Genomic DNA, 166,088 nt, shown 5'->3' on the forward strand with positions numbered 1-166,088 from the left:
GCGTGGTTCTTTGCCGCAGCGCGGATCATGGCCGGGCCGCCTATGTCGATATTTTCAACAGTGGTGGCATAGTCTGCTCCCTTGAGGATGGTTTCCTCGAAGGGATAAAGGTTGACCACCAGCAGGTCGATTTCCGGAATGCCATGCTCTTTCATTGCTGCGCTGTGGGCTTCCACCGAACGGGCGCCCAGAAGACCGCCATGCACGCGGGGATGTAGGGTCTTGACGCGGCCATCCATGATTTCCGGGAATTCGGTAACCTCGGAGATGTCTTTGACCGGAATGCCAGCATCGGCAATGGCCTTGCAGGTGCCGCCGGTCGAGACAAGCTCGACGCCTTTGTCGGCGAGGGCCTTGGCAAAGTCGACAATGCCGGTTTTATCAGAAACGGAGATGAGAGCGCGCTTGACGGAAACAACTTCCGGCGCGGAAACAGAAAGAGGAGCTACGGACATCGGTTATCCTGCTGCGTTTGATATGGGAAATTTCGCCATTGCGATAGCACAAATCAGCTTGGAGGGAAACAATCCATTTAGCACAAAACGGCATCATTGTGTTGCCTTTTTGGCATCAAAGGAGGGGTGTCCTAGAGAGGAGCAATCGCGACGCGCTCAAAGAACCAGTTGACGGTCGGTACATGGCTGGCATGGCCATAAATGACGAGCTGTGTGGTCGGGCGGATGCCGTGAATATCGGAAAGATAGACACTCTCTTCGATGCCGGGATCGATTTCCTGGCAAACGAATTTCCAGATCTCGCCGTTGGCAAGCCCCAGATAGGCGACGTCCCTGTCTTCGGAGAATTCCACCTGTACCGATGGATGAAGATGGAAGCGGATGGCGTAGCTGTCCTGTCCCTTGGTGATGCCTTTGCCTATGGCATCCATTTCATCGCGCCCATCCAGACGGCGTCCATCGATGGCCAGCCAAATCTGGCGCGTGTGCCGAATGCCGAATTTCGAGCCATAGGCATCATGGCTGGCATGGATCGTTTCCTGCCCACGTTCAAGAAAACGCTCATATCTGACATGGCTATCCCCACAAATCAGCGGGCGGCCATCCAGGTCAAAGCTCCTTGGGGCGATCTTGCAAGTCGAATGGTCCTGCACGATGAGGGTGGAATGCGCTGCCGTGCTGCGGGCCAATTCGCGCCAGCCTTCATGTTGTGGCGCAGGGGTGCCGCAGTTGACCACCATGGGAGCCGTGCCGGAGCAGATTTCAAAGGACAGCGCGCCTGCATGGGCCAGTGTGGATTGCTCGGTCGGCGGCGGGGCGCCGGTATCCATGATGAGAATCGACTGGCCTGCTTCCATGCGCTGATAGCCCGAGAAGGAGGCATCCGAGACGGGGGTGCCGCGGGTGTCATCATAGGCCAGAATGGTGGCCAGAGAATCCGCCGGTGTAGCGCCGGTGCCATTGAAATGGGCAAAACTGCCATTGGGGTGGCGGAAAAAACGCAGCATGGGCATCATGCGTTCGATGGCTAGATTCATGCCTTCGGGCGGCACCATGTCGCGGGACATGAAGGTCTGGCGCAAAGGCAGCAGCTCCAGCAGGATGGACACGATGGCCAGCGGGTTGCGCGAAACATGGCCGCCATCCGGCAGGATTTGGTCGTTGAGCTCATGGACCAACCGCTTGGAAACGGAGCGCACGAGGCGCTCCTTATCCGAAAAGCAAAGCCAACCAGCCAGCTCGGCAATCAGAAGAAGCAACCTGTCGAGATTGTTGGGCATACCCGAGTATGTCGCACGCAAATACCGCACCTGTAGATAAAGCGCGCGCAAGAAGGCGCGATAGAAGACATGGTCTGCATCCTGAAGGATTAAGGGCGAATTGTTAAGCCATGCCAGCACCCTGTTTGCCACCACGGGAGCGGCCCATGCTTCATAATCCAGTTTGCCGGAATTCTTGATCCAGTCTTCTACCAAGGCTCGGGCATTCGAGCGCGGCAGGGTGGCATTGGAGGCGCGCAGATGGCGCAGCCAGCGGAAGCCATGCAGCTCGCGCGCCCATTCCTTGCTAGGGGCGGCATGCACAAATGGGGAGTGGCCCTGACAATTTTCCACCTGACCGGCAAAAATGAAAAGACCCGAATAGATATCCTCTGCGATGGTCGGATCAGAGGTACGCAAATCTTGCGGCGCAATGAGCAACCGGTCCGGGCAGCGCGGAACATAACGCGTGTTGCAGGCTGGCCGCCTAACCGGGATGCGCTTGGCACGGCGCAAAAGAGTCGCCATGGAGATTCGCAGTTTTTGCCAGTTTTGTGACACGCAATAGTCGTCCGTGTTAAGGGCTCCCTTCAAGCAGGGCTTCTGTGAAAGGGAGCTGATGGCCAGGATTGGTACGGGCTTCAAACCATTTGGGTCTTTGCCGCGCGTCATCCGATTCATGAATGGTCCAAGCGCTCAGTCATCCGATCATGGCGAATCACCGGATGCAGGCGCTTTTTGGTAATCGATTGGTTACAATTTTATCAAGCTATGGTTAACAAGGTCTATCTGAGTCCATTTGGTCCCGATTTACACAAAGCTTTGTCAAGGTCAGGAAGGGGCGTGGTTGCGCAGCCGGATCGCAAAGAATCCATCCATGCCGCCCGCTTCAGACCAATAGTCAGGCCTTGTTCTCAGGCTGCCATCAGGCTGGATGAAGGGGGCAAGGGCGGGTGTTTCTTCCGCTGTGAGCGGCTCGATGCCGAATGTCGGGTTCTGCATGAGGAAATCCGCGATCAACTCGGGCCCTTCTTCGGGCTGGAGGGAGCAAGTGCAGAAAACCATCAAGCCGCCCGGAGCCAGCATGTCGGCAACATGATTGAGCATCTTTGCCTGCAATTTGGCGAAATGGCCTATGTCAGCGGGTGTCCGCTGATGGATGAGCTCAGGGTGGCGGCGCATGGTGCCGGTGGCCGAGCAGGGGGCATCAAGTAGAATGAAAGGCCATTTTGCGTCGAAGCTTTTCTTGAGCAGATCGCCTTTTACCAACTCCGCAGAGAGGCCAACCCGCTTCAAATTCTGTTCGATGCGTTCAAGGCGTTTGGCCGAAATATCCAGCGCAGTGACATCCGCTCCGCCTGCGGCCAACTGCATGGTTTTACCGCCCGGAGCGGCGCAGAGATCAAGAACCTTTTGACCGGAAACCTCGCCCAGCATCTGCACGGGCAGCGTGGCTGCGGCATCCTGTACCCACCAGGCCCCTTCGGCAAAGCCTTCCAGTGTGTCCACCTTGTCGTGGCTGGCAAGACGCAGACTGCCGGACGGCATCTTTTCTGCGCCAAGGCGCTCGGCCCATTCGTCCGCAGAAGCAGGATCTTTGAGGGTTAGATCGAGCGGGATTTGCGCCTTCTGGAATTGCGCCATCATGGCGTTGGTGCTGTCTTGCCCATAGGCCTTGTTGAGGGATTGATACATCCAGTCGGGCAGGGTTGCTATGGCCGGATCGATGGTAGCCAGCTCATCAGCGCCATCGCGGCTGATGCGGCGCAGAACGGCATTGGTCAGGCCCTTGAAGCCGGCATATTTGCGCCATGTGCGATAGTGCGACACGGCACAATCGACCACCGCATGGGGCGGAGTATTCAAAAACAGAAGCTCGGCGGTACCAATGCGCAGGATGTTGCGCAAGGGGCCGGACTTTTTGGGAATGCCGCGCTCCATGAAGCGGCTCAAAATGGTGTCGATTTCTCCAAGATGCTGCAGAACCGTGGTGGCGATGCGCTTGGCAAAGGCGCGGTCGCTGCCGTTGAGTTTGCGCAAGGGGCCTTCTGCCAGTTCATGGGCGTAGGCTTCGTCCAAAAGGGCTTTTTCGCTGAGCACCGCATGGATAAGGCGCAGGGCGCCAGCGCGTGCAGCCATTCCGCTTTTTCCGGAGGATTGGGATTTTTCCATGTTTCTGGCCTTACGGTGCATCTTGGGGCGACGCCTCATGGAAGCGTGCGGCAAAGTGCCTTGGATGTTGCTGTGTCAAACCGAAAAACCGCACTGTCCGGCACGATGCTTGCGAGCGCCTCACAAGCGCCGCTCAAACCCCGGTCAACGGTCCGCATGCGGACGGTTCGCGTGGATGGCTATACATCATATCAGTGCCATGGATGCAAGGAAAAGGTTGGGCTCTGTGTCCCGCCCTTTCCTTGAGGGGCCAAATCTGTTGGCGTTTTTTGATCGTCCCTTGCTGCTTTATGCAAGCGGGGTCATATCCAGTTTGGCAATTACAGGGGCGTGGTCCGATGGTTTTTCCCAGCTGCGCGCGTCGCGATAAACCTCCACACCGCTCACCTTGTCTGCGGCTGCATCCGTTGCCCAGATGTGATCAAGGCGGCGGCCCTTGTCTGCCTTGGACCAATCACGAGAGCGATAGCTCCACCAGCTGTAAAGACGATGCTCCACCGGGATGTGGTTGCGCACCACATCCTGCCATGGACCCGCAGCTTGCACAGCTGCCAAAGCTTCAACCTCGATGGGGGTGTGGCTGACGACCTTGAGCAGCTGCTTGTGGCTCCAGACATCATTTTCATGTGGCGCGATGTTCAAATCCCCCACCAGAATGGACGCATTGTCGGTTTCCTTACCGGTCAGCCAGCTCTTCATTTCTTCAAGGAAATCCAGCTTGTGCTGGAATTTGTCATTGACTGCCGGGTCTGGAATATCGCCACCGGCCGGGACATAGAAGTTATGAATGCGCAACGGTCCCTTGTCTGTGTCGATGGTCACTTCCACATGGCGTGCATCGCCCTTGTCGCAAAAACCGCGCATATCGACCTTGGCGAAGGGAATGCGTGAGAGGATGGCGACCCCGTGATAGCTCTTCTGCCCGTTGATCGCATAATGCTCATAGCCCAGCTTTTTCAGGCTTGCCGTGGGAAACTGATCGTTGATCACCTTGGTTTCCTGCAGGCAGAGAATATCCGGCGCTCGATCGGCATTGAACTGTTCGACATGGTGAAGTCTGGGGCGGATGGAATTAATGTTCCAGGTGGCAAGAGTGATGGTCACGGGCAGCGCCTTGTAAAGGGATTGGACTGAAAAAGAATGCCGATAGGCATAGCGGGAATCGGCTTTGTTTTCCTTTATAGCAGGCCATTTCGACAAAAAAAGCACCGCAATGGGTTGCGGTGCTTAAATCATTCACTTTTGCTGAATCTCTAAAGGTCCGGGCTGTTTGCCAACGGGTCAGTCGTTTGTCGGACTCAGATCATATTTGATTTCGAAAACAGAGGGTTTGATCGGTTTGCCGGTTTCCACATTAAACACGGTAACGGTGGTGTCATTGCCGTTGGCATCTCGAATGGTCCACTGGCGCAGAAGGGACTGTTCCCTGTCGAAGATGAGAGTCAGGATGCCGTCTCCAAACAAGCTTTCCTGTTCCACCACCACCGAGACGATATCATCGGCGATGCTGGCCTGACGCACGCGCGGATCGCGGGCGAGATCCAGATTTTCTGACAAAAGAACGCGCAAGGGGGTTTTGCTCAGCGGATAGATATCCTGTGTCTTGAGCTTACGGTCTTCGATGGACAGGGTTTTGCCGTCGGAGATGATGTCCGTGTAAGAGGGTTTGGAATAATAGAAACGGATTTTGCCCGGACGCTCGATGAAGAAATAGCCTTGCAGCGTGTCGCCATTGGGGGCGGTCTGAATGAACTCGCCATTCATGGTTTTGGTCGCGTTGAAGGCCTTGGAGATGGTGTCCAGCGCTTTGACGGAGGTTTCACTGAGTGCCGCTTGCGCGGTGGGGGTAAAGCCAGACGCCAATATCATGAAAAGACTGGCAACAAGCAGGGCTGCCAAGCGGAACGAATGAGCGGTTTTTGTCATCAGTTTTGTATCTTGCGCGGTGGTTGGGCCATCAGAATAATAGTCGTCCATAAGCTTGCCTTCGTTCTTTTTCATGTTTTGCCGCATCAATGTACGTTTTGCCCTGCATATTTCAATAGCAAGCCAATGCGGCAGAATGACGAAATAAATCTGACGATTGTTTGTTTTCGCCGCCGCAAGGGTTGTTCTTCTCTCTCGCCGCCTTCCTTTGGCGGTATGAGAAAAGGCTACATGGTTGCGCCCTCTTCGGGAACCAGGATCTCGCGTTTACCGGCGTGGTTTGCCGGGCTGATCACGCCTTGTTGTTCCATCTGCTCGATGAGGGTTGCGGCCCGGTTGTAGCCAATGGAGAGGCGGCGCTGGATGTAGCTTGTCGAGGCCTTGCGGTCTCTCAGAACAATATCGACGGCCTTGTCATAAAGGGTTTCGGCATCGCTAGAGCTGCCTCCGGCCGAGGAATTGTCCCCCTGATCAGCATCGCTTTCTTCCGTTACGGCTTCCAGATAGTCCGGCGTACCCTGTAGCTTCAGATGGGCGACGATTTCCTCGACTTCCTCATCGGCAACAAAGGCACCATGAACACGCTGGATGCGACCGCCACCGGCCATATAGAGCATGTCGCCCATGCCGAGCAGCTGTTCTGCCCCCATTTCACCCAAAATGGTGCGGCTGTCGATCTTGGAGGTTACCTGGAAGGACATGCGGGTCGGGAAGTTGGCCTTGATGGTACCGGTGATGACGTCGACAGACGGACGTTGGGTAGCCATGATCAAATGAATGCCGGCGGCACGGGCCATCTGGGCCAGACGCTGGATGGCGCCTTCGATGTCCTTGCCGGCAACCATCATCAGGTCTGCCATCTCGTCGACGATGATGACGATGAATGGCATAGGCTCGAGGTCGAGCGTTTCCTGCTCATAGATCGGTTCGCCCGTGTCCGGATCAAACCCTGTCTGGATGGTGCGGGTCACCTCGTCACCCTTGGCCAGCGAATCGCGTACGCGCTTGTTGAAGCCGTCGATGTTGCGCACACCCATCTTGGACATGTTCTTGTAGCGTTGTTCCATCTCGCGCACGGCCCATTTGAGGGCGACAACGGCCTTGGACGGATCGGTCACAACAGGGGTCAACAGATGCGGGATGCCATCATAGACGGAGAGTTCCAGCATCTTCGGGTCGATCATGATCAGGCGGCATTCTTCCGGGCGATGCCGGTATAGCAGCGAGAGAATGGTGGTGTTGATCGAGACCGACTTACCCGAACCGGTGGTACCAGCCACCAGCACGTGGGGCATGCGGGCCAGATCGACGACTACCGGATCGCCGGAGATATTCTTGCCGAGGCAGATGGGCAATTTGGCCTTGGATTTCTCGAAATCCTTGGAGGCCAGCATTTCGCGCAAATAGACGGTTTCCCGACGGGCGTTCGGCAATTCGATGCCGATGGCATTGCGGCCCGGAACCACGGCCACACGCGCAGAGATAGCGCTCATGGAACGGGCGATATCGTCCGCCAGGCCGATAACACGGGATGATTTGATACCCGGAGCCGGTTCCAGCTCATAAAGCGTGACCACAGGGCCCGGACGTACCTTGATGATTTCGCCGCGAATGCCGAAATCCGAGAGAACGCCTTCCAGAAGGCGGGCATTGTGCTCAAGTTGGTCGGCGGTAAGGCCCGCATTGGGCCCCAGGCTTTCCGGCTCGGAGAGAATGTCTAGAGAGGGGAATTGATATTCATCCTGACGGCTGAACAGATTGCCCTGACCCGCCTTGACCATGCGTTTGCCCTTGCCTTTGCCGCCTCTGGCTGGAGCGCCTGCGGGTTTGGTCTGGGCTCTCTCGTTGGTCTCGGCGCGGTTGCCCGGCTGGCTGGAGGGACGATTCAATTCGGGAGGCGCAATGCCGACAGGGGAAGACTGATAGGGGCCATCGTCGTTCCAGTCGTCTTCTTCGTCATAATCCTCATAGCCTGCTGCGGATTGCGGCGCGAAATCTTCCGGTCCGGAATAGCCCATGTCCGGGGCGGGGCCGGGTTTCTGCTGCTGGTAGCCCGGTTGGGCCGAGCGCTCAAGGCGTGGTTCCATGCGATCGCTCAGAGCGTCCAGACCATCATCGTCATCGGCCAGAAGGCGCGAGAAGAAGGATGGTTTCCTGGCCTTTTCCTGCCGCTCAATCTCACGTTCTCTTGCTTTTCGCGCCTTGTTGGCGCGGCGTGAGAGATACCAGTGGTTCAAAGCACCGATCGGTACCGAGAAGAAGGAGCCGCGTTTTGACGCAGGGCCCTTAGTGCGATCAAGCGTGCCGGCACCATCATGTTCTTCATGATGTGAAGCGTACTCTTCGCTGTCGTCATCGTCCCAGTCGTCTTCTTCATAGTCGGTTTCGTCGTAGGTTTCGGCGTCTTCTTCCTCAAAGGCGGCTGCTGGTTTGCGGCGGAAGGCGAGATCTTTAAGGCCCATGTCCATGGAGGCTAGGAGGATGAGAACGCCCAGAAAGGCGGCACCTGCCCCAACAAGTACAGCACCAAGACCCTGCATGACCTCAGTGTCAAAGCGGCTGACGACCGAAAGAAAGGCATCCCCAACCATGCCGCCAAGGCTGAGCGGCAGAGGCCAGCTGTCGGGTACGGGAATGGTGGAGCAGGCAATGGCAAGCATGCACAGCCCGGCAAACCAGCCCATGAAGCGGTTGCGACTGATGCGAGCCGGACGCATGAGCACGAGCCGCCAGAACCAGACGGTCGGGGTGATGATCAGGAAGGCCGAAGCCAGCCCCAAACCTTGAAAACTGAGATCGGAAATGATGGCGCCCGCCAGCCCGAACGCATTGCGCGGGCTGACTTCCGTGGCGTTGGACAAGCTCGGGTCGGCCACATGCCATGTGACCAGACTGGTGGCCACGACAGCGCAAAGCAATAGCCCCAGCAGCCCAAGGCCTGCATAGGCATTGCGGCGCAAGGCATGTTTCAAAGCTCCATCGCGATCTCGTCTTCCCATTGCTCCGCCTTCATAGGGTGCGGTTCGATAGTCGTCGAATGTGGTCATGATCTGCTCAGTTCCAGTTTCATTTGCCCCATTTCAACTTGTGTGGCTTTCCTGTTTACCCTAAAAAAGACGTTGCCGGTCACCGGTTGGTGGATGCCTGATCAGTTGATCAGGCAGCTGCGCAGTCTCGTAAGGGCTTCTTCTGTTTCTGCAAGGTCTCCCACCAGTGCAAGGCGCAGGAACCCGTCGCCGGGATTGACACCGGAGCGGTCTTCGCGCGCAAGATAGGAGCCCGGAATGACTCTTACCCCCACTTCCTTCCAGAGCTTTTGCGCAACTGTGACGTCATCGCCAAAGGCACTGACGTCAAGCCAGAGGAAAAAGCCTGCAGGGGGCGTTTCATATGGCAGCTCTTTGCCCAAAATACGGCGGGCCGCATCGAATTTTTCGTTATAGAGCCTGCGGTTTTCCTTCACATGCTCTTCATCCCGATAGGCCGCAGCAGCAGCTGCTTGTATCGCCATGGATACCTGAGGGGCAACCAGGTTGCGGTATTTCGTCCACTGGGTCATGAAGGCGCCGTCCCCTGCGGCAAAGCCACAGCGCATGCCGGCAAGGTTGGAGCGCTTGGAGAGCGAGTGGAAGGTCACAACATTGGAGAAATCGCCTTCGCAAGCCTGAAGGATACCGGCAGGGGGCGTCTCACGATAAAGCTCGGAATAGCACTCATCCGCAAAGATAAAGAAGCGATGCTTGCGCGCAAGGGCGATCAGTTTCTTCCATGTGGCGATGTCAGCCACATTGCCTTGCGGGTTGGCTGGCGAGGCATAATAGAAGGCGATGGTGCGCTCGAGTAGGTCTGTTTCCTTGGCCAGTTCATCCAGATCTGGCAGAAAACCGGTTTCTGCGGTGCCATTGAGGAAAATCTGTTCCGCATCAATTGCCGCCGCGGCACCCTTATAGGTGTGATAGAAAGGGTTTGGCAGCAGGACAGCGGCATTGCTCGTGTCTTTGCCAAACTGGGAGCGGGCATAGTCGCGCGCGCCTACGCAGGCATGGAACAGCCCTTCGCGGGTGCCATTGAGCGGCAGGATATTCTTCTCTCCCAGCGGCAGACCACCCAGATCATAGCGCCAGTTCAACCAATCTTCTACCGCCTTGCGGAACTCGTCGGTGCCACGCATCTGCGGATAGGGGCGGAAATACTGCGCGTTTTTCATGATCACATCGGGGATGAAATCAGGAAAGGCATGGCGCGGTTCGCCAATGGTCATATTGATTGGCTGGGCGTCTTTTTCATTGACCGGTACAACACCATCCAGCAGATCTGCGAGTTTCTGGAAAGGGGAACGTTCGTCTTGCATTGGGAATCTGGGCCTTTCGAAAGCCTTGGGTGTTGTGGTAAATCGGCGATCATTTTAGCTGGCTTTTGGTTAAGGCAGTTTTAACTCTTGCAAGCGGAAAGGGACGCAAATTGCACGCCTTGGATGGTTGTTAACCATTTCAGCTTGCCTTGTTTCATGACCGGATCGATCCATCACAGATGTTAAAGGCAGGTTATATTGGGAAGTGACAGTGCCGGGAGCGTCCTGCACCATCCCTCTGGCGGAGCTGCCGGAGGCTTGAGAAAACCATGGTCCAAAGTCGTGGATCAGGCAAGGCTTTCGCCTTTGAGGAAATATACGATGATCATGACTTTGCGGAATGGCGAGGGCCGGATGGTAGGCTCGTTGCCATAGGGATAGACCTCAAAACGCAAAATGCAAAGACCATAAAAGAAAAACAGCCCGATGACGGATGCCAACGGGCTGTTCTGTATTTCTGTCGTCTTATCGGTATAGCGTCAGACCAGTCTTGCCAGATCCTCCAGCAGGCCAGCGGCAACTGACAATTTCGAAACTGTCAGATCATCGCTCTGGGTGATCGTGTTGACAGACTTGACAGTGCGTTTGATGGCAGCGCCTTCCTGCTCAAGCCAGATTTCCATGCCGCTCTTCTCTTTGGTTGCCAACCCCAGAACATAAGCGGTCATCTGATTATGAGCGGATGAAATGGAATCGCGGACACGATCCAGAGCCAGCCCTTCATAATAGTCGGACACATCAAGATCCCCGGCAATCGCATCAATGCGGCCGATATTGAAGTGGCCTGCCACAGCAAAATAAGCCTCTGCAACTTCATTGAGCGAATGCTGGGATTTTTCTGCAATCAGCACCATGTCCGGAATATCCGCGATCAGGAAGAGGCGCGCAATTCTGGCGGCCAGATCAGATGGAATATTCTTCTGCTCAAACTTGCGGGTGTCGCTTTGTACGAGGTCCGTAAGGTAGGTGGGCAGATATTGATCCATATTGCCAGAAAGCGCGCTGATGCCTTTTTTATAAAGAGCTACGGTTTCTGCAATCGGGGTTGATGCGGGAATGTTACGCATGAACCACTGGATGTTACCCAGCAGCAGCTTCTGGATTTCTTCATATAGCTCCAGCTGCACGGCTCCGGAGATCTTGTTGTCGAGCGCGTCGATGCTTGCGTTGAGGGCAGGCAGATCGAAGGAATCGCGTACCGTCACATAGGCTTTGGCAATGTCTTTGGCAGACGCGCCCGTCTTGTCGGCAATGCGCGGGATGAGCGTTGCTCCGCCCCGGTTGATCATCGAGTTGGAAATAACCGTCGAGATGATTTCGCGGCGCAAGCGATGGCCTTTGATTTCCTCGGCATAGGCCTCACGCATTTTCTCTGGGAAATAATGCATCAGCTCATGTTCGAGATAGCTCTCGTCGGGGAAGTCGCTATGCAACAGCTCTTCATAGAGCGAGTTTTTGGCATAGGCCAGCAACAGCCCCACTTCGGCGCGGCTGAGAGGCTGGCCCTTCTTACGGGCTTCCTTAAGGGCTTCATTGTCGGGCAGGAACTCAACCACACGATTCAGCTCACCGGCTTCTTCGAGCCGTTCCATCAAACGGCGTTGATAGCCGAAGTCTTCCATGCCGCGCAGCTCTGTGAGCGAGATGGAAAGGGTCTGGAGATAGTTGTTGCGCAGGATCAGCTCGGAGACATTTTCTGTCATTTGGACAAGCAGCTTGTTGCGGCCATCCAGATCGATCTTGTTCTCGCGGATAGCAGCACCGAAGGCGATCTTGATGTTGACCTCCATATCGGAGCTGTTGACGCCAGCGGAGTTGTCGATGGCGTCGGAGTTGCAGCGCCCGCCCAGATGGTCGAACTCGATTCGGGCCCGCTGGGTGACACCGAGGTTGGCGCCTTCGCCGATCACCTTGACGCGTAGCTCTTTGGGCGTGACGCGAATGGCATCATTGGCGCGATCATCCGCATCTGCGTCGGTTTCCGAGCTGGCGCGAATGTAGGTGCCGATGCCGCCGAACCACAACAGATCGGCAGGCGCCATCAGAATGGCTTTCATCAGCTCTTGCGGCGTGACCTTGGTTTTGGCGATGCCCAAGACGGCTTTGACTTCCTTGGATAGGGAAATGGATTTTTCGGTGCGCGAGAAGATGCCACCACCCTTTGAAATCAGGCTCTCGTCATAGTCGCGCCAGGAGGAGCGGCCCAGATCGAAGACACGCTTGCGTTCCTTCCAGCTTTTGGCCGGATCGGGATCCGGATCAATGAAGATGTCCCTGTGGTCGAAGGCCGCGATGAGCCGTGTTTCCTTGGAGAGCAACATGCCGTTGCCGAAGACGTCGCCGGACATGTCGCCCACGCCAACAGCGGTGAAGGGGTCGCTCTGGATATCGCGATCCATTTCGCGGAAGTGCCGCTTGACCGCTTCCCATGCGCCGCGGGCCGTGATGCCCATTTTTTTGTGGTCATAACCAGCCGAGCCGCCGGAAGCAAAGGCATCGCCGAGCCAGAAGCCATAGGATTCGGAAATACCGTTGGCGATATCGGAGAAGGTGGCGGTGCCCTTATCTGCAGCGACAACGAGATAAGGATCGTCTTCGTCGTGACGGGTGACATTCTCTGGCGGCAGAATGGTCTGCCCTTCCAGATTGTCAGTCACATCCAGCAGGGCCGAGATGAAGAGCTTATAGGTCGCAATGCCTTCTGCCATGAAGGCTTCTCGTCCACCTTCGGTTGGCAGATGCTTGGGCACGAAGCCACCCTTGGAGCCAACCGGCACGATCACCGCATTCTTGACCTGCTGGGCTTTTACGAGACCAAGCACTTCGGTGCGGAAATCCTGCGGACGGTCAGACCATCTGAGGCCACCACGAGCAACTTTGCCGAAGCGCAGGTGCAGGCCTTCCACCCTCGGACTGTATACGAAGATTTCGCGGAAGGGTTTTGGCTCTGGCATGTCTTCCATGGCACGCGGGTTGAGTTTGAGAGACAGGGTTGGCTTATAGGCCCCGTCTGGGGTGCGCTGGTAGAAGTTTGTGCGCAGGGTGGCCTGAATGACGCCGTGGAACTTGCGCAGGATGCGGTCGTCATCAAGATTGGAAACCTGCTCAAGGGCTGTCAGAATGCCGTTCGACAGGCGATTGCACTCTTCCTCGCGCTTGGCTTGATCCGGATCGAATTTGGCATGGAACAGGTGGACCAGAAGGGCGGCCAGATCCGGATAGGTGTTGAGGGTTTCCCACATATAGTCTTGATCATAGGGGATGCGGACCTGACGCAAATAGCGCGAAATGGTGCGTAGCACGGTGATGTCGCGCCAAGGCAGATCGGCGGCCATGGAAAGCTTGTTGTAGCCATCATTCTCGGCCAGCCCATTCCAGACAGCCAGGAAGCAGGCTTCCAGATCGTCCTGCACATCCTTAAAGGGAATCGGCTTGCCGCTGGCCCGCTCCAGATCCATGTCATGGAGCCAGAATTTGTGGTTTGTATTGAGCGGCGCGATTTCATAGGAGCGTTCATCGATCACCCGGAAGCCCATATTCTCCAGAATCGGCACGCGCTCGGAGAGCGGGATTGGCATACCCTGATGGAAAATCTTCAGGGTGATGCGATGGTCCTGATCTTTCTCCTTGCGATAGAACTGGATTGCGGTGTCGTGGATGCCATCCATACCTTCCATGATGGTGATGTCATCCATGCCCGTTTCCGGAGAGAAGGTGTCGCGGTAAGCATCGGAAAAGGCAACGCAATAGCGATCAATCAGACGACTGGCTGTCTTGATGGAATTCTTGGCCTTGACGACCTTGCAAAGACTGTCGACCCAGGTGCGCACGATGCTGTTGATGGCATCTTCAAGAATGGTGCGCGACGGTGCCGGGGTCTTGCCGCCTGAACGGCCGATGATGAAATGCACACGGGCAAGAGGCCCGTCCGGGAATTCGGGATAAACGGCTGAGAGGCGGCCTTCATAGACATCTTTGAGCAGATGTCCGATCTCTATACGTGCTGACGTGTTATAGCGGTCACGGGGGACGAACACGAGGCAGGAGACGAAGCGGTTGAATTTATCAACGCGGGAGAGCACGCGCACACGCGGACGCTGATGCAGCCGCAGGATTTCCTGCGAATGATAGAGCAGGGTTTCGCTATCGGTCTGGAACAGCTCGTCGCGTGGATAATTTTCCAGCACGTTGAGCATGGCCTTGCCTGAATGGCCGGACGGATCGACCGCCGCCATGTCGATGATACTTTCCACCTTCCGTCTCAGGAATGGGATATTGAGGACCGAACGGTTATAGGCGGTGTTGGTGAACAGGCCGACAATGCGCAATTCGCCCGTCAGCTTGCCGTCGTCATCGTAGCGCTTGATGCCGATATAATCCATGTAGGTACGGCGGTGCACCTTGGTCTTCACATTGGCCTTGGTGATGAACAGGGGTTCCGGGCGCAGGAGGAAATCGCGGATTTCCGGCGTCATCGTCACCAGTTCATTGCCCCGGCGCAGTACCCGCACTTCGGGATTGCGCAAAAGGCCGAGGCCGTCGCGCTTGGTGCGAACCAGATCGCCCTCTTCGGTGGTGCCATCGAAGGTATATTCGCGCATGCCCAGAAGGGTGAAATTGTTGTCGACCAGCCAGCGCAAAAATTCAACCGTTTCGGTGACATCCCCTTCTGGCAACGGCGGTGGTGTGATCTTGAGGATGGCGATGGTTTCTTCCAGCCGCAGCAGCATTGGCTTCCAGTCGTCAACGACTGAATCGACATCATCGAGGATACTGTCGAGAGTCTTTTGCAGGTCTTTTCTCTTCTGGCTGTCGGAAATGCGGGAGATATGGACGTGAATGAGGCTTTCGCGCTTGAGATTCGGGTTGGTCTGCACATCCTTGCGCTCTTTGAAGGCCACAACTTCACCAGCGCCGTTGCGCTCCACATTCATGATCGGGTGCAGCACCAGATGAATGCCTAGGCCTGCCTGCTGTAATTCGCCCATGATGGAATCGACGAGAAACGGCTTGTTGATGTTGTGCAGCTCGATGATGGTGATCTGGTTGGAGACAGCTTCCTTGTTGGCCTTGAAGGAAGGCTCGAAAATGTCGATCCGGTGCTTGCCATCAAAGGGGGTATGGAACTTCTCGAAGGAATGATGGGCAAGGAACGCGATTTCTTCAGCGCTGTAGCGCGAGAGATCTTCCATATCTCCCTGAATGAAGAAACGTTCCAGAAACTCCGCTTCCAGTGCACTGTTCTTTGCTGCCAGTGCCTTGGCTTCTGCCATGAGTTTTTTGTGCTCGCGTTTTAAATCCGTTGCCATTTTTTCCTCCGGCGACCTTGTGTGTCCAAGATCTGCCTGACTTTATTGACTGCAATTTGACATTCTGTCGCCGAATCCGCCTTGTGCGACAAAATCTTGATGTAAGAAGATACGCTGATTTGCTTAAAGCACCGTCAAACAATGCTTTTCAACTTTGGTATGGGGTGTGGCTTGTACAATCTGAGATATCGGGGCAGAAGGTGGCCTTTTAAAGAGGGGCCTGATCCTGGTTGTGAATGGTGCGCGCAAGGGCGATGAAGGCTGACGCTGTAGGCGAAGGCGTGCCCCGCAGAATCGCGGTGGCGATGGTCGCTTTCATCGGCAGGTCTTTGAGGTGCTTGTAGCTGACATTTTCAAGGGCCAACTGGCGCATGCATTCGGGCACCAGCGAGATGCCCTGTTCGGCTGAGACCATGCTCATGATAGAAGTGATCTGCGGCGCCGGCTGGCCAAGGCGTGGCTCAAATCCGGCGCGGCGGCAGGCGGAAATGGCGGAATCGTGTAAGCTCAGGCCGATATGGCGAGGGGTCAAGACCAGCGGCTCATCCCGTAACAGAAACAGGTCGATCTCATCGCTGTCGGGCTCCGGATCGCGTGAGGTCGGGATCGCCGCAATGAGCCTTTCCGACGAAAGCGGATGGGTAAGAATATTCTTCGGGTCGTCGTGATTGGGGCGCAGAATGGCAATATCCAGCGTGCCATTGAGCAGATCATCGCGCAATTCCACCGAGTTGCCCTCTTCCAACTTGAAGCTGACATCGGGATGATCGCGCCGAAAGGTGCGGATGAGGCGGGAGACTGTCGGGTTGAGCAGCGAGGCTCCGGTGAAGCCCAGATTGAGGGTGCCGGTTTCGCCGCGGGCGGCCCGTCTTGCTGCTTCGCTCGCCTCTTTGGCGATGTTCGGCAGAGCGATGACGCGCTCCAGGAAGGCCTGTCCGGCGGTGGTCAATTCGGCGCCATGGGGTACGCGGTGGAACAGCTGCACGCCGATTTCCGTTTCCAGATCCCGGATTTGCTGACTCAGGGGCGGTTGGGCGATGCCCACTTTCTCGGCCGCGCGGGTGAAGTTTCCCTCTTCGGCAACGGCGAGAAAATAGCGGATATGGCGCAGTTCCATGCTATATCTTTTTTGTATGACATTCGATTGTTCCATATATTAGATAACTGATCGCGTCTGCGCTATACTCTTTTTTCCTACCTTGATAAGAGAGTCTCAGGAAGAGTCCATGTCTACGACCTACTCCGATCCCGGCGACATACGTTCGGGATTTGAAGAGAATGCCGTTTCTCACGTCCAGTCCGGCACCAGCACCTTTCGCCGGATTTCCGTTGCCTTTTTTCTTGCCGGTTTTGCGACCTTTGCGCTGCTTTATTGTGTGCAGCCGCTGCTGCCGCTATTTGCCGAGCATTTCAACGTGCTTCCCGCGACCAGCTCGCTGCCCCTGTCGCTGACTTTAGGTTGCCTTGCGGTGTCCATCATGATCATGGGGGCGCTCTCCCAGCAACTGGGGCGCAAGGGGTTGATGCTTACCTCGATGGTCTCGGCTGCCGCCCTCAACCTGCTGGCGTCCGTCGCGCCTGACTGGACCACCCTTCTGATTGCCCGCGCGCTTGAAGGCATCGCGCTTGGCGGGCTGCCTGCCGTTGCGATGGCCTATCTGGCCGAAGAGATCGACCCGAAACATCTGCCCAAAGCCATGGGCATCTATATCGCGGGTACATCGGTCGGTGCCATGTTGGGGCGTGTGGGCATGGGCTCGCTCAGTGAGTTCATTTCGTGGCAGCAGGCCATGGAAGTGCTCGGTGTTCTGTGCCTGATGGCCGCTGGTGGCTTTGCCTTGTTGCTGCCGCCATCTAAGAATTTTACCAAAACCAGCCATGCCGGGCTTGGCTTTCATGTGCAGACCTGGTTGGGGCATCTGAAAAATCCGGCTTTGCAGAAGGTCTACATGCTGGGCTTCTGTCTTACCGGTGTCTTTTCGACGGTCTATAACTATCTTTCCTTCCGCCTGTTCGAGCCGCCCTACAATATGAGCCCCTTTACGGTGAGCCTGATGTTCCTGCTGTTCCTGTTCGGAACGGTGGCGTCTTCCTATACGGGTGCTCTGACCATGCGGTTCGGCGCCAAGCGGTTGCTGCTTTTCTCTTTCGCGCTGACCTTTGTCGGCGTGCTGATCACGCTGCCGGGCTCGCTCTTTTTCATTTGCGTGGGCATTGCCTTTATCACCGTTGGCTTCTTTATCGGTCATTCGGTGGCGAGTGGTCTGGTCGGGCTGTCAGCCAAGGGCAACAAGGGGCATGCCTCCTCGCTCTATCTGCTGTTCTACTATATGGGGGCGAGCCTTGTGGGCTATATCGGCGGATGGTTCTGGCATTGGGGTCATTGGCCGGGGCTTGCCGCGCTCACCTGTCTTTTGGCCTTGGCGGCGCTGGCTGTTTCCTCTCGGCTGAAAAAAGGCTGAGGCGTTTGACTGTTGATGACATGAAAAAAGCCGGATGGTTTCCCATCCGGCTTTTTGTTTGATCTGTCTTGGCAGGGGCTGGCTTATGCCAGTGCCTTGATCTCTTCCAGCACTGCAGCGCCCATTTGCGAAGTCGTGACGACGGTGTCGCCTTCCTTGGCGATGTCGCCGGTGCGCAGGCCTTTTTCCAGCACGGTGGCAATAGCCTTGTCGATCATGTCGGCTTCCTTGCCCATTTCAAAGCTGTAGCGCAGGGCCATGGAGAAGGAGGCGATCATGGCGATCGGGTTGGCGATACCTTTGCCTGCGATGTCCGGAGCGGAACCGTGTACCGGCTCATACATGGCTTTGCGCTTGCCGGTCTTCTCATCCGGAGCACCAAGGGATGCCGATGGCAACATGCCCAGAGAGCCGGTCAGCATGGCTGCGACGTCAGACAGGATGTCACCGAACAGGTTGTCGCAAAGGATGACGTCAAACTGCTTGGGACGGCGCACCAGCTGCATGGCGCAGTTGTCGGCCAGAACATGCTCAAGCGGGGTATCGGGATATTCCTTGGCGCCCAGCTTGGTGACAACTTCCTTCCAGAGCAGGCCGGATTTCATCACATTGTGCTTTTCCGCAGAAGCCACGCGGTTGGAGCGGGTCTTGGCAAGGTCGAAGGCAACGCGGGTGATGCGTTCGATTTCGCTCGTCGTGTAGAGCTGGGTGTCGATGGCGCGTTTCTGGCCATCTTCCAGCGTCACGATTTCCTTTGGCTCGCCGAAATAGACGCCGCCGGTCAGTTCGCGCACGATGAGGATGTCGAGACCCTCAACCAGTTCCTTCTTGAGGGATGAGCTGTCAGCCAGAGCCGGATATACCAGCGCCGGACGCAGGTTTGCAAACAGGCCCAGATCCTTGCGCAGACGCAGAAGCGCGGCTTCGGGGCGGGCTTCATAAGGTACGCTGGCCCATTTTGGACCACCCACTGCGCCGAAGATGACAGCATCTGCTGCCATTGCCTTGGCCATGTCTTCTTCCGAAATGGCAACGCCATAGGCATCATAAGCGGAGCCGCCGACCAGTCCATCGTCGGTTTCGAAGCTCACATCGAGATTGGCGTTCATCCAGTCGATGATCGCCTTTACTTCTTTCATGATTTCAGGGCCGATGCCGTCGCCGGGCAGAAGGAAAAGTTTGTGGGACATGGTCTACTTCCGAGTTTGGATTTTCTTCGAATTTGCGTATTGCGCGCAAGGATCGAAAAGATTGGATGCGTTATGTATTCGATTAATACCGAATGGCGCCGAATGCAAGGTCAAAGCCGATGAGAGGCCGGTGTCGACTGCGATCTGATACAAAAAAGCCAGACCCGAGGGGCCTGGCTTGTTGATTAGCCTATGTCTGATCTATCGTTTAAAAATCACTTGTCGCTGCAAGATCTGAGCGAATGGGAATAGGCGTACATATTCTACAAGGTAAAATGCTCTAGACCCAAGGGCGCTCTTTGGTCATTTCAGTTTCGAATTTGTCGACATTGGCGATTTTTTCCATCGTCAGGCCAATGTCATCGAGGCCTTCAAGCAGGCATTTGCGCTTAAACGGATCAAGGTCGAAGCTGATCTCGCCGCCATCGGGGCCTTTGATAACCTGATTTTCAAGGTCGATGGTCAGGGTGGCGTTGGCACCGCGTGACGCGTCATCCATCAGTTTGGCATGATCTTCTTCACTCACAACGATCGGCAGGATACCGTTCTTGAAGCTGTTATTGTAGAAGATGTCGGCAAAGCTGGTGGAAATGATGCATTTGATGCCGAAATCCTTCAGGGCCCAAGGCGCATGCTCACGGGAAGAGCCGCAGCCGAAATTGTCACCCGCCACGATGATCTCCGCGTTGCGGTATGCATCCTGATTGAGAATGAAGTCCGTGTTTTCCGAGCCATCTTCGTTGTAGCGCATTTCATAGAAGAGATCGACGCCAAGGCCGGAGCGCTTGATGGTTTTCAGGAACTGTTTCGGAATGATCATATCCGTGTCGATATTGATCAAGGGCATGGGTGCCGCAACAGCGGTCAAGGTCGTGAATTTTTCCATTCTCTGGCGGTCCTTCTGATAGGCGATCAGCCGCTCAACCCAACTGACCTAACGATACAAGCTGCGCATAGACTGGCTCGGTCTTGTATATCGAAATTCTCTTGTCTCATTGAGACATTCCGCATTCAAAGCCATGTTTACGGGGATGAATAGTGCTTTTCAATGAGATTTTTAAAATCTTGTACCGTTCTGTGAAAGATTGGGATTGGATATCGGCCATTCTTATTCGGCAGATCTGGGTGAAAAATCCGGCTTTGACGCTTGCTGGCTTATATCATGCATCAAAGAGTTTTGGCTATCCGGCACTCGCTGGAAGTTCAAGGCCAAATTCAATCGGATCCAGAGCGGTGATGTTTTGGAAAATCTGGATTGCCAGCTTTTTGGGAACGCGATTGCGCTTGAGGGTGCGTGCCAGATTTTGCGCCAATATGTTGGCTCTGGCGGGGGTGATGCGATCTTCCTTTTCTATGAAGACCTGTTTGTAGTAGCGCACATAGTCGCGACGTTGGCGAATGGCTTGGAAGAAGTCGGCTTTATCTGGCGCGTGGCCATTGAAAATATCCAGCACGAACGGCTTCAGAACGCCAAGAGCATGCATATGGACGGCGATTCCGTGGCCCACATCGGGAAAACGATAGAATTCACAGCTTGGACAAGCCCGCTCGAAACGCTTGATATGTTTGAGATCCAGAGAATGCAACGAGTCGGCAACCAGATAGACATGGGGAACACCGACTATTCCCTCTGCCGCATCATGGTAGGAGGAGGACCAGTTTACTCTCTTCGCAATTTCGAAACGTGTTTCCCATGGAGCCAGCTCTCTACTCAATGACGAGATCGGATTAAGCAGAATCGCCGCATCGCAATTGAGGCGCGATGCAAAAGCCCCAGCTGCATATCCGCCCATAGAGCCGCCATAGCTTATCCGAGACGAGAATTTGCTGAAATCGATTATCTGTTCAAGCTCTTCAAGAAAATCGAGAAAATTGGATGGTCTGTACCATGCTGTTGATCGGGTTTCCAAAAATGAAACGACATTGATCGATTGGGAGCGAATGAAGTCATAGCCCCATCCCTTGCGATTTTCTACAGGACCTGCTGAGGCCATGTTATCGTGAGAATGAACCGGGGAACTTCATGTTGTTGTTCTCAATGCGAATGGCTTAAAGAAAAAGGCTTCCCATTTTGAATGGAAAGCCTTTTGATTTTTCGGATAGCTGAATCAACGTTTGAAAATGAAATCAGAGATCAGCAATGGTGAGGCCGGTGGTCTCTTCGATGCCCATCATGATGTTCATATTCTGAACGGCAGCGCCGGAGGCGCCTTTGCCCAGATTGTCGTAAACGGCCAGCAAGACGGCCTGTCCGGTTTCGTCATTGCCGTGAATGTGAAGATGCAGCGAGTTTGTGCCGTTGAGCTTTTCCGGGGTGATCGCTTCAAGACGTCCTGCTGCTTCCAGAGGGGCGACCTTGACGAAGGTTTCGTTCCGGTAGCGCCGTTCCAGGCAAGCATGAAGGTCAGCAAGCTTGGGGGCGGAGTCCAGTGCCCACAGATTGAGTGGCACGGCGTCAATCATGCCCTGCGCATAGCGGCCAACGGCGGGCTGGAACACGGGTGGGTGTTCAAGTCCGGCATAAAAGGTCATTTCTGGCACATGCTTGTGAGCCAAGGTGAGGCCATAGGGCCAGTAAGGCACCGTTACGGGCTCTTCCTCGCGCTCATATTCAGCGATCATGCCCTTGCCTCCGCCCGAATAGCCGGAAACGGCATTGAGCGTGGCCGGGAAGTTAGCTGGAATGATGCCAGCATCGACAAGCGGCCGCATGATGGCGATATAGCCCTGCGGATAGCAGCCCGGGTTGGCAACCCGCTTGGACGCGGCAATCTTTTCGCGCTGATCGGAATCGAGCTCGGCAAAGCCATAGGCCCATCCTTCTGCCGTCCGGTGGGCGGTAGATGCATCAATGACACGGGTGTCCTTGTCTTCGATCAGGTTAACCGCCTCGATGGCTGCTGCGTCCGGTAGGCAGAGAATGGCGATGTCGGCCTCGTTGAGCATCTGTGCCCGTGCCTCGGCATCCTTGCGCAGATTTTCAGGCAAGCGCAGGAATTTGATATCGTCGCGGCCTTCAAGGCGCGTCCGAATCTGCAATCCGGTGGTGCCTGCTTCGCCGTCGATGAATAATTTTGTCGTCATTGTCTTCTGCCTGAATGCTTGTGAGGCTGCTTCTATGCCTTCATGGGGATGGTTTGCTGTGCCGATCCGTTAATGAATCCTGCTTTACAGCACTTAAGGGCTTTTGTCATCGGGTGAAATGATTGACAAGCCAAAGAACGAGAAAGATCGCAAAGATGACGCCACCAATGCGGCCAATGCGCGTGCCCCAGATCTCAATGGGATCATTGGGGTCTGCGTCATTGGCGCCCAGATGGTCCCTGGCCCGGTTTGCCGTGCGGGCAAATGCCGACGTGCCAAGGGCTTCGCCTTCGGCGTCGACGCGCTCAAGGGCGCGCTCGGCTTGTCTGGCCTTTTCATCCTGGCGCTGTTGCCGTGATTTTGGTTCCCGTTCTGTCATACGCTTCTTTAACCTGCTTTTTGCCTGATTTTCAAGATAATATGCTGTATGGAGTGCCGGTATGGGGGCTCTTTCCATGAGATTCCGCATCGCATGGGCGTTATGTGCTGATTTTGTCTTGACTTGCAGGCACCCATAAAGCAAAAGGCATGACGTGAACCGAGAGGGTTGGGCATACGCTTGCCGCGTGTGACACTGTGATATGGCATTTGAAATGAAAACAGGAATGATGAGCAAAACCACTGGCGTTGTCGCTGGTGCTCTCACTGCTGGCCAGATGACAGACACAACAACCACTACTACCACCAAGGTTTAGGCCCCTCTCGCTCCCTGCTTCGGCTTCCCCCAGGGATGTGAGGGGAGCGAAACCGCCTGCCAATCAGCGAAAGCACAGGGCAGAGCGGAAACCTTAGGGGGAGCTTGCGGATCAGGAGATCATTGAAAATGGGTTATAAAGTTGCAGTTGTCGGGGCTACGGGCAATGTGGGTCGTGAAATGCTCGACATTCTTGCCGAGCGTGGTTTTCCCGCTGATGAAGTTGTCGCATTGGCCTCCAGCCGCTCCAAGGGCAAGGACGTGTCCTTTGGCGACAAAAATCTGAAATGTCAGGTGCTGGATCACTATGATTTCTCCGACACTGATTTCTGCCTGATGTCAGCTGGCGGCAGCCTTTCTGCCGAGTGGGCACCAAAGATCGCGGCTCAGGGCTGCATTGTGATCGATAACAGCTCCCAGTGGCGTTATGACGAGCGTATTCCGCTGATCGTGCCGGAAGTGAATGCTCAGGTGCTGGAAGACTGGATCAAGAAAGAAGATCGCATCAACATCATCGCCAACCCGAACTGCTCAACGGCTCAGTTGCTGGTTGCTTTGAAGCCCCTGCATGACAAGGCAACCATCAAGCGCGTCGTTGTTTCCACCTATCAGTCCGTTTCTGGCGCTGGCAAGGAAGCCATGGACGAGCTGTTCACCCAGACCCGCGCGGTGTTTGTTTCCGATCCGATCGAAGTGAACAAATTCTCCAAGCGCATCGCCTATAACGTGATCCCGCATATCGATAAATTCATGGATGACGGCTCCACCAAGGAAGAATGGAAGGTTGTGGCCGAAACCAAGAAAATGCTCGATCCGAAAATCAAGGTGACCTGCACCGCCGTGCGCGTTCCGGTTTTCGTTTCTCACGGTGAAGCTGTGAACCTCGAGTTCGAACAGCCGATTTCCGCTGATGAAGCCCGCGATATCCTGCGTGAAGCTCCGGGTTGTCTGGTTGTCGACAAGCGTGAAGACGGTGGCTACATCACCCCCGTTGAAGCGGCTGGTGAAGACGCAACCTATATCTCCCGTATTCGCGAAGATTCAACCGTTGATAACGGCCTCAACATCTGGGTTGTTTCCGATAACCTGCGCAAGGGCGCAGCTCTGAACACCGTTCAGATTGCGGAAGCCCTGATCAATCGCGGTCTGGTCAAGCCTCGCGCTGAAGCTTAAATCACTCTTCTCGTGCGTGATGCATCAAATTGAAAAACCGGTCTGGTTCGCACCAGGCCGGTTTTTTGATTGAGACGTCTTATTAAGAAGGGTTTAGACCTTCAGGAAGGTACCCTGTTCTTCTTCGTAATATTCCAGTTCGCCTGTCGAGATGTCGAACCATGCGCCATGAAGGGCCAATTTGCTTTCCTGCACGCGGGTTTTGATGAAATCGTAGGAGTAGAGATTTTCCAGCGAATGGATGATCGAAGAGCGTTCCAGCAGCCCGCCATGATCCAGATCGGGGCGATTGAGCGCCTTGTAGCGGATCGGGTTGTCGGCAGCCTGCAGCTGGCCAGACCATTTGCCAATATAGTTGCTCTCTGACAGGGGTTCGGAATCGCCTGCGGAAATATAGCTCTTCACGCCACCACAGCGCCCATGGCCCATAATGACGATATGTTCGACATTGAGGCCGTTGACGGCGAATTCCAGCGCTGCCGTGGTGCCGTGGATGCCATCATCCTGAGAGGATTTGTGCGGCACGATGTTGGCCACGTTGCGCATGACAAAGATTTCGCCCGGTCCCGAATCGAAGATGATTTCCGGTGCTGCACGGCTGTCGCAACAACCAACGAGCATGATGTTCGGGCTCTGGCCTTTTTCGGCCAGTTTTTCATACCGCCCCTGTTCTGTGGGGAAACGCCCCTTTTTGAACTCGGCATAGCCTTCAAGCAAGCGGTCAGGTAACTGGGCCATCATATCCTCTTTTCATCGCATACTGGTTTTTCCGTATGACATCTCGCGCCGGACGCATGAAAAATCAAGAGTTGTTGCGCAAGTCTGCGCGATTTTTTTGATCTGTCAAAGCGGCTATGCGGAAAACAAGGGGAAAAGCCCACATCAGTCCAGCGGTTGCGGCTTTTTGGGCGCGCGTCTGACCGGCGTCAGTTTGGGACCTGCTCCGATCTGGCGCATGTTGACCATAGCCATGGGAGAGTGGAAGCGGTCGGCAAAACGGGCAACTTCCAAATCCCTGTAGCCCAGATTGGCCGAACGGGTGACAACTTCCAATACACCGCTTGAGGCCTTCTTGAGCGCCATTTCATCGGACGCACCAGCCAGTTTGTGGCCCAGAAACAGGGAGGCCATCATGTCGCCTGTACCGTTCTGCGGATTGGGAATGGCGGGATGTTCGCACATGATCGGCAACGGTTGTTTGTCGGCGGTGCCTTTTTGAATGAGCAGGTTGGCGATGGAGTTACGCATCAGGGCAAAGGCGCTGGTGATCAGTGTGGTCTTGCGTTCCAGCTTTTTGGCCTGTTCGATGAGGCCGATATTGTTTTCTTCGGCAGAGCCGGTGAGCCAGTTAAGCTCGAAGCGGTTGGGCGAAATTATGTCCGCACGCGGGATCAGCTCATCGCGGATGGCAACGGCGATCGGCTCAGCCATATAGAGGCCGCCCTTGTCGCCGACCACAGGATCGCAGAAATAGAGGCCTTCCGGATTGGCCTGTCTGTATTTGTCAACAAGCGTAGCAATGGCCGCGACCTGTTCGAGCGATCCCAAATAGCCAGAATAAATGGCGCTGACCGAGGCAAAATCCGGGTGGCGGGACAGATCTTCCAGGCTTTTGGCAAAAAGATCCGGATCCATCTTCTGAACCGTGCCTGGGCCGTGGCCCGGATGCCAGGGAAGAATGACCGTCGGGACTTCCCAGACCGGGAACCCCAGACGCTCCAGCGTGAAGGCAGCGGCGCGGTTGCCCACCGCGCCAGCCATGACATGAGATGAAATGACGATGATCGGTTTTGCCACAAACGGGGCGTCGCGCACATTGGGATTGCCGGTTTGGGCCATCAGGTCGGTCATGCGATCATCTCTTTGTCGTTTGCGTCAGATGATGTTGAATTCTCTGACGGGTTTGTTATTCGCGATCCTTTCATAACCGAAAATAGAGAGATCAAGCGAGCGATATTCGCCAAAAAGGAACAGTTCTCCAATGCCGCGACCAGCTCCGGGGCCATGTTGCAGCCCGTGACCGGAATATCCAGCGTTGATATAGAAGTTGGTGATCTCCGGATGCGCACCGATGAAGGCATTCTGATCGAGGGTGCAATATTCGTAATGACCGGCCCAGGCGTTGGTCATCTTGATGGCGTCAAAGCCGGGCATGCGGTTGTAGAGAGCAGGCCAGATGACTTCGTCAAACAGATCGTAATGCGGATCGTGGTCTTCATATTCGGCAGCCGGGTCATCGATTGGAGGGCAGCCGGAAATGAAGAATTCCCCTTCCGGACGGACATAGACGCCGGAGGTGTCCGTGATCAGTGGCATGTTCGGATGCGGCTTCTTGTTGTCGATGACAAAGATGGTACGCTTGCGTGGCTCAATCGGCAAAGGAATGTCGAGCATGGCGGCAACCTTGCCAGCGTTGGCGCCAGCACAGTTCACCACGGCTCCGCAGCCGATGGTGTCACCATTGTCCAGTTTGACCGAGGTTACCTTGTTGCCCTGTTTTTCCATGGCAACGACGGTACCCTTGATGAATTCGGCACCAGCTGCAATGGCCCCCTTGCGAACGAGGTCAAGGAACATGTGTGCGTCGAACCAGCCCTCACCGGACCGTCCGTAGGCCCCGGCTGCGAGATCTTCGACATTGAGCCATGGGAAGGTCTTCTTCATCTCGTCCGGCGACATCAGCTCGATGTCCGCGCCGCATTCGATCTGAGTCTTGTAGTTGTTCTGAAGGATCGGTAGGCCTGCCTCCGATGCCAGAATGAGATAGCCACCTTCCTGATAAGCGATATCTGCATCTGGACCGAAACGATCTTTCAGCTCTGAGAAAAACTGCAGCCCATATTGGGACAGGGCTATATTTTCCGGAGTGGAGAATTGCTGGCGAATCGATGCCGCCGAAAGTGTGGTTGAGCTGTTGGCATAGGTGGGGTCCTTTTCGACCACAATGACAGAGCCTTCGAAGCCGAGATCCTTTTTCAGGAAATAGGCCACTGAAGCCCCCATGATTGCGCCACCAATAATGACGAGATCTGCCTGTTTCATTTGCTGTTCCGTTTTTCTTCTTGTCTTCCTTAAAGGGAGGTTGGCCTAAGGAAGGGGATGGCTAGGCGCGCGTTTGTGTTTTAAGTTGTCGCGCGCCAGCATATTGCCTCAAAGATCGGAGAAATTTCAATGTCTTTCAGCCCGCGCCGAACAGCTCTTTACATGCCCGGATCCAATGCCCGTGCTCTTGAAAAAGCCCGCAGCCTTGATGTGGATGTGCTGCTTCTGGATCTGGAAGATGCCGTTGCGATTGACATGAAGGAAGTGGCTCGGACTCAGGTTGCCGAAGCTGTCAAGGCAGGGGGCTTCGGGCATCGCGAAGTGGTGATCCGCATCAATGGTCTGGAGACCCAATGGGGGCCGGATGACCTGGTCTCTGCTATCGAAGCCAAGCCTGATGCGATACTTGTGCCCAAGGTCAATTGTGCCGAAGACGTCTATACGGTGGGGCGCAAGATGAATGATGCAGGCGCCGATCAGGATATCAAGATCTGGGCCATGATGGAGACCCCGCAAGGGATGTTGCGGGCGCTGGAAATTGCCGAGGCGACAAAAGAATATCATGGTCGCCGCTTGAGTTGTTTTGTCTTGGGAACCAATGACTTGGTCAAGGAAACACGCGTTGCAATGGTGCCCGGACGGGCCCCGGTTTATGGCTTGCTGATGAATTGTCAGGCCGCGGCCAGAAGCTTTGATCTGGATATCATCGACGGGGTGTTCAACAATTTCAACGATACGGACGGTTTCGTTGCCGAGTGCGTGCAGGGCGCAGAAATGGGCATGGATGGCAAGACGCTGATTCATCCCAAACAGATTGCCGACTGCAACCGCATTTTCTCACCGGACGCTGATGCCGTGGCGTGGGGGCGAAAGGTGATCGAGGCTTTCGATGCACCGGAGAATCAGTCAAAAAATGTCATGACGATTGACGGCAAAATGGTCGAGCGACTGCATGCGGAAATGGCCCGCCGTCTGGTGGATATTGCCGAAGCCATTGCGGCTCGGGATGAGGAATAGTCATGAACGAAAAACAAAGAGTATACCGGTTTCTCACAGGCGTGGATGACGCCACCTTTTGTCACCGGGTCACCGAGGCGCTCTCCAAGGGGTGGGAACTGCATGGCTCTCCCAGCTATGCTTATGATGCCGAAGCACGGGTGATGAAATGTGGGCAGGCGGTGACCAAGCTGGTCGAGCCGTTTGAGTATAGCCGGGACGTGGTTCTGGGCGAGCTATAACCGGATTGCGTTTGAACGACGCTTATCTAGCCAAAGAGTAAAGAAAACAGCCTCAGTTTTGAGGCTGTATTTTTTTGCGCATTGTGTAATCCGTGACTTCAAAGCCGAGGGATTGATAAAGGGCAAAGGCTCGCTCGTTGAAGGCAAAGACATGCAAGCCGATGGAAGGAAAGCCCATTTGGGCAACTTCCGCTTCCAGAGCCAGCATCGCGGCGCGCCCATATCCTTTGCCGCGCTCATTCTCCTCAATCTCGATGTCGTAAATGAAGGCGCTCTTCTGATTGAATTGGGTTTGCGCCGCAATCCAGATTGCGCCGATCCTGTCGCCTTTTTCATCGATCACCTTGAAAAAATGGTTGTCTTTGGTTTGCAAACCATCGGCAAGGGCGCACTGCATGCTCGATTGGGCAAAGGTGCGAGCCGCCTCCAGTGTGCATCCAAAGGTTTTCTGCTTGTCTTTGGCATATTCTTCGGTGCAATGATCAAACCAGCTCTGGAAATCAGCCTCGGCAAAAGGGGCAAGGCTTACCTGCGCTGTCGAGTGTGTGTCTGGTGTGGCTGATTCTTTGGGGGGCTTGGTTTGTGGCATGACTGGGCCTCTGATGGCTCGGGTTTGTTTGGTTGCACCCCGCTCCAGGCATGTCTGATTCGGTTGGGCACTCCGCATAGTAGAAAATACCCATTCGGATTGATATGGCGGGTTGAAAAGGGGACTGCTTTTCTGGCATTGATGCATAAAAGTTGAGTTGGAAACTCTTGAATTCTCTTGTTTGCTTCCGATATGGTTCAGATATTTCAAAAACAGATTGAGTGATGACAATATGACTTCAGAAAACAGCAAATCCCCGATCCCCGCCCCGATCCCCGCCCCGATCCCCGCCCCGATCCTTGAACGTGTGCGCCATGAACTGAAGAAGCGGGATCTGGAAGTGAAGACGGTCGAGCGGCTGACGCCATCAATGATCCGGGTCACGCTGATCGGTGAGGAATTGGCAGATTTTACCAGTCTGGCGGCCGATGATCACATGAAGCTGTTTGTGCCTGATCCCAGCGGCATGATGGTGATGCGGGATTACACGCCGCGCGCCTATGACAATGAGGCGCGGACGTTGACTGTCGATTTTGCTGTGCATGATGCCGGACCTGCGACGGCGTGGGCTCTTTCTGTCAAACCGGGTGATCATCTGCAGATCGGTGGCCCGCGCGGCTCTGCCGTCCTCAAAGGGGATATCGCGCGCTATGTGCTGATCGCGGATGAAACGGGTTTGCCTGCACTGGGGCGTTGGGTGGAAGAAATGGGGCCAGAAACAGAGGTGGAAGCTTTTGCGACTGTCCCCGGCGCTGAGGATGAGCAGAATTTTCAGACTGACGCCGAGCTCACGATGCACTGGATTCATCGTTCTGAGAAAAAGGCTGCCAGTCCGACGCCTTTCCTTGATAGCATCAAGGATGTCTCTTGCGGCGAGGGCACTTATATCTGGATTGCTGCTGAAGCACGCGTTGCCAAGGCGATTCGGACCTTCTTTCTTGAAGAGAAGGGGCATCCGCTGCAATGGATGAAAGCTGCTGGCTATTGGGTGCACGGTCAGGCGGACAGTTCGGAGAAATCCATAAGTGATGCCCCTGCCAAGCCTGCCTGACTTCGTCTCTTTCTGATATGTGGTGATATGAGGGATGCCCAAGGGGGGCATCCCTTTTGCTTATCTATCCGCCTTTCCTCCAAATGACAGCTTTGCTGCGGTGCAATATATTGCCTGCACAGTCTGCCGCTCTGCTTGGGTGGTGTGTAAGGGGAGGGGACAATGAGCAAGACCAATCCAGGTAACTTTTTTGAAGATTTTTCAGTGGGTCAAGTTATCCGGCATGCGACGCCGCGTACCGTGACCGAGGGTGATGCCTCGCTTTATACCGCGCTCTATGGCTCCCGTTTTGCGGTGCAGAGTTCGGACGCTTTTGCGCGGTCCATCGGCTATCAAAGGGCCCCGCTGGATGACCTGTTGGTCTTTCATATTGTCTTTGGCAAAACCGTACCGGATATTTCGCTCAATGCCGTGGCCAATCTAGGCTATGCGGGGTGCCGGTTTCTTGTGCCCGTCTTTCCCGGCGACAGCCTGACTGCAACGTCGGAGGTGATTGGCCTCAAGGAAAATTCCAATGGCAAGACCGGTGTTGTTTATGTGCGCTCCTTCGGGGTCAATCAACACGGGGACACGGTGCTGGATTATGTTCGCTGGGTAATGGTGCGAAAAAAAGATCCCGCCGTGCCGACCGGGCACGATACGGTGCCTTCACTGCCAGCCGCTCTGGCGCCTGATGCGCTGGGGGATGCGGTGCCCATTCTAGATGTTGAGGACTTCGACACCGACCTTTCCGGCTCTCCCTACAAGTGGGATGACTATGAGGTGGGCGAAAGGATCGATCATTTGGATGGCATGACGGTCGAAGAAGCCGAGCATCAGATGGCGACACGTCTTTATCAGAATACAGCCAAGGTGCATTTCAACCAGTTTACGGAGGGTAAGGGGCGATTCGGGCGCCGACTCATTTATGGTGGGCATGTCATCTCGCTTGCCCGCGCTTTGTCTTTCAACGGGTTATCCAATGCTTTCCACATTGCTGCCATCAATGGAGGGCGACATGTCGCACCCCTGTTCGCCGGGGAAACCGTATTCGCCTGGTCGGAGATCATTGATAAGGCGGCGCTACCTGCTCGCGATGATGTCGGGGCCTTGCGAATCCGGCTCTATGCGACAAAAGACGCGCCATGCGGTGCATATCCGGGGAAAAATGAGGCCGGCTATGAACCTTCTGTTATCCTGGACACGGATCTGTGGTTGGTGCTTCCGCGCTGAACATGGTACAAGAAGGTGAACCCGGTTTGGTTGAGGGGAGGCTTGTTCGGCCCCGACCTGCTGGAATCAATTGGAGGAAAAGACACTAGGATTCTGTCTTGCGTTTGCAGTTGGGAGCCACTTGGTGTGTCTTTTTGTAAATGTCTTGTGGCTAGTTAGCCAAAAGTCGGGAGGATTTGCGAAATATCATATATCATCCCCATTATTGCAATTAAGTTTCGTCACGTCCGCTAAGATATTGCTTACTTGATCTTAATCTTGATCGAGATAATGGCATTATTGTTCAAATGTGATGCTGTCCGTTAGGCGCAGTTTGGACAAAATTCATCGAATTAGCGGGTTGGTCGCTTTGACCAGATCCAGAAATCTCGCTATGACAACAGACATGCAGACCAAAACCTGGTTATTTTTACGTAATACGTAAGTGTCAGCTGTCGAGGACCGAAAATATGACAGACGTCGACCTGAAGGGTAAACGCCCTACATCTCCCCATGTCCAAAACTTTGCCTACAAGATCACCCTGTCGATGGCGACTTCCATTAGCCATCGTGTAACCGGGGTTGGTGCTTACATCGGCTTATTCTTTTTGGCGTACTGGCTGATTGCTCTGGCAATCGGGCCTGAAGCTTTTGAAACCGCGCAGACCCTCTGGGGCTCCATTCTGGGGCGCTTTGTGTTGTTCTGCTTTACCTGGTCACTCATGCATCACATGCTTGGTGGTATCCGTCACTTCCTGTGGGATATTCCTGTGATGATCGAGAAGCCCCAGATTGAATTCCTTTATCGCGCAACCATCCTGGGCGGCTTCCTGTTGACGGTCGTTATCTGGATCATCGGTTATGCTGTGATGTGAGGACGGGGAGAGAGAAATGAAAACATCTACCAAAATCATTCGTGGCCTTGGTGAAACTCATCACGGCACGGAACATCACTGGATGATCCGGCTTACCGCTTTTGCTCTGGTTTTCCTCACCATCGGTTTCGTTATTTTTGTAATGGCCGCTGCAGGATCCGACTATGAGCAGGCCAGAGCGCTTGTTGGACATCCGCTTGTCGCGATTTTCCTTCTGTTGGTTATCGCCGTGTCCGGATATCACGCTTATCTGGGCGCTATCACCATTCCGGAAGATTATTTCCAGAATCAGCTATATCGCACGCTGTCCAAGATCCTGAACAGCTTCGCGGCTATCGTCGTCTGTGCCGCCCTTTTCTTTGCGGTGCTTAAAGTGGCATTTGGAGGGTAAGATCAGATGGCCAATACTTATAATATCAATGGTCGTGCCTACGAAGTTCACGACCACTATCATGATGTTGTCGTTTTGGGGGCCGGTGGCGCTGGTCTGCGCGCAACCCTCGGCATGGCCGAGCAGGGTCTGCGCACCGCTTGCGTAACCAAGGTTTTCCCAACCCGTTCGCACACGGTTGCCGCACAGGGCGGTATCGCAGCATCACTTGAAAATATGGGGCCTGACAGCTGGCAGTGGCATATGTATGACACCGTCAAGGGTTCTGACTGGCTCGGTGATACCGACGCCATGGAATATCTTGCGCGTGAAGCTCCGGCTGCGGTCTATGAGCTGGAACATTATGGTGTTCCTTTCTCGCGTACTGAAGAAGGCAAGATCTACCAGCGCCCGTTCGGTGGCCATATGCAGAACTATGGTGAAGGGCCTGCTGTGCAGCGTACCTGTGCTGCTGCTGACCGTACCGGCCACGCTATCCTGCATACGCTTTATGGTCAGTCCATCCGCAACAAGGCTGAGTTCTATATCGAATATTTCGGTCTTGACCTGCTGATGAACGAAGACGGCACCTGCGAAGGTCTGGTTGCCTGGAACCTTGACGACGGCACCATCCATCGCTTCAACGCCAAAATGGTTGTTCTGGCGACCGGTGGTTATGGTCGTTGCTACTTCTCCGCTACGTCTGCCCACACGATTACCGGTGACGGTAATGCTATGATCGCCCGTGCTGGTCTGCCGCTGCAGGACATGGAATTCGTTCAGTTCCATCCGACCGGCATCTATGGCGCTGGCTGCCTGATCACCGAAGGTGTTCGTGGTGAAGGCGGGTATCTGGTTAACTCCGAAGGCGAACGCTTCATGGAGCGTTATGCTCCGAGTGCCAAGGACCTTGCTTCCCGTGACGTGGTTTCCCGCTGCATGACCATCGAAATTCGCGAAGGTCGCGGTGTTGGCCCGAATAAGGACCACATCTTCCTGCATCTTGATCACCTTGATCCGGATATGCTGGCAGAGCGCCTGCCGGGTATTTCCGAATCGGCCGAGATTTTTGCCGGTGTTGACGTGACCAAGGAACCTATTCCGGTTCTGCCGACCGTTCACTACAATATGGGTGGTATTCCGACCAACTATTGGGGTGAAGTGCTCAACCCAACCAAGGATGATCCGAACGCAGTTGCTCCGGGCCTTATGGCTGTCGGTGAAGCGGCTTGTGCCTCGGTTCATGGTGCCAACCGTCTTGGGTCCAACTCGCTCATCGACCTTGTGGTCTTTGGCCGTGCAGCAGCTATCAAGGCTGGCAAGGTTATCGACCGCGAAGCGCCGATGCCGACGCCGAACCAGGCTTGCTTTGACAAGATCATGGCCAACTTCGACATGGTCCGTCATGCAAACGGCTCTCAGACCACTGCTCAGCTGCGCTTGAAGATGCAGAAGAGCATGCAGAACAATGCTGCCGTCTTCCGTACTCAGGAAACGTTGGAACAGGGCTGCAAGGAAATGGCTGCTCTTTGGGGTGAAATGAGTGAAATGAAAGTGACCGACCGGTCGCTGATCTGGAACTCCGACCTCATGGAATCTCTCGAACTTCAGAACCTGATGATCAACGCCCTTCCAACGGTCGTTGGTGCTGAAGCTCGTAAGGAAAGCCGCGGTGCACACGCTCGTGAAGACTATAAAGATGGTCCTCTGGGTGGTCGTGACGACGAAAACTGGCGTAAGCATACGCTGGCTTGGGTCGCAGAGAATGGCGATGTCAAACTTGACTATCGTCCGGTTATTCTCGATCCGCTTACTTCCGAGGAAGAAGGCGGTATCGACCTTGCCAAGATCGCGCCGAAAGCTCGCGTCTACTAATGTCTTTCAAGTCGGGCAGCATGACGTTGCCCGGCCTTTTCGAAATTAAAGCCCGAGCTCGCCTTGATGCGATAAGGGCGCGACCCGAATACGGAGCGAAAAGATGGTTGAACTTGCGCTGCCGAAAAATTCACGGATTAAAGAAGGCAAGACTTGGCCAAAGCCTGAAGGTGCGACCAACTTGACCGAATTCCGCGTTTATCGCTGGAATCCTGATGACGGCAAAAACCCCCAGATCGACACATATTATGTCGATCGTGACGATTGTGGCCCGATGGTTCTCGATGGGCTGCTCTACATTAAAGACAACATCGATGCGACCTTGACGTTGCGCCGTTCTTGCCGTGAAGGCATCTGCGGTTCGTGCGCCATGAACATCGACGGGGCAAACAATCTCGCCTGTACCTTCGGTATGGACGAATGCAAGTCCAAGTCTGTGAATGTGTATCCGCTGCCGCATATGAAGGTGGTCAAGGACCTTGTACCTGACCTCAACAATTTCTATGCCCAGCATGCTTCCATCGAGCCTTATCTGAAGACCGATACGCCGGCTCCAGACACCGAATGGCTGCAGTCTCATGAAGATCGTCAGAAACTGGACGGCCTTTATGAATGTATCCTGTGTGCCTGCTGCTCGACCTCTTGCCCATCCTACTGGTGGAATGGCGATCGTTACATCGGCCCATCGGCTCTTCTTCAGGCTTATCGCTGGATCATCGATAGCCGTGACGAATATACCGGTGAACGTCTTGATCAACTCGATCATGCCTTCGGTGCCTATCGTTGTCACACGATCATGAACTGCACCAAGGTTTGCCCGAAAGGCCTGAACCCGGCCAAGGCAATTGCCGAAATCAAGCGTATGCTGCTTGAACGCGCTGTTTAATATGGTGTGTCGTTTCTGGCTATAAGCTAGAAGCTGAGTGAATCAGAACCGCCCTCCAGAGAGATCTGGTGGGCGGTTTTTTGGTTTGGGCTCATTTGTTTTTAAGCGAAAGTGTCCAAATGTGGATTGTCAGGAATGTGTCAAGAATGCGAGGTTACGCGATCTTAGCTATTGAAATAAATGAGAAAATTGAATTCTTGAAATACTGTCTGCTTAAGCCCATGTGAGTGGTGACATTGTCAACCAAACACCATTTCTGATTTCCGGCCTGCTTCGGAGGAGAGAAGGACAATTCTTTTCGGGTTGTCATGGAGTTGTCGGAAAGTTTGTTTAGTTGGCTGCCTGAGCGTTGGCAGAACGGAGGGTTTCATGCTGCAAACGAATATCCTGTTCCTTGATGAAACGAACAATGATCGGAGCATCATGGCTGAAGCATATTTCAATCGGGGGCTTAACAATGCCGTGCGTGCATTCAGCGCCGGATTCGAACCTGCGGACCGACTGGACAGGCATGTGTTCGACGTGCTCAGAGGGAATGGCATTGCGCCGGAGGATTATTGTCCCAAGCCGGTCGATATCTTCTTACAGGCCTATTCGCCACGCATTGATCTGGTGGTTGGGTTTGAGCCGGCAAGAGGGGCGCACAAGCGTCCGATTTTTCCTTACAATCCTCCCGTCACCTATCTCAAGGTGCCTGGCTCTTTTGACCGAATTGACCTTCCGGGGCATCGCAAGAGGGCGGTAAGGGAAACCTATGCGGATCTGCGTCTTGCCATTGATCGGGCCGTTGCGACAGGGTTGTTGCCCGGTTCCATGGCTGCTTAATGCAGTAAATAGACTGTCAGGTCGGGATTATCCTTGAGCCCGGTCTGCCTTGTCTGCATGTCAGCTCATGTAAAAAGGCTGGCATAAGCGATGAAATGCTACTGATTGGCATTTGCTTTTCTGTGTTTGCGGGTAAACATTGAAGCTGTTCAATGATTTGTGCTAACACAGGAAAAATACTAACCGATAGGACCGATATTGCTTCTTTCTTTGCTATTTTCTGGACGTTGGAGAAGGAATGTTTTATTTGACTATCGAGAATTAATTTAGTCTCGAAACTTTAAGGGAGATCAGCGTGAGCGGAATCAAATTGAGCCCGGGCGTCATCACCGGCGAAGAGTATTTGCAGCTTCTGGAAGCATGCAAAGAAGGTGGATATGCTCTGCCAGCCGTCAACGTTACCGGCACCAACAGTCTCAATGCGGTAATGGAAGCAGCTGCCAAAGCAAAATCCGATATCATCATTCAGATGTCGAACGGCGGCGCACAGTTCTTCGCTGGTCAGGGTGCTCCTGATGCGATGCGCGCGCGTGTTTTGGGCTCTGTATCCATCGCCCAGCATGTACATCTGCTGGCAAAAGAATATGGCATCTGTGCCGTTCTTCACACCGACCATTGCAACAAGAAACTGTTGCCATGGATCGACGGTCTGCTAGACGAAGGTGAGAAATATTACAAGGCGAACGGTCGTCCGCTTTACACCTCCCACATGATCGACCTGTCCGAAGAAACCCTGGAAGACAACGTTGCGATCAGCGCCAAATATCTCGAACGCATGGCTCCGATGGGCATGAGCCTCGAGATTGAGCTTGGCGTCACCGGTGGTGAAGAAGATGGCATCGGTAAAGAGCTGGAAGAAGGCGATGCAGCCGATCCACGTCTCTACACCCAGCCTGAAGATGTTCTTTATGCCTATGACATCCTGTCCAAAATCGGTCACTTCACCGTGGCTGCATCCTTCGGTAACGTGCATGGCGTTTATGCTCCGGGCAACGTCAAGCTGCGTCCGGAAATCCTGAAGCATTCTCAGGAGCTGGTTGCCAAGGAACGCAATCTGGCCGACAAGCCGTTGAGCCTGGTGTTCCACGGCGGTTCTGGGTCTCCGAAAGAGCAGATTTCCGAAGCTGTGTCCTATGGCGTGTTCAAGATGAACATCGACACCGACATCCAGTTTGCCTTTGCTGAGGCTGTTGGCGCGAAAGTCGACGAAAAGCCGGTAGCCTTCAAGCATCAGGTGGATCCGAAAGACGGTACGCCATACAAGAAATTCTACGATCCGCGCAAATGGCTGCGTGCAGGCGAAGAGGGCATGATTGCTCGCCTCGAAGAAGCCATGCAGGATCTGGGCTCGGCTGGTCGTTCTGTCGCTGACAAGTGATAGACGAATAGTGTTGCTTCAAGAACAAGGCTCTCCGGGTGTTCCCGGAGGGCTTTTTTCGTTTTGGGTGGCGTATTGTAATCCGGAGCGGGTGATATTGGCCGGGGTCCTGTGAATTGGTCTTATGGAACACGGGCTTGGGCAGAAAACTTTTGTCTTTGCCACATTTCCCTGTTATCCGTTGATGCGTATCGGGCAACTGCTTTGCGCAAAACACTGATTCTTCCGGCTTTTGGCTGGCTTGCTATGGTTTTGGGGCGCGCAGGGCAGGGCCGTATTTCTTCTTTGTGCGCTCTCGGGGTTGATTGTGAAACGATCTGGAACACTCATGACCATCTCTCTCTTCGCTTTGGCGCTGGGGGGCTGTGCGGTGTCTTCTGGAGGGCTCTCTTCCAGCCAGAGCGGGGCTCAGCAAACAGCCGGCGCGGTGGGGCGTGGTCCTGTTGCCATGCCTGACCAAAGCGCAGATCTTGCGCTGGTGTCTGCGTCGGATAAATTTTCCAAGCCAAATGAAAGTTCACTGGGTGTTGCCGAGCCGGGTGCGGCGTTTGATGCCGTAGATGCTGAATTCAGACAAGCCTATGCCGAGGCCTCGCAGAATTTTGTGCCTGCAGGCACAACCCATGCGGAACTCAAGCCCTATGTTGGCCGTTGGAAGTTGCAGCCGAAGAACTCAAGGGAAAAGCTCAGGCAGTTGGGTTCCTCTCTGGGGCTCTCAGAGAGTTGCGAGCTGGTTCTTGAGGATGCCCGCAGGGATTATGGCTACAAGGCATCGGGGAATTCTGCCTGCCCGACGAGCCTGTTTATGCTGGACAGTTGGGTGGCCTTTGATGACCGTTTGGTGTTGCGCGACCATATGGGCGACGACATTGTCAAACTACGGTCTGATGGGAGAGGTGTCTGGGTTGGTGTGAATAAAGAAGGCAATATGCTGGTTCTGAAGAAATCTTGACCAGTTTCTGCTTGAAATTAACGGATCTTTCAGTTGGTCCTTGAATATTTACCAATAAGAATCAAAACTCTTATCTGTGTGACGTAAGGAGAGTGGTATGATTCGCTATTCCGCGCTTTTGTGTGCCGGTTTGTTGCTGACAGCTTGTTCATCCGCTGGCTTTGACCGGTTTGGTGGCAATGACGCATCCCCATTGAACCCAGCTCCGACGTCGCCTGTCGAGAGTCAGGCGCTTGGATCTCTTATTCCCAATGATCAGTATCCGAACCAGTCCTATTCAACGGGGCAGCAGTCCGGCCAGCCGATCAACAACGCGATGGGCGCTGAGGCCGAACTGGCGCCTCCGGTTCAGAATGACATGTCGGCGCTATCCCAGCCCGTGCCATCTTCGGCGCGTAGCTTGAAGCGAACCGATCTTCTGGGGGCCTGGACGCTGACCTCCGGAGCCGAGCAGTGCAAATTGAATATCAATTTGACCAACTGGACTGGCGGGTATCGGGCGTCTTCGCGTGGCTGTAGTTCGTCCGATCTACAGAGGATCAATGCATGGCGTCTGGATGGTGAAAAGCTGGTTGTCTTCCTGGCAGAAGATGGATCGACCATTCTTGGACGGTTCCATTCGAATGCGCCGGGGCGTTTTTCCGGTCAAGCAACGATGGATGGGCGTAGTTTGTCCTTCACCCGCTGAGCCAGGGCGGCTTTCTCGGTCTGAGAGTGTCCTTCAAGCTGATGGCGTATATGGGAGAGCATGAAGCAGGTCTTTATGCTCTTCATCCGTCTTAGGGATCATTTCCTTGCGTCGTCATTTCCCCTAAAGCAGAACCATTCTTATTTGCGTTTTGTCCGTATGCCGCTTTTGATCGCGTGTACGGATAAAGCTATCGCTGCTTGCTCTTTGTTTCGATGTCTCGCCTTGCGATCTGGTGAAGGCTGCGGCAGGCGGGGCATTGCGGCGCATATTCAGGGCATTACATGCCGGATCTTGATGAGGCAAGCAATTGAACAGTGAATTAGGCGACATTTCGGTATCGGACCTGTATGACAGTAAAGTGCGCCACGGTGATATCGATGAGGATGCTGATCAGAGGGCATTGGCCGTTCGTTTCGACCAATTGCTTGAAAAAGTGAGTGAAAAGCGGCTCTCGCGGAAGACGTCCTCCCTTGGTTGGTTGTTTGCCAAACGCCAGCCCGTTGAACCCGTAAGGGGGCTCTATATCTGGGGTGAGGTCGGTCGCGGCAAAACCATGATCATGGACCTGTTTTTCGAGGTGGCTCCGGTCAAGCGCAAGGGGCGCTATCATTTCCATGAATTCATGCGTAACATGCATGCGCGCATCAAGCAGGCACGGGCCGACATCGCCAGCGGCAAGATCAAGGGTGATGATCCGATCAAACCCGTCGCTGACGCTCTGTGTCAGGAAATGCGATTGTTGTGCTTTGATGAGTTTAGCGTCACGGACATTGCTGATGCGATGCTTCTGGGGCGTCTCTTCTCCCGTCTGTTTGCGGATGGGGTGGTGGTGGTTGCCACGTCCAACGTTGATCCGGATCTGCTGTATAAGGACGGGTTGAACCGGCAGCTGTTCTTGCCCTTCATCGCGCTTCTGAAAGAGCGATGTGAGGTGGTTCGGCTCTCGTCGCGGACCGATTTCCGGATGGAAAAGTTGGGTGGTCAACCGGTTTATCTCTTCCCGAAAAATGCAGAAACCGAAGCCCGTTTCCAGTCCATGTGGGAGACGGTTATTGAGGCGCCACGTGCGCCCAGCGATGCGGTGGAAAATCAGGGGCGCAGCATCCATGTGCCCGAGGCTTACCATGGCATGGCCCGTTTTTCGTTCGAAGATCTTTGTGTTCGCCCCTTGGGTGCCTCGGACTATTTGCGCTTGTGCGAGGTCTATCATACGATCTTTATCGACGGTATTCCGCCATTCGAGCGGACCATGCGCAACGAGGCCAAACGCTTCATCATTCTGATCGATACGCTCTATGACAATCATGTGCGTGTCATTGCGTTGGCCAAGGTTTCCCAGTTTGATTTGGCGCAGAATATGAACGGAACGGAGGCCTTCGAGTTTGATCGCACAGCCTCCCGTCTTACCGAAATGCAATCAGACGAATATCTGGAAGATTGCTCAAGGTTATAATTCCCTTAACGTAAAGGTTAAGTTCGCCAAAAGTCTCGGGTTTTTTATGCATTTAAAACTATCTGCGACTTGAAAGCGCACCGGATTCGCGGTACTCACACAGCCATCCATTCCCAGTTTTGGGAGAACCTTACGTTAAGGGAAACTGAATATGGCGCGGAAGAAAATTGCACTTATCGGATCAGGCCAAATTGGCGGCACTCTGGCACACCTTGCCAGCTTGAGCGAAATGGGCGATGTCGTCCTTTTCGACATTGCTGAAGGGACCCCGGAAGGCAAGGCACTCGATATTGCTGAATCGTCTCCAGTAGACGGCTTCGATGCTAAACTGTCTGGTACCCAGTCTTACGAAGCGATTGCTGGTGCTGACGTTGTTATCGTTACCGCTGGTGTACCTCGCAAGCCTGGCATGAGCCGTGATGACCTGGTTGAAATCAACCTCAAGGTCATGAAGCAGGTTGGTGCCGGCATTGGCAAATATGCACCAGATGCTTTCGTAATCTGCATCACCAACCCGCTTGATGCGATGGTTTGGGCTCTGCAGAAATTCTCGGGTCTGCCTGCCAACAAAGTTGTCGGCATGGCTGGCGTTCTGGACTCCGCTCGTTTTCGTTACTTCCTGGCAGACGAATTCGACGTATCCGTACAGGACGTTACCGCATTTGTTCTGGGTGGTCATGGTGATACCATGGTTCCGCTCATTCGCTACTCCACTGTTGCTGGTATTCCTCTTCCTGATCTGGTTAAAATGGGCTGGATCGAACAGAGCCGTCTGGACGAAATCGTTCAGCGTACCCGTGATGGCGGTGCAGAAATTGTCAAGCTGCTGAAAACCGGTTCTGCATTCTACGCTCCGGCTGCTTCAGCAATCGCAATGGCAGAATCTTACCTCAAAGACAAAAAACGCGTTATGCCTTGTGCTGCTCATCTTTTCGGTGAGTATGGCATCGATGGCATGTATGTCGGTGTTCCGACCGTTATCGGTGCTGGTGGCATCGAGCGCGTTGTCGAGATCGAAATGGACAAAGACGAAAAAGCACAGTTCGACAACTCTGTTGACTCTGTGAAAGGCCTCATCGAGGCTTGCCAGCGTCTTGCTCCAGAACTCGCTTGAGTAAGATAGGCGATTGAGATCCCCCCTCTTGAGACGGCTTGAACAATCGAGAGGGATTGATACCGGGCTTTCCTGCGCTCCTGGCTTACGGCTCAGGAATCCCCCGGCCTAAATTCTTGCACCACTTCCAAGCGTGAAACGGCCCATGGGGATGGATCGGGAAGCGCACGGGAGTGGTGCATTAAGACCACAAGCAAAGACCAGTCTGGTGGCGCTTGCTCACGGTGTTCATCAGGCCGATCCAAAGATTAGGGGAGATCCCATGAATATTCATGAGTATCAGGCTAAGGCCTTGCTTAAGGAATATGGTGCGCCCGTCGCTGACGGTTTGCCCATCTTTTCCGCTGACGAAGCAGGTGCTGTTGCAGAAAAACTGGGCGGTCCGCTCTGGGTGGTTAAATCCCAGATTCATGCGGGCGGTCGCGGCAAAGGCAAATTCAAAGAAGAGTCTGCCGGCGAAAAAGGGGGTGTTCGACTCGCTTTCTCCAAGGAGGAAGTTGTCGAGTTTGTCGGACAGATGCTGGGGTCAACCCTGGTAACGAACCAGACCGGTGAAGCCGGTAAGCAGGTCAACCGCATCTATCTTGAAGATGGTGCCGATATTGACCGCGAACTCTATCTATCCATCCTCGTCGACCGGACAAGCGGTCGCGTAGCCTTCGTGGTTTCGACCGAAGGCGGCATGGATATCGAAGCTGTTGCTGAAGAGACGCCGGACAAGATTCTTACCGTGCCGATCAACCCGGATGCGGGAGTGACGGCGGACAATGCGATCGCGCTGTGCGATGCGCTGAAGCTGGAAGGCACTGCACGCGATGATGGCATGCATCTCTTCCCGATCCTCTACAAGGCTTTCGTTGAGAAGGACATGTCCCTTCTCGAGATCAACCCTTTGATCGTGATGGAAAACCAGCGCCTGCGTGTGTTGGACGCCAAGGTGTCCTTCGATGGCAATGCGCTGTTCCGTCATCCCGATGTGATGGCGCTTCGCGACAAGACCGAAGAAGACGCCAAGGAAATCGAGGCCTCCAAATATGATCTTGCCTATGTGGCCCTTGATGGCAACATCGGTTGCATGGTGAACGGTGCTGGTCTTGCCATGGCCACGATGGACATCATCAAGCTTTACGGTGCTGAACCGGCCAACTTCCTTGATGTTGGCGGTGGGGCGAGCGTTGAAAAGGTAACGGCGGCCTTCAAGATCATTACGTCTGATCCCAATGTGAAGGGCATTCTGGTCAACATCTTCGGCGGAATCATGCGGTGCGATGTGATTGCGCAAGGTGTGTTGACGGCTGTTCAGGAAGTCGGGCTTGAAGTGCCCCTCGTGGTGCGACTGGAAGGCACGCGTGTTGAAGAAGGCAAGAAATTGATCGCTGAAAGCGACCTCAATGTCATTCCTGCTGATGATCTCAACGATGCTGCTCAGAAAATCGTCGCAGCTGTGAAGGGGGCCTAATACGATGTCCATTCTTGTCAACAAAGATACCAAAATCATCGTGCAGGGTCTGACCGGTAAAACCGGTACGTTTCACACCGAGCAGGCTCTCAATTATTTCGGCACGAAAATGGTGGCGGGTGTTCATCCCAAGAAGGGCGGGGAAACCTGGTCTTCCGGCGTTGAGTGCGCTGCCGAGCTGCCGATCTTTGCCAATGTGAAGGAAGCCAAGGACGCAACGGGCGCCACGGCTTCGGTGATCTATGTGCCGCCCGCAGGGGCTGCTGCTGCGATTATCGAGGCGATTGATGCTGGCGTTGAATTCATCACCTGTATCACCGAAGGGATTCCTGTGGTGGATATGGTGAAAGTCAAGCAGCGCCTTGAAAACTCCAATTCCCGTCTTCTTGGTCCGAACTGCCCCGGTGTCCTTACTCCTGAAGAGTGCAAAATCGGCATCATGCCCGGTTCCATCTTCAAGAAAGGCTCGGTTGGTATTGTTTCCCGGTCCGGTACACTTACGTATGAAGCAGTGTTTCAGACGACGAATGAAGGTCTGGGCCAGACCACTGCCGTTGGGATTGGCGGTGATCCGGTCAAGGGCACCGAATTTATCGATGTGCTGGACCTGTTCCTTGATGATCCGGAAACGGAATCCATCATCATGATTGGTGAGATTGGTGGATCCGCTGAAGAAGATGCTGCCGAATGGCTCAAGGAGCAGGCAGAAAAAGGGCGCAAGAAGCCAATGGTCGGCTTTATTGCTGGCCGCACGGCTCCTCCCGGCCGGACAATGGGGCACGCAGGTGCCGTGATTTCCGGCGGAAAAGGCGGGGCTGAAGATAAAATTGCTGCGATGGAAAGCGCAGGGATCCGCGTTTCACCTTCTCCGGCAAGTCTCGGTACCACTTTGGTTGACTTGCTCAAAGGTAAGTAAAAGCGCGACATTACGTTATTGCTGCGAGATAGGAGTTATACCTATCTCGTGGCAGCAGATCAGTTCAGCAATGGTGCTGAGCTAGAAAAAAGAGACCGAACGAAGGTTCGGCGGTGGTGGCGATGGCACGTCAGGACGCAAATGAAGCGTTTGCGTTATCTTCCTTCCTCTATGGAGGTAACGCGTCTTATATCGAAGATCTTTATGCCCGTTTTCAGAAAGATCCGACATCTGTAGAAGAAGAGTGGCGAGTCTTCTTCAAGGATTTGCAGGATGACAGCGGCGATATTGCCGCGAATGCGCGTGGCGCATCCTGGAAGCGAGATGACTGGCCTCCAACGACCAATGGTGAGTTGGTTTCTGCATTGGCTGGTGGCGACTTTGTCGCCGATGAGAAAAAGCTGGGCGACAAGCTGAAAAGCAAGGCGCAGGGTCAGGGTGTGGAACTGACCGATGCTGCCGTTCAGCAGGCAACACGCGATTCCGTTCGCGCTCTCATGATGATTCGCGCCTATCGTATGCGCGGTCACCTGCATGCAGAACTTGATCCGCTCAATCTGGCAGATGCCAAGGATCATGAAGAGCTGCATCCTTCCTCTTACGGCTTCACCGAAGCCGATTATACCCGCAAGATTTTCATCGACCATGTTCTGGGGCTCGAGTTTGCCACGATCCCTGAAATGCTCGAAATTCTTCGCCGGACTTATTGTTCCACCCTTGGTGTGGAATTCATGCATATTTCCGATCCGGCTGAAAAGTCCTGGATTCAGGAACGTATCGAAGGGCCGGACAAGCAGATTGCCTTCACCGAAAACGGCAAGAAGGCCATTCTCTACAAGCTGGTGGAAGCGGAAGGCTTCGAGAAATTCCTCGACGTCAAATATACCGGCACCAAGCGCTTCGGACTTGATGGCAGCGAGTCGCTTATTCCGGCGCTGGAACAGATCATCAAGCGCGGCGGCGCCATGGGCGTCAAGCAGATCGTGTTCGGCATGGCCCACCGTGGTCGCCTCAACGTTTTGAGCCAGGTGATGGGCAAGCCGCATCGCGCCATCTTCCATGAGTTCAAGGGTGGGTCTATTACGCCTGATGATGTGGAAGGCTCCGGTGACGTGAAATATCACCTTGGTGCCTCTTCGGACCGGTCTTTCGATGATAACAATGTGCACCTGTCGCTGACGGCAAACCCGTCTCACCTTGAGATCGTGAATCCGGTTGTTCTGGGTAAAGCGCGTGCCAAGCAGGATCAGCTCTCTGCGGACGATGGCAAGTTCATCGAAACCACGGAAGTGGATCGTACCTCGGTGCTGCCTTTGCTGATCCACGGTGATGCTGCTTTTGCCGGGCAGGGCGTTGTGGCTGAGTGTTTCGGCCTTTCCGGCCTCAGAGGCCATAGGACCGGCGGCTCGATCCATTTCATCATCAACAACCAGATCGGCTTTACGACCTATCCGCGTTTCTCGCGTTCGTCACCTTATCCGTCTGATCTGGCCAAGATGATCGAGGCTCCGATCTTCCACTGTAACGGGGACGATCCGGAATCGGTGGTGTTTGCCGCCAAGATCGCCACGGAATTCCGTCAGCTGTTTGGCAAACCGGTCGTGATCGACATGTTCTGCTATCGTCGTTTCGGTCATAACGAAGGCGATGAACCGGCCTTTACCCAGCCGCTGATGTATAAGAAGATCCGCAAGCATCCAACCAGCCTTCAGCGTTATGCTGACCAGTTGATTGCAGAAGGGGTCATCACGCCGGAAGATTTTGAGCAGATGCGCGCCGATGTGCGTAAGATGCTGGATGATGAATTCGAGGCCGGCCAGAGCTTCTCTCCCAACAAGGCCGACTGGTTCGATGGCAAATGGTCCGGTCTGACGACCGCCAGCGCCGAAGATGATCGTCGTTCGGGTAACACCGGTGTTGATGTGGAAGAACTGAGGGAAATCGGCGAAAAGCTGACAACGGTTCCCGAAGGGTTCAACGTTCACCGCACGGTGCAGCGGTTCCTTAACAACCGGGCCAAGATGATGGAAACCGGCGAGGGAATCGATTGGGCAACGGCTGAATCACTGGCCTTTGGCTCTTTGGTTCGTGAAGGGTATCCGGTGCGTCTTTCCGGTCAGGACAGCGAACGCGGCACTTTCTCCCAGCGTCATACGGTTTTGTATGATCAGCAGGATGAAAGCCGCTATATTCCGCTCAACCATGTCGGCAAGGGCCAGAACCGCTATGAGGTCATCAACTCGATGCTCTCCGAAGAAGCTGTTCTTGGCTTTGAATATGGCTACTCTCTGGCTGAGCCAAGCGGGTTGACCATGTGGGAAGCCCAGTTTGGCGATTTTGCCAACGGCGCTCAGGTGGTGTTTGACCAGTTCCTTTCCTCCGCAGAACGAAAATGGCTGCGTGCGTCTGGTCTGGTGGTTCTGCTGCCACATGGTTATGAAGGGCAGGGTCCTGAGCATAGCTCGGCTCGTCTTGAACGCTATCTTCAGTCTTGTGCCGAGGATAATATTCAGGTGGCCAACTGCTCCACGCCGGCCAACTATTTCCATATTCTGCGCCGTCAGGTGAGACGCAGCTTCCGCAAGCCGCTGATCCTTATGACGCCCAAAAGCCTGCTGCGCCACAAACGTGCGGTATCCAATCTCGCCGAGCTTGGTGCAGGCAGCACGTTCCATCGTGTGCTCTGGGATGATGCAGAGATCCGGCCTAATCAGGAAATCAAGCTGGCATCGGATGACAAGATCCGTCGTGTCATTTTGTGTTCTGGCAAGGTCTATTACGATCTTTATGAAGAGCGCGAGAAACGCGGCATCAATGATGTCTATCTTATGCGTGTCGAGCAGCTTTATCCTTTCCCGGCAAAAACCCTGATCAAGGAACTTGGGCGCTTCAAGCAGGCCGATATGGTCTGGTGTCAGGAAGAGCCGAAGAATCAGGGCTCCTGGACCTTCATTGAGCCTTATTTGGAATGGGTTCTCAACCAGATTGATGCGAGTGTCAAACGGCCGGCCTATGTAGGGCGTCCGGCATCCGCAGCGACAGCTACCGGTCTGATGAGCAGGCATATGAACCAGCTCAGGGCCTTTCTTGATGATGCGTTTGCCGAATAACGGCTGAACCAAATAATAAATGTGAGAAAACCAAATGGCTACGGAAATCAAAGTCCCTACACTGGGCGAATCTGTGACCGAAGCAACGATCGGTCAATGGTTCAAGGCAACAGGTGATGCGGTTCAAGCCGATGAGCCGCTCGTAGAACTTGAAACCGACAAGGTGACCATTGAGGTGCCTGCGCCGGTTTCCGGTACCATGGGCGATATTGTTGCTCCGGAAGGGGAAACCGTTGAAGTTGGCGCGCTGTTGGCGATGCTGCTTGAAGGGGAAGGCGAAGCTGCGGCTCCTGCTCCCAAGAAAGAAGCTCCGAAGGAAGAAGCCGCGCCTGCCGCAGCTCCTGCCCCTGCTGCTCAAAGTGCTGCACCGACCTCCATGCCTCCAGCTCCTAGCGCTGCCAAGATGATGACCGAACAGAAAGTGGATCCCGCTTCTGTTTCTGGCACTGGTGTGCGCGGTCAGGTGCTCAAGGGCGACGTGATCAATGCGATCGCTGGTGGCGTAACCGCTCCTTCTGGCTCTGCGCCCCAGCCTGCTGCAAAGCGTCCGGCTTCTGCACCTGAAGATGCGGCCCGTGAAGAACGCGTTCGCATGACCAAGCTGCGCCAGACCATTGCGCGCCGTCTCAAGGATGCCCAGAACACGGCTGCCATGCTGACCACCTTCAACGATGTGGACATGTCCGCCGTTATGGGGATGCGTAAGCAGTATAAGGATCTGTTCGAGAAGAAACACGGCGTTCGTCTCGGCTTCATGGGCTTCTTCGCCAAGGCCATCTGTAAGGCTCTGGAAGAAATCCCGGCAGTGAATGCCGAGATTGATGGTACGGATCTGGTCTACAAGCATTTCGTCCATCTTGGCGTTGCCGTGGGTTCTCCTCGCGGTCTGGTGGTTCCGGTTCTGCGGGATGCGGATCAGAAGTCTCTTTCTGAAATTGAAAAAGAAATCGCAGATTTTGGCCGCCGCGCCCGAGATGGTCAGCTGACCATCGAGGAAATGCAGGGTGGTACTTTCACCGTTTCCAACGGCGGTGTTTATGGTTCCATGATGTCCACGCCTATTCTTAATGCGCCGCAGTCCGGTATTCTGGGCATGCACCGCATTGAAGAGCGTCCGGTGGTGCGCAATGGCGAGATCGTTATTCGTCCGATGATGTATCTGGCATTGTCTTATGACCACCGCGTCGTGGATGGCAAGGAAGCGGTTACCTTCCTTGTGCGCATCAAGGAAAGCCTTGAAGATCCACAGCGTCTGGTTATGGACATCTGATTTGACGATTTATGAAACGGGGCCGGTGTGCCCCGTTTTTGATATTCGAGTTTGGTTTTTGCCAACACTCCATCAATCCAGCATTCTTCAGGAGTGAATGAAATGTCTTATGATATGGTCGTGATCGGTACCGGCCCTGGCGGATATGTTTGCGCGATTCGAGCCGCGCAGTTGGGCATGAAGGTGGCTGTGGTCGAAAAGCGCAGCACCCATGGTGGGACATGCCTGAATGTTGGCTGTATCCCTTCAAAAGCCCTGCTGCATGCCTCGGAACTGTTTGAGGAAGCTGGCCATGACTTTGCCAATATGGGCATCAAGGTTGGCAAGCCGTCTCTCGATCTGAAGGCCATGATGGGCCACAAGCAGGCCGTGATCGATGGTAATGTTGGTGGTGTCGACTTCCTGTTCAAGAAAAACAAGATCGATGTCTTTCATGGCGCAGGCAAGATCCTTGCTGCGGGCAAAGTGGAAGTCACGCCGGAAACCGGCGAGGCACAGACCCTTGAAGCCAAGGCAATCGTGATTGCCACCGGTTCTGATGTTGCGCCGCTGCCGGGCGTTGAAATTGACGAAAAACAGGTTGTTTCTTCCACCGGTGCACTGGAACTGGACGAGGTTCCGGGCAAGCTTATCGTGGTCGGGGCCGGTGTTATCGGTCTTGAACTGGGCTCTGTCTGGCGTCGTCTGGGCTCGGAAGTAACCGTTGTCGAGTTCCTTGATCGCATCCTGCCGGGTATGGATGGCGAAGTGGTCAAGAATGCTCAGCGCATCTTCAAGAAGCAGGGCTTTGACTTCAAGCTGAGCACCAAGGTGACTGGCGTTGAAAAGAGCAAGAAAGGGGTCAAGGTAACCCTTGAACCTGCCAAGGGCGGGGAAGCATCCGAGCTGGAAGCAGACATCGTTCTGGTGGCAATCGGGCGGCGTCCTTATACCGAAGGTCTTGGCCTTGAAGAAGCCGGTGTTGCTCTGGATGAACGCGGTCGCGTGGCGACTGATGGGCATTTCAAGACCAATGTTGACGGCATCTATGCCATTGGTGATGTGATTGCCGGTCCTATGCTGGCGCACAAGGCTGAAGATGATGGCGTTGCGCTGGCTGAAACTCTGGCCGGGCAGGCCGGTCATGTGGATTATAACCTTGTTCCGGGCGTTGTTTACACGATGCCGGAAATCGCCGTTCTGGGGCAGACCGAAGAACAGCTCAAGGAAGCCGGTATCGCTTATAATGTCGGCAAATTCCCTTTCACGGCGAATGGTCGCGCCAAGGCACAGCGTCATACAGACGGTTTCGTCAAGATCTTGGCTGACAAGACCTCAGACAAGGTTCTGGGCGTGCATATGATCGGTGCCGGTGTCGGTGAAATGATCCATGAAGCTTCTGTTCTGATGGCCTTCTCAGGGTCTGCTGAAGATCTGGCTCGCACCATTCACGCACATCCGACTCTTTCCGAAGCAGTCAAGGAAGCCGCTCTGGCGGTCGATAAACGCCCGATCCATATGTAGTCGGGCGGCTCATGCCGCTGATATCGTCTTTGAGAATATACAAAAGGCCGCTCTCTATCAGGGCGGCCTTTTTGCTGGATTGGGCTGTCCGGATCTTTTCTCGGGTGCGGAAAGTATTGGCTATTTGCGCCAGAGGACAAAAGACCGTGTGGTGTTTGCTTTCCGCGGGTCATGGAAATCGTCATAGACGGTGGCGTCCATGCGTTTGCCATTGATGGACACGGTTACCGTGCGCCTTGCGAAAAAGGTGTTGTAGCCAACCGTCAGGCTGGTCGAGCTACTTTGATGGGCGATGGACCGTCCCCATGTGCAATCGCGGGGTGCGCATGCGGTGTAGGCTTTCACCTGAATATGGGGAACGGTGCGTGCGTTGCAGATTTCCTTGATTTCGAGCTTGGTGAGATCATATCGATGACCGGCAAATGGATTCTCCCAAGTACCGAGCGTTTGAGAGTCAACGCATTCGCCAGCTTGCGCGATGCTCGAAGCAAATAGCCCCAGTAAAAATACTAAAGCGGCGCGATATACCATTTGGCTCCTCCTCCGATATATCGTTTGATTGCCAAAACAGGTAGTTTCTCGACGTGAAGAACGCCTTTTGTAAAGTATAGACTAAATGTGTTACGTTGCAATTAAGAAAAATAATAGAAAATTAATTCTTAGTCGTATCTAATTTATTGAATTTAAATTCATCTATTAAGCGGATCGCAAGCGAGAGCTTTGCAATCTTTGTTAGAAGAAATTCTTTTTACTATGGTTGATGTTCAGGAACGTGGGTGCGCTTTTTGATAGATTTGCATTAGCTCAGACATCTCCACCTCGGTATAGGCTTGTGTTGTTGAAAGGCTGGCATGTCCCAATAGTTCCTGAATGGTGCGCAAATCGCCACCGTTGGCCAGAAGGTGGGTCGCAAAAGAGTGACGCAGGGCGTGCGGTGTTGCGCTGTCGGGTAACCCGAGTGCTCCGCGCATGGAGGCTATGGTTTTCTGCACGATGCGTGGATTAAGGGCGCCGCCGCGTACGCCTCTGAAAAGCGCTTCATCGGGCTCCAGATCGAAGGGACAAAGAGAGAGATAGTGCTGCAGAGCCGACTGCACGACGGGCAGTACCGGAAGTCGCCTTTGTTTGCCGCCCTTGCCGGTTATGGTCATGGCGTCCTGTCCGGGCAGCGGAGCGCTGTTCGGCGTCAGCGACAGAGCTTCTGAAATACGCAGGCCAACGGCATAAAGCAACAACATGATGGCGCTGTCGCGAGCTGTCACCCATGGTTCATCGGAAAGGGACTGGCCTGGATCGACCAACTGGCTCGCCTTCTCTTCGCTGAGTGGCTTGGGCAGCGAGCGGGAATATTTAGGCGTCTGGATGGCGTTGAACGGCGCGCTGGAGGCCAGCCCCTGTTCTTCCAGATATCTGACAAAAGAGCGGATGCCAGCCATGCCGCGCGCCAAAGAACGTGAGCCTGTGCCCTGTCGACGACGCTCGGCCATATAAGCGCGAATATCGGCCGGTCTGAGGCCGGGAAAATGCGGCAGGTCCGAGACCTCGCCCATATGCCGGGTCAGAAAGGTGAAGAACTGGTCGAGATCGCGATCATAGGCTTCCAGCGTTGCTGCCGAGAGGCGGCGCTCGCCTTCAAGGCTCTTGAGCCAGCGACTTTGCTTTTCGCGCAGGGTCGGCGTTGCGATGATAAGGGGGGCATCGCTGTTGACCTGCTTTCTTGTCTGTTTCTTGGCCTGATTGCTAGGCATGCTGCCGTGTCTCATTCTGTCGTGCCCGAGGCGGGATGGGTGCTTCGGGTATGATACTTGGGGAATCAAAAATCCCCGGTGCTGGTGGTCTCAGCATCGGGGATAAAATTTACACAAGCTTTAAGGCAGAACCGGGTCCGCCTTCGCCTCTGTTGATTACAGGATGGACTGACCGGTGGTTGCCCAGTCTTTCATGAAGGCTTCGATGCCTTTGTCGGTCAGGGCATGGTTTGCGAGACCCTTGATCACTGCTGGCGGAATGGTTGCCACATCGGCACCAGCAAGCGCACATTCCTTGACATGGTTGGCATTGCGGATGGACGCAGCCAGAATTTCGGTTTCGAAGCCGTAATTGTCATAGATGGTGCGAATATCTTCGATCAGTTCCATGCCGTCGATGTTCAGATCATCCAGGCGACCGATGAACGGGGAAATAAAGGTTGCGCCAGCTTTTGCAGCCAGAAGAGCCTGGTTGGCAGAGAAGCACAGGGTTACGTTGACCATGTGGCCTTCGTCGGTCAGGGCCTTACAGGTTTTCAGACCGTCGATCGTCAGGGGAACCTTGATGGCAATGTTATTTGCGATCTTGAGAAGTTCTTTGGCTTCTGCCAGCATCTGGGTGGTTTCGAGTGCGGTGACTTCCGCAGAAACCGGACCATCGGTGATTTCGCAGATTTCAGCAATGACTTCTTTGAAGTCGCGCCCGGATTTCACGATCAGGGATGGGTTGGTGGTAACACCGTCGATCAGGCCAGTAGACGCCAGTTCGCGGATATCTTTTGTTTCGGCAGTATCGACGAAGAATTTCATTGTCTTTCGTGCTCCGTTTCCGTTAGCCATGCATGCGCGACTACCTGATTGGAAATCGCGGGCGAGGTACGATATGTTCAATAAACTATAGTACACGCATCGTCAGCCCACCTCTAAGGCGAAATCAATTTATTTGCTTCCTTCGTAAAGGAATAGGGATCATCTTGTCGTCAAAGCGTCAAATTGTGTCAGTTCTCGTCCCGGTTTATGTGGATAGTTGTTACAGTTATCGAGTGCCTGTCGATTCGCCTTCTTTGTTTGGCGATGAAACGGGGCGGGGGTTTGATGGGGGACTTGAGCCGGGGCAGGTGGTCAGGGTTCCGTTGGGGCCGCGCTCCGTGCTTGGCGTGGTGTGGGATGATCCCAGTGAATTTTCCGATGAAGCAAGGCTCAAGGATATTCAGGAAGTTTACCACGGGGTGCGCCTGTCTGAGGATTTCCGCAAATTTGTTGACTGGATTGCGCAATATACGCTGTCTCAGCGCGGCATGGTGCTGCGCATGGTGCTGCGCGGCGAGGATGCGCTGTTGCCGCCCAAGCCGGTTGCAGCACTCAGGCTGACGGGCGACGCGCCAGAGCGCATGACCAAGGCGCGTGCGCGTGTGTTGGAAGCTATGGAAGGCGGATTGGCTGAAACAAAGGCCGCCATCGCGGAGCGGGCTGGCGTCTCGTCATCGGTGGTTGATGGCTTGGTAAAGAGCGGGACACTCACTCAATGCCAATTGCCCCCTCCGGCCCTGATGGAGCCGCCGCAGGCTGATTTCGCACCCCCTGCCTTGTCTGACCTTCAGGCTGAGGCCGCTGAAGAAATCCGCAAGATTGTTGAGGCTCAGGTCTTCGAGGGTGTGTTGTTGGACGGGGTGACTGGTTCGGGCAAGACCGAGGTTTATTTCGAAGCTGTTGCCGAGGCGTTGCGTCAGGGCAAACAGATTCTCATTCTCGTGCCCGAAATCGCGCTGACAGATGCCTTTTTGCATCGCTTTGAAAGCCGATTCGGTGTGCGACCGGGGGAATGGCACTCCGGCCAGGCCCAGCGTTACAAGAATCTTGTCTGGCGCGGGGTGGCTACGGGCGAAGTGCAGGTGGTTGTCGGGGCTCGGTCTTCCCTCATGCTGCCTTTCCGCGATCTGGGGCTGATCGTGGTCGATGAAGAGCATGACGGTGCCTACAAGCAGGAGGACCGCGTCATCTACAATGCTCGGGATATGTCGGTGGTGCGCGGTCACCTGTCCGGTTTTCCCGTGATTCTGGCCAGCGCGACCCCGTCGGTAGAGAGTCGCAACAATGCTGATCAGGGGCGCTATAGGCACATCCGGTTGCCAAGCCGTTATGGCGGTCAGTCGATGCCGGATATTTCCCTGATTGATATGCGCGTCAATCCGCCCGAGAAGGGTAGCTGGCTTTCTCCTGTTCTCATTGATGCAGTCAACGAGACCATTGAAGCGGGGCAGCAGAGCCTATTGTTCCTGAACCGGCGCGGCTATGCGCCGCTTACCCTTTGCCGAACCTGCGGGCATCGCTTTCAGTGCCCTAACTGTTCAACATGGCTGGTGGAGCATCGCTTCCGCAAGCAGCTTGTCTGTCATCATTGTGGCCATTGCGAGCCTGTTCCGCCTGCTTGTCCGCAATGCGGAGATGAGCATAGTCTGGTGGCATGTGGCCCCGGAGTAGAGCGGATTGCCGAAGAAGCGGCGACTCGTTGGCCGGATCACAAAATTGTTATTCTCTCCAGCGATCTCATACATGGGGTGCAGCAATTGCGGGCCGAGCTTGATCTGATCGCCTCGGGAGAGGCGGATATCGTGATCGGCACACAGCTGGTTGCCAAGGGGCATAACTTCCCCGGCATGACGCTTGTCGGGGTGATCGATGCCGATCTTGGACTTGCGCATGGCGATCTAAGAGCAGGCGAAAAGGTCTTCCAGACCTTAGCACAAGTGACAGGGCGGGCCGGGCGTGTGAAGGGGCAGGGGCGAGGCCTGCTTCAGAGCTATGTACCTGATCATCCGGTTATTGCTGCGCTTGCGAAAGGCGAAAGAGAAGAGTTTTACACATATGAGTTGGACCAACGTCGCAAAGCGGCTATGCCACCTTTTGGTCGACTGGCTGCTGTGATTCTGTCTTCGGAGCATCGCGAGGCCGCTCTGGCCTATGGTCGGGAGATGGTGAGGGCCGTTCCTCATGAGGAAGGGGTGCGGGTGCTGGGGCCCGCTGAAGCCCCGATTTCCGTGCTTCGTGGACGTTTTCGCTTTAGACTTTTGGTGATGGCTCCGCGCTCTTTTTCGCTGTCGCAATGGCTGCGTCGCTGGCTCGCGCAAAGCCCTAAAATCGCAGGATCTTTACGTATTCAGGTGGATGTAGACCCGGTTTCCTTCATGTAATCTTTTTGCTTATGCGAAGGGATGAAACTGTGTAGAACAGGCTCATAAGCCTGGTTTCACAGTACGATTTACGACTTATGGCTTTAACCGCAATGTTGCGCATGCTCATTCCATGTGCTAGACGAGCTAGCGGTTTCAGGGATTTATATCCCCGGACAGATGAGACAGACTTCCAGGGAAGATAAGGGCTTTTATTGGCTCATGTTTTCGCATTATGGTTGGGAGTATTCTCCAAATGTCAGAGAGCGACCAAGTGACAGATACAAATTCAGAAGTTTCAGGAGTGGCCGAACGTTACGCTCGCGCGTTGTTCGATCTTGCTCTCGAAGAAAAGGCAATCGATGCGGTGGAAGCTGATCTTGCACGCATTGAGGCCATCATGGATGAAAGTGAAGATTTCATGCGGCTTGTTGAAAGCCCTGTCTTTACTGCTGACGAGCAACTCTCGGCTGTTTCAGCGCTTTTGGACAAGGTCGGCATGTCCGGCACTGTCGGAAACTTTGTTCGTGTCGTTGCTCAAAATCGCCGGCTGTTCTCTCTGCCGGGAATAATTAAAGCTTTTCGCAAAATCCTTTCCATCCATCGTGGTGAGCAGGTGGCAGAAGTCACGTCCGCTCAGCCTTTGGGCGATGACGACTTGACTGCGCTCAAAGCGTCGCTCAAGGAAGCGTTGGGCAAGGATATTGCAATTCATGCCAAGGTCGATGCAGATATTCTGGGCGGCCTTGTTGTAAAAGTAGGCTCGCGGATGATTGACTCATCTGTGCGCACTAAACTCAACTCGCTCAAGATTGCACTGAAAGAGGTCGGCTGATGGATATTCGGGCCGCGGAAATTTCCGCAATCCTCAAAGAGCAGATCAAGAACTTCGGCACAGACGCTCATGTCTCCGAAGTTGGTCAGGTTCTGTCTGTTGGTGACGGTATCGCCCGCATCTATGGTCTGGATAATGTCCAGGCCGGTGAGATGGTGGAATTCCCTGGTGGAATGCGCGGTATGGCGCTCAACCTTGAAATGGACAATGTCGGCGTCGTGCTGTTTGGCGATGACCGAGGCGTTAAGGAAGGCGATGTGGTCAAAAGGACCGGCGCCATCGTTGACGTACCTGTCGGCAAGGGCCTTCTGGGCCGTGTCGTTGATCCGCTTGGTAACCCAATTGATGGTAAAGGCCCGATCGAGGCCGACGAACGCCGTCGCGTGGACGTGAAAGCGCCGGGCATTATCCCGCGTAAATCCGTTCATGAACCAATGCAGACAGGACTCAAGGCCGTGGACGCCTTGATCCCGATCGGTCGTGGACAGCGCGAGCTGATCATTGGTGACCGTCAGACCGGTAAAACCGCGATTGCTCTTGACGCGATCCTGAACCAGAAGTCGATCAACGACACTGGAGAGGAAAGCGAAAAACTCTATTGCGTTTATGTTGCTATTGGTCAGAAGCGCTCCACCGTTGCCCAGTTCGTGAAAACGCTGGAAGAAAACGGTGCGCTGGAATATTCGATCATCGTGGCTGCTACGGCTTCCGATCCTGCTCCAATGCAGTATCTGGCACCGTTTGCCGGTTGCGCCATGGGCGAATTCTTCCGTGACAATGGCATGCACTCGCTTCTGGTTTATGATGACCTGACCAAGCAGGCTGTGGCTTATCGCCAGATGTCCTTGCTTCTGCGTCGTCCTCCAGGGCGTGAAGCTTATCCAGGTGACGTGTTCTATCTGCACTCTCGTCTGTTGGAACGCGCTGCGAAGCTGAACGAAGACAATGGCTCTGGCTCCATGACCGCTCTGCCGGTTATTGAAACCCAGGCAAACGACGTGTCCGCGTTCATTCCGACCAACGTGATTTCCATTACCGATGGTCAGATCTTCCTGGAAACCGATTTGTTCTATCAGGGTGTTCGTCCTGCTGTGAACGTTGGTCTGTCCGTGTCCCGCGTGGGCTCTTCGGCACAGATCAAGGCCATGAAACAGGTTGCCGGCCCGATTAAGGGTGAATTGGCACAGTATCGTGAAATGGCCGCGTTTGCGCAGTTCGGGTCCGACCTTGATGCCACGACCCAGCGCTTGCTGAACCGTGGTGCCCGTTTGACCGAGCTTTTGAAACAGCCGCAGTTCTCACCTCTTCGGGTGGAAGAACAGGTCGCTGTGATCTATGCCGGTGTGAACGGTTATCTGGACACCATTGAAGTTAGCCAGGTTCGCTCGTTCGAAGAAGGTCTGCTTTCCGTGATGCGCAACGAGCACAAGGATGTGCTGGAAGCCATTCGCGAGAAGAAGGCTCTCGATGACGAAATTACATCTAAACTGAAGGCGGCGGTCGACGGTTTCGCAAAGAATTTTGCGTAACTTTGGACTGACGGGGAACGGAGGCTAATCATGCCAAGCCTTAAGGACCTCAAGAATCGTATCGCCTCGGTTAAGGCGACTCAGAAGATCACCAAAGCCATGCAGATGGTGGCGGCCGCAAAACTCCGTCGTGCCCAGAGCGCGGCGGAAAATGCCCGGCCTTATGCCGAACGCATGAGTGAGGTGCTGGCCAACGTGGCAGCGCGGTGTGCGATGGATGAATCGACACCAAAGCTGCTGGCAGGAACAGGATCTGATCAGACCCACCTGCTGTTGGTTTGTACCGCTGAACGTGGTCTTTGCGGTGGCTTCAACTCTTCTATCGCGCGTCTTGCGCGCGATAAGGCCCGTGCTTTGAAAGCTGCGGGCAAGACAGTCAAGATGATCTGCGTCGGGAGCAAAGGCTTTGACGCACTCAAGAGCGAATTTGGTGATGACATCATCGAAGTCGTTGATATGCGAGATTTGAAACATATCCGCTTCAGCGACGCAGAAGTCCGCATCGGACGCCCGATTTTGAACAAGTTCGAAAAAGGCGAATTCGATGTTTGTACGCTCTTTTATTCTCAGTTCCAATCTGTGGTGACACAGGTTCCAACTGCTATGCAGATCATTCCAGCTGTTTTTGAAGAGGTCGAGAGCGAAGGGTCTCATGCATCCGGTGCAGTATATGACTATGAACCGGATGAGGAAGAAATCCTTTTGGATCTTCTACCGAGAAACGTATCGGTTCAGGTTTACCATGCGCTTCTAGAAAATGGTGCTTCTGAGCAAGGTGCTCGCATGTCCGCCATGGACAATGCTACGCGCAATGCTGGCGAAATGATTGGCAAACTGGAAATGTCATACAACCGTCAGCGTCAGGCTCAAATCACGAATGAATTGATTGAAATCATCTCGGGTGCTGAGGCGCTCTGACGGCGATTGATGAGGACAGACGAATGGCAGCAAATGAAGCAGCTACCGGACGTATCACGCAGGTTATCGGCGCTGTTGTGGACGTCCAGTTCGAGGGTGATCTTCCACCGATCTTGAACGCACTTGAAACTGATAACAACGGTCAGCGCCTCATTCTCGAGGTAGCGTTGCATATGGGCGAAAATACCGTTCGCACCATTGCAATGGACAGCACCGAGGGGCTGGTTCGCGGCCAAGGCGTCTCCAATACCGGACGGGCTATTGCCGTGCCGGTCGGTGAAGAAATGCTCGGACGCATCATCAACGTTGTTGGTGAGCCTGTTGACGAAGCCGGCGAACTGGGCACCAAGCTGACCCGCGAAATTCACCAGCCAGCACCAACCTTTGTGGAGCAGTCCACCGAAGGTGAGATTCTGGAAACCGGCATCAAGGTGGTTGATCTGCTCGCGCCTTATGCAAAGGGCGGTAAAATTGGTCTGTTCGGCGGTGCCGGTGTGGGCAAAACCGTGCTTATCATGGAGTTGATCAACAACATCGCTAAAGCCCACGGTGGTTACTCGGTGTTTGCCGGTGTTGGGGAACGGACCCGTGAAGGGAACGACCTGTACTGGGAAATGATCGAATCCGGCGTGAACAAGGAAGGCGGCGGCGAAGGCTCCAAATGTGCTCTGGTTTATGGCCAGATGAACGAGCCTCCAGGAGCCCGTGCCCGTGTTGCTCTTTCCGGCCTGACCGTGGCTGAGCATTTCCGTGACGAAGGTCAGGACGTGTTGTTCTTCGTGGACAATATCTTCCGCTTCACGCAGGCAGGTTCCGAGGTGTCCGCGCTTCTGGGTCGTATTCCGTCAGCTGTGGGCTATCAGCCTACTCTGGCGACCGATATGGGCCAGCTGCAGGAACGTATTACCACGACCAACAAGGGTTCGATTACGTCCGTGCAGGCCATTTATGTGCCAGCCGATGACTTGACCGACCCGGCGCCAGCAACGTCCTTTGCTCACTTGGATGCAACGACGGTTCTGAACCGTGCGATTGCCGAGAAAGGGATTTATCCGGCTGTGGACCCGCTTGACTCCACCTCCCGTATGCTTGATCCGCGTATTATCGGTGATGAGCATTACGAAGTGGCTCGTCAGGTTCAGGAAACACTGCAGCGCTACAAGGCTCTTCAGGACATCATTGCCATTCTTGGCATGGATGAACTTTCTGAAGAAGACAAGATGGCGGTTGCACGTGCTCGTAAGATCGAGCGTTTCCTTTCTCAGCCGTTCCACGTTGCCGAGGTCTTCACTGGTTCTCCTGGTAAGCTGGTCTCTCTGGAAGACACAATCAAGGGCTTCAAGGGCCTTGTCAGTGGTGAATATGACCATCTGCCAGAAGCGGCATTCTACATGGTTGGTTCCATTGAGGAAGCAATCGAAAAAGCCGAGAAACTCGCAGCAGAGGCCGCTTAAGCGGCTTCTTCCCGGCGGAGAAGGAAGTAGGTACACATCATGGCTGAAGCTTTTGGTTTTGAACTTGTGTCTCCCGAGAGACTGGTTCTTTCCGAATCCTGTGTCTCTGTTCTGGTTCCAGGTTCAGACGGTTACTTCACCGTGCTCAATAACCATGCTCCTGTTATTTCCACGATTGCTCCGGGTATTCTCGAAGCAGAACTGGAAGATGGCAGCAAACGCGATATCTATGTTCGCGGTGGTTTTGCCGATGTCAACGACGCGGGTCTGAAGATCCTCGTCGAACAGGCGCTTCCGGTTGAAGAGCTGGACCATGAGAAGATGGCTCAGCTGATCAAGGACGCTGAAGAGGATGTCGCCGACGCGGAGACCGATGATCAGCGCAACGAGGCTACTTTGCGCTTGGCTCGATTGCAGAAGATTCAGGTTGCTGTCGCTCAGTAATTGAACAAGACATTTACAATCAAGAAGCTGCGGATGGTTTCATTCGCGGCTTTTTTTATGTCTAATACTTGAATCGAATAAGTATTTACATCATTGATGTTTTTTCCAATATTGTACGCCCTTAAACAAAGAAGCGCCTTTTGTCGTAAAATATATTGTGGAGTAAAATTGCCAATAGCGGGTGATACAATTGTGCAATTATCTGAATTTATTGATTTTTATTTTTAAACCTGAGGTGGCATAGCCTAATGGGGTCCCGCCTTTTCCTTGCGATTTAAAGATGCGTTAACTCCCGAAATCAATCCTAGAGGAGGGTGGAATGTGTTGCGAAACACGCATAGGCGTCGCTTAAGGGAAGTAACAGATGACTACGAACGAAGAAATCACAGATCTCGCAGGGGGGCGCGGTCGCAAAAAGGGGCGGAAAGCAAGTAAACCGATGCATTGGCTTAAGCGCCTCAAAATTGGCCATCGGATCTTTCTTGGCTTTCTTGTCGTGATCGCGGTTCTTAACGGCGTATCCTTCTTTGCCGGTCAGGCATTGAACAGACTTGATACGAGTTTTGAGAAATACGGTGATTTTGCGGGTGATTCCATTATTGCAACGCAGCTGCAGACACAGCTGGTTGATCTGCAATTGTCGGCGCGTGAATATCTTTCGCAACCTAGCAAGAAGAATGTTGATCGTTTCAAGCAGCGTTATGCTAACCTGCGGCAACTCCTGGCTACGGCCAATGACGAAATTCAGGATCCAGACCGGGTCAAGCTGCTGGAATCGATTGATTTCAACGTTGAGGACTACGATATCGGCTTTGATACGCTTGTCGCACTGATGAACAAGCGTAATGAGCTGGTCAATAAGACGCTTGCTGAAATCTCGGATGATATCGACACAAAGATTGACGCGATTGATAGCACAATTGCCAATTCCCTCGATCTTGGCTTGAGCATCTATGCTGTCGATATTCGGGAAAGCATGCTGCTTGCCCGCGTCAATCTGATGAAATTCATCGATGATGGTAAAGAAGACAGCTTGGCCGCTGCTTCGAGCCATCTTGACGCGTTGCGCTCAGCGGTTAGAAAAATCCGGGATGCAACGGTGAATGAGGACCTGAAGACAGGCCTTATTCGTTTGTCGTCAAGGGTGGATGACTATAAAAGCATGATGGCGTCTTTGCAGAATACCATTGCAGAGCGCAATATGGTGCGAGAACAAACTTTGGACACCCGGGCAACAGAAATTCTGAAGGCTTCAAGGGAGATTGTTTCGACTGTATCTTCCGATAGTAATGCGGTTGAGGCGTCTGTTAAGAGCAATTTCAAAAGCACGACGGAGATGCTGGTTCTGGCAACGATTCTTTCCGTGTTGGTTGGTATCGGCTGTGCCTTGTTGATTTCACGCGGTATCACAAAACCTTTGCTGGCGATTACGGTGGCTATGAAGCAATTGGCATCGGGACAGCTCGACCTGGATGTACCGGGCAAGGAGCGAGGCGATGAAATAGGTGAAATGTCCGCTGCCCTGGAAGTGTTTAAGCAGAATGCGCTTCGCACGAAGGAGTTGGAGCAAACACAGGAAGAAAATCAGCGCCGAGCGGAAGTTGAAAAACGCGCAATGATGGGCAAGATGGCCGATGACTTCAACGAGCATATCGGCGGGATCATCGATACCGTGTCCAATGCGTCTGAAGAGCTCAGTTCCAATGCTCAGGCAATGGCAGACGTGTCCGAGCAGACTGAAAAGCAGGTCTCAGAGGCTTCAGTGGCCTCCGCCCAGACTTCGGGCAATGTACAGACGGTTGCGACTGCAACAGAAGAGATGACCAGCACGATTGGTGAAATCAGTTTGCAAGTGCAACAGGCGTCCGGTTCTGCGCGTGATGCGGTCACCAAAGTGGATGCGACAAACCAGATGATGGAGATGCTTGCGCATAATTCCAACAAGATTGGTGAAGTGGTCGAAATGATTTCCAAGATTGCGGAACAGACCAATCTTCTGGCTCTCAATGCGACCATTGAATCGGCGCGTGCCGGTGAGGCAGGCAAGGGGTTTGCTGTTGTAGCCGGTGAGGTCAAGGCGCTGGCGGGGCAAACTGCCAAAGCGACCGACGAGATTGCCCTGCAGATTAACGAAATCCAGACGGCGACCGAAAAGGCCTCCTTATCGATGCATGATGTCAGTCAGGTTATCCAGAAACTTGACGAATTTACGGCCACAATTGCCTCCGCCATGGAACAGCAGAATTCTGCTACGAGCGAGATTTCGAGTTCGATCCATCAGGCTGCGCAAGGGACGGAAGTTGTCGACAACAGCATCAATTCGGTCTCCAAGGCGTCGCAGGAAGCCTCGCAGGCATCGTCACATGTCATGGTTGCAGCGCGAGAACTGGCGAAACAATCCGACTTCTTGAAGTCGGAAGTTCAGAGCTTCATTGCTCATGTCCGGGAGGGATAGTCCTTCTCAGAAAACCTGATTGAGAAAGGCCGTGCATGTTGTGCATGGCCTTTTTTATATTGTATTATTATATGAAGCTCTAATATAGATTCAAAATTAACTTACAAAATAAAATATTTGTAAATAAAACTTTCAGCCGAAGTTAAATAGGTTTTGGACATTTTGGTTTTGTACGAATGTGTGTTGTTTGTAGACTATTGGATATAGAAAATTTTTTAACAATTTATAAATTTAAATTAACGTTTACATTCAATTCGTTAATGTCATTAAGTTTTCATACACTGAAAATTAACCAATTGTTAACCATGCTCAACAAGTCTTGAGGTTGTCTTCTGATTCAACTCATCTGGAAGTGGATGCTCTGGGGGAACTTGGCATGTCTATACAATCAACTGGGGGTAGTCCCTCTCTTGTTAGTGCTCCGTTGATTTCTCCGGGCGCTTCGCAAAAGAGGGGCTTTTCCTTTTTCCGAAATGTGAAAATCGGTGCGAGGATTTATCTGGGCTTTGCCATTGTGCTTTGCCTTCTGGCCGGTCTGACGATTTACGGGAATTCGAAACTGACTGGTCTGGAAGGGCGTATCGTAATCTACGGTGACAAGGCGGGCGATGCTCTTTTGCTATCCGATATGCAAAGAGCCGTGACGGAGCTACAGCTGGCCGCTCGTGAATATGTCGGAACCTCGTCTCCGGAAGCCGCAAATGAAGCCGAGAAGGAGTATAGAGCTCGTTTTGATGTCATCCAAACCCTGATGGTCGACGCGCATGATGAATTGCAGAAGCCAGAACGTGTGGCTTTGCTCAACAAAATCGAGGGCAGACTTGGTGCTTACAGAGACGGGTTCACCAACATCATGCGGTTGAAGGAGGAATCCCATCATCTGCTCTATGACATCCTTGCGCCTACCGGAGACATTATCACGGGTTCCTTGCATGACATCCACGAAGGCGCTTATTCCAACAGTCAGCTATCCTTGCTGAACAAAATCGGAGATGCGCAGGAAAGCATGTTGCTCGCACGGCTGTCGGTCATGAAATTCTGGTCCGATGGAGAAAGAGAAGCTGCCGTGAAGGTGACCCAGTATCTGGCGGAGCTGGAAAACAAGCTGGTACAAATGCGTGGGGCGATCGTGGGGGATCAGGATCAGTTCAAGCTGGAGCTGGCGCTTAAGAACACCCAGCTTTACCAGTCATCAGTCCAGAAGATGGTTGATGCCATCGAAGAGAGCCAGCGTATCAGACTGGAAACCCTGGACGATGGTGCGAACGAGATCATGGCTGCCGCCAAGGCCATTACAGTCTCTGCAAAGGCTGAAGAAGAGAGCACACAGGAAGGCGTAAACAAGCAAATAGACGACTTCCACTTCATGCTGCTAAGCGTCGGGGCTGCTGCTTTGATTGCTGGTATCGTGAGTGCTTTCGTCATCGCACGCGGTATCACGAAGCCAGTCGTGGCGCTGACTTCGACCATGGGGCGTCTGGCGCATGGTGAGCTGGGCGTTGATGTGCCCGGCGTGGTGCGCGGTGACGAAGTTGGCAAGATGGCTGCTGCGGTGGAAGTCTTCAAGCAGAATGCGATCAGAGCGCGTGAGCTGGAGGCCGAACAGGAAGAGCAGAAGCGGCGCACCGAGCAGGAAAAACGGCAGATGATGATGGCGATGGCCGATGATTTCGATGCGCATGTCGGCAGTATTGTTCAGACTGTTTCGGCTGCGTCCACCGAACTAAACGCCAGCGCCAAGTCGATGTCTGATGTCTCCGAACGGACAGCCAAACAGGTGACGGACGCCTCCGCAGCCTCACAGCAGACTTCGGGCAACGTACAGACGGTTGCCACGGCAACTGAGGAGATGACGAGCACGATTGGCGAGATCAGCGAGCAGGTGCTTCAGGCATCCAAATGTGCGCGTGATGCGGCTGGCAAGGTGACCCAGACAACGGCCCAGATGGCCACGTTGGCCGAGACGTCATCCAAGATTGGCAAAGTCGTGGAAATGATTTCTTCCATTGCCGAGCAGACCAACCTTCTGGCGCTTAACGCGACTATCGAATCTGCGAGAGCTGGAGAAGCAGGCAAGGGGTTTGCCGTGGTGGCTGGCGAGGTCAAGGCGCTTGCTGGGCAAACGGCCAAGGCAACAGAAGAGATTGCCAAACAGATTGGCGAGATCCAGACCGCTTCGCGGGATGCATCCACCTCCATGGATGAAGTGTCTCACGTCATCCAAAGCCTCGATGAGATTTCGGCCGCCATCGCATCGGCGATGGAAGAACAGAATGCGGCGACCAAGGAAATTTCAGGCAGCGTGTTCCACGCCGCTCAGGGAACCGAGGTTGTCAGCGAGAATATCCAGCATGTTTCGAAAGCTTCGCAGGAGGCCGCGGCGGCGTCTGCTCAGGTGATGGGGGCCGCAGACGAGTTGAACAAACAATCAGCTCTGCTCAAGTCCGAGGTCGACAAGTTCATGGAGCAGGTGCGCAATGCATAATTGGTGAGCGAGCAACGATAAGAAAAGTCCCCCAACATCTTTTGAGGCTGCGCGGCGCAGCCTCTTTTTTATGGGCGGCTTGCGGCTGACTGGTCCGCTACCCAGTCAGGCTGCCAGATCGGCGAAGGCCTTGACGACATCCAGATAGACATCGCGTTTGAAGGGGACGATGAGATCCGGTGTTTTGGCCAAGGCCTCCCAGCGCCAACCTTCAAATTCCTGCGGATGTTTGCCCTTGGCGGGATTGATCACTTCAATCTCGGATTCATCGCCTTCGAAGCGGAAGGCAAACCACCTTTGTCTCTGGCCCTTGAACTTACCAATTTTGCCAGCCTTCACCACGTGATCGGGAAAGTCATAATACAGCCAGTCTGGCGCCTCTCTGATAAGCGATACGGACTTGATGGAGGTTTCCTCGTAGAGCTCACGGATTGCCGCCTGGAGGGGCTCCTCGCCCTTGTCGATGCCGCCTTGGGGCATTTGCCAGGTGTGGTTGCTATTCTCAAGTTCGGAGGCGCCATAGCGGTTGCCGATCCAGACCTTGTTTTCATGGTTGAACAGGCAGATGCCCACGCAATCGCGATAGGGCAGATTATCTTTTTTGGCCATCTTGGATGCCTTATTGATTCAGGAGTGTGGTGACGGGCACCAGTGCGAAGCCGCGTTGCCGCAGGGACTGGGTCCAGTCGGAAATGGATCTGATCGAGGTGGGGAAGGCCGAGGCAACACCAAGCGCCGTGCCGCTTTCCTGCGCGATGGATTCGAGCTGAACAAGGCGGGTTTCAATGTCCGAGGGGCGGCCCCGGAAGTCGATGACAAGATCCGAGCGCAGATTGGGAATGCTCATCTTGCTAGCAATGGTATTGAGATGGCTGCGGCCTGAAGAGCCATTCTCGACATAGAGAAGGCCTTTATTCTTCAACTCGGTCATGAATTCCGAGCCCGCCAGCTCATCGGAGGCAAAGCGGGCGCCCATATAGTTGATGACGCCAACATATTGATCAAAGCGCTCTAACACCCAATTGAGATTGGCCTTGTTCGCCTCGGCATTGGCCGATGTCAGAAGGGTATGCGGGCCGGGGTCGTTGTTGGGATAGTCAAAGGGTTCCATGGGAACCTGCACGAGCAGTTCATGACCTTGACTGCGTGCCTTGCGTGTCCAGCGCGAAAGACTGTTACCATAAGGGGCAAAGGCCAGAGTTATATCCGGCGGGAGCAGGGTCAGGGCTTCTTCTGTCGTTGTTTGAGACAGGCCGAGGCCATCCACGATAATGGCGATTTTGGGCAATCCGGCAATGGCGTCCGTGTTGATCGGGCGGGCAAAGGCTTCATAGGGCACTGTGCCGTTGGTTGCCGTAGCCGAATTCAAGCTGGGGTCGGCAGGGTCCAGCACGCGAATCTCGTCAGACGTATTGGCGTTTGCCGGCATGGCTTGTTCAAGTTGGGGCGAAGGAGAATCCTGTTGATCGGGGCGGGCCGTTTCGGGGATACCCGGCTTGATGCTGGGGCGAATGCCAGAAACTCCAATACGGGAATTGGAATCGATCGAAGCGTTCAGGTCAACCTCTTGGGTTGGCAATCCCCCATCGGGATTGTCTGCCAGCATGATCACGGATGTAAGACCAAGCAGAACCAGCGCCAGCAACCCGAAGGAGCCAAACATGAACAACCGGCTTATTCCGGATGCTTCGCTTTGATCTTGGCCCAGAGGCTTGCTCAGATCACTCGCCGCCATGATCCGTCTCCTCAAAAGAGGGTTAAGGTGGGCTGTTCAGCCCACCCTTGATAGTGCTCTATTCTGTTTCCCCTTTGGGAGGGAATGCTTCATTGGTGATTTCACCGCGCATCAGCTCAAGAGCGAACTGAAGCTGGGTGTCTTTTTCAGCTTCAACAGGCACATAGGATGGGGAATAGGCTTCCTTTTCATCCTTTGCTTCTTCACCGGTATCCTCTTCTTCACCAAGCAGTGCATCGGTTGCTGTTTCGCTTTCGCCTTCCGCTTCCAGATGCCCTTTCAACGTGGCTTCCGTGGTCGTCGTCTGCGGGAACTTGTCCTTGAGGTCGTCAGGCAGTTCCTGTTTGACGAAAATATCCGGCACAATACCCTTGGCCTGAATGGACGTGCCAGACGGGGTATAGTAGCGCGCCGTGGTGAGGCGGATGGCGCCATTGTTGGAGAGCGGGATGATGGTCTGAACCGATCCCTTACCAAACGACTTGGAGCCAATGAGCGTCGCGCGGTGATGATCAGCCAGAGCTCCGGCAACAATCTCGGATGCGGATGCAGAGCCGCCATTGATCAACACAATAACCGGATGCCCCTTGGCCAGATCGCCAGCGCGGGAATAGTAGCGCTTGACTTCTTCCTTGTTGCGACCGCGGGTGGAGACGATCTCGCCTTGATCAAGGAAGGTATCGGCTACCGCGATGGACTGATCCAGCTGACCGCCCGGGTTGGACCGCAGGTCGAGGATGTAGCCCTTGATCTTGTCTTCGCCGATTTCTTCTTCAAGTTTGCCGATGGCATCAGTCAGTCCGGCAAAGGCCTGACCGTTGAATTGGGTGATGCGAATATAGCCGACATCGCCCTGTGCCTTGAACTTGACCGAGGTCAGCTTGATAATTTCGCGCGTGATTTCCACTTCGATCGGCTTTTCGACATTTTCGCGTACGATCGTCAGCTTGATCTTGGTGCCAACCCGGCCGCGCATCTGGTCCACAGCTTCACTGAGGGACATGCCGCGCACGGGTTTGCCATCCAGATGGGTGATATAGTCATCGGCCAGAATGCCTGCGGCATGGGCCGGGGTGTCGTCCATCGGAGAGATGACCTTGACGACGCCCTTGTCCATGGTCACCTGAATGCCCAGTCCACCGAATTCGCCTTGCGTTTCAACGGTCATGTCTTCGAAGCTGTCCGGAGACATGTAGCTCGAATGCGGGTCAAGGGAGGTGAGCATTCCGTTGAGGGCTGAAGCGATCAGCTTGTCGTCATCGGGTATCTCGACATATTCGCGTCGTACGCGTTCGAACACATCACCAAACAGATTCAGCTGGCGATAGGTATCCGAACTTGCGGCGTTGGCGGTGCCAGTCGCCTCCCAAGAGGCAACTGAAAGGGTCACGACCAGACCAGCTCCCATGAGAGCGCCGATTAGCAATAGTGAAAGTTTCCGGATCATCCGTCTGCCTTTTCCTTCAAATCTGCTGTCCACCATGGTGAAGGATCGATCGCAACACCATCTTTTCTCAATTCAATATATAAAACTGGCCGCGAGGCGCTTGCATCCAGTAAATCGCTGGAAGCCAGTCTTGTCTGCTGCATCTTTCCTACAGGTTCATTGGCCAAAACAAAACTCCCTACTTCGGGATATACTTCGTCCATTCCTGACAGAACGATATGGTAGCCGCCTCCGGCATTGATAATCAAGAGTTTCCCAAACGAGCGGAAGGGGCCTGCATAGACAATCCAACCATCGGCCGGGCTTGAGACCTGTGCGCCAATGCGTGTCGCAACCGACATGCCCTTGGTTTGGCCCCCAAATCCATCATCATTGCCATAGGCTTTTAAAATTGCACCATTGGCAGGTAAATGCATAAGGCCTTTCATCTTAACAAAAGGTATGGCAGGAGAAAGGCGAGCGGCATCTTTTAATGCGGCTATTTTCTGCTTTTTTGTCTCAATTTCATGCTCAATGGCTCTTTTCTCGGCTTCCTGCGCTTCTTTGACGGCTATGCGGGCCGCTTCGATTTCCTGCTCCATGCCATTGATAAGCTGTTCAAGCGTTCGGGCTCTTGCGGCCAGTTCGGATGTTTTCTGCTGCTCCTGCTCTGCCGCCTGAGCGGTGGTTGCTTCCTGCGTCTTTTTCTTCTCAATCAGCAGGGCAAGGCGCTCGTTTTCTTCTTGAAGGCTGGCGAGGCTGGATTGCAGCGCGTCCTTTTCTTCTTCGATATCTTTGTGTAATCGGATCAGTTCTGCCAGCTGGGTCGCCAACGCGTTGGCCTCTACCCGGATTTCGGGAACCAGCGTGGAAAGAAGAATGGCAGAGCGGACGGCATCAAGGGCTTCATTGGGGCGAATGACAAGGGCTGGTGGCGGATTTCGGCCAATTCTTTGCAACGCAGCAAGGATTTCAGAGAGGGAATCCCGTTCTTCGGCAAGAGAAACTTTCAGCTGCGTCTGGTCTTCAAACAGCACTCTTAGCCGATCTTCGCGCTGCGAAATGGAGCTTTCCAGATTGGAAATGCGTTCGCCGGTGGCGATCATATCGCCCTGAATGGTCTCCCGATCTGATTTCAGCTGGTCAATTTCCGCGCTCAGCTCTTCCTGTCGCTTTTGGGAGAGAGCGATGCTGGATTCCAGGCTCGCAAGGGCCTCTTCCTGATCCTTGCGTGCCTTCAGACGCGCTTGCAGCGCCCGTTCAGCCTGCTGTTCGGCTTCGGTCTTCTGCGGCGGCTCTTTTTCCTCTGTATCCGGGATCGACGTTGCTGAATTGGGTGCAGGGGTCGGAAGCTGTTGAGCATCCTGGGCTAGCCCAGTTTGTGATATCAGGGGGAGCAGAGTGACAACCGCAAAGGCAAGGCCGAGGAACGACCTTGTGCATGACTTTGTTCTCAGAGTGGGTCTGCTTGCCTTTTTGTCTCGCACCCGAATCACCTGTTGCGCCGATTTGTCTGCAATTTAGTGCATGCCCTTGACGGGTGGAATCGTCTATGCGTGAAAAGGCTGCAATTATCGACCTTTTGTGTCGACTTTTGGACGGACAGCTCAGCTGCGATGATAAGGATGGCCCGAGAGAATGGTCATGGCGCGGTAAATCTGCTCGGAGAGAAGAATGCGCGCGATCTGGTGTGGCCATGTCATGGCGCCTAGTGCCAGCTTTGCATTGGCTGCACCAAGCAGTTGCTGGCCGTGTCCATCAGGTCCGCCAAGGCAGAAGGCCATGGCCGGTGTTCCCTGATTGCGTTCCCTGTCTATCAGCTTGGCAAAATCTTCGCTGGACATGTTCTTGCCATGCTCATCCAGCGCGACGATGAAGGTGCCTGTTGGCAAGGCGGTCAGAGTCTGCTCGGCTTCCTGCGCCTTGCGCTCGGCGGTCTTGCGGGCGCGGCTTTCAGTGAACTCAAGGATATCAGGACCATTGAGACCGAGATTCCTGCCAGCCTTCTGGGCCCGGTCCTGATAGCGCGCAACGAGATCCGTTTCGGGGCCAGCCTTTTGCCGCCCGATAGCGCTGATTAGTAGCTTCATCATCCTCTTTCCGGCTGGTCTCTGCGGGAAATCTGGCCGATTTGCGTATCGGTCAGACCGTCATATCAAGAGACCAGTCTGTCAGACGGGATTACAGATCTTCGTCTGCGTCCGCGGCCCACATCTTTTCGATGTTGTAGAACTCGCGTACTTCTGGACGGAAAATATGAACGATCACGTCGCCGGTGTCGATCAGCACCCAATCGCAATTGGGCAGACCTTCCACATTGGCGCTGCCAAAGCCATTGTCCTTGAGGTCTCTGAGGAGACGATCAGAAACGGCACCGACATGTCTGTGGGAACGACCGGATGTGATGACCATATAGTCGGCAAGTGCGGACTTGCCGCGCAGATCAATTGACAGAATATCTTCGGCCTTGGCTTCGTCAAGGCTCGAGAGGATGACTGCGAGCGCCTGTTCAGGATCCTTGCGACCCGAAACGAGACGGATGGGAGACGGACCTTCTGGCATGATCTCCATTTGTGCTGCGGTGGACAGGAATATACCTCTTGAATCAAACTGCAGACAGTTTCTCTCCCGTTCATCAGCCGATCAGGGTGGATGAACGGACATGGACAGGGCCAAGACTGATCTCGGATCGAATCTTCGCCCCATAAGAATAAGTCATGCTATGTGACATTTTCAAGGCTCTTGCGCGTTATGCGTGCCTTGGGCTTTCGTGCTTTGCCTTAGTGCGGTGGAAGATAATTCCGAGCGCGGACCATAAATGAAGGTCCAAACCGGACATTGCGCAGTCGCGAGTGTCGCTTCCTTGCGAGAAGGAAGCCGCGCCCATGCAAAATTCCGCGCTGCCAGTGCGTTAAGCGGTGAGAGACTGTAGCCGGGACGGTCTATAATGGCAACAGGGATTCTGTTGAAAATATTTTCCCAGCGTTGCCATTTGTGAAACTGCTTAAGATTGTCCGCCCCCATCAACCAGACCAGATGCGCCCCTTTTGATCGTGTGCCTAGCCGGTCCAGTGTTTCTGCGGTGAAATGCGTGCCTGCCTTGGCCTCAACCCCGGTGATATCGATGCGGGGGTGATCCATGAGGCGTGCTGTGTCAGTCAGTCTTGTTTTAAGGGATGGCAGTTCCCTTATATCTTTCAGCGGGTTGCCCGGTGTGACCAGGCACCAGATACGATCCAGCTGCAGGCGTTTGAGCGCCGTGAGAGCCACGTGCCTGTGGCCCTCATGAGCTGGGTTGAAGCTGCCTCCGTAAAGGCCGATGCGCATGCCCGGCGCGACGAGCGGAAGATCATGAGGATAAATGCGGGATCGTGTCATCGCGTCAACCGACTGGAAAAGAGGGATGGGGCAAAGGGCCAAATCCGTGTGGATGAGATGTTGAAATCAGGGGCGTGTCTGCCCTGATCCATGCACTCGGTATTTGAAACTGGTCAATTGCTCCAGTCCAACCGGTCCGCGCGCATGCATGCGGCCTGTTGCAATGCCGATTTCTGCGCCCATGCCGAACTCGCCACCATCGGCAAATTGGGTGGACGCATTGTGCATAACGATGGCGCTGTCCACTTCCTTGAGGAACTTATCGGCGGCCACGGTATTCTCCGTGATGATGCTCTCGGTGTGGTGCGAACTATATTGAGCGATATGGTCGATGGCGGCATCGACACCGTCCACGATCTTTGCCGAGATGATGGCGTCGAGATATTCGGTTGACCAATCCTCATCGCTGGCGAGGTCTGCTGCCGGTAGAAGAGCCTTGATTTCATCGGTGCCGCGCACCACGCAGCCCGCCTCGCTGAGGGTTTGCAACACGTCCTTGCCGATGGTATTGGCAATGGAACGATCAATCAGCAAAGTCTCGGCGGCACCACAAATACCGGTGCGGCGCATCTTGGCATTAAGCGTAATGGCCTTTGCCTTTTCAGGCTCGGCTTCCTTGTCGATATAGATATGGCAAATGCCTTCCAGATGGGAAAAGACGGGTACCCGCGCTTCAGATTGCACACGCCCGACCAGCCCTTTGCCGCCGCGGGGAACGAGCACGTCGAGGTTGCCATCTAGCCCCTTGAGCATTTCGCCCACAGCAGCCCGGTCTATGGTGGGGACAATCTGGATGCAGTCTGCTGGCAGACCGGCGCTCTCAAGCCCTTTGGCCAGACAAGCATGGATGGCGCGGGAAGAATGATAGCTGTCAGAGCCACCGCGCAAAATAGATGCGTTGCCCGCTTTCAGACAGAGCGCTCCTGCATCTGCGGTGACATTGGGGCGGCTTTCATAAATGACGCCGATGACGCCGAGCGGGGTGCGTACACGCTCGATATGCAAACCGTTGGGGCGATCCCAACCGGTGATGATGGTGCCGACAGGGTCGGGTAGGGAGACAATGGCATCAAGGCCCGCAGCGATGGCTTCGATGCGGTCGGCGCTCAGCGTAAGACGATCGAGGAAAGCCTCGGTCATGCCATCTTCCTTGCCCTTGGCAATGTCTTTGGCATTGGCCTCCAGAATGGATTGGACATCAGCGCGCATGGCGACAGCTGCCTGACTGAGGGCTGCGTTCTTCTGCTCCGTCGGGGCATTGGCCAGATGGCGCGCTGCCTTGCGGGCCTTGGCCCCCAGCACGGTCATGATTTCGGTAACAGTCTCTGTCATATCATTCATGGCGAGTCCCCCTTCGGGAAAGTGACTTTATGTCTGCGGATATAGGCGTTTGGCGGATTTTCGGCAAGGTGTCTTGCCATACGCGCTCTCAGCTGTCTTTGGCTTTACGGGGTTGATGGTTGCGTTTCAACTACGATCGGCATGATCTGAATGGTCGATGTGGTCTGCATGGTCCACTCCGCTCAGGACCATATCGTCCCGATGGATCAGCTCCGCACGGCCATCATAGCCCAAAATGTCAGCGATCTGCGAAGATTTGCAGCCCTTGATCTGGTCGGCCTCTGATCGGTCATAGGCCACTAGGCCGCGTGCGATTTCAAGACCGGCAGAATCGAGAATGATCAGCGCATCGCCCTTGGCGAAATCGCCTTCCAGATGAGTAACCCCGGCAGGAAGCAGGCTTTTGCCACACATCAGCGCATGCACCGCGCCTTCATCGAGCGTTATGGTGCCGTGGGGCTCCAGATTGCCGTTAATCCAGCGCTTGCGCTGGGTGATCGGGTTGGATTTGGGCTCGAACCAGCTGTGCTTGGCACCATTCATGATGGCTTTGAGCGGGTTATAGTCGCTGCCATTGGCAATGATCATGGCGGTGCCGGCATTCACGGCAATCTTGGCGGCTGCGATTTTTGTGGTCATGCCACCTTTGGCGAGGGCCGAGCCAGCGCTCCCTGCCATCGCTTCAATCTCCGGCGTGATATGTTCGATCACCGGAATATGTTGCGCGTCAGGGTCTTGGGCAGGCGGGGCGGTATAGAGACCATCGATGTCTGAGAGCAGAATAAGGCAGTCAGCACTGATCATGGTGGCGACACGGGCGGCAAGGCGATCATTATCGCCGAACTTGATCTCCGTGGTGGCGACCGTGTCATTCTCGTTGATGATCGGCACAGCGCCCAGCTTGAGCATGGTCGCCAGCGTTGCGCGGGCGTTGAGATAGCGACGGCGCTCTTCGGTGTCACTCAGGGTTAGCAAGACCTGCCCCGTTGTCAGATCGACCTTGTGCAGGGCGTCCGCATAGGCTTCGCCCAGAGCAATCTGGCCAATGGCGGCCGCAGCCTGACTTTCATGCAGCCTCAACTTGCCCTTTGGCAAGGCGACCTTGCGTCGCCCAAGCGCGATGGCGCCAGACGAAACAATAATGATTTCCTTGCCCTGCTCATACAGCATGGCGATGTCATCGATCAGGGTTTGCAGCCAGGCGGCGCGCAGGCGGCCGGTTTTTTCGTCTACAAGAGTTGCCGATCCGATTTTGACGACAATTCTCTTTTGATCCTCGAGTCTCACTTGGAAGTCCGTCTCTTAAAGGCCCGAGAGGTCAGGCCGACGTTGTTGGTAACTTTGTCCAAGCCGTCGGGCGTCTGCATCCACTCCACGACGGCTATTAAAGGCGTTTGGCCTTCACGGTCGCCAAGGTGCCGGCTCCTGATCTGCCAGTTGCTCGCGCGTATTTTCAGAATCGATCTTTTCCAGAAGGGCGCGCAGGATCGTGTCCATGTTGGTTTTGGCAACTGCGGAAATGGCGTGCGGACGAATGCCATAGGCGGCTTCGAACGCGCTCACTTTTTCAGCAATGTCTTCTTCGGTCAAGGAGTCGACCTTGGTCAATGCAACGATTTCGTCCTTTTCACCCAGACCTTCATCATAGGCTTCCAGTTCCCCACGGATGACGCGATAGGCATCGAGATAATCCTCCTGAGTGGCATCAACCAGATGCAGCAGAACGCGGCAGCGCTCCACATGACCAAGGAAGCGGTCGCCGATGCCAAGCCCTTCATGGGCGCCTTCAATCAGCCCGGGAATGTCGGCCACGACAAATTCGCGCGTATCGATGCCCACCACGCCCAGATTGGGGTGTAGGGTGGTGAATGGATAGTCGGCGACTTTTGGTTTGGCCGAGGAAACCGACGACAGGAAGGTGGATTTGCCAGCGTTGGGCAGGCCCACGAGGCCAGCGTCGGCAATCAGCTTCAAACGCAGCCAGATATAGGCTTCTTCGCCTTCAAGGCCCGGATTGGCATGGCGTGGCGCCTGATTGGTGGCCGATTTGAAATGGGTGTTGCCAAAGCCACCGTTGCCGCCCTTGGCAAGGGTGTATGTTTGGCCCTCTTCGGTCATGTCGGCGATGATGGTTTCGTTGTCTTCATCCAGAATCTGGGTTCCGACCGGTACGCGCAACACGACGTCTTTGCCTTTGCGCCCATTGCGGTTGCGTCCCATGCCGTGCATGCCGGTTTCAGCTTTGAAATGCTGCTTGAAGCGATAGTCGATGAGCGTGTTGAGACCGTTGACGCATTCAACGATTACGTCACCGCCCTTGCCTCCATCTCCACCATCGGGGCCACCCAATGCGACATATTTTTCACGGCGGAAGGAAATACAGCCAGCTCCGCCATCTCCGGAGCGAACATAAACCTTTGCCTGATCGAGAAATTTCATTATTTGGCCTCGTTGTGTCGTTGAGCTTTCGGGCTCACGCTTGATGTCCAGCCGAATTCGGACCGGATCTTTTCTATCTGTTTTGCCGCGTCTTTGTCTTACGGGCCATGTGCCCGGACATGGTGCTCTGGCCGATTGCGAAGGAGTGGTTGCTCCAAACGCGGGCTTTGCGCGGTTTCATTGTTACAGCCTATACCCCAGCATGGGGTTCCAAGCCAATAGCCAATCGTTGTAGCGAAGGGCCGCACCCGTGCTTTTGTGGGGTGCGGCCCGTTTTGACCTTACGAAAGGGGCGTGTCTTGTCAGGCACAGCCCATCTGCTGGAATCGTTCGGAGGTTAGCTGCATGATGATTTCGGGTACTTTCTCGCCACGAGCGACGCTGTATCCGGTATCACGGCGGACTTCTTCAAAGCCCAGATTGCGCAGGAGATTGATCGAACGCGGGTTGTCTTCAAAAGCTGCCGCGCACATCTTTTCCGTCGGTTCGAGTGGTAGATACCAGTCGAGCAGACGGCGCACGGCCTCTTGCATGAAACCTTTGCCCCAATAGGCGGTCGCAAGCCAATAGCCTATGGTTGGCGCAAAGATTCCGACGTCCCGTTCCGTGGATGCCTTGATACCGACAACTCCCATCAGGGCATCGTTTCTGGTGATGGCCATGTTGATTCCGGCGACCCCTTTATCCTGCTTTTCCAGCCAATCATTGGCGGCATTTTCAGGATAGGGGTGGGGCACCACAGCCAGATATTTCGAAACCTCGATATCCTGACAATATTTTGCAAGGTCTGGTGCATCGCTTGGGCGCAGAGGGCGCAAGACAAGCCGGTCACTCGCCAGATCAGGGATTCTCATCATGCCGCTCCTTTCAGGCTATAGGTTTTTTGCCCGCTGTTGGGGCCGAAGGACCACGCGTTTGTCTGGCCCATGCCGGACCAGTTCCGCAGGGCGTACCAGACACCTCTGTCGAGGCGATAGCGGTCGATAGGGATCATGCCGTTATAGTGCTGGGAATGCGCCATACCGGTGCCGCTATATTGAAAGCCGCATTTCTCGACAACGCGCCGGGAACTGCCGCATGAAACCCTGCATTGCGCCACCAGCGCTTCGAGGGTTGGTTGATTGATGTTCGGGCTCGAAAATGCAAAGTCTGCCACTGCCTGAATGGCTCGTGTGGCATATCCGTGCTGCCATTGGTCGCGGTCGATGATCACGCTGATTTCGGCCTGCTTTCGGTTCTCTTCGAGAAGCAGGCAAATCACGCCGATCATGGCGCCTTTCATATCGGTAATGATGAAAGGGAATTCCGTCGGGTCTGTCTTTTCCGTCTGATTGAGGAACCAGGATTCCGCCCCTTTGGCGGAAATCGGCAGCCAGTTGCTGCATAGGTTCTTGGTCATGGCCGGAATATTTGCCAGAGCGACCAGCACTTCCAGATCTGTGCGAGCTGGGTGGCGCAACAGGAAAGGTTTGCTTTCCGAACCCTCTCTACAGTCAGGTTCGGTCTGCTGTAAGCTTTCGTCTATTTCCAACATTTTGTCCCTCCTAAGGGCTTGGGTCAGGTCAAAAGAAAAAGGGAAGATGGTGTCCCATCTTCCCTTTAAATCTTTTGCCTCTTTAGCCCTTTTCAGGAGGGAGGCTTTTCGATTTGCCGGGGTCTGGGACACCGGCAAATCGTATTATGTTCATGCCAGTGTTATTCAGCCGCTTCCGCCATCGGGTTCACGGACACGTAAGTTCGGCCATTAGACTTGGTCTTGAACTCTACGTTGCCTTCGGTGGTCGCAAAAATGGTGTGATCTTTGCCCATACCGACATTGTTGCCCGGATGCCACTTGGTGCCGCGCTGACGAATAATAATGTTGCCTGCGATGACAAGTTCACCGCCAAACTTTTTCACGCCCAGACGACGGCCGGCTGTATCGCGACCGTTACGGGATGAACCACCTGCTTTTTTATGTGCCATTTTGGTGTCTCCTGGTCTCTATCTTATTTCTCGGCTGCAAGAGCAGCGGCCTGCTCGATCCAGTTATCACGTTCGAAGCGGCCTTTTGCACTCAGGGCTTCTTCGGCTTTATCAATGTCTTCAGCAGTGAAGGCAGCAATCTGAGCGTATGTGGTGATGCCCAGATCATTCAGCTTGCCTTCCATGACCTTGCCGAGACCTTTCAGTTTCTTCAGGTCGTCTTTTTCGCCATCTGCTGCAGCGGCAACCGGAGCAGCTGCTGCCGGTGCGGCTTCAGCTTTGGCTGGGGTTGCTTTCTTGGCTGCTTTCGCAGGAGCTTTACCGCCGGTCAGGATCTCCGAGATCTTGACTGTGGTGAAATACTGGCGATGGCCATTGCGGCGACGCGAGTTCTGACGACGACGTTTCTTGAAGATGATGATCTTGCGGCCACGGCCCTGATCAACAATCTCAGCTGCTACGGAAGCGCCATCAACCAGAGGAGCGCCAACTTCAGCTTCGCCTTCGCCGCCAACCAGCAGAACGCTGTCAAAAACAACGGTTTCGCCAGCTTCGCCTTCGAGCTTTTCGACCTTGATTACATCTTCGGGGGAAACAGTGTACTGCTTACCACCGGTTTTGATGACTGCGAACATTTTTTTCTCCGTTCAGTCCAGGCTCCGGGATTTTTCAATCGGCGGGTCTGTCTTTTTTCAGTCAGTTAACAGGAAGCTTGTTTGGCTAATAAAATCAAAGATTTGTTGATTTAAAATCAGACAAGCAAAAGGGCGCGGATTCGCGTCCACGCCTTGAGTTCTCGGGCAATATACTTGGAAAGGCATCAGAGTCAAGAAAAAGCTGCGGTTTTGCCTGTCATTGGGGGAGTTTCAATGCGGCCTTGAAGGTCGATAAACCGGATACCACATGGTTGGACATATTATATAGGATGTTTGGAAAGGAATGCTTTGTCATGACAGAAGGATTGTCGATGTATGCCAGCTACGGTGGGGCGCTGGGGGCGGTTTACGCCTTGTTGGTGATGGTCTTTGTGCAGTCGCTGGTCGCGGCCGTGGCGCATCGGGCGCAGAAGTCTTACGTGCCCGGCATCGTCGATGAGTCATTAGGGCCTGAATCCTTCGTTTTCAGAAGCCACCGTACTTTCATGAATTCGATCGAGAATGTGCCTTTCATGATTGGCCTTGTCATCCTAGCGGCGATGACAGGCTTTGATGCCTTTTGGCTGGCGCTGCTAAGTTGGGCCTATGTGGGCGGTCGGCTGGCGCACATGATTACCTATTATCTCGTAGGGACACGCAAGAATCCCAGTTTGCGCAGTTACTTCTTCATTTTCGCTTTTCTGGCCCAGCTTGTTCTCATGGTGATGCTGGGGCTCTCCTGGCTTTAAGTCGGGCCATCTTGGGTAGCCTGATAGGGACAAATCTCAGGGAAACGCAAAGGCCTTCTGCTATCCATCAAAGGTCTCTTGTGCGTGAGTGGGGATTTTTTCGTTTGGAGTCTTGAGCTTGGCTGAATGGATGTGTATGGTCCGGCCACCTTTTTGAGCCATATTGGACCACACAATGCTCGAAAAGTGTTGCGGAGAGGTGCCGGAGTGGTCGAACGGGGCGGTCTCGAAAACCGTTGATCGCGCAAGCGTTCCGAGGGTTCGAATCCCTCTCTCTCCGCCATTAACTGTTGCCCGTTTGCTTCCCTATACAATCTTGCCTTTACGCACTGCTTGCTACAAGATTTGACACAGAGTTTGTTTCAAAATGAGCCTTGCTATGCAGATGGCAAAGCTTGGCAAGGACATCGATTTTTATTGTGGTCAATATCGCGCAAGGGTAACCGTGCCGGAGCGGTTAAGGTCTCTCTTGCCCTATGTAGGCAGCAATCATTTTACAGTCAGATCAAGGTATATGAACACCCCGTCCGTAGGCTGCGCGGGCTAGCCGGAGCGCAGGAAGCGCTCTATGCTTCGCCCTTTTGCTGTTCGACAACAGCTTTTAGTGAAGTCGCTTTGACGAGGATGATCTTGCGGATAAATGCCGCCAGGAACAGAGCCGTCATAATGAGGATGATGGTTGGGGCAGGGGCACTATCAAGGAAGAAGCTCAAATAGGTGCCTGCAAGCATTGATGCCATACAAACAGCAACTGACACCCAAAGCATTGTACTGAACTTGCGAACCAGCAGAAAGGCGATGGCCCCCGGTGCGATGAGCAGGCCAACGGCCAGAATGAGGCCGGCGGCTGAAAGCGTCGCCACGATGGTGAGTGAGAGCAGGGTCAGCAAGCCATAATGTAACAGACTGACCGAGAGCCCTGAAACCCGGGCCTGTGCCGGATCGAAACTGTGGAGCAACAGGTCTTTCCACTTGAGGAGCAGACTGGCTGCAACAATTGCAGAAATGACTCCGGCATTGAGCAATTCGCTGTTATCGACGCCGAGCATATTGCCGAATAGAACATGATCGAGATGCACGTTTGTGTGGATTGAAACATAAAGAACGATACCCACTGCAAACATGCCCGAGAAGACAACGCCCATGACTGTGTCGCGCTTGATGCGGCTGTTGGCGGACAGATAGCCGGTCGAGAGCGCGCAGACCATACCGGCCGCAAAAGCGCCAATCAGGAGCGGAAAGCTGAAGATATAGGCCAGAACGATGCCGGGCAGAATGGCATGGCTGACGGAATCGCCCATTAGGGCCCATCCCTTGAGCACCAGAAAGCAGGAAAGGAGCGCCGTCGGCACGGAAACAATGATCGCAATCAGGAAGGCATTCTGCATGAAGCCGAACTGGAAGGGGAGGAGCAGGGTATCAAGGGGCATGTCACGCGTCTTTCCGCTCTGCAGCCAGTGGTTCATCATACCTTGCAACGGCCTTTCTGGCCTTGCGTTTGGCTGCCAGCAATCCATGTTTTGGCGCCAGCAGAAAAGCGATCAGGAAAAGCAGCGTTTGCAGGGTAACGATCACACCACCAGTGGCGCCATCCAGAAAATAGCTGATATAGGCACCGAAAAATCCGGTCAGGGCTCCAATGATGATTGCGGTGATGATAAGCCGAGGGAAACGTTCGCAGAACAGATAGGCCGTTGCGCCGGGGGTGACGACCATTGCGATCACAAGGAAAGCTCCCACCGTCTGCATCGCCGCTACCACCGAGGCCGAAAGCAGCACAAAGAAGATCGCCTTGAGCAATGGCGGATTGAGGCCGATGGTGCGGGCGTGGCTTTCATCAAAGAAGGTGACCATCAGGTCTTTCCATTTGGCCGTCAGGATGATGAGCGAAATGATACCGATGAGCGCGAGCTGCAGGGTATCTTCTGGTGTGATGGCGAGAATGTTGCCCATGGTGATGGTCTGAATGCTGATGGACATCGGGTTGATGGACACCATGAACAGACCGAGCCCGAAGAAGGACGTAAAAATCAGTCCGATGATGACATCGATTTTGAGCCCTGAGCGTTCTGACAGAAAAAGCATGCTGCCTGCCGCAAGGCCACCTGCAATGAAGGCTCCAAGCGCAAAGGGCAGCCCGAGCATATAGGCGCCTGCCACACCGGGGACCACCGAATGGGACAGGGCGTCCCCGATCAGCGACCAGCCCTTGAGCATGAGAAAGGCCGACAAGAAGGCACAGACACACCCCACAAGGGCCGAAACCCACATGGCGTTTGTCATATAGCCATAGCCAAAGGGCTCGAGAAGGAACTCCATCATTGCTCCTCCTCACTTATCATTGTTTTCTGGCCATATTGCACAAAGGGTCGTTCGTCATCAGAAAGAATGGTAACCTCTCGCCCGTCCTTATCTTCATGCAAGTTTTGGCCCCCCAATGTGAAATGGCGTAGCACGCCACCAAAGGCTTGTTCCAAGTTCGTGCGGGTGAACGTGGTCTCGGTCGGGCCATAGCCCAGCACCGTGCCTTTGACCAACACGGTTCGGTCGCAGAATTCAGGCACCGAGCCCAGATTGTGAGTTGATACCAGCATCACGCGTCCTTCTTCGCGCAAGGAGCGCAACAGGGCAATGATCTGGTCTTCCGTTTTGACATCAACGCCGGTAAAGGGCTCGTCGAGCAGGATGACCATGCCATTCTGCGCCAGTGCTCTAGCCAGAAACACGCGCTTGCGCTGCCCGCCCGAGAGCTCGCCGATCTGTCGCTTGCGAAAGTCCTGCATATTGACCCGATCAAGTGCTTCATTCACCGCGTCATGATCTGCCTTTTTGGGGCGGCGCAGAAAGCCCATATGGCCATAGCGCCCCATCATCACAACATCTTCCACCAATACGGGGAAGGCCCAGTCTACCTCTTCAGCCTGCGGCACATAGGCAACAAGATTGCGCTTCAACGCCTGCTTGATGGGAAGCCCCCAAAGGGAAATCGTGCCCGCAGCCACCGGCACAAAGCCCATGATGGCTTTGAATAAGGTGGATTTTCCCGATCCATTCACCCCCACCAGCGCTGTGATGGTGCCCGTCGGCGTTTCAAAGGATGCATCATGCAGCGCGGTGTGTCCGTTGCGATAGGTTACCGTGACACCGTGAGCCGAAATGCCGCCCCCCTCAAGAGGGGCTGATGTGCCGGGGAGCTGGTTGTCAAAAGTCATGTCAGTCCAGAAGTCCTTTGGCAACGGTGCTCGATGTGACGCGGAGCAGATCGAGATAGGTTGGCACGGGCCCTCCGGCTTCGCTTAATGAATCGACATAAAGCTCTCCGCCATAGCGACTGCCGGTTTCGCGCGCCACCTGTTTGGCAGGCGATGTGTTCACCGTGCTCTCGCAGAAGACAACCGGAATGTGGTTCTGTTTCACCCCATCAATGACTTTCTTGACCTGCTTCGGGGTGCCGATCTGATCGGCGTTCATGGGCCAGAGATAGAGTTCTTTCATGCGGAAGTCGCGGGCGAGATAGCTGAAAGCTCCTTCGCAGGTTACAAGCCATCGTTTGTCTTCAGGAATCTTGGAGATCATGTCGCGTAAAGGCTCAAGCGTGCTGCGAAGCTCGTCTTTGTACGCTGCTGCGTTGCGGACATAGATCTCCGCGTTCTCTGGATCATGCTCAGCAAATGCCTCAAGGATATTGTCGATATAGATCAGTGCATTATCGAGCCCCATCCATGCATGCGGGTTTGGCTTTCCCTCATAGTCGCCTTCGGCAATGGAGATCGGCTTTATGCCTTTCGATAAGGTTGCCGAGGGGACCTCTCCCAGTTGGCCGACAAATTGTTCGAACCAGCGTTCCAGATTCAGGCCGTTCCAGAGAATGAGATCCGCGTTATGGGCGCGCACGATGTCTTGCGGTGTTGGCTCATAGCCGTGAATTTCTGCTCCGGGCTTGGTAATCGATACGACCTCAGCGGCATCTCCGGCGACATTTGAAGCCATGTCTGCCAGCACCGTGAAAGTGGTAACCACTTTCATTTTCTCCGCGGCATGAGCAAATGATGAGGCGGCGGTGCTCAATAGGGCCGATGCAAAGAAAGATAGGATTGCTGTTTTAAAATGCCGTTTTGAAAGGGGCATTGAGGGCTCCTGTCTCGAGATAGTCTGAATATTGCGAATGACTTGCAATTGCATTAGGGCATTATATTTTTGATATTTGCAAGTTTATAAGGCTCGGAGCAGGTGAAAAACTGGGGAAATGCGGGGAATATAGCCTTAGCTTTAAAATCGGAGACTTATTTCACTGTCAATTCTCCAAATGAAAAGGCCAACTCCCAAGAGCTGGCCTTCCAAAGCCTCAGACATAACTTTGGTTTTGAATTCTGGTAAATGTTTCTTCTGCTTCAACAGTCCCCTGATCCAATCCCATTGATTCAGGTGGTGTCATCCCTCCGTGCAAATTTATTGGCTCAGAATTTTTACATTGAACAGATCATCTGGCGCCGTAGCCATGAGTCTTGCAATCAAGTCCTGTTTGAAAGATTGATAGGCACTTTGTTCAGCGTCATCACCTTTGCGCGGCTGGAACCCTCGCACCATATTGCGAAATTCTTCTGTGAAATAGCCATCCACCGGCCATAGGGCAATCCGTTTTCCTTCATACTCGAATTCATAGTAGAAGCGTCCGATCAGAGCTTCTGGGGCCTGTTCGGGGAGCCCTTCCGTTTTTATCGTTATATTGTCAGCATTGCGTGTGCTGCCGCGAAGGACAAGCTCAATGATATCAGTGACTCCGGGGCCGGGGAAACCCACTTGCACCTTAAGTGCGTTTCTTTCGATCAAACCATCATTGGCCAATTCTGCAGAAGCCTTTTTGAGCATCTGAAACATAAGAGCCGTGGCGATGATCTGATCCGGTCCGGCATAGCGGATAAAATCCTCCCGCGTAAAAGAAAGAGGGCAATCGCCTTCTCTCAGATCCACTGTCGGTGCGTGACGTTCTCCAATGCCGTACGGATTTTTCATTTTGAGTGTTTTCCCATATCGCTGTTGACAAAATTTGAGTTTTTTATACAAGAATATCGATAAATAATATGAGTTAGGAACTCAAGATAAAATAATTCATTTCAACGCACTTGCGAAAGAGAGCCAATGGCAAAATCACAAGGACGTTTTCTGTTCGTCGACAATACTGCTGTAGGATTGGCTGCCCTTCCGCCCCGCTTGGATCGTCATCGGGTCGATGTTCTGCAGCAATATGAGATCGATCGTCTGAACTGGGCTGTCTATGACGCGGTCATTCTGACTATCCATGCAGATCAGATTCATCTGATGGAGTTGAAGGACAAGTTCGAAAGCTATCTGGCATGCGGTGGGACGGTCCTGTTCAACGGCCATGTGGTGCAGCCTTTCCTGCCAGAACTCACCCGCTTTCAGCCGCTGCCAAAGCGCGGAAGAAACGATCTTATCGTTCATCGCGAAGCGGATCATCCTGCGTTTGACGGCATCACTGGTGAGCTATTGTCATTCAGAAAAGGCGTATCTGGTTTTTATGGCCGCGGGATGAATCCACCTCCTGAGGGAGCCTTTGTCATCAACAGCATCGGTGCGGACCATTGGCCGCTTGACTGGATTGTCGAGCGCGAGGGCGGTGGGCGCATTTTCGTTCATGCTGGCAATGATATCTGGGGGTTTCTGATGATCGGCTCTCCGGGAAATCTGCCTTACGTTCAACGCTTCTTCGACTGGCTGAGCGAAAGCTCAAGCCTGAAAGATACGATCGTAGCTGTGTGACTGGCCCTTTGAGAAGGATTTTTCGATGATGACTATCGAGCAAGCCCCCCAGAAGAAATCCATCGCAGCGATTGATGGTGGATTCTCTTATCACCATCAATCCTTACGGTGTGAGCCGTTTGCGCACTTTTTCGATGAGGTCATCTATATCAGGGATGTTCCTCTTACCGATCTGACACAGTTCGGAACGCTCATCATTCCATGCAGAACGAACGCGTTTCATCTCGCTCCGCTATCGGAGCAGTTTCAAAGTTACATGAAAGCCGGAGGCAGGCTGGTCGTGATGGGGGAAACTTTCCCCGATCGGTGGTTGCCAAACATCAGTTTCACAGGGATGGAAACGAATTTCTGGTGGTGGCTTGAGAAAGGGGCCGATCTTGGTGTGCGGATCGTGGACACCAATCATCCCATGTCGGCCCATGTCACCAAGGAGGGCGCGACGTGGCATCTGCACGGAACATTGGATCCTCTGACTAAGAACCAGCAAAGCTTGATCGCTACGCAGAATGGCGAATGCCTGATGTTTGAAGATGTATCAAGTTACGCCCCCGGCACCCTGATCGTGACCACACTTGATCCATTCTATCATCATGGCTGTCATTTCATGCCTGCGACAACGGTATTTCTGGACAGGTTCCTCACCTGGCTTTCGGAAGGTTAGAAGCGGATCTGGACAAAGTGAATTAAATATGAGTATAAAACTCAAGAATAATTTAATCATTTGTCTCCAGAACCGATATTTCTTATGGCGATCCAACTTTTCCAGCGCCTCGTCCAGGCTGTGATCCTATTGTTTGTAATCTCTACCGTCGGGTTTGCCTTGCTACGGCTGCTTCCGGGAGATTTCGCAGAGGTGCTGCTCCTTGCCCAGATGGATGGAACCCTGCCGGACCCAGCCACTGTCGCGCAATTTGCGCAAGACAATGGCTTCAATGATCCTATGCCACTGCAATATTGGCACTGGCTGACAGATGCGCTGGGTGGTGACCTTGGGCAATCGTTCATTACAGGCGAGGCTGTTTCGAGCGACATGGCCCTTCGTATCAGCCGCTCGCTATTTCTTGGCGTCACATCACTGGCAACAGCATTGATACTAGCCATTCCAATCGGCTTTTTCTGCGCCACTCATACGGGTGGATGGATCGACAGAGCCCTGACCGCCTTGAGTGTGGTGGGCATGTCCATTCCCAATTTTTGGCTGGCGCTTTTGATGGCGTTGTTCTTCTCGCTTTTCCTCGATCTTTTGCCAAGTTCCGGCCATGGCACACTGGCACACGTGGTTCTTCCTGCGTTGGTTATCGCAACGTCGGTTACCGGTGTCATTGCGCGCTTTGTCCGCGCGCGCCTGCTTGACGAGCTGTCGCAGGATTATGTCCGCACAGCTAATGCCAAGGGAATGGGGCGGCTTCGCATTCTCTTGAGCCACGTGGTGCCGAACATCTTGCCATCAACGCTGACGCTGACCGGGCTACAGTTTGCCAAGATTTTCGATGGCATGATTGTGGTCGAAACTATTTTTGCTTGGCCCGGAATCGGCAGTCTGCTGGTTGAATCTCTGTTCAACAGAGACTATCCGCTCATCCAGATGTGCTTTCTTGTGATCGCATCCGGATATGTCGTTATCAATCTGGTGGTCGACTATCTGATCACGCTGATTGATCCCAGAGTGAGAGGAGCCATATAGATGCTCCGAAAAACTCCGGACAATCAATTGCGAGCCCGCTCTCATTGGAGACGAATGCCGCTAAAGGGGCTGGTGTTTCTTGTCGTGGTTCTCCTGTGTATCTGGATTCCATTTTTCGCTCCTTATGATCCCCAAGCGATTGATATTCTGAACAGACTTGCAAGCCCGTCACCCAGCCATTGGCTCGGGACTGATCAGATGGGACGAGACGTCTTTTCGCGCCTTCTGTATGGGGCTCGCATTACTGTTGGCAGCGCCTTGCTCGTCGTCCTGTTTGCGGGCGGCATCGGAACGCTCATCGGTGCTCTCTCCGGCTATCTGGGTGGTTTACTGGACAAGGTTGTCATGCGCCTGTGCGAAGGCATGTCAGTGCTCCCGGCGCTCGCAATCACCATGGTCATTGCAGGCGTTCTGGGGCTTGGTTTGTGGGCGGTCATTGTCGCGCTCATCTCGGTGCACTGGACCGAATATGCCCGACTGGTGCGCAACATGGTGATGGTGGAAAAGGCCAAGACTTACATCCAGGCAGCAGAAAGCCTGGGGGCCGGGCGCTTTCGGATCATCAGGCACCATCTATTGCCCAATATCGCCGGGCCGCTTCTTACCATTACGGCCTTTTCCATGTCATGGGCCATTCTCTCTTTTGCAGGCCTCAGCTTTCTTGGACTTGGCGTAGAGCCCGGCACGGCTGAATGGGGCCGTATGATTGCTGAATCCCGATCTCATCTGAGATCCCATCCCCACCTCGTTCTTGCCCCCGGGCTGGCCATCATGGCTCTCGTCATGGCGATCAATCTGTTCGGAGACGCCTTTGGCGACCGTCTGCGGGGGACACACACCAATCCACTCAAATCACGGAGATCTTGAATGAAACTCAGGTCATTGTTTAAAGGCGTGGCGACAGCTTTGCTTGCCGTTGCAGCATTGGCGACGCCTCTGTCGGCCAGTCACGCTGACGAGGGTGATAACACCCTCACTGTCGCGACCATGTGGGAAGCCTTGCCGCTTTCCATGAAACCACGCAGAAGCCGCTTCTTTAATGAGAGCGAGATCCTTGACACCCTGGTCAAACTCGACTTTGACATGAAGCTCATTCCCGGTCTCGCCACGTCCTGGAGAAGAGAGACGCCAACGAGCTGGCATTTCACGCTTCGTGAAGGTGTCAAATTCCATGATGGCACCGCCTTCAACGCTGCCGCTGCAAAATACTCGCTGGAACGCGTGATTGCTCTTCTGCCTTACGCTTCGGATCTCCTGAATATCAAGGAAATCGATGCCGTCTCGGATACAGAACTTGCAATCGAAACCAACGCACCTTTCGCAGCTTTGCCTAACCAATTGACCGATGCAATCACGGTTATCTATGCCCGTGCGTCCTTCGATGAAAAGGGCGCGTTTGTCAAACCGGTCGGCACTGGTCCGTGGAAGTTTGTCGACTATAAGAAGCAGGACCGGACCGTGGTCGAGCGGTTCGATGGCTATTGGGGAGACGCCCCCGCTCTGGACAAAATCATCTATCGCTACATTCCTGATCATAATGCGCGTGCCCTTGCGTTGGAGACTGGCGAAGTGGATTTTGTCGTACATCTGTTGCCATCCGATGTTCAAAGAATGGAAGCTGATGATAGTTTCAAGGTCTACAAGGCGCCCAGTGCAGGTCTTTATTATGGTGCCTTCAATGCAGGTGAGATGAGCCCGTTGAATGACAGCAAGCTCCGTCAGGCCGTGAACCTGCTTGTTGATCGTGATCTGTTGGTCAAGGGTGCTCTCGACAATATCGGCAAGCCTGCCTGGAAATTCTTCCCGGACGCATTTCCATGGTCTTCGGACAAGGTTTCCAGCTACAGATTTGATCCCGAGGCAGCTGCCACCTTGCTGACCGAAGCGGGCTATGAGAAGGTCGATGGCATTTGGTCCAAGAACGGAACGCCGCTTGAGTTGCGCATCGTCAGCTACTCCAGTCGCGCCGAAATGTCTGTGATTACCGAGACGATGGCTGCTTTGCTGGCACAAAATGGCATCAAGTCCAAGATCGAAATGTTCACTTGGGCAGGCATGCTCGATAAGGTCAAGCAGGGCGCCTATGATGTCTCAGTTGTCTTCTGGACCCCTGAAATGACTGGTCATCCGGATTTGCATCTGAAATCCCAATTCCACTCCAAAGCCGGCCTCAACTATCAGAACTGGGCCAATCCGGAGTTCGATGCGCTGGTGGATAAAGGGCGCGGTCTGGACGTGGGACCTGAAGCCAAGGACGTCTATATCAAGGCGCAGCAAATCCTGCAGGACGATGCACCGATCATCCCTCTCGTGCACAAGATCTATGTGGCGGCCTCAAACAACCGAATTGAGGGCTATAAGGTCCACCCTTCGGGCTTCTTCTACAATTTCAAAGCAGTCAGCAAGAAATAGCGAAACAAGCATAAGTTTGGCACACGGGCATTTTGTTCGTGTGCCAGTTTTTCTAACGCCGAAAATGGCCGGTAAGAGTTGTGTCTGATATATCCTGGCCTATCAGTCGTGGCCAGATGGCTCCATTGGCAAGTGCCCCTTGCACTCTGGCGGCATCTCGTCGAGGGTGGCCGAGAAGGCGATGCCCTGTCATTTCTTTTGTCATCAGTTGACCATAAGAATGGCGCGAAGAACTTGTATTTCAAACGGGCCAGTGTTCCACCTTCTGATCGCAGTATTTGAGTCTAAACAGCTCACCGAAGGTCTTCTCTCAGCGATATGCAAGCACATTCCCACTCTTATTTGAGTGCACAAATGGGCTTAAGGGAAAGTTCGGATCTTTAAACTTTCAAAGCTGATCAAATAGCTGAATATACAGATTATTTTTGATCGCTCATTTTCTGCTCATCGCACAGTGCGGCCAAAATTCATTCTATCTATGACTGAAGCAAAAAACAATTTTGTTGACATAATCATGGGCTTAGCCAATATTTACCTAAATATTTTTGAGTAAAAATGAACGCTGCAGCTCAAATCCACTCAAAGGAAGACATCTGAATGAAAGCCTCCAAGACCGGAATGCCCAAAAGGCGCAACGCTCGTAAGTCCGACCTCACGCGGTTCATCAACACATCGCTGGTGGATCTGGTCGCCAAACAGATCCGCTCAATGATTTTTGCCGGAGATTATCTGCCAGGAGAGAAGCTGGTTGTGAGGGAATTGTCGGAAGTGCTGGGTGTCAGCCATACGCCAGTCAAGGACGCGCTGAACCGTCTGGTCGCTGAAGAACTGGTCGAGGCAATTCCCAACAAGAGCATGGTGGTCAAGAGCTTCACCAACAACGAACTGGTCGAACGCTTGGGGGTGCGGCTGATGTGCGAGCTTTTTTATGCCGGAGAGATCATTCGCTCGGCCAAAGAGGACGACACATTGGTGTCTGATCTGGAAGCCTGTCTGACTGCCATGGAGGAGGCAATCTGCGACGATAGCAACATTGACTATGAAGCTTGGGTGTCGAACGAAACCCGCTTTCACCGCCGATACATGACCGCAGCAAAGAACCAGACTCTGGTGAGCGTCTATAATGGCCTCAACACCAACGAATTCACTTTCTTTGCGTATCTGCACAATGAACACAAGCCGCTGAAGCGGCCCATTTTCGAGAATAATCTGGTTGAACATCGAGCGATCATTGATGCCCTCAAGGCACTCGATCAAGCCAGATTTGTCAGAGCCATCGCATGGCATGTGTTGCACGCCTGCGAAGACTACAATGTCGATGAGGAGGCTCAACTTCGCATCGAACAAATCAAGAGGTTGGCAGAGTGCCACCTCGACGGATTGGGAGAACCGTCTCAAAAAATCTCCTGACTTTCTGCCCTGGATACGTCTCGACTGAGCCTGTTCCGTGCTTGCATGGTCAGGACCCCGCCTCGTACCCGAGACAGATTTGCGTTTAACCCTATGGAGGAAATCATGAAAAAAACAAATTGGGTGCTGACGTTGCTGGCCGGTGCTGCTTTCGCGGCAGTAGGAGGAATGATGGCTAGCACATCCGCTCTGGCAGCAGACCAGATCGTTCTACGTCTGGCTCATATCAACGCAAATACTGATCCGAAACAAAAAGATGCCGAGAAGTTCAAGGAACTTGTCGAGCAAAAGACCAATGGCCAGGTCAAGGTTGAAATCTATGGTGCTGGCGTGCTTGGCAATGTGCGCGAGATCATCGAAGGCTTGCAGTTGGGCACCAATGAAGTCGTTATTGAAGGCTTCGGTACACTGCCATCTTACACCGACCTTTCCTTGCTTGATCTTGTCCCCTTCATGTTCCGTGATCGGGCCCATTTTGATAAGGTCTGGGAAGGTGAACTTGGTGCAGATCTGCTCAAGGAAGCCGGTGATCAGGCTGGCATGAAGCTGTTTGGCCCGTCCTATCGCGGCGTTCGCGTGACCACGTCAACGAAGAAATTTACCGATGTAGAAGGCGTCAAGGGTCTCAAGATCCGCGTGCCGGCTGATGATATGAGCGTCAAGACATGGCAGGCTCTGGGGGCGACGCCAACCCCGATGGCCATGACAGAAGTGCTCACCGGTATTCAGCAGGGTACCGTGGAAGCACAGGAAAACCCTCCAATCCTTTCATACAATTTCGGTCTTGCTGACATCTGCAAATTCCTCATCAAAACGGACCATCGCTGGAGCGCAGACGTCTTCATGATGGACCAAAACTATTTTAACAGCCTGCCTGAAGATGTTCAGACTGCCATTGTGGAAGCCGGTAATGAGGCTGGCCACTACACCAGTGGTCTGATCACGGACAATGAAGACGGCTATCTGCAGAAATGGAAAGATGCAGGCGCGGAAATCGTCAAGCCTGAACTTGACGGCTTCCGGGAAGCAACAAAGGATGTCGTCAAGGACAACTTCCCACAATTGACGGAATGGGTCGAGAAGATCAAAGCCGTCCAATAATCAGCACTCGCTAGAGCCAAATGAATGACCAACGGGTGTCAGAGTTCCAAGCTGGCACCCGACGGGTCAGTCATGCCCAGCCTACCCCACTGCAGGGCGGCCCATGCCGCCAAGACCTGCGGAGAAAACCATGCGTATTTTAGAGTGGGTCTGTGGTGCGATCGAGAAAATCATCAATTTCATCATCATCGTGTGTCTCATGATGATGACTGTTGTGATCTTCTATCAGGTCGTACTGCGCTACGTCTTCAACAGCTCCAACATCTGGGCGGAAGAATTCGCCCGCTATGCCTTCATTTGGGTCGTCCTGCTAGGAGCGGCCAGTGCGCTCAGGCGCTTTCAGCACATCAGGATCGATTTCGTGGTCAACATGTTGCCAGAGCGAGGCCAGAAGCTGATCGGCTTCATCAACTATGTTCTGATTGTCGGTTTCCTCTTGACGCTGATCAAATATGGCATTGCCATTTCAATGAAAACCACGCACCAGATTTCAGCCGGACTGCATATTCCAATGTCCTTCATGTATCTGAGTATTCCGATTGGAGCAGCGCTGATGCTGCTGTTTACGATCCAGATCATTCTGAGAGATTACTTGCTGCCTTCTGATGCCAATTCACCAGCTCTGGAGGGGGAATAGCCATGGGTATCGGAACCGTTCTTCTCGTTGGCCTGATTGTGCTTGTGCTGATGGGCATGCCCGTCGCCTTTGCAATCGGCATTGCATCTATGGCTTCCATTCTCGTGGGGAACTATAATCTGATCGTTGTTCCCCAGAAGATCCTCGCAGGCATGGACTCCTTTCCCATGCTGGCAATCCCCTTCTTTGTGCTCGCTGGCAACCTGATGACGGGAGGTGGCATTACTGACCGTATTCTGAGTTTCACCAAGGCGACGATGGGATGGATGCGCGGCAGTCTGGGCATCGTCACGGTTATCGCCTCTGCGATTTTCGCAGCCATTTCCGGCTCAGGCACGGCTACGGTAACAGCCATCGGTGGCATCACCATTCCTGCCATGAAAAAGGAAGGCTACCCGCCTGAATTATCTGCGGCCATTGCTGCCAGTGCTTCCACCGTCGGCCCTCTTATCCCACCGAGCATCATTCTGATCGTTTATGGCAACTCGGTGCAGACATCCATTCGCGAGCTGTTCATGGCGGCAGTCATTCCTGGCGTCATGCTTGTTCTGGGGTTTCTGGGCTACACCTATTACAAGGCCCGCAGTCTTAATCTGCCTGTCGGCAAAAAATTGGACCATAAGGAAGTCTGCCGTGAAACGAAACGCAGCTTCTGGGCTCTGTTGATGCCGATTATCATTCTGGGTGGTATCTTTGGTGGTGTTTTTACCCCCACAGAAGCGGCGGCCGTCTCTGCGGTCTATGCCTTCATCATCGGCATCTTCGTCTATCGAAATCTGACGCTGAAGAGCATCAACCGGATCTTTTATGATAGCTGTATTGTTTCAACGATCATGCTGTTTCTGGTTGGTTGTTCCAAGACTTCCAGTTGGGTCCTGGCCATGGGACGTGTTCCTGAAGCCATCGCGTCCAATCTGCTTTCGGTGACCGACCAGCCCGTTTTGCTGCTACTGCTGCTCAACGTTTTCCTCCTGATTGTCGGCATGTTCATGGAAGCAAACGTGGCTGTTGTGATTTTCACTCCCATCCTGCTGCCCATTGCCATGGCCTGTGGCCTCAGCGTCGTCCAGTTTGGTGTCGTGATGTGCTTCAACCTTTGCCTTGGATTGATCACCCCGCCGGTTGGTCTATGCGCATTGCTTGGGAACAATATCGCTGAAGGGAGGCTGGAGCTTACCTTACGCTACTGTGCCAGCCTGTTCCTCGTCGGCGCCGTCATTCTGATGTGCACGACCTATATACCAGCCATGACCACCTGGCTGCCGAGCATTTTGAAATAAACAAGATATTGGACAACCGCCCAGCCGTCGGAACCACGCGCGAACCAATGGAAATCGCGCGCCGACAGCTGACGGGCGTCAAGGAATCCAAAATGGAAGCGTCTAAAACTCTGTCTGACTTCATCGCCCTGTGCCACAAGATATATGCCCACGATTTCGTGCCCGGATCAGGAGGCAATGCGAGTATTCGCCTTGGTGACAGGATCGTCATAACGCCCTCGGGGATCAGTCTTGGCAAACTTGAAGAAACGGACCTTGTGTCCATCGCCATGGATGGCTCGGTCATCGGCAAAGGGAAACCTTCAAAAGAGTGGCGAATGCACATGAATTGTTATGAACGTGCCGATGTCAATGCGGTCATTCATGTTCATAGCCCTTACGCTGTCGCCATTGCTTGCCTGAAGGAGCTCGACACCACCTGCGCCATGCCGGTCTATACGCCGGGCTATTCGGTGCGCGTGGGTGCGCTGCCCGTCGTGCCCTATTATCGTGCAGGTTCGACCGAGCTCGCCGACAGTATCATCGCCATCATGGCGCATCGCAATTCACTTCTGTTAGAAAATCATGGTCTGCTCACCGTCGGTGTAACCATGGATCAGGCCTTTAATCTGGTGGAGGAAGTCGAGGAGAACGCTCACTTGCACTTTACTCTAGGCGGGGCGGGTAAACCCCTGACCAGAGAACAGCAGGAAGATTTGACCGGCAAATACTGATCATCTGTGACAACCAAAACAACAGGAAAGAAAAATAAGATGGTCACGCAAATGAACCGCCCCATTGTGCTCGGTATCGATATTGGAACCACCGGAACCAAATGCAGCTTCTATGATCTGGAATGCAATCTCGTTGCAAGTGAATATCAGGAATATCCAATGATCCATCCCCGCGAGGGATGGGTTGAAGAAGACCCGAATGTCTGGTGGGCCAGCGTCGTCCGCAATGTCAAACTCTGCATCGATCGCGGGGATGTCGATCCTATTGAAGTGGCTGGTATTGGCGTCAGTTGCACCAATTCCTTTATTCCTCTCGACCGGGAAGGCAACAATCTTTACAACGCGATCCTTCAGCTTGATCAGCGCTCGGCAAGCGAAGTGAAATGGCTTGAAGACACCATCGGCCGGGACCGAATCTACGAAATTACCGGCAACCGCATTGCCAGGGGTACATTCGCCCTTCCAACCCTGCTTTGGTATCTAAAGAACCGCCCAGACATCATCGAGAAGACACACAAATTTGTCGTCCCCAGCGGCTTTATCATCAATAAACTGACCGGAGAATTCTCTATTAACACCTCTCGGATGGGGTTCACTCTTCTCTCCAACATTCGCACCGGTGAGTGGGACGAAGGGCTGGCTAGAGATACAGGTGTTCCAATCGATAAACTGCCCAAGCCCTACAATGCTTCGGACATTGTGGGGCATGTCACGTCGTGGGCTGCGGCGCAATGCGGGCTGAGAGAAGGCACGCCTGTTATCGCCGGCTCCATGGACACTGTATCGGCGGCAATCGGTGCAGGAGCGATCCTCCCCGGGGATACCTTCCTTGCCATAGGTACTTGTGGACGGGCCTGCTTTACCAGTGAAACCCCGCTTTTTGACGATCGATTGATGAATTGCCGACATGCTGTCGAAGGCCAGTGGTTGAGCGTGGAAGCAACCAACGCAGCGGGCGCATCCCTAAGATGGTTTCGCGACCAGTTCGGGGAGGCTCTTGAAAAGCGCTGTCATGAGGAAGGTTGTTCCATCTATGAGATGCTGGACAAGGTGGCCGAGGAAGCAGATGCCGGGTCCAATGGTGTTATCTATCTCCCCTACCTATCGGGCGAACGATGCCCGATCTGGGATCCCAATGCCCGCGGTGTCATGTTTGGCCTTAGCTTTGGCACAAGCTATGGAGACATGGTCCGCGCGATTATGGAAGGTGTGGCCTATTCCATTCGTCAGGGCATGAAGATTGTTCTCAAGCATAATGACAAACCCAAGACCCTGTCGCTTGGCGGCGGTATTGCCAACAGTCGCATCTGGTGTCAGATTTTTGCGGACATCCTCAATGAGCCGATTGTCCGATTGCGCGTTAGTGAGACCGAGACGCTGGGGGCTGCCATTCTGGCAGCAAAGGGAGTGGGTTTGATTGACACTCTGGACAAGATGACCGGATACACAACCCAGAACTGTGAAGTCGTCCAGCCGAACAACGAAGCCTCCAGCATTTATGACGACTATTTTGTCCTTTATGAAAAGCTCTATGACGATCTGAAGGACAATTTCGTTGCAGCACAAACAATAAAAGACCAACACGGCTAGAAGTTCTTGGTTCCAAGACGGTTCGAAGGGGGGCGGCTTTGTGAAAAAGAGCCGTCTCCCCTGTACTACCCGGTGGCTTGCTACCCTTATCCTTTGGACGGTTTTCTTTTCAAAGACAGTCTGCTTCGAACGGCATCAAGGCTATTGGCTTCTTGATGCCAAGCTCACTGTGTTTGACAGCTTCAGTCCTCAATCGTCCACATCGGATAAGGTTACCGCGTTGGTGACCTTTTCGCGTTGGGCCTGACGGGCGACCATCACACTCATGCCTGCCATGAGGGGAAGCCATTTTTTGTCCGAGACCGAGAGGACGAAATTGTCAAACACGATATTGCCCAGCGTGGCGTTCAGTTTTCTGGCTATGGTCCCGATCTGTTTGTCTGCAAGCTTGACCTGATAGTTGGAGCCGAACATGGCATTCATCTTGATTAGCTCAAGCTTGCCTTGTGATGTCTTTCCGGAAAAATAGGTATGGTGCAGAACAAGCCGTCTTTTGAGGCGACAGAATTTGCTGCCATCCAGATAAAGATCATAGGTGGTAAAGATGTGAAACAGGCGCTTGGTGAGCATGAAACGCTCCTGATCGCTGTCTGTTTCGTAGATGTGGAAGGTTTTGCACGGAAGCTGCGACGTGACGGTCAGTGCTGGAGTCAGATCTGCATCAAGCAGGTGGAAGTCCTGCCCGGTCCATTTGAATTCTTCGTTGAAGAGATAGATCTCTTCCTTGCTATCCATGCCCAGAGCGGAGTTGTCTGCCTTGCCTGAACTGAAGAAGCCCTGCAACCGGTCGATCAATGTGGGCAACAGGCAGGCCGAGCCGAAGGAATAGCGGATGATACCCTCTGTGCTCTTCGGGCGTTCGGGCTGTTTCAGGCGCCATGCATCTTCGCTAGCGGGTCGCAGTCTGGATGTCATCGTGCTGAAATTGACGCTGATGAAGATGCCCAGTACCGGCCTGATGAAGACATATTCTTCTTCCGGATTAGGCCCCAGAATGATGACATCCTTGCTGATCGTCGAGATTTTGCCGAACCAAGGCATGCCCCACGCGGTTTCCATGCCCTTGAAGGCGTCAAAGATCTCTTCAAGGCTTGCGCCACGCGTGTTGACGACCAGTTTCACGCTGTCATTAAACTTGTTGTAGAGCCCGGGGCTGAAAAATTGTAGCGCCACCAGAGCCAAAATGAAGAGCAACGTGCTTGCAATGATGGGCCATGTTGCCACATCTGCTTCACCGGGGCTGAACCCTTCGATCAGATAGTTGAGAGACAGAACAAAAAGCCCGATTGCGGCAATCAGGAAAATAGCTCTAACGAGCTGAATTTTAAAGTGAAGCATGGAGAAGATCCTGAAATTGTTGGCGCATAAAAGCTGTGGTTGGCGCCGATCTATCTCTATGCTTGTAGAGAGTCTGCTCTGAGACGTCTCTCCGTTATATTGCCGATGAGACATATGGATGCAGAGGGCCTATGCCGTTTGGCAAGGGCTTGAGGGCGTGTCTTTGGAATGCTCGTGAAAAAGGCCGCATGGTTGCGGCCTCTCACGTTTGCGGGCTTATTGGTGCAGGTGTTAGCCTTTGAGTGGTTCGGAGACCTTGAAGGACAGGTCTGCAAGGCCTTCGATTGCACATTGGATGTGATCTCCGATGGCAACGGGGCCAACGCCAGCAGGGGTGCCGGTGAAGATGATATCGCCAGCGGCCAGTTTGAACTGCTCTGACAGGTTGGCGATGACTTCGGGCACTTTCCAGATCAGATGATCAAGATCGCTTTCCTGTCTGGTTTCGCCATTCTGCTTGAGCCAGATTTTTTTCTTCTCCAGTGTGGGAACACTTTCGGCCGCGATGATTTCTGAAACGGGCGCCGAATGCTCGAAGGCTTTGGCGGCGATCCAGGGGCGGCCCTTCTTCTTTGCTTCGGCCTGCAGGTCGCGGCGGGTGAAATCCACGCCAACGCCATAGCCGAAAATCAATGCGTTGGCATCGCTGACAGCGATATTGGTCCCGCCTGCCTTGAGCGCGACGAACAATTCTACCTCGAAATGCACATCCTGACTGAGAGGCGGATAGGGGAAGTCTTTGCCAAACAGCAGGTTATCCGGGTTTTTCTGAAAGAAGAATGGAAATTCACGGTCCGGGTCATGGCCCATTTCAATGGCATGGTCGGCATAGTTCCGGCCAACACAATAGACACGCCGGACGGGAAAGCTCTTGTCTGATGTCTTGATGGGCAGGGAAGGAATGGCTGGCGCCGGAATCGCATAGTGGGGCTGAAGATCGCTGGTGCTCATGGTGGTGCCTGATAAAAAATTGGGAAAAAAATTGAAAGCTTCTTTGATTAAACACCATGAGGCGAGACACATCAACGCACTGATTGGCGCTTTTCAGGGCAAAGGTAAGACTGTATCTTCCAAAGTTCAATCACCCGAAGATGCATCTGTCTGCGCAGCGCACAACTCTGCAGAAAAGGGCAAGACCAGCGGGTTCATGGTGTCTGACCTCCAGGCGCAGACCAGCGTGACTGAGCTGGGCAACTCGGGCAGGGGGCGATAGCAGACACCGGCAACCGGTTCGTTGAGTACCCACGCAGGCACGATGCCAACTCCCAGTCCAGCCGCCACCAGCGTGACGACGCCAATGGTGTGAGACACCCGCTGGATCACATGGGGCAGGAAGCCTGCTTCGCGGCAATGTTGGTTGACGATATCCTGATAGCCGATGCCCCGGATTTCGGTGTAGCTGATAAATTTCTGATCCTTGAGGTCTTTGACCGTAAGGGTCGCGCGCCGGGCAAGCTCTGACTTGTCATGGACGACCGCGACAAAGCCTTCGCGATAGATCTGGCGGGTTTCCAACCCGCTGGCGACACGCGGCGGCCGCATCAAGGCGATGTCAATTTGACGTGAGGCCAACAGGTCCAGTTGCTCCTCAGTGGTGTGCAAATGCATGTCGAGTCGGGCCGATGGATATTTTTTGCTGAAGGCGGAGAGAGCGGCTGGCAAGACTGAATGGACTGCAGAGCCCATCGCGCCTATGCGCAGCACGCCTGAGCCTAGGCCACCAGCCATGCGGGTTTCATCAACGGCATTCGAAAGGGCAGTGACCAGAGCCTGCGCCTTGGTGGCAAAGACTTCTCCGGCCGGTGTCAACTGCACGCTGCGGGTGTTGCGGTCAAACAGGCGAACGCCGATTCGTTCCTCCAGTTGTCTGATCTGCTGACTGAGAGGCGCTTGGCTGATGCCCAGTATTTCTGCGGCGCGTCCGAAGTGCAGTTCGTCGGCCACTCGTAAGAAATACCGAAGGTGTCTGATTTCAATGCCTTGCATGATTAAGTCTCTAAACAGAATAATTATGCTGATTAATATATTGGACAACTTGATTTGTCAGTGTTTAATTTTTTGAAAAAACAAGAATTCACCAGACCAGAGTTAAAAAGATGGACCTTTTTCTACCTTTGCGGTGGCTCACTGCATCAATGCTGTCAATGGTTGTCGTGGTGACGCTGTTGCAGATTGTAATGCGCTATCTGTTCAATGCACCACTGATCTGGAGCGAAGAATTCGTTCGCTTCGTCACGGTATGGATGACATTCATCGGCGCAGTTGTTGTTTGCTATGATGGCCGGCATCTCAATGTCGATGTTTTTTTGCAAAAGGCTCCAGCCCCTATCAAGCGCGCCCTGCATTGGTTCAATGCAATTCTCTCTTTCGGTTTTCTGGCCATTCTCGGGTGGACCTCCATCACGCTGGTCAAGATCGACATGATGAATGAGCTTTCTGCGCTTCCCCTGACGCTGGGTCATTTGCGCCTTGCCGTGACCGTGGGCAGTTTTCTGATGATCGCAGCCATCCTGTTACGTGTCTTCTATAAGCGCGCGCCGGAATATTACGCTTCAAAATCTTCCCCCTCTCAATCCCCTTCGCAGGACATGGAGTAAGCCCTTGTTGACCGTATCCATTATTCTGCTGTTGCTGGTTCTGATTGCCTGTGGTTTGCCGCTCTTCTTCTCCATCGGTATTTCTTCGATGGTCTATTTCTACATGGCCGACATCAATCTTGCCCTGATGGGGCAAAGGATGAGTGGCGCCGTGGATTCCTTCCTCATTCTGGCCATTCCCTTCTTCTTTCTGGCCGGAGAACTGATGAATGCCTGCAAGTTGACGGATCGCATCATCAATCTTGCTCGCGCTTTTGTCGGCCATATCGATGGCGGTCTGGCTCAGGTCAATATTTTTGCCAGCCTGATTTTCTCGGGCATGTCCGGTTCTCCCACCGCTGATACCACGGCGCTCGGCTCGGTGCTTATCCCGGCTATGAAGCGCGAAGGCTATCCGGCACCATTCTCTGCAGCCGTTACGGTGGCCTCCTCGATGGTCGGTCCGATGGTGCCGCCTTCGGTGGCGCTGGTGATCTATGGTACTCTGGCTGATGTTTCTATCGGGCGCCTGCTTCTGGCTGGTATCCTGCCTGGTGTGGTGATCGTTGGCACGCAGATGGTCTTTACCTATTTCTACGCCCGTCACAAAAAGTTCCCCAAATATGAGCGGGCGTCGATGGAAGAGGCCTGCACCGCTGTCAAACAAGGCGGTGCAGCCTTGCTCTTCCCCATTATCATCGTGGGCGGCATTCTGGGGGGCATCTTTTCGCCAACTGAAGCAGCTGCAGTTGCCGTGCTCTATGCGCTCTGCCTTGGTTTCATTTACAAGAATGTCAGTCTTAAAGACATTACCGATGCGATCATCAAGACAGGGCTTGGCTCTGCGCGCATTCTGGCCATTATTTCGGTTGCCTCCACCTTCTCGTGGATCATGGTGCGCGAAGGAGTGCCTCTGGCCATTGCCAGCGCCATTTCTAACATCTCTGATGATCCGACCATTGTCTTCTTCCTCATCGTGGCGATGCTGCTGGTGGTTGGCCTGTTGATGGTCGCCTCATCTGCTGAGATTGTGCTGACCCCGATTTTGGTGCCCGTGATCCTGCAGTTCGGCATTGATCCGGTGCATTTCGGTGTGCTGATGGTCTTTACCCTCATCATTGGTGGGGCGACGCCGCCTGTTGGTGTGCTGATGTTCATTGCTCAGGACATTGCCGAGATCAGTCACGGCAAGATGGTCAAGGCGATGCTCCCCTACTATCTCCCCATTTTCATTGCAGTGGTGCTGCTGGTCATGTTCCCGCAAATCAGCCTCTTCCTGCCAAATCTCGTCTTCGGCTCTTAAAGTATGGAGAAACCAAAAATGACCAAGACCAAAAATCATCTCCTAGAGAATATGACTTTCGAAGAGTTCCGCACCTGGAGCGAAGAGGAAGAAAATCCTGTGGTTCTGATCCCGCTCGGCTCGCAGGAAATTCAGGGGCCGGTGGTGCCCATGGGCGATTTCATGTTGGCCCGCAAGATTGCCGAAGAGGTTGCCGAACGCTCCAATGCGGTGACGGCTCCGACCATGCCATTCGGCTATGCAGAATATTTCTGGTCTGTCCCGGGGGGGATTGCCCTGTCTGCGGACAGCTTCCGCGGCGTGCTGCGTGACATTCTGGACAATTTCCTGCGTCACGGTCACAAGCGACTGGTGATCCTTAATGGTCACTCCGGCAACTATTCCCTGATTGATCAGGTGATCCGTGCGGTCCGCCGCGAGACTGGCCTGATCATTCCTTGCATCAATCTGTGGCGCGCCATTCCGGATAGTGTCTGGACCGAAATCCATGGTGACTATGGCAAGAAGGCTTTCTCCCATGGCGGCGACCCGATCACGTCCGTTTACATGCACTATTTTCCTGAACTGACCCATCCGGAGAAGGCAAAGCTGCCAGACGCTCCGCTAGAAATGGCTGGAATGCCGGTGATGGGTCTGGGCGGCGCCAAGTTCAAGGATGTTGAAATCGGCATGCCCGTCAATGTGGATGACCGGTGCCCGGATGGCATCGTCAATGGCGACCCACGTCTCTCGTCTGCAGAGAAGGGTGAGAAATTTGCCGAATATCTCGTCGGCTTCTGCGCCGACTTTGTCGAACACTTCCGCAGTGTCGACCCCTCCGACCCCAAAAAATAAAATCCAACCTCCAGACAGGGATCCAAACGAAATGAAAACAGTATTGAAAGCAGTTGCATTTCTTGCGCTTCTCACCACCACGGCAAGTGCTGATGAAATCCGCTATGCCACATGGGCTAAGCAGGGCGAAGCTCAGTATGTCGGCGCTGAAGAATTCAAGCGTGTGGTTGAAGAAAAGACCGACCACACCGTTACGATTTTCCCGGGTGATCAGCTGGGCAAGCCAAAAGAGGTCTACACCCAGATGGCTCTGGGCACGACCCAGATTCTGGCCTCCGGTGACCCGGGTCTGAAGGAAATCGAATATCTTGCCCTGCCATATCTCATGAAGGGCATGAAAAACTATCAGGACGTTCTGAAGACCGATTTCGCTGAAGTCTGGAACGAAAAACTGATCAATGACCGCAAGGTCCGCATTCTCGGCTTTATGCCGCGTAGTCCCCGCCAGATCAGTGCCAACAAGCCAATCGAAACCATCGAGGATCTTGCTGGCCTGAAACTTCGTGCTCCCGAGCGCGATTATTATGTGAAGTCTCTCTCCGCACTTGGAGCCAGCCCGACCCCAATGGCTTTTGCCGAGGTTTACACCGCCTTGCAGACAGGCGTTGTTGACGGTCAGGAAAACCCCATCGAGACCATTTATGCTCAGAAATTCTATGAAGTGCAGAAGGGCGTTGCGATGCTCGACTATATCGTCAAGCCAGCCTACGTGACGATCTCTGCTCCTTTCTGGGATTCCCTGTCTGAAGCCGATCAGGCGGTTCTGATAGAAGCCAACGAAGCTTCTACCGCAGTCGTCGAAAAGCTTCTGCCTGAGCAGCAGGAAAAATATCTGCAGGTCATGAAAGATGCGGGTGTGACCATCACCTATCCGGAAAAAGGCCCTTTCATCGAAGCCACCCAGTCGGTGCGTGATGAGCTGGGCACAAAAGCCTGGGGCAAGGACGTTTACGAGCAGATCAAGGAAATTGGCGCTCAATAATCGTTCCTGACAATTTCGGGTGTCGCGAGGTCTTGCGGCACCCCGCCTTTTCGCGCCCAGATCTGACCGGCTCTTGCCGCTCCCGGCTTATGAAAGTCCGATTGACTGGTTCGCGTGCCTTTCCCTCACATTCGAAAGCTTGTCGGATGGCTCTGGCCGTTTTCGGCATAGCAATTGGAGTTGGACACTAGAGATGACTTGCCCTGCCGAAATCAGCACACAGATCGAAAAGCTCACGAGCCAGATCACGCCGGATCTGATCGCCATCCGCAGATGGATGCACGAAAATCCGGAGCTTGGCTTTGAAGAAGTGGAAACCTCCGGCATGATCCAGCATGAGTTGGATAAGATTGGTGTTTCCTGGAAAGGCGGTTTCGGTAAAACCGGTGTCTGTGCGACGATTGATGGCGGAGATGGTCCCTGCATTGCGCTTCGGGCCGATTTCGATGCCCTGCCTATCAATGAGACGGGCAATCCGGACTATAAGTCCAAGATTGCGGGAAAGATGCATGCCTGTGGTCATGACGCCCACACCGCGATCATTCTGGGTGTCGTGCGGGTTCTCTCCCAGATTGATGATCTTCCGGGCAAGGCCATGTTCGTGTTCCAGCCTGCTGAAGAAGGTCTGGGCGGCGCACGGGCGATGCTCGCAGATGGCCTGTTTGACTATTGCGATCCGGATATAATGCTCGGCTATCACAATTGGCCGCCGTTGCCCGCTGGCACCATTGGCTGGCATCCGGTGACGGCTTTTGCCTCTTCTGATCCCTTTGACATCGTCATCAAGGGTAAATCCGGCCATGGTGCGCATCCGCATATGGCAAAGGATCCAATTGTTGCTGCCGGTGCGTTGGTGTCCGGTTTGCAGAGCATTGTCAGTCGCGAAGTGGCGCCCCTCAGTGCTGCTGTCGTAACCGTGGGATCGATCCATGGGGGATCGGCCCGCAACCAGATCCCCGATGAAGTGACGTTGGAAGGCGCTGTGCGTACGCAATCTGAAGATGTGCGCCAGACCGTGAAAGGCGCCATCGGGCGCATCGTGGAAGGCATCGCGCTGCAATATGGCATGGAAGCAGAAGTCAAATTCCTGCAAGGCGTGCCTCCTGTGGTCAACACGCCGGATATTCTGGCTCATGTGGTGGGCGTCGCCCGTGATGCCCTTGGCTCGGACAAAGTGGTCGAGTTGCCACAGGGGTCCATGGGCAGTGAAGATTTTGCTGAATATTCCAGCCGCAAGCCAGCCGCGCATCTGCGCATCGGCTCGCAGCATAAGGAACTCAACACGATGCTTCACCGCAGTGATTTCGACCTTGATGAAGCCTGTATCCCAACCGCTGTGAAAGTGTTGAGCGAGGCCATCATCTCGCTGATGTTGGAGAGCAAGAAGGCCTAATCTAGCTTTTTGATGTGCGGTAGCTTGAAAGGGCTTCCGTCAGACTATCAAGCACGGCCGAGCGACTGGACGTTGGGCGACGCACAACGCCCAGTTTGCGATAGATGGGGGGATTCCCGAAGGGAAATGCCCCTAGTTCTGATGTCTTCATGCCATGCATGGCTACCTCTGGAACGACGGAAAATCCCAGCCCCGCTTCGACGCAGCCGACGATGGCTGGCATGGTGTTTACAGAGAATACCCGGCGAGGCTCAGCTCCCAGACGCGCCATTTCTGTGTCAATTTGACGCGCTAGCGGCACATGAATGCGATATCTGATGTAGGGAATCGAGCGCACGAGTTCCTCAAACGGGAGCTCTTTGGTGCCTGCCGGTACGAGAATCATTAAGGGCTCGCTGAGTACTTCCGTCCAGTTGAGGCCGCTTGGAACAGTCACCTGATCAGCAACAAGTGCAGCGTCCAGCTGGCCTGATGCAACTTCGCTCATCAACTGCTCCGACATGCCGATCCTGAGGCGAAAATTCAAATCTGGATAGGTCGTCCTCATCGTGGCCAGCGTTTTTGGTACGTAAGAATTGGCTGCCGTTCGCAAGGTGCCAAAAGCAAGTGTTCCCCTGACCTTAGAGCCACTTACCGACGCTTTGGTTTCGTTGACGATTTGTAGGATCGTGCGGGCAGAGCGCACCATTTCCCCGCCCTTTACCGTCAAAACTGGTGGTCGGCGGGAGCGATCGAACAGGTCCGTTTGCAGTTCGCTTTCAAGCGCTGCGATTTGCTGGCTGACAGCGGAGGCTGTCAGGTTGATAGCATGTGCTGCTGCGGCGAATCCACCATGCTGCACAACGGCCAAAAGGGTTTCGAGCTGTCGGGTGTCCATGGTTTAACGTTAGCATATCTTATTTTAATAGCAAGAATTATGCGCTTTGGTGGGGTGTTTCTTGTGTTAACGTTGTTGCGCAATCACAAACAAAAACGGATTTCCGTTATAAATTTTCCATTGGGAGTAGTCTCCATGAATTTACGTTCAGGCCTTGTGGGCCTCTTTGCCGCTGTTTCTCTTTTTGCCTCGCCGGTCGTTGCTGCTGATTATCCGGAGCGTCCGGTCGAATTCATCGTTCCATGGTCACCGGGTGGTGGGTCTGATACCCTGATGCGCCTCATCGCCAACAATATCGAACCGTTTCTCGGCGCTGAAATGCCGATCATCAACATGCCCGGTGTGGGCGGAACGGTTGGCTTGCGCGAAGCCTCACGCCGTGCAGCCGATGGCTACACCATTTCTCAGGTTCATGAAGGCCTACTGGTTGCCTCTCAGATCGGTCTGACAGAGCTCAAATGGAATGATTTCGAGCCTATCGCCCTGATGACTTCTTCTCCGCAATATTTGGTTGTCAATGGCAAGGCGCCCTACCAGACTTTTGAAGAATTCCTCGCCTATGCCAAGGAACATCCGGGTGAAATCACCATGGGTGTGACGCTGGGCGGTGTGCCGCATCTGCATGCTGCCATGATCGAGCAGGCCTTCGATCTCAAATTCTCTTATGTGGGCTATGAAGGCACCGGTCAGCGCATCCGCGCACTGGTTGGCGCCAACCTTGATGCTGCCATCGGCGACATCAGCTCTTCCAAGCAGTTTGTCGACAATGGCGATCTGACATTCCTCGCCGTCGGCTCCGCCAATCGGGTCAAGGCTGCTCCGGATGTACCAACCTTCAAGGAACTGGGCGCCGACATCGAGCTGAGTGTAACCCGCGGTATCGTGATGCCAAAAGGCGCACCGCAGGAAGCCCGCGACGGACTGGAAGCTGCGCTCAAGGCTCTGTCTGAAGACGAAACCTATGTGACCCAGACCAACAATGCCGGTGCGGAAGTCGATTTCCGCGGCCAGACTGCCTATACCGAATATCTTGGCAAGCTGGATAAAACCGTCACCAGTCTGGCAGAGGTTCTCGCACCGTGAGCCAGTCAGATCTTGACGAAGAACTGTCTCTTGAGGTGGGCGAGATCGCCCGCCTCTTGAGTTACATCCTGTTTCTTCTTGTTGCTGCCGGGATGTTCTTTGCTGCAGGGGATATTCCGACCTCTCGTTTCGAGAAGCTTGGGGCAGGGGCGTTTCCGCAATTTGTCTTTGCCGGCATCTTCCTCATCTGTGCGATCGCGATTGTGCTGACCGTCCCCAAAATTCCGGCTCGAGCCTATGGCCAGCTTTTTAATCAGGCCATTCTCTGGGCGCGCAAATGCTATCTGGTGTTTGTTTGTCTTGCTGCTCTTGGGGTCTATCTGGTAGCCATGCCATGGCTTGGGTTCAGCCTTGCCAGCCTGATTTTTCTCTTTGGCCTGCAAATGGCCCTGCTGCCTCGCTCGCTTAACACCATTTTTATTGCCGCGATTGTCGCGGTGGTCTTCTCCTATGGCTTGAACATGTTATTCGCCGACATTTTCACCGTTTTCCTGCCAAAGGGAGTGTTCTGATATGGATAGTTTCCTGATTGGCGCCTCGCAGATTTTTATGATCACAACGCTTGCCTATATGATCGCCGGATCCATCGCCGGTATTGTCGCAGCAGCCATTCCCGGCTTCACGGTGACCATGGCCATCGTGCTGACGCTGCCGCTCACCTTCACCATGGAGCCCCTGCAGGGCATTGCAGTGATGTTATCGGTTTATGTCGGTGGCTATACAGGCGGTCTCATTTCGGCAGCCCTGCTGGGCATTCCCGGCACGCCCTCATCGGTCGCCACGACTTTTGACGCCTTTCCCATGGCCCGTGGCGGCGAAGCGGGCCGCGCGCTTTCCATGGGGGTCTGGGCTTCCTTTTTCGGCACGGTCATTTCCACCATCGTGTTGATCGTTGCCGCGCCTCCTCTGGCCATGATTGCTGTCAAACTGGGCCCTTGGGAATATTTCTCTCTCATTGTCTTTGCTCTGACCATCGTTGCCAGCCTTGTGGGCGAATCCGTCATTCGCGGCTTGATCGCAGGGCTGATCGGTCTGGCCATGTCTACGGTTGGCAGTGATCCGATCTTGGGGCGTTCGCGCTTTGATTTCGGTCTTGAAACCCTTGAGACAGGCCTGCCATTTCTCGTCGTGCTGATAGGCATTTATGCTATCTCGCAGCTCGCCTCAGAAGTGGAAGACGCCAAAAGCGTAAAATCGGGCAGTAAACTGGTGACTGGCGCCATTGATTTCCAGACATGGAAAGTCATGCGTGAGGTTCTGACCCGCCCGGTCAACCTTATTCGGTCTTCGATCATCGGTGTGCTTATTGGCGCTCTTCCCGGTGCGGGGGGCTCCATCGCCAACCTTGTGGCCTATGATCAGGCCAAACGGTCGTCCAAAAATCCTGACGCTTTCGGCACAGGCACGCCGGACGGCATTGTTGCCTCAGAGGCTGGCAACTCGGCCACTGCCGGTGGCGGCCTTATACCGATGATCGGGCTTGGTATTCCCGGCTCGGCCGTTGATGCCATCCTGATGGCATCCTTGATGGTGCATGGCATCTCGGTCGGCCCGCGCCTCATCATGGATCACTCGGATCTGGTCTATGGCATGTTCATCGCCATGGCTGTTGCTTCCTTCATCATGTTGATCGTTGCCACCTTGTCCATGCGCCTTTTCCTGCGTGTGGCAGAAGTACCCAAATGGATCATCGTACCGGTGGTGATGATTTGTTGTGTGGTTGGCGCATTTGCGCTTAACAACCGGGTGTCTGATTTGTATCTGTTGGGCTGTATTGGCGTCTTCGGCTATGCCTTGCGGGCGCTCGGCTATTCTCTTGCCCCCTTGGTTCTGGGCGTCATTCTGGGCCCGATTGCCGAAACAAACCTGCGCAGGGCCTTGATGACCAACGAGGATCCAACCCTGTTTTTCACCCGTCCAATCAGTCTTTTGTTCTTGATCGCTGCGGTCGTTTCGATTGTCTGGGCCATCAGAGGACATATGAAGAAACGCAAGACAGAAGAAAGGCTCTTCGATGCTGCTGCGTCATGATCCCATTTATTCATCCCGCCGCTCACCGGTTCTTGCCGACAATGTCGTCGCAACATCGCAGCCTCTTGCCACGCAGGCAGGTCTGACGATTCTGCAAAAGGGAGGCAACGCCGTTGACGCGGCGATTGCTACGGCTGCAACCCTGACCGTTGTTGAACCCACGGGCAACGGCCTTGGGTCCGATGCCTTCTGCATCCTCTGGGATGGCAAGCAACTGCATGGCCTCAATGCATCTGGTCGGGCTCCCGCAGCCTGGAAGCCAGAGCGCTTTCCCAATGGCATGCCACAGCATGGTTGGGATAGTGTGACGGTTCCCGGTGCGATCAGTGCCTGGGTGGAGCTTTCGGCTCGCTTCGGCAAGCTCGATCTGGCCCAGGTTCTGGCGCCAGCCATCCGTTATGCGGAAGAAGGCTTTATTGTCTCTCCTGTCATTGGTGAACTGTGGGCGCGTGGCGCGGCAACGCTGAAAAGCCAGCCCGGTTTTGCAGATCATTTCATGCCCGGTGGGCGCGTGCCCAAGGCGGGCGAACGCTTCGTGAACAAGGCGGCTGCGAAGACCCTCAAAGCCATTGCCGAGACCCATGGCAAGGCCTTTTATGAAGGTGAGATTGCCGAGAAGATTGTTGCCTTTGCCAAGGCCAATGGCGGCGCAATGGCAATAGAAGATCTGGCCGAGCACGAGGCCGATTGGTGCGGCACCATCAGCCAAAGCTTTGATGATGTGGACTTGCACGAGATTCCGCCCAACGGACAGGGGATCGCCGCCTTGATGGCGCTGGGTATTCTTGAGAATACGTCCATCCGCGACCACGGTCCGGATGATCTGGCTGCTGTGCATCTTCAGCTTGAAGCCATCAAGCTGGCTTACAGCGATTTGCATCGCTTTGTGGCTGACCGTCGCTTCATGACCGAAGTGCCGGAAACGGCCTTGCTCGATCCAGATTATCTGAAGGCGCGGGCCGCCCTGATCAGCATGGATCAGGCTCAAAATCTCGGTCATGGTGCCCCCAAGCGCGGCGGCACGGTGTTGCTCAACACTGCCGATGCGTCCGGCATGATGGTCAGCTTCATCCAGTCCAACTATGCGGGCTTTGGCTCAGGCGTTGTTGTGCCCGAAACCGGGATTGCACTTCAGAATCGCGGCTTTGGCTTCGTTACGGAAGAGGGACATCCCAATTGTGTGGGGCCGAAAAAGCGCCCGTTCCATACGATCATCCCCGGCTTTGCCATGAAAAATGGGGCACCGCTAATGGCCTTTGGCATGATGGGTGGACCAATTCAGGCACAGGGCCATATGCAGCTCTTGCTCAGAACCCAGCTTTGGGATCAGGATGTGCAAACCGCCGCCGATGCACCGCGCTGGCGCATGATCGAGAATCTCGATGTGGCGTGCGAGCCGACCATGCCTGAAGCGCTTCTGGAAGGGCTTACGGATCTTGGTCATCGCATCCAGATTGAATCGCCCGACAATGCCTTCGGCTTTGGCGGGGCACAGCTAGTCCAGAAGCTGCCAGACGGGGGCTATGCTGCCGGGTCCGATCCTCGAAAGGATGGGCAGGCCGCAGGGTTCTAGGTGCTTGAAAGGTCCTTTGAGGCGAAATATAGAGCGTTCCTTTGTTGTTTGAAGCATGAAGGGGCGCTCAAGGCAGAAGTAATAAGAAGCAGACTGGCACGCGACCAGATCTTATAATCGGAGGAATCATGAATTTTCTCAAACGCATTGGTATCGACACCTATATGGTGCTGCTGATCGCGACAGTATGTCTTGGTTTGCTTATCCCGGCCCATGGTATCGCCATGGTCGGGCTTGGTCATGTGACTTTCTGGGCGGTGGCGCTGCTCTTTTTTCTCTATGGTGCCAAGCTTGATGCCAGCTCTGTCAAGGCGGGCCTGATGAACTGGCGTCTTCAGGGGCTTACCTTTCTGGCCACCTATCTGGTGATCCCTATTATCGGTCTGGCACTGGCGGCCATCTTTGGTCCGCTGCTTGGCGGTACGGTGACGCTGGGGCTGCTGTTTCTGGCGGTGCTGCCTTCCACGGTTCAGTCTTCCATTGCCTTCACCTCGATTGCCGGGGGGAATGTGCCTGCAGCCATTTGCGCGGCTTCCGTTTCAAACATGATCGGTGTGGCGTTGACGCCCGCGCTTGTGGCTCTGTTGATGCATCAGGGCAATGGCGGGGTGAGTTTTGATGCGGTGGTAAAGATCAGCACGCAAATCCTCTTGCCCTTCATTCTGGGCCAGCTGGCGCGGCCGCTTATCGGTGCTTTTATCGCCAAGCATAAATTCCTGACCATGATCGTGGATCGCGGGTCCATCTTGCTGATTGTCTACAAGGCGTTCAGTTCGGGCACGACCTCGGGCTTGTGGAGTGCAATTCCGATGACCAGTCTGGCGATGCTGTTTGTCGTCATCCTTATTTTTCTGGCTTTGACCATGGCAGCCATGGTGTTTGGCGGTCGGCTGTTCAAGCTTGATTATCCAGACCGGGCGGTGCTGTTCTATTGCGGTTCAACCAAGAGCCTTGCCAGCGGGTTGCCCATTGCCAGCGCGCTGTTTGCGGCTGACAGGGTTGGCGCCATCGTGCTGCCGATCATGATCTACCATATGAGCCAGTTGCTCGTTTGCGCCTATGTCTCGCAGAAGGCTGGCCGCGCGCAGTTGGCTGCGAATGGAGAAGGTGCTTTGGCCAATGGAACGGCCAAGTAAGACGTTTCACAGTCCATGCCGATAATATGAAAAGGGTGCCATACGGTTTTGTATGGCACCCTTTTTGTTTGATGATTTGATATGTGGCCGTGATCGGCTGGCATATGAAATCTAGCGCCGAGCGAGGGCCGTCCTAGATATCTTCACATCAGGCAATGACAGGCCGCCTACGCCTTTGGCGCTGTCCTCGTCTGTCTGCACAGATGTGTCGACGATGGTGATGACAGACATGCCGGGCACAAGTCGGTTGGAATTTTCCTGATTGCTATCAATGGAAATTCGGACAGGAACCCGCTGGGCTACCTTGGTGAAGTTGCCGGTGGCATTGTCTGATTTGAGCACGCTGAACTCAGACCCCGTCGCCGGAGAAAAGCGTTCCACATGGCCCGTGAAGCGCCTGTCATTCTGCGCATCCACGGTGAAGCTCACCGGCTGGCCAATGCGCATTTTTGCCAGCTGGGTCTCCTTGTAGTTGGCTACCACCCAGACCTCTTTGGGAACCAGATGGGTGGCGGCAGTGCCTGCCGTAACATATTGCCCTACATGGACGCCGATCGTGCCCAGAACCCCATCGCGCGGGGCGGTGATGCGCGTATGCTCAAGGTTGATTTCGGCCAACTCAACCTGCGCTTTGGCGCTGGCAACGGCAGCTGTTAAAGCATCGCGGTTGATGTGGGTGGTGCGCACGTGCTGCTGAGCCACAATGAGCGCGGCTTTCTGGGCATCAAGAGATGCCTGCGCCTGATTGAATGTGGCGCGATATTGATCAGCCTGGCTGGTGGCGGCAAATCCCTTTTCATGCAGTTTGCTGGTCCGGTTGAGATTAAGGCGGGCGATTTCTAGAGCGGCCTTGGTACTGGCCCGTTGAGCCTTGGCCTGATCGACCTGAGCCTTGGCGGTTTCTTCGTTGCTATCGGCATTTTGCAGGGTTACTTCGGCTTCCTGCAAGGCTGCCTTGGCTTGAGCTAACTGTTGGACATAGATGCGGTCATCTATGCGGATCAGTGTTTGCCCCTTGGTGACATGCTGATAATCCTGTACAGGCACAGCCACGATATATCCGGCCAGTTGCGGACTGATCGTTGTGACGCGCCCCTTGATATAGGCGTCCTCGGTGCGTTGCAGGTTCGTTGCGTTGAAGGGCGGCAACCCCCAGACATAGAGCACCACGAAGATGCCACACAGACCAAGGGCGATGGCCACATAGGTTGCGATGGTTCGTAGAAATTTGGGCATGATAAAAAGCAATCTTGTAATGGTCAGGCCGCAGTGGCAGCCATGGTTTGTTTTCTGGCCCGATGGAGCTGGATGAGGCGTTCCACACCAAGCAGGCAAAAGGTGAGAGCAGAGAGAAAGGCCATGAGCAAAAAGGCATCATTATACGCCAGCACATAAGCCTGACGGGATGCGGCACTGGCAAGCATGGCGACCCCTTGCGCACTGCGCTGGACCGGATCAGTGATCGCGGAAGCTACGCTGTGGCCATAAAGCTGGATGCGGTGCGCCACATCGGGGTCTGTCATGACCAGCGACTGGGTAATGGCGTGGGAATGGAATTTCTCTCTGATGATGACAAAGCTTCTGAAGAAGGCCGAGCCCATCATGGCGCCAATCTTCTGCGTCGTGATGAAAAGGCAGATGAAGGACATGATATAGTCAAAACCCTTGCGGAAGGCGGCAATCATGCCAAAGGACATGGCTGCTGGCATGAACAGGCCGCTGGCAAAGGCAATCAGGGCTTGCGAGACATACATCTGTTCCGGTCTCGTCTGAATTGTCAGATGACTGTTCATCCATGAGCCGATGCATAGAAGCAAAAGGGCAAACATCTTCAGATAGATCTGCTTGCCGATTTTCAGCACGAAGCAGCAAGTGATGCCAGCCGTAATGGAGACGGCGAAGATCATTGCGTAGAAGGGGATCAACTGATCGCCGACAACACCCATTTGCCTGAAGAACCCCACCGCACCGGTGGTCTGTTCCGAACAGATAATTCGATAGAGGAACAAGGCGACGATGAATTGCAGGATCTCCCGCGATGTCAGCCAGCGGATGTCGATAAAGGGCGTTTTGCGGTTGACCTCAACGGTAGCAAACAGGGTGGCAGCCAGAAGGCTGGTCACGACGATCCAGCCAAGCCAACGGGCCTCTGTCCACCAATAGGTCGTGCCGACCGTCCAGAGAATGCAAAAGCCGCCCATTGCGATGGCAAGCGCAGGAAAACTGATGAAATCGGCCTTCTCGATTACCTTGCGCCGGGCGGGAGATTGCAGGGGGCAGACATAGATCGCGGCAATAGCCATCAAGGTCAGTCCGAATTCCAGCATGAACAGGCCCTTAACGCCCCAGACATCGAGCAGATAAGGCGAAACCATGCCGGCCATTGGACGACCGAGGGTCACCATGGTGGCGCCAAGGCTGATGCCGATTGTCATTTTTCTGGCGGGCGGCAGGGTCTCCATCATGTAGATCATGGTTAGCGACGTGAGGGACGCGCCCGCAATGCCTGAGAAAAATTCCACTATGAGCGCCATTTGCAGAGTGTGTACCGTCAGTCCCAGAAGTGAGACCAGCAGATGCACGATGATGGCGATCTCGGCAAACTTGCGGATTCCATATTGCAGCCGGATCTTGAAAAGGAACAAGGTGAGGCTGACATTGGGTGCCAGATAGGCTGCCGTCAGCCAGGAAGCTTCCGCCGGAGTTGCGCCGATGGGGCCGGCAATCTGATAGAGATTGACCGATAGTGAGCTGAAGCCAAAGCCATAGGCGAGCCCGACTATCACGGCAACCAGCACATAGGCAGCCTTGACCGGCAAGGGGCGAGGGCCCAGCGGCATGCGTCTTGGCAGGTTGGCGATTTTAGGCCTTGGTGGTGGCGCGGTTGGGGCAGGGCTGGCTGTGCCCTTTTGAGAAGCCGTGGGCTGCTTCTCAACCAGCTTTGCTGATAGATTTGACATGTAGGCTCAGTCGCTTTTTTCGCCAACGCAGGCCGAGGCTGATTGCAATACGGAAATTGCGACCTCCAGATCCCTTGTTGGTATATCGCCAAATACCTCCTGGCGAATGGCCTCCCCAATTGATTTAACCAACTGGCCGCTTGCTTCTCCCTGCTCGGTCAGATGGATCTTCTTGACGCGTCTGTCTCGTTCATCTGGAAGCCTGCGGATCAGATCATGATCTTCCATTCTGTCGAGTAGCCGCACGACAGTGGCTTGTTCAAGCCCTAGTTGGCACGCCAGTTCCCGTTGGGTCATGTCTGGCGAGCGGACTAAAAGCATGAGGGCCCGGCCACGGGTGTAAGTTAGGCCATGAGCGGTGACGCGGGCATCGAACAGCGTTTTCAGCTTTCGGCTCAGCTTGGTCAGGGATTCCAGAAATTCTTTTGTCAGATGGTCTTCAAGATCATTCATGAGAAAATAGATAGTATGCTAACTATTAGTATGTCAATTATTTATTTTTGAGGGGTCTGTCGGAGTTTGGTCCTTTGGCAAGCCTGATGAGAGGGGATTTGGAGGGCATTGAAGCCGGCTGCCGCAATAGCGGGTAAAAGGTCATTCAGTTGTAACATTGGCGAAATATTCGAACGGAACTGGAGTTCGCGCTGCATCTGTCCTGCCGAATCGCGGTCGGTGCATGCAGGTTCCCTTGATATTAGGAAGTGATATGAACCAATCTCTGTCGGTGAAGAAACGCATTTCTCTGGTGGTCAATCCAGATGCCGTATTCTCTCAGGAAGGTTTGCTGGAGCATATATTCGGGCGCTTCTTTCGCGGCTTGGTCTATGCCCAGATCTGGGAAGACCCCGTTGCGGACATGACTGCGCTGCAGCTTGGCTCCGATGACGATATCGTTTGCATTGCTTCGGGTGGTTGCAATGTGATGTCCTATCTCTGCGCCCAGCCAACTTCAATCTCCGCGGTGGACCTCTCTCCTGCGCATGTGGCGCTCAACCGGCTCAAGCTCGCAGCTGCGCGTCACCTGCCAGATCAGGCGAGCTTCTATGACTTTTTCGGCCATGCGAACCGGCCTCACAACATCACGCATTTTGATCAATATCTTGCACCCCATCTTGACGCGGATACGCTGCGCTATTGGGACAAAGCCTCTCTTGTGGGCAAGCGCAAGAGCATGTTTCGCAAGGGACTATACAGACATGGGCTGTTGGGGCGCTTTATCGGGCTGGTTCATCTTGCAACGCGCATTGGTCGCGTGCGGTTTGAAAGTCTGTTGCAGGCCAAGACACTTGAGGAGCAGGCCTTGTTTTTCGAGCAGCAGATTGCGCCGCTCTTTGAAACAAGCTTTGTGAGATTTCTTGCCAGACGGCGTTCCTTGCTCTTTGGTCTTGGCATTCCGCCAGCGCAATATGACAAGCTCGCAGCAGATCGGGATGGCGATATCGTGTCGGTGCTGCGCGAAAGGACGCGAAAGCTCCTTTGCGATTTTCAAATCGGGGACAATTACTTCGCCTGGCAGGCGGCCAATCGCGGCTATGCGCCGGATGGCAAGGGGCCTGTTCCGCCCTATCTGGAGGCGCAGTATTTCGAAATCCTGCGTGCCAACGCAGACAGGGTGACGGTTGCCAATCAATCCATTACCGAGATGCTGGCGAGCCAGCCCAATGGCAGCAAGAGCGTCTATGTGCTTTTGGATGCGCAAGACTGGATGAATGACAGGCAGCTGAACGAGCTCTGGACTGAAATCACCCGCACCGCACGGTCGGGCGCGCGGGTACTGTTCCGCACAGGTGGTGTTGAGGATATTTTGCCCGGTCGCGTGTCTGCTCATCTGCTGGATCAATGGATCTACGACGACGAAGCATCCCGCAAGGCAACGGCTGAGGATCGCTCAGCGATTTATGGTGGCGTGCATCTATATCGTATGGGCAGGTGAGAGAATGGCTTGTTCCGGTGAGACACAAGGCAACCATGCCGGATTGATGGATGACATCTACCGCTATCAACGCCGGATCTATGATATCTCGCGTAAATATTATCTGCTGGGACGGGATCGGCTGATCATGCAGATGGAGCCCGCCGAAGGGGCTCATATTCTCGAGATCGCATGCGGTACCGGGCGGAATCTGGATTGCATCAGCAGGCGTTATCCCGGACGCTCTTTGTATGGGCTGGATATATCAGAACAGATGCTTGCCACGGCGCGCGGCAAGTTGGGCGTACGGACTGAGTTGGCGCAGGGCGACGCCTGTGCCTTTGATGCCACGAGCCTTTTTGGTCGGGACGGGTTCGATCATATCGTCATGTCCTACAGTCTTTCCATGATCCCGGATTGGCAAGGTGCACTCCGGGAAGCGCTCAGACATCTTGCTCCGGGAGGCACTCTGCATATTGTTGACTTTGGCGATCAGGCCCGGTTGCCAAAGGGGTTCAGGCTGCTGTTGTTGGCATGGCTGGCGACGTTTCATGTCACGCCTCGCGAGGCCCTTGCCGAGACCCTTGAAACCCTGTCGCTGAGCCTGCCGGTCAATATAGAGCATGCATCTTTGTTTCGGAATTACGCTCAGATTGCTCGGATCCATTTGCGGCTCTGATTTTGTGCCTCGCAGTCCCCGGTTTTACATTCCAAAACTTTGGAATTTCTTCTGTTTAGATCGCTTTTGGAAGTCTTGTGAATGTTGGTGTTGGATGCCTGATGTTGTTTTTATATAAAAATATTTCTGTTTAAATGTGTCCAAAATAATCTTCTCTACCGCAATCCCCATAGGGCAGATGTAGCAGTATTCCGCCGTTTATTTGGGATTTCTCAATGTAAACAAACTGTTAAATGGGCGGCGAGAATCGGTATCAATATTGTCAAATTGACACAAAAGCCCTTTAATGAAATATTTAGATATAAATGTGTCCAGAGCAGAAAATACAATAATTACAAAACTTAACTCGCGCCTTACGCGTTCTCAAGGGGAGAGTAAAAATGGCTTCAGGTATTCGCACCGAACTCGTCAACCGATATAATGTTTCAGGTTCAAACAACGGGCTGTCCTCAGCATATGGGGTGCACAGCCTGACCATCGGCGACCACACCTATGTGTATGTGGCCGCTCAATACAACGATGCAATCACAGTCTTCGAGTTGGAGGCCGACGGGAGCCTGACGCCTGTTGAATCCTACAATGATACGACAAGCGCGCTGCTGGATAGTGTTTCAACACTAACATCGACCACCATTGGAGGCTCCACCTATCTGTTTGCCAATTCAAATGGCTATTATGGGGAAGGCATCACCTCCTTCAAGGTCAATAATGATGGCACGCTAACACCTGTTGATACCGTGGCTGAAAGCTCCACCGTTGAACTGGATGGTACGATCGGTAGCATGAGTGTCACAACGGTGGGAACAACCCAGTTCTTGATCGCCAGCGGGCGAGATGATGATGGCGTGAGCGTTTTCAGAATCGGGACCGATGGTACGTTGGTCAATACGTCTGATTATGATGACGCGTCCAACGTAAATTATGGCTTGAATGGCGCCATGGGCGTAACGACCGCCAAGGTCGGGACGAGCACTTATGTTTTTGTTGCCGGTTACTATGACAGCGCCGTCACCGTTATGCGGTTGAATCCCAACGGGACGATGACCTTTATCAATACTGTTGAGAATACCGGCGATCTAAATCTGTCTTATGCCACGGAGCTGACAACTGCTGTCGTGAATGGAACCACATATTTGTTTGTTGGTGGCTCCTCTTCTGCTGGTGTCAGTGTGTTTTCTGTGGCCGCTAACGGAACCCTGACCAACGTCTTCAATACTCAAAGTGACAATTCTACAGAGCTTAGTGGCGTCTTGGGGCTAGAGACCTTTACGCTCAATGGCCAAACCTATCTCATGACCAATGGTGCAAACTATAGTAGTCTGAGTTACTTCAGCGTGGGCAATGATGGGTCTTTGACGTTGGTGGATACCGTGAGTGACGATGAAACCGTCAATCTCTATGGGACGGATTATTCAGACATCGTGACCATTGATGGGCATAGCTATGTTATTGCCACGGGCAGCAGCGAAAGCGGCGTATCGGTTTTCGAGCTGGGCGTTGAGAACCCGATTATCGGGACGGCCGGGCCAGACTTTCTTGAAGGCACAGACCTTGCCGATACGATGGATGGCAAAAATGGCAATGACATCATAAGCGCCTATGGTGGCAATGACACGGTCCATGGTGGTAACGGAGCTGACGTCATTTTGGGCGGAGATGGTGACGATATCATCTATGGCGATGATGATAATCTGCAGACACTGTCCAATACAGTCACCGTACCGAGTACGCAGCAGCAGCTCTCCATTTCTGCAACTCTGCCTGCAACATCGAATACGAATTCCATTGATGTGTCCGGCTTCATTAGCCGTGATGCGATGAAGACATCCGATTTCAATATCGTTTATGTCATCGATGTTTCCGGCTCGATGGGGTCAAGCTTCTCCGGCAATGAAACCGTTCCGGACATGAACGGAGATGGCTATGCAAACGAACTCATCGATGGCGCCATTACCGCTTATGAATCGGTGACAGATTCTCTGGTGAGTGCAGGACTGTCTGGTTCCAACCTGGCTGTTGTTGCCTTCTCGGGTTCTGCCACGACCATTTATAACGGGACCGTTGGGGGCAATGTCGACAGTGTTCTGGAAACGTTGAATGCTAGCGGAAGTACCTATTTTGAAGCTGCGCTCGACCAGACAATTACGGCTCTTAATGGCATGGGGACAGGCGAAAATCATGTCTTCTTCATGTCTGATGGTGCACCTGGCGATCAGGGAGCCTATTCAGATGAAGTCTCGACCTTGCTGGCGGCCAATGGGCTGAATGCAACCATTCGGGCGATTGGTTTGGGAACCGGTGCCAATATTGATGTACTGGATCTGGTCGATGATGGTCTGGACAACGACACCGCTGAACGCGTGCTGACACCGTCTGCCCTGACCTCCAGTTTGACCGGTGCGCCTGTGCAGGCAAGCGAAGTTGCGCGTATCGAAATTCTGGTCAATGGCAAGGTCGTGGAAACAATCAGGCCAGCCGAATTCACCAGTACACCTCTCGGCCTGAGATACTCGGCCACTGTCAATGGCCTGTCGACTTCGGCCAATGACCAGATCGTAGTCCGGATGGTTGCGTCTGATCCCGCTCATACAACAGCGAGAGTGGGAGTGACATTGAAGAATGCAGGCACTGGCGATGGTGATGATATCTTGTTCGGCAATGATGGCAGTGACACCATCATGGGCAATGGCGGCAATGATACTATTCATGGTGGCCATGGCGATGACGTCTTGTCAGGCATGTCTGGGAATGACGTACTCTTTGGCGGTGCCGGTGCTGACAAAATGTCGGGTGGTAGCGGCAACGACGTCTATTATGTCAATATGGCCCGCGATACCGTCACCGAATATGCGCGTGGTGGGTTCGACAAGATCAACTCGCACATTTCGTTTAGCTTGATGCAGGATGGTCAGAATGTCGAGAGCTTGAACCTCTTGGGTGACGCCAATCTCAAAGGCTATGGTAACGCTGCCAATAATGTTATTTCCGGGAATGCGGGCAACAATGTCCTCTATGGCTTTGCGGGAAATGACAAAATTTATGGCAACAATGGCCGGGATACCCTGATCGGTGGTGATGGCAATGATAGCCTTTATGGTGGCAATGGACTTGATACCATGCGGGGTGGCGCTGGCAATGACATCTATTTTGTCGAAAGTTGGGGCGACAAAGTCGTCGAAGTGGCCAAAGGGGGCATTGATAGCGTCAATAGCACTTCAAGCTTCTCTCTCAATCTGAATGGCGCTTTTGTCGAAAATTTGAACCTTACGGGCAAGGCAAACATCAACGGGATTGGCAACGGGTTGGCCAACAAGATTGAAGGCAATTTGGGAAATAATATCCTGAATGGTCTGTTAGGGAATGACAAGCTCTTTGGTTATAAAGGCAATGATCGCCTCAATGGTGGTGATGGCGCTGATCGGCTTGATGGTGCCAACGGCAATGACATTCTGGATGGGGGCAATCATAATGATGTCCTATTTGGTGGCAACGGCAATGATACCCTTTATGGCAGAAATGGTGCCGACAGCCTGTTCGGAAATAGCGGCAACGATATCCTGCAAGGTAACCTCGGGGCTGACCGCCTGAATGGTGGCAATGGCATGGACCGGATGTATGCCGGTGTTGATAATGTTCGTGACGTGTTCGACTTCAACACGGTTCTGGAAAGCCGTGTCGGGGCCGCTGTCCGCGACAAGATCTTCCAGTTCGATCGTGGGGAAGACAAGATTGATCTTTCCGGGATTGATGCCAACACATCGGCTGCGGGCAATCAGGCCTTTGCTTTTACGGGCCATGTCGCCAAAGCGCATTCGGTCTGGTGGGTCGATACAGGCACTGATGTTGTTCTTCGAGGAGATAACAACGGTAACAATGTTGCTGATTTTGAAATTCAGATCAACGACATCGGTGGGCTGAATGCGGGTGATGTCATTCTGTGATGCATCGCTGACTGCTTCTGGGCTGAAGCTTGAGGCATAAACTAAAAGCAGCATCCCATTATAGGATGCTGCTTTTTTCATTTTTTCATGCTTTTGGGGTGGGCATTTGAACCGCGGCGCTATGGATCGATTGGGTTCCTCGCCGGGGATTAGCCGCTTGCCGGTCCGTCACTTTATTTGGGCTAGCGTTCCTTGAAGGCATGGGTGATCTGGTCGACCATGGGTTTGATCAAGTAGGACATGATGCTTCTATATCCGGTTTGCAGATAGACCTCTACCGGCATGCCGGGCACCAGAAGTTTGCCGCCCAGCCGACTGAGTTCTCCGTCATTTATGGTGACGCGCACCAGATAATAGGCTGTGCCTGTCGAGCTATCGACGATGCGGTCCGCAGAGATGAGCCGCAACGTGCCAGCAAGCTCTGGGGTGGTGCGGCGATCGAAGGCAGGAAAGCGCAGGCGGGCTTGCTGTTCGGGTGACAAACGATCGATCTGGGCTGGGCTGACTTGGGCGTCAATCACCAGATTGTCTGAGGAAGGAACGATGATCATCACAGTTTCGCCCGGAGAAATAACGGCCCCGATGGTGTGCACGGCCAGCTGCAAGACGCGTCCGTCCTGAGGAGCCTTGATTTCCATGTGCCTGAGCTGTTCCCGTGCGGCGATTTCCTGTTGTTCCAGTTGTCCGATCTTTGTTTCGGTCTCGTGATATTGTTCCAGAACCGACGATTGATAATTCTCGTCCAACTGGACGATCTGGAACTTTTTCTCGCTGATGGCCTGCTTGAGCTGGGCGATATCCGAGACAAAGGCCCCATATTCTCCTTCCAGCTCGGCTTTTTCGCGCTTTAGGGTGTTGACCCTTGATTTTGTGACCAGCTGCTTTTCCAGAAGGGACACATTGGCCGTGATGTCGCTCTGGATAAGGGAAATTTCGTCATTCTTGGCATCGCGCTGGACTTGCAAACCGTCAATCTGTGTCCGGATCTGATTGATCTGTTCTTGCAGCTGGCTCTTGTTGCCAGCAAGGGCGTTGCGTTTGGAGAGCAACAGTTGTCTGTGGCTTTTATACAGATCTTCCCTCTCGCTGTTGCTCATAACGGATGGGTCAATTTCGGGAAAGTCGATGTCCTCAAGGCCATCGCGTTCGGCGATCAAGCGTGCCTCTGCGGCGCGCAATTGCGCAAGATGTTTGGTGACGATGGCGAGATTGGCACGGGTGGATGTGTCGTCAAGGCGAATGAGAATGTCACCAGCGGCGACCGGGTCGCCCTCCTTGACGTTAATCTCCTTAACCGTTCCCCCTTCGCGGTGCTGTACTCTCTTGCGGTTGCCTTCAACAACCACCGAGCCGGAAGCGATGACAGCGCTTGAAATGTTTGAATAGGCACTGGAAACGCCCAGACCGCCAACAATGATGATCGTCAGGATGAGGGCGATGACGAGATGAACGCGAAGTTCTTTTGTGATCGATTTTACGAGTGACTTATTCATGGCGGATCAAGCAGCCCCTTGCGAGGAAACAGGTGAAAGGACCTTGGCAAGAACTTCATTTTTCGGGCCGATGGCCTGAACCTGCCCTTCGTTAAGACAAAGAACATAGTCGACTGCGGCAAGGGCGCTGGGGCGATGGGCGATGACCACAATGATCGATCCCTTTTCTTTCATGGCAAACAGGGCTTTGGTCAATGCGCCTTCGCCCTGACTGTCGAGGCTGGAATTGGGCTCGTCCAATACGATCAGGAACGGATCGCCATAAAGCGCTCTTGCAAGCGCGATACGCTGCATTTGTCCCCCTGAAAGAGCAAAGCCAGCAGGCCCGATAACAGTGTCATAGCCATCAGGCAGGCGGGAAATCATGTCGTGCAGATCAGCCAATCGAGCCGCTTCGATAACCGCCTCTGAAGAGGCGGCGGCGTCAAAGCGCGCGATATTCTGGGCCACCGTTCCCTGAAATAGCTGTAAGTCCTGTGGCAGATAGCCGATGATATGCTTGTGTTTGTCTTCTGACCAATGATTGAGTTCTGACCCGTCAAAGCGAACCGCACCGCTCAGGGCTGGCAGAATGCCGACCATGCATTTTGCCAATGTCGACTTGCCCGATCCGGAAGGGCCGATGATGCCCAGAGCCTGCCCTGCCTTCAATTTGAGAGACATCGGTGCAATGAAGGCCTTTCGGCTGCCGATCGGGGCGCAGCTTGCCTGCTCAATGGAGAGATTGTTTTGCGGAATGGGTAATTCAAGATCGACATCATGATCCGGCATCCTGTTCATGAGCTCAATCAGGCGCGCATGGGACTGTCGGGCTCCGACAAAGGCTCGCCACTGGCTGATGGCAAGCTCGATGGGAGAAAGGGCGCGCGATACCATGATAGAGCCTGCGACCATTGTGCCAGCCGTGATTTCATGTTGAATGGCAAGCCATGCCCCCACGCCAAGAATGGTGGATTGCAGCATCAGGCGGATGGTCTTGGTGACCGACGTGAAAAAACCATTGCGGTCAGCGGCTGTTTTCTGTTTGCGCAGATAGCTTTCGTTGTTTCGGGTCCAACGCTGTTGCAGGTCGCCAAACATGCCCATCGCCTTGGACACTTCGGCATTGGCACGTGAGGATTCCACCAGCTCGTTGCGCACGGCAGCTTCCTGTGTTGCGTCCTTGATGGGGGTTCTGGAGAGCCACTCGTTAAGGGCGATCAGAATGCCGATGACAATGGCCCCCAACAGGCCGATAAGCCCCAGAATGGGATGGAAAAGATAGACGATAAACAGGTAAAACGGCATCCATGGGCTGTCGAACAGAGCGGCAGGGCCGGGGCTTGAGAGAAACTGACGGATTCTGTCAAGGTCACTTACCGGGCGAACGGCTGATGCGTTGGAGCCGGTGATAATCGGGGCTGTCGACGAGGCTCGATAGACGCTTTCGGACATGCGCGCGTCAACATATTGGCCGATCCGCAACAATATCCGACTGCGCAGAATATCCAGAATGCCATAAAAGGTATAAAGCGTGATCGCGATGATGCCCAAGACGACGAGAGTTGGTACAGAGTTGCTCGATAGCACGCGGTCATAGACTTGCAGCATAAAAAGCGGGCCTGTCAGCATCAGAATATTAATGATGGCGCTCAGTAAGCCAACGCCAACCCAGACCCAACCTGTATTCTTGAAAAAACTAACCAATTTACTGTTTGCTTTCGCAGGGGGTCTTGGCACGCTATACCTCCGTTGCGAGGAAAAAATAGAAATAAAAAGACGGTTTTTCTTACCATGTTGCATGCGCAATGACGAAAGAAATGTCAATTGCTACAATGCTATTAGCATTGTTTAACCACTTAACACGGCGGGTATTTCCAAATTGTAATAAAACGAAACAAATAAAGCGAGTCCACCGTTTAAAGTGGATTCGCTTGTAAAGCTTAATTTTTAAGGACTTATGTTGGCTACGCCTTTAAAGGATGAAATCTGTATCGACCAGAGTCTGGGTGTCCATGAGTTGGATTTCAAAATCTGCCGAGGCATCGCCGTCCGTATCAGCAAAGACAAACAGGTCAGAGCCGCTGGCTTGATACCAAACAGCGTGAGCATCCGCTGTTGTGCCGCTGAAGGTAAAGCTGTCGTCTACCGAGGTGGCGCTATTGGCGTCGATAGCGGAAAGATCGATGATATCCTCGCCACTGTCAAACATGTGAAGCTTGTCATGATTGGCTCCGGTCACGCTGTCATTGACACTAGAGAATACGAATGTGTCCTGAGCATTGTCGTTGCCAGCAAACAGGACGTCTGCACCGAGGCTGCCAATCAGGGTGTCGGCGCCTGCGCCTGCTCCCAGAATGTCATTTCCGATGCCGCCGTTCAGGCTGTCATTACCCGCACCGCCGGTGAGTGAGTCGTTGCCCTGATTGCCGAACAAATGGTCGTTGCCGAGATCACCGAACAACTTGTCATCACCAAGACCACCGTTAAGAGTGTCGTTATGTTGGTTGCCGTGGAGCGTATCAGCACCGGCGTTGCCGTTGAGCTTATCATCTCCGGCACCACCAAAGAGCTTGTCATTGCCTAGGTCGCCAAAGAGGATGTCGTTGCCGTTGCCGCCGTTGAGGGTGTCGTTGTTCTGGTTGCCGTGAAGCGTGTCAACTCCATCATTACCATTGAGGATGTCATCTCCGGCGCCGCCAAAGAGTTTGTCGTTGCCCAGATCGCCAAAGAGTGTGTCGTTGCCGTTGCCGCCATTGAGGGTGTCGCTATGCTGGTTGCCATGGAGCACATCGGCGCCATCATTGCCGTTGAGAATGTCATTTCCGATGCCGCCAAAGAGCTTGTCATTACCCGCGCCACCGCTGAGGGTATCCTTGCCCACATTGCCGAAGAGCGTATCGGCTCCTGCATGACCAAAAAGCCTGTCGTCGCCGTTGCCACCGTTCAGGGTGTCGTTGCCAAGGTTGCCGAACAGCCTGTCATTGCCATCGCCGCCGTTGAGGGTATCGTCGCCAGCAAGGCCCGACAGGGTATCATTCCCAATAAGACCATAGAGATGATTGTCTCCGATGTTGCCGCTCATGTTGTTGGCTTGCATATTGCCTGTGGCGTTAAGGTCTGCCTTGCCGGTCAGAGTGATGTTTTCGATATATTGGCTGGTGTTTTTGAGGTTATAGCTGGCTGAACTGAACACTCTGTCCGTGCCTTCGCCTGCGGTTTCTGTGACGATATCACTGCTGTTGTCGACATAGAATGTGTCGTTGCCGGCGCCGCCGATCATCGTGTCTACCCCTGCGCCCCCGTAGAGGATGTCGTTGCCATCGCTGCCACTGAGCAGGTCAGCGCCCGCCAAACCTTTGAGGGTGTCATTGCCCTCTTTGCCCAAGAGCTCGTTATGAACTGCGGAGCCGATGAGGGTGTCGTCCTGGTCTGTGCCTTTGGCGCCTTCTATGCCTGACAAGATGTCTGTGTCGCCATAGCCGTCTGTCGCTGTTCCTCTTGCCAGATTCACAATCACGCCAGCTGTGCCGAAATTGTTGTAAAGCCCAAGTTTGTTGTCGTCCTTGTGATAGTCGACCATATCGAAGCCACCACCGCCGGAAATCTTGTCATTTCCGCCTAAGCCAAGGAAGATTTCATCGGCGTCCGAGCCGATGAAGGTATCAGGAAGGAAGGTCCCCCGAACCCTCTCGATCCCGGACAGGCTGTCCGTATCGCCAAAGCCATCGGTGGCAATGCCGGTTGCCAGATTGACCGTTACGGCATTCGTGCCACCATTGGAATAGTCATAATAATAGGAGACGGTATCGTTGCCTGCTCCACCGATCAGGGTATCATTGCCCCCAAGCGAGATCAGCAATGTGCCTTGGGCATCCGTCGTGATGGTGTCGTCAAATGCTGTGCCAATGAACCGGTCAACATCACCCCCATTGAGCAGGACGCGGTCTGTCTTGGTGCTGGATTGAATCAGACCGGTTGACAGATTGGCAACGATCCCCTCGTTCACGAAGCTGTAGTTCATGCATATATAGGCAAGGTCGTTTGTCAGGATGACAGTATCGTTTCCCTCACCGGTCACGATGGTGTTGTCATCGTCATCGGTTGCGGCCTTTGTGACATAAATAGTGTCATTGCCCGGTCCGCCATCAAGATAGTCTTCGCCAGCGCCAGCATAAAGCACGTCGTTGCCGTAGCCACCGTAAAGTTGATCGTCGCCATCACCGCCATGGATCGTATCATCATTATCCATACCATAGATGATGTCGTTTCCAGCGTTGCCGTTGATGGTATCGTCGCCCTTATATGCGAAGATTAGATCAGCGCCATCGCCACCGGTAATGGTGTCATCGCCCCTGTCACCATTCAGTTCGATGGGCGTGGCTTCTGTGCCCTGGGTAGCGCTCGCGTCGATTGAGCTGCCACCTGTCACGGCAAGAGAATAGAAATAATCGAACGCGGTCTCGAAACTTGAATCCAGAGCGGATGCGTTCCAGTCAACCGCATCCAATGTGGCAATAAAGGACTCTAGAGATATGCTGAAATCGGTTGCTTCAACCATCGTGTTACCATTGGCATCAATGAGCAGGGCGCGGGTTATGGTGCCACCTGTCACTTCCAGATCATCACCAAAGCCAATTGACGTGATGTTGTTGCCAAACAGGGTGATCCGAGTGCCGTCAGTATTGGAGATCGAAAATTGGGTGCTGCTTACATTAAAGAGTGAGCCGTCTTCCATCCCGTCAACGTTAAAATCTACACCTGATGCTGCCTGATAATAGGTTACCTGAGCCATATTTTATTCCTGTATGCGTATGCTGAAAAACGAAGACAATATTGGGCGATAAGCCTCTTCGAAAAAACAATATCAAAGGGGCGTGGTTATCGGACTGAAGGCCCGATCTGCGATGCTCCTTGCGGACAAACCCGTCTCTCGGAAAACATATTCATTTCTGTTGCTCTGATCGTCATGGGTGTCAATCAGTAGTTGTCCCAAACGCTTCCATTTGTAGCGATAATGGAAAAAGAATATGTATTTTGTTTCCCGTTTATAAAAACCGAACTCTTGGAACCAATAAGCCTGCCAATGCTGTAAAGGTTGGCGGACGTTGATTTATGCCAATTGTTAAAAGAGCAATATTCGGCATAGTTATACTTTTGGGTGTCTATGGACTGACACCTTGTGCATTTTGTCAGATTTTTGTGTTGCAAATGTCAGACAATTGGAATAGCTTGTTCAGACAGAGAGTGGAAAGACACGATGACCAATACGGCGGAAATATCGAAAACAGGCAATTCGAAAGCGGTTGGAGGCTTACTGGCCGACGAGCTGGCGAAACTCGTTTTCGATGGGTCTCTGGTTCCTGGGGATACGCTGCCTCCAGAAACCGAACTGGCGGCAACGCACCAGATCAGCCGAGCATCCGTGCGCTCGGCGCTGCAGTTGCTGGAAACGCTGGGTATTGTTGCGCGTCGTGCCGGACGGGGGACTACGGTTCAGGAATTTCGCGAATGGAACTTTCTTGATAGCCAGGTCAGCCAGTGGATCGCCGATTATGCTGCGCCGAACCTTGGGGTTCTGCATGACGTTTTCGAGTTCCGCGTAACAACCGAACCACTCATCGCCACTTTGGCGGCCAAGCGGGCCACGGCGCGTGATCTGCTGGCAATGGAGGAAGCCTTCAATGTGATGGAGGCAAACTGGGAGAGACGGGCCTCGCTGGGAGAGCGGGTGAGTTTTTCTCAAGCCGATATCGCTTTTCACGAAGCGATCTATCGCGCGACACATAACTTGGTTTGGGCTCAGATTGTTCACATTCTGCGCCCCGCGATCTTGCTGGTGATCAAAACCAGTAACGAGACAGCCGAAGAGCTTCGCGAAAGTCTGGAGCGCCACCGTCGTTTGATGGAAGCAATCCGGATGCGGGATTCCGACGCTGCGCATGTAGCCGCTACGCGCATTTTGTCTCAGACCGGCTACGATTTGGGATTTGAGGAAACCCCGGGGGAAAAAGAAACCTAATCCGCAATTGCGGGAGGATCCCGGAAGGGGCTCAAGTTCCGACTAGTTTTTTTAATGCCGGCATGGGAGCCGGCAAATGAGCAAGGAGGACTCATATGACTCTGTCGAAACTGCTTCGTGCAAGCGGAGGTTTGTTCGTTGGTGCTGCTCTTGGTCTGATCATGGCCAATCAGGCAGTTGCTGCTGATTACGAATGGACCTTCCAGACGTCCGAAAATACCGGCGAGCCACAGTTTGAAATCAAGAAACAATGGGCTGACAATATCGAGAAGATGACGCAAGGACGCGTCAATATTGAGATTTTGCCAACCGGCGCTGTTGTTCCTCACAACCAGACCCTTGATGCAGTCCGCTCCGGCATTCTGCAGGGTCATCTCACCGATCCAAGCTATTTCTCCGGTATCGATCCGGCTTTCTCCATGCTCGGCAACCTTGTTGGCGCATGGGGCGATCCGCTCGAATTCCTTGAATATATGAAATATGGTGGCGGTGAACAGCTTTATAACGAGCTGGTCGAACCTTACAATGTGCATCTCATCGGTGCTGCTGCAACCGGTCTTGAAGCCTTCGTAACTAAGAAGCCGATCCGCACTGTTGCCGATCTTAAAGGCCTTAAGGTTCGTGCACCAGAAGGCATGGTTTACGAGATTTTCTCCAAAGCTGGCGCTTCGCCGGTGAACCTGCCGGGGTCTGAAGTTTACACCGGTCTTGAAAAAGGTGTGATCGACGCGGCCGACTACACCGTGTTCTCAACCAACCAGGCTCAGGGCCTGCATCAGTTCGCCCGTTATCCGAACTATCCGGGCTTCCACTCCCTGCCAATGGTTGCCGTTTCCATGAACAAGGAAATCTGGGACGGCCTGCCTGAAGACATCAAGACTGCCATGGAAGTCGCTACCGACGATCTGGCTTATGATCTTGTCTTCAAACTGAAGGCTCGCGATCTGGATGCCGTTGAAGAAGCGCGCGCTGATCCGAATATCGAAATCATCGATATGGCTCCGGAAGAACGCAAAAAATTCCGTAACATCGCCAAGGAAGAATGGGCCAACTGGGCCAAGAAGAACGAGCTGACCCAGAAAGTCTATGACTCGGTCGTCGCCTTCCTGACGAAACGGAACCTCATGTAAAATACCCCAATGTCCGGCGGGTTTGTCCCGCCGGGCGCTTGCTCGATTTCTGGTGTCACGTCTGGCGCGTCTAATCCGGATGCGTCGCATGGCCGATCCTGCGAAAGTTTCTCAAATGTCAATTGATTCCAACACTCCCGCCTCGCCGGAACCGGCTGGCGTGGATGGGGAGATCCGCACGCCGCTTGACGCTGCCATCGACTGGTGCGGACGCGGCCTGGCCTGGCTGGTCTTTATCGCCATGGCCATCAGCGTCACAGAAGTTATCAGCCGGTATGTCTTCGATAGCCCTACATCCTGGGTGCACGAGACCACGGTCTTCATGATCGCGATCATCTTCGCTCTGGGCGGCCCGATCGCCCTTGCGCGCGACAAGCATATCCGTGTTCGTATCATCTACGATACGGTGTCTACCAAGACCCGCAAAATTCTGGATGTGTTCAACACGATCGTGACCTTCCTGTTTTCCATCGCCATGTCCTATGCAGCCTTTGTTCTGTTCTGGCGCTCTTCGCACAATCCAAGTGGTGCATGGCAACTGGAACGCTCCGGTACCAGCTGGAACCCGCCGTTCCCGGCCCTCACCAAGGGCATTATCCTCACCGCCATGGCGATCATGACCGTGCAGTCCATTCTGCATGTCATCAAGGCTATCCGCGCGGTCAATGAAAACAACAAAAGCGAGGAGAAGTGACCATGGGTGGACTTGGCCTGCAAGCCCTGGGCATTGAATGGGGCACTTATGTTCTTGTCGGCAGTATCTTTTTGCTGCTGCTCACCGGACTTCCTCTCGCTTTCGTTACCGGTCTGGTCGCCATGGTCTTTACCGTCGGCTGGTTCGGTCCCAACGCTATTCCTCTTGTCATCAGCCGTGTTTATGGCTTTATCACCGAATATTCCCTTGTCGCGGTGCCCATGTTTGTCTTTATGGCATCCTTGTTAGACCGATCGGGGATAGCCAAGGACTTATTCTCGGGCATGAGGGTGCTCGCCGGACGATTACCCGGTGGTGTTGCCATTCAGACCCTGATTGTATCCGTTTTCTTGGCTGCCATGTCCGGCATTATCGGCGGTGAGATCGTTCTCCTGGGTATCCTTGCCCTGCCTCAGATGCTTCGTCTTGGCTATGATCGCAAGATCGCCATCGGCGTGGTCTGCGGTGGTGGGTCTCTGGGTACCATGATCCCACCATCCATCGTGCTGATCATCTACGGCCTGATCGCTTCGGTTTCCATTGCTGACCTGTTCGTCGCAGCTGTCGTGCCGGGTGTCATGCTCGCCGGCCTTTACATGACCTATGTTCTGAGCCGCTGCCTGATCAATCCGGAACTGGCACCGCCAATGCCTCCGATGGAACCAGAAGAGCGCAAGGTTGCTCGGCGTCAGGCGATCAAATCGATCCTGCTGCCTGCTGCGATTGCCTTCATGGTGCTTGGTACCATCTATGCCGGTATTGCTTCTGTGACGGAAGCGGCTGCAATGGGTGTGTTCGGCGTGCTGGCTGCAACGGCCATCCGTCGCGAGTTTTCCTTCAAGCTCATTCATCAGAGCGTGATGCAGACCCTTACCACCTGCGGTATGATTGTCTGGATTGGTGTCGGTGCGGCCACGCTGGTTGGTGTCTACAACCTGATGGGTGGTAACCGCTTCGTTTCCAACACGATCCTTGGACTGGATGCAGCCCCTGTCGTCATCATTATGGTCATGATGCTGATCCTTCTGGTGCTGGGCCTGTTCCTCGACTGGATCGGGATTGCAATGCTGACCCTGCCAATCTTCGTACCGATCATCACCCAGCTGGGCTATGACCCGATCTGGTTCGGTGTGTTGTTTGCGATCAACATGCAGGTCTCCTTCCTCAGCCCGCCGTTTGGACCGGCAGCCTTCTATCTGAAGGGGGTTGCGCCACCCGAGATCTCTCTGGGAGATATCTTCTCCTCCCTGTGGCCATTCATCCTGATGCAGTTGACTGTTCTGGCCATCATGCTTGCTTTCCCGGACATCGTATTGTGGATGGTGAACTAACGGCCTAACAAGACAGGATCCGGCGGCGATAAGTTTGAGAGCCGGCCGTCGGATCTCTCCCGAAAATTCCAAAGAGCGGATGCTGAAAATGAAAATTACAAAGCTCACAACATGGCTGGTTCCCCCCCGCTGGATGTTTGTCAAAATCGAAACTGATGAAGGTATCAGCGGCTGGGGTGAGCCGGTCATCGAAGGACGAGCCCGCACGGTTCAGGCGGCCGTTGAAGAAATGGCTGAAATTCTGGTGGGCCGCGATCCGCGCCATATCCAGGATATCTGGCAGATGCTGTATAGAACCGGTTTCTATCGTGGTGGTCCGATTCTGATGTCAGCCATTGCCGGTATCGATCAGGCGCTTTGGGATATCAAGGGCAAGGCGCTGGGTGTGCCAGTGCATGAATTGCTTGGTGGCAAGCTGCGCGACAAGATGCGTATGTATTGCTGGATTGGTGGCGATCGGCCCAACGATGTGGGACGACAGGCCAAGGAAGTGGTTGCCAGTGGCTTTACCGCCTTCAAGATGAACGGCACACCGGAAATGGCCTTTGTCGATAGCCACGCCAAGATTGATGATGCGGTGTCCCGCGTGGCCGAAGCGCGCCAAGCGGTGGGGCCGGATGTCGGTATCGCCATCGACTTCCATGGCCGGGTGCATCGCCCCATGGCCAAGGCGTTGTTGCGCGAGCTGGAACAATATCACCCGATGTTTGTTGAAGAGCCGGTGCTGACCGAGCATCTCTCCTGCCTTAAGGAAATCGGTGGCGGCCTGGGCTACCCCATCGCTTCGGGCGAACGTATCTTCTCGCGTTATGGCTTCCGCGATGTGCTGGAACAGCGCATGGTGGATATCATCCAGCCGGACCTTAGCCATTGCGGCGGCATCACCGAAGTGTTCAAGGTTGCGGCCATGGCCGAAGCCTATGATGTGGCCATCGCACCGCATTGTCCGCTCGGGCCTTGCACGCTGGCAGCCTCGCTGCATCTGGACTTTGTGTCCTACAATGCCTTCATTCAGGAACAGTCCATGGGCATCCATTACAATGTGGGCAATGATGTGCTCGACTATATGGTCGATCCGAGCCCGCTGACCATCAAGGATGGCTATGTGCATGCGCTGACTGGTCCAGGGCTGGGCGTGGAAATCAATGAAGACTTCGTCATTGAACGCTCCAAGGAAGGGCACAACTGGCACAACCCGATCTGGCGTCATGAAGACGGGAGTGTGGCAGAATGGTAAGTGCATTCAGCGAACAGTTCGAAACCGCTTTTGCCAAGATGCCTCTTGTGGCTATCTTACGCGGTGTTCCGGCTGAGCGGGCTAAAACTCTTCTTACCATCCTTGTGGAGGAAGGCTTCACCCTCATCGAAGTGCCACTGACCTCTGCGGATGCGACCGATGCAATCCGGGAGATGGTTGAGGCCGCTCCTGATGGCATTATGATCGGGGCGGGGACTGTGCTGAGCCCTGAAGACGTCCAGGCAGTCTATGATGCGGGCGCACGCTTTATCGTTACGCCCAACACCGATCCGGATGTCATCAAGAAGGCCAACGAACTGGGCATGCCGTCCTGCATCGGTTGCCTGACGCCAACGGAAGCGTTGTTGGCGACGCGTTCGGGTGCAACGGTGTTGAAATTCTTCCCTGCAGCCCGTTTGGGTGGGCAATATATCAAGGACGTCAAGGTCGTGCTGCCACCTCAGATGCGGGTGCTGGCGGTGGGCGGGGTTGGCCCTGCCGAGTTTGAAGAATATGTAGCGGCAGGTGCTGCCGGCTTCGGTATTGGCTCGGACCTCTGGAAAGTTGGCCGGTCTGACGAAGAGGTCAGAAGCTCTGCCCGTGCGCTGGTGGGCCAGTGGAAGGATATGCAATGACCAAGAAGCTGATCATTGTCGATTGGGGGACGACCTCCTTTAGGGCGTGGCTGCTGGAAGCGGAAACCGGCACCATCCTGTCCGAGATCACCGAAGGCAAAGGCATGCGGGCGCTGCAGTGTAGTGAATTTTCCGCCTACGCCAAGAGCCAGCTGGATGGCTGGCGGGCCGATAGCGAAGAGACCATTCCGGTTTATCTGGCTGGCATGGTTGGTGCGCCACAAGGCTGGCAGCAAGCCCCGCAACCACCGTTGCCCATGCGCGGGGAAGAGCTGGTGCGTGATATCGTGCCGGTGGCCGATATGGCCGACACCTACATCATTCCCGGCGTGCGTCAGTCCGGACAACCGCAGGATGCCGATGTTATTCGCGGTGAAGAGGTGCAGATTTTCGGCGCCATGGCAAGTCTTGGTCGCCAAAGTGGTCTGGTCTGCCTGCCGGGCACCCATAGCAAATGGTGCGAAATGCAGGAGGGTGTCTTCACCCGCTTCCATACCTCCATGACGGGCGAAGTCTACGAGGTGATGAGCAAACACTCGATCCTCGGTCTGATGGCAGATCCGTCAGCGGACTTTGATTCCGATGGCTTTGAAAAAGGCCTCGGTCAGGTGGAAGGCGAGGGCGGTCTGCTCAATCATCTCTTTAAGGCGCGTGCGCGTGTGCTTTATGGCGATCTGGAGCAATCCCAGACCGCAAGTTTCCTTTCCGGCATGTTGATTGGTGCGGAAATCGGGGCAATGCGTGACATTTATGAATGCGAAGGCAGAGAAATTCTGCTTGTTTGTGCCGACCGGCTTGCAAAACCCTACAGTCATGCGCTGTCCCACCTGGGTTTGTCCAGCCGACACATTTCCTCCAAGGATGCAACGCTCGCCGGGGTTCGCGCTCTGGCAGCCCTGCATGGCGTAAACAGCAAATAAAGGTGAAATTCGATGCAAACCCGCACACTCGCAGACATTGCCATTATCGGACTCGGGGTCATGGGGCGCAATCTGGCGCTCAACTTTGTCGACCACGGGTTCAGCGTTGCCGCTTACGATGCCTTTCCAGAGGCGTTGGAAGGGGCACGTGAGGCACTGGGTGCGAGCGTCGGGTTGCACGATAGCCTTGAAGGCCTTGTGGCCTCTTTGAAAAAGCCGGCCCGCATCCTGATGATGATCAAGGCCGGAGATCCGGTGGACGAGATGATCGCCCGCCTTGCGCCTCTGCTTGTGGCAGGGGATATCGTAATGGACGGAGGCAACTCCTTTTATCGGGATACGGAGCGTCGCGCCGCGTTGCTCGAAGCCCAGAATCTGGTTTTTGTGGGTCTTGGGGTCTCTGGCGGAGAGACCGGCGCGCGCTTCGGACCTGCCTTGATGGCCGGTGGTGACAGTGCGGCGCTGGCTCATGTCGATGATCTTTTCTCAGCCATTGCCGCCAAGGCGCCGGATGGCGGGGCCTGCTATGCGGCTCATGGCGCAGGCGGGGCAGGGCATTTCGTTAAAACTGTTCACAATGGCATTGAATATGCCCAGATGCAGCTCATCGCAGAGGCTTATTTGCTGCTGTCTGGGCCTGCCGGACGCGACCACGGACAAATCTCCTCCCTCTTTTCCAGTTGGAATCGCGGTCCGGCAGCCTCCTATCTGCTGGAAATTTCCGCAGCCATTGCAGGCACCATCGATCCTGAGACGGATCGTCCGATTCTCGAAGTTATCAAGGATGCGGCAGGGCACAAGGGCACCGGTCGCTGGACGACGGAAGCGGGGCTTGAATATGGCGTTGCCATTCCGACAATTGCTGCGGCCTTTCTGGCGCGGGCTCTTTCCGGTCGGGAGCGTCTGGCGCTTGAAAAACGCCTCTCTCCGAGCGCGGGCATCAATGGTGAGGCGCTGGCCGAAGAGATTGGCGCGGCGCTGCCAGCGGCCATGCTCGCCTGCTATATTCAGGGGCTTGAGCTGATTGCTGCGGCGTCCGACGCCAACGGCTGGAATACGGATCTTGCGGCTGTCGCGCGCGGCTGGCGCGCAGGCTGCATCATTCGCTCGGTCATGCTGGACCCGATTGCCGCCATGCCGCAAGACACGGACATGCTCGCAAGCGACTATGCCGGCGGTCTGTTGAATGGATCCGAGACCGCCATGCGGGCTGTGGCTGGAATGGCTGCCGTATCGGGCACCCCGGTGCCTTGCTTCTATTCGGCTCTTTCATGGCTGGATGGACGGCGCAGCGCCTGTGTTGGCGCAAACCTCATTCAGGGGCAACGGGATTATTTTGGTGCCCATACATTTGAGCGCACCGACAAATCCGGTCACTTCCACTTCGATTGGAACGCACAAGCGGAGTGAGCTTGAGGCGTTTGCGGCTGGACCCAAGAACAAGAAGAAACGAACAAGACGCTTGTCGTCTACAACGCAACGACATGAAACTGTGAGGCCAGAGACATGATTATTGTCGTCATGGGAATTTCGGGAAGCGGAAAATCAACGCTCGGGCAGCTGTTGGCTGATGGTCTGAATGTTCCGTTTGAAGAAGGCGATGCCTATCATTCCGACGAGAATGTCAAGAAGATGGCCGCTGGCATTCCTCTCAGCGATGAGGATCGCAAGCCGTGGCTTGCCACTCTGGCAGATGCAATGCGCACTTGGGATGCCAACGGAGAAACGCGGGTGGTAAGCTGCTCATCCCTGCGTAAATCCTATCGCGATATTTTCAGAGAGGCTACGGATAACTTGCGCTTCATCTTTCTGGATGGGGCCAAGGAACTGGTGCGGGCCCGCATGGCCGAACGGCAAAGCCATTTCATGCCAGTGCAGCTGATCGAAAGCCAGATTGCCGCTCTGGAAGTGCCCGATGGGGAAGAGGATGTTATCCGCATCGATATTTCCCGAGACCCTGAAGCCATGGCCGAGGAGTTGCTTGGCAAGGTGAAACCGCTTCTCTGATTTTTGAGAAAGCCAAAGAGATCGGGCCGACGCAATCGTCGGTCCTCTTTCTGCTCGCGCGCATTTTCGCCCGCATATCATGGCCCTGCGAAGAGGGCTGTCAAAGGACCAGGAGACGAGCATGAGCAAACCGCTTCATGATACATTGAAACGCGTCACAGACCGCATCATGGACCGCAGCCGGGATAGCCGCGCAGCCTATCTTGCCAAGGTCGAGGCCGCCAAGGCGAAGGGACCGGGGCGTGCGCATCTGACCTGTGGCAATCTCGCCCATGCCTTCGCCGCTTCCCCCGAGGTGGACAAGCCTGATCTGGCGAGTGCTCGCGTTCCCAATGTGGGCATCGTGACCGCCTATAACGACATGCTCTCGGCGCATCAGCCCTATGAGCACTATCCTCAGCTCATCCGTGAAACCGCGCGCAGCTTTGGCGGCACGGCGCAGGTCGCCGGAGGTGTTCCGGCCATGTGTGACGGGGTGACACAGGGGCAGGATGGCATGGATATCTCGCTCTTTTCACGCGATCTGATCGCCATGGCCACTGGTGTGGCGCTGTCTCATGATGTTTTCGATAGCACAGTGTTTCTTGGCGTATGCGACAAGATCGTTCCCGGCCTCGTGATCGGGGCTGCGACATTCGGGCATTTGCCTGCTGTCTTTTTGCCTGCCGGGCCGATGCCTTCTGGGCAGGGTAACGAGGAAAAGACCAAGGTGCGGCAAGATTATGCCAAGGGGCTGGTGGGGCGCGAGGCGCTGCTCGCCTCGGAAATGGCCTCCTATCACAGCGCGGGCACCTGCACCTTTTATGGTACGGCCAATTCCAACCAGATGCTGATGGAATTCATGGGCCTTCACATGCCGGGTACCAGCTTTATCAATCCGGGCACCGAATTGAGGGATGCTGTAACACGGGCTGCCGTCAGGCAAGCGCTGTCGATTACGGCCAAGGGCAATGATTTCCGGCCCGTTGCCGATATTCTGGACGCGAAAGCGTTCGTGAATGGCATGGTCGGGCTCAATGCGACGGGGGGGTCCACCAATCTGCTCATTCATCTGGTGGCCATGGCCAAGGCGGCAGGGCTGATTGTCACGCTTGAAGATTTCGAAGATATCTCGGAAGTTACGCCGCTGCTGGCGCGGGCTTATCCGAACGGACTTGCTGATGTGAACATGTTCCATGCTGCTGGTGGGCTGGGCGTGGTTGTTGCCGAATTGCTGAGCGAAGGCATGCTGCACGAAGATGCCAAGAGCGTGGTTGGTGACAGCATGGAAGCCTACACCACGGAGCCACGCCTTGATGCCAACGGCGAAGCGGAGTGGGTGAAGGGGGCTGCCGGGTCGCTTGATGACAAGATCGTACGTGCGATTAGCAATCCGTTCCAAAGTCAGGGTGGGCTGAAAAAGCTGACCGGCTCTTTGGGCACAGCGGTGATGAAGGTGTCTGCCGTAGCGCCAGAACGGCATGTGATAGAAGCTCCGGTCCGGATCTTTCAGGATCAGGACGCCGTCAAGCAGGCCTTCAAGCAGAATGAATTCACTTCAGACACCATTGTTGTGGTGCGCTTTCAGGGCCCCAAGGCGAACGGCATGCCCGAGTTGCACAGCCTGACGCCTGTGCTTGGCATTTTGCAGGAGCGGGGTCTCAAGGTGGCGCTGGTGACTGACGGGCGTATGTCCGGTGCATCGGGCAAGGTGCCTGCTGCGATCCATGTCTGCCCTGAGGCGCTGGATGGCGGCCCGATCGCCAAGTTGCGCGATGGCGATATCGTGCGCGTGGATGCCAGGACCGGGGTGTTGGACATTGTTGATCCGGCCGTGCTGGAGCGGGAGCCGGTGACTGCAGACCTTTCCGACCAGCATGTCGGCATGGGGCGAGAACTTTTTGCCACTTTCCGGGCTTCGGTCAGTTCGGTGGAAACCGGAGCAACCCAGTTTTAAAGGCCGTTTCGTTCTTCTATGAGATAAACAACGGGCAGCGGATGGAAAACCGCTGTCCGATTTTTGTTTGGGTCAAGCATCAAAGCTGACAATTAGCAGCCTCTTGCCGACGGCCTAGTCTTCCATATGCGGGCCGATGAGAGACAAGTCTGCTGGAGACAGGCGATCCGATGCCGTGGCTTTCTGATGCCAATAGGGATAGGGGAGCGGCTTACGGCTGACCTTTTCCAGCTTTTCAATGGCCTCTTGGGAGAGCGTCAATTCTGCGGCTTTCAGATTGTCTGCGAGCTGTTCATCATTGCGAGCGCCGACAATGGCGCTGGCGACGCCGGGGCGGCTCGTTAGCCAGGCCAGAGCCACCTGCGCCGGGGTGACGCCTTCATAGCCATCAGCGACTTCGATGAGCACCTCGACGATATCATACAATGCTTCGATGTCGTGAACGGGAGGCTCTGTCCAACCCTGAACGCGGCGCGTGCCTTCCGGATCGGGTTTGCCACGGCGATATTTGCCCGTCAGCAGGCCGCAGGCCAGCGGTGACCAGATTACGGCGCCAAGGCCCTGATCGATGCCCACTGGCAGGAGCTCCTGCTCGGCTTCGCGGGCCTGAAGCGTATAGTGGATCTGCTGTGCGACGGGGCGGATCAAATGCTCTTTCTCTGCGGCGCTGAGATATTTCATGATGTGCCAGCCAGAGAAGTTGGACACGCCCAGATAGCGTATTTTGCCCGCCTGCATCAGATCATCCATGGCACGCAGGGTTTCTTCCACCGGTGTCATACCGTCCCATTCATGGCACCAGTAAAGATCGATGTGATCGGTCTTGAGGCGCTTCAGACTTGCTTCGCAAGCCTCAATGATATGATGGCGCGACAGGCCTCGGTCGTTTGGGCCTTCGCCCATTGGGAAGCGAACCTTTGTGGCAATCAGAAGGTCGTTACGATGGCCTTCAATGGCTTGGCCGATAACCTCCTCGGAGGTGCCTTTGGAGTAGACGTTGGACGTATCCAGCATGTTGACGCCGGCTTCAACGATCATGTCGAGCTGCCGTTTGGCTCCTTTGACATCAATATTGCCAGCCTTGGCGAAAAAGCCTTCGCCGCCAAATGTCATGGTGCCCAGCTGTAAAGCGGAAACCTTGAGCCCTGAATGTCCCAGATAGTTGTATTTCATGGTGCTTTCCTCATGTGATCGTGCCTTTGCCCCTCCCCCGGAATGGATGTTGGCGTGAAATGCCCAATAAGCGAAGCGCCTGCTGCAGACCCCGGTTTACGTCTGTTGGTTCGCTGGGATGAATGGTTTGGGCTTGTGCCAAATCCCTGATCTTCATGTGAGGTGCGATCGGATCTGTGTGGAGATACTGTCATATCCCGGATACCGAGCATATTGCATATTTTCAATCTCGCAAGGACAAACAAACCTTGTGAGGGAGAGGTGTTGAGACTTGGCCTTTCAATGTGTTCTGTGTCCGTTGCGCTTGCTCCGATGCCGCGGGAGGGAGTAATGTCTGGGCGTTGACGAAAAAGGAGCATAGGCATGATGCAACAGCTAAGGGATGAACTGGAACAGTGCGGATTTTTTCTGCGTGGTGGCTTTCATCCAGACCCTGATGACGATGTGCCCCCTTTGCCCGACGGGCAGTCAACTAGAACCATCCTCTTGATCGGCAGTGTCGGCCCGCACATGTGGCGCGCGTTTCAAAAAGAACGGCGTGCCTGTCCAGATCCTCTTGATGACTGGACAGAACGCAAATTGGCTGCGATGGCCAAACAGATCGGAGCCCATGCTGTTTTCCCATTTGATCGGCCATACTATCCGTTTCAGCGCTGGGTGAAGAAAGCTGGCAACTGCTTCCAATCGCCTTTGCGTATCGAGATACATCCTGTTTACGGGCTTTGGCATGCAACTCGCGGGGCGTTGCTTTTTTCTGAACGTCTAGCGTTACCCAAGGCAGAAAAGGCGCAGCATCCCTGCAAGGCATGTGTCGGCACCCCTTGTCTTCATGTCTGTCCGGTCGGGGCCTTTTCGGCCAAGGGACTGGATATCGCTCTGTGTGCAATGCATCTGGCCGGGCCGGATTCTGAAGACTGCATGACCAATGGCTGCCTTGCCCGTCGCGCCTGTCCTGTTGGCCGGGACTATCAACTGCTGCCCGAGCAGGCCGCTTTCCATATGCAGGCTTTGCGTAAGTATCATGCGGAAATCATTTAATTTTCAGGATTTCAACTAGTTTTGGGTGGGGCTTCCACACTTTTGTTCGGTCAATTGAGCTTGCGCATTTCGGTCGGACAGGCTCTTCACATTGTTGCGATTGATTCACAATCTCAATGGAATTGATTGACAAATGTAACCGATTACATTATTGATAATAGGGAACCATGGCCTAAGTGCCTTGGAGAAGGAAGTAAAATGTAATCGGTTACATTTTGGTTCGTGTTGGAGGAAATCTTTATGATGAAAAAGTGGTTTTTGGCTGCAACCATGTTGGTTGCGGCAGGGGTCTCTGCGTCCGTAGCAAACGCTGAAAGTTTCAAGATCGGCCTTTCCAATGGCTGGGTCGGCAGCGAGTGGCGCACCCAGATGATTGAAGAAGCTCAGGCTGCAGCCGAGGCCTGGAAAGACAAGGGCGTCGATGTCGAAGTTGTTGTCCAAAGCGGCAACGTGGATGCTCAGGGCCAGGTTGGCCAGGTGCGCAACTTCATCAACCAGGGCGTTGATGCAATTATCATCGACCCGAACAGCCCGTCCGCTTTCAACCCTGTTTTCGCACAGGCAAAACGGCGTGGTATCATGGTTGTTGCAACTGATGCCGAAGTCTCTTCCAAGGATGCCATCTATGTTGGTATCGATCAGAAGCAGTGGGCTTACCAGTCTGCCAAATGGCTGGCTGAAACCCTTGATGGCAAGGGCAATGTTGTTACCATCAACGGTGTTGCAGGCAATCCGGCTAACGAAATGCGCGTTGCTGGTTACAAGGAAGCCTTTGAAGCACATCCAGACATCAAGGTGCTGAACGAAGCCAACGCCAACTGGGATCAGGCGCAGGGCCAGCAGGCCATGCAGAACCTGCTCGCGACCTATCCGGACATTCAGGGCGTATGGGTGCAGGACGGCATGGCGGCCGGTGCATGGCGCTCCATCATGGCTGCCGACAAGGCAAGCCAGATTGCAGCAACTGGTGAAATCCGCAAGGACTTCATGGTGACCTGGAAAGAAAATGGTCTGAACTCTGCAGCATCGGTCAACCCTCCAGGGGTTATGGCTTCTGCTCTTAACGTTGCTGTTATGAAAATGCAGGGCAAAGAATTCAAGGATGGCATCTTTGGAGGTGTTTATGGCAACGCGATCTATATCCCGATCCCGTTCATCGACAACTCCAACCTTGATGAAAAACTTGAAGAAGCCAAAGACAAACCCGGCTACTGGTCTGTGACGGACGTTGTTACTCCGGAAGAAGCCGAAGAATTCTTCAAATAAATGAATCAGGCGCCCGCCTGCTCCCATGATTCGGGATATGCAACGTCCTGCGATCCATGATCGCGGGCGGGCGCTCCGACTTTGCAAAAACCGAGGATTGTCATGTCTTCAGCAATTACGGTGCGCGATCTCACCAAACGGTTCGACAAGGTACATGCGCTGACCGATGGTCGGCTGACTGTTGAACGGGGAGAAATCCATGCGCTGCTTGGCGCGAACGGATGCGGCAAAAGCACCCTGTCCAAAATTGTCGCCGGGGCCTATGCGCCCACCTCCGGAACTGTTCTCATCGACGGCAAGGAAGTTTCCTTTCGCAGCCCGCGTGATGCCGAAGAGATGGGGATTGCCCTGTTTTATCAGGAGCTGAGCCTCATTCCGAAAATGAGTGTTGAGGCCAACATCTTTTTGCGGCGTGAGCCACGCAATGGCGTCGGCTTCATCGACTATGCCAAAATGCGCACCGAGACCCTCAACTTGCTGGCAATGTTCAAGGATGCGATTGGGGATGATATTCAGCCCGATGCCCTTGTGGCAGACCTGACGCCAGGTCAGCGGCAGATTGTCGAGATTTGCAAGGTCTATGCGAAAAACCCCAGCATCGTCATCATGGACGAGGCAACTGCGGCCCTTGATGGTCGGCAGGTGAAGGTTTTCTTTGATATTCTGCGCAAGAAACGCGAAGAGGGTGTTTCAACCATCTTCATTTCTCACCGCCTCGACGAGGTGTTTGAAATCTGTGATCACGCGACCATTATGCGCAACGGCGCAGTGGTGGCCGAAACCGCCATCGCCGAAACCACAACTGAAGATGTGGTGCACATGATGGTGGGGGATGTGAAGAAGGCCCCCAAGCGTCAGGCGCTGGATGACGAGGGCAAAAAGCCGTTGCTCAAGCTGGAAGGTGTTGGCAGCAATTTGCTCAATGATGTTTCCCTCTCTGTTGCTCCGGGCGAAATTGTCGGGCTTGGCGGATTGCAGGGGCAGGGGCAGTCGACCCTGTTGCGCAGCCTGTTTGGCGCGCTGCCGATCACATCCGGTACGGTTTGGTTGAACAATGAACAGGTGGCCATCCGCAAGCCGGCGGACGCGGTGCGGCGTAAGGTTGCCTATGTTTCCGGCGACCGCGGCCCTGATGCCGCGCTTCCCGGACGCTCGATTTTCGAGAACTTGGCAGCGGCCATTCTCGTCAGTGAAAAGCGCAAGCTCGTCCGCGCTAAGGAATTGCGGCCGCAATTGGCTGAAGTCGCCTCGGCCTTCAAGACCAAATATGCGCGCATGACCGATGCCATCGGTACGCTCTCTGGTGGCAACCAGCAAAAGATCTTCATTGCGCGCTGGTTAGCAACCAATCCGAAAGTGATCCTGCTTGATGACCCGACCAAGGGCATCGATCTTGCGGCCAAGGCGGATCTGTTTGCGCTTATTCGCAAGCTGGCTGAGTCCGGCGTTGCCGTCTTGCTCTATTCCAGTGAAGAATCCGAGCTTCTGGACAATTGTGACCGTATCGCCGTGTTCAATGACGGCGCGGTCGTTACCGAACTTTCCGGGGCCGAGATGGACTCGTTCCATCTTACCCGCGCAGCCTATGGAGAGGCCTGATGAAGAGCATTCTGTCCGCCCCCAAATCGGGCTCGACCGTATCAAAAAGACCCGTATGGCTGGTTGCCTTCGGCTCGCTTGTCGCGCTGGTTCTGATCAACTGGTTCCTGCAGCCGTCTTTCTTTGACGGCATGGTGATGCATTCCAACCTGACCACCTTCCTGCCGCTTACGCTGGTGGCCATTGGCCAGACCTTCGTGATCATGGGTGGAGATATCGACTTGTCTGTCGGGTCTATTGCCGCGCTAGTCAATGTGGTAACCGTGACGGTTATCGCCATGGCTGGTGGAGATGCTGCCAGTGTACCGATTGGTCTGCTGACTGGCTTGGTCGTCGGGGTTCTCTGCGGGGTCTTCAATGGCCTGCTGATCAGTTATCTGCGCTTGCAGCCCATGGTGGCGACCTTCGGTACAGGCATCATATTCTCGGCGCTGGCGCTTTGGGTCATGCCGCAGGCGGGGCTCTCGGTGCCGGAAGTCTACTGGATGACCTACAGTGACTTTGTGCTCGGTGTGCCAACCGTGCTCTGGATTCTGATTGCCGGTTTCCTGTTTGTCCTCTTCATGCAGCGTCGCCCGTTCGAGAGCCACCTCAAGGCTGTCGGGGGCAACCGTGCGGGGGCCTTCCAGAGCGGGATCAACATGAGCTTCGTGCGGCTCTTGTCCTTTGCGCTTTGTGGTCTTTTTTCCGGCTTTGCAGCGCTTTGTCTAACGGGCGAAACCGCCAGTGGTGATCCGCTAATAGGCCAGAGCCTGGCCATGGGGTCGATCTCGGCTGTGGTGCTCGGCGGAACCATGCTGTCGGGTGGTGTCGGTGGAGCCATCGGGTCCATCTTCGGTGCTCTTCTGCTTGGCATGATCGGCAACGTGATCTTCTTTGCCGGATTGCCCTTTGAATTCCAGACGCTCGTGCAGGGTCTGATCGTACTGGCTGCTCTGGCTGGTGGCGTACTCGTGGCGCGTAAGTGAGGAGATAGAAATGTCTGACGCTTCAAGCAACATGCACTCTGAAAATGCGGGCTTTAGCCTTGGTGCCATTCTGCGCGAGCCTGTGGTTCTTGCCCTGTTTGCCATCATTATTCTGTTGGGCATCGGGGAAGCGGTTTCTCCCGGCTTTGCACGGGGTGACCAGATCATAAAGCTGCTGACGGTCGCAGCACTGCTCGGCTTTGCGGCTGCGGGACAGAATCTGGTGGTTCTGGCCGGTGGCGAAGGCATTGACCTGTCTGTCGGAGCCATGATTTCCCTTGGTGCCGTGATCGCGGGTAATGTTATGGATGGTGCCAATGGCGGGATTTTGCCAGCCTTGATTGCCGCCATGGGTGTGACCTTCATCATTGGCATGGTCAACGGGCTCGGGGTCAACCTCATTCGCATTCCGCCGCTTGTCATGACGCTCGGTATGACCTCGGTCATTCAGGGTGGGCTCGTGGTTTTCTCGCGCGGTATCCCTTCGGGCAATGCTGCGCCCGCCCTGATGAATTTCATCAATCAGCCTGTGGTCTTCGGTATTCCCGGTGTCCTGTTTATCTGGCTGCTGCTGATTATCGGCATGGTCTTCATGCTGCGGGCAACGTCTTTTGGTCTTTCCATCTATGCCGTCGGTGCAAATCCGCAAGCTGCTCGTCTGGTGGGGCTGCCAGTCAAAGTCATCCGCACAACGGTGTTCGGTTTGTCCGGTGCTTTGGCTGGCCTCACCGGGGTTTTTGTCATCGGTTACACAGGCAACTCATTCATTAGTGTAGGGGATCAATATATGTTGCCCTCCATTATCGCGGTTGTCATCGGTGGCACTTCCCTTGCAGGTGGTTCTGGTGGTTATATTGGGACTGTCGCAGGTGCGATTGCCTTGATTCTGCTGCAAAGCGTTCTGACCACGCTGCATCTGGAGTTCTGGGGCCGTCAGCTGATCTTTGGTGGCACATTGCTCCTGCTGCTCATGTTCTACGGACGCCAGAAAAGTGCACGGATCTAATCAAGATGGTTGACCAGCCCAATATCCGCGATGTTGCCAAGGCCGCAGGAGTTTCCACGGCCACGGTGTCTCGCGCGCTTGCCCAGCCGGGCAAGGTGCGTGAGGCGACCCTCAAGAAGGTGATGGATGCGGTTGAGAAAATCGGTTTTGTTCCCAATCGTCAGGCGAGCATGTTCCGCTCGCGCAAGAGCAACACCGTTATTCTTCTCGTGCGGGATATCTCCAACCCCTTCTATCTGGATATCTATAAAGGGGTAGAGGAGGCTGCCTTCGCGGCGGGCTACAAAGTGCTCATGGGTGATGCGCGCGAAGATGACGAGCGCATCACCCACTATATCGAGGCGGTGCGTGAATGCCATGCTGATGGTCTCATCCTGATGATCGGCAGCTTCCCCAAAAAGCTGTTGGAGCAGACGGATAGGCTGCCGCCCTTCGTGGTGGCTCTGGAAGAGATCGACGGACTGGAGGCGCCCACCGTTCGGGTGGATAATGTAGCGGCGGCTGAAGGGGCCGTTGCGCATCTCATCGCGCAGGGGCACAAGCGGATTGTTCACTTGACTGGACCGCTTGACGAGCATCTCGGCAAGACTCGTCTGGAAGGCTATCGGCGAGCGTTGAAAAAAGCCGGATTGCCCATTGACGAAGCGTTGATCATGCCGGGCGACTTCAGTCTCAATGCCGGCTATGACCAGACGGCAAAGTTGCTGGAAAAGGGCGCGCATTTCAGTGCTATATTCGCTTCCAGCGACCAGATGGCGATTGGTGCGGCCAGTGCCCTGCGTGAAAAGGGGCTGGCGATCCCGGATGACGTTTCGCTCGTCGGCTTCGATGATACGCTCATTGCCTCCATCTTTTATCCCCCTTTGACCACTGTCTATCAGCCAAGGCGCGAGATTGGTCGTGCTGCCATGGCAATGATGATCCGCAAGCTTTCCGCCCACGCCGGTGATCCGGTAGCGGTGGAGGAACCCCTAGAGGATCAACAGTTTTTAACCGAACTGATTACTCGAAATTCGGTTGCGCCTTTCGACGACGCAAGACCGGGGACGTAACAAGGAGATTGAACCCATGAAGACACTTAAAGGCCCCGGGCTGTTTCTGGCCCAGTTCGTCGGAGACAAGCCCCCGTTCAATGATCTGTTTGCCATCGCCAAATGGGCTGCAGATCTCGGCTACAAGGGTTTGCAGATCCCGACTGGTGACAATCTGTTCGATCTGGATCTGGCAGCGACATCCAAGGACTATTGTGATGAGTTGAAAGGCAAGCTGGCAGAGCTTGGCGTGGAAATCACAGAACTCTCGACGCATATTCAGGGGCAGCTGGTTGCCGTGCATCCGGCCTATGATGCGTTGTTTGATAATTTTGCACCGGAAGCTGTGCGCGGGAATCCGAAAGCCCGCCAGGAATGGGCGGTCGAGCATGTCAAGAAAGTGGGCCTTGTATCAAAGAATCTTGGCCTTGATACGCATGTGAGCTTTTCGGGCGCGCTGGCATGGCCCTATGTCTATCCATGGCCACAGCGTCCGGGTGGGCTGGTAGAAGAGGCCTTTTCCGAGCTGGCCAAACGCTGGAAGCCGATTCTGGACTATCATGAAGAGCTGGGCGTTGACGTGGCCTATGAGCTGCATCCGGGCGAAGACCTGCATGACGGAGTTACCTTCGAGCGCTTCCTTGAAGAGCTGAACGGTCACAGCCGCGCCAATATCCTTTATGACCCATCCCACTTCGTGCTTCAGGCGCTGGATTATCTCGCCTTCATCGATATCTACCACGACCGGATCAAGGCTTTCCATGTCAAGGATGCCGAGCTGCAATATAGCGGTCGGTCCGGCGTCTATGGCGGATATCAGTCATGGGTGGATCGCCCTGGTCGTTTCCGCTCGCTGGGTGATGGCGGGGTCGACTTCAAGGGCATTTTCTCGAAAATGGCGCAATATGACTTTGAAGGCTGGGCCGTTCTCGAGTGGGAATGCGCACTTAAGCATCCAGAGGATGGCGCCCGCGAAGGAGCCACTTTCATTGCCGATCACATTATCCGTGTAACCGAACATGCGTTTGATGATTTTGCCAGCTCCGGTGTGGATGCGGCAACGAATCGTCGACTGCTGGGACTGAATGAGGACTGAACCATGGCCTTGAATGATACCAATATGCAAATCCAAAGTCACCGCAAGCTGAAGCTGGGCATGGTTGGGGGCGGGGTTACTGCCTTTATCGGCGGCGTGCATCGCATCGCATCGCGCATTGATGATCGGTATGAGCTGGTCGCCGGTGCGCTGGATAACGATCCCGAACGAGGCAAGGCTTTTGCTGTTGCCATCGGCATTGCGCCGGATCGGGCTTATGACAATTATGAGGACATGATCAAGGCGGAAGCAAGCCGTGAAGACAAGCCTGATGTGATTGCCATTGTCACACCGAATTTTCTGCATTATCCGGTTGCCAAAGCGGCACTGGAAGCGGGTTTCCATGTTATCTGCGAAAAGCCGATGACCACATCGCTGGACGATGCCAAGGTGTTGGCCGAGACCGTAAAGAAGACCGGTAAGACGCTGTTTCTGACCCACACCTACACAGGATATCCGATGGTGCGTCAGGCGCGCGAAATGGTCGCCAATGGCGCTATTGGCGAGTTGCGCCGGGTGCAGGTGGAATATGCCCAGGATTGGCTTGCTGCGCCGGATGAAGACCCCGAAGCGGCAAGCGCAAACTGGCGCAATGATCCCAAGAAGGCCGGGCAAGGCGGAGCCATCGGCGATATCGGCACCCATTCCTACAATCTGGCCGCTTTCGTGGCCGGGGTGGAGCCAACCGAGATTTTGGCCGAGCTGACCGCACTGGTGCCGGGCCGACAGGTGGATGATGATGCCAGCATTCTGCTGCGCTATGCCAACGGGGCCAAGGGGTCCATTTGGGCCAGTCAGGTGGTTGCTGGCAATGGTAACAATCTTTCGCTGCGCATATATGGCTCTACCGGTGGCCTGGAATGGTGGCAGGAAAAGCCAGAAGAGCTGTGGTACACGCCGCTTGGTGAGCCGCGTCGCCTCTTGCGCCGCAATGGGGTTGAGAACACCCCTGCTGCAGTGGCTGGTAGTCGCATTCCGGCAGCGCATCCGGAGGGTTATCTGGAGGCTTTTGCCAATATCTATCGCGATGCCGCCGATGCAATCGAGGCAAACGAAGCAGCTGTGCTTGTACCAAATGCCGATGACGGTGTCAGCGGTCTGGCATTTGTTGAAGCCAGCCTTGAATCTTCGGCCAAGGGTGGTGTCTGGGTGTCACTCAAAGAGAAGAAATAGGCAACTGGATGGCGACGGGCGCTTCTAGATTTGGTCTTGCAGCCAGATGCTAAGAGGGGCCCTGTTGAGAAAAATTGATTTTCTGGGATAGACACATTCCGGACTTGCGGGAGAAACGTTGGCACGTTTCTCCCGTTTTTGTTGCTTGTAGTCTGGTCTATTTTGGGCGGGCAGAAAAAATCCTTGCAAAGGGGGTTGTAGGATTACGTATCCTTTTATACTATACCCCAGTATAGAATAGGTGATGCAACATGCCCAAAAGTCCCGAAGATAAAAAACGTGCTCTGACGCGCGTCCGCAAGATCAAAGGCCAATGCGAAGCATTGGAACGCGCAATCGAAGCTGGCGCGGACTGTACGCCTATATTGCAACAGATCGCAGCGGTACGGGGCGCCGTCAATGGGCTGATGGTTGAAGTCATGGACAGCCATATTCGGGAAGAATTCGTTTTTCCCGATGATCCCGGCGGCAAGAAAACGCAGGAACTGCTTCATCTTGTTCGGAACTATCTGAAATAGCGGCACCCAAAGGGTGTGGAAGGCCGGTCCTGGCGTTTTAGAAGCGGCTGGACCAGAAACTCAAAAAAGCAAAAGAAACATCGTGGTTTGTCAGCTTGAAGGCATCTCTTGGGAAAGGGATGCTTTCGGCGCCGAAACCACTCCCGGCTGGATAGGTGGATGCCTTGGTAGGGAGAGGGGAGGCGCCGAGCCGGTTGGCAAGGCGCGTTCGTCAAATCCGTTGACCAAGGATAACACTATGAAATCACGTGCTGCAGTCGCATTTGCGCCCAACAAACCTCTTGAAATCGTTGAAATCGATGTTGCTCCGCCCAAACATGGCGAAGTGCTGATCAAGATTTCCGACACTGGCGTATGTCATACCGATGCCTTCACCCTTTCCGGTGCGGACCCTGAGGGTATATTCCCGGTTGTTCTGGGCCATGAAGGCGCCGGTGTTGTTGTCGAAGTTGGCGAAGGTGTAACGTCTGTTGCTCCGGGTGACCATGTCATTCCGCTTTACACTGCTGAATGCGGCGAATGCGAATTCTGCAAATCGGGCAAGACCAACCTCTGTGTGGCCGTGCGCGAAACGCAGGGCAAGGGTCTGATGCCGGATGGCACCACCCGTTTCTCTTACAATGGCGAGCCGATCTTCCACTATATGGGCTGCTCCACCTTCTCCGAATATACGGTTGTGGCCGAGGTTTCCCTTGCCAAGATCAATCCGGAAGCCAACCATGAGCATGTCTGTCTGCTGGGCTGTGGTGTGACCACCGGCATTGGCGCCGTGCATAACACCGCTAAGGTTCAGGAAGGCGACTCGGTCGCTGTCTTCGGTCTGGGGGGCATCGGTCTTGCGGTTATTCAGGGTGCCCGTCAGGCCAAGGCTGGCCGCATTATTGCCATTGACACCAATCCGGACAAGTTCGAGCTGGCCCGTGAGTTTGGTGCAACTGACTTCGTCAATCCAAAAGACTATGACAAGCCGATCCAGCAGGTGATCATCGAGATGACCGGTTGGGGTGTGGATCATTCCTTCGAATGCATCGGCAACGTGGATGTCATGCGTGCGGCTCTGGAATGTGCCCATCGCGGTTGGGGGCAGTCTGTTGTTATCGGTGTTGCCGGAGCAGGGCAGGAAATCTCTACCCGTCCGTTCCAGCTTGTTACCGGTCGTCACTGGATGGGGTCTGCCTTTGGTGGGGTCAAGGGTCGCACCCAGCTGCCGGGTATGGTTGAGGACGCCATGAAAGGCGATATCGATCTGGAACCGTTCGTGACCCACGTCATGCCACTGGATGACATCAACAATGCCTTTGATCTCATGCATGAAGGCAAGTCCATACGCTCCGTGATCAAATACTGATCGCAGACATAGTGCATCCTATCCGGCGCGGCGGTCTTCTGCCGCGCCTCTTTTTGACAAAGCATCGGGGAAATCATGGACCGTATCGAACATCATGCCTCCTTCGGAGGAACCCAGAGCGTTTATCAGCATGCCTCTCAAGTGCTCGGCTGTGATATGAAGGTGGCCGTCTTTGTGCCTGATCATGAAGAGGGTGCTCGGCTACCGGTACTCTACTGGCTTTCGGGCCTCACCTGCACAGAACAGAATTTCATCACCAAGGCCGGTGCACAGCGTTATGCCGCAGAGCATGGCGTGATCCTTGTGGCGCCAGACACCAGCCCGCGCGGCGAAGGTGTGGCAGATGACGAGGCCTATGATCTGGGGCAGGGCGCCGGCTTCTATCTCAATGCGACGCAGAAACCATGGGCACAGCATTTCCAGATGGAAGACTATATCACCAAGGAATTGCCAGCCCTGATCGAAGCCACTTTTCCGGCCAGTGATAAACGCTCCATCATGGGCCATTCCATGGGCGGCCACGGTGCGCTGACCTTGGCCTTGCGCCATCCGGGGTTTTATCTGGCGGTTTCTGCCTTTTCTCCCATTGTGGCGCCGACGCAGGTGCCATGGGGTGAGAAAGCTTTTTCAGCCTATCTTGGCGATGATCGCGAGGCATGGAAGGCGCATGACGCAACCGCGCTTCTGGCTTCGGCTGAGGAGCGTCTGCCGATCCTGATTGATCAGGGAGATGCCGATGATTTTCTTGCCGGCCAGCTGAAGCCGGAGATTTTTGAGGCAGAAGCCAAGCGTGTTGGCCATCCGCTGACCCTGCGCATGCAGGAAGGACATGATCACAGCTACTATTTCATTGCCAGCTTCATCGGCGATCATATCGCCCATCATGCCAAGGCTCTGAAAGCCTGATTGGCCTGTCTGGCTGATTTTTCTGCCTCTTAGGGCGGTAATGCATCAAAGAGAGAGCCCCGTGCCTATCTGCGCGGGGCCTTTGCTTTGGGGCCGGTGGGAGTGGATCAAACGGGGTGGACATCAAATGCGCCATCTTGTTCCTGCTCTGCCATGATCTTTCCAAGCTGAGGGCCTGATTCATCGGATTTGAGGATACGTTCGACTTGCTCCTCGGTGCTTTCAGGCTCGGAATAGATGGCCTTGGCTGCTTTGAGCAGATCCTTCATGGCGTTATAAGCATAGTCGGAATCGTTGAGGAAGGACGTTGCCGACTGCATCTCCAGGTCTCCTGCACGGATATGGGCTTCTACCAGCTGGGTGCTGGCATTCTTGGCCTTCTTGATCTTGGCTAGCTCTTCCTCAAGCCACGCGCTATCCCGGCTGTCTTCATCCATCTGGTTGAGAGCGTGCAATTGAGCAAGAATGCGGGCGATTTCCGTGCGCAATGTATTATAGAGATCTGTCGCGGCTCCCATTGGCTTGCTGGTAAAGAGATTGGCGTTGCGTCGCATATGCTTGATGGCCTTGACGGCACGCACCATAGCCGTTGCGGCATTGCGCAGCCGGTAAGCGCGTTCCAGCACTGTGTGGGGAATGTCCTTGTCGCCGACCCGCGAGGTGAAATCGACGATAGCTGAGTAGAGTGTTTTCACCCGCGCCTCATAGCGGGCGTCGATATCCAGCTCGAAGGTGGAGCGACTGGATTGCACTGTGCGGGCGATGTCGTTGCTAGAATATAGTTGGTGCCGGTGGATGTTGAGGCCATGGGCGATCAGCTCTACGGCATTTTCCTGCAAATGAAGCACTTCCTTACGTAAAGCCAGTTCGATGGTTGCGGGGAAGGCGTCGACCGCTTCATTGAGATATTTGGGTTTGGAAATATCAAGCTTGGGTTCGGCAATCTGCTGGGTGAGAAAAGCGATCAGCCAGTTCATAAGCGGTAGCATGATGAGCACGCCCAGCACATTGAAGATGGTGTGAAAGACGGCGAGCTTGAGGGCATAATCCGTATCTGCGATGCCCATATGCAGGCTGACAAAATCGACCGCCTGCCTGAGCTGATTGATGAAGACCAGCGCCACGCTGGCGGTCACCAGATTGAAGATCAGATGGGCGAGGGCCAGACGCTTGCCTTGATAATTGGCCGTCAAAGAGCCGATGATTGCCGTGATGGTCGTGCCGATATTGGCGCCAATGGCCAGCGCCAACGCATTGGCATAGGAAATCTGACCAGCTGACAGACCTGTCAGGATGAGGACCATGGTTGCGTGGCTGGATTGCATAACCACTGTCGCAGCTGAGCCCACCAGCGTGTAGACGATGAGGCCAAGAATGCCGGACATGGCAAAGCGGGTGAGGTCGAACTGGTCCTTGAAGGCCTCAAAGCCCTCTTTCATGAAATGGATGCCCAGAAACAGGAAGCCCAGACCGGCCAGCACATAGCCTGCCCCACGCCAATATTTGTTGCGCTGGAAAACCAGCACAATGGCAACAGCCAGCATGGGCATGGCATAGGCGGAAATCTTGACCTTGAGACCGAAACCGGCAACCAGCCAGGCGCCGGTGGTCGTGCCGATATTGGCTCCGAATATGATGCCCACGCCCGCGATGAGGGAAATGAGCCCGGCGGAGAGAAAGGAAATGGTGATGACCGAGACCAGAGAACTTGATTGCATCAATGTCGTGGTGAGGATGCCGAAGCTGATGGAGCGCGAGGTCGAGCCGGTGGCTCTGGCCAGTATCTTTTCGAGAAAACCGCCGGAGAAGAGCTTGAAGCCATCTTCCAGCATCAGCATGCCAAATAGAAAAACTGCCACCCCGGCAGCGATTTCCTGAAAGTCTGAACTGAACCAGAAGGCGATCAGCAGCAGGGAAAGGATGAGGGGCAGCAGTATTTTCTTGAGCACGGGTGACCTCGTGTGGCTTGAAAGTGGGACTTCATATCTCATGCTACAGCAGAAAAATGAAGTCTCTTTAAGCGCACATAGTACACCTTAATTGTTAAGGAAGCATCATGCCTCTGAGTGCGAAATAGAACAAGGCAGCAAGCACGCCGGAAACGGGCACGGTGATGATCCATGCCGAGGCGATTTTCAGTAAGGTCGAGCGTTTGACCAACTGACGCTTGAGGGCCTTGCGCAATTTCTTGCGCTGTGCTGCGGAGATCACTGCCTCGGGCCCCATGGCCTTGAGGGAATCGAGCATGATCTTCTTTTCTTCGGCAGGCGCATTGCGGAATTCGGCCAGAACCTGTTCCACCTTGCTTAGATCAGGGCTGCCCACATGCTTGGCGAGCACATTTTCGACGACCTTGCCCATGCGCTGTTCCAGGAATTCACGCAAGAAGCCGACGCCAAAGACTGCGCCAAGTGCTACATGGGTGGAGCTGATCGGCATACCGAGCTGGCTGGCGAAGATAACCGTGATGGCTGCAGCCAGCGCAATACAGAAGGCGCGGGACCGGTCCAGTTCGGTGATTTCAGAGCCGACGGTGTGAATGAGTTTGGGGCCAAACAGCGCCAGACCAAAAGAAATGCCCAGAGCGCCGATCACCATGACCCAAAGCGGAATGGCAACCTGAGAATGATCCCCACCCGAAACCGTCAGCACTTCCACGATACCGGCGAGCGGGCCAACGGCGTTGGCCACATCGTTGGCGCCATGGGCGAAGCTCAAAAGGGCTGCAGCAAAGATCAACGGGATGGTGAAAAGCTTGTTGACGCCATCCGTGCCGTCTCCGATGCGATCGGTTGCCCGGGCGATCAACGGGCGGACGATGAAATAGCAAAGGACAGCCACGGCAGCGCCAATGGCCAGAGCGGCAGGAAACTCGATCTTGATGAGTTTCTTGATGCCTTTAAGGCAGAGATAGGTGGTGAAGGCCCAAGCCATGATTGAGACGACGTAAGGCATCACCTTGCGCGCCGCGGTAACCGGATCATCCTTGAAGAAAATCAGCTTTTTCAGCGTGAAAAGCGTCAGGGCAGCGATGATGCCGCCCGTGAGGGGCGAGATGACCCAGCTGGCCGCGATCTTGATCATGGAATCCCAGTTGACGATGTCCCAACCAGCGCTGGCGATCCCGGCGCCCATGACGCCACCCACAATCGAGTGCGTGGTGGAAACCGGAGCGCCAAGCCATGTGGCGGCATTCAGCCAGATGGCTGCGCCCATGAGGGCTCCCATCATAACCCAGATGAAAACATCCGTGTTGGCAATATCGGCCGGATCAATGATGCCTTTCTTGACGGTATGGACAACTTCGCCGCCTGCGATGATGGCGCCGCCCGCCTCAAACACCGCCGCTATGACAATGGCCATTGTCATGGTCATGGCAAAGGAGCCGACTGCGGGGCCGACATTGTTGGCCACATCGTTGGCGCCAATGTTCAGGGACATATAGGCGCCGATTACGGCCGCTGCGATCAGGAGAAAGGATTGGTCTACATGGGCAAACTGGGTGCCTGCGTAGATCATGACGCCGACCATGAAAAGAATGGCAGTACCCAGCCGCCCAACTTCAGATCTGCTTATATCAGTTGCGTTCTCTATCTTGAGATAGTCTCCAACCTTCATACTGCTTGCCTTTAGCTCTTCGCATCCTTGACGGTTATGTTTCTTTGTTCAAATCGACTTCAAAGAAGAGCACCGTTCTTTTTGCATAGATGAATTTCTGCTAGTGAGTTGGCTGCTGGTGGCGCCAGCCACAAAGGGAGTGGCGGAAATTTGTCGATATTTCCAGAAAAATCGACAAATAAAATTTCCAAAGCGCACCCCGTGCATTAAAAGAAAGAAGACGCCTACGAAGGGGTGCACATGGTGCACTCGTCCTGTTGAAAACCCAACGCCGGATTCCAGTCAGATTATGCTCTTTATTATGCGAAGCCTTGTTGCAAGCCTGTTCTTCTTCCTGTCTCTGACCGTTTCGGCTTTTGCCTGTCTGGATGAGGGCAATCCGGCACCGGATCGTGTGGATGATGCGCTCTATGCGCTATTCCTTGCGGATCTTGAAGAGATGGGCATGGACAATTTTGTAACGCGCTTTTGCGAGCTCGATACAGAGGATCGCACGCTGGCCATCGAGATCTTTGGCAGTGCTCAGAAGCAGGAAACGCCCGAGGATCAGTTCACGCTTCTGCGCATGGCGATCATGGTGCCGGATATTTCTGAGAATGTTGCCTGGGTGGCCAAGAATGCACGCATTCGCGAAGAGGGCGATGACTGGGAAAGCATCAGTATCAAGCGCTTTGTCTCGCATGTGCGCACACGCTTCCCTCAAACGCAGACCATTTTGAATGATGATTATCTGGACAAGATGGATGCGCTCTATCAAGCAGCCTTGGAGGCGGTACAGAACAAGGAACAGGCGGCTGATCAGGACATTGAAAAGACCAAAGCGGAGATCGACGCCTATGAGAAGAAGATCGCCGATCTAAAATGGAAAATTGAGGGCCTGAAAGACGAGCGCCGCGAGTATCGCGTTATGCGCCAGACGCTGGAAGCCGAGGAGTAGGGAACACCCGCTCCTCTATTCTCGTCTCAGCAGCTTGTCGACAATCAGATTGCTCCAGCGATCCGACTTGAATGATGCTTCAAGCGCATCTTCATCATAGACGGTATCTACCCACTCCAGAAATGAAATGTCGTGGGTGGCGCTGTAGCTGAGATATTCCTCAAAGAAATAATCGAGGATACCGGTTTTGGCCTGTTTGAAATGGCCATAACGCATCGACAATTGAGCGCGGGCCTCGTCGACGGGCACGTCTTCTTTGAGGATGAGATAAAGCGCGGAGACAAGGCTTGCCCGGTCTGCCCCCGCCTTGCAGTGAAGCAGGATCGGGTAGGACAGGGACTCGAAATAGCTTTTAAGGCCAAGGATCGTCTCCCGCGAAGGGGCACCACGCGAGCGGACCTGCAGATCATCGCGCAGATCAATGCCATAGGCCTCGCAGGCCTTGCGTTCCAGACGATCACTGCCGCAATCCCTTGGGCCACGCAGGTTGAGAATGGTCCGGATGCCCAGATCCTTTGCATAATAGCGGACCTGATGTGGCCATGGCTGGGAAGAGCGCCAGGCATTGGGAGAGACTTTATGCCGGTTGGCATAGGGCGTTCTGAACATGCCGTGATCAATGAAGATCATTTCGAAATAATCATAGATCGGCGCAAAGAAGCGGCGCAGCCATGCCGGAGAGATGTCTGCAATGGTATTTCTGAGACGAACAAGCTGCCTGAACAGGGCTTTGCGTGCTCTTTTCGTGAAGCGGACTTTCGGCATGGTATTCGGTATGTTCTCAGGTGAGTAGCTCACTCAGCATTTCCCTCAATCCATATTCGGAAGCGCACTCTGCTGCATCCAAAACGATTTCAGCCCCGTTGGCTCACAACTTTCTAACAAGCTCGAATCGCTTTCGAGACGAATTGGTTCGGTTCTCACCTTAAGCTGCCCGTAAATTGCCTTGTCTGCAATGAAAGAGTTGTCTCTTTCGACTATCGACGTTGCGCAACTGCATGGGCAGGCTTTGCCCGAAAAGCAGCGCTTTTCAGGCGCGAGTGACTTAGCAACCTTTCTTCTCTGCGTCAATGTTGTGGCTATGTATGTAGCCTATTAGTTTTTGCATAGGCCTGTGAAACAGAGATGAAGCTGCCGGTGATGGGCGTGGGCTCTATGTTCAAGAAGATACAGGCCCTGCCATTGGCCCAGCAGCATGGAGGCATTTTGAACCGGAATGGTGAGGCTGACCGACGTCACCATGGTCTTGATATGGGCGGGCATATCATCCGGCCCTTCCAGTGAATGCTCATAATAGCGGTCTTCGGGGGCGAGATCTTCCAGAAAGGAGAGGAGGTCTTCCTGAACGGTGGGATCAAAATTCTCCTGTATCGTAAGGGAGGCGGATGTGTGCTTGCAAAAGAGCGTCAGGGTACCTGATTGGGCGCCGGAATGTGCCAACCAATGGGCAACCTCGCGCGTAATGGTGTGCATGCGCTTTCCTGATGTCTTTATCGAGAGGGTATCGTGCAGGACATTGAACATAGGCTCATCCATTCGCTGGAGACTTTCAATCAGATTATCATAGTCTAGGGTTTATATGCGTTGTGTTCCGAGAATCAATGGGCAGACCCTGCTTGGGGAACACAAAGGGAGACATATTCTATGACGATCACGCGAAGAGACCCGATAGCCTATATGGCGGGCACGCTTTCAGATGGCGAGCGCACCGCTTCTATTACTGAGGAAGGGGGCGGTGGCAAATTCACGCCCGACGGAAAAGCCTTGCCCTTTGCGGGCAATACCTTTCTTTGCCATATCGATCCATCATCACGGGCCTATCGCGCCCTTGTCTCCATGCAGCAAGAGATCAAGGCCGGTCCTTTTGCGCATCTCTTCGCTTTTCTGCCAGCTGATAGCCTGCATATGACGCTTTTTCAGGGTGTGTCGCCGGGATGCATCAGCCCCTCGGAAGGCTGGCCAAAAGATATCCCTCTGAGGAATAGTCGGGATAGCGTGACACAGGCCTTTGTTCAGCGTCTGACCGGTCAGCATTTGCCAACAGGCATGAACGTCACAGCCTTGGACCTTTTCGCTCTTCACTCGGTAACGGTGTGCGGCGCCACGCCACAGGATGAGCAAATGCTCAGGCAGGTGCGTGAGATCCTGTCTCAACTGACATCAATCCGCTATCATGCACACGACTCCTATATATTCCATGTCACACTTGCCTATCCGTTGACCTTTACCGACAAGGATACGGCAACAGCGATCCATAAAGAGAGTGCCAGACTGTTCGCCAGATACGAAAAGGATCTCTCTGATATCAGCATGGCCGCCGTTGAATTTTGTAACTATGAGACCATGCTCCAATTCGAGCCGGTGATGGTGTTCAAGGACTAGGAGATGTGCGGCTTTTTGCGAAGAAATGAATATTTATACTCACTTTTTACAAGGCTGAGAGCCTCTCGTTCGTGTGCTCGAGTGAGGCGTTTTTCTCGGTCAGCAAATTCTTGCGACACCATGGCGGGCTTTGCTTACTCATCTTTTGATTGCTGAGACTTTTGTAGGCACGCTGTGGTGTGATTGCCCATGAAAGTAGCCGGATCATCCATTTACGAGTTTTAATAAGTATTACTTAATGAGTGGTGGGAGATATTTTCGATAGGGAGGAAACTATGAAACTTAGCTCCATTCTGCTCGCTAGTGCGCTTGTTCTGGCTCCAATGACCGCAATGGCTGCGGGCAAAACGGTTGGTTTTTCGCAGATCGGTTCTGAATCCGGTTGGCGTGCTGCTGAAACCACTGTTACCAAACAGCAGGCTGAGGAACGCGGTGTTACCCTGAAATTTGCTGATGCTCAGCAGAAACAGGAAAACCAGATCAAGGCTCTGCGCGGCTTCATTGCCCAAGGTGTTGATGCCATCTTCCTGGCCCCGGTAGTTGCAACCGGCTGGGACTCCGTTCTTGAAGAAGCTCAAGACGCTGAAATTCCTGTTATTCTGCTCGACCGTAAGGTCGATGCCGACCCAAGCCTTTATATGACCGCTGTCACGTCTGACACCGTTTATGAAGGTGAAGTGGCTGGCAACTGGCTCAAAGACAAAATGGCTGGCAAGGACTGCCGCATTGTCGAGCTGCAGGGCACGACGGGCTCGTCTCCGGCGATCGACCGCAAAAAAGGCTTCGAGAAAGCCATCGCGGACGCATCCAATCTGGAAATCGTACGCAGCCAGACCGGCGACTTCACCCGCGCTCAGGGTAAGGTCGTTATGGAAAGCTTCCTGAAAGCTGAAGGCGCTGAAAATATTTGCGCTCTTTATGCTCACAATGATGACATGGCCGTTGGTGCCATTCAGGCCATCAAGGAAGCTGGTGCAAAGCCGGGTGAAGACATTCTCGTTGTTGCAATTGACGCTGTGCCTGACATGCATCTGGCCATCGCCAACGGCGAAGCAAACGCAACCGTTGAGTTGACCCCGAATATGGCAGGTCCTGCTTTTGATATTCTGGATGCCTACTGGAAAGACGGCACCATGCCTGAAAAATGGGTCCAGACTGAATCCAAGCTCTACACTCAGGATGACGACAACAACGCCATCTATGAAATGAAGAAGAGCCTTGGCTACTGATCTCTGACAATCGTTGGTGGTGGGCAGAAACTCTGTCTGCCACCACGCTCATTCGGCTTTTCACCCAATTCTGGTAGCCTTCAGGATCACACCATGTCTACGACCCCCGAGCCGGTCCTACAGGCGACTGGCGTTTCCAAATTCTTTCCCGGCGCCATCGCGCTGGATGATGTTTCCCTGTCTCTTTATCCCGGTGAAGTGCATGCCCTTCTGGGAGAGAACGGAGCGGGAAAATCCACTCTTATCAAATGTTTGACAGGTGCCTACAAACGCGATGCTGGCACCATTCTGCTCGACGGTAAAGAAATCGATCCGCGCGATCCGCAAGGAAGCCTCGCGCTGGGTATCGGTACTGTCTATCAGGAGGTAAACCTCCTTTCGAACATGACGGTCGCCGAGAATCTGTTTCTTGGCTGGCAGCCCATGCGCCATGGCATGATCAACAATCGTGAAATGGTCAAGCGCTCCAAAGAGGTCCTGTCCGGCTTTGGCCTGGATATCGACCCCTCTCAGCTGCTTTCTAGTTATTCGATTGCCATCCAGCAGGTGGTTGCCATTGCGCGTGCTGTGGAGCTGGCCGGTAAGGTGCTCATTCTGGATGAGCCAACCGCCAGTTTGGACCGCGAGGAGATCGATCTGCTCTTCTCCGTTGTGCGCAAACTGACTGAACGGGGTCTCGCGGTGGTTTTCATCACCCATTTCCTTGATCAGGTTTTCGAGATCTCCGATCGGGCTACGATCCTGCGCAACGGGCGCATTGTCGGTACGCGCGAGCTGGCCAATGCCACGCAAACCGAAATCGTGACCATGATGCTCGGGCGTCAGCTTGAAGAAGCCAAGAAAGAGCGCGGCAAGGCCGTGATCGGCGAAACCATTCTCGAGCTGAAAAACTACGGGCGCCGCGGCACCATCGAGCCGTTTGACATGATCCTGCATAAGGGAGAAGTCATTGGTCTGGCCGGACTGCTTGGATCGGGGCGCAGTGAGACTGCCGGAGTGATTTTCGGCTCCACACCTGCCGATCAGGGAACCGCCACGCTCAATGGTGAGGCCATCAAGATCGATAGCCCCAGATCCTCCATTCATCTGGGGTTCGGTCTCTGTCCTGAAGACCGGAAAACAGACGGCATCGTGGGCGATCTTTCGGTAAGAGAGAATATCATTCTCTCGTTGCAGGCAAGGCGCGGCTGGACACGGCCGATCTCTCGAGCGAAGGCAGAGAAGATCGCCGAGGATTACGTCAAGAAACTGGATATCCGTCTGGCCAGTCTGGATATGCCGATCCGACTTCTCTCCGGTGGCAACCAGCAAAAGGCGTTGCTTGCTCGCTGGCTGGCAACCGAGCCGGACATCCTCATTCTGGATGAACCGACCAGAGGCATTGATGTTGGTGCGCATGCTGAAATCATCGAGCTTATTCAGACCCTTCGCGAGCAGGGCATGGCCTTGATCGTGGCCTCATCCGAGCTGGAGGAATTGATTACCTATTCCAGCCGGATTGTGGTTTTGCGAGATCGTCGGCAAGTCAAAGAGCTTCAGGGCGACGAAATTTCCATTGGTGCGATCGTTCGATCCATCGCTGAAGAAGGAGGGGCGCAGCTATGATGGGCGGTACTCTCCGGCGCATTGCGCCGCAGCTTATAATTCTCGGAGTGGTGATCCTGCTCAACTTCATCGTCTTTCCGGGCTTTTTCTCCATTGAATTCCAGAATGGTCGCTTGTTTGGCAACATTATCGATGTGCTGAATAGGGGCGCGCCGGTGGCTCTACTGGCTACGGGCATGACCTTGGTGATTGCCACCAAGGGGATTGATCTTTCCGTGGGTGCCGTAATGGCGATTGCTGGAGCTGTTGCCGCTTCGGTCGTTACGGCTGGGGGCGGATGGTTCCTTGCTCTATTGGCGGCTTTGGCTGCCGGTTTGGCCTGTGGCTCATGGAACGGCATTCTGGTTGCCGTTTTCCGCGTGCAACCAATTGTTGCCACGCTGGTTCTTATGGTTGCCGGGCGCGGGATCGGGCAGTTGATCACCGAAGGCAAGATCATGACCTTCAATGATCCAGGTCTTATCCATCTGGGGGCTGGTACCATTCTGGGACTACCGACACCGGTTTATATCTGGGTGATCATGGGCGGGTTGATAACCTATGTGGTCCGCCGCACGGCTCTGGGAATGCTGATTGAATCGATCGGTATCAACGAGACATCTTCACGGTTGGCCGGTATCAACTCTCGGGTTCTGCTTGTTGCGGTTTATCTGGTCACCGGTTTCTGCGCCGCGCTGGCTGGTGTGGTCGTCGCTGCCGACATCAAGGGGGCTGATGCCAACAATGCAGGCTTATGGATGGAGCTTGATGCCATTCTGGCTGTCGTTATCGGCGGCAACTCTTTGCTCGGTGGCCGCTTCTCGATCATCGCGTCCCTTTTGGGGGCACTCATTATTCAGTCAGTGAACTCTGTCATTCTGCTTTCGGGCATGCCGCCTGAATTCAACCTGGTGATCAAGGCGCTGCTGATCATCGTGATCCTGTTCATCCAGTCTCCTGCGGTTCAGCACGCGATCTATCTCTTCCGTGCATCGACACCGCCTCATGCGCCCAATGAAAATGGGGCCAAGAATAATCAGACCGCCAAGGAGAGTCTGTCATGATGAAATCGCCAAGGCTTCCGCTTTATATGACCATGGCGACCTTTGTTCTCGCCTATATGCTGTGCATCTGGGAATTCCCGAGCATGTTTTCCAGCCGGGTTGTGGCCAACTTGCTGACTGACAACGCCTTTCTCGGCATAACAGCTGTTGGCATGACCTTCGTCATCCTTACCGGTGGTATCGACCTTTCGGTTGGCTCCGTGATCGCCTTTACGGGCGTCTTTCTCGCCGTCATTCTGCGGGATACGTCCATTCATCCGCTTGTTGCCTTTGGCATGGTGCTCGCCATTACCATCGCTTTCGGGGCAGCAGAAGGGGCCATCGTCCATTATCTGGAGATGCCTGCCTTCATTGTGACATTGGCGGGGATGTTCCTCATGCGAGGGCTTGCCTATGTGCTGTCGACGGATTCTGTGCCCATCACGCATGAATTCTATGATGTGCTGCAATCGATCTACTGGAAGGCGCCAGGTGGCGGACGGTTCAGGCTGATCGGCGGCGTGATGTTGCTGGTTTTCATCGGGGCGATGATCGTCTTGCACCGGACAAAGTTCGGCAAGAATGTCTACGCCCTCGGAGGAGGTGTGCAAACGGCCCAGCTGATGGGGGTTCCCATCGCACGAACGACCATTCTCATTTATGCGACATCGGGCGGTCTGGCAGGACTTGCAGGAATCGTCTATTCCCTCTACACATCAGCCGGCTATTCATTGTCGACGGTGGGCGTGGAACTGGACGCCATCGCTGCGGTGGTGATTGGTGGCACATTGTTAAGTGGTGGCACGGGATTTGTGGCTGGAACCTTTTTCGGTATTCTGATTATGGGATTGATCCAGACCTATATCGTTTTTGATGGCACCCTTTCGAGTTGGTGGACCAAAATCGTTATCGGCGTTCTGCTGTTCACCTTTATCATGCTGCAGAAGGTATTGGCTTGGGCGACGACGGCGAGAAGAAAACCAGCAACAGAATTCGCGATGCGATCATGAGCCTGACGACCGCTGGAGGTACCTCTCAGCAGGCCTTCAACAACACTTCCAAAGTTGTTGATCAACTGGGTATGGCCATTGTCTCGGGCGACTATGCCGAACAGACGATGATCCCGCTTGATCCGGATCTTGAAGAAATGTTCGGGGTGTCTCGGACGGTCATTCGCGAAGCGAAAAAGACCCTTGTGGGAAAGGGGCTGTTGCAATCAAAAGCCAAGGTGGGGACGCGGGTGCGCCCCTCCTCGGACTGGAGCATGTTCGACCCCGACGTTCTGCGCTGGCATGCGTCTTTGAGAAAGCCAGGGCCTTTCATGAATGAACTGCATGAAATCCGCCTGATTTTTGAGCCTGCGGCAGCCGCTCTTGTTGCCCGGCGTGGTCTCGGGGAAGAATGCGCCGCTCTCACTGCCGAGTGTGAGCATATGGCTGCGGCTGAGGACTATGTCTCTTATGCCGTTGCCAATATCGAGTTTCACACCTCCATTCTGCATATGTCGGGCAATCGATTTCTATCATCTCTGGGCGATATGGTGCAGGCTGCGCTCTTTTCTGTCTATCGGTTGGGCTGTGACAATGCGCGCATCAATCCGGATGGAAATGTGCAGCAGGCGTCCATTGATACCTATTGGCAGATCGTCGAGGCGATCAGAGCCAAGGACGCCAAGCGTGCTGAGACGACCATGGCGGATGCCATCGCGCTTTTCAAAGCCAATATCTCTTAAATCCCCTTTCCTCTGCTCCTCCCTTCTTGTCGTTCCCCTTTCATTGCTTTGCTTCACCGGCTGGACCATGCTTCAGTCTTCCGATTTCATCTTGCTGGTTATGGACTTTAGAATGTCCGCGATCTGAAGGAATTCGTCTCGCAAGGGGTTGCTGCGCCGCCAGACCATACCAATGGTGCGTTTCGGGGCCGGGGTCGGCAAATGCGCAATGGAAACCGGCGCAGATCGTGTTTCCACGCCGACCGCCATTTCCGGTATCAGAGTCACGCCGATCCCGGCTCCTACCATCTGCACCAATGTTGCCAGAGAGCTGCCCTCCATGAGATTGCGGGGTGGGGCCGCGCTGTTGTTGCAATAGGAAATCGCCTGATCCCTGAAGCAATGGCCTTCTTCCAGCAATAGCAGGCGCATCGTCTGAAGCATTTCCGGATTGGGTACCGGTTTGTTTGCATCCTGTTGCGCTCGTAACAGGACAAATTCTTCGTCCAACAAGGCCAACTCCTCTAAAGATGGTTCGGAGATGGGCAAGGCGACAATCGCCGCATCCAGTCGGGCTTCCAGCAAATCGGTGATCAGTTTCTTTGTTTTGGCTTCTCGTGGTCGCAAATCCAGCCCCGGAAAGCGTTGCCCCATGACCTTTATAAAGTCAGACAAGAGATAAGGAGCCACCGTAGGGATGATGCCAAAGCGGAACTGGCCTCCCAAAGGGCCTTGCGTGCTGCGTGTCAGATCTTCCAGCTCCTTGACGGAATGCAGGATATGCTGGGCGCGCTCTGCAAAGGCGCCTCCTAGCGCCGTCAGATGGATCTGACGTGATCCGCGTTCAACGAGAGACGCGCCGATCAGCGCTTCCAACTCCTTGATCTGAACCGAGAGGGCCGGTTGGGTCACATTGCATTCTTCTGCTGCTCGTCCGAAGTGATGGTGGCGGGCCAGGGCATCGAAATAGCGCAGGTGTTTCATGGATAGGTTTGTCATTAGAAAATCTTATCACTTATCTTAGAAAATGCAATTTCCGTTTATGGAACTCATCTGATAAAAATAGCATTGTCAAAAGAGAAGTGCGCGAAAGGGTCGGCCTCGCGAAAAGGGCTGCCAAACCATATTAAATGACAAGATCTGTCTTGTTGAAACAAGAACGATTGATTGATTTTTTGGAGGACCAAATGGATCACAGCGACACCAAATCGACCGGTAAGTGCCCCGTCATGCACGGTAGTAATACGGCTATGGGGACTGGCGTCATGGACTGGTGGCCGAATGCCCTTAATTTGGATATTCTGCATCAGCATGACACCAAGACCAGCCCTTTTAGCGAAGATTTCGATTATACCGAGGAAGTCAAGACACTCGACTATGCGGCGGTCAAACAGGATCTTCGGGATCTGATGCATGACAGCCAGGATTGGTGGCCTGCCGATTGGGGCAGCTATGTGGGCATGTTTGCGCGTGTGGCCTGGCACGCTGCAGGGTCTTATCGATTGGCTGACGGCCGCGGCGGCGGTGGCACGGGCAACCAACGTTTTGCGCCGCTCAATTCATGGCCCGATAACGTCAATACCGACAAGGGCCGCCGTCTGCTTTGGCCGATCAAGAAGAAATATGGCAACAAGCTCTCTTGGGCTGACCTGATCATTCTGTCTGGTACGGTCGCTTATGAAGAAGCCGGATTGAAGACCTTCGGTTTCGGTTTTGGTCGCAAAGACATCTGGCATCCGGAAAAAGATACCTATTGGGGGGCTGAAAAAGAATGGCTCGCACCAAGTGATGGCCGCTATAGCGATGTAGACAAGCCCGAGACCATGGAAAACCCTCTGGCCGCAGTGCAGATGGGTCTCATCTATGTGAATCCGGAAGGCGTTAATGGCGAGCCCGATCCGATCAAAACAGCGGCGCAGATCCGCGAAACCTTTGCCCGAATGGCGATGGATGATGAGGAAACCGTTGCGCTCACCGCCGGTGGCCACACCATAGGCAAATGCCACGGGAATGGGCGGGCTGAAGATTTGAGCCCGGATCCGGAAGCCTCTGGTCCTGAATATCAGGGCATCGGCTGGATGAATACCAAGGGGCGTGGCATTGGGCGTGACACGGTCGTCAGCGGTATCGAAGGTGCATGGACCTATGAACCGACCAAATGGGATATGGGCTATTTCGATTATCTGTTCGGCTATGAGTGGGAGCTTAAGAAGAGCCCAGCGGGCGCTTGGCAGTGGATGCCGATCGACATGAAGGAAGAAGACATGCCGGCTGATGTGGAAGATCCCTCTATCCGCTGCGCACCGATCATGACGGATGCCGACATGGCCATGAAAATGGATCCGGTTTACAATGAAATCTGCCAGCGCTTCATCAAGGATCCCGACTATTTCTCCGACACTTTTGCGCGTGCATGGTTCAAGCTGACTCACCGCGATATGGGGCCTAAGGCGCGCTATATCGGCCCATGGGTTCCAGATGAAGAGCTCATCTGGCAGGATCCTGTGCCAACTGGCCCGTCTGATTACAATGTCGAGGCTGTGAAGGCCAAGATTGCAGATAGCGGACTGTCTATTGGCGAAATGGTTGCCACCGCTTGGGACAGCGCCCGCACCTATCGTGGATCGGACATGCGAGGGGGTGCCAATGGCGCGCGCATTCGTCTGGCTCCGCAGAAAGATTGGGAAGGCAACGAGCCGGATCGTCTGGCCAAGGTTCTTGCTGTTCTGGAGCCGATTGCCGCAGAATTTGGTATTAGCGTCGCTGATGCCATCGTACTTGCCGGTAATGTCAGTCTGGAAAAGGCCATCAAGGCAGCCGGCCTTGATGTTGCCGTGCCGTTCGCTCCGGGGCGGGGGGATGCAACTGACGCAATGACTGATGCGCCTTCCTTCGATCCTTTGGAACCTTTGGCCGATGGCTATCGCAACTGGGCCAAGAAAGATTATGTGGTTAGCCCAGAAGAGATGTTGCTCGATCGCACGCAGCTGTTGGGTCTGACTGCAAGAGAAATGGCTGTGTTGGTTGGCGGTATGCGTATGCTTGGCACCAACTATGGAGACACCAAGCATGGTGTATTCACCGAGCATGAAGGTGCTCTGACCAACGACTTCTTCGTCAATCTGACGGATATGGCCTTCAAATGGGTGCCGACTGGCAAGAACACCTACGAAATACAGGACCGCAAAACCGGTGCTGTGAAATGGACTGCAACCCGCGTGGATCTTGTCTTCGGGTCAAACTCCATTCTTCGTTCTTACGCTGAAGTGTATGCGCAGGACGA

The 166,088-nt window shown here is 54.2% G+C and carries 140 protein-coding genes and 1 tRNA gene (2 of these 141 cut by a window edge); 84 read left to right on the top strand and 57 right to left on the bottom strand.

Annotated features, from left to right (window positions below; all coding sequences use genetic code 11):
- The 10 genes from purH to ACKPCT_RS18755 form a co-directional block, all read right to left on the bottom strand.
- A protein-coding gene (gene purH / locus ACKPCT_RS18710) for a bifunctional phosphoribosylaminoimidazolecarboxamide formyltransferase/IMP cyclohydrolase (RefSeq protein ID WP_319567623.1) crosses the window boundary here: on the bottom strand, nucleotides 1-455 show its 5' portion. The gene continues 1,159 nt to the left of window position 1, outside the view; the window shows 455 of its 1,614 coding nt (coding positions 1-455); the start codon lies at nucleotides 453-455; its stop codon lies beyond the left edge, outside the window.
- Between the two features lie 131 nt (nucleotides 456-586).
- A complete protein-coding gene (locus ACKPCT_RS18715; RefSeq protein ID WP_175528145.1) occupies nucleotides 587-2,242 on the bottom strand; it encodes a heparinase II/III family protein in 1,656 nt (551 codons plus the stop codon).
- 303 nt (nucleotides 2,243-2,545) lie between these two features.
- Nucleotides 2,546-3,853, bottom strand: coding sequence for an RsmB/NOP family class I SAM-dependent RNA methyltransferase (locus tag ACKPCT_RS18720; protein ID WP_319567624.1), 1,308 nt, complete (start codon nucleotides 3,851-3,853; stop codon nucleotides 2,546-2,548).
- 321 nt (nucleotides 3,854-4,174) lie between these two features.
- The gene (gene xth, locus ACKPCT_RS18725; protein ID WP_319567625.1) at nucleotides 4,175-4,990 is read right to left on the bottom strand and encodes an exodeoxyribonuclease III; all 816 of its coding nucleotides are present in this window, start codon (nucleotides 4,988-4,990) and stop codon (nucleotides 4,175-4,177) included.
- Between the two features lie 177 nt (nucleotides 4,991-5,167).
- Nucleotides 5,168-5,887: a LolA family protein gene (locus tag ACKPCT_RS18730; RefSeq protein ID WP_175528147.1), complete on the bottom strand. Its 720-nt coding sequence runs from the start codon at nucleotides 5,885-5,887 to the stop codon at nucleotides 5,168-5,170.
- A 152-nt stretch (nucleotides 5,888-6,039) separates the two neighbouring features.
- Entirely contained in the window at nucleotides 6,040-8,859 is a 2,820-nt protein-coding gene (locus ACKPCT_RS18735) for a DNA translocase FtsK (protein WP_319567626.1), read from the bottom strand.
- A gap of 101 nt (nucleotides 8,860-8,960) precedes the next feature.
- Nucleotides 8,961-10,163, bottom strand: a complete 1,203-nt coding sequence (locus ACKPCT_RS18740; RefSeq protein ID WP_319567627.1) for an aminotransferase class I/II-fold pyridoxal phosphate-dependent enzyme — start codon at nucleotides 10,161-10,163, stop codon at nucleotides 8,961-8,963.
- A 287-nt stretch (nucleotides 10,164-10,450) separates the two neighbouring features.
- Nucleotides 10,451-10,603: a hypothetical protein gene (locus tag ACKPCT_RS18745; RefSeq protein ID WP_319567628.1), complete on the bottom strand. Its 153-nt coding sequence runs from the start codon at nucleotides 10,601-10,603 to the stop codon at nucleotides 10,451-10,453.
- A gap of 39 nt (nucleotides 10,604-10,642) precedes the next feature.
- Nucleotides 10,643-15,472, bottom strand: coding sequence for an NAD-glutamate dehydrogenase (locus ACKPCT_RS18750; RefSeq protein ID WP_319567629.1), 4,830 nt, complete (start codon nucleotides 15,470-15,472; stop codon nucleotides 10,643-10,645).
- 208 nt (nucleotides 15,473-15,680) lie between these two features.
- Complete coding sequence (locus ACKPCT_RS18755; protein WP_090074613.1) at nucleotides 15,681-16,589, bottom strand: LysR family transcriptional regulator; 909 nt, start codon at nucleotides 16,587-16,589, stop codon at nucleotides 15,681-15,683.
- Nucleotides 16,590-16,698: 109 nt separating this feature from the next.
- Between ACKPCT_RS18755 and ACKPCT_RS18760 the strand changes: the two genes are divergently transcribed.
- The gene (locus ACKPCT_RS18760; RefSeq protein ID WP_319567630.1) at nucleotides 16,699-17,934 is read left to right on the top strand and encodes an MFS transporter; all 1,236 of its coding nucleotides are present in this window, start codon (nucleotides 16,699-16,701) and stop codon (nucleotides 17,932-17,934) included.
- Between the two features lie 83 nt (nucleotides 17,935-18,017).
- On the opposite strand, the gene leuB is transcribed toward ACKPCT_RS18760, so the two are convergent.
- The 5 genes from leuB to ACKPCT_RS18785 form a co-directional block, all read right to left on the bottom strand.
- The gene (leuB, locus tag ACKPCT_RS18765; RefSeq protein WP_090074615.1) at nucleotides 18,018-19,124 is read right to left on the bottom strand and encodes a 3-isopropylmalate dehydrogenase; all 1,107 of its coding nucleotides are present in this window, start codon (nucleotides 19,122-19,124) and stop codon (nucleotides 18,018-18,020) included.
- A 280-nt stretch (nucleotides 19,125-19,404) separates the two neighbouring features.
- Nucleotides 19,405-20,010, bottom strand: coding sequence for a 3-isopropylmalate dehydratase small subunit (gene leuD / locus ACKPCT_RS18770; RefSeq protein WP_090074616.1), 606 nt, complete (start codon nucleotides 20,008-20,010; stop codon nucleotides 19,405-19,407).
- Between the two features lie 295 nt (nucleotides 20,011-20,305).
- The gene (locus tag ACKPCT_RS18775; protein WP_090074617.1) at nucleotides 20,306-21,118 is read right to left on the bottom strand and encodes an alpha/beta fold hydrolase; all 813 of its coding nucleotides are present in this window, start codon (nucleotides 21,116-21,118) and stop codon (nucleotides 20,306-20,308) included.
- Nucleotides 21,119-21,251: 133 nt separating this feature from the next.
- Nucleotides 21,252-22,208 carry an N-acetyl-gamma-glutamyl-phosphate reductase gene (gene argC / locus ACKPCT_RS18780; protein WP_319514636.1) on the bottom strand — a complete coding sequence of 319 codons (957 nt, stop codon included), beginning with the start codon at nucleotides 22,206-22,208 and terminating at the stop codon, nucleotides 21,252-21,254.
- Between the two features lie 106 nt (nucleotides 22,209-22,314).
- Nucleotides 22,315-22,587, bottom strand: a complete 273-nt coding sequence (locus tag ACKPCT_RS18785) for a hypothetical protein (protein WP_319567631.1) — start codon at nucleotides 22,585-22,587, stop codon at nucleotides 22,315-22,317.
- Nucleotides 22,588-23,031: 444 nt separating this feature from the next.
- Here ACKPCT_RS18785 and ACKPCT_RS18790 point away from each other — a divergent pair, with 444 nt between their 5' ends.
- Nucleotides 23,032-24,075, top strand: coding sequence for an aspartate-semialdehyde dehydrogenase (locus tag ACKPCT_RS18790; RefSeq protein WP_319567632.1), 1,044 nt, complete (start codon nucleotides 23,032-23,034; stop codon nucleotides 24,073-24,075).
- A 93-nt stretch (nucleotides 24,076-24,168) separates the two neighbouring features.
- Here ACKPCT_RS18790 and ACKPCT_RS18795 read toward each other — a convergent pair whose 3' ends face one another.
- The 3 genes from ACKPCT_RS18795 to ACKPCT_RS18805 all read right to left on the bottom strand — a co-directional run bounded on the left by ACKPCT_RS18795 (nucleotide 24,169) and on the right by ACKPCT_RS18805 (nucleotide 27,117).
- Nucleotides 24,169-24,813, bottom strand: a complete 645-nt coding sequence (locus ACKPCT_RS18795) for a carbonic anhydrase (protein WP_319569443.1) — start codon at nucleotides 24,811-24,813, stop codon at nucleotides 24,169-24,171.
- A 144-nt stretch (nucleotides 24,814-24,957) separates the two neighbouring features.
- A complete protein-coding gene (gene pdxY, locus ACKPCT_RS18800) occupies nucleotides 24,958-25,926 on the bottom strand; it encodes a pyridoxal kinase (protein WP_319567633.1) in 969 nt (322 codons plus the stop codon).
- Between the two features lie 24 nt (nucleotides 25,927-25,950).
- Complete coding sequence (locus tag ACKPCT_RS18805; protein WP_319514633.1) at nucleotides 25,951-27,117, bottom strand: NAD(P)/FAD-dependent oxidoreductase; 1,167 nt, start codon at nucleotides 27,115-27,117, stop codon at nucleotides 25,951-25,953.
- Between the two features lie 129 nt (nucleotides 27,118-27,246).
- Between ACKPCT_RS18805 and ACKPCT_RS18810 the strand changes: the two genes are divergently transcribed.
- On the top strand, nucleotides 27,247-28,134 hold the full coding sequence (locus ACKPCT_RS18810) for an HpcH/HpaI aldolase/citrate lyase family protein (protein WP_319567634.1): 888 nt from the start codon (nucleotides 27,247-27,249) through the stop codon (nucleotides 28,132-28,134).
- 2 nt (nucleotides 28,135-28,136) lie between these two features.
- Nucleotides 28,137-28,355 (top strand): DUF1737 domain-containing protein, encoded by a 219-nt coding sequence (locus ACKPCT_RS18815; protein WP_090074623.1) that lies wholly within the window; start codon nucleotides 28,137-28,139, stop codon nucleotides 28,353-28,355.
- A gap of 52 nt (nucleotides 28,356-28,407) precedes the next feature.
- Here the strand turns inward: ACKPCT_RS18815 and ACKPCT_RS18820 are convergent, their stop codons facing one another.
- A complete protein-coding gene (locus tag ACKPCT_RS18820; RefSeq protein WP_175528148.1) occupies nucleotides 28,408-28,944 on the bottom strand; it encodes a GNAT family N-acetyltransferase in 537 nt (178 codons plus the stop codon).
- Nucleotides 28,945-29,176: 232 nt separating this feature from the next.
- Here ACKPCT_RS18820 and ACKPCT_RS18825 point away from each other — a divergent pair, with 232 nt between their 5' ends.
- The 17 genes from ACKPCT_RS18825 (at nucleotide 29,177) to lpdA (ending at nucleotide 49,863) form a co-directional block, all read left to right on the top strand.
- Complete coding sequence (locus ACKPCT_RS18825; protein ID WP_090074625.1) at nucleotides 29,177-29,995, top strand: siderophore-interacting protein; 819 nt, start codon at nucleotides 29,177-29,179, stop codon at nucleotides 29,993-29,995.
- A 162-nt stretch (nucleotides 29,996-30,157) separates the two neighbouring features.
- The gene (locus tag ACKPCT_RS18830; RefSeq protein ID WP_319567635.1) at nucleotides 30,158-31,207 is read left to right on the top strand and encodes a MaoC family dehydratase; all 1,050 of its coding nucleotides are present in this window, start codon (nucleotides 30,158-30,160) and stop codon (nucleotides 31,205-31,207) included.
- Nucleotides 31,208-31,656: 449 nt separating this feature from the next.
- Nucleotides 31,657-32,061 (top strand): succinate dehydrogenase, cytochrome b556 subunit, encoded by a 405-nt coding sequence (gene sdhC / locus ACKPCT_RS18835; protein ID WP_090074627.1) that lies wholly within the window; start codon nucleotides 31,657-31,659, stop codon nucleotides 32,059-32,061.
- Between the two features lie 16 nt (nucleotides 32,062-32,077).
- Complete coding sequence (sdhD, locus tag ACKPCT_RS18840; protein WP_090074628.1) at nucleotides 32,078-32,452, top strand: succinate dehydrogenase, hydrophobic membrane anchor protein; 375 nt, start codon at nucleotides 32,078-32,080, stop codon at nucleotides 32,450-32,452.
- A 6-nt stretch (nucleotides 32,453-32,458) separates the two neighbouring features.
- Nucleotides 32,459-34,306, top strand: coding sequence for a succinate dehydrogenase flavoprotein subunit (gene sdhA, locus ACKPCT_RS18845; protein WP_319514625.1), 1,848 nt, complete (start codon nucleotides 32,459-32,461; stop codon nucleotides 34,304-34,306).
- A gap of 103 nt (nucleotides 34,307-34,409) precedes the next feature.
- Entirely contained in the window at nucleotides 34,410-35,192 is a 783-nt protein-coding gene (locus ACKPCT_RS18850; protein WP_090074630.1) for a succinate dehydrogenase iron-sulfur subunit, read from the top strand.
- A gap of 369 nt (nucleotides 35,193-35,561) precedes the next feature.
- A complete protein-coding gene (locus ACKPCT_RS18855; protein ID WP_090074631.1) occupies nucleotides 35,562-36,017 on the top strand; it encodes an arsenate-mycothiol transferase ArsC in 456 nt (151 codons plus the stop codon).
- A 295-nt stretch (nucleotides 36,018-36,312) separates the two neighbouring features.
- Nucleotides 36,313-37,395, top strand: coding sequence for a class II fructose-bisphosphate aldolase (gene fbaA / locus ACKPCT_RS18860; RefSeq protein ID WP_090074632.1), 1,083 nt, complete (start codon nucleotides 36,313-36,315; stop codon nucleotides 37,393-37,395).
- 328 nt (nucleotides 37,396-37,723) lie between these two features.
- Nucleotides 37,724-38,347 carry an AprI/Inh family metalloprotease inhibitor gene (locus tag ACKPCT_RS18865; protein WP_090074633.1) on the top strand — a complete coding sequence of 208 codons (624 nt, stop codon included), beginning with the start codon at nucleotides 37,724-37,726 and terminating at the stop codon, nucleotides 38,345-38,347.
- A gap of 97 nt (nucleotides 38,348-38,444) precedes the next feature.
- Nucleotides 38,445-39,035 (top strand): AprI/Inh family metalloprotease inhibitor, encoded by a 591-nt coding sequence (locus tag ACKPCT_RS18870; RefSeq protein WP_090074634.1) that lies wholly within the window; start codon nucleotides 38,445-38,447, stop codon nucleotides 39,033-39,035.
- Nucleotides 39,036-39,345: 310 nt separating this feature from the next.
- Nucleotides 39,346-40,491: a cell division protein ZapE gene (zapE, locus tag ACKPCT_RS18875; RefSeq protein WP_319567636.1), complete on the top strand. Its 1,146-nt coding sequence runs from the start codon at nucleotides 39,346-39,348 to the stop codon at nucleotides 40,489-40,491.
- 151 nt (nucleotides 40,492-40,642) lie between these two features.
- Complete coding sequence (gene mdh, locus ACKPCT_RS18880) at nucleotides 40,643-41,605, top strand: malate dehydrogenase (RefSeq protein ID WP_319567637.1); 963 nt, start codon at nucleotides 40,643-40,645, stop codon at nucleotides 41,603-41,605.
- Nucleotides 41,606-41,867: 262 nt separating this feature from the next.
- Nucleotides 41,868-43,064, top strand: coding sequence for an ADP-forming succinate--CoA ligase subunit beta (gene sucC / locus ACKPCT_RS18885; protein ID WP_319567638.1), 1,197 nt, complete (start codon nucleotides 41,868-41,870; stop codon nucleotides 43,062-43,064).
- Between the two features lie 4 nt (nucleotides 43,065-43,068).
- A complete protein-coding gene (gene sucD / locus ACKPCT_RS18890) occupies nucleotides 43,069-43,980 on the top strand; it encodes a succinate--CoA ligase subunit alpha (RefSeq protein ID WP_319514617.1) in 912 nt (303 codons plus the stop codon).
- A gap of 122 nt (nucleotides 43,981-44,102) precedes the next feature.
- Nucleotides 44,103-47,090 (top strand): 2-oxoglutarate dehydrogenase E1 component, encoded by a 2,988-nt coding sequence (locus ACKPCT_RS18895; protein ID WP_090074640.1) that lies wholly within the window; start codon nucleotides 44,103-44,105, stop codon nucleotides 47,088-47,090.
- Nucleotides 47,091-47,124: 34 nt separating this feature from the next.
- The gene (odhB, locus tag ACKPCT_RS18900; RefSeq protein WP_090074641.1) at nucleotides 47,125-48,360 is read left to right on the top strand and encodes a 2-oxoglutarate dehydrogenase complex dihydrolipoyllysine-residue succinyltransferase; all 1,236 of its coding nucleotides are present in this window, start codon (nucleotides 47,125-47,127) and stop codon (nucleotides 48,358-48,360) included.
- A 102-nt stretch (nucleotides 48,361-48,462) separates the two neighbouring features.
- Nucleotides 48,463-49,863 carry a dihydrolipoyl dehydrogenase gene (gene lpdA, locus ACKPCT_RS18905; protein WP_090074642.1) on the top strand — a complete coding sequence of 467 codons (1,401 nt, stop codon included), beginning with the start codon at nucleotides 48,463-48,465 and terminating at the stop codon, nucleotides 49,861-49,863.
- 120 nt (nucleotides 49,864-49,983) lie between these two features.
- On the opposite strand, the gene ACKPCT_RS18910 is transcribed toward lpdA, so the two are convergent.
- From ACKPCT_RS18910 to fsa, 3 genes are all read right to left on the bottom strand, one after another.
- The gene (locus ACKPCT_RS18910) at nucleotides 49,984-50,394 is read right to left on the bottom strand and encodes a hypothetical protein (RefSeq protein ID WP_319567639.1); all 411 of its coding nucleotides are present in this window, start codon (nucleotides 50,392-50,394) and stop codon (nucleotides 49,984-49,986) included.
- A 233-nt stretch (nucleotides 50,395-50,627) separates the two neighbouring features.
- The gene (locus ACKPCT_RS18915; protein WP_319567640.1) at nucleotides 50,628-51,611 is read right to left on the bottom strand and encodes a tyrosine recombinase XerC; all 984 of its coding nucleotides are present in this window, start codon (nucleotides 51,609-51,611) and stop codon (nucleotides 50,628-50,630) included.
- A 156-nt stretch (nucleotides 51,612-51,767) separates the two neighbouring features.
- Nucleotides 51,768-52,421: a fructose-6-phosphate aldolase gene (fsa, locus tag ACKPCT_RS18920; protein ID WP_090074645.1), complete on the bottom strand. Its 654-nt coding sequence runs from the start codon at nucleotides 52,419-52,421 to the stop codon at nucleotides 51,768-51,770.
- 185 nt (nucleotides 52,422-52,606) lie between these two features.
- On the opposite strand from fsa, the gene ACKPCT_RS18925 reads away from it, so the two are divergent.
- The 8 genes from ACKPCT_RS18925 to ACKPCT_RS18960 all read left to right on the top strand — a co-directional run bounded on the left by ACKPCT_RS18925 (nucleotide 52,607) and on the right by ACKPCT_RS18960 (nucleotide 64,901).
- Entirely contained in the window at nucleotides 52,607-54,802 is a 2,196-nt protein-coding gene (locus ACKPCT_RS18925) for a primosomal protein N' (protein ID WP_407652437.1), read from the top strand.
- A gap of 253 nt (nucleotides 54,803-55,055) precedes the next feature.
- Nucleotides 55,056-55,616, top strand: coding sequence for a F0F1 ATP synthase subunit delta (locus ACKPCT_RS18930; RefSeq protein ID WP_175528149.1), 561 nt, complete (start codon nucleotides 55,056-55,058; stop codon nucleotides 55,614-55,616).
- Nucleotides 55,616-57,145 (top strand): F0F1 ATP synthase subunit alpha, encoded by a 1,530-nt coding sequence (gene atpA, locus ACKPCT_RS18935; protein WP_090074648.1) that lies wholly within the window; start codon nucleotides 55,616-55,618, stop codon nucleotides 57,143-57,145. The genes ACKPCT_RS18930 and atpA overlap by 1 nt, the downstream gene beginning before the upstream one ends.
- A gap of 30 nt (nucleotides 57,146-57,175) precedes the next feature.
- On the top strand, nucleotides 57,176-58,063 hold the full coding sequence (locus ACKPCT_RS18940; RefSeq protein WP_090074649.1) for a F0F1 ATP synthase subunit gamma: 888 nt from the start codon (nucleotides 57,176-57,178) through the stop codon (nucleotides 58,061-58,063).
- A gap of 23 nt (nucleotides 58,064-58,086) precedes the next feature.
- A complete protein-coding gene (gene atpD, locus ACKPCT_RS18945; protein ID WP_319567642.1) occupies nucleotides 58,087-59,517 on the top strand; it encodes a F0F1 ATP synthase subunit beta in 1,431 nt (476 codons plus the stop codon).
- Nucleotides 59,518-59,556: 39 nt separating this feature from the next.
- Nucleotides 59,557-59,961, top strand: coding sequence for a F0F1 ATP synthase subunit epsilon (locus ACKPCT_RS18950; protein WP_319567643.1), 405 nt, complete (start codon nucleotides 59,557-59,559; stop codon nucleotides 59,959-59,961).
- A gap of 364 nt (nucleotides 59,962-60,325) precedes the next feature.
- A complete protein-coding gene (locus ACKPCT_RS18955) occupies nucleotides 60,326-62,416 on the top strand; it encodes a methyl-accepting chemotaxis protein (RefSeq protein WP_319567644.1) in 2,091 nt (696 codons plus the stop codon).
- A 376-nt stretch (nucleotides 62,417-62,792) separates the two neighbouring features.
- Nucleotides 62,793-64,901 (top strand): methyl-accepting chemotaxis protein, encoded by a 2,109-nt coding sequence (locus ACKPCT_RS18960; protein WP_319567645.1) that lies wholly within the window; start codon nucleotides 62,793-62,795, stop codon nucleotides 64,899-64,901.
- A gap of 105 nt (nucleotides 64,902-65,006) precedes the next feature.
- Here the strand turns inward: ACKPCT_RS18960 and ACKPCT_RS18965 are convergent, their stop codons facing one another.
- The 14 genes from ACKPCT_RS18965 to ACKPCT_RS19030 all read right to left on the bottom strand — a co-directional run bounded on the left by ACKPCT_RS18965 (nucleotide 65,007) and on the right by ACKPCT_RS19030 (nucleotide 77,820).
- Nucleotides 65,007-65,510 carry an RNA pyrophosphohydrolase gene (locus ACKPCT_RS18965; RefSeq protein ID WP_319567646.1) on the bottom strand — a complete coding sequence of 168 codons (504 nt, stop codon included), beginning with the start codon at nucleotides 65,508-65,510 and terminating at the stop codon, nucleotides 65,007-65,009.
- A 10-nt stretch (nucleotides 65,511-65,520) separates the two neighbouring features.
- A complete protein-coding gene (locus tag ACKPCT_RS18970) occupies nucleotides 65,521-66,636 on the bottom strand; it encodes a divergent polysaccharide deacetylase family protein (RefSeq protein ID WP_090074655.1) in 1,116 nt (371 codons plus the stop codon).
- Nucleotides 66,637-66,694: 58 nt separating this feature from the next.
- Nucleotides 66,695-68,083 carry a S41 family peptidase gene (locus ACKPCT_RS18975; protein WP_090074656.1) on the bottom strand — a complete coding sequence of 463 codons (1,389 nt, stop codon included), beginning with the start codon at nucleotides 68,081-68,083 and terminating at the stop codon, nucleotides 66,695-66,697.
- The gene (locus ACKPCT_RS18980; RefSeq protein WP_319567647.1) at nucleotides 68,080-69,549 is read right to left on the bottom strand and encodes a murein hydrolase activator EnvC family protein; all 1,470 of its coding nucleotides are present in this window, start codon (nucleotides 69,547-69,549) and stop codon (nucleotides 68,080-68,082) included. Before ACKPCT_RS18980 ends, ACKPCT_RS18975 begins: the two co-directional genes overlap by 4 nt.
- A 120-nt stretch (nucleotides 69,550-69,669) precedes the next feature.
- On the bottom strand, nucleotides 69,670-70,155 hold the full coding sequence (gene rlmH / locus ACKPCT_RS18985; protein ID WP_319567648.1) for a 23S rRNA (pseudouridine(1915)-N(3))-methyltransferase RlmH: 486 nt from the start codon (nucleotides 70,153-70,155) through the stop codon (nucleotides 69,670-69,672).
- Nucleotides 70,156-70,243: 88 nt separating this feature from the next.
- Nucleotides 70,244-70,624, bottom strand: a complete 381-nt coding sequence (rsfS, locus tag ACKPCT_RS18990) for a ribosome silencing factor (RefSeq protein ID WP_244544762.1) — start codon at nucleotides 70,622-70,624, stop codon at nucleotides 70,244-70,246.
- A gap of 171 nt (nucleotides 70,625-70,795) precedes the next feature.
- Entirely contained in the window at nucleotides 70,796-71,440 is a 645-nt protein-coding gene (locus tag ACKPCT_RS18995; protein WP_319567649.1) for a nicotinate-nucleotide adenylyltransferase, read from the bottom strand.
- A 66-nt stretch (nucleotides 71,441-71,506) separates the two neighbouring features.
- Nucleotides 71,507-72,772, bottom strand: coding sequence for a glutamate-5-semialdehyde dehydrogenase (locus ACKPCT_RS19000; RefSeq protein WP_407652497.1), 1,266 nt, complete (start codon nucleotides 72,770-72,772; stop codon nucleotides 71,507-71,509).
- Between the two features lie 135 nt (nucleotides 72,773-72,907).
- Nucleotides 72,908-74,068, bottom strand: a complete 1,161-nt coding sequence (gene proB, locus ACKPCT_RS19005; protein WP_090074661.1) for a glutamate 5-kinase — start codon at nucleotides 74,066-74,068, stop codon at nucleotides 72,908-72,910.
- Between the two features lie 114 nt (nucleotides 74,069-74,182).
- Nucleotides 74,183-75,220, bottom strand: a complete 1,038-nt coding sequence (gene obgE / locus ACKPCT_RS19010) for a GTPase ObgE (protein WP_090074662.1) — start codon at nucleotides 75,218-75,220, stop codon at nucleotides 74,183-74,185.
- 302 nt (nucleotides 75,221-75,522) lie between these two features.
- Entirely contained in the window at nucleotides 75,523-76,077 is a 555-nt protein-coding gene (locus tag ACKPCT_RS19015; protein ID WP_090074663.1) for a GNAT family N-acetyltransferase, read from the bottom strand.
- Nucleotides 76,074-76,754: a GNAT family N-acetyltransferase gene (locus tag ACKPCT_RS19020; protein ID WP_319567651.1), complete on the bottom strand. Its 681-nt coding sequence runs from the start codon at nucleotides 76,752-76,754 to the stop codon at nucleotides 76,074-76,076. The genes ACKPCT_RS19015 and ACKPCT_RS19020 overlap by 4 nt, the downstream gene beginning before the upstream one ends.
- Before the next feature lie 161 nt (nucleotides 76,755-76,915).
- Nucleotides 76,916-77,185 carry a 50S ribosomal protein L27 gene (gene rpmA / locus ACKPCT_RS19025; RefSeq protein ID WP_090074665.1) on the bottom strand — a complete coding sequence of 90 codons (270 nt, stop codon included), beginning with the start codon at nucleotides 77,183-77,185 and terminating at the stop codon, nucleotides 76,916-76,918.
- Between the two features lie 23 nt (nucleotides 77,186-77,208).
- On the bottom strand, nucleotides 77,209-77,820 hold the full coding sequence (locus tag ACKPCT_RS19030) for a 50S ribosomal protein L21 (protein ID WP_090074666.1): 612 nt from the start codon (nucleotides 77,818-77,820) through the stop codon (nucleotides 77,209-77,211).
- Between the two features lie 314 nt (nucleotides 77,821-78,134).
- Between ACKPCT_RS19030 and ACKPCT_RS19035 the strand changes: the two genes are divergently transcribed.
- Together ACKPCT_RS19035 and ACKPCT_RS19040 are read left to right on the top strand one after the other, a co-directional pair.
- Nucleotides 78,135-78,569: an MAPEG family protein gene (locus ACKPCT_RS19035; protein WP_319567652.1), complete on the top strand. Its 435-nt coding sequence runs from the start codon at nucleotides 78,135-78,137 to the stop codon at nucleotides 78,567-78,569.
- A gap of 193 nt (nucleotides 78,570-78,762) precedes the next feature.
- A tRNA-Ser gene (locus ACKPCT_RS19040) sits at nucleotides 78,763-78,852 on the top strand.
- 283 nt (nucleotides 78,853-79,135) lie between these two features.
- On the opposite strand, the gene ACKPCT_RS19045 is transcribed toward ACKPCT_RS19040, so the two are convergent.
- The 5 genes from ACKPCT_RS19045 to ACKPCT_RS19065 all read right to left on the bottom strand — a co-directional run bounded on the left by ACKPCT_RS19045 (nucleotide 79,136) and on the right by ACKPCT_RS19065 (nucleotide 83,633).
- A complete protein-coding gene (locus ACKPCT_RS19045) occupies nucleotides 79,136-79,999 on the bottom strand; it encodes a metal ABC transporter permease (protein WP_090075292.1) in 864 nt (287 codons plus the stop codon).
- A 1-nt stretch (nucleotide 80,000) separates the two neighbouring features.
- Nucleotides 80,001-80,891, bottom strand: a complete 891-nt coding sequence (locus ACKPCT_RS19050; protein ID WP_319567653.1) for a metal ABC transporter permease — start codon at nucleotides 80,889-80,891, stop codon at nucleotides 80,001-80,003.
- Complete coding sequence (locus ACKPCT_RS19055) at nucleotides 80,888-81,781, bottom strand: manganese/iron ABC transporter ATP-binding protein (protein WP_090075294.1); 894 nt, start codon at nucleotides 81,779-81,781, stop codon at nucleotides 80,888-80,890. Before ACKPCT_RS19055 ends, ACKPCT_RS19050 begins: the two co-directional genes overlap by 4 nt.
- A 1-nt stretch (nucleotide 81,782) precedes the next feature.
- On the bottom strand, nucleotides 81,783-82,697 hold the full coding sequence (locus ACKPCT_RS19060; RefSeq protein ID WP_175528204.1) for a metal ABC transporter substrate-binding protein: 915 nt from the start codon (nucleotides 82,695-82,697) through the stop codon (nucleotides 81,783-81,785).
- A gap of 321 nt (nucleotides 82,698-83,018) precedes the next feature.
- Complete coding sequence (locus ACKPCT_RS19065) at nucleotides 83,019-83,633, bottom strand: hypothetical protein (RefSeq protein ID WP_139229345.1); 615 nt, start codon at nucleotides 83,631-83,633, stop codon at nucleotides 83,019-83,021.
- A 75-nt stretch (nucleotides 83,634-83,708) separates the two neighbouring features.
- On the opposite strand from ACKPCT_RS19065, the gene ACKPCT_RS19070 reads away from it, so the two are divergent.
- From ACKPCT_RS19070 to ACKPCT_RS19120, 11 genes are all read left to right on the top strand, one after another.
- Entirely contained in the window at nucleotides 83,709-84,350 is a 642-nt protein-coding gene (locus ACKPCT_RS19070) for a hypothetical protein (RefSeq protein WP_319567654.1), read from the top strand.
- A gap of 25 nt (nucleotides 84,351-84,375) precedes the next feature.
- Nucleotides 84,376-85,011 (top strand): hypothetical protein, encoded by a 636-nt coding sequence (locus tag ACKPCT_RS19075; RefSeq protein ID WP_319567655.1) that lies wholly within the window; start codon nucleotides 84,376-84,378, stop codon nucleotides 85,009-85,011.
- 84 nt (nucleotides 85,012-85,095) lie between these two features.
- Complete coding sequence (locus tag ACKPCT_RS19080) at nucleotides 85,096-86,034, top strand: ABC transporter permease (protein WP_319567656.1); 939 nt, start codon at nucleotides 85,096-85,098, stop codon at nucleotides 86,032-86,034.
- Nucleotides 86,035-86,901, top strand: a complete 867-nt coding sequence (locus tag ACKPCT_RS19085; protein WP_319567657.1) for an ABC transporter permease — start codon at nucleotides 86,035-86,037, stop codon at nucleotides 86,899-86,901. It begins immediately after the preceding gene.
- Nucleotides 86,902-88,446, top strand: a complete 1,545-nt coding sequence (locus ACKPCT_RS19090; RefSeq protein WP_319567658.1) for an ABC transporter substrate-binding protein — start codon at nucleotides 86,902-86,904, stop codon at nucleotides 88,444-88,446.
- Nucleotides 88,447-89,043: 597 nt separating this feature from the next.
- Nucleotides 89,044-89,856, top strand: a complete 813-nt coding sequence (locus ACKPCT_RS19095) for a GntR family transcriptional regulator (RefSeq protein WP_090075302.1) — start codon at nucleotides 89,044-89,046, stop codon at nucleotides 89,854-89,856.
- 105 nt (nucleotides 89,857-89,961) lie between these two features.
- Nucleotides 89,962-90,957, top strand: a complete 996-nt coding sequence (locus ACKPCT_RS19100; protein ID WP_319567659.1) for a TRAP transporter substrate-binding protein — start codon at nucleotides 89,962-89,964, stop codon at nucleotides 90,955-90,957.
- Between the two features lie 130 nt (nucleotides 90,958-91,087).
- Complete coding sequence (locus ACKPCT_RS19105) at nucleotides 91,088-91,594, top strand: TRAP transporter small permease (RefSeq protein WP_319567660.1); 507 nt, start codon at nucleotides 91,088-91,090, stop codon at nucleotides 91,592-91,594.
- 2 nt (nucleotides 91,595-91,596) lie between these two features.
- Complete coding sequence (locus ACKPCT_RS19110) at nucleotides 91,597-92,874, top strand: TRAP transporter large permease (RefSeq protein WP_319567661.1); 1,278 nt, start codon at nucleotides 91,597-91,599, stop codon at nucleotides 92,872-92,874.
- A gap of 92 nt (nucleotides 92,875-92,966) precedes the next feature.
- On the top strand, nucleotides 92,967-93,587 hold the full coding sequence (locus ACKPCT_RS19115) for a class II aldolase/adducin family protein (RefSeq protein WP_175528207.1): 621 nt from the start codon (nucleotides 92,967-92,969) through the stop codon (nucleotides 93,585-93,587).
- A gap of 39 nt (nucleotides 93,588-93,626) precedes the next feature.
- Nucleotides 93,627-95,177: a xylulokinase gene (locus tag ACKPCT_RS19120; protein WP_090075307.1), complete on the top strand. Its 1,551-nt coding sequence runs from the start codon at nucleotides 93,627-93,629 to the stop codon at nucleotides 95,175-95,177.
- 189 nt (nucleotides 95,178-95,366) lie between these two features.
- Here ACKPCT_RS19120 and ACKPCT_RS19125 read toward each other — a convergent pair whose 3' ends face one another.
- From ACKPCT_RS19125 to ACKPCT_RS19135, 3 genes are all read right to left on the bottom strand, one after another.
- Nucleotides 95,367-96,515, bottom strand: coding sequence for a hypothetical protein (locus tag ACKPCT_RS19125; RefSeq protein ID WP_319567662.1), 1,149 nt, complete (start codon nucleotides 96,513-96,515; stop codon nucleotides 95,367-95,369).
- Between the two features lie 231 nt (nucleotides 96,516-96,746).
- Nucleotides 96,747-97,466, bottom strand: coding sequence for a fumarylacetoacetate hydrolase family protein (locus tag ACKPCT_RS19130; RefSeq protein ID WP_319567663.1), 720 nt, complete (start codon nucleotides 97,464-97,466; stop codon nucleotides 96,747-96,749).
- Nucleotides 97,467-97,592: 126 nt separating this feature from the next.
- Nucleotides 97,593-98,501 carry a LysR family transcriptional regulator gene (locus tag ACKPCT_RS19135; RefSeq protein ID WP_319567664.1) on the bottom strand — a complete coding sequence of 303 codons (909 nt, stop codon included), beginning with the start codon at nucleotides 98,499-98,501 and terminating at the stop codon, nucleotides 97,593-97,595.
- 110 nt (nucleotides 98,502-98,611) lie between these two features.
- Between ACKPCT_RS19135 and ACKPCT_RS19140 the strand changes: the two genes are divergently transcribed.
- The 5 genes from ACKPCT_RS19140 to ACKPCT_RS19160 all read left to right on the top strand — a co-directional run bounded on the left by ACKPCT_RS19140 (nucleotide 98,612) and on the right by ACKPCT_RS19160 (nucleotide 103,603).
- Nucleotides 98,612-99,112: a TRAP transporter small permease gene (locus ACKPCT_RS19140; RefSeq protein ID WP_090075311.1), complete on the top strand. Its 501-nt coding sequence runs from the start codon at nucleotides 98,612-98,614 to the stop codon at nucleotides 99,110-99,112.
- Between the two features lie 7 nt (nucleotides 99,113-99,119).
- Nucleotides 99,120-100,394, top strand: a complete 1,275-nt coding sequence (locus ACKPCT_RS19145; RefSeq protein ID WP_244544803.1) for a TRAP transporter large permease — start codon at nucleotides 99,120-99,122, stop codon at nucleotides 100,392-100,394.
- Nucleotides 100,395-100,412: 18 nt separating this feature from the next.
- Nucleotides 100,413-101,228: a creatininase family protein gene (locus ACKPCT_RS19150; RefSeq protein ID WP_090075313.1), complete on the top strand. Its 816-nt coding sequence runs from the start codon at nucleotides 100,413-100,415 to the stop codon at nucleotides 101,226-101,228.
- 31 nt (nucleotides 101,229-101,259) lie between these two features.
- Nucleotides 101,260-102,210: a TRAP transporter substrate-binding protein gene (locus ACKPCT_RS19155; protein ID WP_090075314.1), complete on the top strand. Its 951-nt coding sequence runs from the start codon at nucleotides 101,260-101,262 to the stop codon at nucleotides 102,208-102,210.
- Between the two features lie 193 nt (nucleotides 102,211-102,403).
- Nucleotides 102,404-103,603, top strand: coding sequence for a M20 metallopeptidase family protein (locus ACKPCT_RS19160; RefSeq protein WP_319567665.1), 1,200 nt, complete (start codon nucleotides 102,404-102,406; stop codon nucleotides 103,601-103,603).
- A gap of 1 nt (nucleotide 103,604) precedes the next feature.
- On the opposite strand, the gene ACKPCT_RS19165 is transcribed toward ACKPCT_RS19160, so the two are convergent.
- A complete protein-coding gene (locus tag ACKPCT_RS19165; RefSeq protein WP_090075316.1) occupies nucleotides 103,605-104,480 on the bottom strand; it encodes a LysR family transcriptional regulator in 876 nt (291 codons plus the stop codon).
- Nucleotides 104,481-104,615: 135 nt separating this feature from the next.
- Here ACKPCT_RS19165 and ACKPCT_RS19170 point away from each other — a divergent pair, with 135 nt between their 5' ends.
- The 5 genes from ACKPCT_RS19170 to ACKPCT_RS19190 all read left to right on the top strand — a co-directional run bounded on the left by ACKPCT_RS19170 (nucleotide 104,616) and on the right by ACKPCT_RS19190 (nucleotide 110,303).
- Entirely contained in the window at nucleotides 104,616-105,563 is a 948-nt protein-coding gene (locus ACKPCT_RS19170; RefSeq protein ID WP_090075317.1) for a Bug family tripartite tricarboxylate transporter substrate binding protein, read from the top strand.
- Entirely contained in the window at nucleotides 105,560-106,075 is a 516-nt protein-coding gene (locus ACKPCT_RS19175) for a tripartite tricarboxylate transporter TctB family protein (protein ID WP_319567666.1), read from the top strand. Before ACKPCT_RS19170 ends, ACKPCT_RS19175 begins: the two co-directional genes overlap by 4 nt.
- 1 nt (nucleotide 106,076) lies before the next feature.
- The gene (locus ACKPCT_RS19180; protein ID WP_319567667.1) at nucleotides 106,077-107,594 is read left to right on the top strand and encodes a tripartite tricarboxylate transporter permease; all 1,518 of its coding nucleotides are present in this window, start codon (nucleotides 106,077-106,079) and stop codon (nucleotides 107,592-107,594) included.
- Complete coding sequence (locus ACKPCT_RS19185; RefSeq protein WP_319567668.1) at nucleotides 107,578-109,167, top strand: gamma-glutamyltransferase family protein; 1,590 nt, start codon at nucleotides 107,578-107,580, stop codon at nucleotides 109,165-109,167. Before ACKPCT_RS19180 ends, ACKPCT_RS19185 begins: the two co-directional genes overlap by 17 nt.
- A gap of 128 nt (nucleotides 109,168-109,295) precedes the next feature.
- On the top strand, nucleotides 109,296-110,303 hold the full coding sequence (locus ACKPCT_RS19190) for a bile acid:sodium symporter family protein (RefSeq protein ID WP_319567669.1): 1,008 nt from the start codon (nucleotides 109,296-109,298) through the stop codon (nucleotides 110,301-110,303).
- A 111-nt stretch (nucleotides 110,304-110,414) separates the two neighbouring features.
- Here the strand turns inward: ACKPCT_RS19190 and ACKPCT_RS19195 are convergent, their stop codons facing one another.
- The 3 genes from ACKPCT_RS19195 to ACKPCT_RS19205 are packed head-to-tail and all read right to left on the bottom strand — an operon-like array spanning nucleotide 110,415 to nucleotide 113,716.
- A complete protein-coding gene (locus tag ACKPCT_RS19195; RefSeq protein ID WP_319567670.1) occupies nucleotides 110,415-111,539 on the bottom strand; it encodes an HlyD family secretion protein in 1,125 nt (374 codons plus the stop codon).
- Nucleotides 111,540-111,562: 23 nt separating this feature from the next.
- Nucleotides 111,563-113,263 carry an MFS transporter gene (locus ACKPCT_RS19200; RefSeq protein ID WP_319567671.1) on the bottom strand — a complete coding sequence of 567 codons (1,701 nt, stop codon included), beginning with the start codon at nucleotides 113,261-113,263 and terminating at the stop codon, nucleotides 111,563-111,565.
- Nucleotides 113,264-113,269: 6 nt separating this feature from the next.
- A complete protein-coding gene (locus ACKPCT_RS19205; protein WP_090075323.1) occupies nucleotides 113,270-113,716 on the bottom strand; it encodes a MarR family winged helix-turn-helix transcriptional regulator in 447 nt (148 codons plus the stop codon).
- A 253-nt stretch (nucleotides 113,717-113,969) separates the two neighbouring features.
- Here ACKPCT_RS19205 and ACKPCT_RS19210 point away from each other — a divergent pair, with 253 nt between their 5' ends.
- The 3 genes from ACKPCT_RS19210 to ACKPCT_RS19220 all read left to right on the top strand — a co-directional run bounded on the left by ACKPCT_RS19210 (nucleotide 113,970) and on the right by ACKPCT_RS19220 (nucleotide 119,795).
- Nucleotides 113,970-115,196: a DUF3419 family protein gene (locus tag ACKPCT_RS19210; protein ID WP_319567672.1), complete on the top strand. Its 1,227-nt coding sequence runs from the start codon at nucleotides 113,970-113,972 to the stop codon at nucleotides 115,194-115,196.
- Nucleotides 115,197-115,200: 4 nt separating this feature from the next.
- The gene (locus tag ACKPCT_RS19215; protein ID WP_090075325.1) at nucleotides 115,201-115,854 is read left to right on the top strand and encodes a class I SAM-dependent methyltransferase; all 654 of its coding nucleotides are present in this window, start codon (nucleotides 115,201-115,203) and stop codon (nucleotides 115,852-115,854) included.
- A gap of 380 nt (nucleotides 115,855-116,234) precedes the next feature.
- Complete coding sequence (locus tag ACKPCT_RS19220; protein ID WP_319567673.1) at nucleotides 116,235-119,795, top strand: VWA domain-containing protein; 3,561 nt, start codon at nucleotides 116,235-116,237, stop codon at nucleotides 119,793-119,795.
- Between the two features lie 182 nt (nucleotides 119,796-119,977).
- Here the strand turns inward: ACKPCT_RS19220 and ACKPCT_RS19225 are convergent, their stop codons facing one another.
- From ACKPCT_RS19225 to ACKPCT_RS19235, 3 genes are all read right to left on the bottom strand, one after another.
- Entirely contained in the window at nucleotides 119,978-121,288 is a 1,311-nt protein-coding gene (locus tag ACKPCT_RS19225) for an HlyD family type I secretion periplasmic adaptor subunit (protein WP_319567674.1), read from the bottom strand.
- 6 nt (nucleotides 121,289-121,294) lie between these two features.
- A complete protein-coding gene (locus tag ACKPCT_RS19230) occupies nucleotides 121,295-122,974 on the bottom strand; it encodes a type I secretion system permease/ATPase (protein ID WP_244544804.1) in 1,680 nt (559 codons plus the stop codon).
- Nucleotides 122,975-123,242: 268 nt separating this feature from the next.
- On the bottom strand, nucleotides 123,243-126,062 hold the full coding sequence (locus ACKPCT_RS19235; RefSeq protein WP_319567675.1) for a calcium-binding protein: 2,820 nt from the start codon (nucleotides 126,060-126,062) through the stop codon (nucleotides 123,243-123,245).
- A gap of 465 nt (nucleotides 126,063-126,527) precedes the next feature.
- Between ACKPCT_RS19235 and ACKPCT_RS19240 the strand changes: the two genes are divergently transcribed.
- From ACKPCT_RS19240 to edd, 10 genes are all read left to right on the top strand, one after another.
- Nucleotides 126,528-127,289: a FadR/GntR family transcriptional regulator gene (locus ACKPCT_RS19240; protein WP_210186841.1), complete on the top strand. Its 762-nt coding sequence runs from the start codon at nucleotides 126,528-126,530 to the stop codon at nucleotides 127,287-127,289.
- A 95-nt stretch (nucleotides 127,290-127,384) separates the two neighbouring features.
- Nucleotides 127,385-128,419, top strand: a complete 1,035-nt coding sequence (locus ACKPCT_RS19245; RefSeq protein WP_090075330.1) for a TRAP transporter substrate-binding protein — start codon at nucleotides 127,385-127,387, stop codon at nucleotides 128,417-128,419.
- Between the two features lie 115 nt (nucleotides 128,420-128,534).
- Nucleotides 128,535-129,113, top strand: a complete 579-nt coding sequence (locus tag ACKPCT_RS19250) for a TRAP transporter small permease subunit (RefSeq protein ID WP_090075358.1) — start codon at nucleotides 128,535-128,537, stop codon at nucleotides 129,111-129,113.
- A gap of 2 nt (nucleotides 129,114-129,115) precedes the next feature.
- Nucleotides 129,116-130,444: a TRAP transporter large permease gene (locus ACKPCT_RS19255; RefSeq protein WP_090075331.1), complete on the top strand. Its 1,329-nt coding sequence runs from the start codon at nucleotides 129,116-129,118 to the stop codon at nucleotides 130,442-130,444.
- A gap of 88 nt (nucleotides 130,445-130,532) precedes the next feature.
- The gene (dgoD, locus tag ACKPCT_RS19260) at nucleotides 130,533-131,681 is read left to right on the top strand and encodes a galactonate dehydratase (protein ID WP_319567676.1); all 1,149 of its coding nucleotides are present in this window, start codon (nucleotides 130,533-130,535) and stop codon (nucleotides 131,679-131,681) included.
- Entirely contained in the window at nucleotides 131,675-132,316 is a 642-nt protein-coding gene (locus tag ACKPCT_RS19265; RefSeq protein ID WP_319567677.1) for a 2-dehydro-3-deoxy-6-phosphogalactonate aldolase, read from the top strand. The genes dgoD and ACKPCT_RS19265 overlap by 7 nt, the downstream gene beginning before the upstream one ends.
- Nucleotides 132,313-133,236, top strand: coding sequence for a 2-dehydro-3-deoxygalactonokinase (locus tag ACKPCT_RS19270; RefSeq protein ID WP_319567678.1), 924 nt, complete (start codon nucleotides 132,313-132,315; stop codon nucleotides 133,234-133,236). Before ACKPCT_RS19265 ends, ACKPCT_RS19270 begins: the two co-directional genes overlap by 4 nt.
- Nucleotides 133,237-133,248: 12 nt before the next feature.
- The gene (gene gndA / locus ACKPCT_RS19275; RefSeq protein WP_319567679.1) at nucleotides 133,249-134,646 is read left to right on the top strand and encodes an NADP-dependent phosphogluconate dehydrogenase; all 1,398 of its coding nucleotides are present in this window, start codon (nucleotides 133,249-133,251) and stop codon (nucleotides 134,644-134,646) included.
- Between the two features lie 96 nt (nucleotides 134,647-134,742).
- On the top strand, nucleotides 134,743-135,243 hold the full coding sequence (locus tag ACKPCT_RS19280) for a gluconokinase (protein WP_319567680.1): 501 nt from the start codon (nucleotides 134,743-134,745) through the stop codon (nucleotides 135,241-135,243).
- A gap of 121 nt (nucleotides 135,244-135,364) precedes the next feature.
- Nucleotides 135,365-137,179 (top strand): phosphogluconate dehydratase, encoded by a 1,815-nt coding sequence (gene edd / locus ACKPCT_RS19285; protein ID WP_319567681.1) that lies wholly within the window; start codon nucleotides 135,365-135,367, stop codon nucleotides 137,177-137,179.
- A 114-nt stretch (nucleotides 137,180-137,293) separates the two neighbouring features.
- Here the strand turns inward: edd and ACKPCT_RS19290 are convergent, their stop codons facing one another.
- On the bottom strand, nucleotides 137,294-138,352 hold the full coding sequence (locus ACKPCT_RS19290) for an aldo/keto reductase (protein ID WP_319567682.1): 1,059 nt from the start codon (nucleotides 138,350-138,352) through the stop codon (nucleotides 137,294-137,296).
- A gap of 363 nt (nucleotides 138,353-138,715) precedes the next feature.
- On the opposite strand from ACKPCT_RS19290, the gene ACKPCT_RS19295 reads away from it, so the two are divergent.
- The 11 genes from ACKPCT_RS19295 to fghA all read left to right on the top strand — a co-directional run bounded on the left by ACKPCT_RS19295 (nucleotide 138,716) and on the right by fghA (nucleotide 150,301).
- On the top strand, nucleotides 138,716-139,390 hold the full coding sequence (locus ACKPCT_RS19295) for a hypothetical protein (protein WP_319567683.1): 675 nt from the start codon (nucleotides 138,716-138,718) through the stop codon (nucleotides 139,388-139,390).
- A 243-nt stretch (nucleotides 139,391-139,633) separates the two neighbouring features.
- The gene (locus ACKPCT_RS19300; RefSeq protein ID WP_090075360.1) at nucleotides 139,634-140,656 is read left to right on the top strand and encodes a substrate-binding domain-containing protein; all 1,023 of its coding nucleotides are present in this window, start codon (nucleotides 139,634-139,636) and stop codon (nucleotides 140,654-140,656) included.
- A 102-nt stretch (nucleotides 140,657-140,758) separates the two neighbouring features.
- On the top strand, nucleotides 140,759-142,255 hold the full coding sequence (locus tag ACKPCT_RS19305; protein WP_090075339.1) for a sugar ABC transporter ATP-binding protein: 1,497 nt from the start codon (nucleotides 140,759-140,761) through the stop codon (nucleotides 142,253-142,255).
- On the top strand, nucleotides 142,255-143,223 hold the full coding sequence (locus ACKPCT_RS19310; protein WP_090075340.1) for an ABC transporter permease: 969 nt from the start codon (nucleotides 142,255-142,257) through the stop codon (nucleotides 143,221-143,223). The genes ACKPCT_RS19305 and ACKPCT_RS19310 overlap by 1 nt, the downstream gene beginning before the upstream one ends.
- Before the next feature lie 10 nt (nucleotides 143,224-143,233).
- Nucleotides 143,234-144,229: an ABC transporter permease gene (locus ACKPCT_RS19315; protein WP_319567684.1), complete on the top strand. Its 996-nt coding sequence runs from the start codon at nucleotides 143,234-143,236 to the stop codon at nucleotides 144,227-144,229.
- Between the two features lie 5 nt (nucleotides 144,230-144,234).
- Nucleotides 144,235-145,281 carry a LacI family DNA-binding transcriptional regulator gene (locus tag ACKPCT_RS19320; protein ID WP_090075341.1) on the top strand — a complete coding sequence of 349 codons (1,047 nt, stop codon included), beginning with the start codon at nucleotides 144,235-144,237 and terminating at the stop codon, nucleotides 145,279-145,281.
- A 16-nt stretch (nucleotides 145,282-145,297) separates the two neighbouring features.
- Nucleotides 145,298-146,356 (top strand): sugar phosphate isomerase/epimerase family protein, encoded by a 1,059-nt coding sequence (locus ACKPCT_RS19325; RefSeq protein WP_090075342.1) that lies wholly within the window; start codon nucleotides 145,298-145,300, stop codon nucleotides 146,354-146,356.
- Nucleotides 146,357-146,359: 3 nt separating this feature from the next.
- Nucleotides 146,360-147,529 carry a Gfo/Idh/MocA family protein gene (locus ACKPCT_RS19330; RefSeq protein ID WP_090075343.1) on the top strand — a complete coding sequence of 390 codons (1,170 nt, stop codon included), beginning with the start codon at nucleotides 146,360-146,362 and terminating at the stop codon, nucleotides 147,527-147,529.
- A gap of 251 nt (nucleotides 147,530-147,780) precedes the next feature.
- Complete coding sequence (locus ACKPCT_RS19335) at nucleotides 147,781-148,047, top strand: metal/formaldehyde-sensitive transcriptional repressor (RefSeq protein WP_090075344.1); 267 nt, start codon at nucleotides 147,781-147,783, stop codon at nucleotides 148,045-148,047.
- Between the two features lie 238 nt (nucleotides 148,048-148,285).
- Nucleotides 148,286-149,395 (top strand): S-(hydroxymethyl)glutathione dehydrogenase/class III alcohol dehydrogenase, encoded by a 1,110-nt coding sequence (locus ACKPCT_RS19340; protein WP_090075362.1) that lies wholly within the window; start codon nucleotides 148,286-148,288, stop codon nucleotides 149,393-149,395.
- 75 nt (nucleotides 149,396-149,470) lie between these two features.
- Nucleotides 149,471-150,301 (top strand): S-formylglutathione hydrolase, encoded by an 831-nt coding sequence (fghA, locus tag ACKPCT_RS19345; protein ID WP_090075345.1) that lies wholly within the window; start codon nucleotides 149,471-149,473, stop codon nucleotides 150,299-150,301.
- Nucleotides 150,302-150,408: 107 nt separating this feature from the next.
- Here fghA and ACKPCT_RS19350 read toward each other — a convergent pair whose 3' ends face one another.
- Both ACKPCT_RS19350 and ACKPCT_RS19355 read right to left on the bottom strand, forming a co-directional pair.
- Nucleotides 150,409-152,250 carry a Na/Pi cotransporter family protein gene (locus tag ACKPCT_RS19350; protein WP_319567685.1) on the bottom strand — a complete coding sequence of 614 codons (1,842 nt, stop codon included), beginning with the start codon at nucleotides 152,248-152,250 and terminating at the stop codon, nucleotides 150,409-150,411.
- Between the two features lie 94 nt (nucleotides 152,251-152,344).
- Nucleotides 152,345-153,919, bottom strand: coding sequence for an inorganic phosphate transporter (locus ACKPCT_RS19355; protein WP_090075347.1), 1,575 nt, complete (start codon nucleotides 153,917-153,919; stop codon nucleotides 152,345-152,347).
- Between the two features lie 289 nt (nucleotides 153,920-154,208).
- Between ACKPCT_RS19355 and ACKPCT_RS19360 the strand changes: the two genes are divergently transcribed.
- Nucleotides 154,209-154,856, top strand: a complete 648-nt coding sequence (locus ACKPCT_RS19360; RefSeq protein WP_319567686.1) for a hypothetical protein — start codon at nucleotides 154,209-154,211, stop codon at nucleotides 154,854-154,856.
- Nucleotides 154,857-154,871: 15 nt separating this feature from the next.
- Here ACKPCT_RS19360 and ACKPCT_RS19365 read toward each other — a convergent pair whose 3' ends face one another.
- On the bottom strand, nucleotides 154,872-155,654 hold the full coding sequence (locus ACKPCT_RS19365) for a protein tyrosine phosphatase (RefSeq protein WP_319567687.1): 783 nt from the start codon (nucleotides 155,652-155,654) through the stop codon (nucleotides 154,872-154,874).
- 297 nt (nucleotides 155,655-155,951) lie between these two features.
- Nucleotides 155,952-156,329, bottom strand: a complete 378-nt coding sequence (locus ACKPCT_RS19370; RefSeq protein ID WP_244544807.1) for a secondary thiamine-phosphate synthase enzyme YjbQ — start codon at nucleotides 156,327-156,329, stop codon at nucleotides 155,952-155,954.
- Between the two features lie 171 nt (nucleotides 156,330-156,500).
- Here ACKPCT_RS19370 and ACKPCT_RS19375 point away from each other — a divergent pair, with 171 nt between their 5' ends.
- The 6 genes from ACKPCT_RS19375 (at nucleotide 156,501) to ACKPCT_RS19400 (ending at nucleotide 162,826) form a co-directional block, all read left to right on the top strand.
- The gene (locus ACKPCT_RS19375; protein ID WP_319567688.1) at nucleotides 156,501-157,238 is read left to right on the top strand and encodes a DUF1868 domain-containing protein; all 738 of its coding nucleotides are present in this window, start codon (nucleotides 156,501-156,503) and stop codon (nucleotides 157,236-157,238) included.
- Between the two features lie 275 nt (nucleotides 157,239-157,513).
- Entirely contained in the window at nucleotides 157,514-158,467 is a 954-nt protein-coding gene (gene ytfQ / locus ACKPCT_RS19380; RefSeq protein WP_090075350.1) for a galactofuranose ABC transporter, galactofuranose-binding protein YtfQ, read from the top strand.
- Nucleotides 158,468-158,560: 93 nt separating this feature from the next.
- Complete coding sequence (locus ACKPCT_RS19385) at nucleotides 158,561-160,072, top strand: sugar ABC transporter ATP-binding protein (RefSeq protein WP_090075351.1); 1,512 nt, start codon at nucleotides 158,561-158,563, stop codon at nucleotides 160,070-160,072.
- Entirely contained in the window at nucleotides 160,069-161,115 is a 1,047-nt protein-coding gene (locus ACKPCT_RS19390) for an ABC transporter permease (RefSeq protein WP_210186844.1), read from the top strand. The genes ACKPCT_RS19385 and ACKPCT_RS19390 overlap by 4 nt, the downstream gene beginning before the upstream one ends.
- Nucleotides 161,115-162,104 (top strand): galactofuranose ABC transporter, permease protein YjfF, encoded by a 990-nt coding sequence (gene yjfF / locus ACKPCT_RS19395; protein ID WP_090075352.1) that lies wholly within the window; start codon nucleotides 161,115-161,117, stop codon nucleotides 162,102-162,104. The genes ACKPCT_RS19390 and yjfF overlap by 1 nt, the downstream gene beginning before the upstream one ends.
- Entirely contained in the window at nucleotides 162,101-162,826 is a 726-nt protein-coding gene (locus ACKPCT_RS19400; RefSeq protein ID WP_319567689.1) for a FadR/GntR family transcriptional regulator, read from the top strand. Before yjfF ends, ACKPCT_RS19400 begins: the two co-directional genes overlap by 4 nt.
- 72 nt (nucleotides 162,827-162,898) lie before the next feature.
- On the opposite strand, the gene ACKPCT_RS19405 is transcribed toward ACKPCT_RS19400, so the two are convergent.
- Nucleotides 162,899-163,804, bottom strand: coding sequence for a hydrogen peroxide-inducible genes activator (locus tag ACKPCT_RS19405; protein ID WP_319567690.1), 906 nt, complete (start codon nucleotides 163,802-163,804; stop codon nucleotides 162,899-162,901).
- Between the two features lie 188 nt (nucleotides 163,805-163,992).
- Here ACKPCT_RS19405 and katG point away from each other — a divergent pair, with 188 nt between their 5' ends.
- Nucleotides 163,993-166,088: the 5' portion of a catalase/peroxidase HPI gene (katG, locus tag ACKPCT_RS19410; RefSeq protein WP_090075366.1), read on the top strand. Its footprint extends 82 nt past the window's final position; 2,096 of the gene's 2,178 nt are visible here — the first part of the coding sequence; its start codon is at nucleotides 163,993-163,995; its stop codon lies beyond the right edge, outside the window.

Source organism: Cohaesibacter marisflavi (genome assembly GCF_963665895.2).
In the GTDB taxonomy this organism is placed as follows: Bacteria; Pseudomonadota; Alphaproteobacteria; order Rhizobiales; family Cohaesibacteraceae; genus Cohaesibacter; species Cohaesibacter marisflavi.

Excerpts from the sequence above, each read along its gene's own strand:
- ACKPCT_RS18960 (WP_319567645.1), top strand. The coding sequence starts at position 62,793 with ATGTCTATACAATCAACTGGGGGTAGTCCCTCTCTTGTTAGTGCTCCG.
- ACKPCT_RS19265 (WP_319567677.1), top strand. The coding sequence starts at position 131,675 with ATGGTAAGTGCATTCAGCGAACAGTTCGAAACCGCTTTTGCCAAGATG.
- ACKPCT_RS18760 (WP_319567630.1), top strand. The coding sequence starts at position 16,699 with ATGTCTACGACCTACTCCGATCCCGGCGACATACGTTCGGGATTTGAA.
- ACKPCT_RS19095 (WP_090075302.1), top strand. The coding sequence starts at position 89,044 with ATGAAAGCCTCCAAGACCGGAATGCCCAAAAGGCGCAACGCTCGTAAG.
- ACKPCT_RS18730 (WP_175528147.1), bottom strand. The coding sequence starts at position 5,887 with ATGAAAAAGAACGAAGGCAAGCTTATGGACGACTATTATTCTGATGGC.
- ACKPCT_RS19165 (WP_090075316.1), bottom strand. The coding sequence starts at position 104,480 with ATGGACACCCGACAGCTCGAAACCCTTTTGGCCGTTGTGCAGCATGGT.
- ACKPCT_RS19220 (WP_319567673.1), top strand. The coding sequence starts at position 116,235 with ATGGCTTCAGGTATTCGCACCGAACTCGTCAACCGATATAATGTTTCA.
- ACKPCT_RS19300 (WP_090075360.1), top strand. The coding sequence starts at position 139,634 with ATGAAAAAGTGGTTTTTGGCTGCAACCATGTTGGTTGCGGCAGGGGTC.
- ACKPCT_RS19320 (WP_090075341.1), top strand. The coding sequence starts at position 144,235 with ATGGTTGACCAGCCCAATATCCGCGATGTTGCCAAGGCCGCAGGAGTT.
- ACKPCT_RS19195 (WP_319567670.1), bottom strand. The coding sequence starts at position 111,539 with ATGCCCAAATTTCTACGAACCATCGCAACCTATGTGGCCATCGCCCTT.
- ACKPCT_RS19405 (WP_319567690.1), bottom strand. The coding sequence starts at position 163,804 with ATGACAAACCTATCCATGAAACACCTGCGCTATTTCGATGCCCTGGCC.
- ACKPCT_RS19250 (WP_090075358.1), top strand. The coding sequence starts at position 128,535 with ATGTCAATTGATTCCAACACTCCCGCCTCGCCGGAACCGGCTGGCGTG.
- ACKPCT_RS19235 (WP_319567675.1), bottom strand. The coding sequence starts at position 126,062 with ATGGCTCAGGTAACCTATTATCAGGCAGCATCAGGTGTAGATTTTAAC.
- ACKPCT_RS18940 (WP_090074649.1), top strand. The coding sequence starts at position 57,176 with ATGCCAAGCCTTAAGGACCTCAAGAATCGTATCGCCTCGGTTAAGGCG.
- ACKPCT_RS19060 (WP_175528204.1), bottom strand. The coding sequence starts at position 82,697 with ATGCCCCTTTCAAAACGGCATTTTAAAACAGCAATCCTATCTTTCTTT.
- ACKPCT_RS18855 (WP_090074631.1), top strand. The coding sequence starts at position 35,562 with ATGCTGCAAACGAATATCCTGTTCCTTGATGAAACGAACAATGATCGG.
- sdhC (WP_090074627.1), top strand. The coding sequence starts at position 31,657 with ATGACAGACGTCGACCTGAAGGGTAAACGCCCTACATCTCCCCATGTC.
- argC (WP_319514636.1), bottom strand. The coding sequence starts at position 22,208 with ATGACGACAAAATTATTCATCGACGGCGAAGCAGGCACCACCGGATTG.
- ACKPCT_RS19200 (WP_319567671.1), bottom strand. The coding sequence starts at position 113,263 with ATGTCAAATCTATCAGCAAAGCTGGTTGAGAAGCAGCCCACGGCTTCT.
- ACKPCT_RS19315 (WP_319567684.1), top strand. The coding sequence starts at position 143,234 with ATGTCTGACGCTTCAAGCAACATGCACTCTGAAAATGCGGGCTTTAGC.
- ACKPCT_RS18830 (WP_319567635.1), top strand. The coding sequence starts at position 30,158 with ATGAGCAAGACCAATCCAGGTAACTTTTTTGAAGATTTTTCAGTGGGT.
- ACKPCT_RS19085 (WP_319567657.1), top strand. The coding sequence starts at position 86,035 with ATGCTCCGAAAAACTCCGGACAATCAATTGCGAGCCCGCTCTCATTGG.
- yjfF (WP_090075352.1), top strand. The coding sequence starts at position 161,115 with ATGAAATCGCCAAGGCTTCCGCTTTATATGACCATGGCGACCTTTGTT.
- ACKPCT_RS19105 (WP_319567660.1), top strand. The coding sequence starts at position 91,088 with ATGCGTATTTTAGAGTGGGTCTGTGGTGCGATCGAGAAAATCATCAAT.
- odhB (WP_090074641.1), top strand. The coding sequence starts at position 47,125 with ATGGCTACGGAAATCAAAGTCCCTACACTGGGCGAATCTGTGACCGAA.
- ACKPCT_RS19090 (WP_319567658.1), top strand. The coding sequence starts at position 86,902 with ATGAAACTCAGGTCATTGTTTAAAGGCGTGGCGACAGCTTTGCTTGCC.
- pdxY (WP_319567633.1), bottom strand. The coding sequence starts at position 25,926 with ATGACCGACCTGATGGCCCAAACCGGCAATCCCAATGTGCGCGACGCC.
- ACKPCT_RS18955 (WP_319567644.1), top strand. The coding sequence starts at position 60,326 with ATGACTACGAACGAAGAAATCACAGATCTCGCAGGGGGGCGCGGTCGC.
- ACKPCT_RS19340 (WP_090075362.1), top strand. The coding sequence starts at position 148,286 with ATGAAATCACGTGCTGCAGTCGCATTTGCGCCCAACAAACCTCTTGAA.
- ACKPCT_RS18740 (WP_319567627.1), bottom strand. The coding sequence starts at position 10,163 with ATGCAAGACGAACGTTCCCCTTTCCAGAAACTCGCAGATCTGCTGGAT.
- ACKPCT_RS18825 (WP_090074625.1), top strand. The coding sequence starts at position 29,177 with ATGACTTCAGAAAACAGCAAATCCCCGATCCCCGCCCCGATCCCCGCC.
- ACKPCT_RS19150 (WP_090075313.1), top strand. The coding sequence starts at position 100,413 with ATGACCAAGACCAAAAATCATCTCCTAGAGAATATGACTTTCGAAGAG.
- ACKPCT_RS18775 (WP_090074617.1), bottom strand. The coding sequence starts at position 21,118 with ATGGCCTCAGCAGGTCCTGTAGAAAATCGCAAGGGATGGGGCTATGAC.
- ACKPCT_RS19140 (WP_090075311.1), top strand. The coding sequence starts at position 98,612 with ATGGACCTTTTTCTACCTTTGCGGTGGCTCACTGCATCAATGCTGTCA.
- sucD (WP_319514617.1), top strand. The coding sequence starts at position 43,069 with ATGTCCATTCTTGTCAACAAAGATACCAAAATCATCGTGCAGGGTCTG.
- ACKPCT_RS18970 (WP_090074655.1), bottom strand. The coding sequence starts at position 66,636 with ATGGCGGCGAGTGATCTGAGCAAGCCTCTGGGCCAAGATCAAAGCGAA.
- ACKPCT_RS19305 (WP_090075339.1), top strand. The coding sequence starts at position 140,759 with ATGTCTTCAGCAATTACGGTGCGCGATCTCACCAAACGGTTCGACAAG.
- edd (WP_319567681.1), top strand. The coding sequence starts at position 135,365 with ATGAGCAAACCGCTTCATGATACATTGAAACGCGTCACAGACCGCATC.
- fsa (WP_090074645.1), bottom strand. The coding sequence starts at position 52,421 with ATGAAATTCTTCGTCGATACTGCCGAAACAAAAGATATCCGCGAACTG.
- ACKPCT_RS19255 (WP_090075331.1), top strand. The coding sequence starts at position 129,116 with ATGGGTGGACTTGGCCTGCAAGCCCTGGGCATTGAATGGGGCACTTAT.
- ACKPCT_RS19050 (WP_319567653.1), bottom strand. The coding sequence starts at position 80,891 with ATGATGGAGTTCCTTCTCGAGCCCTTTGGCTATGGCTATATGACAAAC.
- gndA (WP_319567679.1), top strand. The coding sequence starts at position 133,249 with ATGCAAACCCGCACACTCGCAGACATTGCCATTATCGGACTCGGGGTC.
- atpA (WP_090074648.1), top strand. The coding sequence starts at position 55,616 with ATGGATATTCGGGCCGCGGAAATTTCCGCAATCCTCAAAGAGCAGATC.
- ACKPCT_RS19205 (WP_090075323.1), bottom strand. The coding sequence starts at position 113,716 with ATGAATGATCTTGAAGACCATCTGACAAAAGAATTTCTGGAATCCCTG.
- ACKPCT_RS19020 (WP_319567651.1), bottom strand. The coding sequence starts at position 76,754 with ATGTTGGAAATAGACGAAAGCTTACAGCAGACCGAACCTGACTGTAGA.
- ACKPCT_RS19100 (WP_319567659.1), top strand. The coding sequence starts at position 89,962 with ATGAAAAAAACAAATTGGGTGCTGACGTTGCTGGCCGGTGCTGCTTTC.
- ACKPCT_RS19335 (WP_090075344.1), top strand. The coding sequence starts at position 147,781 with ATGCCCAAAAGTCCCGAAGATAAAAAACGTGCTCTGACGCGCGTCCGC.
- ACKPCT_RS18950 (WP_319567643.1), top strand. The coding sequence starts at position 59,557 with ATGGCTGAAGCTTTTGGTTTTGAACTTGTGTCTCCCGAGAGACTGGTT.
- ACKPCT_RS18995 (WP_319567649.1), bottom strand. The coding sequence starts at position 71,440 with ATGACACGATCCCGCATTTATCCTCATGATCTTCCGCTCGTCGCGCCG.
- ACKPCT_RS19245 (WP_090075330.1), top strand. The coding sequence starts at position 127,385 with ATGACTCTGTCGAAACTGCTTCGTGCAAGCGGAGGTTTGTTCGTTGGT.
- ACKPCT_RS18720 (WP_319567624.1), bottom strand. The coding sequence starts at position 3,853 with ATGGCTGCACGCGCTGGCGCCCTGCGCCTTATCCATGCGGTGCTCAGC.
- ACKPCT_RS19390 (WP_210186844.1), top strand. The coding sequence starts at position 160,069 with ATGATGGGCGGTACTCTCCGGCGCATTGCGCCGCAGCTTATAATTCTC.
- ACKPCT_RS19160 (WP_319567665.1), top strand. The coding sequence starts at position 102,404 with ATGACTTGCCCTGCCGAAATCAGCACACAGATCGAAAAGCTCACGAGC.
- ACKPCT_RS18965 (WP_319567646.1), bottom strand. The coding sequence starts at position 65,510 with ATGGCCAAAAAAGATAATCTGCCCTATCGCGATTGCGTGGGCATCTGC.
- ACKPCT_RS19325 (WP_090075342.1), top strand. The coding sequence starts at position 145,298 with ATGAAGACACTTAAAGGCCCCGGGCTGTTTCTGGCCCAGTTCGTCGGA.
- ACKPCT_RS19375 (WP_319567688.1), top strand. The coding sequence starts at position 156,501 with ATGACGATCACGCGAAGAGACCCGATAGCCTATATGGCGGGCACGCTT.
- ACKPCT_RS19385 (WP_090075351.1), top strand. The coding sequence starts at position 158,561 with ATGTCTACGACCCCCGAGCCGGTCCTACAGGCGACTGGCGTTTCCAAA.
- ACKPCT_RS19330 (WP_090075343.1), top strand. The coding sequence starts at position 146,360 with ATGGCCTTGAATGATACCAATATGCAAATCCAAAGTCACCGCAAGCTG.
- ACKPCT_RS19045 (WP_090075292.1), bottom strand. The coding sequence starts at position 79,999 with ATGCCCCTTGATACCCTGCTCCTCCCCTTCCAGTTCGGCTTCATGCAG.
- ACKPCT_RS19215 (WP_090075325.1), top strand. The coding sequence starts at position 115,201 with ATGGCTTGTTCCGGTGAGACACAAGGCAACCATGCCGGATTGATGGAT.
- ACKPCT_RS19115 (WP_175528207.1), top strand. The coding sequence starts at position 92,967 with ATGGAAGCGTCTAAAACTCTGTCTGACTTCATCGCCCTGTGCCACAAG.
- ACKPCT_RS19185 (WP_319567668.1), top strand. The coding sequence starts at position 107,578 with ATGCTGCTGCGTCATGATCCCATTTATTCATCCCGCCGCTCACCGGTT.
- ACKPCT_RS19355 (WP_090075347.1), bottom strand. The coding sequence starts at position 153,919 with ATGAAGGTTGGAGACTATCTCAAGATAGAGAACGCAACTGATATAAGC.
- lpdA (WP_090074642.1), top strand. The coding sequence starts at position 48,463 with ATGTCTTATGATATGGTCGTGATCGGTACCGGCCCTGGCGGATATGTT.
- ACKPCT_RS18850 (WP_090074630.1), top strand. The coding sequence starts at position 34,410 with ATGGTTGAACTTGCGCTGCCGAAAAATTCACGGATTAAAGAAGGCAAG.
- ACKPCT_RS19280 (WP_319567680.1), top strand. The coding sequence starts at position 134,743 with ATGATTATTGTCGTCATGGGAATTTCGGGAAGCGGAAAATCAACGCTC.
- rpmA (WP_090074665.1), bottom strand. The coding sequence starts at position 77,185 with ATGGCACATAAAAAAGCAGGTGGTTCATCCCGTAACGGTCGCGATACA.
- ACKPCT_RS19290 (WP_319567682.1), bottom strand. The coding sequence starts at position 138,352 with ATGAAATACAACTATCTGGGACATTCAGGGCTCAAGGTTTCCGCTTTA.
- ACKPCT_RS19075 (WP_319567655.1), top strand. The coding sequence starts at position 84,376 with ATGATGACTATCGAGCAAGCCCCCCAGAAGAAATCCATCGCAGCGATT.
- ACKPCT_RS19155 (WP_090075314.1), top strand. The coding sequence starts at position 101,260 with ATGAAAACAGTATTGAAAGCAGTTGCATTTCTTGCGCTTCTCACCACC.
- sdhD (WP_090074628.1), top strand. The coding sequence starts at position 32,078 with ATGAAAACATCTACCAAAATCATTCGTGGCCTTGGTGAAACTCATCAC.
- ACKPCT_RS19360 (WP_319567686.1), top strand. The coding sequence starts at position 154,209 with ATGCTCTTTATTATGCGAAGCCTTGTTGCAAGCCTGTTCTTCTTCCTG.
- ACKPCT_RS19125 (WP_319567662.1), bottom strand. The coding sequence starts at position 96,515 with ATGCTTCACTTTAAAATTCAGCTCGTTAGAGCTATTTTCCTGATTGCC.
- rsfS (WP_244544762.1), bottom strand. The coding sequence starts at position 70,624 with ATGCCAGAAGGTCCGTCTCCCATCCGTCTCGTTTCGGGTCGCAAGGAT.
- rlmH (WP_319567648.1), bottom strand. The coding sequence starts at position 70,155 with ATGATGAAGCTACTAATCAGCGCTATCGGGCGGCAAAAGGCTGGCCCC.
- ACKPCT_RS19210 (WP_319567672.1), top strand. The coding sequence starts at position 113,970 with ATGAACCAATCTCTGTCGGTGAAGAAACGCATTTCTCTGGTGGTCAAT.
- ACKPCT_RS18865 (WP_090074633.1), top strand. The coding sequence starts at position 37,724 with ATGACCATCTCTCTCTTCGCTTTGGCGCTGGGGGGCTGTGCGGTGTCT.
- ACKPCT_RS18910 (WP_319567639.1), bottom strand. The coding sequence starts at position 50,394 with ATGGTATATCGCGCCGCTTTAGTATTTTTACTGGGGCTATTTGCTTCG.
- ACKPCT_RS19015 (WP_090074663.1), bottom strand. The coding sequence starts at position 76,077 with ATGATGAGAATCCCTGATCTGGCGAGTGACCGGCTTGTCTTGCGCCCT.
- ACKPCT_RS19055 (WP_090075294.1), bottom strand. The coding sequence starts at position 81,781 with ATGACTTTTGACAACCAGCTCCCCGGCACATCAGCCCCTCTTGAGGGG.
- ACKPCT_RS19370 (WP_244544807.1), bottom strand. The coding sequence starts at position 156,329 with ATGCACACCATTACGCGCGAGGTTGCCCATTGGTTGGCACATTCCGGC.
- ACKPCT_RS19120 (WP_090075307.1), top strand. The coding sequence starts at position 93,627 with ATGGTCACGCAAATGAACCGCCCCATTGTGCTCGGTATCGATATTGGA.
- ACKPCT_RS18735 (WP_319567626.1), bottom strand. The coding sequence starts at position 8,859 with ATGACCACATTCGACGACTATCGAACCGCACCCTATGAAGGCGGAGCA.
- ACKPCT_RS19190 (WP_319567669.1), top strand. The coding sequence starts at position 109,296 with ATGAATTTTCTCAAACGCATTGGTATCGACACCTATATGGTGCTGCTG.
- ACKPCT_RS19135 (WP_319567664.1), bottom strand. The coding sequence starts at position 98,501 with ATGCAAGGCATTGAAATCAGACACCTTCGGTATTTCTTACGAGTGGCC.
- obgE (WP_090074662.1), bottom strand. The coding sequence starts at position 75,220 with ATGAAATTTCTCGATCAGGCAAAGGTTTATGTTCGCTCCGGAGATGGC.
- mdh (WP_319567637.1), top strand. The coding sequence starts at position 40,643 with ATGGCGCGGAAGAAAATTGCACTTATCGGATCAGGCCAAATTGGCGGC.
- ACKPCT_RS19225 (WP_319567674.1), bottom strand. The coding sequence starts at position 121,288 with ATGAATAAGTCACTCGTAAAATCGATCACAAAAGAACTTCGCGTTCAT.
- sdhA (WP_319514625.1), top strand. The coding sequence starts at position 32,459 with ATGGCCAATACTTATAATATCAATGGTCGTGCCTACGAAGTTCACGAC.
- ACKPCT_RS19110 (WP_319567661.1), top strand. The coding sequence starts at position 91,597 with ATGGGTATCGGAACCGTTCTTCTCGTTGGCCTGATTGTGCTTGTGCTG.
- dgoD (WP_319567676.1), top strand. The coding sequence starts at position 130,533 with ATGAAAATTACAAAGCTCACAACATGGCTGGTTCCCCCCCGCTGGATG.
- ACKPCT_RS19070 (WP_319567654.1), top strand. The coding sequence starts at position 83,709 with ATGGCAAAATCACAAGGACGTTTTCTGTTCGTCGACAATACTGCTGTA.
- ACKPCT_RS18870 (WP_090074634.1), top strand. The coding sequence starts at position 38,445 with ATGATTCGCTATTCCGCGCTTTTGTGTGCCGGTTTGTTGCTGACAGCT.
- atpD (WP_319567642.1), top strand. The coding sequence starts at position 58,087 with ATGGCAGCAAATGAAGCAGCTACCGGACGTATCACGCAGGTTATCGGC.
- ACKPCT_RS19000 (WP_407652497.1), bottom strand. The coding sequence starts at position 72,772 with ATGACAGAGACTGTTACCGAAATCATGACCGTGCTGGGGGCCAAGGCC.
- ACKPCT_RS19180 (WP_319567667.1), top strand. The coding sequence starts at position 106,077 with ATGGATAGTTTCCTGATTGGCGCCTCGCAGATTTTTATGATCACAACG.
- ACKPCT_RS19170 (WP_090075317.1), top strand. The coding sequence starts at position 104,616 with ATGAATTTACGTTCAGGCCTTGTGGGCCTCTTTGCCGCTGTTTCTCTT.
- ACKPCT_RS18805 (WP_319514633.1), bottom strand. The coding sequence starts at position 27,117 with ATGAAACAGGCAGATCTCGTCATTATTGGTGGCGCAATCATGGGGGCT.
- ACKPCT_RS19035 (WP_319567652.1), top strand. The coding sequence starts at position 78,135 with ATGACAGAAGGATTGTCGATGTATGCCAGCTACGGTGGGGCGCTGGGG.
- ACKPCT_RS19080 (WP_319567656.1), top strand. The coding sequence starts at position 85,096 with ATGGCGATCCAACTTTTCCAGCGCCTCGTCCAGGCTGTGATCCTATTG.
- ACKPCT_RS18755 (WP_090074613.1), bottom strand. The coding sequence starts at position 16,589 with ATGGAACTGCGCCATATCCGCTATTTTCTCGCCGTTGCCGAAGAGGGA.
- ACKPCT_RS19270 (WP_319567678.1), top strand. The coding sequence starts at position 132,313 with ATGACCAAGAAGCTGATCATTGTCGATTGGGGGACGACCTCCTTTAGG.
- sucC (WP_319567638.1), top strand. The coding sequence starts at position 41,868 with ATGAATATTCATGAGTATCAGGCTAAGGCCTTGCTTAAGGAATATGGT.
- ytfQ (WP_090075350.1), top strand. The coding sequence starts at position 157,514 with ATGAAACTTAGCTCCATTCTGCTCGCTAGTGCGCTTGTTCTGGCTCCA.
- ACKPCT_RS18975 (WP_090074656.1), bottom strand. The coding sequence starts at position 68,083 with ATGATCCGGAAACTTTCACTATTGCTAATCGGCGCTCTCATGGGAGCT.
- ACKPCT_RS19400 (WP_319567689.1), top strand. The coding sequence starts at position 162,101 with ATGAGCCTGACGACCGCTGGAGGTACCTCTCAGCAGGCCTTCAACAAC.
- ACKPCT_RS18790 (WP_319567632.1), top strand. The coding sequence starts at position 23,032 with ATGGGTTATAAAGTTGCAGTTGTCGGGGCTACGGGCAATGTGGGTCGT.
- fghA (WP_090075345.1), top strand. The coding sequence starts at position 149,471 with ATGGACCGTATCGAACATCATGCCTCCTTCGGAGGAACCCAGAGCGTT.
- ACKPCT_RS18895 (WP_090074640.1), top strand. The coding sequence starts at position 44,103 with ATGGCACGTCAGGACGCAAATGAAGCGTTTGCGTTATCTTCCTTCCTC.
- ACKPCT_RS18715 (WP_175528145.1), bottom strand. The coding sequence starts at position 2,242 with ATGGCGACTCTTTTGCGCCGTGCCAAGCGCATCCCGGTTAGGCGGCCA.
- ACKPCT_RS18795 (WP_319569443.1), bottom strand. The coding sequence starts at position 24,813 with ATGGCCCAGTTACCTGACCGCTTGCTTGAAGGCTATGCCGAGTTCAAA.
- ACKPCT_RS18815 (WP_090074623.1), top strand. The coding sequence starts at position 28,137 with ATGAACGAAAAACAAAGAGTATACCGGTTTCTCACAGGCGTGGATGAC.
- ACKPCT_RS18750 (WP_319567629.1), bottom strand. The coding sequence starts at position 15,472 with ATGGCAACGGATTTAAAACGCGAGCACAAAAAACTCATGGCAGAAGCC.
- leuB (WP_090074615.1), bottom strand. The coding sequence starts at position 19,124 with ATGTCCCACAAACTTTTCCTTCTGCCCGGCGACGGCATCGGCCCTGAA.
- ACKPCT_RS18915 (WP_319567640.1), bottom strand. The coding sequence starts at position 51,611 with ATGCCTAGCAATCAGGCCAAGAAACAGACAAGAAAGCAGGTCAACAGC.
- ACKPCT_RS19130 (WP_319567663.1), bottom strand. The coding sequence starts at position 97,466 with ATGAGCACCAGCGATCTTCAGCCCCACTATGCGATTCCGGCGCCAGCC.
- ACKPCT_RS19030 (WP_090074666.1), bottom strand. The coding sequence starts at position 77,820 with ATGTTCGCAGTCATCAAAACCGGTGGTAAGCAGTACACTGTTTCCCCC.
- ACKPCT_RS18810 (WP_319567634.1), top strand. The coding sequence starts at position 27,247 with ATGTCTTTCAGCCCGCGCCGAACAGCTCTTTACATGCCCGGATCCAAT.
- ACKPCT_RS19310 (WP_090075340.1), top strand. The coding sequence starts at position 142,255 with ATGAAGAGCATTCTGTCCGCCCCCAAATCGGGCTCGACCGTATCAAAA.
- leuD (WP_090074616.1), bottom strand. The coding sequence starts at position 20,010 with ATGGAAAAATTCACGACCTTGACCGCTGTTGCGGCACCCATGCCCTTG.
- ACKPCT_RS18785 (WP_319567631.1), bottom strand. The coding sequence starts at position 22,587 with ATGACAGAACGGGAACCAAAATCACGGCAACAGCGCCAGGATGAAAAG.
- ACKPCT_RS19295 (WP_319567683.1), top strand. The coding sequence starts at position 138,716 with ATGATGCAACAGCTAAGGGATGAACTGGAACAGTGCGGATTTTTTCTG.
- ACKPCT_RS19240 (WP_210186841.1), top strand. The coding sequence starts at position 126,528 with ATGACCAATACGGCGGAAATATCGAAAACAGGCAATTCGAAAGCGGTT.
- ACKPCT_RS18820 (WP_175528148.1), bottom strand. The coding sequence starts at position 28,944 with ATGCCACAAACCAAGCCCCCCAAAGAATCAGCCACACCAGACACACAC.